At 67.6% G+C, this 228626-nt stretch carries 206 protein-coding genes, 6 tRNA genes and 2 pseudogenes; 99 read left to right on the top strand and 115 right to left on the bottom strand.

All coding sequences use genetic code 11. The annotated features are described in order from the left end of the window. From AO398_RS29435 to AO398_RS18045, 4 genes and pseudogenes are all read left to right on the top strand, one after another. Window positions 1-176 (top strand): annotated as a pseudogene (locus AO398_RS29435) (histidine phosphatase family protein); the annotation flags it as partial. 193 nt (window positions 177-369) lie between these two features. Beyond that, a complete protein-coding gene (locus tag AO398_RS18055; protein ID WP_058193474.1) occupies window positions 370-4458 on the top strand; it encodes a Pls/PosA family non-ribosomal peptide synthetase in 4089 nt (1362 codons plus the stop codon). Between the two features lie 162 nt (window positions 4459-4620). Next, a complete protein-coding gene (locus AO398_RS18050; RefSeq protein WP_058193473.1) occupies window positions 4621-5769 on the top strand; it encodes a GGDEF domain-containing protein in 1149 nt (382 codons plus the stop codon). 60 nt (window positions 5770-5829) lie between these two features. Next, entirely contained in the window at window positions 5830-6036 is a 207-nt protein-coding gene (locus tag AO398_RS18045) for a SlyX family protein (protein ID WP_058193472.1), read from the top strand. A 43-nt stretch (window positions 6037-6079) separates the two neighbouring features. On the opposite strand, the gene AO398_RS18040 is transcribed toward AO398_RS18045, so the two are convergent. After that, complete coding sequence (locus AO398_RS18040; RefSeq protein WP_058193471.1) at window positions 6080-7513, bottom strand: NAD-dependent succinate-semialdehyde dehydrogenase; 1434 nt, start codon at window positions 7511-7513, stop codon at window positions 6080-6082. 101 nt (window positions 7514-7614) lie between these two features. After that, entirely contained in the window at window positions 7615-8403 is a 789-nt protein-coding gene (locus AO398_RS18035) for a class II glutamine amidotransferase (protein WP_058193470.1), read from the bottom strand. A 320-nt stretch (window positions 8404-8723) separates the two neighbouring features. Between AO398_RS18035 and AO398_RS18030 the strand changes: the two genes are divergently transcribed. Further along, window positions 8724-9116 (top strand): response regulator, encoded by a 393-nt coding sequence (locus AO398_RS18030; protein WP_058193469.1) that lies wholly within the window; start codon window positions 8724-8726, stop codon window positions 9114-9116. Between the two features lie 402 nt (window positions 9117-9518). Here the strand turns inward: AO398_RS18030 and rpsU are convergent, their stop codons facing one another. After that, window positions 9519-9854: a 30S ribosomal protein S21 gene (rpsU, locus tag AO398_RS18025; RefSeq protein WP_058193468.1), complete on the bottom strand. Its 336-nt coding sequence runs from the start codon at window positions 9852-9854 to the stop codon at window positions 9519-9521. Window positions 9855-10176: 322 nt separating this feature from the next. Between rpsU and AO398_RS18020 the strand changes: the two genes are divergently transcribed. Both AO398_RS18020 and AO398_RS18015 read left to right on the top strand, forming a co-directional pair. Continuing rightward, window positions 10177-11223 (top strand): low specificity L-threonine aldolase, encoded by a 1047-nt coding sequence (locus AO398_RS18020; protein WP_058193503.1) that lies wholly within the window; start codon window positions 10177-10179, stop codon window positions 11221-11223. Window positions 11224-11468: 245 nt separating this feature from the next. Further along, a complete protein-coding gene (locus AO398_RS18015) occupies window positions 11469-13082 on the top strand; it encodes a peptide chain release factor 3 (protein ID WP_058193467.1) in 1614 nt (537 codons plus the stop codon). A 129-nt stretch (window positions 13083-13211) separates the two neighbouring features. Here AO398_RS18015 and AO398_RS18010 read toward each other — a convergent pair whose 3' ends face one another. After that, entirely contained in the window at window positions 13212-13670 is a 459-nt protein-coding gene (locus tag AO398_RS18010) for a response regulator (RefSeq protein WP_058193466.1), read from the bottom strand. 8 nt (window positions 13671-13678) lie between these two features. Continuing rightward, the gene (locus AO398_RS18005; RefSeq protein WP_058193502.1) at window positions 13679-14146 is read right to left on the bottom strand and encodes a BLUF domain-containing protein; all 468 of its coding nucleotides are present in this window, start codon (window positions 14144-14146) and stop codon (window positions 13679-13681) included. A 297-nt stretch (window positions 14147-14443) separates the two neighbouring features. Between AO398_RS18005 and AO398_RS18000 the strand changes: the two genes are divergently transcribed. The 5 genes from AO398_RS18000 (at window position 14444) to AO398_RS17980 (ending at window position 20051) form a co-directional block, all read left to right on the top strand. Continuing rightward, on the top strand, window positions 14444-15823 hold the full coding sequence (locus AO398_RS18000; protein ID WP_058193465.1) for a flagellar hook-basal body complex protein: 1380 nt from the start codon (window positions 14444-14446) through the stop codon (window positions 15821-15823). A 34-nt stretch (window positions 15824-15857) separates the two neighbouring features. Continuing rightward, window positions 15858-17759, top strand: coding sequence for a flagellar hook-associated protein FlgK (gene flgK / locus AO398_RS17995; protein WP_058193464.1), 1902 nt, complete (start codon window positions 15858-15860; stop codon window positions 17757-17759). A gap of 2 nt (window positions 17760-17761) precedes the next feature. Beyond that, complete coding sequence (locus AO398_RS17990; RefSeq protein ID WP_058193463.1) at window positions 17762-19357, top strand: flagellin; 1596 nt, start codon at window positions 17762-17764, stop codon at window positions 19355-19357. A gap of 102 nt (window positions 19358-19459) precedes the next feature. Continuing rightward, window positions 19460-19720, top strand: a complete 261-nt coding sequence (locus tag AO398_RS17985) for a hypothetical protein (RefSeq protein WP_058193462.1) — start codon at window positions 19460-19462, stop codon at window positions 19718-19720. A 1-nt stretch (window position 19721) separates the two neighbouring features. Further along, window positions 19722-20051 (top strand): hypothetical protein, encoded by a 330-nt coding sequence (locus AO398_RS17980; protein WP_058193461.1) that lies wholly within the window; start codon window positions 19722-19724, stop codon window positions 20049-20051. Window positions 20052-20059: 8 nt separating this feature from the next. Here the strand turns inward: AO398_RS17980 and AO398_RS17975 are convergent, their stop codons facing one another. Genes AO398_RS17975 through AO398_RS17965 form a run of 3 tightly spaced genes read right to left on the bottom strand, consistent with a single transcriptional unit; the run spans window position 20060 to window position 22046 of the window. After that, window positions 20060-20533, bottom strand: a complete 474-nt coding sequence (locus AO398_RS17975; RefSeq protein WP_058193460.1) for a hypothetical protein — start codon at window positions 20531-20533, stop codon at window positions 20060-20062. Further along, complete coding sequence (locus tag AO398_RS17970; RefSeq protein WP_058193459.1) at window positions 20520-20879, bottom strand: rod-binding protein; 360 nt, start codon at window positions 20877-20879, stop codon at window positions 20520-20522. Before AO398_RS17970 ends, AO398_RS17975 begins: the two co-directional genes overlap by 14 nt. Before the next feature lie 27 nt (window positions 20880-20906). Then, entirely contained in the window at window positions 20907-22046 is a 1140-nt protein-coding gene (locus AO398_RS17965) for a flagellar basal body P-ring protein FlgI (protein WP_058193458.1), read from the bottom strand. 241 nt (window positions 22047-22287) lie between these two features. Between AO398_RS17965 and AO398_RS17960 the strand changes: the two genes are divergently transcribed. Continuing rightward, window positions 22288-22716: a flagellar assembly protein FliX gene (locus AO398_RS17960; protein WP_058193457.1), complete on the top strand. Its 429-nt coding sequence runs from the start codon at window positions 22288-22290 to the stop codon at window positions 22714-22716. Between the two features lie 117 nt (window positions 22717-22833). Here AO398_RS17960 and AO398_RS17955 read toward each other — a convergent pair whose 3' ends face one another. Next, on the bottom strand, window positions 22834-24330 hold the full coding sequence (locus AO398_RS17955) for an ATP-binding protein (RefSeq protein ID WP_058193456.1): 1497 nt from the start codon (window positions 24328-24330) through the stop codon (window positions 22834-22836). 167 nt (window positions 24331-24497) lie between these two features. Between AO398_RS17955 and AO398_RS17950 the strand changes: the two genes are divergently transcribed. The 4 genes from AO398_RS17950 (at window position 24498) to dksA (ending at window position 28829) form a co-directional block, all read left to right on the top strand. Next, window positions 24498-25745 carry an Hsp70 family protein gene (locus AO398_RS17950; RefSeq protein WP_058193455.1) on the top strand — a complete coding sequence of 416 codons (1248 nt, stop codon included), beginning with the start codon at window positions 24498-24500 and terminating at the stop codon, window positions 25743-25745. 101 nt (window positions 25746-25846) lie between these two features. Further along, entirely contained in the window at window positions 25847-27220 is a 1374-nt protein-coding gene (locus AO398_RS17945) for an MBOAT family O-acyltransferase (protein WP_058193454.1), read from the top strand. Between the two features lie 2 nt (window positions 27221-27222). Next, a complete protein-coding gene (locus AO398_RS17940; RefSeq protein WP_058193453.1) occupies window positions 27223-28239 on the top strand; it encodes a hypothetical protein in 1017 nt (338 codons plus the stop codon). A 170-nt stretch (window positions 28240-28409) separates the two neighbouring features. Continuing rightward, the gene (gene dksA / locus AO398_RS17935; RefSeq protein ID WP_050733124.1) at window positions 28410-28829 is read left to right on the top strand and encodes an RNA polymerase-binding protein DksA; all 420 of its coding nucleotides are present in this window, start codon (window positions 28410-28412) and stop codon (window positions 28827-28829) included. A gap of 177 nt (window positions 28830-29006) precedes the next feature. On the opposite strand, the gene AO398_RS17930 is transcribed toward dksA, so the two are convergent. From AO398_RS17930 to AO398_RS17920, 3 genes are read right to left on the bottom strand one after another with little or no spacing between them, the layout of a single operon-like run. After that, a complete protein-coding gene (locus AO398_RS17930) occupies window positions 29007-30725 on the bottom strand; it encodes a pilus assembly protein (RefSeq protein ID WP_058193452.1) in 1719 nt (572 codons plus the stop codon). Then, entirely contained in the window at window positions 30709-31356 is a 648-nt protein-coding gene (locus AO398_RS17925) for a TadE/TadG family type IV pilus assembly protein (RefSeq protein WP_058193451.1), read from the bottom strand. Before AO398_RS17925 ends, AO398_RS17930 begins: the two co-directional genes overlap by 17 nt. Next, complete coding sequence (locus AO398_RS17920; protein ID WP_348272368.1) at window positions 31350-31928, bottom strand: TadE/TadG family type IV pilus assembly protein; 579 nt, start codon at window positions 31926-31928, stop codon at window positions 31350-31352. The genes AO398_RS17925 and AO398_RS17920 overlap by 7 nt, the downstream gene beginning before the upstream one ends. Window positions 31929-32196: 268 nt before the next feature. Here AO398_RS17920 and AO398_RS17915 point away from each other — a divergent pair, with 268 nt between their 5' ends. Next, window positions 32197-32613, top strand: a complete 417-nt coding sequence (locus tag AO398_RS17915) for a collagen-like protein (protein ID WP_058193449.1) — start codon at window positions 32197-32199, stop codon at window positions 32611-32613. After that, entirely contained in the window at window positions 32610-33080 is a 471-nt protein-coding gene (locus tag AO398_RS17910; protein WP_058193448.1) for a hypothetical protein, read from the top strand. Before AO398_RS17915 ends, AO398_RS17910 begins: the two co-directional genes overlap by 4 nt. A gap of 3 nt (window positions 33081-33083) precedes the next feature. Here the strand turns inward: AO398_RS17910 and AO398_RS17905 are convergent, their stop codons facing one another. Beyond that, window positions 33084-34355 carry an FAD-binding oxidoreductase gene (locus AO398_RS17905; RefSeq protein WP_058193447.1) on the bottom strand — a complete coding sequence of 424 codons (1272 nt, stop codon included), beginning with the start codon at window positions 34353-34355 and terminating at the stop codon, window positions 33084-33086. A 159-nt stretch (window positions 34356-34514) separates the two neighbouring features. Here AO398_RS17905 and gltX point away from each other — a divergent pair, with 159 nt between their 5' ends. Next, window positions 34515-35855 carry a glutamate--tRNA ligase gene (gene gltX, locus AO398_RS17900; RefSeq protein ID WP_058193446.1) on the top strand — a complete coding sequence of 447 codons (1341 nt, stop codon included), beginning with the start codon at window positions 34515-34517 and terminating at the stop codon, window positions 35853-35855. A gap of 237 nt (window positions 35856-36092) precedes the next feature. Here gltX and AO398_RS17895 read toward each other — a convergent pair whose 3' ends face one another. The 3 genes from AO398_RS17895 to AO398_RS17885 all read right to left on the bottom strand — a co-directional run bounded on the left by AO398_RS17895 (window position 36093) and on the right by AO398_RS17885 (window position 38824). Beyond that, on the bottom strand, window positions 36093-36860 hold the full coding sequence (locus tag AO398_RS17895) for a class I SAM-dependent methyltransferase (protein WP_058193445.1): 768 nt from the start codon (window positions 36858-36860) through the stop codon (window positions 36093-36095). Window positions 36861-36875: 15 nt separating this feature from the next. Further along, window positions 36876-38084 carry an MFS transporter gene (locus AO398_RS17890; protein WP_058193501.1) on the bottom strand — a complete coding sequence of 403 codons (1209 nt, stop codon included), beginning with the start codon at window positions 38082-38084 and terminating at the stop codon, window positions 36876-36878. Between the two features lie 143 nt (window positions 38085-38227). After that, the gene (locus tag AO398_RS17885; protein WP_058193444.1) at window positions 38228-38824 is read right to left on the bottom strand and encodes a TetR/AcrR family transcriptional regulator; all 597 of its coding nucleotides are present in this window, start codon (window positions 38822-38824) and stop codon (window positions 38228-38230) included. Between the two features lie 136 nt (window positions 38825-38960). Between AO398_RS17885 and AO398_RS17880 the strand changes: the two genes are divergently transcribed. Next, window positions 38961-40142: an MFS transporter gene (locus tag AO398_RS17880; protein ID WP_244498817.1), complete on the top strand. Its 1182-nt coding sequence runs from the start codon at window positions 38961-38963 to the stop codon at window positions 40140-40142. Window positions 40143-40151: 9 nt separating this feature from the next. On the opposite strand, the gene AO398_RS17875 is transcribed toward AO398_RS17880, so the two are convergent. Both AO398_RS17875 and AO398_RS17870 read right to left on the bottom strand, forming a co-directional pair. Continuing rightward, a complete protein-coding gene (locus AO398_RS17875; RefSeq protein ID WP_058193443.1) occupies window positions 40152-42218 on the bottom strand; it encodes an OmpA family protein in 2067 nt (688 codons plus the stop codon). 77 nt (window positions 42219-42295) lie between these two features. Then, window positions 42296-43348 carry a DUF2865 domain-containing protein gene (locus AO398_RS17870; protein ID WP_058193499.1) on the bottom strand — a complete coding sequence of 351 codons (1053 nt, stop codon included), beginning with the start codon at window positions 43346-43348 and terminating at the stop codon, window positions 42296-42298. A 158-nt stretch (window positions 43349-43506) separates the two neighbouring features. Between AO398_RS17870 and AO398_RS17865 the strand changes: the two genes are divergently transcribed. Next, window positions 43507-44022 carry a CreA family protein gene (locus AO398_RS17865; RefSeq protein WP_058193442.1) on the top strand — a complete coding sequence of 172 codons (516 nt, stop codon included), beginning with the start codon at window positions 43507-43509 and terminating at the stop codon, window positions 44020-44022. Between the two features lie 11 nt (window positions 44023-44033). Here the strand turns inward: AO398_RS17865 and AO398_RS17860 are convergent, their stop codons facing one another. Continuing rightward, a complete protein-coding gene (locus AO398_RS17860) occupies window positions 44034-44381 on the bottom strand; it encodes a hypothetical protein (protein ID WP_058193441.1) in 348 nt (115 codons plus the stop codon). Window positions 44382-44690: 309 nt separating this feature from the next. On the opposite strand from AO398_RS17860, the gene cysS reads away from it, so the two are divergent. Both cysS and AO398_RS17850 read left to right on the top strand, forming a co-directional pair. Continuing rightward, a complete protein-coding gene (cysS, locus tag AO398_RS17855; RefSeq protein WP_058193498.1) occupies window positions 44691-46076 on the top strand; it encodes a cysteine--tRNA ligase in 1386 nt (461 codons plus the stop codon). A gap of 94 nt (window positions 46077-46170) precedes the next feature. After that, window positions 46171-46941, top strand: a complete 771-nt coding sequence (locus tag AO398_RS17850) for a trypsin-like serine protease (protein ID WP_082643326.1) — start codon at window positions 46171-46173, stop codon at window positions 46939-46941. Window positions 46942-47013: 72 nt separating this feature from the next. Here the strand turns inward: AO398_RS17850 and AO398_RS17845 are convergent, their stop codons facing one another. Further along, window positions 47014-47715 (bottom strand): response regulator transcription factor CtrA, encoded by a 702-nt coding sequence (locus AO398_RS17845; protein ID WP_007566477.1) that lies wholly within the window; start codon window positions 47713-47715, stop codon window positions 47014-47016. A 421-nt stretch (window positions 47716-48136) separates the two neighbouring features. On the opposite strand from AO398_RS17845, the gene fliI reads away from it, so the two are divergent. The 3 genes from fliI (at window position 48137) to AO398_RS17830 (ending at window position 51305) form a co-directional block, all read left to right on the top strand. Next, the gene (gene fliI, locus AO398_RS17840; RefSeq protein WP_058193440.1) at window positions 48137-49489 is read left to right on the top strand and encodes a flagellar protein export ATPase FliI; all 1353 of its coding nucleotides are present in this window, start codon (window positions 48137-48139) and stop codon (window positions 49487-49489) included. 149 nt (window positions 49490-49638) lie between these two features. Then, window positions 49639-50046, top strand: a complete 408-nt coding sequence (gene fliJ, locus AO398_RS17835) for a flagellar export protein FliJ (protein WP_058193439.1) — start codon at window positions 49639-49641, stop codon at window positions 50044-50046. Between the two features lie 197 nt (window positions 50047-50243). Then, window positions 50244-51305: a lysylphosphatidylglycerol synthase domain-containing protein gene (locus AO398_RS17830; RefSeq protein WP_058193438.1), complete on the top strand. Its 1062-nt coding sequence runs from the start codon at window positions 50244-50246 to the stop codon at window positions 51303-51305. A gap of 316 nt (window positions 51306-51621) precedes the next feature. On the opposite strand, the gene flhA is transcribed toward AO398_RS17830, so the two are convergent. After that, window positions 51622-53784: a flagellar biosynthesis protein FlhA gene (gene flhA, locus AO398_RS17825; protein ID WP_058193437.1), complete on the bottom strand. Its 2163-nt coding sequence runs from the start codon at window positions 53782-53784 to the stop codon at window positions 51622-51624. A 166-nt stretch (window positions 53785-53950) separates the two neighbouring features. Between flhA and AO398_RS17820 the strand changes: the two genes are divergently transcribed. Then, on the top strand, window positions 53951-54520 hold the full coding sequence (locus AO398_RS17820; protein WP_058193436.1) for a hypothetical protein: 570 nt from the start codon (window positions 53951-53953) through the stop codon (window positions 54518-54520). An 11-nt stretch (window positions 54521-54531) separates the two neighbouring features. Here AO398_RS17820 and AO398_RS17815 read toward each other — a convergent pair whose 3' ends face one another. Together AO398_RS17815 and AO398_RS17810 are read right to left on the bottom strand one after the other, a co-directional pair. Beyond that, the gene (locus AO398_RS17815; RefSeq protein ID WP_058193435.1) at window positions 54532-55773 is read right to left on the bottom strand and encodes a hypothetical protein; all 1242 of its coding nucleotides are present in this window, start codon (window positions 55771-55773) and stop codon (window positions 54532-54534) included. 130 nt (window positions 55774-55903) lie between these two features. Then, the gene (locus AO398_RS17810; protein ID WP_058193434.1) at window positions 55904-56557 is read right to left on the bottom strand and encodes an ABC transporter ATP-binding protein; all 654 of its coding nucleotides are present in this window, start codon (window positions 56555-56557) and stop codon (window positions 55904-55906) included. Between the two features lie 508 nt (window positions 56558-57065). Here AO398_RS17810 and AO398_RS17805 point away from each other — a divergent pair. The 3 genes from AO398_RS17805 to AO398_RS17795 all read left to right on the top strand — a co-directional run bounded on the left by AO398_RS17805 (window position 57066) and on the right by AO398_RS17795 (window position 60083). Beyond that, a complete protein-coding gene (locus AO398_RS17805) occupies window positions 57066-57527 on the top strand; it encodes a PAS domain S-box protein (protein ID WP_082643325.1) in 462 nt (153 codons plus the stop codon). 53 nt (window positions 57528-57580) lie between these two features. After that, window positions 57581-58831, top strand: a complete 1251-nt coding sequence (gene frc, locus AO398_RS17800) for a formyl-CoA transferase (RefSeq protein ID WP_058193432.1) — start codon at window positions 57581-57583, stop codon at window positions 58829-58831. An 82-nt stretch (window positions 58832-58913) separates the two neighbouring features. After that, window positions 58914-60083, top strand: a complete 1170-nt coding sequence (locus tag AO398_RS17795) for an HPP family protein (RefSeq protein ID WP_058193431.1) — start codon at window positions 58914-58916, stop codon at window positions 60081-60083. Window positions 60084-60092: 9 nt separating this feature from the next. Here the strand turns inward: AO398_RS17795 and AO398_RS17790 are convergent, their stop codons facing one another. The 7 genes from AO398_RS17790 to AO398_RS17760 all read right to left on the bottom strand — a co-directional run bounded on the left by AO398_RS17790 (window position 60093) and on the right by AO398_RS17760 (window position 70946). Continuing rightward, on the bottom strand, window positions 60093-61664 hold the full coding sequence (locus AO398_RS17790) for an ABC transporter substrate-binding protein (protein WP_058193430.1): 1572 nt from the start codon (window positions 61662-61664) through the stop codon (window positions 60093-60095). Window positions 61665-62018: 354 nt separating this feature from the next. After that, complete coding sequence (oxc, locus tag AO398_RS17785; protein ID WP_058193496.1) at window positions 62019-63764, bottom strand: oxalyl-CoA decarboxylase; 1746 nt, start codon at window positions 63762-63764, stop codon at window positions 62019-62021. Window positions 63765-63855: 91 nt separating this feature from the next. Continuing rightward, entirely contained in the window at window positions 63856-65142 is a 1287-nt protein-coding gene (gene oxlT, locus AO398_RS17780; RefSeq protein ID WP_058193429.1) for an oxalate/formate MFS antiporter, read from the bottom strand. A gap of 156 nt (window positions 65143-65298) precedes the next feature. Continuing rightward, window positions 65299-67086 carry a hypothetical protein gene (locus AO398_RS17775; RefSeq protein ID WP_058193428.1) on the bottom strand — a complete coding sequence of 596 codons (1788 nt, stop codon included), beginning with the start codon at window positions 67084-67086 and terminating at the stop codon, window positions 65299-65301. A 258-nt stretch (window positions 67087-67344) separates the two neighbouring features. Continuing rightward, window positions 67345-68448 (bottom strand): branched-chain amino acid aminotransferase, encoded by a 1104-nt coding sequence (locus AO398_RS17770; protein ID WP_058193427.1) that lies wholly within the window; start codon window positions 68446-68448, stop codon window positions 67345-67347. Between the two features lie 103 nt (window positions 68449-68551). Then, window positions 68552-70312 carry an ABC transporter ATP-binding protein gene (locus tag AO398_RS17765; protein ID WP_058193426.1) on the bottom strand — a complete coding sequence of 587 codons (1761 nt, stop codon included), beginning with the start codon at window positions 70310-70312 and terminating at the stop codon, window positions 68552-68554. Window positions 70313-70424: 112 nt separating this feature from the next. Continuing rightward, window positions 70425-70946: a Spy/CpxP family protein refolding chaperone gene (locus tag AO398_RS17760; protein WP_058193495.1), complete on the bottom strand. Its 522-nt coding sequence runs from the start codon at window positions 70944-70946 to the stop codon at window positions 70425-70427. Window positions 70947-71111: 165 nt separating this feature from the next. Here AO398_RS17760 and AO398_RS17755 point away from each other — a divergent pair, with 165 nt between their 5' ends. The 5 genes from AO398_RS17755 to AO398_RS17740 all read left to right on the top strand — a co-directional run bounded on the left by AO398_RS17755 (window position 71112) and on the right by AO398_RS17740 (window position 76640). Continuing rightward, entirely contained in the window at window positions 71112-72029 is a 918-nt protein-coding gene (locus tag AO398_RS17755; protein ID WP_058193425.1) for a zinc ABC transporter substrate-binding protein, read from the top strand. 214 nt (window positions 72030-72243) lie between these two features. Further along, window positions 72244-73980 (top strand): heparinase II/III family protein, encoded by a 1737-nt coding sequence (locus AO398_RS17750; RefSeq protein WP_058193424.1) that lies wholly within the window; start codon window positions 72244-72246, stop codon window positions 73978-73980. Between the two features lie 68 nt (window positions 73981-74048). Then, window positions 74049-75647 (top strand): bifunctional phosphoribosylaminoimidazolecarboxamide formyltransferase/IMP cyclohydrolase, encoded by a 1599-nt coding sequence (gene purH / locus AO398_RS17745; RefSeq protein WP_058193423.1) that lies wholly within the window; start codon window positions 74049-74051, stop codon window positions 75645-75647. Window positions 75648-75775: 128 nt separating this feature from the next. Beyond that, window positions 75776-76156, top strand: coding sequence for a hypothetical protein (locus AO398_RS28380; protein ID WP_152997556.1), 381 nt, complete (start codon window positions 75776-75778; stop codon window positions 76154-76156). Window positions 76157-76385: 229 nt separating this feature from the next. Continuing rightward, on the top strand, window positions 76386-76640 hold the full coding sequence (locus AO398_RS17740; protein WP_058193422.1) for a hypothetical protein: 255 nt from the start codon (window positions 76386-76388) through the stop codon (window positions 76638-76640). Between the two features lie 565 nt (window positions 76641-77205). Here AO398_RS17740 and AO398_RS17735 read toward each other — a convergent pair. The 5 genes from AO398_RS17735 to AO398_RS17715 form a co-directional block, all read right to left on the bottom strand. Continuing rightward, entirely contained in the window at window positions 77206-78840 is a 1635-nt protein-coding gene (locus AO398_RS17735; protein ID WP_058193421.1) for an MFS transporter, read from the bottom strand. 677 nt (window positions 78841-79517) lie between these two features. After that, window positions 79518-81200 carry a cation acetate symporter gene (locus AO398_RS17730; RefSeq protein WP_058193420.1) on the bottom strand — a complete coding sequence of 561 codons (1683 nt, stop codon included), beginning with the start codon at window positions 81198-81200 and terminating at the stop codon, window positions 79518-79520. Further along, window positions 81197-81571: a DUF485 domain-containing protein gene (locus AO398_RS17725; protein WP_082643324.1), complete on the bottom strand. Its 375-nt coding sequence runs from the start codon at window positions 81569-81571 to the stop codon at window positions 81197-81199. Before AO398_RS17725 ends, AO398_RS17730 begins: the two co-directional genes overlap by 4 nt. A gap of 124 nt (window positions 81572-81695) precedes the next feature. After that, a complete protein-coding gene (gene acs / locus AO398_RS17720; RefSeq protein ID WP_058193419.1) occupies window positions 81696-83642 on the bottom strand; it encodes an acetate--CoA ligase in 1947 nt (648 codons plus the stop codon). A gap of 269 nt (window positions 83643-83911) precedes the next feature. Beyond that, the gene (locus AO398_RS17715) at window positions 83912-86512 is read right to left on the bottom strand and encodes a PAS domain-containing protein (RefSeq protein ID WP_058193418.1); all 2601 of its coding nucleotides are present in this window, start codon (window positions 86510-86512) and stop codon (window positions 83912-83914) included. 242 nt (window positions 86513-86754) lie between these two features. Between AO398_RS17715 and AO398_RS17710 the strand changes: the two genes are divergently transcribed. The 12 genes from AO398_RS17710 (at window position 86755) to AO398_RS17655 (ending at window position 96972) form a co-directional block, all read left to right on the top strand. Then, window positions 86755-87243: a phasin gene (locus AO398_RS17710; RefSeq protein WP_058193417.1), complete on the top strand. Its 489-nt coding sequence runs from the start codon at window positions 86755-86757 to the stop codon at window positions 87241-87243. 133 nt (window positions 87244-87376) lie between these two features. Next, complete coding sequence (locus tag AO398_RS17705) at window positions 87377-87742, top strand: hypothetical protein (RefSeq protein ID WP_058193416.1); 366 nt, start codon at window positions 87377-87379, stop codon at window positions 87740-87742. 500 nt (window positions 87743-88242) lie between these two features. After that, entirely contained in the window at window positions 88243-89265 is a 1023-nt protein-coding gene (gene phnD, locus AO398_RS17700; protein ID WP_058193415.1) for a phosphate/phosphite/phosphonate ABC transporter substrate-binding protein, read from the top strand. Beyond that, window positions 89262-90071, top strand: coding sequence for a phosphonate ABC transporter ATP-binding protein (gene phnC, locus AO398_RS17695; RefSeq protein WP_244498816.1), 810 nt, complete (start codon window positions 89262-89264; stop codon window positions 90069-90071). The genes phnD and phnC overlap by 4 nt, the downstream gene beginning before the upstream one ends. Next, window positions 90068-90874 carry a phosphonate ABC transporter, permease protein PhnE gene (gene phnE, locus AO398_RS17690; RefSeq protein WP_058193414.1) on the top strand — a complete coding sequence of 269 codons (807 nt, stop codon included), beginning with the start codon at window positions 90068-90070 and terminating at the stop codon, window positions 90872-90874. The genes phnC and phnE (AO398_RS17690) overlap by 4 nt, the downstream gene beginning before the upstream one ends. After that, entirely contained in the window at window positions 90871-91683 is an 813-nt protein-coding gene (gene phnE, locus AO398_RS17685; protein ID WP_058193413.1) for a phosphonate ABC transporter, permease protein PhnE, read from the top strand. Before phnE (AO398_RS17690) ends, phnE (AO398_RS17685) begins: the two co-directional genes overlap by 4 nt. A 355-nt stretch (window positions 91684-92038) precedes the next feature. Beyond that, complete coding sequence (locus AO398_RS17680) at window positions 92039-92299, top strand: hypothetical protein (protein WP_058193412.1); 261 nt, start codon at window positions 92039-92041, stop codon at window positions 92297-92299. A gap of 287 nt (window positions 92300-92586) precedes the next feature. Continuing rightward, window positions 92587-92847 (top strand): hypothetical protein, encoded by a 261-nt coding sequence (locus AO398_RS17675; RefSeq protein WP_058193411.1) that lies wholly within the window; start codon window positions 92587-92589, stop codon window positions 92845-92847. A 51-nt stretch (window positions 92848-92898) separates the two neighbouring features. Beyond that, entirely contained in the window at window positions 92899-93789 is an 891-nt protein-coding gene (locus AO398_RS17670; RefSeq protein ID WP_058193410.1) for an SMP-30/gluconolactonase/LRE family protein, read from the top strand. Between the two features lie 74 nt (window positions 93790-93863). Continuing rightward, window positions 93864-95693, top strand: coding sequence for a glycoside hydrolase family 15 protein (locus AO398_RS17665; RefSeq protein ID WP_058193409.1), 1830 nt, complete (start codon window positions 93864-93866; stop codon window positions 95691-95693). 35 nt (window positions 95694-95728) lie between these two features. Next, window positions 95729-96241 (top strand): hypothetical protein, encoded by a 513-nt coding sequence (locus AO398_RS17660; protein ID WP_058193408.1) that lies wholly within the window; start codon window positions 95729-95731, stop codon window positions 96239-96241. A 122-nt stretch (window positions 96242-96363) separates the two neighbouring features. Next, window positions 96364-96972, top strand: coding sequence for a Uma2 family endonuclease (locus AO398_RS17655; RefSeq protein WP_058193407.1), 609 nt, complete (start codon window positions 96364-96366; stop codon window positions 96970-96972). Between the two features lie 277 nt (window positions 96973-97249). Here the strand turns inward: AO398_RS17655 and AO398_RS17650 are convergent, their stop codons facing one another. The 5 genes from AO398_RS17650 to AO398_RS17630 all read right to left on the bottom strand — a co-directional run bounded on the left by AO398_RS17650 (window position 97250) and on the right by AO398_RS17630 (window position 101791). After that, window positions 97250-97888 (bottom strand): L,D-transpeptidase, encoded by a 639-nt coding sequence (locus AO398_RS17650; protein WP_058193406.1) that lies wholly within the window; start codon window positions 97886-97888, stop codon window positions 97250-97252. A gap of 130 nt (window positions 97889-98018) precedes the next feature. Then, window positions 98019-98837: a transglutaminase family protein gene (locus AO398_RS17645; protein WP_058193492.1), complete on the bottom strand. Its 819-nt coding sequence runs from the start codon at window positions 98835-98837 to the stop codon at window positions 98019-98021. A gap of 64 nt (window positions 98838-98901) precedes the next feature. Then, window positions 98902-99831, bottom strand: a complete 930-nt coding sequence (locus AO398_RS17640; RefSeq protein ID WP_058193405.1) for a transglutaminase family protein — start codon at window positions 99829-99831, stop codon at window positions 98902-98904. A 75-nt stretch (window positions 99832-99906) separates the two neighbouring features. Further along, entirely contained in the window at window positions 99907-100506 is a 600-nt protein-coding gene (locus AO398_RS17635) for a response regulator (RefSeq protein WP_201025791.1), read from the bottom strand. 118 nt (window positions 100507-100624) lie between these two features. Continuing rightward, window positions 100625-101791, bottom strand: a complete 1167-nt coding sequence (locus tag AO398_RS17630) for a transglycosylase SLT domain-containing protein (protein WP_058193404.1) — start codon at window positions 101789-101791, stop codon at window positions 100625-100627. 316 nt (window positions 101792-102107) lie between these two features. Here AO398_RS17630 and alaS point away from each other — a divergent pair, with 316 nt between their 5' ends. Next, a complete protein-coding gene (gene alaS, locus AO398_RS17625; protein WP_058193403.1) occupies window positions 102108-104795 on the top strand; it encodes an alanine--tRNA ligase in 2688 nt (895 codons plus the stop codon). Between the two features lie 70 nt (window positions 104796-104865). Here the strand turns inward: alaS and AO398_RS17620 are convergent, their stop codons facing one another. From AO398_RS17620 to mdeB, 6 genes are all read right to left on the bottom strand, one after another. Then, window positions 104866-105141, bottom strand: a complete 276-nt coding sequence (locus AO398_RS17620; protein WP_058193402.1) for a hypothetical protein — start codon at window positions 105139-105141, stop codon at window positions 104866-104868. A 439-nt stretch (window positions 105142-105580) separates the two neighbouring features. After that, a complete protein-coding gene (locus AO398_RS17615; protein ID WP_058193401.1) occupies window positions 105581-105979 on the bottom strand; it encodes a DUF2147 domain-containing protein in 399 nt (132 codons plus the stop codon). 35 nt (window positions 105980-106014) lie between these two features. Next, window positions 106015-106572 (bottom strand): hypothetical protein, encoded by a 558-nt coding sequence (locus AO398_RS17610; RefSeq protein WP_058193490.1) that lies wholly within the window; start codon window positions 106570-106572, stop codon window positions 106015-106017. A gap of 274 nt (window positions 106573-106846) precedes the next feature. Next, window positions 106847-108529, bottom strand: coding sequence for a dihydrolipoyl dehydrogenase (gene lpdA / locus AO398_RS17605; RefSeq protein ID WP_058193489.1), 1683 nt, complete (start codon window positions 108527-108529; stop codon window positions 106847-106849). 406 nt (window positions 108530-108935) lie between these two features. Then, window positions 108936-110345 carry a 2-oxo acid dehydrogenase subunit E2 gene (locus AO398_RS17600; RefSeq protein WP_058193400.1) on the bottom strand — a complete coding sequence of 470 codons (1410 nt, stop codon included), beginning with the start codon at window positions 110343-110345 and terminating at the stop codon, window positions 108936-108938. Between the two features lie 235 nt (window positions 110346-110580). Further along, window positions 110581-113256, bottom strand: coding sequence for an alpha-ketoglutarate dehydrogenase (gene mdeB / locus AO398_RS17595; RefSeq protein ID WP_058193399.1), 2676 nt, complete (start codon window positions 113254-113256; stop codon window positions 110581-110583). Between the two features lie 390 nt (window positions 113257-113646). Between mdeB and AO398_RS17590 the strand changes: the two genes are divergently transcribed. Continuing rightward, window positions 113647-114135: an Lrp/AsnC family transcriptional regulator gene (locus AO398_RS17590; RefSeq protein WP_058193398.1), complete on the top strand. Its 489-nt coding sequence runs from the start codon at window positions 113647-113649 to the stop codon at window positions 114133-114135. Between the two features lie 81 nt (window positions 114136-114216). Here the strand turns inward: AO398_RS17590 and AO398_RS17585 are convergent. After that, window positions 114217-114292 (bottom strand) — tRNA-Ala (locus tag AO398_RS17585). A gap of 178 nt (window positions 114293-114470) precedes the next feature. Continuing rightward, window positions 114471-114848 (bottom strand): TIGR02300 family protein, encoded by a 378-nt coding sequence (locus AO398_RS17580; protein WP_082643323.1) that lies wholly within the window; start codon window positions 114846-114848, stop codon window positions 114471-114473. A gap of 242 nt (window positions 114849-115090) precedes the next feature. Here AO398_RS17580 and aroA point away from each other — a divergent pair, with 242 nt between their 5' ends. The 3 genes from aroA (at window position 115091) to AO398_RS17565 (ending at window position 117253) form a co-directional block, all read left to right on the top strand. Next, entirely contained in the window at window positions 115091-116440 is a 1350-nt protein-coding gene (gene aroA, locus AO398_RS17575; protein ID WP_058193397.1) for a 3-phosphoshikimate 1-carboxyvinyltransferase, read from the top strand. Between the two features lie 3 nt (window positions 116441-116443). Next, window positions 116444-117082 carry a (d)CMP kinase gene (gene cmk, locus AO398_RS17570; protein ID WP_058193396.1) on the top strand — a complete coding sequence of 213 codons (639 nt, stop codon included), beginning with the start codon at window positions 116444-116446 and terminating at the stop codon, window positions 117080-117082. A 95-nt stretch (window positions 117083-117177) separates the two neighbouring features. Next, window positions 117178-117253, top strand: a tRNA-Lys gene (locus tag AO398_RS17565). Window positions 117254-117438: 185 nt separating this feature from the next. On the opposite strand, the gene AO398_RS17560 is transcribed toward AO398_RS17565, so the two are convergent. Further along, on the bottom strand, window positions 117439-117720 hold the full coding sequence (locus tag AO398_RS17560; protein WP_058193395.1) for a PilZ domain-containing protein: 282 nt from the start codon (window positions 117718-117720) through the stop codon (window positions 117439-117441). Window positions 117721-118222: 502 nt separating this feature from the next. Between AO398_RS17560 and AO398_RS17555 the strand changes: the two genes are divergently transcribed. Further along, a complete protein-coding gene (locus AO398_RS17555; protein ID WP_058193394.1) occupies window positions 118223-119248 on the top strand; it encodes a hypothetical protein in 1026 nt (341 codons plus the stop codon). Between the two features lie 271 nt (window positions 119249-119519). On the opposite strand, the gene AO398_RS17550 is transcribed toward AO398_RS17555, so the two are convergent. After that, window positions 119520-119861 carry a hypothetical protein gene (locus tag AO398_RS17550; RefSeq protein WP_058193393.1) on the bottom strand — a complete coding sequence of 114 codons (342 nt, stop codon included), beginning with the start codon at window positions 119859-119861 and terminating at the stop codon, window positions 119520-119522. A 77-nt stretch (window positions 119862-119938) separates the two neighbouring features. Continuing rightward, entirely contained in the window at window positions 119939-120802 is an 864-nt protein-coding gene (locus tag AO398_RS17545) for a formyltransferase family protein (protein ID WP_058193392.1), read from the bottom strand. 110 nt (window positions 120803-120912) lie between these two features. Between AO398_RS17545 and AO398_RS17540 the strand changes: the two genes are divergently transcribed. Both AO398_RS17540 and AO398_RS17535 read left to right on the top strand, forming a co-directional pair. Next, a complete protein-coding gene (locus tag AO398_RS17540; RefSeq protein WP_058193391.1) occupies window positions 120913-121647 on the top strand; it encodes an SDR family oxidoreductase in 735 nt (244 codons plus the stop codon). Window positions 121648-121650: 3 nt separating this feature from the next. Beyond that, the gene (locus tag AO398_RS17535) at window positions 121651-123249 is read left to right on the top strand and encodes a cryptochrome/photolyase family protein (RefSeq protein ID WP_058193390.1); all 1599 of its coding nucleotides are present in this window, start codon (window positions 121651-121653) and stop codon (window positions 123247-123249) included. Here AO398_RS17535 and bcsS read toward each other — a convergent pair. Beyond that, on the bottom strand, window positions 123216-123938 hold the full coding sequence (bcsS, locus tag AO398_RS17530) for a cellulose biosynthesis protein BcsS (protein ID WP_082643322.1): 723 nt from the start codon (window positions 123936-123938) through the stop codon (window positions 123216-123218). The genes AO398_RS17535 and bcsS overlap by 34 nt on opposite strands. Before the next feature lie 305 nt (window positions 123939-124243). Between bcsS and AO398_RS17525 the strand changes: the two genes are divergently transcribed. Beyond that, on the top strand, window positions 124244-124846 hold the full coding sequence (locus AO398_RS17525) for an exopolysaccharide biosynthesis protein (RefSeq protein ID WP_279596439.1): 603 nt from the start codon (window positions 124244-124246) through the stop codon (window positions 124844-124846). Between the two features lie 10 nt (window positions 124847-124856). On the opposite strand, the gene AO398_RS17520 is transcribed toward AO398_RS17525, so the two are convergent. Both AO398_RS17520 and AO398_RS17515 read right to left on the bottom strand, forming a co-directional pair. Next, window positions 124857-125369 carry a winged helix DNA-binding protein gene (locus AO398_RS17520; protein ID WP_058193388.1) on the bottom strand — a complete coding sequence of 171 codons (513 nt, stop codon included), beginning with the start codon at window positions 125367-125369 and terminating at the stop codon, window positions 124857-124859. A gap of 162 nt (window positions 125370-125531) precedes the next feature. Continuing rightward, window positions 125532-125972 (bottom strand): DUF6163 family protein, encoded by a 441-nt coding sequence (locus AO398_RS17515; protein WP_243954648.1) that lies wholly within the window; start codon window positions 125970-125972, stop codon window positions 125532-125534. A 224-nt stretch (window positions 125973-126196) separates the two neighbouring features. On the opposite strand from AO398_RS17515, the gene hemB reads away from it, so the two are divergent. The 9 genes from hemB to AO398_RS17470 all read left to right on the top strand — a co-directional run bounded on the left by hemB (window position 126197) and on the right by AO398_RS17470 (window position 134928). Continuing rightward, window positions 126197-127255 carry a porphobilinogen synthase gene (gene hemB, locus AO398_RS17510; RefSeq protein ID WP_058193386.1) on the top strand — a complete coding sequence of 353 codons (1059 nt, stop codon included), beginning with the start codon at window positions 126197-126199 and terminating at the stop codon, window positions 127253-127255. Between the two features lie 35 nt (window positions 127256-127290). Continuing rightward, window positions 127291-127620, top strand: coding sequence for a hypothetical protein (locus tag AO398_RS17505; RefSeq protein WP_244498815.1), 330 nt, complete (start codon window positions 127291-127293; stop codon window positions 127618-127620). Between the two features lie 81 nt (window positions 127621-127701). Beyond that, window positions 127702-128190, top strand: coding sequence for an RDD family protein (locus tag AO398_RS17500; protein ID WP_058193384.1), 489 nt, complete (start codon window positions 127702-127704; stop codon window positions 128188-128190). Window positions 128191-128313: 123 nt separating this feature from the next. Beyond that, window positions 128314-129060 carry an arginyltransferase gene (locus AO398_RS17495; protein ID WP_058193383.1) on the top strand — a complete coding sequence of 249 codons (747 nt, stop codon included), beginning with the start codon at window positions 128314-128316 and terminating at the stop codon, window positions 129058-129060. A 107-nt stretch (window positions 129061-129167) separates the two neighbouring features. Next, window positions 129168-130475, top strand: coding sequence for an adenylosuccinate lyase (purB, locus tag AO398_RS17490; RefSeq protein ID WP_058193382.1), 1308 nt, complete (start codon window positions 129168-129170; stop codon window positions 130473-130475). Between the two features lie 50 nt (window positions 130476-130525). Next, complete coding sequence (locus tag AO398_RS17485) at window positions 130526-131383, top strand: D-amino-acid transaminase (RefSeq protein ID WP_058193381.1); 858 nt, start codon at window positions 130526-130528, stop codon at window positions 131381-131383. 86 nt (window positions 131384-131469) lie between these two features. Continuing rightward, window positions 131470-131802, top strand: a complete 333-nt coding sequence (locus AO398_RS17480) for a hypothetical protein (protein WP_058193380.1) — start codon at window positions 131470-131472, stop codon at window positions 131800-131802. Window positions 131803-131945: 143 nt separating this feature from the next. Continuing rightward, window positions 131946-133238 carry an adenylosuccinate synthase gene (locus AO398_RS17475; RefSeq protein WP_058193486.1) on the top strand — a complete coding sequence of 431 codons (1293 nt, stop codon included), beginning with the start codon at window positions 131946-131948 and terminating at the stop codon, window positions 133236-133238. Window positions 133239-133524: 286 nt separating this feature from the next. After that, entirely contained in the window at window positions 133525-134928 is a 1404-nt protein-coding gene (locus tag AO398_RS17470; RefSeq protein WP_058193379.1) for a hypothetical protein, read from the top strand. A gap of 45 nt (window positions 134929-134973) precedes the next feature. Here AO398_RS17470 and rpoH read toward each other — a convergent pair whose 3' ends face one another. Both rpoH and AO398_RS17460 read right to left on the bottom strand, forming a co-directional pair. Further along, entirely contained in the window at window positions 134974-135867 is an 894-nt protein-coding gene (rpoH, locus tag AO398_RS17465) for an RNA polymerase sigma factor RpoH (protein WP_007565114.1), read from the bottom strand. Window positions 135868-136126: 259 nt separating this feature from the next. Further along, window positions 136127-137107, bottom strand: a complete 981-nt coding sequence (locus AO398_RS17460) for an RluA family pseudouridine synthase (protein WP_058193378.1) — start codon at window positions 137105-137107, stop codon at window positions 136127-136129. A 107-nt stretch (window positions 137108-137214) separates the two neighbouring features. Here AO398_RS17460 and AO398_RS17455 point away from each other — a divergent pair. Beyond that, window positions 137215-137290: transfer RNA gene (locus AO398_RS17455), tRNA-Glu, on the top strand. Between the two features lie 520 nt (window positions 137291-137810). After that, window positions 137811-137969 (top strand): hypothetical protein, encoded by a 159-nt coding sequence (locus AO398_RS28830; protein ID WP_160329338.1) that lies wholly within the window; start codon window positions 137811-137813, stop codon window positions 137967-137969. Here AO398_RS28830 and AO398_RS17450 read toward each other — a convergent pair. The 3 genes from AO398_RS17450 to asd form a co-directional block, all read right to left on the bottom strand. Further along, window positions 137947-138201 carry a hypothetical protein gene (locus tag AO398_RS17450; RefSeq protein ID WP_058193377.1) on the bottom strand — a complete coding sequence of 85 codons (255 nt, stop codon included), beginning with the start codon at window positions 138199-138201 and terminating at the stop codon, window positions 137947-137949. The two genes, AO398_RS28830 and AO398_RS17450, sit on opposite strands and share 23 nt — an antisense overlap. Beyond that, entirely contained in the window at window positions 138192-138431 is a 240-nt protein-coding gene (locus AO398_RS17445; RefSeq protein ID WP_058193376.1) for a hypothetical protein, read from the bottom strand. Before AO398_RS17445 ends, AO398_RS17450 begins: the two co-directional genes overlap by 10 nt. A 551-nt stretch (window positions 138432-138982) precedes the next feature. Next, entirely contained in the window at window positions 138983-139882 is a 900-nt protein-coding gene (gene asd, locus AO398_RS17440) for an archaetidylserine decarboxylase (protein WP_058193375.1), read from the bottom strand. Between the two features lie 32 nt (window positions 139883-139914). Between asd and AO398_RS17435 the strand changes: the two genes are divergently transcribed. Beyond that, window positions 139915-141606, top strand: a complete 1692-nt coding sequence (locus AO398_RS17435; RefSeq protein ID WP_058193374.1) for an aminotransferase class III-fold pyridoxal phosphate-dependent enzyme — start codon at window positions 139915-139917, stop codon at window positions 141604-141606. Window positions 141607-141801: 195 nt separating this feature from the next. Here the strand turns inward: AO398_RS17435 and AO398_RS17430 are convergent, their stop codons facing one another. Then, window positions 141802-142413: a hypothetical protein gene (locus AO398_RS17430; RefSeq protein ID WP_058193485.1), complete on the bottom strand. Its 612-nt coding sequence runs from the start codon at window positions 142411-142413 to the stop codon at window positions 141802-141804. Between the two features lie 51 nt (window positions 142414-142464). After that, entirely contained in the window at window positions 142465-143151 is a 687-nt protein-coding gene (locus AO398_RS17425) for a class I SAM-dependent methyltransferase (RefSeq protein WP_058193373.1), read from the bottom strand. Between the two features lie 842 nt (window positions 143152-143993). On the opposite strand from AO398_RS17425, the gene AO398_RS17420 reads away from it, so the two are divergent. After that, window positions 143994-144776 (top strand): lytic murein transglycosylase, encoded by a 783-nt coding sequence (locus tag AO398_RS17420; protein ID WP_058193372.1) that lies wholly within the window; start codon window positions 143994-143996, stop codon window positions 144774-144776. A 236-nt stretch (window positions 144777-145012) separates the two neighbouring features. Continuing rightward, window positions 145013-146098, top strand: coding sequence for a tlde1 domain-containing protein (locus tag AO398_RS17415; protein ID WP_058193484.1), 1086 nt, complete (start codon window positions 145013-145015; stop codon window positions 146096-146098). Window positions 146099-146119: 21 nt separating this feature from the next. Here AO398_RS17415 and AO398_RS28375 read toward each other — a convergent pair whose 3' ends face one another. From AO398_RS28375 to AO398_RS17400, 4 genes are all read right to left on the bottom strand, one after another. Further along, window positions 146120-146371: a hypothetical protein gene (locus AO398_RS28375; protein ID WP_152997554.1), complete on the bottom strand. Its 252-nt coding sequence runs from the start codon at window positions 146369-146371 to the stop codon at window positions 146120-146122. Between the two features lie 447 nt (window positions 146372-146818). Further along, entirely contained in the window at window positions 146819-147553 is a 735-nt protein-coding gene (locus AO398_RS17410) for a DUF3750 domain-containing protein (protein ID WP_058193483.1), read from the bottom strand. 81 nt (window positions 147554-147634) lie between these two features. Further along, window positions 147635-148573, bottom strand: coding sequence for a triphosphoribosyl-dephospho-CoA synthase MdcB (gene mdcB, locus AO398_RS17405; protein WP_082643320.1), 939 nt, complete (start codon window positions 148571-148573; stop codon window positions 147635-147637). 107 nt (window positions 148574-148680) lie between these two features. Beyond that, window positions 148681-149493, bottom strand: a complete 813-nt coding sequence (locus AO398_RS17400) for a glycosyltransferase family 2 protein (RefSeq protein ID WP_244498814.1) — start codon at window positions 149491-149493, stop codon at window positions 148681-148683. Between the two features lie 110 nt (window positions 149494-149603). Between AO398_RS17400 and AO398_RS17395 the strand changes: the two genes are divergently transcribed. Continuing rightward, window positions 149604-151013, top strand: a complete 1410-nt coding sequence (locus AO398_RS17395) for a methyltransferase domain-containing protein (protein ID WP_058193370.1) — start codon at window positions 149604-149606, stop codon at window positions 151011-151013. A 4-nt stretch (window positions 151014-151017) separates the two neighbouring features. Here AO398_RS17395 and AO398_RS17390 read toward each other — a convergent pair whose 3' ends face one another. The 12 genes from AO398_RS17390 to AO398_RS17340 form a co-directional block, all read right to left on the bottom strand. Continuing rightward, complete coding sequence (locus AO398_RS17390) at window positions 151018-151974, bottom strand: aliphatic sulfonate ABC transporter substrate-binding protein (RefSeq protein ID WP_058193369.1); 957 nt, start codon at window positions 151972-151974, stop codon at window positions 151018-151020. A 45-nt stretch (window positions 151975-152019) separates the two neighbouring features. Then, on the bottom strand, window positions 152020-152802 hold the full coding sequence (locus tag AO398_RS17385) for an ABC transporter ATP-binding protein (protein ID WP_058193368.1): 783 nt from the start codon (window positions 152800-152802) through the stop codon (window positions 152020-152022). 62 nt (window positions 152803-152864) lie between these two features. Further along, on the bottom strand, window positions 152865-153635 hold the full coding sequence (locus AO398_RS17380; protein WP_082643329.1) for an ABC transporter permease: 771 nt from the start codon (window positions 153633-153635) through the stop codon (window positions 152865-152867). Window positions 153636-153649: 14 nt separating this feature from the next. Beyond that, the gene (locus AO398_RS17375) at window positions 153650-154630 is read right to left on the bottom strand and encodes an aliphatic sulfonate ABC transporter substrate-binding protein (RefSeq protein WP_058193366.1); all 981 of its coding nucleotides are present in this window, start codon (window positions 154628-154630) and stop codon (window positions 153650-153652) included. A gap of 111 nt (window positions 154631-154741) precedes the next feature. Next, window positions 154742-155533, bottom strand: a complete 792-nt coding sequence (locus tag AO398_RS17370; RefSeq protein WP_058193365.1) for an ABC transporter ATP-binding protein — start codon at window positions 155531-155533, stop codon at window positions 154742-154744. After that, entirely contained in the window at window positions 155527-156531 is a 1005-nt protein-coding gene (locus AO398_RS17365) for an ABC transporter permease subunit (RefSeq protein ID WP_058193364.1), read from the bottom strand. The genes AO398_RS17370 and AO398_RS17365 overlap by 7 nt, the downstream gene beginning before the upstream one ends. An 8-nt stretch (window positions 156532-156539) precedes the next feature. Then, on the bottom strand, window positions 156540-157640 hold the full coding sequence (locus AO398_RS17360) for an ABC transporter substrate-binding protein (RefSeq protein ID WP_058193363.1): 1101 nt from the start codon (window positions 157638-157640) through the stop codon (window positions 156540-156542). Between the two features lie 300 nt (window positions 157641-157940). Continuing rightward, window positions 157941-159176 (bottom strand): acyl-CoA dehydrogenase family protein, encoded by a 1236-nt coding sequence (locus AO398_RS17355; RefSeq protein WP_058193362.1) that lies wholly within the window; start codon window positions 159174-159176, stop codon window positions 157941-157943. After that, window positions 159176-159487: a hypothetical protein gene (locus AO398_RS28370; protein WP_152997553.1), complete on the bottom strand. Its 312-nt coding sequence runs from the start codon at window positions 159485-159487 to the stop codon at window positions 159176-159178. Before AO398_RS28370 ends, AO398_RS17355 begins: the two co-directional genes overlap by 1 nt. A 33-nt stretch (window positions 159488-159520) precedes the next feature. Continuing rightward, window positions 159521-160300, bottom strand: coding sequence for a MetQ/NlpA family ABC transporter substrate-binding protein (locus AO398_RS17350; protein WP_058193361.1), 780 nt, complete (start codon window positions 160298-160300; stop codon window positions 159521-159523). A 42-nt stretch (window positions 160301-160342) separates the two neighbouring features. Beyond that, window positions 160343-161008: a methionine ABC transporter permease gene (locus AO398_RS17345; protein ID WP_058193360.1), complete on the bottom strand. Its 666-nt coding sequence runs from the start codon at window positions 161006-161008 to the stop codon at window positions 160343-160345. Then, complete coding sequence (locus AO398_RS17340; protein WP_082643319.1) at window positions 160998-162131, bottom strand: methionine ABC transporter ATP-binding protein; 1134 nt, start codon at window positions 162129-162131, stop codon at window positions 160998-161000. The genes AO398_RS17345 and AO398_RS17340 overlap by 11 nt, the downstream gene beginning before the upstream one ends. 438 nt (window positions 162132-162569) lie before the next feature. Here AO398_RS17340 and AO398_RS17335 point away from each other — a divergent pair, with 438 nt between their 5' ends. The 3 genes from AO398_RS17335 to AO398_RS17325 are packed head-to-tail and all read left to right on the top strand — an operon-like array spanning window position 162570 to window position 165946. Then, window positions 162570-163556 carry an aliphatic sulfonate ABC transporter substrate-binding protein gene (locus tag AO398_RS17335; RefSeq protein WP_058193359.1) on the top strand — a complete coding sequence of 329 codons (987 nt, stop codon included), beginning with the start codon at window positions 162570-162572 and terminating at the stop codon, window positions 163554-163556. Window positions 163557-163560: 4 nt separating this feature from the next. After that, window positions 163561-164604 carry an LLM class flavin-dependent oxidoreductase gene (locus tag AO398_RS17330; protein ID WP_058193480.1) on the top strand — a complete coding sequence of 348 codons (1044 nt, stop codon included), beginning with the start codon at window positions 163561-163563 and terminating at the stop codon, window positions 164602-164604. Between the two features lie 13 nt (window positions 164605-164617). Then, entirely contained in the window at window positions 164618-165946 is a 1329-nt protein-coding gene (locus tag AO398_RS17325; protein WP_058193358.1) for an LLM class flavin-dependent oxidoreductase, read from the top strand. A 279-nt stretch (window positions 165947-166225) separates the two neighbouring features. Here the strand turns inward: AO398_RS17325 and AO398_RS17320 are convergent, their stop codons facing one another. From AO398_RS17320 to AO398_RS17275, 10 genes are all read right to left on the bottom strand, one after another. Further along, the gene (locus tag AO398_RS17320) at window positions 166226-167212 is read right to left on the bottom strand and encodes an ABC transporter substrate-binding protein (protein ID WP_058193357.1); all 987 of its coding nucleotides are present in this window, start codon (window positions 167210-167212) and stop codon (window positions 166226-166228) included. Between the two features lie 145 nt (window positions 167213-167357). Then, on the bottom strand, window positions 167358-168623 hold the full coding sequence (locus tag AO398_RS17315; RefSeq protein WP_058193356.1) for an adenylate/guanylate cyclase domain-containing protein: 1266 nt from the start codon (window positions 168621-168623) through the stop codon (window positions 167358-167360). Then, a complete protein-coding gene (locus AO398_RS17310; RefSeq protein ID WP_058193355.1) occupies window positions 168620-169018 on the bottom strand; it encodes a response regulator in 399 nt (132 codons plus the stop codon). Before AO398_RS17310 ends, AO398_RS17315 begins: the two co-directional genes overlap by 4 nt. Continuing rightward, the gene (locus tag AO398_RS17305) at window positions 169015-171084 is read right to left on the bottom strand and encodes a cache domain-containing protein (protein WP_082643318.1); all 2070 of its coding nucleotides are present in this window, start codon (window positions 171082-171084) and stop codon (window positions 169015-169017) included. The genes AO398_RS17310 and AO398_RS17305 overlap by 4 nt, the downstream gene beginning before the upstream one ends. Further along, on the bottom strand, window positions 171081-172055 hold the full coding sequence (locus AO398_RS17300; protein WP_058193354.1) for an ABC transporter substrate-binding protein: 975 nt from the start codon (window positions 172053-172055) through the stop codon (window positions 171081-171083). The genes AO398_RS17305 and AO398_RS17300 overlap by 4 nt, the downstream gene beginning before the upstream one ends. A 142-nt stretch (window positions 172056-172197) precedes the next feature. After that, window positions 172198-174510, bottom strand: a complete 2313-nt coding sequence (locus AO398_RS17295) for a TonB-dependent receptor (RefSeq protein WP_058193353.1) — start codon at window positions 174508-174510, stop codon at window positions 172198-172200. A gap of 67 nt (window positions 174511-174577) precedes the next feature. Then, window positions 174578-174973 (bottom strand): hypothetical protein, encoded by a 396-nt coding sequence (locus AO398_RS17290; RefSeq protein WP_058193352.1) that lies wholly within the window; start codon window positions 174971-174973, stop codon window positions 174578-174580. A gap of 20 nt (window positions 174974-174993) precedes the next feature. Continuing rightward, a complete protein-coding gene (locus AO398_RS17285) occupies window positions 174994-176376 on the bottom strand; it encodes a PepSY domain-containing protein (protein WP_058193351.1) in 1383 nt (460 codons plus the stop codon). Between the two features lie 39 nt (window positions 176377-176415). Further along, the gene (locus AO398_RS17280; RefSeq protein WP_244498813.1) at window positions 176416-176799 is read right to left on the bottom strand and encodes a hypothetical protein; all 384 of its coding nucleotides are present in this window, start codon (window positions 176797-176799) and stop codon (window positions 176416-176418) included. Window positions 176800-177008: 209 nt separating this feature from the next. After that, window positions 177009-177082: transfer RNA gene (locus AO398_RS17275), tRNA-Gln, on the bottom strand. Window positions 177083-177247: 165 nt separating this feature from the next. On the opposite strand from AO398_RS17275, the gene AO398_RS17270 reads away from it, so the two are divergent. The 4 genes from AO398_RS17270 (at window position 177248) to AO398_RS17255 (ending at window position 183275) form a co-directional block, all read left to right on the top strand. Further along, window positions 177248-177337 (top strand) — tRNA-Ser (locus AO398_RS17270). A 231-nt stretch (window positions 177338-177568) separates the two neighbouring features. Continuing rightward, the gene (locus AO398_RS17265; protein ID WP_058193349.1) at window positions 177569-179710 is read left to right on the top strand and encodes a tetratricopeptide repeat protein; all 2142 of its coding nucleotides are present in this window, start codon (window positions 177569-177571) and stop codon (window positions 179708-179710) included. 674 nt (window positions 179711-180384) lie between these two features. Then, window positions 180385-181578, top strand: coding sequence for a flagellin (locus AO398_RS17260; protein ID WP_058193348.1), 1194 nt, complete (start codon window positions 180385-180387; stop codon window positions 181576-181578). A gap of 503 nt (window positions 181579-182081) precedes the next feature. Further along, window positions 182082-183275 (top strand): flagellin, encoded by a 1194-nt coding sequence (locus AO398_RS17255; RefSeq protein ID WP_058193347.1) that lies wholly within the window; start codon window positions 182082-182084, stop codon window positions 183273-183275. Between the two features lie 67 nt (window positions 183276-183342). Here the strand turns inward: AO398_RS17255 and AO398_RS17250 are convergent, their stop codons facing one another. Beyond that, window positions 183343-185661 carry a Tex family protein gene (locus AO398_RS17250; RefSeq protein WP_058193346.1) on the bottom strand — a complete coding sequence of 773 codons (2319 nt, stop codon included), beginning with the start codon at window positions 185659-185661 and terminating at the stop codon, window positions 183343-183345. Window positions 185662-185739: 78 nt separating this feature from the next. Continuing rightward, window positions 185740-186222 (bottom strand): hypothetical protein, encoded by a 483-nt coding sequence (locus AO398_RS17245; RefSeq protein WP_058193345.1) that lies wholly within the window; start codon window positions 186220-186222, stop codon window positions 185740-185742. A 153-nt stretch (window positions 186223-186375) separates the two neighbouring features. Here AO398_RS17245 and AO398_RS17240 point away from each other — a divergent pair, with 153 nt between their 5' ends. Next, a complete protein-coding gene (locus tag AO398_RS17240) occupies window positions 186376-186576 on the top strand; it encodes a hypothetical protein (RefSeq protein ID WP_058193344.1) in 201 nt (66 codons plus the stop codon). Between the two features lie 11 nt (window positions 186577-186587). Here AO398_RS17240 and AO398_RS29080 read toward each other — a convergent pair whose 3' ends face one another. The 5 genes and pseudogenes from AO398_RS29080 to AO398_RS17220 all read right to left on the bottom strand — a co-directional run bounded on the left by AO398_RS29080 (window position 186588) and on the right by AO398_RS17220 (window position 191829). Beyond that, the gene (locus AO398_RS29080; protein WP_201025790.1) at window positions 186588-186746 is read right to left on the bottom strand and encodes a hypothetical protein; all 159 of its coding nucleotides are present in this window, start codon (window positions 186744-186746) and stop codon (window positions 186588-186590) included. Window positions 186747-187059: 313 nt separating this feature from the next. Further along, window positions 187060-187296 carry a hypothetical protein gene (locus tag AO398_RS17235; protein WP_058193343.1) on the bottom strand — a complete coding sequence of 79 codons (237 nt, stop codon included), beginning with the start codon at window positions 187294-187296 and terminating at the stop codon, window positions 187060-187062. A 537-nt stretch (window positions 187297-187833) separates the two neighbouring features. Further along, window positions 187834-187971, bottom strand: a pseudogene (locus tag AO398_RS17230) (cupin domain-containing protein); the annotation flags it as partial. Between the two features lie 74 nt (window positions 187972-188045). Then, window positions 188046-190211, bottom strand: coding sequence for a glucans biosynthesis glucosyltransferase MdoH (gene mdoH, locus AO398_RS17225; RefSeq protein ID WP_082643317.1), 2166 nt, complete (start codon window positions 190209-190211; stop codon window positions 188046-188048). Window positions 190212-190251: 40 nt separating this feature from the next. Continuing rightward, the gene (locus AO398_RS17220; protein WP_058193341.1) at window positions 190252-191829 is read right to left on the bottom strand and encodes a glucan biosynthesis protein D; all 1578 of its coding nucleotides are present in this window, start codon (window positions 191827-191829) and stop codon (window positions 190252-190254) included. A 158-nt stretch (window positions 191830-191987) separates the two neighbouring features. Between AO398_RS17220 and AO398_RS17215 the strand changes: the two genes are divergently transcribed. The 3 genes from AO398_RS17215 to AO398_RS17205 all read left to right on the top strand — a co-directional run bounded on the left by AO398_RS17215 (window position 191988) and on the right by AO398_RS17205 (window position 193512). After that, on the top strand, window positions 191988-192584 hold the full coding sequence (locus AO398_RS17215) for an HPF/RaiA family ribosome-associated protein (protein ID WP_058193340.1): 597 nt from the start codon (window positions 191988-191990) through the stop codon (window positions 192582-192584). A 134-nt stretch (window positions 192585-192718) separates the two neighbouring features. Further along, window positions 192719-193186, top strand: coding sequence for a PTS IIA-like nitrogen regulatory protein PtsN (gene ptsN, locus AO398_RS17210; protein WP_058193339.1), 468 nt, complete (start codon window positions 192719-192721; stop codon window positions 193184-193186). Further along, window positions 193186-193512 carry a hypothetical protein gene (locus tag AO398_RS17205; protein ID WP_058193338.1) on the top strand — a complete coding sequence of 109 codons (327 nt, stop codon included), beginning with the start codon at window positions 193186-193188 and terminating at the stop codon, window positions 193510-193512. The genes ptsN and AO398_RS17205 overlap by 1 nt, the downstream gene beginning before the upstream one ends. A gap of 46 nt (window positions 193513-193558) precedes the next feature. On the opposite strand, the gene AO398_RS17200 is transcribed toward AO398_RS17205, so the two are convergent. From AO398_RS17200 to ftsE, 3 genes are all read right to left on the bottom strand, one after another. After that, on the bottom strand, window positions 193559-194341 hold the full coding sequence (locus AO398_RS17200) for a YdcF family protein (protein WP_058193478.1): 783 nt from the start codon (window positions 194339-194341) through the stop codon (window positions 193559-193561). A gap of 152 nt (window positions 194342-194493) precedes the next feature. After that, the gene (locus tag AO398_RS17195; protein WP_058193337.1) at window positions 194494-195462 is read right to left on the bottom strand and encodes a hypothetical protein; all 969 of its coding nucleotides are present in this window, start codon (window positions 195460-195462) and stop codon (window positions 194494-194496) included. Further along, window positions 195459-196151, bottom strand: a complete 693-nt coding sequence (gene ftsE, locus AO398_RS17190) for a cell division ATP-binding protein FtsE (RefSeq protein ID WP_058193336.1) — start codon at window positions 196149-196151, stop codon at window positions 195459-195461. Before ftsE ends, AO398_RS17195 begins: the two co-directional genes overlap by 4 nt. Before the next feature lie 198 nt (window positions 196152-196349). Here ftsE and AO398_RS17185 point away from each other — a divergent pair, with 198 nt between their 5' ends. From AO398_RS17185 to AO398_RS17175, 3 genes are all read left to right on the top strand, one after another. Next, the gene (locus AO398_RS17185) at window positions 196350-197126 is read left to right on the top strand and encodes a zinc-ribbon domain-containing protein (protein WP_058193335.1); all 777 of its coding nucleotides are present in this window, start codon (window positions 196350-196352) and stop codon (window positions 197124-197126) included. Window positions 197127-197663: 537 nt separating this feature from the next. Beyond that, a complete protein-coding gene (locus AO398_RS17180; protein ID WP_058193334.1) occupies window positions 197664-198620 on the top strand; it encodes a helix-turn-helix domain-containing protein in 957 nt (318 codons plus the stop codon). 223 nt (window positions 198621-198843) lie between these two features. Then, window positions 198844-199800 carry a helix-turn-helix domain-containing protein gene (locus AO398_RS17175; RefSeq protein ID WP_058193477.1) on the top strand — a complete coding sequence of 319 codons (957 nt, stop codon included), beginning with the start codon at window positions 198844-198846 and terminating at the stop codon, window positions 199798-199800. A gap of 5 nt (window positions 199801-199805) precedes the next feature. Here AO398_RS17175 and AO398_RS17170 read toward each other — a convergent pair whose 3' ends face one another. From AO398_RS17170 to AO398_RS17160, 3 genes are all read right to left on the bottom strand, one after another. After that, a complete protein-coding gene (locus AO398_RS17170) occupies window positions 199806-200978 on the bottom strand; it encodes a glycosyltransferase (protein WP_058193333.1) in 1173 nt (390 codons plus the stop codon). A 140-nt stretch (window positions 200979-201118) separates the two neighbouring features. Next, window positions 201119-201511 (bottom strand): thioredoxin family protein, encoded by a 393-nt coding sequence (locus tag AO398_RS17165; RefSeq protein WP_058193332.1) that lies wholly within the window; start codon window positions 201509-201511, stop codon window positions 201119-201121. Between the two features lie 123 nt (window positions 201512-201634). Next, window positions 201635-201931 carry a hypothetical protein gene (locus AO398_RS17160; RefSeq protein WP_058193331.1) on the bottom strand — a complete coding sequence of 99 codons (297 nt, stop codon included), beginning with the start codon at window positions 201929-201931 and terminating at the stop codon, window positions 201635-201637. 263 nt (window positions 201932-202194) lie between these two features. Between AO398_RS17160 and AO398_RS17155 the strand changes: the two genes are divergently transcribed. Beyond that, a complete protein-coding gene (locus tag AO398_RS17155) occupies window positions 202195-202842 on the top strand; it encodes a TetR/AcrR family transcriptional regulator (RefSeq protein WP_058193330.1) in 648 nt (215 codons plus the stop codon). Between the two features lie 57 nt (window positions 202843-202899). After that, window positions 202900-203361 carry a DUF2852 domain-containing protein gene (locus AO398_RS17150; RefSeq protein ID WP_058193329.1) on the top strand — a complete coding sequence of 154 codons (462 nt, stop codon included), beginning with the start codon at window positions 202900-202902 and terminating at the stop codon, window positions 203359-203361. Between the two features lie 52 nt (window positions 203362-203413). Here AO398_RS17150 and AO398_RS17145 read toward each other — a convergent pair whose 3' ends face one another. Further along, window positions 203414-205105 (bottom strand): methyl-accepting chemotaxis protein, encoded by a 1692-nt coding sequence (locus AO398_RS17145; RefSeq protein WP_058193328.1) that lies wholly within the window; start codon window positions 205103-205105, stop codon window positions 203414-203416. A 566-nt stretch (window positions 205106-205671) separates the two neighbouring features. On the opposite strand from AO398_RS17145, the gene upp reads away from it, so the two are divergent. The 4 genes from upp to AO398_RS17125 all read left to right on the top strand — a co-directional run bounded on the left by upp (window position 205672) and on the right by AO398_RS17125 (window position 209229). Further along, window positions 205672-206307 (top strand): uracil phosphoribosyltransferase, encoded by a 636-nt coding sequence (gene upp / locus AO398_RS17140; protein ID WP_058193327.1) that lies wholly within the window; start codon window positions 205672-205674, stop codon window positions 206305-206307. A gap of 160 nt (window positions 206308-206467) precedes the next feature. After that, window positions 206468-207706 carry an ABC transporter substrate-binding protein gene (locus AO398_RS17135; protein ID WP_058193326.1) on the top strand — a complete coding sequence of 413 codons (1239 nt, stop codon included), beginning with the start codon at window positions 206468-206470 and terminating at the stop codon, window positions 207704-207706. Window positions 207707-207811: 105 nt separating this feature from the next. After that, window positions 207812-208825, top strand: a complete 1014-nt coding sequence (locus tag AO398_RS17130) for an NAD(P)H-quinone oxidoreductase (RefSeq protein ID WP_058193325.1) — start codon at window positions 207812-207814, stop codon at window positions 208823-208825. A 98-nt stretch (window positions 208826-208923) separates the two neighbouring features. Continuing rightward, entirely contained in the window at window positions 208924-209229 is a 306-nt protein-coding gene (locus AO398_RS17125) for a hypothetical protein (RefSeq protein ID WP_058193324.1), read from the top strand. Window positions 209230-209289: 60 nt separating this feature from the next. On the opposite strand, the gene AO398_RS17120 is transcribed toward AO398_RS17125, so the two are convergent. From AO398_RS17120 to AO398_RS17075, 10 genes are all read right to left on the bottom strand, one after another. Then, on the bottom strand, window positions 209290-210171 hold the full coding sequence (locus AO398_RS17120) for a 3-hydroxybutyryl-CoA dehydrogenase (protein ID WP_058193323.1): 882 nt from the start codon (window positions 210169-210171) through the stop codon (window positions 209290-209292). Window positions 210172-210361: 190 nt separating this feature from the next. Beyond that, a complete protein-coding gene (locus AO398_RS17115; protein WP_058193322.1) occupies window positions 210362-211315 on the bottom strand; it encodes an FAD-binding protein in 954 nt (317 codons plus the stop codon). A 72-nt stretch (window positions 211316-211387) separates the two neighbouring features. Further along, window positions 211388-212137: an electron transfer flavoprotein subunit beta/FixA family protein gene (locus AO398_RS17110; protein ID WP_058193321.1), complete on the bottom strand. Its 750-nt coding sequence runs from the start codon at window positions 212135-212137 to the stop codon at window positions 211388-211390. A gap of 208 nt (window positions 212138-212345) precedes the next feature. Next, on the bottom strand, window positions 212346-212918 hold the full coding sequence (locus tag AO398_RS17105; protein ID WP_058193320.1) for a cob(I)yrinic acid a,c-diamide adenosyltransferase: 573 nt from the start codon (window positions 212916-212918) through the stop codon (window positions 212346-212348). Window positions 212919-213011: 93 nt separating this feature from the next. Next, the gene (locus tag AO398_RS17100; RefSeq protein ID WP_152997552.1) at window positions 213012-213638 is read right to left on the bottom strand and encodes an acyloxyacyl hydrolase; all 627 of its coding nucleotides are present in this window, start codon (window positions 213636-213638) and stop codon (window positions 213012-213014) included. Window positions 213639-213814: 176 nt separating this feature from the next. Then, window positions 213815-214000: a twin transmembrane helix small protein gene (locus tag AO398_RS17095; RefSeq protein ID WP_058193319.1), complete on the bottom strand. Its 186-nt coding sequence runs from the start codon at window positions 213998-214000 to the stop codon at window positions 213815-213817. Between the two features lie 139 nt (window positions 214001-214139). After that, entirely contained in the window at window positions 214140-216752 is a 2613-nt protein-coding gene (locus AO398_RS17090) for a TIGR02302 family protein (protein WP_058193318.1), read from the bottom strand. A gap of 135 nt (window positions 216753-216887) precedes the next feature. Beyond that, window positions 216888-218096, bottom strand: coding sequence for a polyhydroxyalkanoate depolymerase (gene phaZ / locus AO398_RS17085; protein ID WP_058193475.1), 1209 nt, complete (start codon window positions 218094-218096; stop codon window positions 216888-216890). Between the two features lie 247 nt (window positions 218097-218343). Then, a complete protein-coding gene (locus AO398_RS17080) occupies window positions 218344-218589 on the bottom strand; it encodes a hypothetical protein (RefSeq protein WP_058193317.1) in 246 nt (81 codons plus the stop codon). A 161-nt stretch (window positions 218590-218750) separates the two neighbouring features. Beyond that, window positions 218751-218960 (bottom strand): hypothetical protein, encoded by a 210-nt coding sequence (locus AO398_RS17075; RefSeq protein WP_058193316.1) that lies wholly within the window; start codon window positions 218958-218960, stop codon window positions 218751-218753. Window positions 218961-219331: 371 nt separating this feature from the next. Here AO398_RS17075 and AO398_RS17070 point away from each other — a divergent pair, with 371 nt between their 5' ends. The 6 genes from AO398_RS17070 to AO398_RS17045 all read left to right on the top strand — a co-directional run bounded on the left by AO398_RS17070 (window position 219332) and on the right by AO398_RS17045 (window position 223089). Beyond that, window positions 219332-219985 carry a Maf-like protein gene (locus tag AO398_RS17070; protein ID WP_058193315.1) on the top strand — a complete coding sequence of 218 codons (654 nt, stop codon included), beginning with the start codon at window positions 219332-219334 and terminating at the stop codon, window positions 219983-219985. Then, window positions 219982-220179: a DNA gyrase inhibitor YacG gene (gene yacG, locus AO398_RS17065; protein WP_058193314.1), complete on the top strand. Its 198-nt coding sequence runs from the start codon at window positions 219982-219984 to the stop codon at window positions 220177-220179. Before AO398_RS17070 ends, yacG begins: the two co-directional genes overlap by 4 nt. 106 nt (window positions 220180-220285) lie before the next feature. Continuing rightward, a tRNA-Phe gene (locus AO398_RS17060) sits at window positions 220286-220361 on the top strand. Window positions 220362-220846: 485 nt separating this feature from the next. Continuing rightward, window positions 220847-221896: a 2-dehydropantoate 2-reductase N-terminal domain-containing protein gene (locus tag AO398_RS17055; RefSeq protein ID WP_058193313.1), complete on the top strand. Its 1050-nt coding sequence runs from the start codon at window positions 220847-220849 to the stop codon at window positions 221894-221896. A 129-nt stretch (window positions 221897-222025) separates the two neighbouring features. Continuing rightward, on the top strand, window positions 222026-222241 hold the full coding sequence (locus tag AO398_RS17050) for a hypothetical protein (RefSeq protein ID WP_058193312.1): 216 nt from the start codon (window positions 222026-222028) through the stop codon (window positions 222239-222241). 359 nt (window positions 222242-222600) lie between these two features. Next, window positions 222601-223089: a PAS domain-containing protein gene (locus AO398_RS17045; protein ID WP_348272366.1), complete on the top strand. Its 489-nt coding sequence runs from the start codon at window positions 222601-222603 to the stop codon at window positions 223087-223089. Between the two features lie 18 nt (window positions 223090-223107). Here the strand turns inward: AO398_RS17045 and AO398_RS17040 are convergent, their stop codons facing one another. After that, on the bottom strand, window positions 223108-223860 hold the full coding sequence (locus AO398_RS17040) for a Crp/Fnr family transcriptional regulator (RefSeq protein WP_058193310.1): 753 nt from the start codon (window positions 223858-223860) through the stop codon (window positions 223108-223110). A 422-nt stretch (window positions 223861-224282) separates the two neighbouring features. Between AO398_RS17040 and AO398_RS17035 the strand changes: the two genes are divergently transcribed. Continuing rightward, window positions 224283-225272 (top strand): phosphoribosylaminoimidazolesuccinocarboxamide synthase, encoded by a 990-nt coding sequence (locus AO398_RS17035; protein ID WP_058193309.1) that lies wholly within the window; start codon window positions 224283-224285, stop codon window positions 225270-225272. A 39-nt stretch (window positions 225273-225311) separates the two neighbouring features. On the opposite strand, the gene AO398_RS17030 is transcribed toward AO398_RS17035, so the two are convergent. From AO398_RS17030 to AO398_RS17020, 3 genes are all read right to left on the bottom strand, one after another. Next, on the bottom strand, window positions 225312-225593 hold the full coding sequence (locus AO398_RS17030) for a DUF2312 domain-containing protein (protein ID WP_058193308.1): 282 nt from the start codon (window positions 225591-225593) through the stop codon (window positions 225312-225314). Window positions 225594-225648: 55 nt separating this feature from the next. After that, a complete protein-coding gene (locus AO398_RS17025; protein WP_058193307.1) occupies window positions 225649-226818 on the bottom strand; it encodes an alpha/beta hydrolase in 1170 nt (389 codons plus the stop codon). A gap of 92 nt (window positions 226819-226910) precedes the next feature. Continuing rightward, the gene (locus AO398_RS17020) at window positions 226911-228275 is read right to left on the bottom strand and encodes an MFS family transporter (protein WP_058193306.1); all 1365 of its coding nucleotides are present in this window, start codon (window positions 228273-228275) and stop codon (window positions 226911-226913) included. Between the last annotated feature and the right edge of the window lie 351 nt (window positions 228276-228626).

The following is a 228626-nucleotide window of genomic DNA, read 5'->3' as shown; positions in this document are numbered from 1 at the left end:
GGGTCGGCCCGGTCCTGGCCGATCTGCAGGGGGATGCCGTGGCGGTCGCCCATGGTGGTGTGGCACGCGCGGCCCTGGTCGCCCTGGGCCTCCTCGACGTCTACGCCGCGCCCCGCCTCGGCATCCGCCAGGGCGAGGTGCTGGTCCTGGAGCCGACCGGCTGGCGCTGGGCTTGAGCATCCCTCGCGGGAGCCGCGCCGCACCCTCGCGTGCGGCAGGAGACATCCCGGTCGCCGTGCGTTTTGATAGACACGCTGCGCCGCCCTTCACCCACGGTTCAAAGCCGCCTCGATAACGGCATGATCGGCTGGCTATAGGGCGGCCGCCACGGTATGCGCCGCCCTGTTCGGTCGGTTAGCGGAGCAGCGGATGAGCGACGTCGCCGAGAAGACCCGGTCCGGACCGGCCGCCGAGGCGCGTGAGCGTCCGGCGGATGGGGCGGCCGTGCTGCGTGGCGCCCACCGCCCCGACCTGATCCGCGACGAGGTGCTGGCCGACATCTTTCTGGCCTCGGCGCACGCCCGGCCTGAGCATCCCTGCCTCGTCGATGGCGCCCGCGTGGTTGCCGGGGGTGTCCACCCGAGCCTGACCTATGCCGAGGTCGCCGCCCGCGCCGGGCGGATCGCAGCCGGGCTCGCCCATCGCGGCATCGGCCCCGGGGACGTGGTCGGTCTGTGGATGGCCCGCGGCCCGGACCTGCTGGTCGCCCAGATCGGCATCACCCTGTCGGGCGCCGCGTGGCTGCCCTTCGACGCCGAGGCGCCGGCCGACCGGGTCGGGGTCTGCCTGACCGATTCCGCCGCCAAGGCGCTGCTGGTCTCGCCGGCGCTGGCCGCCGCCGCGCCCGATGCGGCGCCCGCCCTGACCCCGGCCGATCTCGACGCGGCGACACCTGCGGATGCGCCGGTGCCGGATCCCCGGGCCGCCGGCCTGACGCCGGAGCATCCCGCCTATCTGATCTACACCTCCGGCTCGACCGGCGTGCCCAAGGGCATCGTCATCAGCCACGCCAACATCTGTCACTTCCTCCGTTCGGGAAACGCGCTCTACGGCATGCGTGCCGATGACATCGTGTTCCAGGGTGCGTCGGTCGCCTTCGACCTGTCGATGGAGGAGATCTGGGTCCCATATCTCGTTGGCGCGACCCTGTTCGTGGCGAGCCCGGCCATGATGGGCGACGTCGAATCCCTGCCGGGTATCCTGGAGGCCGAGCGGATCACGGTGCTCGACACCGTGCCGACCCTGCTGGCAATGATCTCCGGCGACCTGCCGACCGTGCGCCTGGTCCTGCTCGGCGGCGAGGCCCTGCCCGAACCGCTGGTCGCCCGCTGGGCCAGCGGCACCCGCCAGCTGTTCAACACCTATGGGCCGACCGAGGCGACCGTGGTCGCCACCGCGGCTGAGATGCGGCCCGGCGAGCCCGTTACGATCGGCGGCCCGATCCCGAACTATTCGGTCTACGTCGCCGGCGAGGATCTGAGCCTGCTCGGCCGAGACCAGCAGGGTGAGCTGCTGATTGGCGGTCCCGGCGTCGCCCGGGGCTACCTGGCGCGGCCCGAGCTGACCGCGGAGAAGTTCATTGCCAACCCGTTCGCCTCGGACGGGACCGACCCGATCCTCTACCGCTCGGGCGACGCGGTCTCGCTGGATGCCGCCGGCCGGATCGTGTTCCACGGCCGCATCGACGACCAGGTGAAGATCCGCGGCTTCCGGGTCGAACTCGGCGAGATCGAGGCGCGGATCCGCAGCGTGCCGGACATCAACCAGGCGGCGGTGGTGCTGCGCCAGGATGACGGCGTCGACCGGCTGGTGGCCTTCCTGATCCCCGAGCGCGGCCGGTCCGTCGACACCGCTACCTTACGCCGGACGCTCGCCGGCCAGATGCCGCCCTACATGGTGCCCGGCCATTTCGAGCTGGCCGAGACCCTGCCGCGCCTGACCTCCGGCAAAGTCGACCGCAAAGCCCTCAAGATCGCCCCGCTCACGGTCGTCTCCGCCGACAGCGAGCAGGAGCCCCCCGCCAACGAGACCGAGGCGGCTCTGGTCGCCGCGGCCAAGCAGGTCTTCGGCAACCAGCCGATCCCGCTGGAGGGCGATTTCTTCGCCGATCTTGGCGGCCATTCGCTGCTGGCCGCCCGCTTCGTCTCGGCGGTGCGCGAGGCGCCCGCGCTCGCCGGCATCACCCTGCCGGACGTCTACGCCCTGCGCACCCTACGGGCGATGGCCGACGCGTTGATCGCCCGCACCGGTGGCATGGGCGCGGCGGCCTCCGTGCGCGACCTGAGCTTCGAGCCGCCGCCGCTGCTGCGTCGGGCCCTGTGCGGGCTGGCTCAGGCCGTCGCGCTGCCGATCGTCATCACCCTCTCCACCGCCCAGTGGCTCGGGATCTTCGTTACCTACCTGCTGCTCACCGGCGGCGGCCTCAGCTTCTTCGCCGAGCTGGGCGTGCTGCTGCTCGTCTACATTGCGATCAACGGCGTCACCGCGGTGATCGCGGTCGCGGGCAAGTGGCTGATCCTGGGCAGGACCAAACCGGGCCGCTACCCGCTCTGGGGGGTCTACTACTACCGCTGGTGGCTGGCGCAGCGCCTGGCGCCCCTGGTCCACGTGAAGTGGCTCCAGGGCTCGCCGGCGATCTCGGTCTACCTCCGCCTGATGGGCGCCAAGGTCGGGACCGACGCGCTGATCTCCGATATCGAGATCGGCGCCCCCGACCTGCTCACCATCGGCGACGGCGCGTCGCTCGGCGGCCGCCTGGTCATCGCCAATGCCGAGATCGTCGGCAACGAGCTGGTGATCGGCGCGGTCGAGATCGGGGCGGATGCGGCCATCGGCACCTCCTGCGTCATCAGCCACGACACGGTGATCGGCGCCCGGGCCGAGATCGCCGACCTGACCACGATCCCGACCGGCACCCGGGTCGGGCCGGCCGAGATCTGGGACGGCTCGCCCGGCCGAAAGGTCGGCATGGCCGATCCGTCGGAGCTGCCGGCGCCCGCCGAGGCCTCGTGGTCCCGCCGCGCCGCCTTCGGGGTGGCCTATACCGTGCTGCTCGGGGCGATCCCGGCGGTCGGGCTGCTCCCGATCTTCCCGGCCTTCTTCATCTTCGACCAGATCTCGGATTCGCTCTCCGACATCACCGACATCGACTACCATTGGTACCTGCCGATCCTGACCTGGCCGACCGCCATGCTGATGACCGCCGGCACGGTGCTGCTGATCGCCGGCATCCGCTGGATCGTGCTGCCCCGCGCCCGCTCGGGCACCCACTCGGTCCACTCGCTGTTCTATCTGCGCAAGTGGTCTCTGGCCCTCGCCGTCGAGGTGACGCTGGAGACGCTCTCGTCGCTGTTTGCCACCGTCTACATGCGGGCCTGGTACCGGCTCATGGGCGCCCATATGGGCCACGGTGCCGAAATCTCGACCAATCTCGGCAGCCGCTACGATCTCGCCGAAGTCGGGGCGAAGAACTTCGTCGCCGACGAGGTCGTCTTCGGCGAGGAGGAGATCCGGCGCGGCTGGATGCATCTCGCCGTGGCGCGGACCGGCGCGCGGGTCTTCGTCGGCAACGACGCGGTCGTGCCGCCGGGGGCCGACATCCCGGACGACGTGCTGATCGGCATCAAGTCGAAGCCGCCGGCCAACGACGCCATGAGCCCCGGCGAGACTTGGTTCGGCTCGCCGCCGATCCGGCTGCCCGCCCGCCAGAAGGTCGATCTCGGCTCCAACGCGCAGACCTACGAGCCCGGGATGTGGCCCAAGGTCCGGCGCGGCGTGTTCGAGGCCTTCGCGACCTCGTTCTCGCCGATGCTCTACATCACCCTCGCGATCACGGCGATCGACTGGTACTTCTATCCGGCGATCCTGGAGAAGGACTGGACGGGGCTGGCCGTCAGCTTCGTCACCGCCAGCGTCTGCATCGCGCTGATTCAGTCCAGTGCCGTCATCGCGATGAAGTGGCTGCTGATGGGCGTCTACAAGCCCGGCATGCAGCCGATGTGGTCCTGGTGGGCGATGCGCACCGAGGCGATCGCGGTGGCCTATTGGGGCCTGGCCGGCAAGGTGTTGCTGGAGCACCTCCAGGGCACGCCGTTCCTGCCCTGGGCACTGCGCCTGTTCGGCGTGAAGGTCGGCCAGGGCGTGTGCATGCTCACCACCGACATCACCGAGTTCGACTGCGTGTCGATCGGCGACTACGCCACGATCAACCGCGTCTCGGCGCTGCAGACCCACCTGTACGAGGACCGGATCATGAAGATCGGCCGCGTCGTGGTCGGCCGCGGTGTGTCGGTCGGGTCGTTCGCGACGGTCCTGTACGACACCAAGGTCGGCGACTACGCCCGGCTGCGCCCGCTCACCATCGTGATGAAGGGCGAGTCGATCCCCGCCAACACGGAATGGGAAGGCGCGCCGGCCGTACCGGTGATCCACGCCGCCAAAGCAGTTGCGGCCGCATGAACGGGGCCTGCGGCCGCACCCGCGACCGTAACGAACCGACGTTACAAGCGTGAACGCGCCATTTTCGTCGCTCTGCTGCTAAAACCGCGCTGACATGCCTCGTGCAGTGGAGAATACCGGATCACCCATGCTATCGTCTCAGGTGGAGACTGATAGAAAGCCGTGCATCTCGATCCAGCCACCCTGCTGATCGTTAGTTCCGTGATGACCTTGCTGGTCGGCACGCTGTTCATGCTGTCGTGGCGGCAGGCGCTATCTTCCCGCGCCCTGGCGCTCTGGGGTGTGGCGCACATTCTCGGCGCCAGCCGCCCGGGCGGCCTCGCCCTGCGCGGCCAGATCCCCGACCTCGTGTCCATCGCGGTGTCCAACGCCGTCGTTCTGGCGGCCTATGGGCTGATCTGGAGCGGCGTCCGCTCGTTCGAGGGGCGACCGATCCGGATCGACCTGGCTCTCGCGGGAGCGGCGATCTGGTGCGTGCTCTGCCTGGAGCCGAACTTCTACGGATCAATCGAAGCCCGGATCATCTATGCGTCCGCGGTGGCGGCCGTCTATTCCGGTGATGCGGCCGTGGAGTTCTGGCGCGGGCGCCGGGAGCGTCTGGCCTCGCGCGTGGTAGCCGTGACCACGCTCGGGTTGCACGCCGCCTTCTACCTCCTGCGGATCCCCTCGACCCTGCTGGCGCCGCCGCCTCCGAGGCTGAACCCGCTGACCTCCCCCTGGGTGGCGATCCTGTGCTTCGTCACGCTACTGTTCTCGATCGCGCTGGCCTTCACCTGCATGGCCCTCGTTAAAGAGCGGGCCGAGCGCGAGCAGCGCATCGCCGCTTCGACGGACCCGCTGACTGGCGTCGCCAACCGGCGGGCCTTCGCGAGCGCCGCGCAGGCGGCCCTTGCCAGCCACCGGCACGCAGCCCTGCTGCTGTTCGACCTCGACCGGTTCAAGGCAGTCAACGACATCCACGGCCATGCCGTCGGTGACGCGGTGCTGATGGGCTTCTGTGCCATGGTCGCATCATTGCTCCCCCGGGAGGCCATGCTTGGCCGGCTCGGCGGCGAGGAATTCGCCTGCCTGCTGCCCGACGCTTCTCCCGCCGAGGCACTGGCGCGGGCCGAAGAGCTGCGGCGGACCTTCGCCGGATTGGCGGTGCCGGAATTGCCGAGCCTGCGGGTCACGGTCAGCATCGGGATCGCGCTGGCTCGGAACGGGTCCGATTTCGAGATGCTGATGCGGCGGGCCGACGCCGCGCTCTACGTCGCCAAGCATGGAGGCCGCGACCGGGTCGCGGTGGCGGATCTCGAACACGCCGCCTAGCGGATCGCTGTCGGAGATCCGCCGCGGATGCGCTATCGCGGGCCGGACTGGAGACCGGCCATGGACGAGCCCACCCGCATCGATCGCCTGGAGATGCGCCTCACCGAGCAGGATTCGACGATCGAGGACCTGAACCGCACCGTGACGGAGCAGTGGCGGGTGATCGACCGGCTGGTCCGCCAGGTCGATGCATTGCGCGATCAGGTGGAGGAGGCGGCGGCGCGGTCCGCTGCGCGGCGGCCCGAACCGCCGCCGCCGCATTACTGATGCGGTGTGGCGCGCCGCTTCAGGCGACGCGCCGGTTCTCATCCTAAAAATTCGCCTGGGTGACGAACTTGGTCACGAGGTAGGCGTCGAGCGCCTCCGAGCCGCCCTCGCTGCCGTAGCCGGATTCCTTGACGCCGCCGAAGGGCGTCTCCGGCACTGCAAGGCCGTGGTGGTTGATTGAGATCATCCCGCTCTCCACCGTGTTCGACACCCGCGCGGCCCGCTCGGCCGAGCGCGTATAGGCATAGGCGGCAAGCCCGTAGGGCAGGCGGTTGGCCTCGGTGAGCGCCTCCTCGTCCTCCGAGAAGCGGTTGATCATCGCCACCGGGCCGAACGGCTCCTCGTTCATCATCCGCGCGGTCAGCGGCACCTCGGTGAAGACGGTCGGCTCGAAGAAGTTGCCGCGATTGCCGATACGCTTGCCGCCAGCCCGCAGCGAGGCTCCGGCCGATTCGGCGTCGGCGGTGAGCGCCTCGATGGCTTCCAGGCGGCGCCCGTGGATCAGCGGGCCCATCTTGGTATCGGGATCGAGGCCGTCGCCCACCTTCGCGCTCTTGGCGTAGCTGGTGAAGCCCTCGACGAACCGGTCGAACACCGAATCATGCACAAGGAACCGGGTCGGCGACACGCAGACCTGGCCGGCATTGCGGAACTTCGACGGGGCAAGGACGGAAACGGCCTTCTCCACATCGGCATCGCCGAACACGATCACCGGGGCATGGCCGCCGAGTTCCATGGTGGCGCGCTTCATGTGCTCTCCGGCCAGCGCCGCGAGCTTCTTGCCGACCACCGTCGAGCCGGTGAACGAGATCTTGCGGATCACCGGGTGCGGGATCAGGTAGGCCGAGATCGTCGCCGGGTCGCCGTAGACCAGCGACAGGGCGTCTCCCGGAATGCCGGCGTCGAGAAAGGCGCGGACCAGCGCGGCGCAGCTCGCCGGCGTATCTTCGGGGCCCTTCAGGATTACCGTACAGCCGGTGCAGAGCGCCGCCGAGATCTTGCGGACCGCCTGGTTGATCGGGAAGTTCCAGGGCGTGAAGCAGGCCACGGGTCCGACCGGCTCGCGCAAGACCGCTTGCAGCACGCCGTCGGCGCGGGCCGGGATGACGCGGCCATAAGCGCGCTTACCCTCCTCGGCGAACCAGTCGATGATGTCGGCGGCGGCCAGGGTCTCGACCCGCGACTCGGCCAGCGGCTTGCCCTGCTCCTGGGTCATGATGCGGGCGATCTCGTCGACGCGGCTGCGCAGCAGGTCGGCGGCTTTGCGCATCAGCTTGCCGCGCTCGAACGGCGACACCTTGCGCCAGATCGGGAAGGCGCGGGCGGCCGCGTCCAGGGCCTCGTCGAGGTCCGCCGTGGTGGCGACGGCGCACTGGCCGATCGTCTCGCCCGTGGCCGGATTCAGAACGCCCAGGGTCTCCCGGTCGGCGCCCGCGCGCCAGCGTCCGGCAATGTGAAGCTCGGTATCCGGATACATCGGTCAATTCCCGCCCGGCCGCATCGTCGGCCGTCGCCGACATGTGGCAACGTGGCGCGGATCGGCAATCCCGCTCCGGGCATGGCTGAGGCCGGATCCGCTCAGGCGGCGCGGGAGCGGATGGTGTCAGGGGGGGTGACCACGGTGGCGCTGCCGTGCCGGGCGCGAAGGGTGCCGCCCTTCGGGACGACCTGCCAGCCCTCGCGGCAGCCGTCGATCGGCTCGGACACGACGACGATCCCGCCCGGACCATCGCGGAAGTACAAGCTCGGGGGCCGGCCGTCGCAGGCCCAGCGATAGGCGGTGAGTGTCTCGCCGTCGGTCAGCAGCGCGGTGAAGCGCAGCGGCTCGCAGACGCCCGCTTCTTTCATCAGCCCGCGGACCGTTTCCAGGGTCCGGGCCATGGCACCGATCGGATCCTGCTCCAGCCCGTTGGCCAGCGCCAGCAGGAAGAGTGCCTCGGAATCGGTGCTCCCGCGCCGGTTATCGTAGAACGTGTCCGGGATCAGGGCCTCGAGCCGCCGCTTGATGCGGTGATAGCCGCCGATCTGGCCGTTATGCATGAACAGGTGCCGCCCGTAGACGAACGGGTGGCAATTCGCCCGCGCCGTGGCAGTGCCGGTGGACGCGCGCACATGGGCGAAGAAGGTCCGGGCGCGGACCTGGCCGCAGAGGTTGACGAGATTCTCGTCCGACCAGGCCGGGGAGATGTCGCGATAGACACCGGGTTCCGGGCGCTCGCCGTACCAGCCGATGCCGAAGCCGTCGCCGTTGGTCTCGGTCTTCCCTTCGTCGGCGTGCAGGGATTGATGCACCAGCGAATGCGTCGGTGCGCAGACCAGGTCCGAGAGAAAGACCGGCTCACCGCTATAGGCGAGGAAACGGCACATATCGGACGACGATCCTTCTTTGGTTCTCGCGCGACCCGCTTGAGGTCATGTCGGAACGGAACGGGCGGCGGCGAATGAGATTAACAGTCGGTCCACACGGGTGAACAGGTTCTTAACCGAAACCCGGCTGCGCCATTTTCGGGCGTTCCGGATAAAAATGACACCGCCTGATTGCAGAGCAGGCAGGTGCCACTCAACCAATAGGTCACTTGTGAGCCGGCTCTTGGCAGGCCAGCATGGCCGAATCGGGGAATCAGCGGTCCATGAATGAGGCCGCGACCCGGAGAGGGGCTTCACGCAACCGAGAGCAGGAGATTTTCATGGATCGCGCCCAGCCCGAGTGTTCCGCCCCCGTGGCCCTTGTCGTGGAGGACGACGCGGCGGTGCGTCACCTCGCGACTGCGGTCCTCGAGGAGAGCGATCTCGGCGTGATTGCCTGCGAGAGCGCCGAGGCTGCGCTCTCTGTGCTGGAACGGTCCGACGTTACCGTCGCCCTTCTCTTCGCGGACATCCGTCTGCCGGGCGCCATGGACGGTGTGTCGCTCGCCCAGGCGGTCGAGCGGCGCTGGCCGGACGTGCGGGTGGTCGTCACCTCCGGTGCGAGCCGCGATGCACGCCTGCCCGACCAGACGGTCTACATGCAGAAGCCCTGGCGGGCGCTCGACGTGCTGGTCCAGGCCGAGCATGCCACGATGGCGGCCAAGGCGGCCTGAAACCGCAGCGCGGCGCGCCTCCTTCCGCTGAGAGGGAGGGGGCCGCGTATCCGGGCTACTTGTAGGCCCGATCGCGTCGCCGACGCTCTGCGTGCAAGATGTCATCCTGCCGAGGCGCACGAGATTGTTGCCGGCGAGAAGGGGTAGCCTCCTCACCGGTCATTGTGAGCGCAGCGAAGCAACCCAGTGCAGCGCGCGATTCCCGAACGTTGCGTTTCCCTGGGGTCCCTTCGCTGCGCTCGCAGTGACAGCGGCGTGCGGCGAACGAACGGGAAACGGGAAGCGCATAGGGTAGCCACGGCATCCGCAGGGCCCATAACCGTCCCATTCCAAGCGATGATCAAACGCAAGAAGCCCGGCCGCTTGCGCGGTCCGGGCTTCTGCCGTTCTGAAAAGAACGTCTTAGGCGACGGGCGTCGGGTTCACCGGAACTTGGCCGGCGGCGTTGCCGCCCTGCGGGCCAGCGGCGGTCGGCGACGGGAAGCGCGGGCGGCGGCTGCCGGCCGGGAAACGGGGCTTCGGCTTCGGAGCGGCGATCAGGCCCTCGCGGATCGCGGTCTTGCGCGCCTGCTTGCGAGCCCGACGGACGGCTTCCGCCTTCTCGCGCGCCTTGCGCACGGACGGCTTCTCATACGCCTTGCGCTGCTTCATCTCACGGAAGATGCCTTCACGCTGCATCTTCTTCTTGAGGACGCGGAGCGCCTGATCAACGTTGTTATCGCGAACGAGTACCTGCAACGGACTTGATCCTCTGGACCTGGATTTGGGGCTCGCGCAGCCCGCCGCCGATCTGGAAACCGGCAACGTCCCTCGCCCGGGAGAACCCGGGAGGGACGGGAACGTCGGTTTCCGAATCGGCGTGGAGCCCACGCCTTGGCGCGCCTTCTACACCAAGCGCGAACCAGTTCCAACATCTTCGCGGCAGCGATCTTCGCAGTGGCCGTATCGAAAGCCGCGGCGGCGGGCCGGATACCGGTTCGACGCGTAGCAGCCCTGCCGGGCTTCGATTTGGGGTGGATCCCGATTGCAACGCGATCGGGCGCGGATCTACGCTGTGCGCATGCAACACGACGACTCGCAGCAATTCGCCAGCGACAATTACTCCGGCATCTGCCCGGAGGCGTGGTCCGCCATGGAGGCGGCCAATCGCGGCCACGCACCGGCCTACGGCGAGGATGCCTGGACGAAACGAGCCGCCGACGCGTTCCGCGATCTGTTCGAGACCGAGTGTGAGGTGTTCTTCGCCTTCAACGGCACCGCCGCGAATGCCCTTGCTCTGGCCTCGCTGTGCCAATCCTATCACAGCGTGATCTGCGCCGATTCGGCCCATGTCGAGACCGACGAGTGCGGCGCGCCGGAATTCTTCTCCAACGGCTCCAAGCTGCTCACGGTCCGCACCGAGGGCGGCAAGCTCACCCCGGAGGCGATCCGCGGGCTCGCCACCAACCGCAACGACATCCATTTCCCGCGGCCGCGGGTGGTGACGATCACGCAGCCGACCGAGACCGGGCAGGTCTACACGCTGGCCGAGCTGCGGGCGCTGTCTGCGACCTGCCGCGAGCTCGGCCTCGCGCTGCACATGGACGGCTCGCGCTTCGCCAATGCCTGCGCCAGCCTCGGGTGCAGCCCGGCCGACATGACCTGGCGGGCCGGAGTGGACGTGCTGTGTTTCGGCGGCACCAAGAACGGCATGCATGCCGGCGAGGCGGTTGTGTTCTTCGATCCGAAGCTCGCCGAGGATTTCGGCTTTCGCTGCAAGCAGGCCGGCCAGCTTGCCTCGAAGATGCGCTTCCTCGCCGCCCCCTGGGTCGGCATGCTGGAGAGCGGCGCCTGGCTGCGCAACGGCGCCCATGGCAATGCCTGTGCCCGCCGCTTCGCCGAATCCGTTGCGCACCTGCCGGGGATCCGCGCGCTGTTCCCCGTGGAGGCCAACGCGGTTTTCCTGGCGATGCCGGCCGCGACCATGGAGCGGCTGCGGGCCCGGGGCTGGCGCTTCTACACCTTCATCGGTGGCGGGGCGCGATTCATGTTCGCCTGGGACGCCGCGACGGCGCGCGTGGACGCCCTGATCGCCGATCTGCGGGCGCTGGCGGCCGAGGCGGCATAAGATCGGGTTTCCAATGGGCTCTGCCCTTTGGCGGGTTATCAGGGTCGAGCCCTGATGAAGACGAAGGGCTCCGCCCTTCACCCGCACACGGTCGAAGGACCTTTTGAAACCGGGACTTGGATCCGCCGGGTCGGCGGGTTCTTTGCCAATACCGGGCCGTGCCGCTACACGATCCCAAGACCGTCACCCGAGACCGCGCGCCGGGCGACGCCCCTCACGTTTGGCCGACCCAGAGCGTTCGCTCCATGCTGATGCAGACCAAGACCGAAGCGAAGCCGGCCGATCCGGTTGCGCGGCGGCGCACCTTCGCGATCATCTCGCACCCGGATGCGGGCAAGACCACGCTGACCGAGAAGCTGCTGCTGTTCGGCGGCGCGATTCAGCTCGCCGGCGAGGTCAAGGCCAAGCGCAACCGGGTCTCGACCCGGTCCGACTGGATGGGCATCGAGAAGGAGCGTGGCATCTCGGTCGTCACCTCGGTGATGACCTTCGAGTACGGCGACTGCGTCTTCAACCTGCTCGACACGCCGGGCCACGAGGACTTCTCCGAGGACACCTACCGGACGCTCACTGCGGTCGATTCGGCCGTGATGGTGATCGACGCCGCCAAGGGCATCGAGGCGCGCACCCGAAAGCTGTTCGAGGTGTGCCGGCTGCGCGACATCCCGATCGTCACCTTCGTCAACAAGCTCGACCGCGAGGCCCGCGACCCGTTCGAACTCCTCGATGAGATCGAGAAAACGCTTGCCCTCGACGTCGCCCCGGTCACCTGGCCGATCGGCACCGGCCGCAACTTCTCCGGGACCTACGAGCTCGGCGCCAATCGCGTGCGCCGGCTCGACGCTGCCGAAGATGCCGGCATGGTGACGGTGTCCGGCCCCCAGGACCCGCTGTTCGACGAGCTGCTCACCGAGAACGGTGCAGCCGATGCGTGGCGCGAGGAGGTGGAGCTGGCCGAGGGCGGGCTGAAGCCCTTTGACCTCGACGCCTTCCGCGAGGGCCACCTGACGCCGGTGTTCTTCGGATCGGCCCTGCGCAATTTCGGCGTGCGCGACCTGATCGACGGTCTCGCCAAGGTGGCGCCGCCGCCGCGGGGCCAGGATGCCGACAAGCGCCTGGTCGAGCCGAGCGAGCCGCGCATGACCGGCTTCGTGTTCAAGATCCAGGCGAACATGGATCCGAACCACCGAGACCGGATCGCCTTCATGCGGGTCTGCTCGGGCAAGCTCAGCCGGGGCATGAAGGCCCGGCTGGTGCGCACCGGCAAGCCGATCTCGCTCTCGGCACCGCAATTCTTCTTCGCGCAGGACCGCGCCATCGCGGACGAGGCTTTTGCGGGCGACGTGGTCGGCATCCCGAACCACGGCACCCTGCGGATCGGTGACACGCTCACGGAAGGCGAGGACATCGTCTTCCGCGGCGTGCCGAGCTTCGCCCCGGAAATCCTCCGGCGGATCAAGCTCACCGACGCCATGAAGGCCAAGAAGCTGCGCGAGGCACTCCAGCAGATGGGCGAGGAGGGCGTCGTCCAGGTGTTCGTGCCGCAGGACGGCAGCCAGGCGATCGTTGGCGTGGTCGGCGCGCTTCAGCTCGACGTGCTCAAGGAGCGCCTCCAGGCCGAATATGGCCTGCCGGTGGATTACGAGACCTCGCGCTTCTCGGTCTGCCGATGGATCGAGTCGGATTCCGAGATCGAGCTCGACAAGTTCGTGGACAGCCACGGCTCGGCCATGGCGAAAGACCTCGACGGCGCGCCGGTCTTCATGGCGACCACGGCGTTCTCGCTCCGCTACGAGGAGGAGCGCTACCCCGCGGTGCGCTTCACCGACGTGAAGGATTACCAGAAGCGGGCGGCGTGATTTTTTCTGGGGGGGGTAGAGGGTTTTTACCCAACTTAGCCGGCTGAGGGCCGCAGCTTGACCCCAGCGCGTCTCCCTCCCCCCGCAGTGGGGGGAGGGAGGGCGCGTGTCAGTGCCGGACGCGATACCTCAGAACTTCCCCAGCATCGGGAAATCCGCTGTCAGCGTCGATTCCGCCGCCATCGGGGCGTCGCGCTTGCGCGGCTTGCGGTTGAGCACCTGCTTCAGCTTGCTCTTCAGCACCGCCATGTCGAACGGCTTCAGGATGAAGGCGTCGGCCCCCGCCTGGTGGGCGAGGTTGATATCCTCGAAGTCGAAGGACGATTCGGTAAGCATGAAGGGCGTGTTCATCAGCGCGTCGTCGGCGCGGATCTCGCGCAGCAGGGCCAGCCCGTCCATCGGCTCCATGGCAAGGTCGGAGATCACCAGGGCGTAGCGGCGCGTGCGCAGCCGCTCCAGGGCCTCGGCGGCCGTGGTGACCCCTTCGACGTCGGGGAAGCCGATCCGGGTTAGCAGCATCACCACGAGACGCAGGAGCTTCTCCTGGTCGTCGACGATGAGGATCGGGGGCGTATCGCTCTCGGACATCGTTGCGCTCAGATGAAGAGGTGGTCGATGCCCTGGCGGGACATCGCGTCGTTCTGGAGCGCCAGGCAGAGCCCGTGGATCGCTGTCGCCTTCGGGGTGCCGCGCTGGAGCATTGGCAGCAGGTTGGCCTTGGCGAACAGGCCCTCGTTTGTGGCGGTGCGCTGGGCGCTCTTGAAGGAGTGGACGAACTCGCGCTTGGCGATCTCGCGCCACTCGTTGATCTGGACGTCCCGGTGGCGCTGGTCGGCGCTGACCCGGTCGAAGGTCTCGTGCACCGATGAGCGCTCGCCCTCGATCACCTGGCAGGCGAAGTTGCCCTCGATGATCAAAAAGCTGGTGATCACCGAGAACTCGTTCTTCTTCTGAGCGACTCGGCCGATCTCGGTGATCTGCTCCGACCGCTTCGTGGGATCCGCGGACAGATTGAGGCGCGAGAAGTAGATGATGTGGACGAGGCTCGTCCGTTTCGCCCGCATGACCTCTAGATCCGAAATCCGTACCGCATCTGCGCGTTCGGGCAGGACGTGCCCCGCCCAGCCGAGCCCGTGCACGATCTTCGCGCGCGCCGGATAACACCCCGTAAACGTCCGCCGGCCGCCGCACAGATCCGGTCCGCCCCGATCCGGCAGAATCTGCCGGGCCGGCATCTCAGGTCGGCCAGGGCTGCCGGGCCGGTGGCGGCCCGTTCGTTAGGAATCAAGGACTTGGCTCTGGCACGGCGGTTGCGCGCTTGATCCTGCGGGCCAATGCGGCGCGTCTCGGGATCGCATGCCATGGATCTTTTTACCGCCCTGCAGACCTCGGTCTCCGGATTGCAGGCACAGTCCTACGCCATCAGCAACATCTCCGGGAACATCGCGAACTCGCAGACGACCGGATTCAAGCGAATCGACACCAGCTTCGTCGACATGATGTCCGAGACCACGCCGAAGCGTGAGGTCGCCGGCTCGGTCCTGGCCCAGTCGCAGCTGACCAACACGATCGCCGGCAACGTCGTAGCCTCGAGCGTCCCGACCAACATGGCGATCAACGGGAACGGCTTCTTCACCGTGGTGCGGAAGACCGGCGATTCGAACGGCGCCGCGACCTTCAGCGGCACGGACGTCTACACACGTCGGGGTGACTTTGCGCAGGACAAGGACGGCTACCTGGTCAACGGCGCCGGCGGCTACCTGACCGGTACGAATCTCGACCCGGTCACCGGCCAGGCGACCAGCACCGGGCTGCTGAAGATCGGCAACACGTCGCTTCCGGCCCAGCCCACCACGTCGATCGCCTACGCCGCCAACCTCCCGGCGACGCCGGCCACCACCGCGTCCGTCACGTCAGGCTCCGACGTCTACGATCAGCTGCCGACGGCCGTGGTCAAAACCGGGACCGGCGTGACCGGCGTCTCGGTGCCCTCGACCGGGGCCGGGACCTTCGTGAACAACAGCATCGCCGGCCCGTCCATCACCGCCTACACGCAGACCGGCGCACCGGTGACCCTGAGCACGCGCTGGGCGAAGGTGCAGGACGCCAGCACGACGCCAGCGCAGCCCGCGGTCTGGAACCTCTATTACGCCTCGGATCCCTCGGCTTCGGCGAATTCGACGGCCTGGCAGAATGTCGGGACGGCCTTCACCTTCGATTCCACAGGGAAGCTGACCGCGCCGGCGACGAGCCCGGTCGCGCTCGGCAATGTGACGGTGGGTGACTACACCTTCGCGAACATGACCATGAATGTCGGCACGGCCGGCCTGACCCAGTACGCCGACACATCGGGTGCCGTGACCACCAACACGCTGAGTCAGAACGGCAACAGCGCCGGCACGCTGACCAGCGTGGCGATCGGTGATGACGGCAAGATCAACGGCACGTTCTCGAACGGGTCGGTGCTGGCGCTCGCCTCCGTGGGTATCGCGCAGTTCGCCAATCCCGACGGGCTGAAGGCCGATTCGAACGGCAACTACCTCCAGACCGCCGAGTCCGGTCCGGCCCTGGTCGGGCTGAACGGAAGTACGATCACGGGCGCCAGCAATGAGCAGTCGAATACCGACATTGCGAGCGAGTTCTCTAAGATGATCGTAACGCAGCAGGCCTACTCTGCGAACACGCGCGTCATGTCGACGGCCCAGACGATGATGTCTGACCTGCTCAACGTGATCCGCTGAGTGAGGATGCGATCCGAACCGCGGAGGCCGTGAGATGTCGCTGAACGCGCTTTCCACCGCGACCGCCGGCCTTGCGGCGACGCAGGCGGCGATCAACGTCGTCTCGCAGAATGTCGCCAATGCGGGCACCGCCGGTTACGTCAAGCGGACGCTCTCGACGGTCGCTACCGGAACCAACAATTCCGGTGTCGCCGTCGGGGCGATCACCCGCAGCTTCGACGCCGCCGCCCTGAAGCAGCTGCGGCTCGAAACGTCGGGGGCTGCCTATACCAGCACCAAGGCCGGCATCGCGTCTCAGCTCGACGCGTTGTACGGGACTCCCGGCAGCTCATCGTCGCTCGACGGCACGCTGAACACCTTCACCGAATCGCTGCAGGAGCTGTCCGCCAATCCGACCTCGGCGGCCGCCCGCACCACCGTGCTGAGCAACGCCTCGGCGCTCGCCAGCCAGATCAACGGCGCCGCCGCCTCGGTGCAGAACCTCCGCTCCGGGGTCGAGGCGCAGCTCGGCACCGATACGAAATCGGCCAGCACCCTGCTGTCCAACGTTGCGAGCCTCAACGCCAAGATCCAGAACACCACCGACGCATCGTCCCTGGCCGACCTCCAGGACCAGCGCGACCAGGTGATCAACGCGCTCTCCAACTACATGGATGTGCAGACCGTCGCGCAGCGCGACGGGACGGTCTCGGTGCTGACCCAGTCGGGCGTCACCCTGGTCGATCGCAGCAGCGCGGCGGTGCTGAGCTTCGACGGCCACGGGACGCTGAGCGCCAATTCGAGCTACTCGACCGATCCGACCAAGCGGACGGTCGGCACCATCACGGCGACGCTTCCGGGCGGCGGCAAAATCGATCTCGGGGCGCCCGGCGCCATCCGGTCGGGGAGCCTCGCCGCCGGGATCGAATTGCGCGACCAGATCCTGCCGCAGGCCCAGCGCCAGCTCGACGACCTCGCCGGGGGGCTCGCCAGCGCGCTGACTGACAAGTCCGTGACCGGCACCGTCACCGGCTCCTCGGCAACCATCGATCTTACGGGTATCCAGGCCGGCAACAGCGTTACGATCCCGGTCACCGCCGCCGACGGCTCGGTCCGCAACGTCACGCTGGTCGCCTCGAACAAGGCGACCACCGGGGTCGATCCGAGCCAGACCGACGATTCCAGTGGGCTCGCTCAGACCTTCAACATCTCCGGCGGCCCCGCAACCTACGCCAGCGCGATCTCGGCTGCCCTGACGGCGCTCGGCACCCGTGCGACGGCTGCCGGCATCAGGAACGTGCCGAACCTCACCGCGACCGGCACCGGGGCCTCCGTCACGATCGGGCCGGCGGGTGCCAGCACCGACAAGGTTTCAGGGGCCAGCGCCAGCATCACCCTGCCGACATCGCCGAACGATCTGACCACGGGCTACCCGCAGATCGCCCTGTTCACCGACGTCTCCGCTGCGCCGCCACCCGTCACCCGGCTCTTCACCGGCTCGCTCGACAGCGGCTCGCAGCTCACCGGCTTCGCCCAGCGCATCGCGGTCAATCCGGCGGTCTCCGGCAACACCGCGGCGCTCACCGCGTCGAGCGCCATCGATCCGAGCGCCTCGGGCGGCCGCGCGCAGGCGATTTTCACCGCCCTGACCTCCGCCCAACAGACTTTCTCGTCTTCGAGCGGCATCGGCGGCGTCTCTGCGCCCTACCGGGCGAGCGTCGTCGGCTTCGCCCAGGACGTGATCGCTTCGCAGGGCTCTGCCGCCTCGAACGCGACAGCGCTTAACGACACCCAGCAGACTGCGCTCTCTACCGCGCAGAGCCGGTTCTCCGCGGGCGCGGGCGTCAATATCGACCAGGAGATGTCGAACCTGATCGCCCTGCAGACGGCCTACGGCGCCAACGCCCGGGTGCTCACCGCCGCCCGCGATATGCTCAACCAGCTGCTGCAGATCTGACCATGACGACGATCTCTCCCTTCGCGGCCGGCTCTTATGTCGCCAACCGGAACACCGCGCAGCTCCTGACGCTGAAGAACCAGCTGAACGACCTGTCGAACCAGCTCTCCAGCGGCAAGGTCTCGCAAACCTATGGCGGGCTCGGCACCGGACGCTCTACGGCGCTCGCCGCCCAGGCGACCCTGAGCGCGCTGAACGGCTACGGCGCGGGCATCACGGCGGCCCAGACCCGGACCAGCCTTGCCGTCACCAGCCTGACCCAGGTCGCCAAGCTTGGGACCGACGCCCGCACGGCCCTGAACAACGGTCTGCAGAGCGTCGCGGCCAACACCACGGCGGGCCGCTCGATCGCGCTCGCCAACCTGCAGACGGCGCTGGACACCCTCAACCAGTCCGCGGCCGGCAGCTACCTGTTCGGCGGTCGCGACGCCACCACACAGCCGGTGCTCGACGCCGACACGATCCTCAACGGCACCACCGACAGCCAGGGCAACAAGCTTGCGGGCCTCACCGCGCTGATCAACGAGCGGGTCACCGCGGAGCTGGGGGCGAGCGGCAACGGCCGGCTGACGCAGACCTCGCCGAGCGCCACCTCCGTCCAGGTGACCGATGAAACGAATGCCGCGACGCGGGGCAAGTTCGGCTTCACCCTCACCGGCACACCGACCACCACCGGGACGGCGCTGAGCGCGTCGATCACCGGCACCGGCCCGGCCTCGCTCAATGTGAGCTTGGCGACGCAGCCGGCCGCTGGCGACAGCGTCAGCTTCGCGCTGAAGATGCCGGACGGTACCGCAACCACCGTAACGCTGACCGCGGCCACCAGCGCGGATGCCAGCTCGACCACCAGTTTCGCCATCGGGGCGAGCGTCACCGACACCATGAAGAACCTGTCCGCCACGCTGACCAACGCGCTCAAGGGCGCGGCCACCGGCACGCTGGCGGTGAACGCCACGGCGACGGTAACGCAGGACTTCTTCACCGGCTCAGCCCGGGGCGGCCCATCCGGAGCCGGGATCATGCCCCAGCGCATCACGTACGATGCGGCCAAGAACCCGACCGGCTACGTTGCCGCCACTCCGGCCAACACCGTGCTCTGGTACCAGGGCGAGAACACCTACGACACGACGACGAGCCCGCCTGAGCCCACATCGGCCCTCGACACCCAGTCGGTCCAAGTCAGCGCCACAGGCCAAGTCGGCACCGGCGCCCGCGCCAACGACAAGTCGGTCCAGAACGTGCTCGCGGGTCTGGCGACCATGGCGTTCGCTCTGCCGACCGCGAGCGACGCCAACACCAGCGCCACCTATCAGACCGTGGTCGACAAGGCTGGGGCGCTGCTGTTCTCGGCTGATCAGACCAATCCCAGCGTCCAGGACACCGTCACGCAGCTCAGCATCGCCGCGACGCGGCTGTCGAACGCCAAGACCACCAACACCGCCACCCAGACCACGGTGCAAAACACGCTCGACGGGATCGAGCAGGCCCCGACCGAGGAGGTCGTCGCCAAGCTGCTCGATGTGCAGAACCGGCTCCAGGCCAGCTACCAGGTCACAGCCTCGCTTTCGAAGCTCTCACTGGTCAATTACATCAGCTGAAGCCGGTATTCGGTCCCGCCACCATAGTCTCGCCGCTTTCCCGCAGTGAAGCGCAGGTTGCGGTCGCGTGCAGCGCTGCCGCGCGATCGAGGAGAGGCTCGCATGGCGCTGTCCGAACCCGTCCACGCGATCCGCCGCCTCGGCACCGCGGCGCAGATCGACGCCCTCGCGTTGGCCAAGCAGGCAATCGACAGTTATCTCGACGGCTATGGCCGCCCGGACGACCGCGCCATCGCGCTCGACATCCTCCTGCGCGACCTCGCGCGGCTGCGCTTTCTTGAGCCCGACCTCGACGGCTTCATCGGCGCAGTCGAGTGCTACATCGACCTCCTGTATCGGGACCTTTCGCGTCGGGCCGCGTGAGATGGGCTGGACCCTCCCGATCGCCTTGACGCTCTGCACTGCGGTGCTCGGTTTCGGGCCTGCCGAGGCCCGGGACCTCGAGAAGGCTCTGATCACGCCGTCTGTGATGCCGTGCCCGTCGAAGGGGGCGGGTTTCGTGCGCCTGCCGGGCAGTGCGAGCTGTATCCGCGTCTCTGGCCGCGTCACGGCGGGCGCGGACCTGCGGGGCGGGCACGGGATCGGCGCGCCGGCCACGCCCCCCGTTACCGGGCGCCTGGCGATCGACAACCGCGCCGACACGGATCTCGGCGAGGTGCGAACCTACATGCGGATCGGCAACGGCCGGCGCTGACGCGGCCTTCAAAGATTCCGCGACAATACCAGCGGCCCACTGCGCACGCCGCGGCCATAGGGCGACGGGGCTGCCGCCTGTCGTCCGTAGCCCAACGGCAGCTGCGCCCGGCCGATCTCCTCCGCCAGCGACTTGATCAGCCCCTCGGAGACGGATTTCGCGCTGTCGAGGACCGATTGGTTCGCTTCCACGGCCGCGGTGAAGCGGCGATGGGCGGCCCGCAGAGTCTCGACGCCGTCCGGGTTGAAGCGCTTCAGCGCGACGGCATTCGCTTTGGCGACTTCGAGGCCCTGCATATAGGCCGCCGCCAGCGCCGTTTTGGGCTCGGCCGCCGCCAGGCCCTCGCGCAGGCGTCCGGCCCGAATATGGGCGGCCTCTTCTGCCAGCACCGCTTCCAGCGCGGCCATGTTCGCGAGCACGCCCCCGACCAGTGCCTCCGCGGTGACCCGGTCGCCGACGCGCAGCGGCTCAGCCCTTTGCATGGACCGCTCCATCGCTCGACGCGCCCTGCATCTTCATGATCTCACGGAACACGGAGTCGGCGATGCCGACGCCGCCGCTCTTCACGATCTGTCCCGCATATTCCTTGGTCAGCATCGAGCGGTAGACGCCGCCCCCGGTGCCGTTCTCGCCGAGCGGACCGTCGGTTCCCTCCGACTGGGTCATCCGGTCGAGGCTGTTCTCAAGGAACATCGACTCGAACTCCGTGGCGGTCTTGTGCGCCTTGGCGGTGTTGCCGGTCTTGAGGATGCCGTCGGACACGCTGGTGGCGATGGATTTTCCGACGCCGGCGGCGGCATTGGCCGCGATGTTGGCGAGTGGCAGCATGATTTAGCCCTCCAGTCCCAAAAAAAATCACATCAGCTCGATATCGGCCTGGAGCGCCCCGGCGGTCTTGATCGCCTGGAGGATCGAGATCAGGTCGCGGGGGCCGACCCCGAGGGCGTTGAGCCCGTCGACCAGCTCGCGCAGGCTCACGCCTTCCTTCACCAGGGCCAGCTTGTTGCCGTCGCCGGTATCGACCTTCACGCTCGTGCGCGGCACGACGGTGGTGCGCCCGTTCGAGAGCGGCGCCGGCTGGCTGACCTGCGGCTGCTCGCTGATCGTGACCGTGAGGTTGCCCTGGGCGATCGCCACCGTGGAGACGCGCACGTCGCGGCCCATGACGATGATGCCGGAGCGCTCGTCGACCACGACCCGGGCGGTCTGATCCGGCTCGACCTTCAGCTGTTCCACCTCGGTGATCAGGCGGATCATGTTGCCGTTGTACTTGGCGGGAATCTGGATCGTCACGGTGGCCGGGTCGGTCGGCTCGGCGGTGTCGGCGCCCATGAAGTCGTTGATCGCCGCAGCGATCCGCTTGGAGGTTGTGAAATCCGGGTTGCGCAAGGATAGGCGCAGGGCGCGGGCGTCGTTCAGCTTGAACGCGATCTCGCGCTCGATATTGGCGCCGTTGGAGATGCGCCCGTTGGTCGGCACGCCGCGGGTGATCTTGGCGGCATCGCCCTCGGCGGAGAAGCCGGCGATCGCCACCGAGCCCTGTGCGAGGGCGTAGACCTCGCCGTCGGCGCCGAGCAGCGGCGTCACCAGCAGCGTACCGCCCTGCAGGGACTTCGCGTCGCCGAGCGACGAAACGGTCACGTCGATGCGCGTGCCTTGGGCGGCGAACGGCGGCAGGCTCGCCGTCACCATCACGGCGGCGAGGTTCTGGGTCCGCATCGTGGCGCCCCGCGTGTTGACGCCGAGCCGCTCCAGCATCGCCTGCAGCGACTGCTTCGTGAACGGGATGTTGTTGAGCGTATCGCCGGTGCCGTTCAGGCCGACCACGATGCCGTAGCCGACCAGTTGGTTCTGGCGGACGCCCTCGATCGAAGCGAGATCCTTCACCCGCGACAGGGCGAGTGCCGGGCCGCAGGCCGACGCCAGCAGCAACGCGCCGACGACGAGGGCGGCAAGGGCCGATCCGAGGAGGCTGATGGGGTGGCTCGGGCGCATGCCGGATTTTTCGAGGGTGAACGGACCTGTTCCCCTCCTGCCAGCCCCGTGCCAGCCTGACATTTGGATTAAGTCGTTGAGAAAAATATCATTATCGGATGGGCGTGCGGTCGCCGATTAGGATTCACCGGCACCGAACCTGCCGACCCGGCAGGTTCTGCCGGCCTGTTTACCCGCGCTTAACCGTGCCGGCTTGAATGTCCGGGAGCGCAGGGGCGCCCGGAGCGACACGAACAGGATCATGCGCGTCGAGACTCGCCAGCCGATCCAGAATGCCGGCGGTGTCGCAGCCAAGGCCCGGGTCGAGGGCGGTCGTGGCTTCAGCCTCGACTCGACGCCATCTCCCGCCTCGGGCACCGCCGCGCCCGCTGCGGCCGCCACCCTGGCCGGCCTCGACGCAGTGCTGCTCCTCCAGGGCGAGGCCGAGACCCCGCAGGAGCGCCGTCGCCGCACGGCCAAGCGCGGCCACGATCTGCTCGACGGCCTCGACCGGCTCAAGGCTGCGCTCCTCGGCGGCCGCGTCGCCCCGCAGGACCTGCGCGCCATCGCGGGCCGCCTGGCCGAGCGCTCGGCCTCATCGGGGGATCCGCGGCTGGACACGCTCATGGGCGAGATCGAGCTCCGCGCCGCGGTGGAGCTCGCCAAGCTCGAAGGTCGGCGCAGCGCATAGCTGCACCACCGTCATTGCGAACGGAGCGAAGCAGCCTAGGGAAACGCCACCTCCTGGGATCGCGCGCCACACTGGGTTGCTTCGCTCCGCTCGCAATGACGGATCGCTTTACGACCGCTACCCCGCCCGCCGCTTCGGCCCGGTGGGCAGCATCTGAGGCTCGCCCGGACCGGTCTCGACCCCGAGATCCGGCACCGCGATGATCGGTGCGCCGCGCAGGTCCTTCCGGGTGACGATCGCGCCGCGCTCCTCGAGATAGGCCAGCATCCGCCGCGCGCGCCCGCCCGAGCTGGTGCCATAGGCATCGGCTAGCATCGTGTCGGTCGGGCAGGGAGCGGCCTCGATCGCCGCCCGGGCCACCACCAGGAACAGGCCGGCAAGGTCATCCGGCAGGCCGGCCGCGATCGCCTGGGCCCGCTCCCAGGTGGAATTGTCGGCGACAGCGCCGCCCGCCTCGGCCCGGGCTACGGCGAGCCGGCGCTTGAACTCCGGCAATCCCATCGTGTCGCCGCGCAGGCGGCGGATCCGGCAGCGGACGGTGAAATCCTGATAAAGCGTCGCGGGGGTGCAGGCGGCGGCGTCGGCATCGGCCAGGACCGAGGCCAGGACCTCGGCGAGCGCGGCCTCCCGCGCCTCCGGGTCCATCGGCTCCTCTTCGGGCTCCTCCGGCGGGGCCGGCGGGCGGTAGCTCGCGAGCTGGACGAGGACGTCCGGGGCCGCCACCGGCCGCGGCTTCGGGCGCGGCATGGGCGGCGCCAGGCTGTCGGCCGGGCTCGCCGTGAGGATCAGCGCCCTTGCATCCTCGGTCGGATCGGGAAGGGGGACGAGCACCGGCGACGAGCTGCGGCTCACCGTCAGGGTCGGACCCACCGCGATGGTGAGCGGACGCCGAGACAGGGCAGGCCCGAGCGCCACGAAGTGGCCCCGGGGCAGATCGCGGAACGTCTCGGCCTGGCGACGTTCCAGACCGAGCAGGTCCGCGGCGCGGGCCATGTCGATGTCGAGGAAGGTCCGGCCCATCAAAAAATTGGAGGCCTCGGCCGCGACGTTCTTGGCGAGCTTGGCGAGACGCTGCGTCGCGATCACGCCGGCGAGCCCGCGCTTGCGGCCGCGGCACATCAGGTTGGTCATGGCGCCGAGCGACAGGCGGCGGGCCTCGTCCGAGACTTCGCCGGCCGCCGCGGGGGCGAAGAGCTGCGCCTCGTCCACCGCTACCAGCATCGGGTACCAATGGTCCCGGTCGGCGTCGAACAGACCGCCCAGGAACGCCGCGGCGGCGCGCATCTGCCCCTCGGCGTCGAGGTTCTCGAGGGACAGCACCACCGAGACCCGATGCGTGCGCACCCGGGCGGCGATGCGCTGGAGCGCGACGTCGTCGCCGTCAGCCTCCACAACGACGTGGCCGTAGCGGTCGGCGAGGCTGGCGAAATCCCCCTCCGGATCGATCACCGCCTGCTGCACGAGCCCGGCGCTCTGCTCCAGCAGGCGCCGGAGCAGGTGCGACTTGCCGGAGCCCGAATTGCCCTGGACCAGGAGCCGGGTGGCCAGCAGTTCGGTGAGGTCGAGCAGCGCCGGCTGCCCGCCGGTCAGGCCGAGATCGATATCGGAACGCATGGCTGCTCCATACCACGCCGGAACCGGATCCGTGCGTGCTCCGGATGCGCTGTCCACGCTTCCCGCGAGGCTGCCGCGCGGCTGCAATGTCGCGGCCGCGCTGGACCCGAAGGCCGCCGCCCTGTAGGGGCCGCCCCTTCCTGAAAACAAACCGGATCCCCACCACGATGGCGGCCTGCGGCCTCGATTTCGGCACGTCGAACACCACCATGGGGCATCTCGCGGCGGCGGGACCGGCCCTGCTGCCCCTGGAGGGCACGCACCGGACGATTCCCAGCGCGATCTTCTTCGAGCCGGGCGAGGCGCCGCTGATCGGCCGGGCCGCCACAGCGGCCTATGTCGACGGCCATGCCGGCCGGCTGATGCGCGGCCTCAAATCCGTGCTCGGCACGCCGCTCATGGACGAGGCGACACCGGTCGGTCGGGAGCGCCTGCGCTTGCGCGACGTGATCGCTCGGTACCTGTCGGCCGTGAAGGTGCGGGCCGAGGCGGCCTGCGGACAGTCCCTCGACACCGTGGTCCATGGCCGGCCGGTGCATTTCGTCGATGGCGACGCGGAGGCCGACCGGCGGGCGGAGGACACGCTCCGGGACATCGCCCGGGACGTCGGGTTTCGGGAGGTGTCGTTCCAGTACGAGCCGATCGCCGCAGCCCTCGACTACGAGCGTCAGGTCCGCTCGGAGGAGATCGCGCTGATCGCCGATATCGGCGGCGGCACCTCGGACTTTTCCATCGTGCGCCTCTCGCCCGACCGGCGGGGCCGCCCGGACCGGGCCGGCGACATCCTGGCCAATGACGGTGTGCGGATCGGCGGCACCGATTTCGACCGGCAGCTCAGCCTCGGCACGGTGATGCCGCTGCTCGGCCTCGGCAGCCCGATGCGGCGCGGCGACCTCGCGGTGCCCAACGCCTATTACCACGACCTCGCCACCTGGTCGGCGATCAACCGACTCTACAATGCGAAGACGCTGCGTGAGATCGACGAGGTGATCCGCGATTGCGCTAAGCCCGACCTCGTCGCGCGCCTGCGCGCGGCGGGGGAGGGCGAGCGCGGCCACGCTTTGGCCGGGGCCGTCGAGGGCGCCAAGATCGCCGCCTCGGAAGCCGGCACGACGGCTCTCGACCTCGGCCTGATCGAGCCGGGTCTGGCGGCCGCGGTGAGCCGCGACACCCTCTCGACCCAGACCGGCGACCTCGCCCGGGCGGTTGCCGCCCGGATCGCCCGCTGCCTCGCCCAGGCCGAACTCGGGCCGGAACGGATCGACGCGCTGTTCCTCACCGGCGGCTCCACGGGCCTGCCGCACCTGCGCGCCGCGCTCACCGCCGCGCTGCCCGCGGCCCGGGTGGTGGAAGGCGACACGTTCGGGTCGGTCGGCCTCGGTCTGACCATTGAGGCAGCGCGCCGGGCGGGGTGAGCGTCCGCGATTGACGGGCCCGCCGCGATCCCCGACAAGGCGGGCGCCTCGCGCCCGGGGAGACCGGCGGCCCATCCTTCACCCCCGCGCCGCCCCGCCCGATGCTGTTCAACTCCTTTGTCTTCCTCCTCGCCTTCCTGCCGGCCGCGCTGATCCTGCACGCGCTGGTGGCGCGTGCGGCCCCGGCCTGGCGGCTGCCGCTGCTCGTCGTCCTGTCCTTCGTGTTCTACGGCTGGTGGGATGTCCGGTTCGTGCCGCTGCTCGCCGGCTCGATCCTGGTGAACTGGTGCGTTGCCCGGGCGTATCGCCGATGGCCGGGGCGGTGGCTGATTCCGGCGGCGATCGCCGCCAACCTCGCCCTGCTCGGGCTGTTCAAGTACCTCGACTTCTTCGCCGACCTCGCCAACCTGATCCCGGGCTTGGAGGCACCGCGGCTCGGACTCGCCCTGCCGCTCGGCATCTCGTTCTTCACCTTCCACCACATCATGTATCTCGCCGACCTGCGGGCCGGCCGTGCGCCGGCCTTCGGGCTGACCAAATACGCCCTCTACATCGCCTTCTTCCCGCAGGTTCTCGCCGGTCCGCTGGTGCGCTGGAGCGAGATCATGCACCAGTTCGACGAGCAGCCTTATGCGCGGCCCGACGCCGCCGAGCGCTTCGCTCGCGGTTTGATGCTTCTCACGGTAGGGCTCGCCAAGAAGGTGTTCCTGGGCGATCCGCTCGCGGCTTACGTGAACCCGGTGTTCCAGGCGGCCGCCACCGGCAAGGTCATCACCGTCGCGGAGGCGTGGCAGGCGACGCTGGGCTTCACCTTCCAGATCTATTTTGACTTCTCCGGCTACACCGACATGGCGCTCGGCATCGCGCTGCTGTTCGGGCTGGTCCTGCCGCAGAATTTCGACGCGCCCTATCGCGCCACCTCGCTGCGCGAATTCTGGCGGCGCTGGCACATGACCCTGTCGCGGTTCCTGCGCGACTACCTCTACATCCCCATGGGCGGGAACCGGCGCGGCTCGCCCCGGCAAGTCGGGGCGCTCGCCGCCACCATGACGCTCGGCGGTCTCTGGCACGGGGCGGGGCTGACCTTCCTGGCCTGGGGCGCCCTTCACGGGCTCGGTCTCGGTGCCGGGGTTCTGGCGCGCCGCGCTCGGATCGCGATCCCGGCGCCCGTCGGCTGGCTGCTCACCAGCCTATTCGTGCTGCTGACCTGGGTGCTTTTCCGGGCTGCCAGCTTCGACGCGGCGCTGCTGATCTTCAAGGGCCTGTTCGGCCTCGCGCCCCACGGTTCGGGCTTCAAGTGGCGCACCATCGCGGTCGCAGCTCTGGTCGCCACGGTGGGCCCGACCGCCTGGGTGGCGGTCCACCGCCTGCCGCCTCGGCGCGCCCTCGCTTTCGGCTTCGCGCTCCTGTTCGTCGTTGTTCTCCTCAAGATCGGGGACGATGCGAACTACGAGTTCATCTACTTCCAGTTCTGAGGATGGCGCTCGCTCACCCCCCACAGGACCGGGCCTGGCGCACTTTCGTCCGCACCGTGCTGCTGGCGATGGCCGGGCTGTTCGCGGCCTATCTCGCGCTGGCGGTCCTGGTCGATCCCTACGACACCGGCCGGTCGACCCTGCTGTCCCGCGGTGCCGTGCGCCCCCAGGGCCCGCGCACCGCCTCGGCGCTGCGCGGCCGCGACCCGGCCTATGCCGGCGCGGTCATCGGCAATTCGCATATCCAGCTGACCGCGCCGGCGGCGCTGACCCGGCTCACCGGAATCCCGTTCGTGCAGCTATCGGTGCCGGCCACTGGGCCGTCCGAACAATTCGCTCTGCTCGACTGGTATCTGAGGCACCATGCCCGGCCCGAGGCGATCGTGCTGTCGGCCGACGCGTTCTGGTGCTCGGACGACCCGAGCTTCCCCAGCGAACACGGCTTTCCGTACTGGCTGGTCGGCGACTGGCCCGCCTATCTCAAGGGTCTGCTCCGCTTCACGGCTGCGCAGGAGACGATCAACCGCGTCGGCTGGCTCCTGAACCCGCGCCGCAAGCAGGCTGCCTCCGACGGCTGGTGGGATTACGAGTCGAATTATCTCAGCCAGGGTTTCGGCCGCGATCCGGCCAAAAAGGCAGCGCTCGAACGGCCCGTCGGCCCCGAGACCGAGCCACATCACGGCGGCCCGTTCCCGGTAGGCGACCGCTTGCGGGCCGAACTGGCACGGGTCCCGGCCCAGACCGCCCTCGTGCTGGTGTTCCCACCGGTCTACGCCCGTTCCGAGCCGCCGGCTGGCAGTCCTCGGGCAGTGGCCGAAGCAGCCTGCCGCGCCGAGGTGCGTGCAGCGCTCGGCGTTCATCCGCGGAATACGATCATCGAAGGACGGAACGGACGCCCGGAGGCGGCCAATCCCGATCTGTTTTTTGACCAGACCCATTATCGGCTGCCGCTCGCTCGGTCGTTGACCGATGAGATCGCCGCCGCGATTGTACGGTTACGGACGCCGGCCGCCGAATAAGACCTGGACCGTGGCTTGTTTGTCGCACGTGTCGACGCATTCGAAACAAGATCCAAGCCCTGCAACGCTGCGCGTTGTCGCGATTAAGCACCTCGACTATACGGCACCTCACGTTATCGCCGCGCACCGGCCATCCCCTGGTGGGCGGTATGATCCAGCGAGGGTGACGCATGGCGAAGGTGACGCTGGAGGACGGCTACGTCCCGTCCGACGACGAGCCCTTCATGAATGACCGGCAGCGCGAATATTTTCGGCGCAAGCTGCTGAGCTGGAAGAGCGACATCCTGCGCGAGGCGCAGGACACGCTGGTCGCGTTGCAGAGCGAGAACGAGAACCATCCCGATCTCGCCGACCGCGCCTCCTCGGAGACCGACCGGGCGATCGAGCTGCGCGCCCGTGACCGCCAGCGCAAGCTCACCGGCAAGATCGATGCGGCCCTGGCCCGCCTCGAGGACGGCTCCTACGGCTTCTGCGAGGAGACCGGTGAGCCGATCTCGCTGCGCCGCCTCGACGCCCGGCCGATCGCGACCCTGTCGCTGGAAGCCCAGGAGCGGCACGAGCGGCGGGAGAAGGTCTACCGGGACGATTGACGCGCGGCGCAGTCAGAGCGGTTCGCTCGATCGCGACTCGTCGCGCAGGTCATTACGAGCGATTCAGCTTGGTGACAGGTGCGATCTCCGAACGTGACGGAGCCTCAGGGTGGTTCGCTGCGCTCGCAATGAAAGATGTGGCGGGTACCCCGGCGGAGCATCGTCCCGCCGCGTCGTCTACTGCGTCAAACGCAATGCGCCGATGCTCGCCTGGATCTGCCTGAACGCCTTGATCAGATCGTCCGAGTTGTTGGCCAGGTAGAACTGTCCCGGATTCGTGGCACAGTTCCTCAGCAGCGTCTGCCCCGCCGAGTCGATCGGGTCGGACGGGACGCTGAAGCCGATCGTGTAGATCGAGATGTTCACATCTTTCGCGTTCTTGCAGGCGGCCGCGGTCAACGCGTCCAGCGCATTACGGGCGCTGGACGCGTCCGAGACGTTCTGGTTGGTATTGGGCAGACGGGGATTCGGGTTGCTTCCGTTGGCGTTCTGGAAGTAGCCGGCCGCGAAATAGAGTGAACCATTCGGGGAGTTCGGATTGGGCGTCCAGCTGTTCGTGCCGTCGGTCATCAAGATGACGATCTTGTTGATCGTGGTCGCGTTCGAACTGTCGGCGCTCGACGCATAGGCCGCGGGCGGGTTCGTATCGGTGAAGACGCTCTTCGGCGAGAGGGTCCGCCACCCCCACATGAAGCCCTCATGGATGTTGGTCGCCCCCAGCGGCGCCATCTTGCCGATCAGTGTCTTGAGCGCGCTGGTGTTGTTCGTCAGCCTCAGAAGCGGCTGGGTCGTGCACCCGAAATTCGGCCCGTTGGGGATGCCGGTTGATGAATTCTGCGAAGTCGGGGCAGCGTTCTGCGGCCGGACATATTTGCACGCCTGGCCCTCGGCGGTGTTGAACGGTGTCCCGTAAGGGAGCGCCGGGCAATTGCCGTTGTCGTCGTCGATGTAGCTATTGAAGCTGTAATACGTCGTGTTCCGGTTTATCGAATAGGCCGCATAGCTCGTGCTCGCATCGCCGGGCTCGTCTGGGGCGAGAAGCGGTAAAAAGTAAGAATCCCGGTTGGATGGCGCCGGTGCTCCGTCTTGGACGTTGAGCGGGTAAGGCAGCGTTTCCAGGCAGCCGCCCCAGCCCCAGCCGGAATAGACACCCTGAAGCTTGCTGAAGATGTCGAACCGGTTCTTGAACCCGGACCCGCCAGCCTGAAGCACGTTGGTCCAGTGGTAGCTCGACACGGCATTCTGGTCGATCCAGCTTGCATACCGATAGGTCGACGGATCGACCGCCACGGCGCCGGCGAACGGCACGATCGAGATACGGGTCGCGCTGGAGAAAGCCGCGTCGGTGTAAACGGAGTTGACGAAGTTCGTCGCGGCCGTCTGCACCGCCTGGAGCTTTGACTGTCCGCCGCTCGATGCCGCCATCGACCCGGTATTGTCGAGCACCAGCGCGATCTCGAAGGTCTTGGGCAGGGGCGTGGCGCATTGCGCGGCCGATCCGGGATTGATGCGGGTCGTTCCCGTGAACTTGCCGAAGAAGGCTGTGGAGAGCTTGCGGGCTCTCAGAGTGATCTGTCGCGGGTTGTTGGTGATGACCAACGGGTCGACCACGAGGTTTCCCGCCCCCATGGCACCGGTCATCGCGGTTTGCGCCAGCAGGTTGAGGTCGGCATTCGAGGTGGTCAGCGGGGTTTGGCACAGGAGCAGCGCCGTGGCATCGGTCGCAGCCTGCAGCTTGGTCTCGAGCCGGGTCGCGAAGCCGTAATCGACCGCTGCGCCTGTCAGCATCAGCATCGGCACGCTAAGGAAGGCGAACAGGACCGCGACGTTACCGCCGCGTCCCCGCGCAAAGCCGAACCACCCGGGCGGGCGGGTGCGATCAGAGCGTCGGGGCATCGCATGCCTTCTGGGTGGTGTCCGGCAGAATGACCTCGGTGTAAGTATTCGAACCGTATGTACTGCCGCCGCGGGTCGGCCACGGAACGGCCGTGGAGAAGGTGATCTGGTTGCCGACGCCCTTGACCAGCTTCACCAGCGCACTGCCGATCATCGGGGTGTAGCTGATGCTGACCTCGGCCAGAACGTAGCGCATGCCCGAGGTCTGGTAGCCCGCAGGGACGACAAGGTCGGTGGCGGTGCCGAGGGCCCGGGGCTTGGCGTTGGCGTTGGCGACGCTGGAGCAGACCTGCGGAAACAGATTCGCTTTCTTCAGGTCGACGCCCATCGCACTGACCACGATCTGCACGTTCGTCGTGTCGAACGGGCGCATCACCTTCGCGGCGGAGGTGACGATGTCGTTCATCAGCGTCGTGTCGATCGGATTTTGTGCGTCGCCCTGCGCGGTCAGATCGGCCACGGTGCGGGCCAGCAGAGTCAGTTTGCGCCACTCGTCGATGGCGTGGGCGATCTCGGTCATGCCGGCCCAGATCGCCAGCAGCACCGGCAGGATCACGGCAAATTCGACGATCGCGCTGGCGCGTCGATCCCGCCGCAGACGCGCCGCTTTGCGGAGGATGCGCCTCAGCACGGACTCCCCCCGGCGCTCTGGTAGGGCTCGGTGCGGAAGACCGCCGTCGAGGTGAGCAGGCTGGAGCCGGCCCCGGCGCCTGTGGTGAATTTTTTCGTGTTCAGGCCCATCAGGTTGAACAGGGTCGGGAACTGGACCGCAGCAGTCACGACCACGATCGTGCCCGGCTTGGCGCAGGCGTAGTTCGTTCCGAAATCGGTGTTCCAAGTCCCCGTGGTGGCATTCACGGGCGTCGAGGCGCTGGCCCCGGCGAACGTCCCGGCGGTTGCGACGTCGATCTTGACGCTTTGGCAATTGAAGATCGTGGGAACGACGGCATTGCCGCTACCGCACATCGTCGTCTTCAGCGAAGCGAGCAGGGTCGCAGCGTCGGTCTGCCCGGCATTGGCGAGCTGGAACTGCCCGGTGAAGATCGTTCGAACGGCATTCTGAAGAGCGCGATCGAAATTCTGGGTGGCCCAGATCTGAAACGCGATCTGGAACACCGCGCCGACGAGCGCCAGGAACGGCAGCGCCACCAGGGCGAATTCCACCGCGGCCGCCCCACCCGCATCCCGCCGCAAACGGGCCAAGAGGCAACTTGAGGTCGGTGTCGATGTCAAAAATATTTGTACTGGTCGCGCCATGACTCGAATTGCCGTCTGAAGACAAGCATCGATGCTGATTTGCGGCTAATCGTTTTCGAAAAGCTTAAACGGATCCGCAAGATCGGACTCGATCGTTTAATTCTACTGTAGATTGCATGCGTGGGGCGGTGCTCGTTCGTTTCGGCGGGGCGGCGTCATTGACGGCCGGCCCCCCGGCGCCACTTCGTCGGTGGCATCCCGGCCGGAGAACCGTATGCGAATTTCGAGGACCGCCGCGCTTGCCTCTGCACTGATCATGGCCCTCGCGCTCGCCGGCTGCGAGGCGCCGAAACCGGGGCGGGCGGGGCCTCCGGGGCCGAAGGGCGATCAGGGCCCGGCCGGTCCGCAGGGGCCGCCGGGCCTCAACGGTGCGACCGGGGAGCGGGGCCCCGCCGGGGATCGGGGTCCGGCGGGCGTGGCCGGACCGACGGGGCCGGCGATGAACACGCTGGTTCGGCTCGACGTGGCCTGCCATCGCGACGAGGAACTGATCGGTGCCTATTGCCAGGGCATGGCGGTTGTGCCGTCCGTGACCGTCACCGACGGCGTCTCCACGGTCGGCTGCCTCGATATGACCGCCAAGGCCGCCAAGGATGCGAAACCGGTCGCCGTCTGCATGAGGAAGCCGTGAGACGTCTCGCACCCGCGCTTGTTGCCGCCGTGGTCACGTCGGGGGTGCACGCACAGCCGTTCCTGCCCACCGAGCGGGCCGCGATCGAGCTCGTGCGCAGCCGACATACGGACAGCCTCGCCACGGTGGATGGCACGCTTGCCTATGCCGAGCGCGTCACCGAGGGCGCCTTCACGCGCGGCGGCTACCGGGTCGTGCGCCGCCCCGGCGAGCCCTTCGCCCGGGTGCAGATCTGCTATCGGCTGGGTATCGATCGGCCGACCTGCGGCCTCGATTACCTCGTGACCGTCAATCCGCCCCATGTCGAGCCAGCCGAACGCTACGACGGCCTGGCCCGAGACCTCGAACACGGCCCCCGGGCCTTTCTCAGGGCACTCGCCCGCGAGGCCGATCTCCAGCATCAGCCGGCGATCCTGCGGCGGATCGAGGCCGCGTTGGAGCCCTTCAACCCCTACGACTGGCGCTGAACGTCATACCAACCGCGGCCAGCGCAGCAGGCGCTCGGGCGCGAAGGCCGCCACCGGCACCGCCGGAATTCGACCGGTGGCGAGGTCGGCCACGATCTCACCGGTGATGGGGCCCGTCGACAGGCCGATATGACCGTGTCCGAAGGCGAACAGCAGGCCCTTGTGCCGGGGCGCCAAGCCGATCACCGGCATGCCGTCGGGCGTGGATGGGCGCGAGCCGAGCCAGGGCTCGTTGTCGAGGGGCCCACCCAGCCGCAGGGTCTCGGCGGCCTCGCGGGAAGCCGCCTCGATCTGGGTGTGGTCGGGTTCGGCGTGGCGGGCGTTGAGCTCGACGCCGGACAGCACCCGCACCCGATGGTCACCCATCGGCGACAGGATCGAGCCGGCGCCGGTATCGAGCACCGGCCGGGCCAGGGGTGGGCTGTCCGGGTGCAGGGCGTAGTGCCGGTGATAGCCGCGCTCGGCCGCCACCGCAAAGCGGTAGCCAAGGGTCTCGGCGATCGCCCCCGAGGCGGCGCCCGCCGCCAGGACCACCTGCCTAGCCTGGACCGACCCCGTCTCGTGGACGACGTGCCAGCAATCCGCCACCGGCGTCAGCCGTTCGACGCTGCCGCGCAGACGCCGCCCGCCCAGGCCCGCGAACAGGGCCTCGCAGGCTTCGATCAGGCGCCCGGGCTCGCGCACCGAGCCGGTCTCGGTGAGCAGCATCGCCCGCGCGTAGGGGCGCACCAGCGCCGGCTCCAAATCGCGGATGCCCGCCGTATCGAGAAGGTCGAACGCGACGCCGTGCCCGGACAGAATCTCCCGCTCCAGGGCGGCGGCCTTGAAGGCGGCGTCGGTGCGGTAGGCCTTGAGCCAGCCGGTCCGCTGCAGCCGATCGCTGGTGCCGGCCCGGGTGGCGAGGCGTTCATGGGCCGGGTAGGCGGCGCTGGTCAGGGGCAGCAGAGCGGCGGCGGCACGGCGCCAGCTCGTCGCTCGGGCGCTCGCCAGGAAATGTGCCGTATAGGGGATGATCCGCGGCAGATGCGTGTAGCGCAGGCGCAAACCACTGTCGGCGTTGCGCAGGTAGGCCGGAAGCTTGCCCCACAGGGCGGGGCTCGACATCGGAAGGATCGAGCCGCGGCTGACCACACCCGCATTGCCGTAGGAGGTCCGGGCCCGGGCCTCGCCGGGATCGCACAGGACCACGTCGAGGCCGCGATCCTTGAGCGCGATGGCGCAGGCCAGCCCGACCATTCCGCCGCCTATCACCACGATATCGGCTTTCTCGTCCATCCCGCTCACCCCGACCCACGCCGACCCACGCCAAGCGTGGCCTTCTGACGGGTTTTCCAAGCCCTGGGTAGCGCGCTGGCGCATGGGCTGCGGTGGTTCGCGCCACTCATGCGCGAAGGGACGCGCAAAAACCGCCGCAGATCGGTTACAGAGCGGATCATGACGCTCGTCCGCTTCGCTCCCTCGCCCACCGGCTACCTGCATATCGGCAATGCCAGGCCGGCTTTGCTCAACGCGCTGTTCGCGCGCCGGACCGGCGGCCAGTTCCTGCTGCGCATGGATGATACGGACGCCGAGCGCTCGACCGAGACGTTCGCCGAGGCGATCCGGGAGGATCTCGCCTGGCTCGGGATCGAGCCGGACCTGTTCGCCCGCCAGAGCGACCGCAAGGCCCAGCACGACGCGGCGGCCAATCGCCTGCGTGCGGCCGGGCGGCTTTATCCCTGCTATGAGACCCAGGAGGAGCTGGAGCGACGGCGCAAGCGCCAGCTCGGCCGCGGCCAGCCGCCGATCTACGACCGGGCGGCGTTGCAGCTCACCGCCGAGGAGCGCGCCGCCCTCGAAGCCGAAGGCCGCCGGCCGCATTGGCGCTTCCTGCTGGACGCGCGCACGGTGAGCTGGGACGACCTCGTGCGCGGGCCAGCTCATGTCGATTGCGCGTCGCTGTCGGACCCGGTGCTGATCCGTGCCGACGGCAGCTACCTCTACACGTTGCCCTCGGTGGTGGACGATGCCGATCTGGGCATCACCCACGTGATCCGCGGCGAGGACCACGTCACCAATACCGGCGTGCAGGTGCAGATCTTCGAGGCGCTGGGCGCCACTGTCCCGGTCTTCGGCCATCACAACCTGCTCACCACCGCGGACGGGGAAGGGCTGTCGAAGCGGCTCGGCCACCTGTCGCTGCGTGGCCTGCGCGAGGCCGGCTACGAGCCGGCGGCCGTGCGCTCGCTGGCAGTGCTCACGGGCTCTGCCGAATCGGTGCGGGCGGTGCCGGATCTCGACACCCTGGCGAGCCTCGTGGAGCTCGGCGAGATCTCCCGCGCACCGGCCCGGTTCGACCCCACGGAGCTCGACGGGCTCAACGCAAGGCTCGTCCATGCCATGCCGTATCCGGAGGTCGCCCCGCGTCTGGCCGATCTCGGCATCCCCGCTGAGGATGCGGAAGCGTTCTGGCGTGCCGTGCAGCCCAATCTCGGCCGGGTCTCGGAGGCGCGGGACTGGTGGCAGGTCGTAGCCGGTCCGATCACACCGGTGATCACCGAGGAGTCCGTGATCGCTGCGGCCCGAGAATGCCTGCCGCCGGAGCCGTTCGGCCCCGAGACCTGGAAGGCCTGGACCACGGAAATCCGCACCCGCACCGGCGCCAAGGGCAGGGGCCTGTTCATGCCGATGCGCCTCGCGCTCACCGGTCTGGAGCACGGGCCGGACCTCGCCGGGCTGCTTCCGCTGATCGGCCGCGACCGCGCAGAGCGGCGGCTCGCGGGTGAGGCGGCGTAGCGGCGACTCCGCCTCGTCGAGCCGCGTCGCCGGCAGCTGGTCGACGCGGCGGCCGTCGAGATCCACCACCTCGAAGGGCCAGGCGGCGATCTCGCGTCCCCTCGGTCTCCAACCTCTCGTCTCGGGTGACGGCGTTCGCCCTCTCGGTCTCCTGACGGATCACGCGCGACGTCGCTCGGGGCCCGGGCCTGGACCATTCGACGGCCAAACCTCTGACGACGCTTCAGGCACGGCGCTTCACAGCGCGCGGGCCTCGATCAGCACGGAATCAAGCAGAAAGCTGCCATCGGCCTCGATCATGAAATGTGCGGTCACTTCGACCGGCGCCGCGGCCTGGAGGGCGCGGATCGCCGCTGTGTTGACCTCCGGTGTCCGCATCCGGGCGATCCAGCTCGCGAACTCCATACGCGGCCGGTACGCGGCAGTGTCGCCGGGGACGAAACCGGCCGTCTCCAGCATGCGGCGCCATTCCGAGACGCGGTAGTCACGCACGTGGGAGGGGTCGCGCAGCAGCTCCACCGCCTGCAGATGCGTGTCGAGCAGCGGTTCTTCGGGGGCGACGATATCGCAAACCACCAGCAGGCCCCCCGGCTTCAGAACCCGCCGCGCCTCCGCGAGGGCGGCCGGGACGTCGCGCCAATGGTGAGCGCTGTAGCGGGTCAACACCGCGTCGAAAGCCGCATCCGGGAAGGGCAGGGCCTCGGCGGCGCCCTGGCGTGTGTCGATCCGGTCGAGGCCGCGCCGTCCGGCCTCGACGGTCACCGCCGCCAGCATCTCGTCCGAGAGGTCGTAGGCCGTGACCGCGGCGCCGGCGTCCGCTGCGGCGAAGGCGACGTGCCCGCCGCCGCAGCCGAGATCGAGCACGCGCGCGTCCGGCAGCCCGCGGACCAGCGCCCCGATCCGGTCGAGGTCGGCACCGGCGGCGTGGACCGCGCTCGTCACGTAGGCTGCCGCCTGCGCGCCGAACTGGTCGACGACATGGCCGGAATGGTCGCGCGCGCTCATAAGTCTTTCCTCCGCTCAGGTCGTCAGCGGCGCCAGCCGCGACAGCCGAATCGCGATGGCGAGTGCCAGACCGTAGAGGGCTCCCACGAACAGCACCACGCCGGTCCAGCCGGAATGCGCGAAGAACCAGCCGCCCGCGGTGCCGAGCACGGACGAGCCGAGATAGTACAGGCACAGATAGATCGACGAGGCCTGCGCCCGGTCGCGCACCGCCCGGGGCCCCACCCAGCTGCTCGCCACCGAATGCGCCCCGAAGAAGCCGATCGTCACCACCACGACGCCGCCGACGATCAGCAGGATGTTGTCGGCCGCCGTCATCAGGATCCCGGCGAGCCCGAGCCCCGTGGCGAGCCACAGCATCCGTCGCCGCCCGAAGCGGCTCGCCAGCTCGCCAGCCAGTGGGCTGCTTACCATGCCGGCGATGTAGACGGAGAAGATCAGGCCGATCACCGTCTGGCTCAGCGAGAACGGCGGATCGAGAAGGCGGAAGCCGATATAGTTGTAGATGCAGACGAAGCCGCCCATCAGCAGAAATGCTTCGGCGAAGAGCCAGGGCAGTCCAGGATCGTGGAAGTGGTGGCCGAAGCTGCCCGGCACGTCCCGCCAGGCCATCCGGCGTGGCACGAAGTTCCGTGCGGGAGGCAGCCCGCGCCAGAACGCTAGGGCGGCAACCAGCGCCAACGCGCCGATCGTGGCGAGACCGAATCGCCAATTCACATGGTCGGCCATCACGCCGCTGATCAACCGGCCGGACATGCCCCCCAGCGCGTTGCCGCCGACCAGGAGCCCCATCGACAACCCGATCGCCTGCCCGTCCATCTCTTCCGCGAGATAGGCCATCGCCACCGCGGGCAGACCGCTCGCGGTCAACCCGGACAGCGCCCGTAGCACCAGGAAGCCGTGCCAGCTCGGCATCAGGGCAGCCACGATGGTGAGCAAAGCCGAGGCGAACAGGGAAGCCAGCATCACCGGCTTGCGACCCCAGATCTCCGAGAGTGGGCTCACCACCAGCAGGGCCACGGCCAGCAGCCCGCAGGGCAGGGACAGCGCAAGGCTGCTCTCGGCCGGCGAGACACCGAATTCATCCGAAAAGATCGGCAGCAGCGGCTGCACGGCGTAGAGCACCGCGAAGGTCGAGAACCCCGCGGCGGCCAGCGCCAGAGCCGTCCGACGGAAGACCGGCGTACCCGACCGGATCAGCCGCCCGTTGCCTTCGCTCGCCATCACCGTCCCGCGTTGCAAAAGCATCATCCCGAAAGGTGGTTGCCGGCTTTCGGGATGAAGCGCCCTCGAAGGCCTCGTTCGGTGGTGAGGCGCGCGGTAACGAACGTCAATCGTCGGCGGAACGTCTGTGCCCCGCCGACGGATCAGCATGGATCGAGGACGCGCAACGCCGGCTCGATCAGTGCGTACAGATCGGCCCGCGTCGCCCCGTCCCGCGCCTGGAACGAGATCGCCTGCATGATCCCGTGAAAGAAGGCGGCCAGACGGGGAATGTCGGTGTCCACGGGCAACTCGCCGTCTACGACGCCGCGGCGGATCGTGGCCGCGACCAGTTCGACGGTCTTGCGTCGGGCGTTCAATAGATGTGCGCGCACCGCCTCGTTTGCCGGCAGGCAATTGACGACGCCGAGGATCAGCAGGCAGCCCCCGGGCTTCGCAGACAGTGCAACCGCGACGCTGCTTTCCAGCATCGCGCGAAGGCCGTCCCTGACTGTCGCTGCTTCTTCGAGCGCGCGCATCGGCGCCGAGCCGATCGTGGCGATGTACAGGTCGATCGCCTCGCGGAACGCGTCCTCCTTCGAGCCGAAGGCCGCGTAGAAACTCGGCGGCTTCACGCCGATCGCGGCCGTCAGGTCGTTGAGTTGCGCGCCCTCGTAGCCCCTGGCCCAGAACACCTGCATCAGGCGCTCCAGGGCCTGGTCGCGGTCGAAGCCGCGCGGCCGTCCTCGTGCGGAAGCCATCGCACACCTTTCTGTAGCGGAATTTATAGAATGGCTTGACCGTCCGGGGCAAGCTTGCCTACCCATTCTGTAGTCGAGTTTACAGAAATGGGGGCCGATGATGCGGGCAGCGGAGACAACAGTCGAATCACGGGACGTGACGGGCGCCGTCGAGCCCGGCGCCGCCACTGTGCCGCCCTGGGTCTATCTCCTGAGCGCGACAATCTTCGTGATCACCACGGCGGAGTTCATGGTCGCCGGGCTGATGCCGTCGCTGGCAGCGGCCTTCGCGGTCTCGGTCGGCGAGATCGGCAACCTGATCGCGCTGTTCGCCCTCGGCATGACCCTCGGCGGTCCACTGGTGATCGCCCTGCTGCTGCGGCTCGGCGTGCCCAACAAGCACGCGCTGCTGTGGCTGTTGGCCGTGTTCCTCATCGGAAGCACCCTGGCCGCCCTGGCGCCGAGCTACGCGGTGATGGCGCTCGCCCGCACCCTCCAGGGCATCACCAGCGCCGCCTGCTTCGGGATCGGTCTGACACTCTGCGCCGAATCGGTCCGAGCCGACCTTCGCGGCCGCGCCGCCTCCCTGGTCCTAGCCGGGCTGACGATCGCCCCGATCATCGGCGTGCCCGCTGCGGTGCTGATCAACGACCTGTTCGGCTGGCGCACCAGTTTCTGGCTCGTGGTCGGACTGACGGCCCTGTGCCTCGCCGTCGTCGGATCGACGATCCCGAGGCCCAACCGCAGCACGCAGGTCGACCTGGCGTCCGGCCTGGCCGGCCTCAACAACCGCCGCCTCTGGGCAGCCTACGCGACCAGCGGGCTGATCATCGGGGCGACCTTCGCGGCCTTTAGCTACGTCACGGCCATCTTCACCGAGGTCATCGGGCTGGCGCCGCGGCTGATCCCGATCGTGCTCGCCGCCTACGGTCTCGCGACGGTGATCGGCAATCTCGTCATCGGCCGGCTGGCCGATCGCCACACGATCCCCGTCCTGGCCATCGGCCTGGTTATCCTCGGCGCCGCTCTGGCGAGTTTCGCGGCCTTCCCGACCGACGCGGTGGTCAGCGTTGCCGCGTTCCTGGTCATCGGCCTCACCGGTGTGTCGCTCAACCCGGCCATGGTCGCTCGGGTGATGCGGGTCGCCCATCCCGGCTCGCTGGTGAACAGCCTGCACGCCTCGGCGATTACGGCCGGTCTCGCCTTCGGCACCTGGCTCGGCGGCCTCGCGACCGACCGGGGTTACGGCTTGGCGGCCCCGCTCTGGATCGGTGCGGGCCTCGCGGGGCTGGGCCTGCTCAGCCTAGCCCCGCGCCGGGCGCGGGACCTAACGGCGTGACGGACCCGTTCAGCGCGGCGGCGGCGCGCCCTGCGCCGTCCCCTGCTGCAGCAGCGGCGTGATCCGCCGGACCGTGACGCGGCGGTTCTCCCGGGCGGCGTTCTGCGTGTTCACCTTCAGGTACTGCTCGCCATAGCCCTGGGTGGTGAGGTTCTCCGGCGGGACCTGGAACTGCTGGGTGAGCACCGTCGCCACCGACTGCGCCCGGCGGTCCGAGAGGGACAGGTTGTCGATGTCGGACCCGACCGCGTCAGTGTAGCCCTCGATCAGAAAGACCTCCTGCGGGTTGGCGCGGATCGCCCGGTTGATCGCGCCCGCGATCACCGACAGCCGGGCGGCCTGGTCCGGCGTGACCGTGAACGAGGCCGTATCGAAGGTGATCGTGTCGATGTCCACCGAGCGCATCCGGGCGCGCAGGTCCGGGCTGTAGCGGACCTGATCCAGGGTGTAGCGGCGGTCCACGGCCACCACCGGCGGGGCCGTCAGTGCTTCGTAGACCGCGCCCTCGTCCGCCTGATCGTACTCCACCACGTAGCGGTCGCGGGGGATGCGGATGTCGGGCGGCGGCAGGACGACCACGTCGTCGTAGATCGGGCGCGGCGGACCTGCGTAGCTGTTGTCGATGATCACCACCTCGCGGCCGTCGCGGAAGCGGCGGTAGCGGCGCAGCATCCGGCCGTCATCGTCCGTCACGGTGACGATCTGCTCGCCGCCCGGCCGGTCGATGAAGCTGTAGTAATCCGCCCCGCGCCGCTCCGAGCGGAAGCCGCGCGGGTCGAGGTCCCGGAACCGCTCGTTCTCGTCGTGGCGGATCAGGTAGCCGTCGCGGTCGCGGACGATGATCCGGCCGGGCTCTCGATAATAGGTCCGGCCGCCCTCGCTGAACTCGCGCCGGTCGCGGCGGACCTGATCGTAGTCGCGCACGTCGTCGTCTGCGCGGAAGCCGCCCGGGACGTATCCGGGCTGCCCCGGCGTGTTGAACGCGCCGCGCCCGCCCGGTCCCCCGGCGGGCGATTGACCCGGCTGCGCGCCGGGCGGCGGAGGCGGAGCGTCGGCGCCGGGCGGCGGCCCTGGCGGCTGAACGGGACGTCCCGGCACCCCCGGCGCCATGTTGGGTGGCACCGGACGACCCGGTTCCGCGCCGGGCTGCGCCTGGGCGCCCGGTTGACCGTCCAAGCGTTGGACCGGCCGGCCCGGAACCCCGGGTGCCATGTTGGGTGGAACGGGGCGGCTGGGCTCCGCGCCCGGCTGCCCCTCCGGTCGTTGAACTGGCCGGCCCGGCACGCCAGGCGCGGCGTTGGGCGGCGGCGATGCACCCGGCCCGCCTGGACGCGGGGTCGCCGGCTCGCGGTCGGGAAGGGCATCGCGGCGTTGCCCCGGTGAGGCCGGTGGGCCGCCGGGCGCTGCGCGTTCCTGCTCTGGGCCGCGGCGATTCCGATCCGGCCCGCGCGGCGGCTGGGTGGAGGCGTCGGGCGCCGACCGCTCCTGATCCGGTGCGCGGCGGTCGGGATCGGGGCCGCGCTGCGGCTGCGCGGGATTGTCAGGCGCCGCCCTCTGGGTGGGGGACGGATCGCGCTGCACGGGCTGCCGGTCGGGATTACCCCGCTCGGTCCCGGGGCGATCGGGGGCGCGTCGCTGCTCCGGCGCGGGACGCTCGGGGGCCGCGCGTTCCTGACTGTCCGGCTGACGATCCTGGCGACGCTCTTGAGCGGGCGGGCGCGGCGCTGGCGGCTCCGGCCGGCGCTCGGGGGGACGTTCCCGCTGGGACGGTTCGGCCTGGGGTTGCCGCTGGGCCGGCGGCTCGGGACGTTCACGGGATGGCGGAGCGCGCTCCGGCCGTGGCTCGGGCCGCTCGCGCGCGGCAGGTGGCGGACCCGGAGGCGGTCCGGGGCGCTCCTGCGGCGGACGTTCCGGATGCGGGCCACCATGGGGCGGCTCGCCGCCCCCGCGCGGACCGCGTTCGTCGGGACCGCCTTGGGCCAGGACCATCCGGTCCGAGGATGCGCCGGCGGGCTGCACCAGGGCCAAGCCTGGGAGCACCGTGCCGGTGAGAAGGATCAGTCGCAGCAGCCGCATCGGGGCCTCGTATCGGATCGAGCCGACCCGAACCCCGTATGCGGCCTATGGTTCCGTCCCGGCCGCTCAAGACTCCGTCAGGGTGTCAGGCGCTGGGGCACCGCGATCATGTCCGGGGCGATGATCCGCACTGCGACATGGTCGGGCTTGGCGCCGGCCGCGGTGGTCTCACCGGCCTTGTCTGCCGTGCCCGTCGACATCTCGACCCCGGCACGTCCGGCGGCATCTGCGGCGAGCTCGGCCGCGGTGCGGTCGGCCCGGCCGACCAGGGTCAGGCGCACTTTCGGACGCGACAGCGCCTCCGCCTGCATCGGCGTGACGAAGATATCGCCCTTGTGCCGCACCAGCATGCTCTCGGCCTTCACCAGGGACTGCGCCCAGGTCTGGTTCTGAGGCTTGCAGGAACAGTTCGGCACGAATTCCTTGCGGAACTTGAACGCGTTGGCGAGGCTCACATAGGCGCGGCTGCCCTTGACCGAGGCGGCGTGCTTCAGCGCCTCGTCGCCGTATGGCATCGCATAGGCCTGCGCCTCGGTGCCGGGGCAGAGCGCCTGGCACATCTCGTCGGCGCCGCTGCGCCCCTCGGGCAGGTTGCGCATCGGAAAGAAGCCGCCATCGCAGGTCCGCACACAGACCATCTGCGGGCCGCCCTTGGCGTAGCTTTCGCCCGTGGCCGCATAGGTTTCCCGGGTGGGGCAATTAGCCGTGACCAGCCCCTGCAGTTCGCGCTTGCGGGCGCCGCTGTCGTCGAACACCGCACCGCTATAGGTGGCCTTCAGCGCCCGGATGCGCTGCTCGACGGCGCCGCACTGGGGCGGGCGGGTGTCGAAGAACAGGAACTTGCCGCCCTCGCAGTTCAGCCCACGGAAATAGGCCTCCAGCCGCCCGATCTCGTCGTTGAGCGCCCGGGTGGTGCTGGCGCCGTTCTGGACAGATGCGAGTTCGGCCCGATAGCGTCGGCAGGCGGCCGACGGCAGCTGCGGGCCGCCGGGCCTCGCCTCGCCGGCAGCGGGCTGACTGGCCGGAGCATCTTGTGCCCAGGCAGTTTCGAGGTTTAGGGACAGACCGCATGCCAGCGCTGCACTCAAGAAGAGGCGGCCGAGCGAACGGACGATCGGGCGGTCAAGCATCTGCTGCATCGCGTTGATCGGAAATACTCTAATCCCGCTGGTCGAGCGCGTCCTGCCCGTGCGGTGGGACCGAAGCAGCTTAAGTGTACGCCCCCTCGTAAGGCGGCGACAGCCCTCCTACATCGGGGTCGCGTGCTTGGGCAGGGAATTGACCCGTGATGTGGTTTCGGAGTCTCACTTGTGTCGGGCTGTTTGCCCTAGGCCTGGCCGCAGCCGGACCGGCAACGGCCCAGGAGCCGGACCGAATCTTTTCCAAATCAACGGTCTGGCGGCCGCTGACCCCCAACGACAAGCTCGTCGTCTACGGCATTGACGACCCTTCCGTGTCGGGGGTCGCCTGCTGGTACACACAGCCTGAGAAGGGGGGCATCAAGGGGACGCTCGGCTTGGCCGAAGACGTCTCCGATATCTCGCTCGCCTGCCGCCAAACCGGCCCGATCGCCTTTAAGGGCAAGCTGGGCCAGGGCGAGGTTGTCTTCAGCGAGCGGCGTTCTTTGATCTTCAAGTCGATGCAGATCGTGCGCGGCTGTGATGCCCAGCGCAATACACTGATCTACATGGTCTACTCGGACAAGGTCATCCAAGGATCGCCGAAGAACTCGACCTCGGCGGTGCCGCTGGCGCCCTGGGGCACCGAGCCGGCACCGAAATGCTCGGATTTCGTCAAGGGCTGACGCGCTCTGCGTCAGTCCCGGCAGGTGATGCGGATCGGGCGCTCGGTCGGGGTCGCGATCGGCTGCGCGATGGCGCCGGTATACTCGTCGGCGGCTGCGATCCCGAAAGTGTTGGCGGTGGCGTAGCCCTGAGCTTCGCACCAGGCATTGGCGACCACCTGGCCGCACTCGCTGCCGGGGGTCGTCAGGCAATCGCCGACGCCGTAGCCGTCGCTCGACGGGATCAGGAACGTCTTCTCGACATGGCTCGGGGCCTTCGCGGGCGTCTCGCCGTCGCTGCCGGCGAACGCGACCTGCGCCAGGCAGGCCGTGGTCAGGGAAGCGGCGATGACGAAGTAACCGGCAGCCTTGCGTCGCATGGACTATCCTTGGGCACAGTATCTTGCGTGTGATGAGCTTGGGCCGGACGGTCCGACGGCGCGGTTAAGGAAGGCTTACCCCGCACGTGCGAGGACCATCTCGAATTCCTCACGCTTTTGCGTTAGCCCCATCGGGCGGGCGGCACCGTCGCCGCAGTGCAACAGCGGGCCGCCGCGGCACGGCGTGAGACGCCACGGTTCGGCCGCTCTTCGCTTCGCAGAGCCCGCAGGTCGTTGAAGGCAGGGCCGGTTTTCCGGCGACGGCGCGGCGCCGAGATGCGGCTGCGGTGCCGGAAGGGGATGGGTTTCATGGCGCCGATGTTGCGGCTCTACAACACGCTTAGCGGCGCCAAGGAGGCGTTCGCGCCGATCGATCCCGCCCAGGTGCGGATGTATGCCTGCGGCCCGACCGTCTACGACGCGGCCCATATCGGCAACGCGCGCCCGATCATCGTCTTCGACCTGCTATTTCGGCTTCTGCGCCACCTCTATGGACCGGCGCACGTCACCTACGCTCGCAACGTCACCGACGTCGATGACAAGATCAACGCCCGGGCGGCCGAGCGCGGCATCACCATCCGCGAGCTCACCGACGGCACGCTGGAGCAGTTCCACCGAGACCTGCGCGATCTGGGCGTCCTGAGCCCCGGAGACGTGAATGTGCCAGGCGCGCCGCCCCGCTTCATCGAGCCCCGGGCCACCGATCACATCGCCGAAATGCGTGCGATGATCGACGCGCTGGTCGCCGGCGGGCATGCCTACGTGGCCGAGGGGCACGTCCTGTTCGACGTGCCGGCCATGCCCGATTACGGCCTCCTCTCGAAGCGTCCCCTCGACGAGATGGAGGCCGGCGCCCGGGTGGAGGTCGCCCCCTACAAGCGCTCGCCCCTCGACTTCGTGCTGTGGAAGCCCTCCAAACCCGGGGAGCCGTCCTGGCCGTCCCCCGCTGGCATCGCCGAGCCGGGGCGACCGGGCTGGCATATCGAGTGCTCCGCGATGTCGGCCAAGCACCTCGGAAAAACCTTCGACATCCATGCCGGCGGCATCGACCTGATCTTCCCCCACCACGAGAACGAGGTGGCGCAATCGCGCTGCTGCTTCGGGACGCCGGTGATGGCCAATGTCTGGCTGCACAATGGCTTCCTTCAGGTGGAGGGGGAGAAGATGTCGAAATCGCTCGGCAACTTCATCACCATCCGCGACGTGCTGAAGGACTGGCCCGGCGAGGTCGTGCGCCTGACCATGCTGAAGACGCACTACCGGCAGCCGATCGACTGGACCCTGCGCGGGCTCGAGGAATCAAGCCGCGTGCTTGACCGCTGGTACAACGCCGCCGGGGATGCGCCGGCCGACGAGGCGGCGCCCGATTCAGTGATCGACGCGCTCTGCGACGACCTCAATACGCCGGCGGCGATCAACGCGCTGCACGGTCTCGCCGACGCGGCGTCCGCCCTGCGGGCCGGCGCGAACCTGTTCGGCCTGCTCGCGCGCACCCGCAGCGATCGCGAGCAGGACCAGGTCGCCGCGGCCGGGATCGACGTCGCCGCCGTCGAGGCGTTGATCGCCGAACGCCGGGCCGCCCGGGCCGCGAAGGACTGGGCCTCCTCGGACCGGGCCCGCGACGCGCTCGCCGCGATGGGCGTGTCCGTGAAGGACAACAAGGACGGGACCAGCACCTGGACGGTGGCGCGCTAAGGAGCCTCCCGCGGACCGCGTCCTCTCGCCCGCTTGCGTCGTCGGCGCTGTGCCGCATCTGTGGTTGTGGGACTCGGGGCAGTAAGGTTCGCGCGTGACCACAACAGGCAGGACCATCGAAACGAAACTGCTCGCCGCTGCAGGCTCAGCGATCATCGGGCTCGGTCTGGCCGGGCCAGCCGCTGCCATCGACGGCGGGGCGCCAGCGGGGCGGGATGCGCTGGCGCAGGCCACCGTCGCCATCGGGACGATCACCCAGCCCGAGGAGGCGCTGAAGCTCACCCGCTGCACCGGCATCCTGATCGCGCCGGATCTCGTACTCACGGCGGCGCATTGCGTGAACGGCGATCCGCTCGGCGCGCTGGTGGTGTTCTTCCGCGGCACCGAGCCGGCGCGGCCGGTCTACGGGGCGCGGGTCGCCGCCCGCTTCAGCCCCGATCCCGGCGAAATGCTGCCGAACGCGGCCCCCGACGTGAGGCTGGCCGACCTGTCCCTCGACCTCGCGGTCCTGCGTCTCACCGAGCCGGTGCGCGACCGGCGCCCGGTTCCGCTGGCGGCTGATCCCCGCCGGGTCCCGAAGAGCCTTCGGATCGCCGGAGCCGGTCTGTCCGGGCGCGGCGTCGGGCGCCTGCGCACCGCGAGCCTGACCCCCGTGGCGGCGAGCAACACCGGCCTGACCATCGCCCGGGCGAACGGCGCCCGGATCTGCTTCGGGGATTCCGGCGGTCCCGTCCGCGGGCAGGATCGGGGCGGGACCTATGTCTGGGGCGTCGCCAGCGCCGTGATCACCCGAACCGCCCCGTGCGGCGGCTACGTCGTGGTCGCGCCGGCAGCCCAGGTCTTTTCCGCGACCGGGGTCCGCTGAGGCCTGGATAGCGAAAACCCCGCGCGGCCAAGCCGCACGGGGTTTTTCGAAGATGGCGATGACCCGGTCGGATCAGACCGCCATCCGCTCCTCGGCGTCCATCGGCTCGCGCAGCACGTAGCCGCGGCCCCAGACGGTCTCGATGTAGTTCTTGCCCTGGCTGGCGTTGGCGAGCTTCTTGCGCAGCTTGCAGATGAACACGTCGATGATCTTCAACTCGGGCTCGTCCATGCCGCCGTAGAGATGGTTGAGGAACATCTCCTTGGTGAGCGTCGTGCCCTTCCGGAGCGAGAGAAGTTCCAGCATCTGGTACTCCTTGCCGGTCAGGTGGACGCGAGCGCCGCCAACCTCGACGGTCTTCTGATCGAGGTTCACGATCAGGTCGCCGGTGGTGATCACCGACTGGGCGTGGCCCTTCGACCGGCGCACGATGGCGTGGATGCGAGCGACCAACTCGTCCTTGTGGAACGGCTTGGTGAGGTAGTCGTCGGCGCCGAAGCCGAGGCCTTTCACCTTGTCCTCGATCCCGGCCATGCCGGAGAGGATCAGGATCGGGGTCTTCACCTTGGCCACGCGCAGGTTGCGGAGCACCTCGTAGCCCGACATGTCGGGCAGGTTCAGATCCAGGAGGATGATGTCGTAATCGTAGAGCTTGCCGAGGTCGATCCCCTCTTCGCCCAGGTCGGTGGTATAGGTGTTGAAGTTCTCGGACTTGAGCATCAACTCGATGCTCTGCGCGGTCGCGCTATCGTCCTCGATCAGAAGTACACGCATCGTCCGTCCCCAGCCCCGCCGGCCGCATCAGCGCGCAGACACGTCCCCACCGATCACCCGCCACCGGCCTGTGGACGGGCGCTCCGTCGCTCTTGACGTGGAACGCTATGGATTAATCGTTAACAAAACCTGATTCCCACCCGCAAGCGTCTCGTGCACCGGCCGGCGAGCTTGACGGGAGGAACTGGGTCCCTCCACCCCCGCCCGGGGCCGTGATTCCGTTCCGTTTACGACCGGTCCGCCCACGCGCTTGGGCGTAAGTGCCTCCCCCGTAACAACCCGGTCCGGGCTGTGACCCTCCGGCCACAACCCGACGACTTCGTGAAGCGTTAAAAGCCGCCGGAGCCCGGACCGAGCCGCTACGAGCCCGATGACCGCAGTGTTAAGGAGGCCGGTAAACGAAGCGTTGAGAGCGAGGCGGATGACACAGGATCCGGCAAGGTCCGTTACCAACCTCGCAGCGGCCCAGGCCGCCCTCGATCGCATCGAGGTGCTTGAAACGTTCGGCCGTGTGGTGGCGATCCGCGGCCTGCTGGTCGAGGTCGCCGGTCCCGTGGCCGCCATGCGGCTCGGTGGCCGGATCGACGTGGAGGGCGCCAACGGCCTCGGGCTGGTGCCGTGCGAGATCATCGGCTTTCAGGGCGACCGGGCGCTGGCCATGCCGTTCGGCTCCCTGGAGGGCGTCCGCCGGGGCTGCCCGGCCTATGTGCGCGACGAATCGGCGGGGGCGATCCGTCCGACGAACGCCTGGCTCGGCCGGGTGATCGATGCGTTGGGCCGGCCGGTCGACGGGCTCGGGCCGCTGCCGCAAGGCCCGGACATCTATTCGCTCCGCGCGGACCCGCCCCCCGCCCATGCCCGCGCCCGCGTCGGCGGACCGCTGGATCTCGGGGTCCGGTGCATCAACACCTTCCTGACCATGTGTGCCGGGCAGCGGATGGGGATCTTCGCCGGTTCCGGCGTCGGCAAGTCGGTGCTGCTGTCGATGCTCGCCCGCTACACCGCGGCCGACGTGGCGGTGATCGGCCTCGTGGGCGAGCGCGGCCGCGAGGTCCAGGAGTTCCTGCAGGACGATCTCGGTGCCGCCGGCCTCGCCCGCTCTGTGGTGGTGGTGGCGACCTCGGACGAGCCGGCGCTCATGCGCCGCAACGCCGCCTACGTGACCCTCTCGGTGGCCGAGCATTTCCGCGATCAGGGCGCGAAGGTCCTGTGCATGATCGATTCGATCACCCGCTTCGCCATGGCCCAGCGCGACATCGGATTGGCCGCCGGCGAGCCGCCCACCGCCAAGGGCTATACGCCGACCGTCTTCTCCGAATTGCCGCGCCTGCTGGAGCGGGCTGGCCCCGGCGTCGGCCTCGGTACGATCTCGGCCCTCTTCACCGTGCTGGTTGAGGGTGACGATCACAATGAGCCGGTGGCCGATGCGGTCCGCGGTATCCTCGACGGTCACATCGTCATGGAGCGGGCGATCGCCGAGCGCGGGCGCTATCCGGCGATCAACGTCCTGCGCTCGGTCTCCCGGACCATGCCGCGCTCCTGCGACCCGGCCTACCTCCCGGTGGTCCGCCCAGCCCGCCGGGTGCTCTCCACCTATGCCGACATGGAGGAGTTGATCCGGCTCGGCGCCTACCGGGCAGGCTCGTCCCAGGAGGTCGACGAGGCCGTGGCGCTCATGCCGGATCTTGAGGCTTTTCTGGGGCAGGGTAAGGAAGAAGCAACGTCCATCGGCGATGGTTACGCACGGCTCAGCCAGATCGTCGGCGGGGCCTAGGCATCGTGCAGCGAAGCGGTAACCGCTTGGGTGCATTGAGTGATGCGATACGAGGGTCTGGGCAGGTTCGCCGTTGCGAACCTGCTTAGGGCACGGGTCGGGCATGGTCCTCGACGCGGCCCCAAGCGTTGCGTGGAGTGAGCGTCCCAATGAAATCGCGTGACACGCTGATCCGGCTGCGTCGCTTCCAGGTTGATGAGAAGCGGCGGCGTGTGACCCAGATCGAAATGATGATGGCCGACTTCCAGCGCATGGCGGTGGAACTCGACCGGGAGGTCGCCGTCGAGGAAGCCCGCGCGGGCATCACCGATGTCGGGCATTTCGCCTATCCGACCTACGCACGCGCCGGCGCCGGCCGCCGGGACAACATGCGCCAGTCCGCTCAGGCACTGGAAGGCCAGCTGGCAGAGGCCAAGGCTGAGCTCGGCGAGGCGTTCGAGGAACTCAAGAAGGTCGAGATCCTGAACGATCGCGAGCGCACCGCCGAGCGCGCCGCCGACGCGATCCGGGACCAAGCCGCCATGGATGGCATCGGTCTTAACCGCGCCCGCGGCTGACGGTCTCGATAGGGGCTTACGCACCTACGCGTTGCACCTTCTCGGAGGGCCATTTCGCCCAATCCGTGTGTGATGTGCCGGCAACGCGGCACGAAACCGTCACGATCACCTGACAAGGGGGATCGCGATGGCCTCGATCCGCTTGCGGCGCGTTGCATGGCGGCGCATCAGGGGCACTCCCCGGGGCGTCGGTTTACATGAAGAAGCTCAGCGAGTTCATCTGGCCGTTGATCGGTCTCGCAGCGGTCGTCGTATCGGGCTACTTTCTCTATCAAGAGTTGAAGACCACCTCGCTTTCGGCGATCTGGTCCGCGATCCTGGCGATCCCGCCCCACCGCATCCTGCTGGCGGCCCTCTCGACCCTCGTGGCCTACGCGGCCCTGGCTTGGTACGATCGGATCGCGCTGCTGCACCTGGGCGTGCATCACATCTCGCTGTTGTTCGTCTCGCTCTGCTCCTTCACCACCTACGCACTGTCGCACAACATTGGCGCCTCGGTCTTCTCGGGCGCCTTGGTCCGCTACAGGGCCTACACGGCCAAGGGCCTCTCGGCCGCCCAGGTCGCGGTTCTGGTGGCCCTATGCTCCTTCACGTTCTTCCTCGGCACGGTCCTGCTCGGCGGTTTCACCCTGGTGGTGGACCCGAATCTGCTGACCCGCCTCGAAGGAAGGCTTCCTGGCTTCCTCACCGATCCCAAGACGGCCCTGATCGTCGGCTGCGGCATGCTCGGCTTCGTAGCGCTCTATGTGCTCGGCTCGATCCTGCACCTGCGCCCGCTTCACATTCGCTCGTTCAAGCTCGAATATCCCCGGCCCGGGATCATGGCTCGCCAGCTGCTGGCCGCACCGCTGGAGCTTCTGGGTGCCGCCGGCATCATCTACTTCGCCCTGCCGGACGCGATGAACCCCGGCTTCATCCCGGTTCTGGCGATCTTCCTCGCCTCGTTCTCGGTGGCGCTCGCCTCGCACGCTCCAGGCGGCCTCGGGGTGTTCGAGATCGTGTTCATCACCGCGATGCACATCACGGACGATGCCCAGAAAGACGCGATCATCGCGGCGGTGATCATCTTTCGAATTTTCTACTTTTGGATCCCCGCCCTGATTTCGGTGATCGTCGTGGTACTCTTCGAGCGCTCCCGGCTCGCCGCGGCCATCGCGACGCCCGCCACGACGTCTCCGACCGTGCCGGAACCGCCGGTGGTCGTGCCCGGGCTCGATGCGCACGAGCTGGAGCGTGAGCTGAAGCACAAGGCGATCTGAGCCGGACGATCTGAGCCGAGGAGGCCGACTCGCCCCGCATGGTGTTGAAAGCCTGCCGCGGATCGCGTCTGCGTCTTTCGTCGACCATGGGACCGTTGCCGGACAAGCCAACGTGGCCTTCCGGCGCCGTGCGCAAAGCCCCAAATCCAGAAATGCACGCGGCATGGGTCTCGGCCAAGCCCGCGGTTTCGGACTCGCGTTCGCCGACCCGCCCCGGAATGGTCGGCTGAGTGCTTCGCCCTCCGCTCAACTCCCCTGTCTTCGGCTACGCGCCTTGCCCGTCGCGCTGTAGCGCGTGGGGCCCAGTCGCCGTCCCTCAGATCGATCCCACCGTGCGCAGCCGCGCCCGCGGGTGGATCTCGGCTTGGCTCATCACCGGGGTTTCCCGGCGGAAGCGCTCGATGATCGAGCGCACGAACGGCCGCGATTGCGCCGAGGTCACCAGCACCGGCATCTCGCCCTGGCGGGCCGCAGCCTCGAAGCGATCGCGGACTGCGGTAACGAATTCACTGAGCTTGGAGGGCTGCATCGCCAGGTAGCGCTCCTCGCGCTCGCCGACGATCGATTCCATGAAGGCCTGCTCCCAAGCCGGCGACAGGGTGATGATCGGCAAGGTGCTGTTCTGGTCCTGGTACTGGGCGCAGATCTGCCGCCCGAGCCGGGCGCGGACATGCTCGACCACGTCGCGGGGATTCTTCACCGCGCCGGCAACTTCCGCGATGCCTTCCACGATCGCCCCGAGATCGCGGATCGAGACCCGCTCGGACAGCAGGAACTGCAACACCCGCTGCACGCCGGTGGTCGAGATCTGCGAGGGCACGATCTCCTTCAGCAATTCGGCATGTTCCTTGGGCAGCTCGCGCAGCAGCTTCGAGACCTCGACGTGGTTGAGGAGTTCGGAGACGTGGGCCTTGATCAGCTCGGTCAGGTGCGTCGAGACCACGGTGGCGGCATCGACCACCGTGTAGCCCTTGAGCTGCGCCTGATCGCGCAGGGACGCGTCGATCCAGGTCGCTGGCAGACCGAAGGTCGGCTCGAGCATATGCTGGCCGGGAAGCTGCACCTGGCCGCCCATCGGGTCCATGGCCATGAATTGGCCCGGGAAGATCCGGCCAGTGCCGGCCTCGATCTCCTTGACCCGCACTACGTAGGAATTGGCGTCGAGCTGGACGTTGTCGAGGATCCGCACCGACGGCATCACGAAGCCGAGCTCGGCCGCGAGCTGTCGGCGTAGTGCTTTGATCTGGTCGGTGAGTCGGTCCTGGCCCTCGCCGTTGACCAAGGCGAGGAGCGCGTAGCCCATCTCGAGCTTCAGGTCGTCGAGCTTGAGTAGGTCGGTGACCGTCTCTTCCTTGGCGGCGGTCGCCGCGGCCGCAACCGCCTTGGCATCCATCGGGACGCCCTGTGCGTCGAGCGGGGGCGCCTCGTTGGCGGTCTTGTTGGTGCGCCAGGCGGCGTAGCCCGCCCCGCCGCCGAGCAGCAGGAACGGCAGCATCGGCATGCCGGGCAGGAGCGCGATAAGGAACATCACGGCCGCCGACATGCCGAGCGCCTTGGGATAATGCGCGAGCTGCTTGCCGAGCGCCTTGTCGGCCGATCCGCGCACGCCCGCCTTCGAGACCAGGATGCCGGCCGCCGTCGAGACGATCAGGGCCGGGACCTGGCTGGCCAGCCCGTCGCCGATGGTGAGGAGGGTGTAGCTCTTCGCGGCGTCGCCGAAGCTGAGGCCCTGCTGCGCGACACCGATGATGATGCCCCCGACGACGTTGATGAACGTGATCAGCAGCGCCGCCACCGCGTCGCCGCGGACGAATTTCGAGGCGCCGTCCATCGCGCCGAAGAACGCCGACTCCTCCTCCAGGGCAGCCCGGCGGGCCTTGGCGACCTTCTCGTCGATCAGGCCCGCGGAAAGATCGGCGTCGATCGCCATCTGCTTTCCGGGCATCGCATCGAGGGTGAAGCGGGCTGCGACCTCGGCGATGCGGCCCGAACCCTTCGTGATGACCACGAAGTTCACGATGATCAGGATCGCGAACACGATGATCCCGATGACGAAGTTGCCACCCATCACGAAGTTGCCGAAGGCCTCGATGACGTGGCCCGCCGCCGCCGTACCCTCGTGGCCGTGGCCCAGGATCAGGCGTGTCGAGGCGAGATTCAGCGCCAGCCGCAGCATCGTGGCGATCAGCAGCAGCGTCGGGAAGACGGTGAATTCGAGCGGGTTGTCGATCGACAGGCCGGTCATCATGATCAGCACCGAGGTGATGATCGACACCGCCAGCAGCAGGTCGAGCAGCACCGCCGGCAGCGGGAAGATCAGGACCGCCAGGATGCCCATGACGCCGGTGGCGAACATGAGGTCCGAGCGCTTCGACAGCGCGTGGAGGTCGCCGCGGGTCGGCAGCGCGAGCTGACTCAGGACCGAGGCGGCCCCGCTCATCGACCCGCCTTTGGCCGGCACGCTCGCCGTCTCCGCCATCGTTCCCGATCCATCGCCGCCCGACTCGGAAGATCCGAGGGGGGCACTCGGCAAGATCTGCCGAGGGGATGGTTAGCGTGCCGTTAAGAACCGGGCCGGCGCCGGCGGAACCCGCACGGCGTTCGCCACTTGTCCGGGCGGCAGACAACCGAACGAAAGAGCCTGCATGGCCGCGCGCGTCCTCACCGCCCTGTTCGACGAGTACGACACCGCCACGGGCGTGGTCGACCAGTTGGAATCCGCGGGCATCCCCCACGGGGACATCAGCATTCTGGCGAACCGAGCCGAGCCGGCCGCGATCCAAGATCGGCCATTCGGCGATCCTCATCCCGACGTGGTCGATCCCGTGGACGCCGCCGGAACCGGCGCCACCGTCGGCACGGTCCTGGGCGGCGGCGCCGGGCTCCTGGCGGGCCTCGGCTTGCTGGCGATTCCCGGCCTCGGGCCGGTGGTTGCGGCAGGCTGGCTGGTGGCAGCCGCGACGGGCGCGGGGGTTGGCGCGGCGGCGGGCGGCCTGATCGGCGGCCTCACGGGGGCCGGCCTCACCGAGGGCGAAGCCGAAACTTATGCCGAGGGCGTGCGCCGCGGTGGAACCCTCGTGACGGTCCGGGCGGAAGACCACCAAGCCGACCGGGTGATGGCGATCCTCGACCGCGCCGGCTCGATCGACCTCGACGAGCGCGCCGAGGGCTGGCGTGCGGAGGGCTGGACAGGCGGGCCAGCCACGAGAGGCTGACCCGGATCGCCTCAGTTCATCATCTTCCGGGCGAACATCGACGTGGCGAACAGCACGGCAGCGCCCGCGGTGACCAGGCTGATCATCAGGATCCGCCGCGGTTCGACCGAGGATTCCGCCTTCACCGGCTCGACGATCGGGCTGAAGAACTCGATCTGACGGGCCGCGATGATGCGAGCCCGCTCATGGGCGGTCAGCACCTGCTGGTAGTATTTCTCGGCGTTCTTGCGATCGTTCTCGAGGCCCTCGAACCGGGTCAGGGCGTCCGAGAGCAGGCGCTTCTGCTCCGGATCCTGGCTGGCCGATTGCCTCTCGATCCGGGCGATGTTCTCGTCGAGATCCTTGATCTGCTGCTTGATGTCGATGATCCGGCGGGAGTCCGGGCCGAGGTCGCGCTGGCCGATGGCAAGCTGGACCGCCAGGTTGATCCGGGCCGCCCGCAGCTCGGATATGACCTTAAGATTCGCCTCGTTGGACTTCTGAGCGTCGAGCACGCCTTCGCGGTTGCGCAGGTCCCGCGTCGCCAAACGGATCTTCAGCATACGCTCTTCGGCGAGCCTCAGCTCGCGCGTGCTTTCGGCGACCGCGTCCGCGCGCGACTTTACGCTGAGGTCGTTCACCATCCGCTCGGCCTCCGCCATCACGGCTTTCGCGATGGCAAGGGACTCATCGGGGTCGAAAGCCTCGACCGTGAGCGACATGATGCCGGAGCCGGATTCGACCTCGACGCCGATCCGCCGCTTCCAATAGCGGACGAACTTTTCGATCGGCTTGTCGGGATCGAAGCGGGAAAAGTAATCGATGCTGTCGCGGCTGAACCACTCGCGGATCGGAAGCTTCGCTTCGATCGTTTCCAGCATGGGCCGGCTGAGGATGTACTCGTAGGTGATCAGCGTGTCCTGCGCCACCATTTGGCTGGGGACGCCTGAAGAGGTTCCAACCGAGTCAGGCGACCCCTTGTCGGCGGCGCCGAGCGCCGGGCGGATCGCGAACCGCGCCTGGCTGACGTAACGGTCCGAGGCGATGACACCGAAATATAAGGCACCGGCCAGCGTCGGCAGCACGAAGCAGACGACGAACAGGATTGGGATCCAGGGATCGTTCTTGACGTGGTTCTGGTAGGACCGGATGCCCTTCTTGCGGTCCACGAACCGCGACATCCGAGCGATCTGCCGCAATGATTCGGTGACAGCTTGCTGGCGATCCGCGGTCGTCAGCGGCTGCCCCTCGGCCTTCCGGATCTCCATGTTCATGACGTGATCCCCGGCCTCCCCGGCCTCGACGGTCGTCCCCGCAACGGGGTCTCGACCGCGCCGAAACGCTCGCGTGGGACGCCTCTCGCACGGGGAGGCGGCAAAAGCATGTCCGCGTCGGGGCGATCCCTTAGGCGTTAAGGCGCCGATAGACCTCGATCGCGTCGTTCACGTCCTCGTAGATGATCGCGCGCCCGTTGAGCAGGACGAGGCCCTGCGTGCACCATTGGCGGATCGTCTCCATCGAGTGCGAGACCATGATGATGTCGGCGTTCTTGCGCCGCTGAGAGAACACCTCATCGCAGCGCTTGGAGAAGCGGGCGTCACCCACCGAGGTGATCTCGTCGATGAGGTAGCAATCGAACGGGATGGCCATGCTCATGCCGAAGGCGAGCCGGGCGCCCATACCGGACGAATAGGTGTAGATCGGCACGTCGAGGTAGCTGCCGAGTTCGGAGAAATCCTCGACGAAGTCGAGCACGCGACGTGGATCCTCGCCGTAGATGCGGGCGACGAACATGACGTTGTCGCGGCCGGTCATCTTCGGATGGAAGCCGCCGGCGAAACCCAGCGGCCAGGAGATCCGCAGGCCACGGTGGATCTTGCCCCGGGTCGGGTCCTCCGTGCCGGCGATGAGCCGCATCGTGGTCGACTTGCCGGCGCCGTTGATGCCGAGGATCCCGTAGGAAACGCCGGGCTTCAGGGTGAACGACACCTGTTCCAGGATCGTCCGCTTGTGGCCGTCGGTGCGGTAGACCTTGCTGACTTTCTCGAAACGGATCACCGGGGTGGTCTCCAGGGCGGATTGCCGAAATGCCGGCCCGTGCTGTCTGGCTGCGCGGCTCCTGCCCCTGGAAAGCGGCGAATCTGAGAAGGCCGGCACCCCCGCCGTTCACTTGCGGACCCGCTTAGAGGCCCGCCGGAAGGTCGGCAGCAGGACCGACATTGCGAGTGCAGCGCGGGCCCCATCGGCCACGAATCGCTGCGTCCATCACTGCACGCACGATGACGAGGCGGGCTGATCGGACGCCAGCTCCGAACTGTGATCACCTCAGGCGGTCGAAACGAAATCTTGCATCAAAGTGCCGTTTTCGGATCGCCTAGTTGACCGATCGCGGTATTTGGCATACCAGATACCAACAAGCAGGGCGTGAGCGACGACAAGTTTTGGAGAAACCGGAACTTTAGCGCCGTAGGCCCCAAGGAGGCCGCGATGATGGATTCGAGCTTCGTTCGCTCTCGCAGGCATCTTCGCTCACCTACAAAGTGTCGGAGCGCGGGCGGGGCGATCCGTGGCGGGCGCTGACAGAGTACGCGACCGCCCAGCTGCGGACGATCTCGCGAGCTTCGTCGCCGCCATCGGCGACGCCATGGTGGTGGCAGATCCGGACGGCGCGATCACCGTCTGGAACCCGGCCGCCGAGCGGATCTTCGGCTTCACCGCCGCGGACGCCCTCGGTCAAACCCTCGACCTGATCACCCCGGAGCGGCACCGGCGCCGTCACTGGGACGGCTACGCCAAGATCATGCGGACGGGTGTCACGCGCTACGGGGCGGAGACCCTGCGGGTTCCCGCGATCCACAAGGACGGTCACCAGCTCTCCATCGCCTTCACGGTCGGAATGATCCGGGACGCGTCGGACCGGGTGACCGGCATCGTCGCGGTGATCCGCGACGAGACCGAGCGCTGGATCGAGGAGAAGCGCCTGCGCCAGCGCGTGGCCGAGCTCGAAGCCCTTCCGAACGGATCCTGACGACCGGGACCGTCCGAAGACCGCAAGCCTCACCGTGCAAGGGAGAACGCCAGATGAGCAAGCCGTTGGATGGGATCAAGATCATCGACTTCACCCACGTCCAGGCCGGTCCCGCCTGCACGCAATTGCTCGCGTGGTTTGGCGCCGACGTGATCAAGGTCGAGCGGCCGGGTGCGGGCGACGTCACCCGCACGCAACTGCGCCACGTCGAGGATGCGGACGCGCTCTACTTCACGATGCTCAATTCCAACAAGCGCTCGCTGACGCTGGACACCAAGACCCAGGCCGGAAAGGAGGTCCTGGAAAAGTTGATCCAGGATTGCGACGTGATGGTCGAGAATTTCGGCCCCGGGGCGCTCGACCGGATGGGCTTCTCCTGGGCCCGAATCCAGGCGCTCAATCCCGGGATGATTCTGGCCTCCGTGAAGGGCTTCTCCGACGGGCACCATTACGAGGATCTGAAGGTCTACGAGAACGTCGCCCAATGCGCCGGCGGCGCCGCCTCGACCACCGGCTTCTGGGACGGCCCGCCCACCGTCAGCGCCGCCGCGCTCGGTGATTCCAACACAGGCATGCACCTCGCCATCGGCATCCTCACAGCGCTCCACCAGAAGAACAAGACCGGCACCGGCCAGAAGGTCGCCGTCTCGATGCAGGATTCGGTGATCAACCTCTGCCGGGTGAAGCTGCGCGACCAGCAGCGCCTCGACGCGCTGGGCTACCTTGAGGAATATCCGCAATACCCCCACGGGGAGTTCTCGGACGTGGTCCCGCGCGGCGGCAATGCCGGCGGCGGCGGCCAGCCCGGCTGGGTGCTCAAATGCAAGGGCTGGGAGACCGACCCGAACGCCTACATCTACTTCACGATCCAGGGCCACGCCTGGGCGCCGATCTGCAAGGTGCTCGGCCGCGAGGAGTGGATCACCGACGCCGCCTACAACACGCCGCGGGCCCGGCAGGACAAGATCTTCGACATCTTCAAGACCATCGAGGAATGGCTGGCCGACAAGACCAAGTTCGAGGCGGTCGACATCCTGCGCACCTACGACATTCCGTGCGCGCCGGTCCTGTCCATGAAGGAGATCGCCGAGGACAAGTCGCTGCGCGCCAGCGGCACCGTGGTCGAGGTGCCGCATCCGAAGCTCGGCAGCTACCTGACCGTCGGGAGCCCGATCAAGTTCTCCGACATGACCGTCGAGGTGAAGGCCTCGCCGCTTCTGGGTGAGCATACCGACGAGGTCCTGACCGGCCTGGGCTACAGCCCCGCGCAGATCCAGGCGATGCACGAGGCCCGCGCGGTCTGATAAGCGGCTCCCGACCTCTGCTATTCCGAAGCGGGATTGCGCGCGCTGCGCCGTCCCGCTTCGTCCGCGGGATCCGGACCCGATGCGTTCCTTGCTCAGCCGCCTCCTTCCCGAGCTGACGCCGGTCAGCACGCGTGAGCGTCTGTGTTCGGCCGGCGGCGCGCTGCTCGGGGTCCTCGCCACCGGCCTGGTCTGCCGCGCCGCGATCGGGCCCGAGGCGGCCCCGGTCCTGATCGCCCCGATGGGCGCTTCGGCGGTGCTGCTCTTCGCGGTGCCGGCCAGTCCCTTGGCACAGCCCTGGTCGATCCTCGGCGGCAATCTCGTCGCCGCCCGGATCGGCGTCACGGCCGCGATCTGGGTGCCGGACCCGTTCGCGGCGGCGTCCGTGGCCATCGGGTTGGCGATCGCCCTGATGATGGCCCTGCGCTGCCTACATCCGCCGAGCGGGGCAGTGGCGCTCACGGCGGTTCTGGGCGGCCCGGCGATCCGGGAGCTCGGCTACGGCTTCGTGCTCTGGCCGGTGGCGGCCAATTCGCTGCTGCTGCTGAGTGCGGCCCTGCTGTTCAACAATCTCACGGGCCGCGCCTATCCGCATCTGCGCCCAGCCGGCCCGCGCACCGACGACCCGGCCCCGGCCGACCGACTCGGCTTCCTGACCTCCGATCTGGACGCCGCGCTGGAAGATTTCGACCAGCTGCTCGATGTCGACCGCAGCGATCTGGAGCAGATTCTGCGGCGCGTGCAGATGCGCGTCTACGGACGTCGCCCGGGGCAGACCACCTGCGCGTCGATCATGTCCCGGGACGTGATCGGGCTCGCGCCCCACGATTCTCTGGCGGAGGCTTTGCGGCTGCTGCGCCGCCACCGGATCAAGGCCCTGCCGGTCACGGACGAGCGCGCCCGGGTGCTCGGGATCGTCACGCAGACCGATCTGCTCGACAAGGCCGCCTGGGACCGGAGCGGCCCGCGGCTCGGCTTTGGCCGCCGCTTGCGGCTGACCGTGGAGCGCGGGCGGGCGCCCCATGGCTGCGTCGCCGACATCATGACGGCGGTCGAACCTGTCACCCCGGACACGCCTCTGGCTGAGCTGGTGCTGCGGATGTCGGAGGCAGCCCTACACCACCTGCCGGTCGTCGACCCGGACGGCCGCCTCGTTGGGATCGTCTCGCAGACCGATCTGATCCCGGCGCTGATGGCCGATGCCGGCAGCGCCGAGCGAGCAGGCACGCGGTCGGAAACCATGCCTGCCTGAGGGTTCGGTTCAGCTCTTCTTGACGTTCCAGAACACCGGTACGCCGTTGAGCACCCCGGTCACCGAGGGCTTGTACGAGGTCTGGTTGAAGTACTGCCCGAGCGGCAGGTAGGGCACGTCCGCGAAGGCCTGTTTCTGCATGGCGTCCGCCAGCGTCTTGCGTTCTGCGGTGTCGGGCGCGTCGAGCCACTCCTGGCGCAGCGCCTCGAGCTTCGGGCTCGTCGGCCAGCCCACCGGCGCATCGGGCCCGGTTCCCCGCAGGAACGCGCTGACCGCCGGATTGGCCTGGTCGAGCCCGGCCCAGAAGGTGCAGAAGATGCTCCAGCCCCCCTGGGCGATCGGATCGCGCTTAGCCCGCCGCTGGACCACCGAGCCCCAATCCATGACCTGATAGTCGACGTTGAACCCGGCGCGGGTCAGCATGTCGGCCGCCACGTCGGCCAGGGCCTTCAGGCTTGGGAAGTCGGAGGCGCCCATCAGCACAACCTTCTCGCCCTTGTAGCCGGCGGCGGCCAACGCCTTCTTGGCAGCATCGAAGTCGCGCTTGCTTGTCAGGACGTCGAGGCCGGCCTCGCTCGCCATCGGCAGGCCGGGGCAGAAGAAGCCGGTCGGCACGTGCCGCAGCTTTGGGTCGTCGCCGGTCACCGCCTGCATGAAGTCGGTCTGATCGACCACCTTGAGCAGCACCTGCCGGATCGCCGGGTTGTCGAAGGGCGGCAGCAGCTGGTTCATCCGCAGGCAGCCGATCAGTCCGGTCGGGTCTTTGATCGACGTCTTCAGGCTGCCGAGCGTCGGCACGAGGTCGGCGGGCGGCTGCTCCCACCAATCCATCTCGCCGGTCTGCATCGCCGAGGCGGCGGTGGCCTGATCGGGGATGACGTGCCACTCGACCCGGTCGAGGAAGGCGCGCTTGGGGCCCGAGGTCCATTGCGGCTCGCCGCCCTCGCGCGGGACGTACTTGTCGAAGCGCTCGTAGACGACCCGGGCGCCGACCATCCGCTCGTCGGCCTTGAACCGGAACGGGCCGCTGCCGACCATCTCGGTGACTTGCGTGAACGCATCGGTCTTGGCGAGCCGCTCCGGCATGATCGCGCAGATCGGCGAGCCGACCTTGCCCAGCGCGTCCGGCAGGAGCGGGAAGGGCTTTTTCAGGCGGAACTGAATGGTTCGGTCGTCGGGGGCTGAGAGCTCATCCGTGTAGGCCATCAGCGTCTGACCCATCGGGTCGCGCTTGGCCCAGCGGCCGATGCTGGCGACGCAGTCGCGGGCGAGCACCGGCGTGCCGTCGTGGAAGACCAGCCCCGGCCGCAGCGTCATGCGCCACAGCTTGCCGTCCTCCTCGACGACGTGGCCGGCGACCATCTGCGGCTGCGCGGCGTAGCTGGCGTCGGTCCCGTACAGGGTGTCGAACACCGCGAGCCCGTGGTTGCGGGTGACGTAGGCGGTCGTCCAGATCGGGTCTAGCACCGTCAGGTCGGCCTGCGGGATGAACTTGAGCACACGCGAGGACGCGCCCTGCGCGAGCGCCGGGGCGGCGAGCGCAGCACCCGACAGGGCCACGAAGGATCGTCTGGTCAGCATGTCGGCGCACCTTTGCGGTGAGTATCGCCGAAGCTTAGCACGAGGCGGGCCACGGGGAGGGGCGGGCGGTCGTTTCTCATGTGCAGGCTAAAAACATTACTTTGCCGACAGATGAGCGCTATGGCCCGGCCCACCCGCATATCCCTCCCCCCTCTGCGGGGGAGGGTCGCCCGCGAAGCGGGTCGGGAGAGGGGAGCGACGATGCAGGACAGGGCGTCGCCCGTCATGCCGGTCGCGCCCTTTCCTGAACCCGGGTTCCCCTCTCCCGACCCGGCCTGACGGCCGGCCCACCCTCCCCCGCAGAGGGGGGAGAGAGACGCCCGTGTCCTTGAGAGGGACCCTGTCCCGCCCACCTCACGCCTTCTTCTTGATCCCGCTCTGCGGGTTGAGGCTGCCGATATTGCCGCTCTCGCTGCCGGCGGCGGGATCTATCACTGCGTTGACCAGCGCCGGCCGGCCGGAATCCATCGCAGCGTTGACCGCCCGGGTCAGCTCGTCCGGCGAGGTGACGTGGTAGCCGTCGCCGCCGAACGCCTCCATCATCTTGTCGTAGCGGGAATCCTTGACGAACACCGTGGTGGCCGGGTCGCGCCCGGTCGGGTCGGAATCGGTACCGCGATAGATGCCGTTGTTGTTGAACACGACGATGCAGATCGGCAGCCCGTACCGGCAGATCGTCTCGACCTCCATGCCCGAGAAGCCGAAGGCGCTGTCACCCTCCACGCACAGGACCGGCTTGCCGGTCTCGATCGCGGCGGCGACCGCGAAGCCCATGCCGATGCCCATGATGCCCCAGGTGCCGACATCCAGGCGCTTGCGCGGCTGGTACATGTCGATGATCCCCCGGGCGAGGTCGAGGGTGTTGGCGCCCTCGTTGACCAGAATCGCGTCGGGCCGCTCCTTCACGATGGTCCGCAGGGCGCCGAGCGCCGCGTGGAAGGTCATGGGCGAGGCGTTGCTCATGAGCTTGGGCGCCATCTTGGCGATGTTCGCCTCGCGCTTGGTCTTGAGCGTGTCGATCCAGTCGGCCGGGGGCTGCTGCCAGCCTTGACCCATGCCGTCGAGCAGCGCCTGGACGCAGGAGGCGATGTCGCCGACCACCGGGGCCACGATCTCGACGTTCGAATCCATCTCGCGCGGCTCGATGTCGATCTGGATGAACTTGGTCGAGCCGGGCTCGCCCCAGCTCTTGCCCTTGCCATGCGACAGCAGCCAGTTGAGCCGGGCGCCGATCAGCAGCACCACGTCCGAATCCTTCAGCGCCGTCGAACGCGCGGCGCCGGCCGAGAGCGGGTGCGTGTCGGGCAGCAGGCCCTTGGCCATGCTCATCGGCACGTACGGGATGCCGCTGGTCTCCACGAGGCTGCGGATCGCCTCGTCCGCCTGGGCGTAGGCGGCGCCCTTGCCCAGCACGATCAGCGGCCGGCGGGCGGATTTCAGCACGTCGAGGGCCCGGGCGATGGCGTCGGGGGCGGGGCGCTGGGCCGGGGCCGGATCGATCACCTTCACCAGCGATGTCCGGCCGGCCTCGGCCCCCATCACCTGGGAAAAGAGCTTGGCCGGCAGGTCGAGATAGACGCCGCCGGGACGGCCTGAGCAGGCCGCGCGGATCGCCCGGGCGACGCCGATGCCGATATCGGCGGCGTGCAGCACCCGGAAGGCCGCCTTGCACAGGGGCCTGGCGATGGCGAGCTGGTCCATCTCCTCGTAATCGCCCTGCTGGAGATCGACGATCTCGCGCTCGGACGAGCCCGAGATCAGGATCATCGGGAAGCAATTGGTGGTGGCGTTGGCCAGCGCAGTGAGGCCGTTCAGGAAGCCTGGCGCCGAGACCGTGAGGCAGATGCCCGGCTTCTTGGTGAGGAAGCCCGCGATCGCCGCGGCATTGCCGGCATGCTGCTCGTGCCGGAACGACACGACCCGCATGCCCGCCGCCTGCGCCATGCGGCCGAGATCGGTGATCGGGATGCCTGGGACGCCGTAGATCGTCTCGATTCCGTTGAGCTTCAGCGCGTCGATGACGAGGTGGAAGCCGTCGGTGAGATCCGGCTCGGCCTGGATCTCGGGTGCGGCTTGGACGATCTTTGCCAGAGCGGTCATTCGCGAAATCTCCCCGACCATCGGTTTCGGTACTGGCGTCGCGGCTCGGTGCAGGCTCCGGGCCATCGATCTCGTTCGGGTCTCGGGCGGCTCAGACCGCCCGGATCGGTTGGGCGGCAAGCGCCGCGGGATGCTCGCCCTCGGCGAGATAGCGTGCGCGCAGCGGCCGCAGCAGGAAGATCGCGAGCGCGGCGGCGGCGACGTTGAGCCCGATGATCAGCGAGAACACCGCCGACCAGCCATAGGCCGCCGACAGGAGGCTGGCGAACGGCACGAGGAAGGCGGCGGTGCCCTTGGCGGTGTAGAGCAGGCCGGCGTTGCTGGCGGCGTATTTTGAGCCAAACGTGTCCCCGCAGGTCGCCGGGAACAGCGAGTAGATCTCGCCGAAGACCCCGAAATAGACGGCGGTGGCGAACACGAACACCATCGGGTGATGGCCGTAAGTCAGGAGCACGATCACCGCCAAGGCTGCGGTCGAGAAGGCGATGAACATGGTGTTCTCGCGGCCGATATGGTCGGAGACGTAGCCGAAGAACGGCCGGCCGAAGCCGTCGAAGATCCGGTCGAGGGAGATCGCCAGGGTCAGCGCTGCCATCTGAAGGCCGAACAGGCTGACAGGCACGCCGGCCACGTGGAAATCCTGGGCGATCGGCGCGATCTGTGCCGCCGCCATCAGGCCGCCTGACGCGACCATGACGAACATCGCATACATCACCCAGAAGACCGGCGTCCGCACCGCCTCGCGGGGGCTGCGGTCGACCTTCGTCTGGGGCAGGCGCAGGCTCTTGCGCTGCATCGGGGCTATGGTCGTCGGCTTGCGCAGCAGGAACGAGAGGGCGAGCACCACCACGCCCTGGCCGATGCCGAAATACAGGAAGGCGTCCTGGTAGCCGCTGGTGGCGATCGTGCGGGCGATCGGCACGACCGTGATCGCCGCGCCCGCGCCGAAGCCGGCGGCGGTGGCGCCGGCGGCCAGTCCGCGGCGGTGGGGGAACCACTTCAGCGCGTTGCCGACGCATGTCCCGTAGACCGAGCCGGCGCCGATACCCCCCACCACTGCGCCGAGATAGAGGAGCGCGAGGCTGTCCGCGTAGGCGTCGATCGTCCAGGCCAGAGCGATCATCACGCCGCCGAACGCGACCACGAGGCTCGGGCCGTAGCGATCGACGAACCAGGCTTCCACCGGCACCAGCCAGGTCTCGGTGGCGACGAACAACGTGAAGGCGAGCTGGATCGCCGCCCGCCCCCAGTGGTAGCGTTGATCGATGGGATCGACGAACAGCGTCCAGCCGTATTGCAGGTTGGCGATCATGGCCATGCAGATCACCCCGAAGGCGAGCTGCCACCATTTCGCCGACGGCGAATCCTGGCGTTCCATCCCTGAGCCTCTCTGGTGGGCGGCGCGTCCTTGAGCTGGCGCGTCTGGCGTCCGGGCCTGATCAAGCATATTCGGCTCAGGCATGCAATATACCAGTCCGATACGGCATTGAGTTGCTGTCAGGGCAGGAAATATTGTTCCATCCGACAGGTGCGGTCAGGCCGGGCCCCAGGTGCCGAGCGTCGGCTCGTTTGCTGGGACAAGCGTCTCATCGAGGTTCGGTATCCCGGTCGTGTCGGCGGGAATACCGATCACCGCCCGGGCCGCGTCCCAGTCCGGATCGGTGCCGGCTTGCGCCAGGTTCCGGCGGTCGAGGCCGGTGACACGACCACGATCGAGGCGCAGGAACACGCGCCCGGTCTCGGCGTGGGCGAACCGGACCGCGTCCATCCTGCGCAGGCAGGCGCAGAGAAAGCTCGTGTTGGCGCTGGCCGCGAGGTCGACCCCGCGGAACACGGCGTCCGCACTCCGGGCGAAGATGTCGACCTTGCGGAAGCGATCGATGTCGATCAGCCCCTTCACGTCGAGGATGTTCAGGACGCCACCGGCTCCGAACGCGATAGTCCGCGGGCGCTCCCCCTGCGGGACGCTGTTGTCCAGGAACTCGCACACGACCTGCTTGTCCCGGGCGAGGGCCCAGTTGAAGAACAGCCGCGGCATGCCGGTATAGGCTTCGACGTTGTGGGCCAGCAGGTCCTCGACCGCCTTGAACCGGCCGAACTGTTCGCCGCGCTTGTAGGCGCGCTCCACCGTGTCGGCCGGCGGCGTGACCATGAACTGCATGTAGACCCGTTCGCCGAACCGGGTCAGCAGCTGCCCGCCGCCATCCGAGCCGGCCTCGGCCTGGAAGCTGTCGAACCGGAAGCGGTCGATCAGCAGGTTCGAGATCCGCCGCTCGGCTGCCTTGCGGGTGACGTAGCGGTCGAGCTTCATGTCGATCATCTCGACCTCGTAGCCCGTGAGCGTGCCGGCATACCGGGTCGCCGGGCCGAGGCTGTCGTAGTCGAGCAGGAACTTGCGCCAGACGTCCGGGGTGATCACCGCGAAGTCGGACCAAGCCATCCCGAGGCGTCGGGCCAGCCCGAGCTGGTAGGGGCGGATCGTGCTCTTGCCGGAGGCGGAGGCGCCCTTCACGTTCATCACCACCGGATGGGCCTGCGGCGCGAGTCGCCGGTAGCCCCGGGCCTCGACCACGGCGGCGATCCAGGGCTCGATCAACTCGCCGATGCGGCGGCTGCCGTAGCCGTTCGAGACCAGGGTCCCGGCGATGCTTCGCAGCAGCACCGGATCGCGGATCAGGGTGTTCTGCCGGGCGAGGATCCCGGACACGACGTTGCGCAGGGCCTCGCAGGCGGCGATCTCCAGGCCATCGCCGGCCTGCACCGCCCGCTGGTGCCAGCCATTGAGATGGCCCAGCGCCCGGCTCGCGGGATCCTGCCGTGGTGACGGGCTGGGTGCTGGCCGACGTCGTCCGAGCAGCCGGTCGAGCCAGCCGGGCTCCGGTGTCGGCGGGGAGGGCGGATCATCGAAGATCGCGGCGATCTCGCGCTGAAGCACCGTATCGGCCTCGTCCCGAACCACCGCGAGGGCGGCTTCGACCTCGCCGAGCCGGGGCTCGACACCTTCGCGCAGGATGGCGGAGACGATCGACCGGAAATTGACCCCGAGATCGGCGTAGACCGCACCCACCGGCACGGACAGGTCGGACATGACCCGGATCAGCACCTCGTGGACGACGAGGCGACCGGGCCGGATCCGGGTGAGCTGGCGGGCCGGCAGGCCGCACAGGTCGCTCAGCTCGAGCGCATCGCGCACGGGCGTCTCGACGTGCTCGGGCCGGTAGACGGTGATCAGCGGCGTGAAGGCGCTCGGCAGGTCGGACTGAACGCCGGGATTCCAGGGTCCGGCGGCCATTTCCGGAATGCTGGCTGCAGCTTCCGTCATCCGCGCGTCTCCCTCCCCCCTCTGCGGGGGAGGGTGGCCCCTGCGTCAGCAGGGGTCGGGAGAGGGGCCGCGCGACGGTTCAGGACTTCACCTTTGGCGCGTTCTTTCCGGAAGCGGCGCTCCCCTCTTGCAGGATCTCGTGCCGGCCCGTTCCCCTTCGGGCGCCACCCTCCCCCGCAGAGGGGGGGGGAGGGTGATGCGCGGCAATCCGGAGCGAGAACAGGGCAAACCGACCCCGCTCTCCGTCGCGCTAAAACCCTAAAAGACCTTCTGGAACCAGCCGTGCGAGTCCTGGGTCGTGCCGCGTTGGATATCCACCAGCATGCCCCGCAGCCGACGCGCCACCGGGCCCGCCACTGCGTTGCCGATGGTGAAGTTGTCCTCGCGGCCCTTCACGGTGCCGATCGGGGTGATCACCGCGGCAGTCCCGCACGCGAAGGCCTCGGTGAGCCGGCCGGCGCGGACGTCGGCGCGCCAGGCGTCGATCGTGTAGGGTTCTTCCTTGACGGTGAGGCCGGCTTCCCGGGCCAGGGTGATCACCGAATCGCGGGTGATGCCGGGCAGGATGCTTTCGGAGAGCGGCGGGGTTTGCAGCGAACCGTCCTCGAACACGAAGAAGACGTTCATGCCACCAAGCTCCTCGATGTAGCGGCGCTCGGCCGCGTCGAGAAACACAACCTGCTCACAGCCCTGGCGCGTGGCCTCGGCCTGCGCGGCGAGACTCGCCGCGTAGTTGCCGCCGCACTTGGCGGCCCCGGTGCCGCCCGGCGCCGCGCGGGTGAAGTGCTCGGAAAGCCAGACCGTGACCGTGCCGGTCGGGTCCTTGAAGTACGAGCCCACCGCCGACGCGATGGTGATGAACAGGTATTCCGAGGCCGGCTTGACGCCGAGGAACGCCTCGTTGGCGATCATGAACGGGCGCAGATACAGGCTGCCGTCGGGCGTGTCGGGGATCCACTCGCGGTCGATCTGCACGAGCTTGTGCATGGCCTCGACGAAGGCATCCTCGGGGAACGGCGCCATCGCCATGCGCTCGGCCGAGAGCCGGAAGCGGCGGGCATTGGCATCGGGGCGGAACAGGGCTGCGCCGCCATCGGCGGTGCGATAGGCCTTGAGCCCCTCGAAGATCTCCTGCGCATAGTGCAGCACCGCGGCGGCGGGATCGAGCGGGATGGCCTCGCGCGCCTGGATTCGCGCATCGTGCCAGCCGCGGCCAGCCGAGTACTTCGCCACCACCATGTGGTCGGTGAACACCTTGCCGAAGCCCGGATTCTCCATCAGGGCGGCCCGCTCGGCACTGGTCCGGCGGGCGGGATGGGCGTGGGTGTCGAACGTCAGGTCGCTCACGGTAGGGGTCCTCATAGACTCGCTGTTCTTATGCCGCGCTCCGGCGGGCGAATCTACGGAGCGTGCGCATGACTCATGCGCCGGATTTGCCGTGTCGGCCGCGTGTGCGGGTGTCGACTTACCCAGCCGGCGCCGGCTCCGACAATTGCATCCGGTGCAGGCGGGCATAGGCGCCGCCGGCCGCGACCAGATCGTCATGGCGGCCGGTCTCGATGACGCGGCCGGCTTCCATCACGGCGATCCGGTCGGCCTCCCGGACCGTCGAGAGGCGATGGGCGATCACCAGGGTGGTTCGGCCGCGCATCAGCCGGGTCAGCGCCTCTTGGACAAGGCGTTCGGACTCGGAGTCGAGGGCCGAGGTCGCCTCGTCGAGGAGCAGGATCGGCGCATCCTTCAGGAAGGCCCGGGCCAGCGCGATCCGCTGCCGCTCGCCGCCGGAAAGGCGGTTGCCGGCCGGGCCGACCCGGAACGCGTAGCCCTCCGGCAGGGCGGTCACGAAATCGTGGGCGGCCGCGGCGCGGGCCGCAGCCTCGATCTCGGACGGCTTCGCCCCGGGGCGGCCGAAGCCGATATTGGCCGCCACCGTGTCGTCGAACAGGACCACCTCCTGCGAGACGACTGCGACCGCCGCGCGGAGCGAGGACAGGGTCACCGCGCGTACGTCCTGCCCGTCAATCGTCACCCGGCCGGCGGTGACGTCGTAGAGCCGCGGCACAAGGTTGAGCAGCGAGGACTTTCCCGAGCCCGAGCGCCCGACGAGTGCGGTGGCGGCGCCGGCGGGGACTATGAGATCGATCCCCTCCAGGGCCGGAGCGTCGGGGCGGTAGCGGAACTGCACGCCGTCGAACCGGATCTCCCCGGCCGTGACCGTGAGCGGCGTCGCATCGGGCGCCTGGCGAATCTGCGGCGCCTCGTCCATCACGTCGAAGTAGCGCCGGAGCGCCGCTGCCGCCTCCTGCAGGATGGCATTGAGGTTGCCCAAAGCCCGGGCCGGCTGGGCGGCGAGCAGCAGGGCCGCGACGTAGCCGGTGAAGTCGCCCACCGTCCGCTCGCCGGCCAGCACCCGCTGGCCCACCAGGACGAGGACGCCGGCCACCGCGATCCCCCCGCCGACTTCGAGCAGCGGGTCCAGGCGGCCACGGGCATTGGCGGCCTTCATCTTCACGCGGCGCACCTCGTCGAGAGCTTCGGCGGCTCGCCCCTTGAGGTAACCCTCCATGGCGTAGGTCTTGGCGACCCGGGCGCCCTGCAGGCTCTCGGAGATCAGGCTGGCGGTGGCACCCATCTGCTCCTGAGTGGTGGTCGAGACCCGCCGGAGCTTCTTGCCGATCCGCCCGATCGGCCCGGCCACGAAGGGCACCGTGAGGCCGGCGACGAGCGTCAGGACCGGGTCCATCCAGATCAGCGCCGCGACCAGCCCGATCAGCATGGCGATGTCGCGCAGCAGCACCGTGGAGATGCGGGTCAGCGCCTCCTTGATGAAGGCGAAATCGGTGGTGAAACGCTGGGTCAGCGCCGCCGGGCTCTCGCGGCCGAGCTGCGCCAGGTCGGATTCGATCAGATGGCCGTAGAGCGCCGCCTGCATGTCGGCTTCGACCCGGGTGACGACCCGGTTGGTCAGCACCGTCTGGCCGAAGAGCGAGAAGCCGCGCAAGGCCGTGACCACGATCACCACCAGCGGCCCGTAGGCGATGGCCGCCGCATCCTTGCGGTCGAAAGCGTCGAAGGCGGCCTTGATCAACGCCGGGTACAGCCCGGTCGAGCCGCCCACGAGGGCGATCAGCACCAGCACCACGGCGAGCGTCCCGCGATGGGGATAGAGCCAGGTGCGCCACAGGCGGACGAGGAGTGGGAAGGTGTCGCCGGGGAGGCGCGCCATGGAGCTTACCGGTTGGGTCCTATCACCGGGCTCCCTGGGGCAGAATGCGCGGCGGCAGCGGTTTGCAGCCGCCGCCGCCGCGGATCAAGTTTTTTGCTCCCGTCGTCCGCTCTCAGCGGTCGCCGCCGCCGGGGCCGTGCTCGTCGTCCCGGCGGTGATGCCAGCCGTCGTGGCGATGGCCGCCCATCGGGCGCGCCAGGATCATCGCGCGCCGCTTCTGGCCCTCGTCGAGGCTGGCGTAGAGCGGCTGCGAGGCGTCGGCGAGCTTGCGCAGGGCCTCGCCCCGGGCGGTCGTCGCATCCGCCATGGCCCGCAGGGCGGCCGGCGCGTCGTCGGACATCTTCGGACGGTCGCGCATCGCCTCACGGCGCTGCTGGCGCAGCTTGACCATGTCGCGCAGCGCGGCCTCGACCGGGGGCCACAGCTTCTCCTGGTCGGCATTCAGCTTCAGGCCGGCATGCAGGCCGGCGATGCGGGCATCCGCGAAGGCGGCCCGATCCTCGGGGGTCAGCGCGCTCCAGCGCCCGTGCCCGCGGACGCCATCGGGGCCGCCGCCATGCTCGACGGCGTGGCCGACGAGACCAAGGCCGAGGACACCGGTGACGAGAATGGCCGCTCTCAAACGTTGGGACATGGCATGCTCCATCTCACGCTCGGCCGCCGCCGCGGTGACCCGGCAGCGACCCACGGTGCCGATGAGGCGCCGGCCGTGTATCCCGCTTGTGTATGTAACACTGTTACACTACCGGTGCCGCGACGCTGGAGCGTGGGAGGACGATTCGTGCGCGGGACAGTTCGGATGGCGTGGTTCGGATGGCTTGTCCTGGGACTTGGCCTGTGCGTGCCGGCCCGGGCCGCACCGGACGGCGCCACAATCCGAGCGGTGGCGAGCTTCTCGATCCTGGGCGATCTCGTGCGGGCGGTCGGCGGACCGCACGTGGCGGTGACCACCCTGGTCGGCCCGGATTCGGATGCGCACGGCTTCAGCCCGTCCCCGGCCGACGCCAAGAAACTCGCCGTGGCCGACATCGTGTTCGTCAACGGCCTCGGGCTCGAAGGTTGGCTCGACAGGCTGATCCGGGCCTCGGGGACCCGGGCGCCGGTCATCGTCGCCTCCGCGGGTGTGCCGACGATCGCCGCCGTGAACGACCACGCCCATACCGACAGCGGCCACGACCACGACCACGCTGTCGACCCCCATGCCTGGCAAAGCGTGGCCAACGTGCGGATCTACGTCGCCAACATCCGCGACGCCTTGGCGAAGGTCGATCCGGCTCACGCGGAGGCCTATCGGGCCGCGGCCGAGGCCTACACGGCGCAGCTCGACGCCCTCGATCAGGCCGTGCGCCAGGCGGTGGAAAAGATCCCCCCGGAGAACCGCCGGATCATTACCACCCACGACGCCTTCGGCTACTTCGCCGCCGCCTATGGCGTGCGCTTCATCGCGCCCCAGGGCGTTTCCACCGACAGCGAGGCCAGCCCGCGGGATGTCGCGGCGATCATCCGGCAGATCCGCCGGGAGAAGGTACCGGCGGTATTCCTGGAGAACATCAGCGATCCGCGTCAGATGGCGCAGATCGCCCGGGAGGGGGGCGCCCGGATCGGCGGCAAGGTCTATTCGGACGCCCTGTCGGGGCCGGATGGGCCAGCCGCGACCTATCTCGACATGATGCGCTCGAATCTCCGGGCGTTCGATGCGGCGCTGGCTCCGGGCTGAACCGCCATAAATGCGGTTCTGCAGCCCAGTGTGCCGCAGCAGTGCAACTGGAGCGTGAGCGATCCCATATTCTTTCCCGTCGCGGGAATGACATAGCGTAAACCGCCGGTTAAGAGGCCGCCTCTACCCTGAAACGAAACGGGTGCCAGCCGATCCTCGTACCCGAGGGCTCGGGCCCTTGGGGCCTGGTGAGATCGCGTGGCTGGGAGATCGCGTGGCTTGGGGGCCTGACCGCTGGCGCTTCTATCGGCTCGTGGCGCGCGAGACCGCGCGGACTTTCCGTGCCGTCGGTGCCAGCCTCACAGCCTCGCCCGACATCCTGGCGCGGATGCGGGTGACCGGGCTAGTGATCGCACCCCAGGACCTGCGCACCTCGGACGCGACCTTCGCGGACGACATCTATGCGGGCCTGTTCGTCTTCGCCGGCCGCTCGCTGGCCGCGAGCGGCGGGTCACCCTTCGATTACGCCCCGCCCTCGCCGGAATGGGCGGATGAGCTCTACGGCTTCGGCTGGCTCCGGCATCTCCGAGCTGCGGATACGGCGCTTGCCCGGGCCAATGCCCGCGCCTTCGTGGCCGATTTCATCGTCGGACGGGGTGATCCGGCTTTGGCCCGCCACACGCCGGTGGCGGCGCGGCGGCTGATCTCGTTCCTGTGCCAGTCGCCCCTGGTGCTGGAGGGTGCCGACCACACCTTCTACCAGAACTTCCTGAAGGCCATCGCCCGCAACGCCCGGCGGATGGAGCGCGACCTGCGGCGGGGCGTGCCGCCGCAATGGCGCCTGAACGCCGCCGTGGCGCTCTGCTACGCCGGGCTGTGCTGCGACGGCATCCAGCCGACCCTGCGTCGGGCGACCCGGATCCTGTCCCGGGAGCTCGATCGCCAGATCCTCACCGATGGCGGCCACCGCTCCCGCGATCCGCGTTTCGCCATGGAGCTGCTGCTCGACCTGCTGCCCCTGCGCCAGAGCTATCTCAGCCGCAGCGTCGAGCCGCCGGCCGCGCTGCTGCGGGCGGTGGACCGGATGCTGCCGCTGCTGCGCCTGCTGCGCCACCCGGACGCCTCGCTCAGCCATTTCAACGGCATGGGCGCCACCGACGCCGACCATCTCGCGACGCTCCTGGTCTATGACGGTGCGCTCGCCCGGCCGATGATGCACGCGCCGAATTCCGGCTACGAGCGCATGGAAGGCGGTCGGGTCATCGTGGTCGCCGATGTCGGCAAGAGTCCGCCGCTGCCCTTCTCTCTGAATGCCGGGGCGGGCTGCCTCGCCTTCGAGATGTCGAGCGGGCCGCAGCGCATCGTGGTCAATTGCGGCCTGCCCGCGAGCGGGCCGGACCTGCGCCTGCTCGCCCGGTCGACGCCGGCCCATTCCACCGCCAGCGTTGCCGGCGCCTCCTCCTGCCGGTTCCTCACCGCCACCGGCTGGTGGGGCGAGCGCATGGTGGACGCGTGGCTGATCCGCCGGCGCGGCGCCGTGGTCCTGCGCGGCCCCGCCGCCGTGGCGGCCGAGCGGGTGGAAGAGTCCGACAGCATCGTGCTCGCCGCCCGGCACGATGGCTACGCGCCGGATTTCGGGATCGTCCACGAGCGGCGCTGGCAGCTGTTCCCCGTGGAGGCGCGGCTCGAGGGGCGCGACGCCTTCCTGCGTCAGGGCAAGGGCCGGGTGCGCGGCCACGACGTGGCCATCCGCTTCCACCTGCACCCCGGTATCGCCGTGCGCGGCGTGCCCGACGGGCTCGAACTCGCCTCGGCGCTGGGCGAGATCTGGATGTTCCGGGCTGAGGGCGCCGAGATCGCCATCGAGGAGAGCGTGTATTTCTCCGGCCTGACCGGGCCGCGCCGCACCGACCAGATCGTGCTGCATCTGCGCGTCTCGGACGATGTCGAGGTGCGCTGGAGCTTCGCGCGCCTGGCCGAGGCGCCGATGCGGGGGGCGACGGCGCCCTGATCCCGGCTGGCCCCGGGCCCCGGTTCCATGCTACCGCGCGCCGAAATCTCAAGGTTCGGCAAGCAGCTATGGCGCACGATCAGGTGCGGGTCTCCCGCGCGCTCCTCTCGGTCTCGGACAAGACGGGTCTCGTGGACTTCGCGCGGGCACTGCATGCCCGCGGCATCGCGCTGGTCTCGACGGGTGGCACGCACCGCGCCCTTCAGGAAGCCGGCCTGCCGGTCACCGAGGTCGCCGACCTGACCGGCTTCCCCGAGATGATGGACGGACGGGTCAAGACCCTGCACCCGGCGGTGCATGGCGGCCTGCTCGCCATCCGCGACAACCCCGAGCACCAGGCCGCGCTGGCCGCCCACGGCATCGGGGCGATCGACCTGCTGGTGGTGAACCTCTATCCGTTCGAGGCGACCATCGCGGCCGACAGGCCGGAGGCGGATTGCATCGAGAACATCGATGTCGGTGGCCCGGCAATGATTCGCGCGGCGGCCAAGAACCACGCCGACGTCGCCGTCGTCACCGACGTCTCGGACTACCCTGCGGTGCTGGCGGCCCTGGAGCAGAACAACGGCGCCGTCGGCGGCGACCTGCGCCGGCACTTGGCCCAGAAGGCCTTCGCCCGCACCGCCGCCTATGATGCCGCCATCGCCAACTGGATGGCGGTCCAGTTCGGCACCGAGGCACCGGGCCGGTTCCGCGCCTTCGGGGGCACGCTCGCCCAGAGCCTGCGCTACGGCGAGAACCCGCACCAAGCGGCCGCGTTCTACCGGGCTCCGGGTTTGGTCCGAGCCGGGGTGGCGACCGCTCGCCAGCTTCAGGGCAAGGAGCTGTCCTACAACAACTTCAACGACACCGACGCCGCCTACGAATGCGTCGCCGAGTTCGATCCGGCCCGCGCCGCCGCGGTGGCGATCATCAAGCACGCCAACCCGTGCGGTGTGGCCGAGGGTGCCACCCTGATCGAGGCCTACGAGCGGGCGCTCGCCTGCGACCCGACCTCGGCGTTCGGCGGCATCGTCGCCCTGAACCGGACCCTGGACGCGGAGGCCGCCCGCAAGATCGTCGAGATCTTCACCGAGGTGATCATCGCCCCGGACGCGACGCCGGAGGCCATCGCCCTCGTGGCGGCCAAGAAGAACCTGCGCCTCCTGCTCGCCGGCAGCCTGCCCGACCCGCGGGCACCCGGCGAGACGGTGCGCACCCTGTCCGGCGGCCTGCTGGTCCAGGGGCGGGACGCGGCCGTGGTCGACGATATGCCCCTGAAGGTCGTCACCAAGCGCGCGCCAAGCGAGGCCGAATCGGCCGACCTGCTGTTCGCCTACCGGGTCGCCAAGCACGTGAAGTCCAACGCCATCGTGTACGCCAAGGCCGGCGCCACGGTGGGGATCGGCGCCGGACAGATGTCCCGGGTCGACTCCTCCCGCATCGCCGCCTGGAAGGCCGCCGAGGGCGCCAAGCGCCTGGGGCTCGCCGAGAGCCTGGCTGTCGGCTCGGTGGTTGCCTCGGACGCGTTCTTCCCCTTCGCGGACGGTCTGCTGGCCGCAGCCGAGGCCGGCGCCACGGCGGTGATCCAGCCGGGCGGCTCGATGCGCGACGCCGAGGTGATCGCAGCCGCCGACGAGGCCGGGCTGGCGATGGTCTTCACCGGGCACCGCCACTTCCGGCACTGACGCCGGATCGTATGGAGGCGGGCCGCCCGCCCCGATGGCCGAGCCTGTAATCGTCGCGCGGCCTGAGGCGGTTCTCGTCCGCCTCACGGAGATAGGTGCTTCCTGCAGCTGCTTGAGCGGGCCGCGCCGTGTCCCCTCTGCCGCACGCCGGAATGCGCGCCGAGTCCACCCATGCAGAATCGGTCGGCACGCCTTTGGAAGCGGGTTACGCGCTTGCTGAAGCCGGAGAAGCGGCCGCTGCTCCGGAAAACCCGATTCCCGTTTCGTCTATAGCGAACAGTCAGGAGCGGGTGCGCGCCGCGCGACCGCGGCTCGTTTCCGAGCCTGCTCTGTCGCGCCCGGCGCCGGGCCTGCACCGCGTTAACGCTCTACGGGAAAAACTTCGCTCGGGTGCGGCGTCGAGCAAGCTCGTACAGGGTCGTCGGGATATCCGCTCTGTATTTATTGGCGATGAAACGACGTGCGACACGACAATCTTGCAGAAGCGGTTTCCCGTATCCAAATACTGAGTCGTCGATTACGTAAAATTACACGCGAAATGGGCGCGTTATGTGCGGGGGTTGATATTTCGATGCCTGCACGGCATGAAAAATGCGCGGTGCGTCGGAATTTTGTCGTCGGATCGTGCGATCTCGTGGTGGATCGCGTGTGCGGTGCCCGTGACATAGGGCTTCGGACCCCCGCTATGGGGATCTTGTTCGGCGTCTGGCGCCGGACAATCTTGGGCCAGGTGACGCGATGTTACTCGCTGCAGTGCTATTTGGCGTCGGTTTATTGATCGGCTGGTCCTATACCATGCTGGTCATGGTCGCGACCTCGGCCCTGATCTTGGTCGCCGCTCTGGTTCTGTTTGCGTTCGGCCCCGGGCTCGATCTGATCCATCTGCTGATCGCGCTGGGCTACCTCACCGCCCACCAATCCGGCTACCTGTTCGGAGCGTATTGCGGCGTCCAATACCAAGAGAAGCGTGGCCGACAATCGCCATTACCATAACCAGATCGGGCGTCCAGCAAGCTGGTAGATCAATGTCCAAATCACGATCATTGATATATTGACACCAATAACTAGCGAAAGTGGCGGCTTGCTGCCAGCCTGGCGACGAAACTGTGTCAAGCCGTGGGTCACGTTTGATGTCCTGCTTGATCGTAAAGTGTGCCAAAGACGGCCGAGAGCCGTCATTCGTTCCATCGAGACTGGTTTTTAAACGACAACATGTGGTTGTCGCGGCACAACCTATCTGACCAATCCGTGCGACTTCGGCGTGGCCCGTACCATTGGACGTGCAATAAAGGTAGCCCTTAGGCGGCGGAATTACGCTGGAATGTCAATGCTAGCCGGTCCGTCATTGCACGCTGCCGTGAGATCCGCCGTTAACGGGCAATGACGGTCAGTACCCCCGTTTTCGGGGCGCAAGCGTGATGGAGCGCACCTGGACGATGGTGGATGCGGGATCGGTCGTTTCGCCGGTTGCGCGGTCGCGCGAAGACACGTCCCCGGAACGCGAACACCCGGACCGCGTGGGCGGCCCGGGCGTCGTCCTGCACCGGTCTACCGGCGGTCAGGTGTCGGCGAAGATGTCGCGATCCTTGGTCTCAGGCACGAAGATGACGCCGATGACCACCGTCGCGACCGCGATCACGATCGGGTACCAGAGGCCGTAATAGATGTCCCCGGTCTGGGCCACCATGGCGAAGGCGGTGGCCGGCAGCAGGCCGCCGAACCAGCCGTTGCCGATATGGTAGGGCAGGGACATCGAGGTGTAGCGGATCCGGGTCGGGAACAGCTCCACCAGCATCGCCGCGATCGGGCCGTAGACCATCGTCACGAACACGATGAGGATGAACAGCAGGCCGATCACCTGGGCGACCTGCGGCCGGAAGATGTCGAACGGGTTCGCCATCTTCACGATCTCGGCGTCGCCGGCCTTCGGGTAGCCCGCCGCCTGGAGCGCCGCCGTCACGGCCTTGTTGGCCTCCGGGGCGCCGCCCTGCGGATAGGCGATCTCCGTGTCGTTCACCCGGATCACCGTGGGCTGGCCGGGCGCACCAGGCGCGGTGTCGTACCTCACCGAGGATTTCGACAGGAAGTCGCGGGCGAGGTCGCAGGGCGCCGAGAACACCCGCGTGCCGACCGGGTTGAACAGGGTTCCGCAGGCGGCCGGGTCGGCCGCGACGGTGACCTTCACGGTCTCGATCGCGGCCTGGAGCTTCGGGTTGGCGGTGGCGGTGATGCCCTTGAAGATCGGGAAGAACGTCGCCGCCGCGATGGCGCAGCCCGCCAGGATGATGACCTTGCGGCCGATCTTGTCCGACAGCCATCCGAATAGCACGAACAAGCCAGTGCCGAGCAGCAGCGACCACGCGATCAGCAGGTTGGCGGTGTAGCCGTCGACCTTCAGAATCGATTGCAGGAAGAACAGCGCGTAGAACTGGCCCGTGTACCAGACCACGCCCTGGCCGGCGACGAGGCCGAACAGGGCGATCACCGCGAACTTGGCGTTCTTCCACTCACCGAACGCTTCGGTGAGCGGCGCCTTCGAGGTCTTCCCCTCGTCCTTCATCTTCTGGAAGGCCGGGGATTCGGAGAGCTGGAGGCGGATCCACACGGAGATGCCGAGTAGCAGCACCGAGACCAGGAACGGGATCCGCCAGCCCCATTCGGCGAAGGCGGCCTCGCCAGTGAAGGTCCGGGTCGCCAGGATGACCAGCAGCGACAGGAACAGGCCGAGCGTCGCCGTGGTCTGGATCCAGCTGGTGTAGAAGCCGCGCCGGCCGTTGGGCGCGTGCTCGGCCACGTAGGTCGCCGCGCCGCCATACTCGCCGCCGAGCGCCAGGCCCTGGGCCAGCCGCAGGACGATCAGGATGATCGGCGCCGCGATCCCGATGGTGGCGGCGTTGGGCAGGATGCCGACGATGAAGGTCGACAGGCCCATGATCAGGATCGTGACCAGGAAGGTGTATTTGCGCCCGACGAGGTCGCCGATCCGGCCGAACACCAGGGCGCCGAACGGCCTTACGATGAAGCCCGCCGCGAAGGCCAGCAGCGCGAAGATGTCCCGGGTCGCCGGCGGATAGGCCGAGAAGAACTGGGCGCCGATGATCGCCGCCAGCGAGCCGTAGAGGTAGAAGTCGTACCACTCGAACACCGTGCCGAGCGAGGACGCGAAGATCACCCGCTTTTCCGCCGAACTCATCGGTCTCGCGGCGTCCCCCGCCCGCGGGATCGCAGTTGCCCCAGCCATGACCCGGTTCCTCCCAGACGGCGCGTGCGGTCGATGGCGTCGGCCGCAAATCTACGGACTGCAGGCCCTGCATGGGGCGCAGATCACGTATGCGTGACTGTAAGGAACCTCTCGGTCAATCCGCAATGTGGCGGTGGCGGGGGTCATCAACATGGCGGCGTGCATGAGATACTTGGCGCCCGAAAAAATGCGGCTCTCCCTCCCCCTCGGCGGGCTACGGTGTTTACACAACATTGCTGAATGAGGCTGACGGCCGGACGCACGCACGCACGCCTTCCTCTCCCGCAGAGGCTGGCGGATTCATGCATCAGGGTTGTTTTGAAACAAGGCTTTAGAACACAATAAGTTTTCCCCTCCCCCTTGCGGGGAGGGGCAGGGGTGGGGGTGGTGCAGGATAGGGCGCAACGGTTCCTCCTGAGCCACCCCCACCTCCAACTCCTCCCCGCAAGGGGGAGGAGAGAGCGTCGCGTTTTTTGCTGTGCGATGTGTGAACGTCGTAGCCGCAGAGGGGGGAGGGAGAGCCGCAGTGCCTCCACGGTATCCTCCCGCCCCGCTGCGGCCACATCCCTGAAACGACGAAGGGCGCGGCTCGCGCCGCGCCCTCCAGTTATTGCAAGTGAGCCTTAGGCTCAGTGGGCGTGAGCGCCGGAAGCGCCGATGCCGGTCTCGGAGCGCACGAATTGCGCCTCGAAGGCGGCACGCTCGCGCTGGGCCCGGCGCGAGTTGTCGAGGCTCGACACAGCCCAGATGGTCACGAAGGCCAGCGGCATCGAGAACAAGGCCGGGTTGTCGTAGGGGAAGATCGCTGCGGCGTTGCCGAACGTCACCACCCAGACGGCCTTGGACAGCACCACCATGCCGACAGCCGAGATGAGCCCGACCAAGCCGCCGGCGAGTGCGCCCCAGGTGGTCGTGCCGCGCCACAGGATCGACATCGCCAGCACCGGGAAGTTGCAGCTCGCCGCCACCGCGAAGGCCAGCCCGACCATGAAGGCGACGTTCTGGTTCTCGAATACGTAGCCGAGATAGATCGCCACGATCCCGATCACCACCGCCGAGAGCTTCGACAGGTTGACCTCGTGCTTCTCGGTGGTGCGCCCGCGGGCGATCACCTGGGCGTAGAGGTCGTGGCTGACCGCCGAGGCGCCGGCGAGCGTCAGGCCGGCCACCACCGCCAGGATGGTCGCGAAGGCCACGGCCGAGATGAAGCCCAGGAAGTATGGGCCGCCCACCGCGTTGGCGAGGTTGACGGCGACCATGTTGGTGCCGCCGATCATGTCCTTCAGCTTGTCGAAGGTGCCGGCCGCGCCGAGCTTGAAGTAGCTCGGATCGGACATCAGCAGGGCGATGCCGCCGAAGCCGATGATGAACGTCAGGATGTAGAAGTAGCCGATCAGGCCGGTGGCGTAGAACACCGACTTGCGCGCCGCCTGGGCGTCCGAGACCGTGAAGAACCGCATCAGGATGTGCGGCAGGCCGGCGGTCCCGAACATCAGGCCGACGCCGAGCGAGATCGCCTCGATCGGGTTCGAGACCAGGCCGCCGGGGGCCATGATCGCGTCGCCCTTCGGATGGACCTGCACCGAGGCAGAGAACAGGGTCTCCGGGTTGAAGCCGTACTTGAGCAGCACCGCGCCGGCCATGAAGGTCGCGCCGCCGAGCAGCAGGCAGGCCTTGATCACCTGAACCCAGGTGGTGGCCTTCATGCCGCCGAAGGCAACGTAGACGATCATCAGCACGCCGACGATGATCACCGCGTAGAGGTAGGGCAGCCCGAACAGGAGCTGGATCAGTTTACCCGCGCCGACCATCTGGGCGATCAGGTAGAACGCCACCACCACCAGGGTGCCCACCGCGGAGATGATGCGGATCGAGGTCTGGTCGAGGCGGAAGCTCGCCACGTCGGCGAAGGTGAACTTGCCGAGGTTGCGCAGGCGCTCGGCGATCAGGAACAGCACGATCGGCCAGCCGACCAGGAAGCCCGTGGAGTAGATCAGCCCGTCGAAGCCCGAGGTGTAGACCAGGCCCGAGATGCCCAGGAAGGAGGCGGCCGACATGTAGTCGCCGGCGATCGCAAGCGCGTTGGTCCCGGCCGAGATGCCGCCGCCCGCGGCGTAGAAGTCGGCGGCCGACTTGGTGCCCTTGGCGGCCTTGTAGGTGATGCCGAGCGTCAGCACGACGAAGAACAGGAACATGCCGATGGCCGGCCAGTTCGTGGCCGACTGCGTGACGGCACCGAGATCGGGGCCAGCGGCAAAGGCCGCGCAGGCCGTGATCGTGGCCAGCGTCAGGCCGAGAAGAATCCGGTTCATCGGCCGACGCTCCGCTTCAAGGCGTCGCTCAGGGCGTCGAAACGGGTGTTGGCCCGGGCCACGTAGATCCCGGTGAGCGCGAAGGCGAACAGGATCACGAACACGCCCATGAACAGGCCGAGCGAGGCGGTGCCGCCACCGACCTTCACGGCGAGCAGCGACTTGTCGAAGGCGATGAGGCCGATGAAGCCGAAATAGACCACCAGCATCAGGATGGTCAGGACCCAGCCGAACCGGGTGCGCTCGGCGACGAGCTGCTGGAATTCCGGCGTCCGGACGATCCGGTCGATCTGCGGATCGACTGCCGCGGCGGCGTTGCGGGATGGTGGGGGCGCCGTGCCCCCGCGAAGGCCGAGTGTCGAGCCGCTCATGGCGTTGTCCTCCCGCGAAGGCACTCCGGCCTTCCGGTTTTTCTTGAGACCGAGATTCGTGGTTCTTGTTGGGGGCGGGCACCGGACCGGCACCCGCCTCATCACGTCTTCGCCGTCGGAGCGATCAGGGCCGGTTCTGCCGGTTCTCGATCAGATCTTCCACGACCGCCGGCTCGGCGAGCGTCGAGGTGTCGCCGAGCGAGCCGAAATCGTCTTCGGCGATCTTGCGCAGGATCCGGCGCATGATCTTGCCCGAGCGGGTCTTGGGCAGGCCGGGGGCGAACTGGATCAGGTCCGGCGAGGCGATCGGCCCGATATCCTTGCGGACCCAGGTCACGAGTTCCTTGCGCAAGGCGTCGTCGCCTTCCTCGCCGTCGTTGAGGGTGACGTAGGCGTAGATGCCCTGGCCCTTGACGTTGTGCGGATAGCCGACCACTGCCGCCTCGGCGACCTTCGGGTGCGCGACCAGGGAGGATTCGACCTCAGCCGTGCCCATCCGGTGGCCGGAGACGTTGATCACGTCGTCGACCCGGCCGGTGATCCAGTAATAGCCGTCCGCATCGCGGCGGGCACCGTCACCGGTGAAGTACTTGCCCGGGTAGGTCGAGAAGTAGGTCTGCTCGAACCGCTCGTGGTCGCCGTAGACCGTGCGCATCTGGCCCGGCCAGGAATCCGCGATGCAGAGGTTGCCCTCGCACGGACCCTGCAGGACCTTGCCCTCGGCATCGACCATCTCGGGCTTTATGCCGAAGAACGGCCGGGTCGCCGAGCCCGGCTTCAGGGCCGTGGCGCCGGGGAGCGGGGTGATCAGGATGCCGCCGGTCTCGGTCTGCCACCACGTGTCGACGATCGAGCACCGCCCCTCGCCGACGACGTTGTAGTACCATTCCCAGGCTTCCGGGTTGATCGGCTCGCCCACGGAGCCGAGCACCCGCAGCGACTGGCGGGACGTCTTTTTCACCGGCCCCTCACCGCCGCCCATCAGCGAGCGGATCGCGGTCGGGGCGGTGTAGAAGATGTTGACCTTGTGCTTGTCGACCACGTCCCAGAACCGCGACGTTGACGGGTAGGTTGGGATGCCCTCGAACATCAGCGTGGTCGCACCGTTGGCGAGCGGCCCGTAGACGATGTAGCTGTGGCCCGTGACCCAGCCGACATCGGCCGTGCACCAGTACACGTCGCCCTCGCGGTAATCGAAGACGTATTGGTGCGTCATCGACGCGTAGACCAGGTAGCCGCCCGTGGTGTGCACCACGCCCTTCGGCTGGCCGGTCGAGCCCGAGGTGTAGAGGATGAACAGCGGGTGCTCGGCCTCCACCGCCTCGGCGGGGCAATGGTCGGTCACCTGCTCGGCAGCCTCGTCGTAATAGACGTCGCGGCCCGGCTCCATCTCGACGGCGCCACCGGTGCGGCGCACCACGATGACGTGCTCGACGAGGTCGGTGCCCAGGCGCTTGATCGCCGCATCGACATTGGCCTTCAGCGGAACCTTGCGGCCGCCGCGCAGGCCCTCGTCGGCGGTGATCACCACCTTCGACGTACAGCCCTCGATGCGGGAGGCGAGCGAATCCGGCGAGAAGCCACCGAACACGATGGCATGGATCGCGCCGAGCCGGGCGCAGGCCAGCATCGCGTAGGCCGCCTCGGGGATCATCGGCATGTAGAGCGTGACGCGGTCGCCCTTGCCGACGCCGCGGTTGCGCAGGACGTTGGCCATCCGGCAGACCTGCGCATGCAGCTCCCGGTAAGTGATGTGCTTGGATTCGTCCGGGTTGTCGCCTTCCCAGATGATCGCGGTCTGGTCGCCGCGGGTCTCAAGGTGGCGGTCGATGCAATTGTAGGCGACGTTGGTCTTGCCGTCCTCGAACCACTTGATCGAGACTTGGCCGGGCTCGAAGCTCGTGTCCTTGACCTTGGTGAACGGCGTCATCCAGTCGATGCGCTGGCCGTGCTCACCCCAGAAGGCGTCCGGATCCGAGACCGACGCCTCATACATCTTGCGATACTGGGCGTCGTCCACGTGAGCACCCTCACGCCACGCAGCCTGAACTTCGACGACCTTGCCTTCCATGGCATTCCATCCCTGCTTGGTGCCCGATCGTATCGCGGCGTCGGCCGCGCAGCCAGGACTTCCAAAGTAACGTAGCCTACATCGTGCGGTGACGATATCGTCACCGGCCCGCTTCAGCCGGGTCCAGGGATCCGGAACTCAATTGGGCGCAATGTAAGGCTTGCTTGAAGGCCGCCCGAAGCCCTGTCAAGCGGGCCGTCGCGGCCCGCACGTCAGCCGCGGCCCGCTGTTTCCGAATACTTGCCGGGCAGGCCCAACGCGCCCCGTTCTCACCCGTTCGCGGCCCGGCGCGTCGGCATGATGATCTCCACCAGCGTGCCGTCCTCCGGGCGTGCCGAGAGCTGGAGGCGCCCGCCATTGGCTTCGACCAGGGCGCGGGGCAGAGCGAGCCCGTCCTCGACCTCTCCGGCAGGCCCGGATGCGGCTTGGCTCGCCCCGGCGCCGGTATCGCGCACCCGCAGCGCGACCGCGGCACTCTCGGTGGAGCCGGTCGAGACGATGACCTGGCCGCCGGCTGCGGAGCGCCGGATCGCGTGCTCGATGACGAGGCACGCCGCACGACTCACCGAGCGCTCGTCAGCCTCCAGATCGTCGAGACCGGTTGAAAAACTCGTGCGCACGACGATCCGACCGCGCGCTGCTTCACCCTGGAGCTGCGCGACACAGCCCGCGACGACGTCGTTGAGTGCGATCCGGCGTGGATCGAGTCGCAGGGCGCCGGCCTCCACGGTGGCGAGGTCCAGGAGTTCGCCGACCCGCTCCAGCATCAGCGCACCCGAGGTCTTGAGCTGGGCGAGGCAGCCGCGATAGCGCACGTCCCCCAGGGGGCCGAACGGCTCCTTCAGCATCGCGTCGGCCAGCTCGACCATCCCGGTCAGAGGCCCCCGGAAGGCCCGGTCCAGCCGCGCCAGGGCCCCGTCGAGGCCGGAGGCGGAGGCGGCGGCCGCCGGCGGCTCGGCGCTCGGCGGGGCTTCGGCCGGCGCGGCGTTCAGCACCGCGACCCGGCGCCCGTCCTCCCGGGCCGGCGAGACGCCGATGGTCAGCGCCCGTCCGGCCACCGAGACCGGGCGCGGCTCCTTGGCCGCGCCGCGCAGGGCATCGGCCACCGCCAGCACGCATTCCCGGTCGAACAAGGCGACCAAGCTGCCGCCGACGATCTCCCGGGGATCGCAGCCGAACAGCTCGGCGGCGGCGCGGTTCAGCGCCACGATCCGTCCGGCGCCGTCGAGGGTCAGCACCCCGGCCTCCAGAGCGTCGAGGGCGGCTTCCGCGGCGGCCGTCCGCTCGGCTTGCGCTTCGCGGGCCAAGCGCTCGGCTGTGAGGGCGCTGGCCGGGTCGGCGTCGTCCAGAGGGCGCAGGACCAGGCAGGTCGCCGGCCGGCCTTCCCAGGTGCCGGTTCCGCCCATCACCTCCACCAAACGGGCGCTCCCGTCCGCGGTCTCGATCGCAGTCCGGCGCGCGGCCGGATCGGGCGCGTCCGGCTGGGGCAGGCCGCGAAACAGCCGGTCGAGGCCGGCCCGGGTCAGCGCCGGAACGTCGGCGTAGCCGGCGACGTCCAGAAGCGCCTGATTAGCCGCCAGGATCGCGCCGTCGCGATGCACCAGCGTCGGCAGGGGCAGGCCGGCCAGGAACGCGGCATCCCGCGACGCAGCCGCGGCCTCGCGGGCCTCCGGAGTGCCGGGATGCGCGCCCGGAAACGGCATGACCGCTCCGCTCTCGGACCGCGGGGCCGGCGTCCCTGCCGAGGCGTCGTCGCCGGCATAGCGCGCGCCGAGCGCCCGGGCGATTTCCCGGAAGGCGGCGTGCTCGTCGTTCGAGAGTGCCGGCTCGGCCGTCGGACGCTCGACGATCGGAGCGGGGGACTCCGGCTCGGACGGCGAGGGCGCGGTGTCCACGGCGTCTGCCGCTTCGGGCATTTCCGGCTCGACGCATGCGGGCGCGTCGGCCACGGCGTTCGGAGCCGCTGTCGGTTCCGGTAGATCCGCCACCGGTACCGGCGGGGTTTCGGGGACCGGGGTCAGCCCAGGAACCGCCTCCGGGATCGGATTCGGCACGACCGAAGCGGCCGGCCGCGGCGCCGGATCCGCGGGGGCCGGCACGCTGCGCACCAACCCGAATCCGCCGAAGCCGGAAAACGCCGCATCGCCGCGGCCCAGCGGGGCGCCGGACAATTCCACCTGGAACGGGCCGTCACCCAGGTCGAGGCAGGCGGGCTCGGCGCGAAAGGTGATGCGGTCGTGCAGCGCCGCAAACATCCCGTCGGCCCCCGTGATTCGGCCGGATGTTGCGAGATCCTGCCAGCGCTGGCCGACCAAGCCGGCCAGTCCCTCGGAACCGCTGAGCGTGGTGAGCGCCCCGGAGGCATCGCTGCGCCACAGAAAGCGGTCGCCTGTCTTCAACGACGGGACCGGTACGGGCGCGGTGGCGGGTGCCGGCTCACGCACCGGGGACTCCGGCGCGGCGGCGGCAGCCGTCCGCGGGCGCGGCAGCTTCACCGGCGTCGTCGCGACGACCAAGAAGACCGGCCGGCCATCGTCTTGCGTGCCCTTGGCCACCTGGCAAAGCGCGGGCGGGGCGATCCGCCTGGCGTCAAGCGTGAGGCGGGCGAGGCCGTGCGCGGCGTCCTGAGGATTGGCCCGGGCGACCTGTCGAGCCACGGCCTGCCGGTCGGCGGTCGCCAATGCGGCGCAGACGGCGTGACCGGCGGGCGAGGCGAGCAGGACCCGGCCGTCATCCGCATCGATCACGAATGAGACCGTATCCGGGTCGGCCAGCGCCACGGCGAGGCTCGGCAGGCGCGCCCAGGCGGCGAAGGCGTCCGTGAGCGCGGCTTCGCTGGCGCCGGCGGTCGATGTCAGTGTCGTCTGCAAAGCCCGCGACCTCGAACCCACACCCGTTCCCTCGATCCCGGCCCGCTTTGCCCAAGAAACACGCGCCACCGTACCCCTATTGTAAAGCGCCCTGCGTTGCGACGCTGGACTCTTGCGCCAACCGTCACACGTTTACGTCATGTCAACCTTAATGACTGCGGCGCAGGTGGCATATGGCGGCGAATCAGTTATTGTGCAGTGCACAAGGCGCCATCAACAGCCGAATAAAAGAGGAGACGAGCATGAGCACCCCCCCGAACTACGAAGTCCCGACCGAGATGCGCGATTTCGCCGAGAAGAGCGTCGAGCAGGCCCGTAAGGCGTTCGACAGCTTCATCGGTGCCGCCCGCCGGACCGCCGACACCGTCAAGGGTTCGGCCGAGGTCGCCCGCACCAATGCGCAGGACGTCTCGTCCCGCGGTTTCGAATACGCCGAGCAGAACGTGAACGCCGCGTTCGACCTCGCGCAGAAGCTCGTCCGCTCGCGCGACGTGCAGGAGGCGATGCAGCATCAGGCCGAGTTCGTGCGCAGCCAGTTCGCCGCCATCCAGGCGCAGGCGAAGGAGTTCAGCGGCATCGCCCAGAGCGCGATGCAGCAGGGCGCCGAGCGTGCCAAGTCGGCGATGCAGCAGAGCGCCGAGGAAGCGCGCAAGGCCATGGAGCAGGGCCAGGATGCCGCCCGGCAGGCCGGCCAGAACGTCCAGGACGCCGCCGACCGCTCGACGCACTGACACCTGCGCGTCGGTGATCGCACCAGCGGCCCGCTTCCGGTTTCCGGGGGCGGGCCGTCTCGTTTTCGCCGGTATTGCCGTCGAAGTCGCAAGCGCGCGGGTGATGAGCCTGCTGCGCGCGAAAGGATCAGGAATGCGCCTCCCCATACATGGCCGGTCCGGGCTGCGGGCTCCGTTCCGGCTCACGCTCGCCGCCTTGGTGCTCGCTGCGGCGCTCCCGGGTACGGCGGCGGTCGCGCAATATGGAGGCGGCTATGGCGGGCCGCCGCCCGGCTACGACGATCCGGCCGAGGAGGGTGGCTACCGCCGGGCCCCTCGCCGCCGCGAAGGCCAGCCGGTCGGTTTCAATTGCGACGCCATCCAGCAGGGCCTGACCGGCCCGAAGCCGTTCGCCTGCCCGCTCCCGGGTCCGCGTCCGCTCGGCGTGCGTTGCTTCTGCGATCTCCCGATCGCCTCCTTCAGCCCGCCGCAGACCGCGGTCGGCCGCGTGGTGCCCTGACGAGACTGTCACTGGCGCGTCCGGACGAAACACGTCTCCCTTCCCCCGCAGCAACGATATTCACACAACGGCTCGCGGAAAGCGCGGCGCGCTCTCCTCCCCCTTGCGGGGAGGAGTTGGAGGTGGGGGTCGCTCAGAAGGCACCACTGCGCCTTGTCCGGCACCACCCCCACCCCTGACCCCTCCCCGCAAGGGGGAGGGGAAACGCGTTGTGTTTCAGAGACTTGCGATAGAGCTTTTTGAAGTGTGAAGCCGCTAGCCCCCCGTAGAGGGGGAGGGGGTGTGTCGGGCTCGATCAGACTTCTCCCATCAAAATCGGCGGTCCGGGCTTTGCCCGTTCTCCGCTTCATAAGCCGGCTTTCCTTCACCCCCCACGCACATCCAACCTTGCCTAATCCGAAGCCCGCCACCTACAAGTTGGGAAAGGGAAGCGTCACCCCAACCGGGTGACGACGGGACGGGGTGGGCCTCAGGGCACCGCTCCGCAGGGAGAGAGACGCGTGACACTCGCTCGGTACGGCGCGGCCTTGGCGCTGCTCTGTGGATTCGGCCTCCTGTCGCCCGCGCGGGCCGCGGAATGCGCGAATCGCGGCCAGCTCGACGACACCTACTGCGACGCCAATCAGGATCTCGTCGCCGATATCCCGGCCAAGATGCGCGACCCGAGCGTCATCGTGTTCGCCTACACGCCGGTCGAGGATCCCGCCGTCTACGAGAATGCGTTCAAGCCGTTCACGACCTACATGTCGCAATGCACGGGCAAGCGCGTCGTCTATTATCCGGTCCAGTCGAACTCGGCGGAAATCGAGGCGATGCGTTCCGGACGGCTCACCGTCGCCGGCTTCTCCACCGGGCCGCTGGGCTTTGCGGTGAACATGGCCGGGGCGGTGCCGTTCGCCGCCAAGGGCACCGAGAAGGGGCCCGAGGGCTACAACCTGATCGTCGTCGTGAAGGCGAGCAGCCCGTACAAGACGCTCGCCGACCTCAAGGGCAAGCGCGTCGCCCACACCGCGCCGTCGTCGAACTCCGGCAACCTCGCCCCGAAGGCGCTGTTTCCCGGGGAGGGCCTGAAGCCCGGCGAGGATTACAAGGTCGTCTATTCCGGCGGACACGACAAGTCGGCGCTCGGCGTCGGCACCGGCGACTACGATGCCGCCCCGGTGGCCTCCGACGTGTTCAATCGCATGGTCGCCCGCGGCACGATCAAGGGCGACGACTACCGGATCATCTACACGAGCGAGAAGTTCCCGAGTTCGGGCTTCGCCTACGCGCACGATCTCAAGCCGGAACTCGCCGAGAAGCTGAAGCAGTGCTTCTACGACTTCCGCTTCCCGCCCGACATGGTCAAGGATTTCGAGGGCGACGACCGGTTCGCGCCGATCACCTACCTCAAGGATTGGGCGATCGTGCGCAAGGTCGCGGAGGATTCAGGGACCCCCTACAACAAGGCCGCCTACGAGCGCGAGGCGGCCCGGGAGGCCGAGGCCGCGCGCAAGAAGGCCGACGCCGAGGGCAAGCCGTGACGGCCGGCGCCGCGCTGCGCGCCCCCGGGATCGAGCCGCGGGCGGAGGATCCGCGCGCCCTGGTGATCCGCGGCCTCGTCAAGGAATACCGGGCCGGGCAGCCGGTCCTGCGAGGCATCGACCTCGTGGTGCCGGGCACGGGCCTCACCGCGATCATCGGACCGTCCGGCACCGGCAAGAGCACGCTGATCCGGTGCATCAACCGGCTGGTCCAGCCAACGGCCGGTGAGATCCTGTTCCGCGGCGAGGATCTGGCCAAGCTCTCCGGCCGATCCTTGCGCCGGGCGCGGCGGCGGATCGGGATGGTGTTCCAGGAATACAATCTGGTCGAGCGCCTGTCCGTGATGGAGAACCTGCTGTGCGGGCGCCTCGGCTACGTGCCGGTCTGGCGGGCCTGGCTGCGGCGGTTTCCCGAGGCCGATATCCAGCGCGCCTTCGACCTGCTCGACGCGGTCGGCCTGTCGGGCTTCGCGACGCGCCGGGCCGATGCCCTGTCGGGCGGCCAGCGTCAGCGGGTCGGCATCGCCCGAGCGATCATGCAGGAGCCGGAGATCGTGCTGGCCGACGAGCCGACCTCGTCCCTCGATCCCAAGAGCTCCGTGGAGATCATGGAGATCCTGTCGCGGCTCGCGGCCGAGCGCGGGGTGCCGGTGGTCGTCAACATCCACAACGTGGCGCTGGCCCAGCGCTTCGCCACGCGGATCGTCGGCATGTCGGGCGGCCACGTCGTCTATGACGGGCCGCCCGACCGCCTGAGCGAGCGCGACCTGCGCGGCATCTATGGCGGCGAGGACTGGCTCGAATGAGCGCCGCACCCCAACCGGCCGACCGGAGCGCGGCCGCCCGCATCGCCTTCCGCCCCAACTGGACCGCCCGGGCCGGCTGGCTGCTGCTCGCGCTCTACGCGGTCTACGCCGCGAGCCAGCTCGGCTTCGCGCCCGAGCGCTTCGCCACCGGGCTGACCCACGGCCGCCAGTTCCTGGCCCGGATGTTCCCGCCGAACTTCTCCCGGTGGGAGCTGATCCAGTCCGGCATCGTCGAGAGCGTGCAGATCGCCGTGATCGCCACGGTGGTCGGGATCGTGATCGCCCTGCCGATCGGCTTTCTCGCCGCCCGCAACCTGATGCCGGCCTGGGTGACCTGGCCGACCCGGGCGCTGATCGCCCTGTGCCGGTCGTTCCACCCGATCATCGTGGCGATCCTGTTCGTGAAGGCAATCGGCTTCGGGGCGCTGGCCGGCGTGATGGCGCTGATCGTCGCGTCCGTCGGCTTCATCGCCAAGCTGTTCGCCGAGGCGATCGAGGAGATCTCGCTCAAGCAGGTCGAGGCGGTGCGGGCGACCGGCGCCGGCTTCCTGTCGACGCTGATCATGGGCGTGCAGCCGCAGGTGCTGCCGCGCTTTATCGGGTTCGCCACCTACCAGCTCGATTCCAACCTGCGGAACTCGACCATGGTCGGGATCGTGGGCGGCGGCGGCATCGGGGCGACCCTGTTCACCGCCTACCAGCGCTTCGACTACGACGTGGTGCTGGCGATCCTGATCGTCATCGTCGCGTTGATCATGGTGGCTGAGATCGTCTCGGGCTGGGCCCGGGCGGTGTTCCAGTGAGCGCGGGAGCCGCCCTCGCGGCCCCGCCGCGCCGCTGGCAGCGCTTCTCGCCGTGGAAGCGGCTGGCGCGCCTCGCCTTCACCCTGTGCGCCGTGGCGGCCTTCGTGGCGAGCCTGCGCACGATCGAGGTGATCCCGGAATTCCTCTACGACGCCCCGGACCAGATGGCCGACCTGTTCGGCCGGATGTGGCCGATGGATGCCGGCTATATCGGGCCGACCCTGCGCGCGCTGGTGGAGACCCTGCATATCGCGACGCTGGGCACGCTGATCGCCATCGTGATCGCTGTGCCGATCGGGCTGCTCGCCGCCCGCAACGTCACCCCCAGCCTGCCCCTGAACCTGTTCGCCAAGTTCGTGTTCGTGACCTCCCGGTCGGTGAATTCCCTGGTCTGGGCGCTGCTGTTCGTGGCGGTGTTCGGCCCGGGACCGCTCGCCGGGACCCTGGCGATCGCGCTCCGCTCGGTGGGCTTCACCGGCAAGCTCCTGGCGGAAGCGCTGGAGGAATCGAACCGCGGCTCGATCGAGGCGCTGCAGGCTGCCGGGGCCGGGCGGCGCGCCACGTTGCTGCTCGGCTACTGGCCGCAGGTGAAGCCGGCCTTCTGGTCGATCGCGCTGTTCCGCTGGGACATCAACATCCGTGAATCCGCCGTGCTCGGCCTGGTCGGGGCCGGGGGAATCGGGGTCGCGCTCGATACGGCCCTGAACCTGCTCTACTGGGACCAGGTTGCGGTGGTGCTGGCCGCGATCTTCGGGGTCGTCATCGTGGCTGAGATCCTCGTCACGACGGTGCGGGCGAGGGTTCTGTAAGGCTGCGCTGCCAGGCAGGGCGAACTGTCGGATCGGCACGCCGCCCCGGAACAACCGGGTGGATACGTCCATCGAATGATCTTCCAGAGCGGTCGGCAACATGACGGCCGCCGCCGCAGGGTGTCCCCAGCCGAAGCCATCGTGGCGGCGCGCCAGCAACAGACCTCTTAATCAAAAGTTGTAAATCGACAGCGCACCACGCGCAGCCCCGTGATAATGCCCGGCTCGATTTAATCCCCGCCGGTGCGTGCGCGCCGGCACGTCACGGCGGGAGGCGGCCCCCCATCTTTAGTCTCAAGCAAGAGGAAACGGGTTCGAACCATCGAGCCGTACTTGTAGGAGCTTGAGTATAACCGTGAAGACCTGTATCGCCGCCATCGCCGCCGCCCTTGTCCTTGGCGTTGCTCCAATCTCGTCTGCTATGGCCGACAACGGCGCCCGCTGGACCGGTTTCGCGCCCTATGACGTGGAGGCCACCCATTCGCTCGGTTTCGGTGTGCACGACGGCCCCTACTACGAGGGCTGCCCGATGAGTTCGGCCGCCGAAGGCAACGCCAACCAGCAGACCCGTCCCGTGAAGCAGTACGGTCAGACCGCCGGCGGAAACCGCTGCTGAGCGGCCTTGGCTTCCTTTCCCGAAAAAACGACGGGCGGACGGTAGGCGGCGCCTGCTCTCCTCCCCCTTGCGGGGAGGAGTTCGAGGTGGGGGTGGATCAGAAGGCACCGCTGCGCCCCATGCGGAGCCACCCCCACCCCTCGCCCCTCTCTTCAGGGGGAGGGGGAGAGCTCGGTGCTTCAAATGCTGCCTACCGAACGCGTGAGGGGCGGGGTATCGGCCAGCGGCGGCGCCACGCTTCGACACAACTGGACAACACACCCCAAGCTGCGAGGAGAGCGCGCCCCATGACACGCTTGAGCCTGAAGCGGGCTGGATTGGTCGTCGTCCTGATCGTGTCGCCGGCATGCCTGGGTGCGGCGCAGGCCGGTCCCTACACGGGCACCGGTGGCGGTCCCGAGACGACGGTGAACGCCCCCTATCGATCCCCGGTGGGCCAGACCGTCCCGCCGGGCCGTGCGGCCGCGCCGTTGCACGATCCGCACGAGCGGACGGAGCGGCAGAAAGCTCTCGATTCTGTCCTCGGCAGCATCTGCGACGAGTGCTGAACCGGCGCCCTTGTCACCCAGATTTTGATCGGCACAAGCGGGATTGGTCTTTTGGATTGTTTGCACGACGCCTGTGTTCTGAGCCAGGTCCGCTGCCACCTCGGTGAAGGGCCGAGCTACGATCCGCGCACGAACACGGCGTGGTGGGTCGACATCCTCGAAGCGCGTTTGTTCGAAAAACCGGTCTCCGGATCCTGCAAGGCCCTCGTCCACGTCTTGCCGTTCCAGTGCAGCGACATCGCGGCGATCGACGGGGGGCACCAGCTGCTGTCGGCCGAGGACGGCCTCTATGTCCGGGCGATCCGGGACGGCGATATCCGGATGCTCTGTCCGCTCGAGGAGGAGCTGAAAGGCAACCGGTCCAATGACGGCCGCGTCCACCCGTGCGGAGCACTCTGGATCGGCACGATGGATCGGGACGCCGCGAAGGGACGCGGCTCGATCTACCATGTCGCCGGCACCCGGGTGCGCCGCTTGTTCGGCGGCTTGACCATCCCGAACGGCATCAGCTTCTCGCCGGACGGCGCCACCGGCTACTTCGTCGATACCGATGAAGGTCTGCTGCGTCGGGTGGCGCTCGATCCCAGGACGGGACTGCCGAACGGCCCGATCGAAACCCATTACGATCATCGCGGCGGCGAAGGGGGCATCGACGGTGCCGCGGTCGATGCGGAGGGCCTGATCTGGACGGCCCGCTTCGGCGCCGCTTGCCTCGATGCCTACAGTCCCGCCGGCGAGCGTGTCCGCACCGTGCCGGTCCCGGTGCGGCAGCCGACCTGCCCGACCTTCGCGGGCCGCGACCTCGACCGGCTGCTGGTCACCTCCGCCTACGAGGGCATGGACGCGGCCGAGCGCGCCGCCGATCCCGAGCACGGCCGGACTTTTTTGGTCGATGTCGGCGCCCGCGGCCTGCTGGAACCGGCCTTCCGGCTCGGCGCCTGATCCGGCCCAGCACTCCGAACCCGTCCCATCCCCACGCCGCAGCCGGATCGCCGGCCCGGCCAGAAGGAGTCGTCATGTCAGACGCGGGCGAGCGCCCCTATCAGCCGATTGAGGCCTATGCCCTCATCGGCAATTGCGAGGGCTGTGCCCTGGTCGCCCGTGACGGCGCGATCGACTGGGCGTGCCTGGAGCGCTTCGACGCCGCCCCGACCTTCTCGCGGCTGCTCGACCGGCGGCGCGGTGGTTCTTTCACCATCCGCCCGGCGGGCCGGTACGAGACGACGCGGCAATATCTGAGCCGCAGCAACATCTTGGAGACCACCTTCACCACTGAGGACGGGTTCGTCACCCTGCACGATTTCATGGTTGGGCCGGAGGGCGGGCCGGACCGGCCGTGCCTGGTGCGACGCGTCAGCGGCGTGTCCGGCAAGGTCCCGATGCGGGTCGAGTACCGGCCGCTGGCTGGGTTCGCGGAGAGCTTCGCCCCGCCGGCGATCGCGGGCGGGCGGATCGTGACGCCGGGATGCCCGAGCCTCCTGGCGGATGTCGCTCTGGTGCCGGACGGGGACGGCGCGTCCATCCGCTTCACCCTCGCGGCCGGCCAGGACCGCAGCTTCAGCCTCTACAGCGACACGCTGCCCGAGACGCCACCGGACACGCGCGCCCTGATGGAGCAGACCCGTAGCGCCTGGGTGCTGTGGACCCAGGATGCGGCCTATACCGGGCCCCTTGCCGACGAGCTGATCCGTTCGGCCTTGGTCCTCAAAGCGCTGACCTACGCACCGACCGGGGCGATCGTCGCCGCGGCCACCACCTCCCTGCCGGAGGAGATCGGCGGCATCCGCAATTGGGATTACCGGTTCTGCTGGATCCGCGACGCCTGCCTGTCCTTCTACGTCCTGAAGAAGTTCGGGATGCTGCGCGAGGCCGAGGCCTTCTTCGGTTTCGTGACCGAGCTGTGCGAGCGCGCGAATGGCCGGCTGCGGCCGCTCTACAGCGTCTCGGGCGAGGGCGATCTCACTGAGACCACGATCGCTCATTTCGAGGGCTGGCGCGGCAGCGCCGCCGCGCGGGCCGGCAACGAGGCGGCCGAGCAACACCAAGCCGATGCCTACGGACAGGTGCTCGACCTACTCTACCTCTACACGCGGCTCGGAGGGACGCTGCCGGAGGCGATGCACCGCCACGGGGCCCGGCTCGCCGACATCTCGGCCGCGCATTGGCACAAGCCTGATGCCGGTCTCTGGGAGCCGCGCAAGCCCGAGCGGCGCTATCTCCACGCCGCCATCATGAACTGGGTCGCCCTGGATCGGGCGATCCGCCTGTTCGGTCCCCGTGAGTCCTGGTGCCGGGAGCGCGACCGGATCGTGTCTTGCGTGAACGGCGAGGGCATCCACCGGGACGGCTACTACCCACAATATCTCGGCGGCGACGCTGTCGACGCCGCCCTGCTGATGGCCCCGATGGTCGGCTTCCCAGTGGACGCGGCGGCCTTCGCCCGGACCGTCGATGTCGTGATCGAACGCCTCGGCCATGGCCACCTCGTCTACCGCTACCGCAACGACGACGGCCTGCCCGGCCACGAGGGCACGTTCCTGCTCTGCGCCTTCTGGCTGGTCGACGCCCTCCTGTGGCTCGGTCGCGACGAGGAGGCGCGGCTGCGCTTCAACGCCCTGCGGGCCCTGCAGAATGATGTCGGGCTCTACGCCGAGGAGGCGGCCGAGGACGGGACCTTCCTGGGCAACTTCCCGCAGGCCTTCAGCCATCTCGGCTTCATCCACAGTGCTCTGATGCTCGACCTGTTCGAGCACGGCGGCCGCGCCGCGGTGCAAGGCACCTACGCCGACCGCTCCCTGCGCGAGACGAAGAAGCGCCGGGCGCCGGAACTCGGCGGCGCCGCCTGATCGTTCCCGTTCCATCCCCCCAACCCGGAGTGCCCATGTCCATCTCGAGCCGCCAGGAAGCCCGCCTACTCACCGCCGACGAGGCCGAACTCGTCGCGCAATCCCATCACCCGAAGCTGCGCGAGGCTGATGACGGAAGCCTCGCCGAGTTGATCAGCCGGCTCCGCGAACGCCGTGATCGTGCGCGGGATGTTTCCCGACGACAGCGCCGGGAGTTGCGCGGCAAGGCGGCTCCCTCTGGCGCGCGACCGGCAACGGACGACACCGGCACACGCGAGAAGGCCGCGCTGCTCGCGGCCGCGGTCAAGCGTGCCAGCAAGGAGACCGAGCGGCGGCGGAATGCGCAGGCACGCGCAAGCCTGGTCACGAGCGCGCGCAGGGCGTTGGCGATGAAGCAGGCGGCGGGCGACCCAACCGCCGGGCGGCCATCCTCGCGCACCGCCAACGCGGGCATGAACCCGGTCCCGAACGAGGGTCTCGCCCCCTCCGGCGCGCTCGACAGCCAGGGCCAGGAAGTGGCCATGCGGCGGGGCGGCGGGCCGCGGTAGGCGCAGTCCGACGCCGCGGCCCCGGTGGTCCGTCAGCGACGGTGTATTGCCATCGCCCCCCCTGGCCGCGCCTCTTTGGCCGGTCACGCCGATGTTGTAGTCCCGTGACGACGGAGTGCTTCATGGCCGACGCTGCCCACCAGCCGCATCCCTTGACCATCGCCGACTACGACCGGTTCGTCGTGGCGCAGCACGACGACCGCGAATGGGAACTCGTGGACGGTGAGCTCGTGATGATGAGCAATCCGACCGAGAACCATGAGCAGATCGCCGGAAACGTCGGCGCGCCGCTGAAACTGGCGATGGATGCCGCCGGATGCCGGAGCTACCAGGGCGGCATGCGTGTCCAGCGTTCAAGCGACAGCCGCGGTAAGGACAAGACCAAACCCGATATCGTTGTCCGCTGCGGTCCGCGGCAGAACCAGACTTACCTGACTGATCCGCTCGTGGTGGTCGAAGTGCTGTCGCCCTCGACGATGGACTATGACAGGGGCGGCAAGCTCAAGTTTTACAAGTCCCTGCCGACGCTGCGCCACATTGCTCTGATCTACCAGGACCAGATGCGCGTCGAACACTATGAGCGGACGGACGAGGGGTGGCGCCTCGATGTTTTGACCGCACCAGAAGACATCCTGAGGTTCGACGCTGTCGCTTTCGAGATCAACCTCGACCGGACCTATTTCGATGTCCCCGTGCGGCGACCGATCCTGGACGCCGACGAAGCGCGCTAAGCCTCGTTCCGTCCGCCATCTTTGGACGGCCGGGGTCGAGGGATGGTGGTGGGCCGAAGTGGAGGCGCGGAGACTTACCGTTATGCGGGCGGTCGACCAGACGACACCGCGTTGTTTCGGCGATGATGCGGCGCCGACAGGTGCGCGACAACGAAGAAGCCGGCCGGCCACCTTCGTGACCGGCCGGCTTCTTGCCCGAAAGGCTCTGTGCGCCCGGATTACCTCACCCTCAACCTCACGATGAGGCGAGTGCGAGAGACCCGGATCCGTCGTTGGATCAGTTCAGCACGACCACCTTGGCGCCGACCTTCACCCGCTCGTAGAGATCGGTGACGTCGTCGTTGGTCATCCGGATGCAGCCCGAGGACACGGCCTGGCCGATCGTGTCCGGCTCATTGGAGCCGTGGATGCGGTACTCGGTGTTGCCGATATACATGGCGCGGGCGCCGAGCGGGTTCTCGATGCCGCCAGCCATGTAACGCGGCAGGTCGGGGCGGCGGGCGATCATGGCCTTCGGGGGCGTCCAGGACGGCCACTCGCGCTTGGCGGTCACCTTGTTGACGCCACTCCAGCTGAAGCCCGGGCGGCCCACGCCGACGCCGTAGCGGATGGCCTCGCCATTGCCGGTCACGAAGTACAGGCGGCGTTCGGCGGTGGAGACGACGATCGTGCCCGGCGCGTAGGGGGCGTTGAACGCCACGATCTCGCGGGGGATCGGCTGGACCTGCGCCTGCGGGGCGTCCTGCACGCCCTGACCGTAGCCCGGGGTGCCCTGATAGCCGTACTGGCCCGGATCCGAGTAGTACTCCTCGGCACCGTTGGCGCCGAAGGGATCGTAGGCCGGAGCTGCCAGCGCCGGGGCGGCAAGAACAGTTGCAGCGAGGAGCGCCGCGAGCGCGGTGGCCGAGGTCTTCATGGGGTGCCTGCCTGTGCGATAACCTTTGCTATTACAAGCGTGAGCATAGGTTGGCAGTTCCACGGTCCGAAGAAGATTTTGCTTGACGTCGGAATACGTAACAGGGTTCGCCCGTGTCGGTCTCCGATCGTTAACCAACCTCGTCGGTGTGGACGTCGAAGCGCGCCAAATGGGCGTAGCCGAAATTGGTCGAGATCGCGCAATCGGTGGCGTCGCGCCCCCGCGCCATGACGATCCGCCCGATCCGCTGCCGGTTGTGCCGTGCGTCGAACGTGTACCAGCGCGGGCTGTCCGGACCGTCCAGGTAGACCTCGAACCAGGCCGAGAAATCCATCGGCGCAGGATCGACCGGCACGCCGATATCGCCGAGATAGCCGGTGGCGTAGCGCGCCGGGATGTTCATGCACCGGCAGAACGCGATCGCCAGGTGCGCGAAGTCCCGGCAGACGCCTTCGCGCTGCATGAAGCCGTCATGGGCGGTGCGGGTGGCGTCGGCGCGCTGATAGTCGAAGCGGATGCGCTCGTGCGTGTAGGCCACGATCGCCTGGACCCGCGCCCAGCCCTCCGGCGTGCCGCCGAACAGCGACCACGCGGTCTGCGAGAGCTTGTCGGTGTCGCAGTAGCGCGAGCCCAGCAGGTAGACCATCACGTCGTCGGGCAGGTCCTGGACCGGGATCTGGCGGGCATCGGGGGCGTAGGCGTCGAGCAGGCCGGAATCCTGGATCGTGAAGTCCGCCGAGATCGTCAGCAGGCCCGGCGGCGCCAGGATGCGGTGGCAGACATTGCCGAAGGCGTCCTGATACTCGCGGGCCGGGATCCACGGGTCGAAATTGATCACCTGCGGGGTCAGGAGGTCCGGCATCCGGGACGGGTGGACGCTCAGCATCAGGATCATGGGCGTCGGCTGGGTGAGGCTGAAGGCGATATCGTAACCGGTCCTGATCTTCATCGCGGCCACCTGTGTCCCCATGCCCCGGCGGGTCGCCCCGCATGCTCGATCCGAATGTGGAGCTTCAACGCGCCATTATTGGTGGATGCGCCTGAAACCCACGTGTTTTTGCCTCTTCGTCGGGCAGTTCGACCACGTCAACATCGACCCGCATGCCGAGGTCGTCGCTGGCCAGCCCGAAGAACGAGCCATGCAAGGGCACGGCCTGTGCCGGATCGCGGGTCACCGCCACGCGGATCAGGTCGCGGTTGCCGACGATCCCGTTGGTCGGGTCGAATTCGATCCAGCCGGCACCCGGCAGGTAGACCTGCAGCCAGGCATGGGTCGAGCCGCCGCCGACATGGCGGGCCCGGTCGTTGCGCGGGTTGTACAAGTATCCGGAGACGAACCGGGCGGCCATGCCGAGCGCCCGGACCGCCTCCATCATCAGCACCGCGAAGTCGCGGCACGAGCCGCGCTTGCTGCGCAGCGTCGTCAACGGCTCCTGCACGCCCTTCTCGGAGCGGGCGAGATAGGTGAAGTTCGCCCGCACGCTGCGGGTCATGTCGGCGAGCAATTCCTGGGTCGGAATCCGGCCGTCGGCGGGGATGAAGCTGCGCGCCCAGGCATCGACCTCGTGGCGCGGATCGGGCCATTGCCGCTCGATCGACCGGGACAGGTCGGGCATGTCCTCCGCGCCGTAGCCGAACGGGTAATGCGTCGCGTGCGGCGCTAGCGGGAAGACCGGCGCGTGCTCGGGCGTGTGGTCGAGGGTGATGCCGCATTCGAAGGTCAGCGTCTCCGCGCGGCCCTCGAAGGTCGCCACCGCGACGCAATTGCCGAACACGTCGAACATCCACCGCAGGGCGGCGGGCTCGGGGGTGATCCCGAGCGACGCCTCGATGAGGCGCTGGTCGTAGCTGTCCCGGGGCCGGAACATGATCCGGTGCTCGCCGAAGGCGACCGGACGCCGGTACCGGTAGACCGTGCGGTGACGGACGGACAGGATCGGCAAAGACAGGGGCTCCGGGCTCGCGCCGATACGTCCGCGGTCAATGCAAGGGCCGGGCCCGACGCTGCGGGCGCCGTCTCAGGTGACCGGCGGCGCCGGATCCGTGGTCGCCCGCTCGGCCTCGACCAGCACGTCGAAGGGCCGCCAGGGCTTGGCGATGAACACCGCCTCGCTGGGCAGGTCGGGCCGGCGGATGCCGTGGCCCGAAGTGACCACCAGCCGGGCGCGAGGCCACAGGGTCGCGACCGCGCGGGCGAGCTGCAGCCCGTCCATCGCGCCCGCGAGCCGGACATCGGCGAAGACCAGCGCCACGTCGCCGCCCCGCGCCTGAAGGACGGTCAGGGCCGCCTCGGCGCTGTCGCAGCCGATCACGTCGAGCTCGGTCTCCTCGAGGAGGGTTTCGGCCAGGGCGCGGATCTGAGGATCGTCCTCGACCACGAGGGCGAGGCGCTGCGCCGGACCTTCGGCCGGGATGGGCGTCGCCGCGCGCGGCGCGGCGGCTTCGGCGTCGCTCTGACGGACCTGGCGGACCAGGGCGGCCAGATGCTCCGGCACGCCCTCCGAGACGAGGTCGTCGTAGATCGATGCCAGGGTCTGGCCGATCTGGTCGAGCGGGATGCTGCTCGGCGAGAGCGTATCAGTCAGCGGCGTGGCCGCGCTCGACAGAGGCTTTCTCAAGAACGTCCCCCGAAATCTCCGTGTCAGGCCGCGCGGACGTGGCACTTGTGGACGAACGTCGGCGGGACGCGGGGAGTTGCGCGCCGGGCCGCGAATTGGCCGCCCGCTCGCTGAGGCTTTACTGCGTGGCGATGCCGCTCTCGGCATCCGCGTAGGCCATGATGCCCGACACCGCCCGGACGTTCTGGTAGCGCGTGCCGCGGGTGCTCATCATCGTCTCGAACTTCTCGTGGACCTGCGCCACAGAGAGGCTGGCCGGCTTCCGGTGCCGTCCGCGACCGACGAAGCGCCCGGCGGCGAAGAAGATCGAGCGGTTGGCCCGGGCCGGGCCGGGCAGCAGCACGGCCGCGGCGGCGGCCGGCTTGTTGACCACGTTGGCCAGGAACTCCCCGGCATCGTCGGCGCCCAGGAAGTGGGCGAGATAGACCTCGCCGAGAGTCAGCTCGCGGCCGATGCGCTGGGCGATGCGAGCGGCGTCGCGCTTCAGCATCTCGCCGGCCATCAGCGCCGAGAGGTAGGGATCGCGGCGCAATTCGAGCACCCGGGCGCGCTCGGCCGGATCGGTGATCACCGGCCGGTCGTTGGCATCCGACGTGACCAGCGCGGCTTCCTTCTCCAGCCCGTAACGGGGGCCGAAATCGCGCACCACGCCGAGCCAGGTGCGCTCGATGAACTGATAGAGGCCGGTGGCCGAGGAGGTCTTGGCCTGGACCGCGGTGACGAAGCTCGATTCCTTGTCGGCCACCGCCATCAGCAGGACCGGGTCGGTCTGGACGGCCTGGGCCGCGCGCACGATCGTCTGCACCAGGTGGCGCCGGATCTTCATCGGGCCGAATTCGAGGATGTCGTTCGGATCGCCGCCGGCGCTCTCCGAAAGCAGGAAATCGTAGGAGACACGGTCGACGCCGTTCGAGCCGACGGCCGTATCGAGGTCGTGGACGGCGGCGAAGCTCGCCGAGGCGCGCAGCGGCGTGCGCTCCAGCTCCTCGCTCAGCGCCACGGTGTGGATCCGCGGGCGGGGCATCGCCAATTCGGTGGCGGCCTGCGCCGAGGAGACCGCCTGAGTCAGCCCGACCTTGCCGAGATCGACCCCCGATCCGATCAGGGCGGCGCTGAGGCCGCCGGCGATCAGCGCGACGGTGAGCACCGAGCGGGCCAGCGCCGGAACGCTCCCGTGGGCACGGCCCAGCATCGGCTGTGCGGTGATGGCATCGACCCGGCCGGACCCGAACCGGCCCTGCTTGCTCGTGACGTTCCTCGGCGATCCGACCGTGCGGCCCTGCATCGTGTACCCGATTCCTCACGCGCCGGTGATGGCGCCTTGGACACACCATCGCTTGACAGATGTGGCGACAACACGGCCGTGCTTGTGGCGGCTGTGGGGCGGGCCGGGAAGATTTCGCGGCAGGCGTGTCGGCGACCCTGTCCGGGTCGCCTTCCGCGAGCACGCCCGGCGCAGTCGGGGCGCGCCTCATCCAAGGCCGTGCTCGCCCTTCGCGATTGCTACGCGATCGGGAACGGCTCTAAGAGGACGCCATGCGGGTTGCGCCTGAAACGGGTGGCGGCCCAGTCCCTTGAGCCCTGCTTAGAGTTCTGCCCCGATGAGCGGCGTCAACGAGATCCGGTCGACCTTCCTCGACTTCTTCGCGCGTGCGGGACACGAGGCCGTACCGTCTTCGAGCCTTGTCCCGAAGAACGACCCCACGCTGATGTTCACGAATGCCGGCATGGTGCAGTTCAAGAACGTCTTCACCGGCGTCGAGAAGCGCGCCTACGACCGGGCCACCACGGCGCAGAAATGCGTGCGCGCCGGCGGCAAGCACAACGACCTCGACAATGTCGGGTACACGGCGCGCCATCACACGTTCTTCGAGATGCTCGGCAACTTCTCGTTCGGAGACTATTTCAAGGACCGGGCGATCGAGCTGGCCTGGACGCTGATCACCAAGGAATTCGGCCTCAAGCCCGACCGGCTGCTCGTCACCGTCTACGCCGACGACGACGAGGCCGCGAACCTGTGGAAAAAGATCGCCGGCTTCTCCGACGACAAGATCATCCGGATCGGGACCTCCGACAATTTCTGGCAGATGGGCGATACCGGCCCCTGCGGCCCGTGCTCGGAAATCTTCATCGACCAGGGCCCGACGCTCCAGGGCGGCCCGCCCGGCTCCCCGGACGAGGATGGCGACCGCTTCCTCGAGTTCTGGAACCTCGTGTTCATGCAATACGAGCAGCTGGAGCCCGGCGTGCGCAACCCGCTGCCGCGGCCCTCGATCGATACCGGCATGGGCCTGGAGCGCATGGCCGCGATCCTCCAGGGCGTGCACTCGAACTACGACACCGACCTGTTCAAGGCGCTGATCGACGCCGTGGCCCATGCGGTCTCGCGGGCCCCGGAGCCCGCCACCATGGCCTCCTACCGGGTGATCGCCGACCACCTGCGCGCCGCCTCGTTCCTCGTCGCCGACGGCGTGCTGCCGGGCAACGAGGGCCGCGGCTACGTCCTGCGCCGGATCATGCGCCGGGCCATGCGGCACGCCGAGATCCTCGGCGCCCGCGAGCCGACCATGTACCGGTTGGTCCCGACGCTGGTGCGTGAGATGGGCCAGGCCTATCCGGAGCTGATGCGGGCCGAGGCGCTGATCGGCGAGACCCTGAAGCTGGAGGAGACCCGGTTCCGCCGGACCCTGGAGCGGGGCCTGTCGATTCTGGATTCCGAGACCCGCGATCTGACGGCCGGCGACAAGCTTTCCGGCGACACCGCGTTCACCCTCTACGACACCTATGGCTTCCCCCTCGACCTGACCCAGGACGCCTTGAAGGCCCGGGGCATCGGCGTCGATACCGACGCGTTCTCGGCCGCGATGCAGCGCCAGAAGCAGGCGGCGCGCGAGGCCTGGAAGGGCTCCGGCGAGGCCGCCACCGAGACGGTCTGGTTCGGCATCCGCGAGCGCGTCGGCGCCACCGAGTTCCTGGGCTACGAGGCTGAAGCCGCCGAGGGCATCGTCACCGCGCTGTTGCGCGACGGCGTCGAGGTACAGAGCCTGGAGGCCGGGCAGACCGGCCTCGTGCTGGTCAACCAGACGCCGTTCTACGCGGAATCCGGCGGCCAGGTCGGCGATACCGGCCAGATTCTGAGCGCCGGGCTTCGGGCCCGCGTCACCGACACCGAGAAGAAGCTCGGCGACCTGTTCGTCCACCATGTCAGCGTGGAGGAGGGGACGCTCAGCCTCGACCAGCCGGTGGAGCTGAAGGTCGACCATGCCCGCCGCAAGGCGATCCGGGCCAACCACTCCGCCACCCATCTCCTGCACGAGGCGCTGCGGCAGGTGCTGGGCGACCACGTCGCTCAGAAGGGCTCGCTGGTCAGCCCCGACCGGCTGCGCTTCGACATCAGCCATCCGAAGCCGATCGAGGCTGAGGAACTCGCCCGGGTCGAGGACATCGCCAACGCGGTGCTGCTCCAGAACGCCCCGGTGGTGACCAAGCTGATGGCGGTGGACGACGCCATCGCGTCCGGCGCCCGGGCTTTGTTCGGCGAGAAGTACGGCGACGAGGTGCGCGTCGTCTCGATGGGCCTGCCGGTGGATGCGGACGGCACCGAGACCGGTCGCGCCCGCCTCAAGAACTTTTCCATCGAGTTGTGCGGCGGCACTCATGCCGGGCGCACCGGCGATATCGGGGCGATCACCATCGTCGGCGAGAGCGCGGTCGGCGCGGGTGTGCGCCGGATCGAGGCGCTGACCGCCGACGCGGCCCGCCATCACCGGGCCGAGGAGGCCCGCACGCTCGCCGCCCTGGCCGGCATCCTCAAGGCGCCGGTCACGGAGGCGCCCGATCGCCTGACGGCCTTGATGGAAGAGAAGCGCCGCCTGGAGCGGGAATTGGCCGACACCCGCCGCAAGCTCGCCATGGGTGGCGAGACTGGATCCGGCTCGAACGCCCGCCAGAGCGCGGTCGGCGGCGTGGCGTTCCGGCGCTCGGTGGTCGAGGGGCTCGATATGCGCGACCTCAAGCCGATCATCGACGAGGAGAAGAAGCGTCTGGGCTCCGGCATCGTGGCGATCGTCGGCGTCTCGGCCGACGGCAAGGCCGGACTCGTGGTCGGCGTCACCGAGGATCTGACCGGCCGCTATGACGCGGTCGGGCTGGTCCGCGCGGGGGCCGGCGCGCTCGGCGGCAAGGGCGGCGGCGGTCGCCGCGATATGGCCCAGGCCGGCGGCCCCAACGGCGCCGGTGCCGAGGCGGCCCTCGACGCGATCGAGCAGGCGCTGACAGAGGCAGCCTGAGGCGACGCCGCAGTTACGAAAACGGGCCGCGTCGTCACCGACGCGACCCGTTTCAGGTTTGGTGTGCGGCCTACTTCCCGCCGCCGCCGCCCTGCGGCGCGACCTGCGTGGGCTGGTTGGCGTTGCCGGCGGCGGCGGAATCGTTGGAGATCGAATCCGCCGGCCGTCCGGTCGGCGAGTAGGTGATGGCGCCCTCGGCCCCGGTCGCGTTGGATTGCGGCGTCACAACACCGGGGGCACCGGGCGGCACAACCACAGCGGTGCTGGTCGGCGTCTCAATCACCTGGGCATAGGCCGGCGCGGCCAGGAAGGTTGCGAGGGTGGCGGCCAGAATCGTCTTGGTCATGAGAAGTCCTGTCTCTGTCGAGTCGAGGCAAAGAACTTCGGTCGCGCGCAATCGATCCCCTGTAAATCGATAAATCACGCCCTCGTGTAACGGTATTCGCCCTTTAAGATACCTGCCGGTCAGTCGTGTGAGGGAATAATATTCTGTCCAAGCTTGAGTGCGCGAGGGAGGCCGGACCATTCACTTTGCTGGTTTCAGACCATTCATCGCCGTCCAGCGATTAAGCCGGCGATTTGAACGAGGTCAGGCTTGGATGACAGATCCGGCATTGCGATTCCGAAAAGCTGGCCGCCTTTGCGACAGACTGGCGGGAACGCGTGATGTGTCGCGTCGCCGACTGGAATCCCGACAGAAGATCCCACCTGCCCAACCAGGAGGCACGGGAGAACGATCTTCTAAAAGGACGGTCGGCACCGCCAGTGAGCCTGCCGCCTCCGCGTCAATTCACCCGGGTCCACGTCTGGCGCTTGCAGAACACGCTCATCACGCAGCCGGAGACTTCCAGCGCGTTCGGGCCGGTCAGCCGCAGCGCGCCGGAATAGGTCTTTCCGTCGTTCGGATTGTAGAGCGAGCCGCTATAGCCGGCCCCATCCGCCTGCCTTGCGTCGAGGATCTGCACCCCGACGACGCTGCGGTTGCGTAGCGCTGGGTCCGGGTTCTTGGCGTCGAGGGCCTTGCCGGGGGCGCTGACGATGGTGCCGCAATAGCCGCCACCGCAGGGGGTGACCTTCACCCGGGAACTGCCGGTCTCGGTGAGCCAGAGGCCGGCCGGATCGGCGGCCAGGGCCGGGCCGATGACCAGCATCGAAGCGAGCAAAGCCAAGACCGCGCGACGCATCCTCGTTCCTCCCGAACCGGCCGTTTGAGGCTCTCTTACCGCGAAGCTTCCGGCAGTGCACCGCCCAGATAGGTCTCGGCGACCTCGCAGAACGGCTGGCCGGCGCCGGTGGAGAGCACGGCGTCGATCTCGAACAGCGGGTCGTCGGGGCCTGTCGCCGCCGCCTGCGGGAACGGGCGGACCGCGATGGTCTGCCGGGTCGGCTCCAGCGGGCGCACCACCCGGCCGAAGGGCGTGCGGGTGCCGTCCAGGGTGGCGTTCATCTCGGGCGTCAGGCGCGCCGGGACGTACCAGTTGTCGGCCTCCGACAGGACCCGGTCGCCGCAGGCCAGCCGGACCCGGCGGTACCGCACCGGCTCGTCGGGGCCGATCGCCAGGCGGGCGCGTTGGGCGGGGCTCAGCGGCTTGTCGGCCACGTCCATGCGCCGGGCGACCAGATGTGGATCGCCGGCGAGCTTGTGGTCCGCGCACCAGCTCTCCAGCGCCAGGGTCGCGCTGTGGGCCGCCAGCACGCGGCCCTGCAGCGCGGCGATCAGCGCGGCCTGCGGCTGGGTCGCGGCCGGAGCCTCCGCGGCGACGGCCGACGGCCTCATCGGAAGGCCCGCCAGCGCCGCCGCGAGGCCGAGATGGAGCGCCCAGTCCCGCCGGACCAGGAAGGCGACGCAGCGCCGGACCGCCCGCGGATCAAGGGCGGCGAAGGTGAGTCTGGGCATCGGGAATCCCCGGAGAGCGTAATTCGGTCCACCGCATCGTCTCGGCCCGAATCCCCCCGGGTGGAGGCGTCCTGTTGGTCTGACGCCGCGTCGGGCGCGTCCGGCTTCGCGGGCGAACGTTTACCCAACCTCGGCCTTTGGGTCGAGGCCGGGGCTACCGGCGCGCGGGCGGCAGGTCGGTGCAGAGGCCGAGCGCCGCCTCGGCCGCGAGCCCGATGGTCTCGCCGAGCGTCGGGTGCGGGTGGATCGTCCGGCCGATGTCGGTGGCGTCGGCGCCCATCTCGATGGCGAGCACGATCTCGCCGAGCATGTCGCCCGCGCTCGGTCCGACGATGGCGCCGCCGACGATCCGCTGGGTCTGCGCGTCGAACAGCAGCTTGGTGAGGCCGTAATCGGCGCCGTTGGCGATGGCCCGGCCCGAGGCCGCCCAGGGAAAGCGCGCCACCTCGACCGCCCGCCCGGCCGCCTTGGCGGTAATCTCCGTGAGGCCGGCCCAGGCGATCTCGGGATCGGTATACGCCACCGACGGGATCACGGCGGCATCGAACCCAGCCTTGTGGCCGGCGGCCACCTCGGCGGCGACGTGGCCCTGATGCACCGCCTTGTGGGCCAGCATCGGCTGCCCGACGAGATCGCCCACCGCCAGGATGTGCGGCACGCTGGTGCGCATCTGCGAATCCACCGGCACGAAGCCACGCTCCACGGCGACACCGGCCGCATCGAGGCCCAGCGCATCGCCGTTCGGCCGGCGGCCCGCCGCCTGGAGCACGAGGTCGTAGACCTGGGGCTCCGCCTCGCCCGCGAGCGTCACGGCGATGCCTTCGGGTGTCGCACTGGCGGAAACGACCTCCGCCCCGGTGCGGATCCGGTCGAACCGGTGGGCGTTGCGCTTGGTCCAGACCGCCACGAGGTCCCGGTCCACCCCCTCCAGGAGGTTCGGCAGGCGCTCGACCACGTCGACCCGGGCGCCGAGCGCGCTGTAGACCGTGGCCATCTCCAGGCCGATGATGCCGCCGCCGATCACCAGCAGGCGGCGGGGCACGAAGGGCAGCTCCAGCGCGCCCGTGGAATTCACGATCCGTGGGTCATCGGGCAGCATCGGCAGGCTGACCGGGGACGAGCCCGCCGCCACGATGGCGCTTCGGAACGCGACGGCGCGGCTGCCACCCGCCTGCAACGCCACCGCGACGGCGTTCGGCCCGGTGAAGCGGGCTGTGCCGCGCAGGACCTCGACCTTGCGCTGGCGCGCCATGTGGCTGAGCCCATCGGTCAGGCGCCGCACCGTCCCGGCCTTGAACGCCCGCAGCTTGTCGAGATCGATCGTCGGCGCACCGAAGCTGATCCCGTGGGCGGCGAGCCGCCCGGCCTCCTCGGTCACGGCGGCGACGTGCAGCAGCGCTTTTGAGGGGATGCACCCGACATTCAGGCAGACGCCGCCGAGCGTCGCCTCGCGCTCCACCAGGATCACGCGTTGCCCGAGATCCGCGGCCCGGAACGCCGCCGCGTAGCCGCCGGGCCCGCCGCCGATCACAAGGACATCGCAGGATTCGTCCGTCGGCGCGGCGGCGGGGGCCGCCACTGGGGCGGTCGTCTCGGTCTCCACGGCCACCCGGGCGATCAGCGTCCCGGCCGAGACGGTGTCGCCGAGGCCGACCAGCATCTCCACCAGCCGGCCGGCGACCGGGGAGGGGATGTCGAGGGTCGCCTTGTCGGATTCGACGATGAGCAGGGTCTGGTCGCGGGCGATCGTCTCGCCCGGCGCCACCGGGATCTCGATCACCGGCACGCCGGAAAAATCGCCGATATCGGGGACGCGGATTTCGCGGGTCTCGGGCATGGCGGCGTCGATCACAGTCTAGGGGGATGGGCGGAAGGCATCGGGGCTGCCAGGGTTTTCCCCTCCCCCTTGCGGGGAGGGATCAGGGGTGGGGGTGGTGCAGGCGGCACCGCTGCGCCTCTTCCGGCACCACCCCCACCTCCAACGCCTCCCCGCAGGGGCTAGGATATTCACACATCGGCTCGCGGAAGGCGGGACGAGCTCTCCTCCCCCTTGCGGGAAAGAGTTGGAGGTGGGGGTGGTTCAAACGGCACCGTGAGGCTCGATCCTGCACCACCCCCACCCCTTGCCCCTCCCCGCAAGGGGGAGGGGAAAAGCGCGGTGCTTTAAACGCTTGCCGTCGGAACGATGCGTGAATCCGTTAGCCCGCAGGGGGGAGGAGAGGGGCGCTCACCCAGCATCGCCGTCACAACAGCGCCCGGCGCAGGTCCGACAGGACCGACGCGATGTGGCCGAGGAAGCGGGCGGCGGCGACGCCGTCCACCACCCGGTGGTCCCAGGACAGGCTGAGCGGCAGGATCAGCCGCGGCTGGAAGGCTTTTCCGTCCCAGACCGCCTCCGTGCGCGAGCGCGCCGCGCCCAAAATCGCGACCTCGGGGGCGTTGATGATCGGGGTAAAACCGTCGCCGCCGATGCCGCCGAGCGACGAGACCGAGAAGCACCCGCCCTGCATGTCCGCGCCCGAGAGATTCCCGGCCCGGGCCTTGTCGGCGAGCGCCGCCATCTCGGTAGCGATCGCGATCAGGCCCTTGCGGTCGCAGTCGCGCACCACCGGCACCATCAGGCCCTTCGGGGTATCCACCGCGAAGCCGATATGGACGTAGTCCTTGAGGACGAGGTCGGAGCCTTCCAGGGATGTGTTGAAGCGCGGATAGGCCCGCAGCGCGAGGGCGGCGGCCTTGATCAGGAAGGCGACCATGGTGACCCGCGCCGGCGGCGTGCGCGTCTCCGTGTTGAGCCCGACCCGGAACGCCTCGATCTGGGTGACGTCGGCCCGGTCGAAATTGGTCACGTGCGGGATGGTCAGCCAGTTGCGGCTGAGATTGGCGCCGGAGATCGTCTGGATCCGCGACAGGGGCTCCCGCCGCACCGGACCGAACTTTTCGTAATCCACCTGCGGCCAGGGCGGCAGGCCGGCGCCGATGAACAGGGGCGCGGCCTGGGCCTGGGCTGGGGCCTGGAGCGCCGCCTTGACGAAGGCGTGCAGGTCCTCACGCAGGATCCGTCCCTTGGGGCCTGTGGCGGGCACCCGGTCGAGGGTGATCCCGAGTTCGCGGGCGAGCAGGCGCACCGACGGGCTGGCGTGGACGTCGCCCGACGTGACGGGCCGCTGATCGTCGTTCGACGGCGCGGCCGGGGGAAGGCCCGCTTCTGATATGCCATGCGCGCTTCCTCCCCCCTCTGCGGGGGAGGGTGGCCCCCGAAGGGGGTCGGGAGAGGGGAGCGCGGTATCCGGAAGAGTCACGACAGGTGTGAAACCCGCATCGTCGCGCTGCCCCTCTCCCCCCCTGCTGCGCAGGGTACCCTCCCCCGCAGAGGGGGGAGGGGGAGGCAGCGGTGACGCCTCACCGCCCTCTGCCGGCTCGACCATAAGGATCGGCGTGCCCTCCGAGACCTTCGAGCCCACTGCGACCAGCAATTCCCGCACGGTGCCGGCCACCGGGGAGGGGACCTCCATGGTCGCCTTGTCGGATTCGATGCTGAGGATCAGGTCGTCCACGGCGAGGCGGTCGCCCGGCTTCACCAGGAGTTCGATCACCGGCACGTCCCGGTAGTCGCCGATATCCGGGAGGGCGATCTGCAGCGCGGCGCTCATGCGGGCGGGTTTCCGTGGCTTGTCGTGGGCGGATGTTTTTTGGGGGCGAGGTCCGGGGGCAGGCCTCGCGAGGCGTCTGTGACTTCCGGGGGATCCCCCACCCACTCCCCTCATCCTGAGGTGCTGCGCAGCAGCCTCGAAGGAGGGCTCCAGGGACCGCGCGGCCGGCTGGAGGACTCGTTCGAGGGCTCCGCTTCGCTGCGCTACCTCAGGATGAGGGTGCGGGTTGGATGACTCAGATCGTCCAGGGCGCCGGCGTGTCGGCGTCGATGCCGTAGCGCCGGATCGCCTCGGCGACCGTGACGCGGGGCACTGTGCCGGCCTCGGCGAGCGCGTGGAGGGCCGCGACCACCACGTGCTGCCGGTCCACCTCGAAGAAGCGGCGGAGCGCGTTGCGGGTGTCGCTGCGGCCGAACCCGTCGGTGCCGAGCGTTACGAACCGGGCGCCGACATAGGAAGCGATCAGCTGCGGATAGGCCCGGACGTAGTCGGTCGCCGCCACGATCGGGGTCGCGCCCGGCAGCAGGGCGGCTACGTGGCTCACCGGCGCCTCGGACTCGGGGTGGAGCATCGCCTGACGCTCGGCCTCGCGGGCGTCGCGGGCCAGCTCGCTGAAGCTGGTGACGCTGAACAGCTCGGCGGCAATGCCCCAATCCTGCGCCAGCAGTCCGGCGGCCGCGATCACCTCGGGCAGGATCGCGCCCGAGCCCAGCAGCCGCACCGCGGTGGTCTCCGAATCCGGCCCCGACAGGCGGTACATCCCCTTCAGGATGCCGGCCTCGGCCCCCTCCGGCATGGAGGGCTGGGCGTAGTTCTCGTTCATGGCGGTGAGGTAGTAGAAGGCGTCCTCGCCCTCTTCCATCATCGCCCGGGCGCCGCGATCGACGATTACCGCCATCTCGTAGGCGAAGGCCGGGTCATAGGCCCGGCAGTTCGGGATGCCGGCGGCGGCGAGGTGGCTCGAGCCGTCCTGGTGCTGCAGGCCCTCGCCGCCGAGCGTGGTGCGGCCCGCCGTGGCGCCAATCAAAAAACCGCGGGCGCGCTGGTCGGCCGCCGCCCAGATCAGGTCGCCGACCCGCTGGAAGCCGAACATCGAGTAGTAGATGTAGAACGGCAGCATCGACAGGCCGTGGACGCTGTAGGCGGTGGCCGCCGCGGTCCAGGACGAGATCGCCCCGGCCTCGGTGATGCCCTCTTCCAGCAGCTGCCCGTCGCGCGCCTCGCGGTAATAGAGCATCGAGCCGGCATCCTCCGGCTCGTAGAGCTGCCCCTCCGGCGCGTAGATCCCGACCTGCCGGAACAGGTTGGCCATGCCGAATGTGCGCGCCTCGTCGGCGACGATCGGGACGACGCGCGGCCCGAGATCCTTGTGCTTCAGCAGGTTGCCGAACAGACGGACCACCGCCGTGGTGGTCGACATCTCCTTGCCGGCCGCCTCCAGGGCGAAGCCCGCATAGGTCGAGAGCGGCGGCACAGCCACGGTCGGCGCGGTGCGGCGGCGGGCCGGCAGCACGCCGCCCGGCATCTCCCGGCGCTCGCGCAGGTAGCGCATCTCGGCCCCATCCTCGGCCGGCTTGTAGAAGGCCAGGCCTTCCACCTGCGCGTCGGAGAGCGGCAGGGCGAAACGGTCGCGGAAGGCGCGCAGCGCATCCACGTCGAGCTTCTTGGCCTGATGGGCGGTCATGCGCGATTCGCCCGCGCCGCCCATGCCGTAACCTTTCTTGGTCTTGGCCAGGATCACGGTCGGCCGGCCCTTCGTGGCCTTGGCGGCGGCGAAGGCGGCGTAGAGCTTGCGGAAATCGTGGCCGCCGCGCTTCAGCCGGTCGACATCGGCATCCGACATATGCGCGACCAGTTCACGGACCTCCTCGTCCTCCCCGAAGAAATGCGCGAGGTTGTAGGCGCCGTCCTTGGCGCCGAGCGTCTGGTACTTGCCGTCCACGGTGTCGGCGAAGCGGCGCAGCAGGGCGTGGTTGGTGTCGCGGGCGAAGATCGCGTCCCACTCCGAGCCCCACAGCACCTTGATGACGTTCCAGCCCGCGCCCCGGAACAGGCTCTCCAGCTCCTGGATGATCTGGCCGTTGCCGCGCACCGGGCCGTCCAGCCGCTGCAGGTTGCAGTTGATGACGAAGGTGAGGTTGTCGAGCTTCTCCCGGGCGGCGAGCGCCAGGCCGCCGATCGATTCCGGCTCGTCCATCTCGCCGTCGCCGAACACGCCCCAGACGTGCCGGGCGGAGGTGTCGGCCAAGCCGCGATGCCCGAGATAGCGCATGAACCGCGCCTGGTAGACCGCGTGGATCGGGCCGATGCCCATCGAGCCGGTGGGCACCTGCCAGAAATCCGGCATCAGCCAGGGATGCGGATAGGAGCAGAGGCCGTCGCCGGCGATCTCCTGGCGGTAATGCTTCAGCTGCTCCTCGGAGAGCCGCCCTTCCAGGAAGGCCCGGGCGTAGACCCCCGGCGCCGAATGCGGCTGGAAGTAGACGAGGTCGCCGTCCGCACCGCCCTTGAAGAAGTGGTTGAACCCGACCTCGAACAGCTCAGCCGCCGAGGCGTAGCTCGCCACGTGCCCACCAAGCTCGCCGTAAGCCATGTTGGCGCGCACCACCATGGCGAGCGCGTTCCAGCGCATGATCGAGGTGAGCCGCTCCTCGATGTCGAGGTCGCCCGGGTAGCGCGGCTGCTTCTCCAGCGCGATGGTGTTGCGGTAGGGCGAATAGGGCAGGGCTTCGTCGAGGATGCCGATCTCCTTCGAGCGCCGCTCCAGCCGGTCGAGGATGAATCGCGCCCGGGCCGCGCCTTCGGTGCGGAACAGGGATTCGAGGGCGGCCAGCCAATCCTGCGTCTCGGCCGGATCGTGATCGACCTCGGCGGACCGCGCGATCGTCGTCCTCGGCAGTATGGCGTTCATCGGCGCGGCTCCCAGCTTTTGATCGGAGCATACGGGTTGCCGCGCGGGGCGGCATGCCGGATTTTTGTTACGCAGGGCCGATAATTGGCATGTTTTGCCGGATTTGCCAGTGAAGACGGGCAATCATGCCGCGACTATTGAGGACGCATCCGCACGCCCCCGATGCAACATCCAGTTAGATCGTCCCTCGCCGTCATTGCGAGCGCAGCGAAGCAACCCAGGGCGGCGCGCGATCTCAAGACGTAGCGCGTTCCTAGGTTGCTTCGCTGCGCTCGCAATGACGGTCGGCGCATGCAGGAACGGCCGCCCACATCGATCTGCACTAAAACTTTCCTGCCGCCCAACGCGCCCCGGCATGATATGCCCGCGGCAAACCGAAGAGCGAAAAAAATGGTCTCCCGACCGGTCCATCTCGACGCCGCCTCCCTGCGCATCCTCGAACGCCTGCAGCAGGACAGCGAGATCAGCATCGCCGACCTCGCCGAGCAGGTCGGGCTCTCGACCTCGCCGTGCTGGCGCCGGGTCAACGACCTGAAGGAAGCCGGGATCATCCGGGGCTGCGTCGCGGTGGTGGATCCGATGAGCCTCGGGCTCGCGGTGAACGTCTTCGTCCACGTCTCCCTGGAGAAGCAGACCCAGGCCGCCCTCCAGGCCTTCGACGAGGCGGTGCGCAGCCGCCCGGAGGTGATGGAATGCTACCTGATGAGCGGCGAGGCCGACTACATGCTGCGGGTGGTGGTGGAGGATCTCGGCCAGTACCAGCGACTGGTTCTCGACCACCTCACCCGCATCCCGGGGGTGGCCAACATCCGCTCCAGCTTCGCGCTCGGCCAAGTGAAGTACACGACGGCGCTGCCGCTCGGGCACCTGAACCGGTGAGCCGGTCCTTCGCTGGATAAGGAATTTCCGAGTTTCCCAGCGGCGCCGGCCTGGACCGGCGGCGTCACGCTGAAGGAAGAATGGTGGAGCCTAACGGGATCGAACCGATGACCTCTTCCATGCCATGGAAGCGCTCTCCCAGCTGAGCTAAGGCCCCACTTGTCCACCGCGGTTTGGGTCCCGCGGGGTCTCGCCAACCGGGTTGCGTCCGGCGACGCCGGTTCTATAGGCGGCTCGTGACGCGGACTCAACCCCTTTTTTCGGCCTTTCTTCGCCGAAATGCCGACCCCCTCCGACTCGCCGCAGACTCTTCGAAGGGAGGGCTCGAAATGGGGTCAGCTTTCTTCGTCGGTTTCTAGATCGCCGCCGATCAGGTCGGAGACGTCGTCGCCGGAATCCTCCTCCTCGAGGAAAGTGTCGTCCGCGTCGGACTCCCCGTCCTCGTCGGCGGTGACGTCCTCCGGAGTCGGATCCGCCTCGTCCTCGGCAGCCTCCACCTCGTCGAGGGAGACCAATTCCGGACCCTTCTCGTCCGTCTCATCCGCGTCGTCGGCCTCCGGGCCCCGTGCCAAGACGGGCGCTGCGACGCGGCTCGCAGCCGCCTGGTAGAGCGCACCGCATTTCGGGCAGCTCGCGGGATCGCGGGCGAGGTCGTAGAACTTCGCGCCGCAACTCATGCATTGGCGCTTCATGCCAAGTTCGGGTCGGGCCACGGGCGCACACCTCGTCGTCTCTGCCGTCTTCGAAAGACGGGCCCGTTAGTCGCGGCCTCTGACCCTGTCAATCGAGCCGCAGCCCCCCGTTTCAGGGGCGTCAGCCACCGGGCGCGATGGATGACGCGGGCCGGCACGCGTGTTAACCGCGCCGCCAGTTCACCGACCGATTGCAGCTCCGCGGCGCCCCCGCGCAATGCGCCGGATCCTGGCCCACCCGAGACACCCGAACGGACACCCCCGTGTCGCACGACTCGCCTCCCCAACCCCTCACCGCCGCACCGGGCACGCCGCTCAACGGGCGCCTGCGTCCGCCCGGCGACAAGTCGATCTCGCACCGGGCCATGATCCTGGGGCTGTTGAGCCAAGGCGAGACCCGGGTCGAGGGCCTGCTGGAGGGCGACGACGTGCTGCGCACCGCCGCCGCCGCGAAGGCGCTCGGCGCCGGCGTCGAGCGCCTCGGCGAAGGGCGCTGGGTGGTGCGAGGCGTGGGCATCGGCGGCCTCACTGATCCGAGCGAGGTTCTGGATTTCGGCAATGCCGGCACCGGCTCGCGGCTCATGATGGGCGTGGTCGGCGGCCAGCCGGTCACCGCGACGTTCGACGGCGACGCGTCGCTGCGCTCGCGCCCGATGCGCCGGATCCTCGATCCGCTCACCCGCATGGGCGCGCAGGTGCTGTCCGAGGCTGAGGGTGGCCGCGTGCCCCTGACCCTGCGCGGCCTCAACGAGGCGATCCCGATCACCTATGAGACCCCGGCGGCCTCGGCACAGATCAAGTCGGCGGTGCTGCTCGCCGGTCTCAACGCCCCCGGCACTACCACGGTGATTGAGGCGGCCGCCACCCGCGACCACACCGAGCGGATGCTGCGCCTCTTCGGCGCCGAAGTCCGCGTGGAGCCGCACGGGCCGGGCGGCCATGGTCGCAAGATCGCGCTCACCGGGCAGCCGACTCTGCGTGGCACCGACGTGATCGTCCCGGCCGATCCGTCCTCGGCGGCCTTCCCTTTGGTGGCGGCCCTGATCGTGCCCGGCTCCGACGTGGTGATCGAGGGCGTGATGATGAACGTGCTGCGCACCGGGCTTATCACCACCCTCCTCGAGATGGGCGCGCAGATCGAGCGCGTGGCCGAGCGTGAGGAGGGCGGGGAGACCGTCGCGGACCTGCGCGTGCGGGCGAGCCGCCTCACCGGTGTCGACGTACCGGCCGAGCGCGCGCCCGCGATGATCGACGAGTACCCGGTCCTGGCGGTGGCAGCGAGTTTCGCCGCGGGCCGGACTCGTATGAATGGGCTCCACGAATTGCGGGTGAAGGAATCCGACCGCCTCGTGGCCGTGGCGGCGGGGCTCGCTGCCAACGGCGTCCGACACAGCGTGGAGGGCGACGACCTCGTGGTCGAGGGGCTCGACACGGCCGCGCCCGGCGGCGGGCTGGTGGCGACCCATCTCGATCACCGGATCGCAATGGCGTTCCTAGTGATGGGGCTCGCCACGAAGGCGCCGGTCACCGTGGACGATGGCGCAATGATTGCCACGAGCTTCCCCAGCTTCCTGCCGTCCATGCAGGCCCTCGGCGGCCGGATCGAGGCCTAGATCATGCCGCTCATCATCGCGATCGACGGCCCGGCCGCGTCGGGCAAGGGAACGCTGGCCAAGCGGCTGGCCAACCATTACGGGTTGCCCCATCTCGATACGGGGCTGCTCTATCGCGCGGTCGCGCTGACGCTGATCGATGCTGGCTTGTCGCTGGACGATTCTGCGGCGGCGTCCGACGCAGCGCGTGGTCTCGACGTCGACAGGCTCGACGACCCGCGCCTGCGCGAGCGCGCCATGGGCGAGGCCGCGTCTCGGATTTCGGCGGTCCCGGAGGTTCGCGCCGCCCTGCTGGCTTGGCAGCGGCGCTTCGCGGCCGATCCCCAGGGTGCCGTCCTGGACGGGCGCGACATTGGGACGGTGGTCTGCCCGTATGCCAGCGTGAAGCTTTACATCACCGCCTCGTCCGAGGAGCGCGCCCGTCGCCGCCACTTGGAACTTGCCGGCCGCGGCGAGGCCGCGACTTTCGGGGCCATCCTGGCCGATATCGAAGCCCGCGACGCCCGAGACGCCTCCCGGGCCGCCGCACCGCTACGCATGGCCGAAGACGCAGTCCAGCTGGACACCACGGAGCTCGACCCGGACGCTGCCTTCGCCGAAGCTCGAGGCATCGTCGAGCGCGCCCGCGGCGACGGTGAATAGGTTCCAGCCTCAGCCCCGTGTTGACCCCCCGGCTCCGCTCACCTATTGCGAACGCGCCGTCCCCCTGCGGCCGCCCCCAGCGGTCCCTCGGACGCGAGCGCGTAGCTCAGCTGGTAGAGCAACGGACTTTTAATCTGTAGGTCCTGGGTTCGAGTCCCAGCGCGCTCACCACACAATCTGAACTGATTATGAGCTGGTGAATCTAGGTACAGTCCAAGCAAGTGTAGTACTGCTTAGATTGCGTCGGGGCATAATTTGCATGCAGCGGTCATGCGGTTCCGAGTTTTGTTCTTTTTTACGAGAACCAAATGATTTTCGGACCGATTTCACCGGCTGTACAACAAAATTGACCAATATTACATACAAAACAGCACCCCGGCGGTCCGTTCCTTCCGCCAGATGAGTTTCACTGCGTATCGCATGTCAGAATTGACCAAGACAAGATCGAACGCCGTTTCCAACACCACCACGTGCGAACCGAAGAATTCGAGCATCGCGCCGCTGTCGGAGAGGTTCTGGATCCGACAGGGGAAGCGCGAGCCGTCCGGGTGCTGGGCGTAGGCCAGGAGAGCTGTGGCCTGTCGGGCGCTTGCGCGGCGCTCGACGAAGGCGATTGGAGGCCTGGCGTTGCGGGGCATGGCCGAATGACCCTAACGAAGTCGGCCACTATGGCGCGATGTCAGTAAAGATGCATCGAAACAGCTAATGATATATTGATCAAATTCACGCTTGTAGGAAAATAAATCGCAGCTCTAGGGCTATCGGCGGAACGCTCGTGGAGGAACCGCCGCACCACCACGCCAGTGTATCCCACCTACGAAGCGGCGTGTATCCTACCGACGTTCATCGTCGCGTAGAGGCGGTCCCTTACCGGCTTTTATAAAGCGCCCCACAAACAACCCGATCGGGATCGACAGCAGAAACCAATTCCGCAGAAACCTTAGCGACTTTGACACCGCCGCCCTCCCTTTTCGCCCAAGTCGCATTTGAGCATGGCTTGCCGTCGGATCCAAACGCGCGGCCCGGGCGTCGGCTCCCAACCAAAGGGCCGGGTCTCATAACGTTTTCCCGTGCCGGCGCATCAAGCTGCGGGCAGCCGCGAAGACCGATAGACCCTCAACTGGACATCCTGAGACGATCATGCGCTTTCGCCCCGCCCTCACGATTCCAGTCTATCTTGTCCTCGCCGCGATGCCGGCAACTGTCTGTGCTGAGACGCCAGACCAGCCCGCAATCCACGCATTGCCCCTCCCTTGGCCACCAGGTTTTTCTCGCGATGTGCAGGGCAGCGGCCTGCCCGGTCTTGATGGCGGCCACGCCTTCCTGTGGAACCGGCCCACCGGCTTCGATGCGGTCTCGACCCTACGGATCGACCGACACATTCCCGACGGATCGGGGGAGCCCGGCCATACCTACAAGGCGCTCTGGGCGCTTGGCTCGTCGGGTCCGCACAATGCGGGCTACGAGTGGACAATCACGGGGGAGCTGCACAATCGCAGCCTCGCCAGCACGGGCGCGCAGAACGTCGCCGTCAACGGCACGATCTTCAAGGAGGCCAACGGAGTCGGCCCAGTTGGGCCGTCCTGGGCGGGCAATTTCAACTGCGTGGACATGACCGACGAAGCCGACCCTGTCGCCTCCTGCATCGGCGCGGAGATCGATGTCTCTGCGCAGTCGCCGACCACGGACCGTAACCGGCAACGGGTCGGGCTGCAGATTTCTACCGGCGGGGTGCCGGGTGCCCATACTGGCTACGGCATCCTGCTGGGCAACCTCACGGGCTCGGTGACCGATCGAGGTTTTTCGTTCCAGGGGGAGGGGACCTACGGAATCGGGATCGATACCGCCGCCGGCCGGTTTTCCGGCGTGCCGATTCTGCTTGGGTCAGGCCAGTCGATCGCCGTGGACGGTCATCGGGACGGGAGCTTTGCCCGCACCCTTGGCTTCGACGGTCGAGATCTCGTCTATGGGACGGCAAGGGGGGCGGTATTCAAGGTCAGCGACGCGGGCCAAGTTCAGGCCACCTCGGTCCGGGAGGCGCAACCGAATCCGCCGCGCAACAGCCAGGACGCTTGCACGCCTGGCGACCATGCCTGGGACGAAGCGTTCGAGTATCGCTGCGTCGCCCCGGATCGCTGGAAGCGCGCCGCACTGAGCGACTGGTAGGCGTGCCTGCTAGGCTCTACGGAACGGCAGGATCGCCACAAAGGCCGCGAGGGCAGCGCCGATCACGCGCAGGAGTGCGCACCCTGGGCTTTTGGGCGAGACGACCATCCACTCGAACATCATGGCCGCCGACAGGAGGAGCAGCACCGAGACGAGGAGTGTCTCGCTCGAGAGCGCAAAGGGCTTGACCTTAATGATGTTTCCCCCGGGCGCAATTCTTGGTGCGCGCCAGGGTGTTAGCCGAACCGGCGTTGAAAGACGAACGCGGTTCTTAGCGGTCGAAGATGCGCACGACTGCTCGGGTTGTCGGATCAACCACGACAACCTTGTCTCCCGGCGCCACGAAATAGCCGTAGCGCCGTAAGCGCGGGTTCGGCGCATCCGTGAACGGGGCCAGACGCACATCCTCCGGGACGATGGTGCCGGGACGCAACGGGATGGAGCCGACGATTGGGCCGGGGCCTATTGGGCGGCTCACGATGTAATCGCGCACCACGACCTCGTCGTCCGGGCCGAAATCGTCGGACTCGACGATCACGCCCTGCGCGAAGGCGGTGCCGGTGAACAGCGCGGCAAACCCGAGGGCTGCGGCGAGGCTTGCGCGTGTCGACATGAAAGGCTCCGTGACGTTCAGGGCTCGCGGAAACCCCGGCCGTCGCGATTGTGTTCCCGGTGTTTCAGCGCTCCATCTCAGCGACCGACCTGCCCCGCCTCGGCCAGAGGCACCGGCGACCAGCGGGTGATCTGCACGTAGCCGTCCAGCACCGCGATCACCACGTGCCGACGATGGCGATGCACCACCGCCCCCGGTATATGCCCATGGCGCTCGCGCCAGCCCAGCGCCTCGGCCACGTAGACCCGCGCATCGCCCAGTCTGGCGATCGTCTCGACGGTGCCGAAAGCCCGGACCCGGCGCAGGATCGGCTCCACTTCCTGGCGGAAATCGAGGGTCCGGTCGGCGTCGGTGGCCCGGGGCCAGTAGGAGCCGTCGCCCTGGGGCTCGGCGCGACGCCAGCGCGCGGGCAATTCCTTGCCGAGCGGTCCAACGGCAAGACGCCGGGCCGCCATCTGGCACTTGGCCAGCACGGTCTCGTGAGATTCGATAGTGTCGAGGTTGAAGATGTCTTGGGCCAGGATATCGCCGGTGTCGAAGCCATCGGCGAGCACATGGGCGGTGACCCCCCAGGTCTCGTAACGGTCCAGGACCGCCCGAAACAGCGGGTAGGGGCCGCGCCCGGTCGGTAGCGGGGAGGGGTGGATGTTCAGGCCGTAGGTGGCACGGCCGCGCCAGCCCTTCACCAGCCAGGGATAGCCCGCCACCACCAGCGCCCAATCCCTGCCATGCTCGGCCTGCAGCGCCTCGATATCGCGTTCGCGGATGCGCGACAGCTGGATTGGGAGGCGCATCGAACGCGCACGGGCGACCAGCACGTCGTTGTGATCGTAGATCCCGTCGCAGGGCCGGGTGAACAGCTTGATCGGCTTCCAGCCGGCCTCGACGAGACCCTCGAACACGCCGCCCAAAAAGTCGATGCCGGCGAACGCGAACTTCATCCCTGCCGCCTGCGACCTTGTGAACGTGGAGCGGAGCGGCCTGCCGCCTGCCCCGGGACGCTACCGGCCTTACTTTGTTCGGAGCAGGATGGGTAGCAAGAGGACCGCAGGTGCGACAGGTTCTGATCTACGGCGGGACGGGCGGCATTGGCTTGGCCACCGCCCGGGCGTTGCGGGCCCGTGGTTATGCCCTTCATCTCGCGGCTCGGGACGGTGAGCGCCTGTCGCGCGCGGCCGACGAACTCGGGGAAACAACGTTCACGGCAGGCGATGTCGGCGATCCGGGCTTCTTCGCCGCCGCCAGCGAGGCGGCCGGTTCTGAGCTGGCCGGCCTGGTCTACGCCATCGGCACGATCAACCTGCGGCCACTCGGGCGCCTGACCCGGGCCGATGTGGAGACCGATTTCCGCATCAATGCCCTCGGGGCCTTCTCGGCAGTGCAATCCGCTGCCGCTGCACTGAAGGCCGGCGCCGGGGAGGCGGGGTCCGGGATCGTGTTGTTCTCGACGGTGGCGGCCGCGCAAGGGTTTCCTGCCCATGCTTCCGTCGCGATGGCCAAGGGCGCCGTCGAGGGGCTCGGCCTCTCGCTCGCAGCCGAGTTGGCGCCGCAGATCCGCGTCAACGTGGTTGCGCCGTCACTGACAAGAACGCCGCTGGCCGCTGCCATCACCGGCAACGAGACCCTGGCCCAGGGAATCGCCGCCATGCACGCGCTTCAGCGGCTCGGTCGTCCCGAGGATGTCGCGGCGCTCGCGGCCTTCCTGGTCTCAGACGAGGCGGCCTGGATCACCGGCCAAGTGATCGGCGTCGATGGCGGTCGCGCGACCCTGCGTACCAAGGGCTGAGGGGTGGCAGCGAAATTTACAGCGCGAACCGGGGGCTCGCTCCGCTTCGTCCTCGGCGATCAGCTGAATCGGCGCGTATCGAGCCTGATCGACCTCGATCTCGCACACGACACCGTCCTGCTCGTCGAGGTGCGGGACGAGGCGACGTACGTTCGCCATCACAAGCAGAAGATCGCTTTCCTGTTCGCAGCCATGCGCCATTTCGCGGCCGAATTGGAGGCCGAGGGGGTAACGGTCGACTATGTCCACCTAACCGATCCCGACAACGCCGGTAGCTTCACCGGCGAGTTGAAGCGCGCGGTGGCGCGCCACGCGCCCGAGCGAGTCGTCGTCACCGAGCCCGGCGAGTGGCGGGTCTGGGATATGATGCAGGACTGGCGCGAGACGTTGCCCGTCCCGCTGGAGATCCGCTCGGACAACAGATTTCTATGCCCGCGCGAGGATTTCGCTCGATGGGCCGAGGGGCGCCACCATCTGCGAATGGAGACGTTCTACCGCGGCATGCGGCGTCGGACCGGCCTGCTCATGGATGGCGGCGAGCCTGTCGGCGGCCGCTGGAATTTCGACCCCGACAACCGGAAACGCCTCCCCAAGGGACATCGGCTGCCGGACCGGGTCGGTTTCCAACCCGATGCGACAACCCGAGAAACTATTGCACTCGTCGAACGGGAGTTCGCCGATCATTTCGGCGATTTGGCAACCTTCTCCTGGCCGGTGACCCGGGCCGATGCGCTCGCAGCGCTCAAGCACTTCATCGCTGTCTGTCTGCCGACGTTCGGTGATTATCAGGACGCCATGAAGGCGGGGGCACCGTATCTGTATCACGCACTGCTATCGCCGCCCCTGAATGCCGGCCTCTTGACCGCCGAGGAAGTCTGCTGGGCCGCCGAGCGTGCTTACCGGGATGGATCCGCCCCGCTCAACTGTGTCGAAGGGTTTATCCGGCAGATCCTCGGCTGGCGCGAATATGTCCGCGGCGTCTACTGGGCGCGGATGCCTGAGTATCGCGAGACCAACGCATTGGGTGCGGGCCGGGACTTGCCGTGGTTCTACTGGTCGGGCGTGACGAAGCTCAATTGCATCGCCAACGTGGTCGCGGATACCCGCCGCCACGCCTACGCTCACCACATTCAGCGTCTGATGGTGACCGGCAATTTTGCCTTGATCGCCGGCCTGGAGCCGGCACAGGTCGAGGAATGGTACCTGATCGTGTTCGCCGACGCCTATGAATGGGTCGAACTGCCCAACGTTCACGGCATGGTGCTGTGGGCTGACGGGGGCGTGATGGGTTCGAAGCCCTACGCGGCTTCGGGAGCGTATATCGACCGCATGTCAGATTACTGCACTGGCTGCGCGTACGACGTTAAGGTCAAGTCGGGGCCGGACGCCTGTCCGGTCAACTACTTGTACTGGAATTTTTTAATCGAAAACGAGGACAAGCTGGCGGGAAATCAGCGGATGATGATGCCTTATCGAACCCTGCGCGGCATGGGCGAGCACCGTCGTATCGAAATTCAACAGGATGCCGCCCGATTCCTCGGATCTTTGAGGGCCGAGCCCGACCCTGATCACCAGGGCGACCAGACTGCCAACGCCACGTAAGGGGATGCACGTCGCCGGCCCGACTCGGTCTGGAGGCCGACGGACACACGAAAGCTGTAGCGGGCGATGGCGAAATCGGTCGCGTGCAAACCGAGATCCCATTTTTGATAGCCCGTCTCATCGCCGTAGACGCTGAGTTCAGGGCCGAGATAGGCATCCCAGCACCGATAGCCCCAGGCCAGGCGTGCCCACAGGCTGCTGCGCGTCGAGCCTCCGATGGCAGTTGCTTGGAGGAGCGTGTTCTCGGTCAGGCGGGCCCAGATCTCGCCGTGCACGCGCAGGCCATACGCGGCAGGCAAGACCATCGGTGCGTGTGGGTCGGCTAGCATCTCCACCGACCCTTCGGGTCCCGCAAAGATGGCCGCTACGCCCCAATCGAAGAACCATTGACGACCTAGCACCGCCGCCGCGCTGAACGTGTAGCGCGTGCGCGGTAGGCCGAAGTCGCCGCGTTCCCGTTGTCGGCCGCTGCCGACGCTCGCTAGAGCGACGAAGCCGTCTTTGTCGAGGGATCCCAGCCCGAACTTTGCGCCGACGGTCAGAAATGTCGCGGATGCCGCGTCGAGACTGCCGAACAGCAGCGTGTCGACCTCGCCGCTGCGTGCTGGAAGTGCCTGTGCAAGAAGAGTCGGGGCCGCCAGAACAGCAACAATCCTCCTCGTGTGGCCTTTCGTGACGATCCGGCGCATGCACACGGAGCGGCTCCCGGCGGTGAGGCCGTAAACCTAGTGTTAATCTTGGGAATAGGCAGCCCGAGTCAGCTTAGATTCACCGAAAAGATATCGGGAATTGCGCAGGCGTTTCATTCGCGAGGCCACTCGGCCAGGCCTGTATGCTTGGGGCGACGTGAGATTTACTTGAAGCCCGAGATGCGTATCTCAGGTTTGAATCCCGCGGTTCACAATCGGTATGAGGTCGCGTGAGCGCCCCGCGCTTGGCCTGCCGGGTGATCTCGGCTAGAGCCCGCCCCAGGACAGCGAAGGTTGGCGGATCCTTGACTGCCGGTGCACGAACGTCGGACGTCCTCACTGTGCTGGCGAGCCAGGAGGGGGAGCGCCTCACCGTGGGCGACATCGTCGCGGTCCTGCGGGATCGCGCCTTTGCGTTGCTTGTGGTGTTGCTCGGCTTGCCGAACTGCCTGCCGATGCCACCGCCGATCCCACTGATCTGCGGCTTGCTTTTGCTTCTCGTGGCCGTGCAGATCGCGGCGGGCATGTCGGCACCCTGGCTGCCCCGGATTCTGCTTGGTCGCTCGATTGCGCTCACAGATGTCCGGCGGGCGGTCACCCGTGCGGTCCCGATCCTGAGGCGGCTGGAGCGCTGGTCGCGTCCGCGAGTCAGCGTGTTCGAGACCGCGCTCGGCATGCGTGGCATGGGGATCGCCCTGTTGACTCTGGCGTTGGCGCTGATCGTGGCTGCGCCGATTGTCGGGCAAATTCCTCTTGGTCTCGCCGTCTGTCTCGTGGGCCTCGGCCTCGTCGAGCGCGACGGCCTCGTCGTGATGGGCGGATTGGTGATCGGCGTGTTCGGCGTCGCCATCAATGCCGGCTTCGCCTACGCGGTCATCGCCGGGATCGTCGGTCTGCTGAACCTCTGAGCAAGGCGGATCAGAGCCGGTAACGGATCTGGTCGGTCCAGAAGCGCTCAAGACGGCCCAGGGCCGTGTTCAACCGGCCGAAATCATCGTCCGAGATGCCGCCGATCGGCGCGATCGTTCGGGCATGCTTGTCGTAGAGACCCTGGATGATCTCGTGGACCTGCCGTCCCTTGTCGGTGAGGCTGATTCGGACCGAGCGGCGGTCCGTCTTAGAGCGGGCGTGGTGCAGGTAGCCGGCTTCGACCAGCTTCTTGACGTTGTAGGACACGTTCGAGCCGAGATAGTAGCCCTTGGTCCGCAACTCGCTCGCGGTGAGTTCCTTGTCGCCGATGTTGTAGAGCAGCAGCGCCTGGACGCTGTTGACGTCTTCCCGGCCGCGCCGCTCGAACTCGTCCTTGATCACATCGAGGAGCCGGCGGTGCAGCCGCTCGACCAGGTGGAGCGCCTCCAGGTAGGAGCCCTTGGCGGACGGGACTTCTTCCGGGGTCTCGCTCTTCGCGACTCGGGCGCTCTGGGTCTTCATCGTCTGCCTCACCGTCTGATGCTGCGGCTTCCGTTCGATCCGGTGCCGCTGATGATGGCTAAGCTATGGGTCGGGAATGAAAGGCGATTTAAGCGACAGGATGAATTCCCGATTTACTCTTCGCGGTAAAGACAAACTGAAGCGAAGATCAGAACGGTTCGTTCACCGTGCTTCCTGCGCCGCCAGCCAGGACAGCAGGAAGTACATCAGCACGACGGTCAGGCCGAATACGAGCAGCGGCACCGGCATCGGCACGAGTTGCGGGGTCAACACCGCTAATGTCAGTGCGGATGTGACGGCCAGCAACCAGATCACGCCGCCCCAGGCGCTCGTCAACCACAGTCCAATGGCCGCTGCCGCATCCACCACGGCGAAATAGACGATCGCCGCCTGCCGGCCGAACGGTTCGATCTCGAAGGGCCGCGATCCCGGGAGCACGTCGAGGATCTCCGCCCAGGACGCGATGCACTTCCCCAGCCAGAAGAGGGCGGTGATCCGCATGAACCAGACGAGCAGCGTGTCCCAGGTCCCGGGTGCCGGCCCTTGCGCACGTTCGATCCGATCGGTCGGTGGATCGCCGGGGCGGGCGCTCTTGCGTCGCATCGGGAAGGAGCCGGGCACTATGGCCTGCTCATCATTGAAGAAGGCCGGTTCATCGTCGGGAGGCCGGGATCCATGCTCGGGGGGAAGCGCGGAGTTGAAGCGGTTCCGGCGCCCCGCGTCAACGGCCTGATTTCACCGCGCCTGGCCTCTGTGCTAGTTCAGCGGCCCCAGCGCCGATGCGCCGCGCGATCGTTGCCTTACCGCGCGCACGATACCGAAGCCGCATGTCAGACCTTTTGCCCGAGCCGCGCCCGATCGCCCTGGAGGCCGCCCGCGAGAGCGCCCGACCAGAAGGGCTGAAGATCACCCAGCGCCCGCGCCGTAACCGCAAGGCGGACTGGTCGCGCCGCCTGGTCCGCGAGAATACGCTGACCGTCGACGATCTCATCTGGCCGATGTTCGTGATCGACGGTGAGCGCCACCGCGGCGGGATCGCCTCGATGCCGGGGGTCGAGAGGCTCTCGGTCGACGAGATCGTGCGCGATGCCGAGCGCGCGGCGCGGCTGGGCATCCCGGCGGTATCGTTCTTCCCTTACACCGAGGTCGAGCTACGCGATCCGACCGGCTCGGAGGCACTTAACGCCCACAATCTCGTCTGCCGCGCGGTGCGCGCCGTGAAGCAGGCGGTACCCGAGATCGGCATCATGACCGACGTTGCGCTCGATCCGTATACCAGCCACGGGCACGATGGCTTGATGAAGGACGGCGCCATCCTGAATGATGAGACTGTCGCGGTCCTGGTAGAGCAGAGCCTGATCCAGGCCGAGGCCGGGACCGACATCATCGCCCCCTCGGACATGATGGACGGGCGCGTCGGTGCGATTCGGGCTGGGCTCGACAAGGCCGGCTTTCTCGACGTGCAGATCATGGCCTACGCGGCCAAATACGCCAGCGCGTTCTACGGGCCGTTCCGCGATGCGATCGGCACCAAGGCGGCATTGGTCGGCGACAAACGCACTTATCAGATGGATCCGGGCAATTCCGCGGAGGCGCTGCGCGAGGTTCGCCTTGACCTGGAGGAGGGGGCGGATTCGGTGATGGTCAAGCCTGGGCTGCCCTATCTCGACATCATCCGCCGGGTGCGGGATGAGTTCCAGGTGCCGACCTTCGCCTATCAGGTGTCGGGCGAGTACGCGATGATCGAGGCTGCGGCTCGCAACGGCTGGCTCGACGGCGACCGCGCCATGGTTGAGGCTCTTCTATCCTTCAAGCGCGCCGGCGCAGACGGGATCCTGACCTATCACGCGCCTCGGGTCGCCGAACGCCTCCGCAACGCCTCGTGAGGTACGGGCGCCGCTGGCTCCTCGGGACAGCGGCGGTGGCGGGTTTCCTCGGGGGGCTCGCCGCCTGCCAGGATACCCTGCGGCGGGAGCGGGTCGCGACGTGCCGACGCGCTTTGCCGGCAATCGTGCCTCAGGCTGGTATCAGGCTCCTCCGGGCGGCGCCTGGCCCCGCGGCGGATACAGTTCGAGTCGATTACGCGGAGGGCAATCGACAGCATTGGCTGACTTGCCGCTTCGACGCTGGAGCGACCCTCATCGCGCTGGCCACAGAGGGTGCCAACCTATCGGGGCCCTCGCTCTACCTGCTCAAGCGCTTCTATCTCGAAACGCCGGACGCCGCGGCCGACGATCCTGCCGAGCACTAAACCTAACCCGGGGTGCCCTTGCGGCTGATCCAGGGCGCTCTTACGTTTTCTTTTGCAGCCTTGCTCGCAGGACGCGACACCATGCAGAACCCACAACCCGGTTACGCCGAGCGCTTCGAAACTTCCGGCTACGCCGCCTCGCTGCCTGTTCCGTTCGTTCGCGCAAGCCTGGGCGCTCGCACGGTCGCGTACCTCCTCGACATCCTGTTCATCTTCGGCTTCACCGCCGTGCTGACGCTGCTGATCACGGTCATCGGCGTCGTAACGTTCGGACTTGGCTGGACTTTGTTCGCCGTCTTGCCCGCGAGCGGTATCATCTACAGCGCGATTACGGTCGGCGGTGCCAAACAGAGCACGGTCGGTCAGCGATTGATGGGTCTTCGGGTCGTCGCGCCCGAGCGCGGCGGAGCGGTCGATTTTATCACTGCTGCAGTTCACGCCTTGCTGTTCTACGTTGCGGTCTCGACGTTCCTGCTCTGGTGCCTTGATATCTTGTTCGGGCTGATGCGATCGGATCGCCGGCTGGGTCACGATCTGTTGCTCGGCCTGGCCGTCGTTCACGCGCGCTGAGATACGTCGCGCGCGTTGAATTTGTCGCCCGGCGAGCCGCCTGGGCATTGAGCCGGCCCGCTCTGCCTGTAGACTGGTTTGCCGGCGCCGCGAGGACCATCCGGTGCAGGGTCAAGACCAAGCGTGACGAGCCATCCGCGCGACACTCCGCAATTCTACCTCACCGCACCTTCGCCGTGCCCGTACCTTCCGGGTCAGGAAGAGCGGAAGGTGTTCACCCACTTGGTCGGGCGCCGCGCCCGGGATCTCAACGAGATCCTGACCCAGGGTGGCTTCCGGCGCTCGCAGACCATCGCCTATAGGCCGGCCTGCGAGACCTGCCGGGCCTGCATCTCGGTGCGGGTCGTCGTTGACGATTTCGAGCCGAGCGCCAGCCAGAAACGCATCCTGGCCCGCAACGACGACTGGATCGGGACGCCGGAGCCCAACCGCCCGGCATCCGAGCAATACGCTCTATTCCGCCGCTATCTCGATGCCCGCCACGGGGATGGCGGCATGGTCGACATGACGGTGCTCGACTACGCTATGATGATCGAGGACAGCCACGTCGACACGCATCTCGTATCCTACCGGCGGCGCGGCCCGGACACGGCGATCACCGGGCGCGGCTACGGCGCGCCGCTCGCCTTCTGCCTGACCGACGTGCTCGCGGACGGGCTCTCGATGGTCTACTCGTTCTACGATCCTGAGGAAGCCGGGCGCTCGCCCGGTACGTTCATGATCCTCGACCACATCCGCCGGGCCCGCCGACTCGGCTTGCCGTATCTCTATCTTGGCTACTGGGTCGAGGGATCGCGCAAGATGGACTACAAGGCCCGCTTCCGCCCCCAAGAGCGGCTTATGGGACCGGGCTGGGTCCGGGTGGATTAAGCGTCAGGTCCCGAGCCGAAGGTGCAGGCCTGCGTGAACCGCATTGAGCGGTCGGACTGGCGCATGCTACCGGCCACGCACGCATTCCCGACCGTGCCGAGGCTCCCATGATCCCCCGTTACAGCCGCCCGACGATGACGGCGATCTGGTCGCCCGAGAGCCGCTTCAAGATCTGGTTCGAGATCGAGGCGCATGCCACCACGGCGCTCGCCGAGATCGGCGTCGTGCCCAAGGCGGCGGCCGAGACCATCTGGGCCAAAGGGAAGGACGCGGTGTTCGATGTCGCCCGCATCGACGAGATCGAGGCGGTGACGAAGCACGACGTCATCGCGTTCCTGACCCATCTCGCCGAGATCGTCGGTCCCGAAGCGCGCTTCGTCCACCAGGGCATGACCTCGTCGGACGTGCTGGATACCTGCCTCAACGTGCAGCTGGTGCGCGCCGCCGACCTCCTGATCGCCGATGTCGATGCGCTGCTGGCAGCGCTCAAGAGCCGGGCTCTGGAGCACAAGTTCACGCCGACCATCGGCCGCTCGCACGGCATCCACGCCGAGCCGGTGACGTTCGGGCTTAAACTCGCGCAGGCCTATGCTGAGTTCGAGCGCAACCGGCGGCGCCTCGTCGCCGCGCGCGAGGAAGTTGCCACCTGCGCGATCTCGGGTGCGGTCGGCACCTTCGCCAACATCGACCCGCGGGTGGAGCAGTACGTCGCCGAGAAGATGGGCCTGACCGCTGAGCCGGTCTCAACCCAGGTCATTCCGCGCGACCGCCACGCGATGTTCTTCGCGACACTGGGTGTCGTCGCCTCGTCGCTCGAGCGCCTGGCCATCGAGATCCGCCACCTGCAGCGCACCGAAGTCCTGGAGGCCGAAGAGTTCTTCTCCGAGGGCCAGAAGGGCTCCTCGGCTATGCCACACAAGCGGAATCCCGTTCTCACCGAGAACATCACCGGCCTCGCCCGCATGGTCCGCGGCTATGTCGTTCCGGCACTGGAGAACGTTGCCCTCTGGCACGAACGCGACATTTCCCATTCCTCCGTGGAACGGATGATCGGCCCCGACGCCACCGTGACCCTCGATTTCGCGCTGGCCCGCATGACCGGCGTGATCGAGAAGCTGCTGATCTATCCAGCGAACATGCAGAAGAATCTCGATCGCCTCGGCGGTCTGGTTCATTCGCAGCGGGTGCTCCTGGCGCTCACCCAGGCCGGCGTGTCCCGGGAGGATTCCTACCGGCTGGTCCAGCGCAACGCGATGCCGGTCTGGCGCGGCGAGGGCGACTTTCTCGCCTTGCTGAAGGCCGATCCGGAAGTGACCGCAGCGCTCACGCCGGAACAGATCGAGGAATGCTTCGACCTCGGCTATCACTTCAAGCACGTCGACACGATCTTCTCGCGGGTGTTCGGTGCAGATTGAGCGCTGCATGAATCCTGCTTGGCCCTGCGACCAACACAGGAAGGCAATCCGTGACCACTCCCCGTATCGTCTACCTCAACGGTGCATTCCTTCCCTTCGAGGAGGCGCGCGTGCCGATCATGGATCGCGGCTTTCTGTTCGCCGACGGGATCTACGAGGTCTCGGCGATCATCGGTGGCAAGCTCGTCGATAATGCCGCGCATCTCGCCCGCCTGGATCTTTCGCTCAGCGAGATCGGCATCCGCAATCCCCATGATGCGTCCGGGTGGGAAAAGCTGCAGATCGAGCTCGTCGCGCGCAACGGCGTCACCGAGGGGCTGGTCTACATGCAGGTGACCCGCGGCGTGGCCGAGCGCGACTTCGCCTTCCCGAAGGCCGGGACCGAGCCGACCGTGATGATGTTCACGCAGGCCAAGACCGTGCTGGCCAACCCGCTGGCCGAATCCGGCGCCCGGGTGATCACCGTCGAGGATCTCCGCTGGAAGCGTCGGGACATCAAATCGGTGGCGCTGCTGGCGCAGGTTCTCGCCAAGCAGCAGGCTGCCGAGGCGGGGGTCGCCGAGGCGTGGATGGTCGAGGACGGGGCCGTGACCGAGGGCTCGTCCTCCACCGCCTTCATCGTCAGCCGTGACCGTGTGCTCGTCACGCGGCCGCTCTCGACGGCGCTTCTGCCCGGCATCACCCGGGCCTCCGTTCTGAAGCTCGCTGCCGAAGCTGACTTGCGCGTCGAGGAGCGGCTAATCCCGGTGGCCGAGGCCTACGAGGCCCAGGAGGCGTTCTACACCAGCGCCTCGGCTTTCGTGATGCCGGTGATCGAGATTGATGGCCGGTCGATCGGCGAGGGGCGTCCTGGTCCGCTGACCAGGCGCCTGCGCGAACTCTACATCGAGGCGGCCCGCGAGGGCTGAGGGCGCCCCGCCGCGCCGCGGACAGGAACGGATCCGGTATCCGGCTGTTGCTCTTGGAACACGTGTTACAAGAGGGGAGACCAGTTTTGTCGAGGAAGATCCTGCTGGCCGCAGTCGCGGCGGCCCTGTTCGCGGTGCCCGCCTATGCCCAGAACCCGGATGCCCCGCTGAAGGGCCGCGATACCGATCCGGCGCTGCCGCCGTCGACCCAGACGCCGCCGGATCGCGTCCGCCCGAGCGCCGACTCGCCGCCCCAGGACCAGTCGCTCAGCGACAAGCTCCAGGAGAACGACGGCGTGATCAAGCCGCCGGAATCCGGGACGACGGGCACCGTCGTGAAACCCGACGAGTCCGGTTCCATGCCGGTAATCAAGCCACAGGAATTGCCGGGCCGGAAGCCCGGGACCGAGGCGAAATAGCCGCGTTCTGCGGATCGCCAGGGCCGCCATGCGGCCGCCTTGCTTGATTTCGCCGCCCGGATCGCGGAAACGGCTCAGGACGTACGCAGCCCGCACCCGTGGGCTGCTCCGTCCCGGTTTCCGTCGCGGGTAAGCAGGCAGGCATGGCCAACGTCGTCGTTGTAGGCGCCCAGTGGGGCGACGAAGGCAAGGGCAAGATCGTCGACTGGCTCTCCGAGCAGGCCGACATCGTCGTCCGTTTCCAGGGCGGCCACAACGCCGGCCACACGCTGGTTATCGACGGGGTGACCTACAAGCTGGCGCTGCTGCCCTCGGGCGTCGTGCGCGGCGGCAAGCTCTCCGTCATCGGCAACGGCGTCGTGGTCGATCCCTGGCATCTCGTCGACGAGATCGAGCGGATCAAGGCGCAGGGCGTCGAGGTCTCGCCGAAGTCTCTTCGCATCGCAGACAACGCCACGCTGATCCTGCCGCTCCACCGCGAATTGGATCATTTCCGCGAGACCGCCAATTCGGGCCTCAAGATCGGCACCACCAAGCGGGGTATCGGGCCGGCCTACGAGGACAAAGTCGGCCGTCGCGCGATCCGCGTGGTCGATCTCGCCGATATCGACGCGCTACCGGCCAAGATCGAGCGGGTGCTGACCCACCACAACGCGCTCCGCCGCGGCCTCGGCATCGACGAGGTGAATGCCGAGACGCTGCTCGCCGAGCTCACCGCGATCGCTCCGAAGATCCTTCCGTTCGCCGACACGGTCTGGTCGCTCCTCGACGATCAGCGTCGGGCCGGCAAGCGAATCCTGTTCGAGGGCGCGCAGGGCGCGCTGCTCGACGTCGACCACGGCACCTACCCGTTCGTCACCTCCTCGAACATCGTAGCCGCTCAAGCCGCGACGGGGTCCGGCCTCGGCCCGGGGGCGATCGGCTACGTGCTCGGCATCGCCAAGGCCTACACCACCCGGGTCGGTGAGGGGCCGTTCCCCACCGAGCTGCACGACGAGATTGGCGAGACCATCGGCGCCCGCGGGCGCGAGTTCGGCGTCAACACCGGACGCAAGCGCCGCTGCGGGTGGTTCGACGCGGTTCTGGTACGCCAGACGGTGCGGACCTCCGGCATCCACGGCATCGCGCTGACCAAGCTCGACATCCTGGACGGGTTCGAGGAAATCCGCGTCTGCACAGGCTACAAGCTGGACGGGCAGACGATCGATCATCTGCCGGCGAGCCAGGCGGCGCAGGCCCGGGTCGAGCCGATCTACGAGACCATTCCGGGCTGGTCCGAGACGACCGCCGGAGCCCGTTCGTGGGCGGACCTGCCGGCGCAAGCGATCAAGTATGTCCGTCGGATCGAGGAATTGATCGGGGCGCCGGTGGCGTTGCTGTCGACCTCCCCAGAGCGCGACGATACCATCTTGATGCACAATCCCTTCGAGGATTGAGGCCCCGCGTCCTATCCCGTTGATGACGCAGCTTTTCCCCTCTTCGGCCTGTATCCAGCCCGCATCCGCGTGATCTAGAACCAGCGTATGGCGGGGCGGCGGTCCTGGTGATCGACTGCCCTGCATCCTATCGGAGGAACCGGCTCGCGGATGCCGATCTGCGTTCCGGGCACAGAACATCACCGGCCGATGGCCGTGACCGACCATCGGGGGCGGGAGCGGCCATCGGTCCTCGGCCTTCGCCCCGCCCCGCCGGACGGCGGCCGAAGGGGCGGACCAAGGCAGCATGGCCGATTACTACCCGCTTCTGGCACGCGCTCTTGATGCGCTGCCCGACCGATCGCCCGCCCTGCGCAAGGCGGTCTACGACCGCGCGCGAAATGCCTTGATCAGCCAGCTCCGCTCGCTGGATCCGCCCCTGTCGGAGGCCGATATCGATCTTGAGCGCCGGGCGCTCGACACGGCGATCGAGCGGCTGGAAGTGGATCACGGTGGTTTGCCGGCACCGGCCAACGACGCCGTCGTGGTGGCAGATCGGAACCCATCCCCGGCCTCAGCTCCGGAAATCCCGGAGCCGTCGCCGCCCGCGTCGCCCGCACCGGTGCCGGTGCCCGCGCAAGCGCCCGAGCCGATCCTCCCGGCTGCCGTGCCCCCCTTCGCGCGGGTTATTCCCACGCTGGAGCCCGAGCCGCGCGAGGCGCCGATCGCGATCTCGTCGCCGCGATCCGGGGCAGCCCCGTCGCCCGCTCCCGAAGAGACACAGTTCGCCACCGCATCAACGACGGACGTCGAGGATCCGGACGGCGCTACATCCTCGGGCGATGCCGGCAACGGGCGTCAGCGTCCGCGTATCGAGGTCGTGCCACCTCGGTCCGGGCGCTCGCATATCCTGCGCAACGCCTTCGTGGGTAGTGTACTCGCGGTGGTGATCGGTTTGATCGCTGTCGCTGCCTTCATGCTCCGCGATCGGCCTCAGAGCCTGCCGTCGAATGGCACCGAGACGGCCGATGCACAGCAGCCTGAGGCCGAGACGAAGTTCGGCGACCGGGTGGGAGGCGAGTCGGCGCCTGCACCACGAGCGGCGGTACGTCAGGATAGCAGCACCCTTCCGCGAGTCGCCTCCTCGCCGGCTCAGCAAAACCTGTCCGTGGCCCAGAGGGCCGAGTTGATCGAAGAGGGGACGGGCGCCGACAACGCCCAGCCCATGAAGACCAACGGCCGGGTGACGTGGCGGCTCGATACCGTCAATGGCGAGCAGGGCCAGCCGCTTCAGAACGCCGTCGTCGCGACCGTGACGATTCCGGATGCCGGGCTGACGCTGGTCATGACCATCCAGCGAAACCTCGACGCCACCCTGCCGGCTTCACACACGGTGAGCCTCGCATTCAGTCAGACCGGTGGCGATGCCACGCGAACGGTTCAGGATGTCGGCCTGCTTCAGGCCAAGGACGATGAGAACGGACGTGGCTCGCCGGTATCCGGCTTACCGGTCCGGGTCCGGGACAATCTGTTCCTAATCGGCTTGTCATCACTTCAGAACGACGTCGACCGCAACACCGACCTTTTGCTCCACCGCAACTGGTTCGACATCGCTGTGCGCTACACCTCGGGCAAGCGTGCGGTGCTGACGTTCGAGAAGGGCAGTGCTGGCGCCCAGGTGATGCAGAGCGCCTTCGACGCGTGGCAATAGGTGAGAACGATCCGGCGCGCCTCGGTGGCGCGCCGGATCGGTTGGTCAGTGCGCCTCGATACCGGTACGGGGTAGTTCGCGGTTGGCAATATTGCGCTTGACCGCTTCCTGAACCTTCTCGAAGGCACGGACTTCGATCTGCCGGACACGCTCGCGGGAGACGCCAAACTCGCCCGATAGATCCTCAAGCGTGATCGGATCCTCGGCAAGCCGGCGAGCCTCGAAAATGCGTCGTTCCCGCGGGTTCAGCACACCGAGAGCGTCGCGCAGAGCCGAGAGCCGGTTCTGGCCCTCTTGCTCGCGGGCCAGCACGGTTTCCTGGCTCGGGGCGTTGTCGACGAGCCAATCCTGCCACTCACCCTCGCCCTCCTCGCGAAGGGGCGCATTGAGCGACGTGTCGCCGGACAGCCGACGATTCATATCGATCACGTCCTGCTCGGGGACACCGAGCCGAGTGGCAATCTGCTTGACCTGATCGGGGCGCAGATCGCCCTCGTCGAGCGCCGAGATTTTGCCCTTGGCCTTGCGCAGGTTGAAGAACAGCTTCTTCTGGTTCGCGGTGGTGCCCATCTTCACGAGCGACCACGAGCGCAGGATGTATTCCTGAATCGCCGCCTTGATCCACCACATGGCGTAGGTCGCGAGGCGGAAGCCCTTGTCGGGATCGAAGCGCTTGACCGCCTGCATCAGGCCCACATTGCCCTCGGACACGACTTCACCGATGGGCAGGCCGTAGCCGCGATAGCCCATGGCGATCTTGGCCACGAGGCGCAGGTGAGAGGTCACGAGCCGATGCGCGGCCTCACGGTCGCCGGCGTCCCGCCAGCTTTTCGCCAGCGTGAACTCCTCCGTCGGCTCCAGCATCGGGAACTTGCGGATCTCGTCGAGGTAGCGCGACAGGCCACCTTCATTGGCGAGCACGGGCAGCGTACCGGCCATGGCATTCTCCTGGACTCTTGTCCCCCTGACGGGCGGACGCGACGGGCAACAGTGCCGTCTACTCGGGCCGCTCTTGAGCCGACCCTCCGGGTCACCCATCTCATACGGGTAAGCCAGATGGACCGGTAGCGGTTGATAACACCCACGTCGCCATCAACGCGCGACCAGTCGAATGGTCGTAGCATGTCACGATGTGACGCGGTTCGGCGTGATCTTTCGCACGCGACACAGGCTCGAAGCCTTACCACATTTGCTTGGCTCAAGCTTTCGCGAGGGCCTCTACAAGCGCGGAGATATCCGGTGGGATTGCGCTCTCGAACCGGAGCGTTGCGCCGGTGCGCGGGTGGCTGAATCCGAGCAATTCCGCGTGGAGAGCTTGGCGGCCGAGGGCCGTGAGCGCGTCGCGCGCCGGCGAAGACAGTCGCGCCGCCTTCGTGAGGAAGGCCCCCCCGTAGACCGGATCGCCCAGAAGCGGATGGCCGCGATGGGCAAGGTGCACCCGGATCTGATGCGTCCGGCCGGTCTCCAAACGGCAGCGCACCAGGGCGGCCTCTGGATATGCCTCTGCGACCGCGTAATGTGTCACCGCGTGCCGCCCGGACTCATCCGAGACGACGGCGATCTTCTCCCGGTTGTACCTTGAGCGGGCGAGGCTCGCCCGGATCGTGCCGGCACGCGGTTGCGGTACGCCCCAGACCAGCGCCGCATAGGCGCGCTCCAGCGGCCCGGTCCGGCCGTGATCGGCGAATTGCGCCGTCAATCCCTGGTGGGCCGCATCGTTCTTGGCAACGACGATCAGGCCACTCGTGTCCTTGTCGAGCCGGTGGACGATACCGGGGCGGCGCACGCCCCCGATCCCCGAGAGGCTGACGCCGCAATGGGCGATCAGAGCATTGACCAGCGTTCCGCTTTCGTGGCCCGGGGCCGGATGAACCACGAGACCCGCCGGTTTGTCGATGACGATAAGATCGTCGTCCTCGTAGGTGATCGACAGATCCACGGCCTCGGCGGCCGGTTCTGCATCGACCGGTGGTGGCACCACCAAGACGAGTTGAGCACCGGCGGCGATCTTCACGGCCGGGTCGCGCAGAGGGATCCCATCCCGGCGGACCCGCCCATCGCGCACCAGATCCTGAAGCCGTGCCCGGGACAGATCCGGGAAGAGAGCGACCAGTGCCCGATCGAGCCGGACGCCGCCATCCGCAACGATCCCAACCCGCGCCCCGTCGATTACGTCCACCGCGATCCCTCTCCGCGCCCCGTCCGCACCGATCGATGCGGAATCTATCGAGAAGGCCCTTGCTCCCCCGGCGGGTCGTGGCTATAGCACCTGCGCGCCGCCGGAAAGCTCCCATCGTCTAGCGGTCTAGGACGTCGCCCTCTCACGGCGAAAACAGGGGTTCGATTCCCCTTGGGAGCGCCAGCAGCATCAAGCTCTTAGCTGATGACTGCGGGGCGGGTGTCTAACAAATGTTCCCTATACATCCTTGTAGAACGGTCGATTCTAGATCCGCCCGCACGGTATGCGCGAGCGGCGTTCGTGTGAACCGGCCTCTTGGCGGGTTGGGTACGTTTCCAACGATTGATGACCACAACCGGCAGCAGCTACCCTGGGTTGTCGAGCCTTTAACCTCGGCAACCCACGTCCGCGGTGATCGTTTTCCTCCCCCGATAGCGATAGGTCCGCGGGCGTGGGCATTTGGGGGCAATGCCTTCGGTTGACCAAGTCGCCAAGTTTGCGACTTGAACCGATGCGGATCTGCGTTCGTCATGATTGGCTATGCAGGCGCCAAACTGGCCTCTGCATGAGCCGACAGAAGGGGTGGGATTCAAACCCACAACCAGACCATTATGAGCGGTCGGCTCGCACCGCCGAGATGGATGGACAGCGGGCCCACGCCGCCTACCATCGGAAGCTGCGACCCCAGCGATGGAGCCTAAAAATGAACCTCGAAGACGAGGTCCAGTGGATGCGGTTGCGCGTCGTCGCGCTGGAAACGAAGGCCTCCGAGGCGCAGCGCCAGATCCGCGCCCTGAGCTGGGGGGTGGGGCTGCTGTTGGCCATCGCCTGCGCGGACGTCATCCGGATGTTCGTCGGATAAGCGGCACCTCGACTCCGATCAGCACTGGCATTGGCGAGATCGCCGGCACGCTGCCGAGCGTGCGCGGGATCGGGCCCTGACCGACGGCCACCAGGGTCCGCAGAGCCCGGGTAGCGAGGTCATCCGCTTGGCACAAGTCTTCCCTGGCCCGGCGCATGTCGTCACCGGCGCGGCGGACCCGCCGCATCCGCCAATACGCCACCGCGACGATGAACGGGCTGATCAGGCGCATAGAACCTCCGCAGAGAGTCGGCTGAGACCGGCCAACGCACCGTCCTCGTACTGGCGAAGCGACTTCCCGATCCGAAACTTCAGCAGGATTACCGGAAGGGTCACCATTGGCTCATCCATGAAGGATGACACGATGGCATCCAGCCGGTCATCCAGTTCGTCGGTAGGCTCCCTCGCCGCGTTATAAGCCTGCCATTCTGATGCGGCCTTGATGCGCTTGTTGGCCTCCACATGCGGTCCAAGTCGAAGATCTGTGGATCGCGGCACGGATGTGCTTGGCGCGCGATTCCGTAGAACCGACACGACTCAGTCGAGAGCCGGTCGAACTCGACCACCATCAGATGCAGGGTCGATGCGAGAGTAAGGAACTCAGCCTCCAGTCGGCTCAAAAGCCATACTTCAGGGCGGACCGCTCCCAAGAGGGCCGATCAACTCCCCAACAGATCCTATCCATCTCGGATGATACACACCGCGCCGTGGAAGCCATCCGGGCAATCGCAGCAAACATCGTAGAGCGCCGTTCCATCACGGTGTTCGTCATCGCGCGAAGGGAAGATTAGGGTTCCGTCACCGAAAAGATCGTCCGGAGCGTCACCAAGGTTGCTCTCGGGACGCAAGCGGTGACGACCATTCTCGCTGCAATAACAGTCGCCGCTGGTAAGACCGGCACCCCTGCGTATCAGAGCCATTTCGCCGCGAAGGAATTGTTCCGCCAGCTGGAACATCTGTCCGAAGGCATGGCAAACGACGTGACCCACATTCAGGTTGCCGGGGCCGAAGTGCTACGTCAGATCCCGCTGCGGCAGCCGCATCAGCGGTTCGCCCACGCGCAGGCGTGCGCCCTCCTGCAAGGTCGGCCACAGCGTGAACCCCGGCTGGGCAAGGACCACGATGGTGGAACCGTGCTCGAACCAGCCTAACTCCGCGCCCTTTTCCCGGCGGGCGTTACAGGGCAGGGGGCGGCCGCCGGTTCGTCGCAGGTCGACGCCCTCCGGCAGGAAGCCGAGCCGCAAACCCGCTACCAGGATCGCCGCCACCGGCACCAGGGTCACGGCATAGTCGGCGATTCGCAGACGCAGCACCGCGCGCTCGTTGCGGCAGAACAGGGCCTCGATACGCTGCAATGCGATCGGGTTCACGTTCCAAGTATCGCCCCAGATGTGACGGACCGACTCAACCAGGAGGTCGTGAGGTGCGTGGAAGCGGTGGTACATCCCGGCCGTCAACCGCAGGGTCGCATAGACGCCCCCTTCGTGGGCGCGGGCCAGCTCCGCATCGCCCCCGAGCAGATCTTCGAGGCTGTAGGACAGCCCCTTGATCTGGAGGAGCCGGCCGGCTTCGATCCGGCCATGCGCGCCTAGGATCGCATCGCTCGGGCTCACCAGGATCGCCGGGTCCAGGGCGACCGGGCGGGCGCCGGGACGCAGCGCCCGCACGAAGGCGGCGTGGAGGCTCGGGAATCGGGACTCGGCTGCGTCGCTGAGATCGACATCGCAGAACAGGCGCCACGTCGCGATCGAAACGTCCCGCACCAGCGGCTGCTCGATGCGGCTGAACCAGCCCATGAACCGGGTGGCGAGCCGACGCGGCAGCCGGTTGGTAAGCAGGAAGTTGAGATCCTCCTGGGCCCCCACCTGCGCCAGGGCGCGCCGGAGCCGCGATCTCGTCGAAACCGTCATCATGCCGTGAACCACCTTCGATACGGCGTGGGGCGATGTCCGCACTCCTCGCCACCCTGTCCGCCACCGCCGCAGCCGCTTTGGTTGCCCTGCCGAAGGCTGCACAGCGCCTTCAATTGTCTCGGGCCAAGCATCCGTCCTTGACCGGCCACGCCCGGATGGCTCGGCGCGTCGCCGGGCTCATCCCGCATTACGCCTATTCCGAGCGCGCCTTCTTCCGCTCCGACGATCCGGACGAGACGGTCGCGCTGCGGCGGGAGAACGGCTTCGCCCGGCTGAGCGAACTGTACCGGACGCGATTCCCCCGGACCCGGGCCGAGACCGACGCGATCCGAGACGGACTCTCGGACCTGCAATTCACCGGTTTGTATCGGGTGCCGTTCCAGTATGCCCGACACGTGCGGACGCATCTCGGCTCCGGCGCTTTCGCTTCGGCCGCCGCGGGCGTGACCCTCACCGATCTCGACGGCAATGTCTTTTACGACCTGGCCGGGTCCTACGGGGTCAATCTGTTCGGCGTGGACTTCTATCGCGCTTGCCTGGACGAGGGGGCCGCGAAGGTCGCCGCCCTCGGGCCGGTATTGGGGCCGCTGCACCCGGTGGTCACGGGCAATGTTGCACGGCTCAAGGCGCTGTCGGGCCTCGACGAGGTCTCGTTCCACATGTCCGGGACCGAGGCGGTGATGCAGGCGGTGCGCCTTGCCCGCTACCACACCGGACGGCGCCGGATCGTGCGATTCTGCGGCGCCTATCATGGCTGGTGGGGCGAGGTGCAGCCGGGAATCGGCAATCCGGTGCCGACCCGCGACACCCTCACCCTGGCCGACATGTCCGAGCGGACGCTGCGCGTGCTGGCCAGCCGCCGGGACGTGGCCTGTGTGTTGGTCAATCCGCTCCAGGCCATGCACCCGAATGCCGGCGCGCCGTCCGATTCCGCCATGGTCGACAGTGCACGCAAGGCCGGCTTCGATCGCACCGCCTATACCAAATGGCTCAAGGACCTGCGCGCGGTCTGCACGGCCAACGGCATCGTGCTGATTTTCGACGAGGTCTTCCTCGGCTTCCGCTTGGCCCGAGGCGGCGCGCAGGACTATTTCGGCGTGCGCGCCGACATGGTGACTTACGGCAAGACGCTGGGAGGCGGCTTGCCGGTAGGCGTGATCTGCGGGCGCGCCGACCTGATGCGGCGGTTCCGTGACGACCGACCGGTGGATATCTGCTTCGCCCGAGGGACCTTCAACGCACATCCTTACGTGATGGGCGCCATGAGCGCGTTCCTCGACCGGCTGGAGACGCCGGAGGTGGCCGCCCAATACCGCGACCTCGATACGATCTGGGATGCCCGGGCCGCGCGGCTGAACGCACTGTTGGCGGAGGCCGAACTGCCGGTGCGGGTGGCCAACATGTCCACGGTCTGGACGGTGCTCTACACGCGGCCGTCGCGCTACAATTGGATGCTGCAATTCTACCTGCGCGCCGAAGGGCTTGCCTTGTCCTGGGTCGGGACCGGTCGGATGATCTTCAGCCTCGCCTATGATGACGTGGCCTTCGAGGCCGTCGCCACGCGGTTCGTGGCGGCGGCGAATGCCATGCGGGCGGATGGCTGGTGGGAGTGCGGCGCGCCGACCGACAAAGCGATCCGGCGAACGATCCTGCGCGAGGTGGCAGCCATCCGGCTCGGCAAGCTGGGCGCTCGCCTCGGCCTCCGAGCGCCGGACCAAGCCTGATCCAGCGACCGGCTCCGTGACCACGGGTCCTGCCACACCAGCCCGTGATCAAGCAAAACCAAGTTTTTATTTGGCAGGGTCAGAGGATCGGCGTTAAATTTGCAGGGCTTTTACCTATATCTGCAAATATTCGACGACCCGTTCGAACTTGGATTTCCCCGGCATCGCTGTGCGATGCCGGGTTGAGCGCCAGGCTCAGGCGCCGCGCTCGTGGGGTTCGTGCTCCTCGACCAACTCGCCTTGCAACAGCGCGAGCGGCGCCTTGTGGTAGAGCTTGATGTCGTGGAACGGGTCCGTGAGGATCTTGGTGGCCCAGACCAGGCCGGTCTGGACGTCGCGCACGAAGAACAGCTGCACGGTGCGGAACAGCAGGCCCGCCCCGGCCAGCCACAGCCAGATCCAGCCGACGTTGCGGATCAGGTCGGCGGTCGTCTGGTGCGGTGAGAGCAGGCCGAACAGGGTGGGATCGAAATAGAGCGGCAGCGGCGAGATCGCCCAGATCGCCAAGAGGACGATCTTGCGCTGAAGATTGTAGCCGACTTTGATCTCTTCCTTGTGCTCGTGCGTGGCGTTGTTGACGTGGTCGTAGCCCTTCGGCTCGAAGAACAAATGGCCGGATTGCCGGCTCGTCATCGCGAGGAGCCAGCCGATCAGCGCGGCCGTCGCGGGATCCTTGAAGGCCATCGCGTAGGCGACCAGGAAGCTCACCGCACTGACGAAGTGCAGGCTCTGGTTGATCCGGTTGTGGTGATAATAGCGGTGGTCGTCCCAGCGCTGGACGCGCAACGTCTCAAGAAAGCTGGCCATGCCGTGCTTCTCCAATCGATCGTGGGTGGGCTGGTAGGAAGAGTTTCGCGATCAGGCGTCGCGCTTGCGCAGACGAATGAGTGAGAAGTGGCCGAGTGGCGGCAGCGGGCGGCGCTCGACGACTTCCACCGGCGCAGTCGCTGCCCAGGCAGCGTAGCGCTCCCAGGAAAACTCGGTCCGCCAGCCAAGGCGGCTGGTGATCGGCATCAGCGTGTGCTCGATTAGGCGGCGCAGGCCGCCCTCGGCCCCGATCCGGGTGGTGATGACGATCTCGCCGCCGGGGCGAAGCACCCGGGCGAACTCGTCGAGAGCCGCCTCTGGGTTCGGCACCGCGGTCACGACGTACTGGGCGACGACGACGTCGAAGGAGGCATCCGCGAAGTCGAGATGCTCGGCATCCATCACAGCGAGTCGCTCGACATTGCGCAGGGCCAACCGGGCGACGCGGGTCCTGGCCTTCTCAAGCATCGGTGCCGAGATATCGATGCCGACGATGGCGGCCGCCCGGCGGTATGCCGGGAGCGACAGGCCGGTGCCGACACCGACCTCGAGGACGCGGCCCCCGATCCGCTCGGCCGCGGCCGCCGCCAGTGTCCTACCTTGCGCGAAGACCGGGCCGAACACGACATCGTAGACGGGCGCCCACCGGCCATAGGCCTTGGCGACGCCGTCGCGATCGAGGTCGGGGCCGAGTGTCGCCGCTCGCGGCGAACCGGTGCTGTGCGTTCCGAGGGCCATAGGGTCCTGTCTCTCGCTGGCTGTCAGGCTGAGGCACCCGGCCGCCGGCCTTGTCGCGGGCCGAAGGATCCGGGATTTGAGGGAAAGGCCGGGCTCAGGCCCGGATTCGGATCACGCTGGATTGGAGCCCGGTCGCAGCGCCGCGGATTCGGCGACGGCGAACGGGTTGCTGCGGCCGCTTTCAGGGGCGGGATGCGGACGATCCGCCGAGGCATTCAAACACATCGTCAGGCCGTGATCAGATGATACGGCGGCCGTAATGGCGCAAAACTAAGCGGAACGTCATCGGCACCACACCGTTTCACCGCGTCGATCTTTCCGCCGGCAAAACTATGATTGTCTTTTGACGGTGTTGTGACATCACAAAATGGTCTTTTACCGACATGCGCTTCGCTGGCAAAGCTTTGAAGTCGTGCGAACACGGTCTTGAGTGCTCGAAGGTCTTCGGACGCTCGCCGAGGGCGGTTCCGGATCGCGCTGCCATCGAGCTCGCATTCAGCGCCTTGATGGGACGGGCGCGTTGACGCCGATCCGGTATCCACCTCAGCGGCAAGCGTTCCAGCGGGCGGATTCAGCGATCCGGAAACGGCGCCATCGGCACCGCCACAGTTCGGGAGGTGCCGATCGCCGGCGAGCAGCCATCTTGTTCACGATGATGAGAAACCACAGGCCCGGACGTCTCAGCGGTCCTGCGGGCTTGCGTTATGATCCGAATACCACAATGCCGGCGGACGGTTTGTCCGACATCATCTCGCCCCGTTGTCGACGAGATGTTCCCCGGTACTCGGTTGAAGACCATGGCGCGGCCTTGCGCCGAAGGAGTGTTTCGCGTGATCGAACAAATGCGGCGTATGACCCTGGCTGTGGCGGCAATGGCCGGGCTCGCCGGAATGGCCGGGCAGGCGGAGGCCGCGCAATGCGGCAACACGGCGGCTGGGTTCGAAGCCTGGAAGCGGGAGTTCGCGCAGGAGGCGCGCGGCAAAGCCAGCGCATCGAGCTTGGCCGCCCTCGAAGGCACGAGTTACTCCACCGCCACGATCTCGGCCGATCGCGGCCAGCGCAGCTTCAAGCTGTCGCTGGATCAGTTCCTGGCCAAGCGGGGCGGCCCGACCATCGTGGCGAAGGGGCGTCAGCTCAAGCGCACCAACGCCGCCCTGTTCGAGTCGATCGAGCAGCGCTACGGCGTCCCCCCGGGCCCGCTGCTGGCGATCTGGGGCATGGAGACAGGCTTCGGTGCGGTCCGTGGCAACGTCAACACCCTCTCGGCGGTGGCGACCCTGGCGTATGATTGCCGCCGCTCCGAATACTTTACGGATCAGCTCTATGCGGCCCTCACCCTGGTCGATCGCGGCCTGCTCTCGCCGAGCACCCGCGGCGCGGCTCACGGGGAAGTCGGCCACACGCAGTTCCTGCCGAAGAACGTGCTCGCCTACGGCACCGGCGACTTGAACAATGTCGGCGCCGCCCTTTCGTCGACCGCGAACTTTCTGAAGGCGCATGGCTGGCGCCCCGGAGCCGGCTACCAGCCCGGCGAGCCGAACTTCGTCGCGATCCAGGGTTGGAACGCCGCACCGGTCTACGAGAAGGCGATTGCCCTGCTGGGCAAGCAGATCGACAACGATTGAAGTCTATTCGCGGGCGGACGCGCTTCAGAATTGGAGCGCGAAATCTTTATCCGCCCCAAAATGGTCTTGATCGGTCCGTGATCGACCACGCCGATGCCCCAGAAAAGCCGGCCCGGCCCCGCTGTTTCAGCTCAGCGGGGCCGGCCGGCCCATCGAGAGGCGCTGTCGGCTTGTCCGAGCCGCGGCGACGATGATCCGGCAGGCATCCGCTCCGCGACGAGAGCATGGGCGCCCGCATGGCTATCGACACCTTGCCCCTGGACGGCTCCACCACCCGGATCGGCCGCCGTTCCTGCGCAGCCCCGTTGGCCGTCCTGACCGCCGCCGTGGCTCTGGCCGCACTCGGGAGCGGCTGGCCGCATTCGGGACGCCCGCCGGCTTCCACACTGGTCATCCCGGATCGCGACGTCGCGAGTGCCGAATCACGGTCCGAGGCCCCCCCCCTGGCGGCGAACCCTGAGCCTTCGGCGACCGAAGCTTGGCGCGATGCCACCGGCGGTCCCTTGTCCCGCTGGGCCTGGACGCAGGTCGAGCTGCCGTCGCTGCCATCGATCGCCGACGCAACGCCGATCCCTGAGGTTCAGAATGCCGAGCCGCCACGTGCGGCGATGACCGTACCCCTCCCAATTCCGCGTCCTCCCGAATTTCGATCCACGCGCGGTCCTGACCCGGCGCGCAGGGCCGACCGGCGGATCGCGCGTCGCGAGCTTTCGCCCGTCGCGATCCCGCCCCGGGAGGACGACCGCTCGTTCCTGGAAAAATTGTTCGGTGTCGAGCGCGCCCCCGCGCTCGCCTATGGCTCCCTCGAGACCCGACCGGCGGATCTCGTGCCGCAGCGCCGCATCTCGCCGCCGCTTGCCCCCACGGATGCGCGTCCCACGGCCGGGACGGCGGTCTACAACATCGCGGCCCGCGTGGTGACGCTGCCGAGCGGTGAGCGTCTGGAAGCGCATTCCGGCCTCGGCGAGGGTTTCGACGAGCCGCGCCTCGTCAACGTGCGGATGCGCGGCCCGACGCCGCCCGGCACCTACGACCTCAAGGAGCGGGAGCAGCTGTTCCACGGTGTACGGGCGATCCGCCTGACACCGGTCGGTGGCCCTGAGGCTGTCTACGGTCGCGACGGCCTGCTGGCGCATACCTTCATGCTCGGCCCGCGCGGCGATTCGAACGGTTGCGTCTCGTTCCGCGACTACGATCGGTTCCTGCAAGCGTTCCTGCGCGGCGAAGTCCAGCGCCTCGTGGTCGTGGCCGGCATCCAGGATCCGCTGCCGAGCCTTGCCGAGACGCCCATGCGCACCCGCATGGCCCGCAACGGCAATTGAGGCAGACCGATCCGGGGCTCGCTATCGCGATTGGCTGTGCAGCAGTGCTTTGACCGACCCCTGGACGCTGCCGCGCTCTTCGGGGCGCGCCTGCCGCAAATGGGCTTCGACGAGATTGAGAAGATAGGACTCCGCCTCGACCTCGGAACCATGGGTCGATCGCGAACCGGAACCAGGACCGAAGAAGACCGACACCGACAGGCCCGGGGCTGCTGAGATACGCGCAAGCCTCTCTGTCATCGCGGTGTCAGCCCCATCGGGGTCTGGTGCCATGAACGCGTCTCCCGATGGCTCGCGCGTCCGGTGGTGGGATACCGGCTGCCGTATATCGGCAGCCTCTCAAGATCGTCTGGGATAACTCAGTCAGCCTGCAGGGGCACTTACGGATAGACGGCCACATCGGCCATTGAGTCCGCGGTGGGCAGGTTAGTCATTTTATACTGACTGTAGTTCGCGCCGATCATCCCAATTCAAGTCGCCGGCTGACGTCGGGCGGCGGCAAGGATATGAAACGGCCGCCCTGCACTGGCATTCGCGTTGATCGCTGCAGAGGATGTCTCCGCTTGGCCCGTCCGTATCATGGTCGGCGTGGCAAGCCGATCGATCGTACCCGCTCTGCGGGTAATGACGTTCACGGGCGTTTCGCTCAGCTACCGGGCCAAGTGCGACAGGCACCTGAGTAGCTGTTGCAGACAGACAGCACGATCTTCGCCGAAGCTTTCAGATTCCCAAACGTCCGATCGCAGGCAGCTTGATTCCGGGGCGGCGGAAGTCGATCCCGGCGACACCGCCGAGCAGGTTCAGCTCCAAGCCTTCGACCCAGGCGAACGTGAGGCCGACGTAACCGCCGAGATTGATCCGAATTCCTGTGCCCGAGGGCGTCCGCCCGATCCAGCGTCCATCGTAGGGAAAATCCTTGCCGATCGCCGTGGCCGGGAGGCTGGCCCGCATCTCCGGTACCGCTGCCATCACGGCAGCGACGAACGTGTTCGAGTTCGGTCCCGGCCAGACCACGTAATCCCCGGGGCGGGCATAGCGGTACTCGGCTACGGCCTTGCGAATCCGCGGAAGCATCATCTCCGCTTCCGGGCCGTCCGTGGCGAACACGGTCTCGGGTGCGTTCCCGAACCAGCGCCCGTCCGGAACGAAGCGGTCGATCCAGATCGGCTGGCCCCAGGCCGTGTAGTCGAAGCGGCGGTAGCGGCGCTCTCCGCTACCCTTGATGACGATCCAGCTATGGGTCGCGACGATACCGCGCCAGCTCACCGTGCGGGCGGAGTAGATTCGGACCACGGCCCCGGGATTGGTCTCGGCCGGCGGAAGGAGGCCGGCGCTGGAACGGTCGGCTGAGCGCCAGTCGCCGTCCGCACGCAGCCAGTACCGGGTTGCCGAGACAGCGATCGGCACAAGGAAAAGGATGACGAGCGCGATAAGCGCGAACCTGATCAGGGACACGAGATTGGCCGGGGCATGACGGAGGACGGCCCGGATGTAGGAAGCGGTCGCGCCGGTTCCCATGCGGCCGAACGGTGCGGATCAGGCGGCGTCAGACACCGCTTCAAGAAACAGCGTCGTGGCGAGCAGGTCGGCACAGCCGCCAGGGCTCAGGCGCGCCGCCACGAAGTCGCGATGGATTGCGATGGCACGGTCCCGCCAATCCGGCGTCGCGATCCCGCCGGCCTTGAGGAAATCGGCCGCCGCAGCCCGCGCCCAATCCAGCCCATCAGCCCCGCCGCGGTGGAGCAGGTTCGTGTCGTCGACGACGGCCAGCAGCGCGAAGAAGCAGTGTACTCGTGCGGCCTCGGGATCGTCCGGCGCCCGGGCCCGGCCGAAGCGCAACGCCGGCAGACCGACGGCCCGGACGGTGGGAAAGCCTGCGGCAGCTTCCGCACGGGCACCCCCAACACCGTAGCGGCGCGCCACTCGACCACCATGGCTCTCCATCGAGGTGGGCGCCCGAGCGATGGCACCGCCCCATAGGCAGCCCACGGCCTCGGCCCGCGCATCGGCGGAGGCGCGAAACTGTCCGGCCGCGCCCGCGGCGGCACAGATCAGACCCAGCGAGAAGATGGCGCCGCGATGCGCGTTGACGCCGCCCGTCGCCGCCAACATGGCCGCCTCGGCCCTCAATCCGATGGCGCGGAGCCCACCCATGTCCTCGCCGCGTTCGCCAGCGGCGAAGAGGTCAGCGAAGTACGGCCGGATCGCCGCTGCGCTGCGACGCAGGGTTTCGGCATCCATGTCGAGATGGCTGCCGGAGTCGACGGGGCTAACCAGCCCGGGCTTTGGCCAAGTTTCCAACTCATCGATCAGGGCGGCGTGGGCGAGATTCGCTACGCGCTCGGGCCGGAGCTTCGGAGCATGCGGCTTTTCCTGAACGCGCAGATCGGAAATGCGATTTCTCCCGCGCAACGTCGAGAAAACATGACACACGGGCCATCTCGACCGGCTGGAGCAACCGGTCGTGACGGGCATGCTGCTACGCACCTCCCGCAGAGCCGTCAATTCGGCCGCTTCGCCTGAGAGCCCCTGTGGTCGACCGCGGCGCCTGTAGGGGCTGGCTTCGAGCGCGTCTCCGTCGGTTAGAACGTTCCGACGAAGCGGTCTGGCAAGTGCCACAGATTCGGCGCCTGGGCCCAACTCTTGCGCTCGATTGCATCGGCGAATATCCTCTTCGTTGTTTCGAAAAGATCTTCACCGCGGCGCAACTGAACGCGTGTCCGCGTAAGTCCGGCAATATCCGACTTCATATGATCCAGAAACGTCGTCGGCTCGATGGCGTGATGCGAGTCCGGGATGCCGACCGGTGCGGCGGCGTTGCGCTTCTTCTGGCGCTCGAACAAGATGTAGTTGTCACAATGGGCTAGGTGGAACAGGAACAGGTCGTCGAATTTCGGCCGATGCTCGTGGACCACGCAGTGGAAGCCGATATGCCAGTCCGTACGCTTCGAGATCAGTGTTGCTTTGCAGAGGGTCGATATCGGGCGGACATAGGCTCTCTGTAGCGATACGAGGCGTTGAAGATCGATCGGCGCCTCCTCCTCGACGTGGCGGACATCGGAGCCGAACAGGTCGAGGATCGGCGGCACATCGCGCGCCGCGATGTAATGCGACAGCGATGGCGCCACATCCGGATCGACGACGATCAACTCATCCGCATCGGCGAAAAGCACGCACTTGAATCCGATGAATAAAGACGCACAGAAATCGCGGATCGTATTCACGCGCTCCCATTCGTCGAGGGGCGTTCGCGGCAGCCGAATCAGGTTCGCGTTGATCCCAATGGTTGAGCCGTCGACGGAACCATGATCGAGAACATAGCAGTTCTCGGCTCCGACCTGCCGGTCGTAATGCCTTAGCCAGAGCGGCAACATCGTTTTCTCGTTGAACGCCATGGTGACCACGGCGAGAGGCCTTTTCTCCACCGACATTTCCCTTCGACACGGCATTTGATAATCCGCCCCCATCGTACGCGGCGGGACGCTAATTAGGAGCTAAGCTGGATATGGAGCGAGCGCCGCAACTTCTACGATCTTTGAATAAAGATGCGCGGATCATTGAGATCGGCCCGAGCTTCAATCCCCTTGCCCCTAAACGTGACGGTTGGACCACGATAGTGGTCGATCACGCTTCGCGTGATGAATTGATCGCGAAATATCATGACCAGGCGATCGACCGGATTGAGGAGGTCGACATCGTCTGGACCGGAGGTTCCCTCGCCGACGCTATCCCGAGCGATCAGCATGGAACGTTCGACGCGTTCATCGCCAGCCACGTCATCGAGCACACGACCGACATCGTCACGTTCCTGCGTGCTGCGCAGACGCTGCTGAAACCAAACGGCGTCGTGATCCTAGCCGTCCCGGACAAGCGTAAGTGCTTCGACTTCTACCGACCGCTGTCGGCGACCGCCGAAGCGATCACGGCCTTCTTGGAGCGACGCGACCGGCACACCCTGCGGACGCATATCGACTACGCTCTCAACATGGCCTTGAAGCCAGGTGGGATCGGGGCCTGGGACGCCAGCGACATCCAATTGGCCGAGCCGGTCAATCCGATCACCGACGCGCCGCAATGGCACGCCGCCGCGCAGCGTCTGGATTATACCGACGCCCACGCCTGGGTGTTCGTACCGTCGAGCTTCAGCTTGATGATCCTGGAATTGTCTTTGCTCGGCTATCTCGACCTGAGGGTCGAGGACCTTCAGGAACGGTACGCCACGGAATTTTTCGTCTGGCTTCGGAAGGGCGCGCCGCGGCTCGCAGCTGAAGAGGCCCGGAGCGAACGCACCGTCCTGATGCAGCGGGTGATCGTGGAGCTGGCTGATCAGGCGCGCCAATTGCCGGACGGGCCGCTGGGTGAATCCGCGGCCCTCCTGCGCGATCAGCTTCTGAGATCCGCGTACCGCACGCAGGCCCTACGCAGGGTTCTCTCGGCCGTGCGAGCCAGCCTGGGCACACTCGGTCTGAGCCGTCGACGCTTTCAGCAGCAGATCGCGCTGGCGGGTCACGACGTCCCGGCGAATGCCCTGGCCCCGATCCAGCACCACATCCTGCTGAACGAGGCGACGAAGATCCTGAACCGCCGAAAGCATCCCGATGGTTTCACGGTCGCCGACGATGGGGATCCGGCCATGGCAGAGAACGCGGTCCTTGTCGTGCCGCTCGGTGCCGCGCAGTTCCGCGATCCGCTGCTGGCCGCCGAACTCGCGCGGGAGCGGCAGCGGTCGCTCGCCGTGCGGGTCGTGCTCGACGCCGTGCTGAAGAGCCTGCGCTCCCAGTCCTGGGACAAGAAGCGCTTCAAGGCGATCATCGCGAAGGCCGCCCAGGAGACGCCCACCGTCGGTCCGGAAGCAGTGCGCCACGCGGTGCTTGCGGAGGAGAGCCGGAGGGTTCTGGGCGTGCCGCGCGCCTAGCGGGTCAACGCACCGGCGGCGCCCAGATTGGGAGTGCGGATGCGTCCACCGGCCGGGGCAGGAGGCCTTCGGTCCGGAAGGCGTCGGCAATCTTCTGCTGCTCGGAGAGGCCGGCCCGGGTGACCGGCTCTACGTGGTAGCTGCGGTGCGCGTTCGCCCGCCGGATCACCTCGGGCTCGATTTTCCAGAGCGGCGCCAGGCGCGAAGCCGCTTCGTCCGGCTGCGCCTTCACCCAAGCGCCGGTTTCGGCCAGCTGGCTGAACAGGACGGCCAGCACCGGGCTGTTGGCGGCCACGTAAGGATCGGCCGCAAGATAGTAGCGTTTGTACAGGGACAGGCCGGCACCATCGCGCAGAACCCGCGCACCGGATTGCTGCCGGGCGGCGGACAGGAACGGGTCCCAGGCGACCCAGGCCTCGACACCGCCGCTGGTGAGCGCAGCCCGGCCATCGGCAGGCGTCAGGTAGGCTGGGGTGATGTCCTTGAAGGTCATGCCGGCTTCCGAGAGGGCAGCCAGCAGCAGGTAATGGCTGCCCGCGCCTTTGGTGACGGCGACGCGCCGGCCGCGCAGATCCGCAACCGTCTTGGCGGGCGAGCTCTCGGGCACCAGGATGGCCTGCGCGTCCGGGGAGGGGGCTTCCTGGGCGATGTAGGTGATCCGAGCGCCCGCCGCCTGCGCGAAGATCGGCACCGTGTCGGCCACGTCGGCCGAAACGTCGATCTGCCCGGCATTGAGGGCTTCCATGATCGGAAGCCCGCTCGTGAATTCGTGCCAGGACAAGCCGGTCCCGAGCGGTGCCAGCGCCTTCTCCAGGTTGCCGTTCTGGCGCAGCAGCGCGATGAGCGTCGAGGAACGCTGGTATCCGATGCGCAGCGTCGTGGCTGCCCGGGCTGTGCGGGGCAGCGGCACGAGGGCTGCGGCGGCAAGGCCGGCGATCAGGTTTCGGCGAGAGGCAGGCATCGTGTCATCCGGGATGGGAGCAGGGTGAGGACGTGGGGAGAGGATCTACCACCACGTAGCACGGTCCTCAGGGGCAAGCGGCTGATGGGCTGCGGCCGGACGCAAAGAGCGGTCGAGGGCAGCCATCACGCGGCGGACCGCATTTTCATGATGAGCCGCAACGGGATCACGTGGGCGGGCCGGCCCGATAACGATGGTTTCGTCGAGGCGGCCCGGACGCGGGCGCATCACCACCACCCGGTCAGCCAGCGTCACGGCCTCACCGACATCGTGGGTCACAAGCAGGATCGTCGGCTTCGCCTCGCCCCACAGGTTCAGGAGCTGATCGTGCAGATCCCTGCGGGTGAAGGCATCCAACGCGGAGAACGGTTCGTCCAACAGCAACACGCGCGGAATGGTCACGAATGCCCGGGCGATGGCGACGCGCTGCTGCTGCCCACCGGACAGCTCGCGCGGCCAGCGGTCGGCATGCTCCGCCAGACCGATCCGTTCCAGTGCCCCGACGACCCGGCCCCGATGCTCGGATCCGGTAAGCCCGGCAAGGCCGAAGCCGACATTGTCTGCGACATCAAGCCAGGGCAGGAGTCGCGCCTCCTGGAAGACGACGCCGACATCCGGATGCGGCTCGCGGATCGTCTCGCCGTCGACCTGCACGCATCCGCCGCTCGCTTGGTCGAGTCCCGCGATGAGGCGCAGCAGTGTCGTCTTTCCGCAGCCCGAGCCGCCGACGAGCGCGACGATCTCCCCCGGGTGCACCGAGAGGTTGATCCCGGCCAGGGCTTGCGTGCCATCCGCGTAGGTTTTTGAAAGATCATCGACGATGAGCACGGGGATTTCTTGTGTGAGCAATTGTAGTGATGGGCCGGGCGCGTGGTGCAGGGTCTCGCCCGTCATAGGCTCTCCCGTTCCGTATCCTGCCAGCGCGTCAAGGGCCGCGTCAGCGTCATCAGGACCAAGTCGGCCAGCTTCCCCGCCGCTGCGAAATCGAAGATTGCGGCGACGATCTGGTCCGGTTTGCCGAATTGCTGGCCATCGACCAGTAGGTAACCGAGCCCCTCCGAAGCGCCCATCAGCTCTGCCGCCACAACGAACAGGAAGCCGAGGCCGAGTCCCGTGCGCAACCCGACCAGCGTCGCAGGCAGCACCGCGGGCAGCAGGATCCGCCTGGCGAGGCCAAAACGCGACAGCCGGAAGATACGTCCGACTTCGATAAGTTTCCGGTCCACCGAGGCGATCGCCCCCGAGACCCCGACATAGACCGGGAAGAAGACCCCTACGGCGATCAGCAGCACCTTCGGCGTCTCGAGGATTCCGAACCATAGGATGAAGAGTGGAACCCAGGCCAGCGACGGCACAGCTCGCAAAGCCTGCAGGCTTGGATCGAGCAGCCAGCGCAGAGTCGGAAGCGTCGCCACGAGCCCACCCGCCAGGATCCCCACAGCGGCTCCCCAGAGGAAGCCGAGTCCGACCCGGATCAAGGTCGCCTGGACATGCATCAGCAGGTCCCCCGAGGCCGCGAGGTCCAACAGCGTCGCGCCGATTCGGCTCGGTGGCGGCAGCAGCCGGCCGGAGACCAAGCCGGGATCGATCGCGATCTCCCAGCCGATCGCCAGGGCGAGCGGCAGGACCAGCCCGAGGCCGACACGGCCGCCCTGCCGCATCAGCGTCCCGGCCGTCAACGCGCGGCGACGGGGTTGAAGCCAGAATCGAGCAAACCGCTCACCGCCGAAGCGACATCCGTACCGGCGGGGATCACGCCGGCCTGCTGAAGAGCGAGGCCGGCCGCCTCGATGGACTCGGCCTGTGCCGGCCCGATCATCGGCTTTGATAGGTCGGTGCGCTGGAGCTGGCGAGCGATCACAGGTTCGGGCAGCTTGGTCGCGGCGACCAGCGCCGCCGAGAGGGCCTGCGGGTTCGCCAGCGCGTAGGCGCGCGCCCGCTCGTAGGCTGCGATCACTGTCCGGACGAGATCGGGGTGGGCGTTCGCGAAGTCCTCACGCACATCGAGCAGACCCCAGGTGTTGGCCGCCGGGTCACGGTAGAACAGGACATCGCCATTCTCGATCTCGGCCGCCGCCATCAAGGGATCCAAGCCGGCCCAGGCATCGACATCGCCCCGGTCAAGGGCCGTGCGTCCGTCCGAATGCTGAAGCAGGACGAGCTTTGCGTCCCTTTCCGTCAAGCCTGCGCCCTGAAGCGCACGGATGAGGAAGATATGCGGATCGGTACCGCGGGTGACGGCGATGCGCTTGCCCTTTAAGTCTGCGGGCTTGGCGATGCCGGTGTCCTTGCGGGTGACCAACGCCGTCCACTCCGGGCGCGAGAAGGCGTAGACGGCTTTAACCGGGTTCCCGTTGATCCGCGCGACGAGAGCGGCCGCGCCTGCTGCAGAGCCGATATCGATCGCGCCGGCGTTCAGGAATTCGAGCGCCTTGTTGGAGCCGAGTGACTGGACCCACCGCACCCGAATGCCCTTCGCCTGAAGGGCCTCTTCAAGGAAACCTTTCTCCTTCAGAAGTAGACCGACGGGATTGTAGGTTGCCCAGTCCAGGCGAATCTCCTTCGGATCCTGGGCCCGGGCCGCATGAGCGAACAGGCTTGTCCCGGAGATCAGGACGAGGCCGGCGGCCAGGAGGGATCGGCGTGAGCGACGCAAGGGCGGAACCTCGTCTCGGCGAAGCGTGTGGAAAGCGTTCACGCACGCGGTCACGGCGCGCGGCCCGGAACGTGAGGGTCGCTTGACCGCGCACCGCAATTGCCCGCGCGATCAGGTAACCTGACCGAGAATCTCCAGGATCGTCCGACGCAGCCGAACGAGGTCAGGATCATCCCGGTGACGTGGATAGGGGGCCTCGACTGGCAACTCGGCTCGGATCGCGGCCGGACGGTCACTGAGCACGATCACCCGCTCGGCCAGGATCAAAGCTTCCTCGACGTCGTGGGTGACGAGGACTGCGGTGAAGCGCTTCTCCTGCCAGAGCCGCAGGATCTCCGCTTGCATCGCCAGCCGGGTTAGCGCGTCGAGCTTGCCCAGCGGTTCGTCGAGGAGCAGCAGGCGCGGCTCGTTGACCAGCGCCCGGGCCAGAGCCGCTCTTTGCGCCATGCCGCCAGAGAGCTGGTGCGGATAGGCGTCCGCGAAAGCGGACAGCCCGACGAGCCCTAGTGCCCGATCGATGCGCGCCGCGCGATCCGCCCGGCCGACGCCCTGGGCTTCAAGCCCCAGCGCCACGTTTCCGCGTACAGTCCGCCATGGGTAGAGGGTCGGATCCTGGAAGACGAGCAGCCGGGACGGGTCCGGCCCTTCGACCAATTGACCACCCACGGTAATGACACCCTGGTCCGGAGGCTCCAGCCCGGCCACCAGCCGCAGCAAGGTGGATTTTCCGCAGCCCGAAGGGCCGAGCAGCGCGACGAACCCGCCTGGCGCGACAGTGACACTGACTTGGTCGAGCACCGGCAAAGGCGCGCCGCGGATATCGAAGGCGTGGCTGACGGCCTCCGCGTGCAGGCTTGCACCGCGAGCCTGGTCCGTATGTCGCTGCAGCGTTGCGGCTACCATTGCACCAGCCCCTTCTGCCAGGCGAGCAGGCGATCGCGCAGGCGGAACAGCAAGGTGATCAGCGACGAGCACATCAGGGCCATCACGATCAGCGCCGCGTACATGTTCGCGTAGGCTGCCCAGCCCTGAGCCCATTGCAGGTACCAGCCGAGGCCCGACTTCACGCCGAGCATCTCGGCCACCACCAGCACCGCGAAGGAGCCGCCGAGCCCCATGAACAGGCCGACGAAGACGTGCGGCAACGCCGCCGGGACCGCCACCCTCAGCACCAGGAAGCTGGGCGAGGCGCCCAGCGTCCGCGCCACGTCGAAATAGGCCTTGTTGGCGCCGGCCACCCCGGACCAGGTCAACACGGTGACAGGAAAGCCTGTGGCCAGCGCGACCAGAAAGGTGCTCGCCGACCACGAGGTCGGAAAGACGAAGAAGGCCAGCGGCAGCCACGCCGTCGCCGGGAGCGGGCCGACGAAGCGCAGCACCGGATGCGCCCAGTAGCCTACAGCCTTGGACGTCCCGATGGCGACGCCGAGCACGAAGCCGAACCCTGCCCCGATGGCGTAGCCGCCGGCCAGCAGGATCAGCGAATTCAGCGTGCTGCCGCCGAGTCTCGGCCAATCGTCCAAAAACACCTCGAGGATGGCCTGGGGCGGCGGGAAGAACGGCATCGGCAAGAGGCAGAATTTCGCCGTGACGACCTCCCAGGCCACCAGGGCTATGGCCAGTGCCGCGAGCCACGGGCTCCAGTGCTGCAGCCGCGCCCCGAACCCGCCGAGCCTGGCACCGAGCAGCCCCAACGGCAGCAGACCCAGACCAATGACCGCGGCGCCGTGCGCGAAGGCGGCCGTCCTTGGAAAGTCGCCGGTCTCCGGCAGTGCCAGGGTCAGCCCGGCGAGCGCGAGCCAGACGGTACCGGCCGCAAGGACCCGCCAGGGAGGGACAGGCACGTGCGCTCGAGCAGCTGCGACGCGCGCGGCGGTGACCGCGGTGATGCTTCCGGACATGACGTTCCTCAGCCCAGCACATCGGCGTAGATCCGCTCAGCGAATTTCGCTGTGTCGGTCGAGCGCTTCAGAACGTTCACGAGCTTTAATTCATCGCCGTAGAGGGCGAGCTGCTGCTTCAGCCTGCCGCCCACCGGGCTGTCGCCGTGTTGCTGATTGCGGAGCATCGCGGCCAGATCCTCGACTGACCCTTTGCCTCCGTAGCCGGAGAACGCCTTGGCGGCCGCCGCGGGGTTCTCGTGGACGGCGTGCCCGCCCTCCAGGATCGCCCGGGTGAGGGCAGCGGCAACCGGCCGGTCGTTCCGGAGCAGGCTGCCGCGGACCGCCACGACGCAGCAGGTGCGGTCTGCGTAATCTCCGGACAGATTGGTCGCCACTTCGGTGAAGCGCTCATCCTTCAACCAGATCCAAGTTCGCGGGTCGCCATCGGCCAGCGCTTGCGCTTCTCCCTTTTGCACCGCCAAGTTCAGCAGATCGGCCGGGTATTGCCGCCAGTCGACGCCGCTGTCCGGGTCGATGCCGGCCTTGGCCAGTTGCAGGCTGAAGAAGTACTTGGCCGGACTTGCTTGGTCGCTGATCGCGATGGTCTTGCCCTTGAGGGACGGGATGTCGGTGATCCCGCTCGCTTTGTCGGCCAGCAGCCTCAGGCAGCCGCCATGCAGGCCGGCAGTAATCTTGACGTCGAAGCCCTGTTCCAGGGGTTTCAGCCAGCGAAGGGCCATGCCGATCCCCGCATCGGCTTTGCCGGTCGCGATGGCTTCCAGAAGCGCCTCCGTGGCACCACCGAAATTGACGAAGTCCACGTCGAGGCCATGCTTGGCGAAAATGCCCTGCTCCTTCGCCAGCGGCGCAGCGGCTGTGCAGATCGCGGTGGCGTTCCAGGCCAGCTTGACCGGCCGCAGCGGGGTTGTCGGGCCTACCGCAGCGATGGGGCTGCAGAGGGGGCCGGGATTGAACGGCGCACCGGGCCCCGGGGCCCAGGCCTGGCTCGCGCTTATGCCCAGGCCGAAGGGCGCGGCCATCGCTCCAGCGCCGGCCCGCAGCAGCAGGCGACGCGAGGGCCATCGGCCCGGGTCCATGGTCCTCGGATGTAACGGGTCCTCGATCATCGCACGTCTCCGGCCGCGCGACCGCGCGGCAAGGTAGGCCGACGCACGGCACGGCTAGACTGCGTGGCCGAGCTCTTCGTGCATCATCAATGTAGGAAAGTGATCCGGTAAAGGATCAACGACTTTAATATTCTATCGACGGAGCGCTGAGTCAACGAAAGCGTTTTATGATCTTGCCGTCGACCCCAAAAAATTATTGCCTTGCTTGCCTTAGAGGCAGGAAGATCTCAACCGCCCTCCATCGAACGGCTTCCAGTCCCTAGATTCGATTCCAGCACCGCTCCGAGGCGGGGAATGATGTCAGGCCGCGCCAACGCGATACTGACGCGGCGGCTCGGTGCCGTTCACCGCGAAGGCGCCGACGATCCTGTCCCGGTAGATCCGGGGGTTGTGCGAGGCGATGGTGCGGGCGTTCCGCCAATAGCGGTCGAGCCCGAGCCCTTGCTTGACCGCCGAGGCGCCCAGTGCGTCGAACAGGATTGTCGTCGCTTCAAGCACCAGATTGGTGACCACGGTGACCGCTTGGTTGACCTCGACATCCGCCAGGGCGGTGGCGCGCTCCGCCTCGGACTCGGTGCCCCGGCCGCCCGCTTCGCGATGCAAATCGTAGGAGCGCTGGAGCGCCTCCGCCGCTTTCAGCGCCACGGCCGCGGCCGCGTAGGCGTTACCGCGAACCCTGCCGACCACGGCCAAGATCTGCGGATCGTCGGCGGTCCGGCCGGCATTGCCATGGCTGTAGACGCGTGTCCGCTCGGCCACCAAGCGTCCGACATCCTCGGCCGCGGCGCGCCCGATCCCGGCGAGCGTGGCCAGATGGACGAGTTGAAAGAACGCCATCGCGTAGGGGAAGCGCGCCGGGTCCGGCTTGATCAGATCTGGAGACAGAACGACGTCATCGAACCGGATCGTGCCGCTCGCAGTGAGCGCCTGGCCGAACCCGTCCCAATCGTCGACGATCTCGACGCCCGGCGCTCCCGTCGGGACGGCGGCGACGATCGCGGCGCCGTCCTCGTCATCGGCCGAAAGATGGATGTAATCAGCGAACAGTGACCCGGTGGTATAGAATTTCTTGCCTGACACGACCCGCTCGGCGCCCCTGTGGCGGACCACCGTATCGAATTGGCCGACCTTGGCCGAACCGGTCTCGGAGACGCCGCTGCCCACAGTCTCGCCGGCGGCGAGCCGGGCGATCCAGCGGGCGCGCCAGTCCGGCGCGGTCGAGCCGAGCACGTCCTCGGTGAAGCCGAAATGGGCCCGCAGGGCGTTGGTCACGTTCGAATCGGCCTGCGACAGCTCGATCAACAAATTGAATAGCTCGGGCAGGCTGGCGCCGTGGCCACCGGCCTCGACCGGCAGGCGCAACGTGGTGAAGCCGATCTCCTTCAACCAGCCGATCTCGGCATGCGGCAGGCGATGCGTGCGGTCGCGCTCGACCGCCGTGGCGCGGATCTCGGCGAAGGTGGGTCGGAAGCGAGCGGCCAGATCCTCGTAACGCTCACTCGGGCCAGCGCCCCAACCTGCATCCCTCTGCGACATCACCCGAGCATCCCATCTTGATCGTCGCGACCGATGCCGGAGGGCGTTCGGCACGAGACCCAAGATTTCGCCAAGTCGAGCCGCGATCTCAAGCCGGAACGCAGGAAAAACGGCCGCCCGCGATCGATTTGGAACCGTGATCCCTCGATGAAGGACGGTTTGAGCACGTGTTTCTTTCGATAAGCTTCGATGGAAAACAACATTCTCGCAAGAAGGCTCGATCCTCGGCACATGTCGGCATTGTCAGGCTGCCGCGCCACTGCGTTTCCGGGCCGGCCAAGCCGCTTCATGGTCGAAAGCGGGGTGTCCATCGGGGATTTCGCAGGCCCGTGCCCGCGCAGCCGCTACCAGCTCGGCAGGACGGTGCTGCCAAACGTCGTCTCGATGAACGCCTTGACCTCGGGGCTGCGGTAGCTCTCGACGAGCGCCTTGACCCACGGCTGGTCGCGGTCGGCCTCGCGGACCGCCAGGAGGTTCACGTAGGGCCCCTTCGGTTCCTCCTTGAGGATCGCGTCCGACGGTTTCAGGCCGGCCGGCGTGGCGAAGTTGGTGTTTATCGCGGCCGCGTCGACATCGTCCAGCGACCGGGGCGTCTGCGCCGCATCGACCTCGATGAACCGCAGTTTGCGCGGATTCTCGACGATGTCGGCCACCGTCGGCTTGAACCCGGTTCCGGCCTTCAGCTTGATCACGCCCTTGTCCTGCAGAAGCAGGAGCGAGCGGCCGCCATTGGTCGGGTCGTTCTGGATCGCAATCGTGCCGCCGGTCGGCACCGCGTCGAAACTTTTGTGGCGCTTCGAGTAGATCCCGAGCGGGAAGTTCACCGTCGTGGCGACGCCGACGATTCTGTAGCCGCGATCGGCCTTCTGGTTGTCGAGGAAGGGCTGGTTCTGGAACGAGTTCGCTTCGATCTCGCCGGCCGACAGCGCCTCGTTCGGCACCACGTAATCCGAGAACTCGATGATCTGCAGGTCGAGGCCGTTGCGCGCCGCGACGGGCTTCGCCGCCTCCAGGATCTGACCGTGCGGCCCCGGCGTCGCGCCGATGCGGACGCGCTTCAGGGCCTCCGCGTGCCCGGCGCCGGGCAGCACGAGGAGGGCGGTAAGCACCAGGCGACGCAACATGGCAGGCGGTCTCGCGATTTCAGGGTCGAACGGGTCTGGGGATCAGCTCTGGCGGTGGCGCCGGTTGAGGCGGCGCGCGAGGCGCTCGCCTGCACTCTGGAACACCTGCACGAGCACGATGAGGACGACCACGACCGCGAGCATCATGTCGGGCCGGAAGCGCTGGTAGCCGTAGCGGATGCCGAGATCGCCGAGCCCGCCGCCGCCGACCGCGCCAGCCATGGCCGAGTAGCCCACCAGCGACACCACCGCGAGGGTGAGCCCCAGGACGATGCCGGGCAGCGCCTCCGGGATCAGCACCTTGCGGATGATCTGCCACGGGCTTGCCCCGAAGGCCCGGGCGGCCTCGACAAGCCCGTGATCGACTTCGCGGATCGCCGCCTCGACCAGCCGCGCGATGTAGGGCGTGGCCGCAACCGTCAGCGGCACGCTGGCGGCGTAGGTCCCGATCGAGGTGCCGGCGACCAGGCGGGAGAACGGGATGATCGCCACGACCAGGATGATGAAGGGCGTCGATCGCGTCGCGTTGACGATGACCCCGAGGGCGGCGTTGAGCGCGGGCGCCGCCAGCAGCTCGCCCCGCCGACTCGTCGCCAGGAACACCCCCAGCGGCAGGCCGAGCAGCGTGCCGATGGCGGCCGACAGCGCCACCATGGTCAGCGTGTCGGCGGTGGCCTGAACCAAGAGGTTGATGAGTTCAGGCGACACGGGCAGCCCCCTGCGCAACGTCTTTGGCGACCTCCTGCGCCGGCGGCAGATAGCCGAGGAGGTCGGCCGTTATGTCGAGCGCGGCCAGATAGGCCTGGGCCCGGGCGGCGGCCTCCTCGCCCGGCGACAGGCCGAGAGCCAGGGAGCCGAAGCGCTGGCCGCCGATCTCGTCCACCGCGCCGGCCAGGATCACGGCCTCGATCCCGGTCTCGCGGGCGAGCCGGGCGATGATCGCCGTATCGGCCTGCGCCCCCCGCAGCGCGAGGCGGAGCACCGGCACGCCGCCTGGACGCGGATCAGCGGAGATCCGCTCGGCCAGCCCGGCTGGCAGGTCGAGCCCGACCTCTCCGGCGAGCAGGCTGCGGGTCACCTCCGCCTGAGGCCGGGTGAACACCTCGTAGACCGTGCCGCGCTCCACGATCGCGCCGCGGTCGATCACCGCCACGTCGTCGGCGACCGCCCGGATCACCGACATCTCGTGGGTGATCAGCACGATGGTCAGGCCGAGGTCGCGGTTGATCCGCTTCAACAGGGCCAGGATCGACCGGGTGGTCTCCGGGTCGAGGGCGGAGGTGGCCTCGTCCGAGAGCAGTACGTCGGGCTCGGTGGCGAGCGCCCGGGCGATGCCGACGCGCTGCTTCTGGCCGCCCGAGAGTTCCGCCGGGTAGCGGCCGGCCTGCGCCTCCAGCCCGACGAGGGCCAGCAGTTCGGCCACACGCCCGCGGATCGCCGCGCGTTTCCAGCCCGCGATCTCAAGCGGCAGGGCGACGTTGTCGGCCACATTGCGCGACGACAGCAGGTTGAAGTGCTGGAAGATCATGCCGACCCGGGCGCGCACCCGTCGCAGCTCCCGCTCGGGCAGGCTCGAAACCTCTGCGTCGCCGACGACCACCCGCCCAGCGCTCGGCCGCTCGAGGCCGTTGATCAACCGGATCAGCGTCGACTTGCCCGCGCCCGAGCGCCCGATCACCCCGAGGATCGTGCCGGCCGGGATTGCGAGGTCGATACCGGAAAGCGCCGTGACCAGCGCCGCGCCTTTCCGCGCCGGATAAGTCTTCGAGACGCTCTCGAACCGGATCAACGGCGTGTCGGACAGTTCGCGGGGCGACGGCAGGGTGGGCACAGCCTGTGGGTACTCCTCGATCGGGACCTGGCGGTCCGCAATGCTGTCGGATCTTCCGGAAGCGATCTGTATGACGGTCGACGCGGAGACGGGTCAAGGAAAGGCGGGCACATAGTTTCCCGGCTCCATAGAACGTCTTTTCATGCTGTGCCGTATCATTGAAACAAATTTCCCACCCGAGCCGATGGCCGGCCGAGCTCGGAACGAAAGAGCTTCATACCGGCTCACAGGACACGTCGTTTGCCGTGGCGTTCGTTCTTCGTCCCGTCATTTGCGAAGTCGGACTGTTCTTCGAACCGCTGCGAATTTGAAACCTTGTTTTCTTGATCGTCGCGCGCCGGCGGGCTTCAATAATAGGCACCCGATCTAGCAGCCGTCGCACCCGTGATTTCGGTTCCTGCACGTCCGCGAACGGGGGCTCACCGACCGGAGACCACGATGACCGACGACACGCCCGCAGGACGGTTTCCGTCCCGCCGGACGCTCCTCAAGGCTGGCCTCGGCGCTGCGGCGCTGTCCTTCGCGTCGCCCTCGGTGCATGCGGCGGCGCGCGAGGTGAAGATCAGCATGCAGCGCTCGTCGGTGCTGTTCACGATCATCAAGGTGAAGGGCACCCTGGCCGAGCGCCTGGCGCCGCTCGGCTTCACGCCGACCTGGCACCTGTTCACCAACGTCCTCGAACCGATGAATGCCGGGGCGGTCGACATCCACGCCGACGTCGCCGACGCGGTGCCGATCTTCACCCAGTCGGCGCGGGCGCCCCTGACCTTCTACGCCCGCGAACGCGGCGCGCCGGCGGCCGAAGCCATCATCGTGCCGGCGGAGTCCCCGATCCGCACAATCGCCGACCTCAAGGGGCGTACGGTCGGCGTCTCGCGCGGGTCCGGTAGCCATTACGTCCTGGCCGCGGCGCTGAAGCGGGCCGGCCTCGGCTTCGACGACATCCGGCCGGCCTATCTCCAGGCGCCCGAAGGGGCCGCCGCCTTCGAGCAGGGTAGCCTCGATGCCTGGTCGATCTGGGACCCGTTCCTGGCCTTCGCAGAGGCCAAGCGGCCGGTCCGCACCATCGCGGACGGGTCGGGTCTGACCAGCTACCACCGCTACTACCTCGTAAACGACAGCTTCGTGGCCGCCCATCCGGAGGTGGTCGCCACGGTGTACCGGGCGCTGGTCGAGGCGGGGCAGTGGGCGAAGGCCAACCCTGACGCGGCGGTGGCGCTGCTGGCCCCCGTCTGGGGCGACCTGCCCCCCGCCGTGGTGGCGGCCGCCAATGCCCGGCGCACCTACCGCGTGGAACCGGTGGAGCGGGCGCAGCTCGGCGAGCAACAGGCGATCGCCGACACCTTCCTCGACGCCAAGCTGATCCCGCGCCGGATCGACGCCACGGATGTCCCGCTCTGGACGCCGCCGGCGGTGAAGGGCTGAGGTGATGGCGGAGTCACCCCGGTTCGGCATCTGGGCGGCCGTCCACGGCTCCCGGGCCGCCCACCACGACCCCGACGAGCCGGACGACGCGAGCTGGGAGCGCAACCGTGCCCTCGTACTCGAGGCCGAGGCGCTGGGCTTCGATTCGGTGCTGGTCGCCCAGCACACCATGAACCCCTACGACGCGAGCCGCGACCAGCTCGAAGCCTGGACCGCCGCGGCGATGCTCGCGGATCTGACCCGACGGATCGAGATCATCGCGGCGATCAAGCCGGGGCTCTACCACCCGGTGGTGCTCGCCAAGATGGCCCTGCAGATCGAGCATATCAGCGGCGGCCGCTTCGCGCTGAACCTCGTGAATGCCTGGAACCGGGCCGAGTTCGAGCGGGCCGGCTTGCCGTTCCCGGCCCATGACGACCGATACGCCTACGGGCGGGAGTGGATCGGCTTCGTGGACCGGCTGATGCGCGGCGAGCATGTCAGCTTCTCCGGCGCGCATTTCCAGGTCCAGGATTATCAGCTGCGCCCCGCCGGTACCTACCGGCTGCGGCCCACCATCTATCTCGGCGGCGAATCCGAGCCGGCGCGGGCGCTGGCGGCCGACCACGCCGACGTCTGGTTCATCAACGGCCAGCCGCTGGACGACGTTCGCGGGTTGATCGCCGACGTCGCTGGGCGCCCCGCCGCAAACGCCCCCCTGCGCTACGGCCTCTCGGCCTTCGTCATCGCCCGCGAGACAGACGCGGCGGCTGAGGCCGAGCACAACCGCCTGCTGGCTCTCGCGCAGCGCGACGCGGACCTGCGCGCCGATACCCGCGCCCGAACCGATGCGGCGAGCGTCATGTTCGCCAAGACCGACGCGGCGGCGAGCCGCCATGTCGGCACCAATGGCGGCACCGCGGCCGGTCTGGTGGGCAGCTACGAGACGGTGGCGGCCCGGATCCGCGCCTTCCATGAGGCCGGCATCGGGCTGTTCATTCTGCAGTTCCAGCCGTTCGAGGCCGAGATGCGCCGGTTCGCCGAGCACGTCCTGCCGCGCGTCCGCTGAGCCGGGGAATCCGATGAGCGCGCGGCGAGAACTCCACCTCAACGTCAACCTGCTGCATTCCGGCGTCTATCCCTCGGCTTGGCGGCTGCCGGACAGCCGGCCCGACGCCTTCATCGACATCGACCACTACGTGCGCGTCGCCCGCATCGCGGAGCGCGGTAAGCTCGACGCGATCTTTCTGGCCGACACGCCGGCGATCAACGACCGGATCGATTACCGGCCGTTCATGGCGCTCGAACCGACGATCGTGCTGGCGAGCGTGGCCGCCGCGACCACCCATGTCGGGCTGATCGCCACCGCCTCCACCAGCTACAACGAGCCGTACAATCTGGCCCGGCGCTTCGCGACGCTGGACCTCGTCAGCCGTGGCCGGGTGGGCTGGAACGTGGTCACCACGGCGGACGCCGCCGCGGGCCGCAATTTCGGCTTCGCCGGGGTGTCCGAGCATGGCGCGCGCTACGCCCGCGCCCGGGAGTTCACGCAGGTCGTCCACGCCCTCTGGGACAGCTGGGAGGACGATGCGCTGGTGGGCGACAAGGCGAGCGGACGCTTCGCCGACGGTTCCAAGGTCCACGCCATCGACCATCGCGGCCCCCATTACAGCGTCGCCGGGCCGCTCACCGTGCCGCGCTCGCCGCAAGGCAGGCCCGTGACGGTGCAGGCCGGCGGATCGGAGGATGGCCGTGAGCTTGCCGCCGCCACCGCCGACGCGGTGTTCTCCCTGGCTCAGACAATCCCGGACGGCGCGGCCTATGCCGCAGACCTGCGGGCCCGCGCCTTGCGGTACGGCCGGGATCCGGCCACGATCGTCGTGCTCCCAGGCCTCGCCACAGTGATCGGTGGTACGGAGGCCGAGGCGCGCCGGCGTCAGGACAAACTCTGGGAGTTCGTGCCGCTCGAGTACAGCCTCGCCCGTCTGGCCGGGACGCTGCGGATCGCCCCAGAGCAGCTCGACCTCGACAAGCCGTTGCCCGACCCGCTGCCCCTCCCGCCCGACGCCAACCACACGATGTTCATCGGCACCGTCGCGCTCGCCCGACGGGACAATCTGACGGTGCGCCAGCTGTTGCGCGCCCTCGGCGGCGGCGTCGGTCATCGCATCATCGTCGGTACGCCCGAGCAGATTGCTGACGACATCGAAGCCTGGTTCCACGCTGGCGCCGCGGACGGATTCAACCTGATGCCGGATGTGTTGCCCGACGGCTTGGAAACCTTCGTGGACCACGTCGTGCCGATCCTGCAGCGGCGCGGCCTGTTCCGTCGGGATTACGAAGGGACGACGCTGCGCGACCATCTCGGTCTCGAACGGCTTGCCTGGACATCCCCGTCGAGCCGCCGCTGAGAGCCATGGCACAAGCCCATCGGTAGAGTGGTGACGCCGAGACACCGGACGGCATCCACGACAGAACTATTCTGCTCGACTCGGCCAACTCAGCAGCAGGATTCCGCCTGCATGGAGCGTCAGGTTCGGCATCGGGCCTGCACTGGTGTTTCGTATGCGAGCTGGAGGGACGTGATCAGAACGGCCTTGTCTGATGTGGCTCGACGGGCCGCAATGCTTTGATGGATCATTCCTTTGAGCGACGGATTCCGGTTCGTTCGATTCAGATACCGGTGATCCCTATTCGATCACCTCATCGGCCTTCGCCAGCAGCGATGGTGTGATCGTCAGCCCCAGGGCCGCGGCCGTCTTGAGATTGATCATGGTCAGGAAGCGTTCGCTCGCCTGCACCGGCAGATCGCCGACTGCGGCGCCTCTGAGGATCCGGTCGATATAGCCAGAGGCTTGCTGGACATCCTGCACCACGCTGGTCGTGTAGGCGGCAAGGCCGCCCATGCGGACCTGGGCGGCGTAGGCGAAGACGGCGGGCAGCCGGTACCGGGCCGCCAGATCGATGATCTGACGACTGTACACGCCGGTCACCGCGTCGGGCAGCACGATCAGGCCGGCCTGCGGTTGGGCGGCGACGGTGGTGATCGCCCGCTCGATTTCGGCCGCGTCATGCACGCCGGTGGCTTCGGCGTGGATACCCAAGGCCGGGCCGATCCGCGCGAGCGCCGTCGAGTAGCCAGAGAAGCGTGCGTGGTAATCCGGATTGATGATCGCTCGGGCCCGCGTGACCCCGGGGCTGAGCTCTTTGAGGAGTTGCAGCCACTTGCCAACGAAGGTGTAGTCGAAATTCGTGAAGCCGGTGAGATTGCCGCCCGGCCGCGCCAGGCTGGCAACGATGCCGCCGCCGACCGGATCCTGCACCTGGATGAACACCACGGGCGTTTTCGTGTTGGTCTGCTGGACGGCCGTCGCCCCAACCACGCCTTGCGCGAACAGAAGATCGGGCTTCAAGGCCAGCAATTCGCCGGTCTGGCGGCGCATCTTCTCGCCATCGCCGTCGCCATACCGCAGGTCGACGATGAGATTCTGTCCCCAAATCCAGCCGCGCTTCTGCAGGCTGTCCTTCAGGGTCTCGACGATCACGGGCACGTCCGGATGGCTCTCGCCATAGACCAGAAGAACGCCGAGCCGGCGCGGCAGCGGGTTCGGGCTGCACCCCGTCATCGGCCATACGGCCGCGCTGCCGATGGTGGCGAGGATGTCGCGCCGCCTCATCCGGCGGTCGCCAGCGTGGCGGTTATCCGGCCGTCGCTCTTATGGCTGTTGGGAGGACGGGTCATCCCAGAGGGTACTCGTGTGATGGGGCGGAGATTCTTTGAACGTTGGTCCTGTGTCTGGCCAGGCGAGAGCACAATCGGAATCAACGCACCTCGATGCGCGTTCCAGAGGCACCGTTGAGCAGGCGCTTGAGATGGAACGCCGCCAACGTATCGTCCGGGCGCAACCCGACCAAAGCCGCGAAGGCCGGCATCGCGCCGGCCTCTCCAGCTTCCAGCTTGGCGAACGCGTCCAGATAGCGGTCGAGCGTCGTGCTGTCGTATTCCTCCTCGGTCAGCGGCTCGAAGGCGCGCAGCGCGCCCTGCTTTCCGCGCAGGACCAAGTCGCCGACCGGGCGGCCACGGAATCGCTCGGCCCGGATCACCACACTCTGGCTCACGCAGATCCGTGTACCGAGCGCCTTGTTGGCGTTCTCCAGGCGGGCGGAGGTGTTGATGGTGTCGCCGTAGGCCGTGTAATCGAAATACCGGCCGCCGCCGAAATTGCCGACGATGGCCGGCCCGGCATGAACGCCGATCCGCGTCTGACCGATCGCGATTCCCCGGTCCTGCCAGCGCGCCCGGAAGGCCTCGGAGGCGGTGTCGAGGGCGAGCGCACAATCAACTGCCCGCGCCGCGTGGTCCGGCTGATCGCCGGGAGCCCCGAACAAGACATGGAGTGCGTCGCCGACGATCTTGGCGACGGTACCCTCATGCGCGAAGACCAGATCGGTCATCTCCGCGAAGTAGCCGTTCAGAATCTCGGCGAGCTGAGCTGGGTCCAGGCTCTCCACCAGCCCAGTGAATCCGGCGATATCGGTGAAGAGGGACGCCACCTCGCGCCGCTCGCCGCCGAGCTCCAGCCCGGATGCGTCCCCCGCCAGGCGTTCGGCGAGATTGGGCGAGAAGTACCGCGCCAGGGAGGCGTGCGCGCGCTCGGCCAGCATCTGTCGCTGGCGGCCTTCGCGCAGGGTCCCGACGTGGCGCAGTGTTCGCGCGATCGTGGTCTCGAGATCGGTGAAGTCGATCGGCTTGGTCAGGAAGTCGAAGGCCCCGCGATTCATGGCGGTGCGGATATTGGCCATATCGCCGTAGGCCGACACAATGATGGTCGAAGGCTTGTCGTCGGATTCCTGCAGCTTCGCGAGCAGGGTCAGCCCGTCCATGCCCGGCATGTTGATGTCCGACACGACCATGTCGACATCGCGATGCGCGACGAGCAGTTGTAGGGCCTCATGTCCGTCACGGGCGAACAGGAAGGCGACTTGGCCGGACCGGATCTGCCGGCGGAATTTCTGGGTGATCAGCGCCTCGAGATCCGGCTCGTCGTCGACGACCAGGATCTTGGCGGGGGGCAGGTCGGCGTTCATGCCGGCCCCGCGATGGACGTCACACGCCGGTCGATCTCGGAGCGCAGGAGATCGAAGTCGATCGGCTTGGTGATCAGGCCCACCGCCCCGCCGGCCAGAACCTTCTCGCGGGTGTCGGCATTGCCGTAGGCCGTGATCATGATGACCGGGACATCCGGCCGCGCGGCCCGCACGAGCGGCAGAAGTTCCAGGCCGGTCATGCCCGGCATGTTGATGTCGGAGAACATGAGAATCAGACTCGAGGCATCCGAAGCCTTCAGACAGGCCAGGGCATCGGGCGCCGAATGCGCGAAGTCCATCGTGAAACGCCCGGCGCGAAGCTCGCGGCGGAATTGCTGCCGGAACAGTTCCGTGACGTCGGGCTCATCGTCCACGACAAGGATGAGGACGGTCATGGCGCGCTCTGGCCTTGGGCGACAATCGTCTGTGCATTCGTGCCGGCGCCGCGGGGCAGCAGGATCGTGAACTCGGTGAATTGGCCGGGCTCGGTGGCGACGTCGATCGACCCGCCATGCTGCTTGACCAGGATGTCGTGGCTCAGGGACAGGCCGAGGCCGGTCCCCTCTCCAGGCGGCTTGGTGGTGAAGAACGGGTCGAACATCTTGGCCTTGACGCTCTCCGGGATGCCGGTTCCGTTGTCCCGCACACGGATCTCGACACGGTCGCCGTGGTCGCGCGTGGTGATCGACAGGGTCGGTTCGTAACCGGGTTCGGTTCCCGCCGCCTTACGCTTCTCGGTTGCATAGAACCCGTTCGACATCAGGTTCAGCAGAACGCGGGTCAATTCCTGTGGGTAGACATCCGCAGAGCCGGCCGCCGGGTCCAGATCGCGGACCAGGGTGACGTTGAAGGCCGGCTGCGCCGCCCGAGCCCCGTGATAGGCCAGGTTCAGGCTCTCCTCGACCAGGGCGTTGATCTCGACGGGGCGGTGCTCGCCGGACCCGGAGCGCGAGTGCAGCAGCATGTTCTTGATGATCGAATCGGCGCGCTTGCCGTGTTGCACGACCTTCCCGAGATTGCCCTTCAACAGCTCGGCGATCTCATCGACCTCCGCGCGGCTCTTCGGATCGAGGTTTGCGGGCTGAAGCACCTCCTGCAACTCGTCGACGAGGTCGCTCGACAGCGAGGCGAAGTTGTTCACGAAGTTCAGCGGGTTCTTGATCTCGTGCGCGATGCCGGCCGTGAGCTGGCCGAGTGAGGCGAGCTTCTCGGATTGGACGAGGCGGCTCTGAGCCTTCTGGAGATCGTCGAGGGACTTGTTGAGGTCACGGGTCCGTTCCTCGACCTTGGCCTCAAGGGTCTCGTAGGATTCCTGCACGCGGCTCGCCATGAGGTTGAAGCGGTGCGCGAGGGTCTCGATCTCGTCGCCGGTGCGGATCACGATCCGTTCCGAGAGGTCGCCGGCGCCGAAGCGTTCCGCACCATCCTGCAACTGGCGGATCGGCACGACCATGCGCCTGGCGAGGTACGTTCCGGCCACGGTCGCCAGAAGCACGGAGAGGAAGAACAGGGAGACGGTCTGGATGACAGTCTCGATCAACGGTTGCATCGCCTCCCGCAAGGGCAGCTGCACGAACACGATCCAGTCGACCCGCGGGATCGTGGCGCGGGCCGCCAGGACCGACCCGCCATCGATTCCCGTCGTGATCTCGTAATCGTCCGACTGCCGCTTATCCCCGGCTTCGATGGAGGCCAGCGCAATTGCGACCTCGGGCAGATTGGACAGGTCGGTGTCGCGTAAGACGAGGCTGAGATCCGGATGCGCGATCAGGTGCCCGTTGGACGTGACCACGAAGGCGTAGCCGCCCTCGCCGATCTTGATGCTGCTGACCACGTCCCAGATCAGCTTCAGGTTGACCTCGGCCACGGTGACACCGGGATCGCGCCCGGAATGGGCCACCGCGATGGTCATGTACGGTTCGGATCCCCGGCGGAAATAGACCGGCCCGAACCAGATCTTGTCCTTGAGTGCCTCGGTGAATAGGGGCGTGGCGGAAAAGTCCTTCCCGCTTCCGATCGCGTCGGGCTCGAGCCGCGACAGGCGCAGCTGCTCCCTGCCGCTCGGATCGAGATAGGCGACCTCCGTGATGGCGGGGGCCTGGCGCAGGAGCCGGATGAAGTCGTAACGGCGCTGCTCCGGTGCGACGCGCCGCCATTCGGCCCGCGTCGTCCAGCCGATCTGATTTTCGATCTCGGACAGGAATGCCTGGACGCGCTCGGCGGCGGCACGCGCCTTCTCGCGCTGCACTTCGATGGCCGTCCGCTTCGCATCCTCGAAGTTCAGGAACAGGTCGACGGCGCCGTGGATCAGGAGGACGAGGGTCACCAATCCAACGAACGCGACGCCGAACTTTCCTGAAAGCCGCAAGCGGAAGCGCCGCAGCGACCGCTTCGGGGCCGGCTGCGTCACGTCCGGTATGGGCGGGTTCGACACCGCGGCTGGGGCGAGCGGCTTGCTCATTCGACGATCTCGTCGGCTTGCGCGAGAAGCGCCGAGGAAAACGTGATGCCCAGCGCCTGCGCCGTCTCAAGGTTCACGATGAAATCGAACCGCGTCGGCAGTTGGATCGGCAGAATCGCGGGGTTCTCGCCGTTGAGGATGCGATCGACATAGGCCGTCGCGCGGCTGATCGCGTCGGTGGTGTCCGGTCCATAGGCCATCAGCCCGCCCCGATAGGCAAAACGGCGGATCGCGAAGAGCGTCGGCAGGCGATGCGCCGTCACGAACGCGACGATCCGGTCACCGTTGGCTTCACCGAAGGTCCCGGGCGCCACGATCACGCCGACACGTTCCTGCCGGGCAAGCTGCGTGATCACCGGCTCGATCTCGCTCTCGCTTTTGATCGTCGCGATCGTCGGTTCGAGGCCGAGGGCGGTCGCGGTTGATAGGAAGGGCTCCGCGAAGAAGTTGCCGTACCGCCCTTCGTTATTCGGGTTCGACACGAGAGCAACGCGGTCGATCGATGGCACGGCCTCCTTGAGAGCCGCCACCCATTTCCCGCCGAGGGAGGGCTCGTACAGCATGAAGCCCGTGACGTTGCCCCCCGGCCGCTGCAAGCTGGCGGCGTATTCCGATCGGACCGGATCGGGCCCGACGGAGACAACCGGGATCGTACGCGTCACCGCACAGACGGCCGCGAGCTGCTGCTTGAGATAAGTGAAGATCACCTTCGGCGCGGATGCCACGAGTTCGGCCGCCAGGGCGTCGGTCCGTTCCGGACTCCCGCCGCCCCAGTAATCGGTGATGCGCAGATCCGACTTCCCGTGATCGCGCAGGGTCGCGCGAAGGGTCGCGGCAAGCGCCAAACCCTCCGGATCGTCGGTCACGAACGGCCAGAGCGCCGCCACATGTGCGCGTTCGTCCGCCAGGGCGGCGAGCGATCGCCCGGCCAAAGTCACAGACAGCCCAGCGAGTAGAGTCCGCCGTCGCATCCGAACACCGCGCCCAATCCATCGCCGCCGGCCGGACGTCGCGCAGGTCGGGCCGGAAGCACACGGCTCGACCTCAAGGTGGCCGAATGTGGCTTAATCCAAGCTCGGCCCGCACACCACGGCCGACCTGCGGAAGCGGTTATCAGAATGCCAGACGGAATCCCCCGACGATGTTGCGCGGCGCACCTGCGAACACGGACCCCGTGGTGGTCGCCAGAACACCGGCGCCATTCTGGAGGCCGGTCGCGCCACTGATCGAGTTGGCGAGAGTCTGAGCAGAGGCGACGTAAGTCGTGTCGAAGAGATTGCGTACCTCCAGGTAGAGGTTCAGCCGCTTCGCGTAGCCGCCGGTCAGCTCCGCGGCGTAATGGACGTTAGCATTGACGATCGCGTAGCCCGGCGCCTTCAGCAAATTGGCGTTGTCGATGTAGAAGTCGCCCTGCACCACCGTCTCGACGAAGGCTCCCAGGCCGGCGAGCGGCCCCGTCGGCACATCGTAGCCGACCCGCGCCAGCACCTGATGCGCCGGCACGCCGGGGATCTGGTTGCCCGCCCGGTCGAACCGGCGCGTCAGGCTGCCAGCGCTCAACTGCTCGGTGTAGCGTGCGTAGATCTGATCATCGAACGTGTAGGCCAGGACCCCGCGCCAGCCCGGTGCGAAGGCCCAGTCGGCCCCGACTTCGAGACCCCGGTGCTCGGAGGCCGGCGCGTTGAAGGTGTAGGCCAAGAGCCCCGCGCCCGGCGATTGTGAGACCAGTTCATTGCGGAAGAACTCGTAGAAACCGGTCACGCTGAGCCGCACCGTGTCGATGGGGCTCCAGTCTGCCCCGAGGTCGAAGCCGAGATTCTCCTGGGTCTGGAGCTGCGTGTTGTTTCCGGGGAGACCCGCCGGGGTGATGAACAGGTTGCTTGCGGCCGGTGTGGTGTAACCGGTGGCGACCCGGCCACGGAACGCCCAAGCGTCGTCCGGCCGGTAGACCAGCGCGAGTTCGGGAGCGACGTTCAGGAAGTTGCGGTCCGCATCTGCCACCGTCCGGGTCGTGCCGCCGGCGGCGTAGCCGTAGGCGAGGTTGCGTCCCGTGATGGCTGTGCCCTCGGCGCTGATGCCCAGCACGCCGGTCCAGTGATCGGACAGGGCGAGTTCCAGTCGCGCACGGCCGCCGAGGTTCGATTGGACCGCGTCCTGAACGCCGATCAAAGCGCCGAGACGGGGCCCGCCATAGGGCGCGCGGTTATAGGTGGCGATACGGTTGTCGATCGTGTTGTAGGCGAGCGCCACATAGCCCACCGCCGGCAGGCCGAAGAGGTCGCCGCGCCGTGTCACGTCGGTCAAGAAATTCCAGGCCGGATAGGAGCCCTGCGATGAGGTCGTATAGAAGGGTTGATTGAAGTTGCGCTCGTCGAAGCCGAGTTGCGTCCGCCAGGTGGTGAACGCGTCGATATCGTGCTCCCAGCGCGCTGCCACGATGGTGCGCCGGTCCTTGCGTCCGAAGGCCCCTTCGTCGGCGGTGACCGGGACGGTAGCGCCGAACGCGCCGTTGGTGAGCAGGGCAAAGGTCGTGCAGCCGGGGGCGGCGATCGCGGCGGCGGCGCAACCCCGCTGGTAGGGATTGATCCGATACTGCGTTAACGAAGATCGGGCCGCGAGATTGGTGTCGAGGTTGTTGTTGATGACCTTCAGGGTGAACCGATTGTCCGGCGTCGGGGTGTAGCTCGCCAGCAGATTGATGGTCTGCGTGTTGTAGCTCGCATGATCCTGATAGCCGTTGGCCCGGACATCGCTCGCGAACAGGCTGATCTCGAACGGCCCGCTGGCCTTGCCCACCGTGAAGTAATTGCTGAGGTAGCCGAAGCTGCCTGCGTCGGTCCCGATCTCGTAGCCGTCGATCTCCCGGCCGGTGCGGGTGCGGAACGCGATGGCGCCGCCCGTGGCGTAGTTGCCGAACAGGGGCGATTGCGGCCCGCGGAACACGTCGATGCGGCTGTAGGCCCGCGGGTCGGTCAGGTCGAAGCGCGACGCGCCGTCCGGCTGAGTGAGGATGAATCCGTCCTCCAGCACCACCGTGTTCTTGATCACCCCGGTGGAGCGGGCGTTGTTGCCGCGGATCGAGATGACCACATCGCGCCCGCCATTGCCCTGGCGGACGGTGACGCCTGGGCTGTTCACCAGCACCGAGCCGATGCTGGTCGCCGGCCGGTTGGCGATGGTGTTCTCCCGCCCGATTGCCGTGACGATCTCGCCGACCGGATGCTCGATCACCGAGGGGGCCGAGCCCTGGGGCGCGGCCACGCCGAACGGCGTGGCGACGGCGGTTCGGCCGACGCCGGAACCGGCTTCGCCTTCGACGGAGAGCTCGTCCAGCGTGACGGCCTGTTGCGCGAAGGCCGGTATCGCGCTGCCGGCGAGCAGCACGGCCAGCGCGCCGAACCGCGATGCGGCTTGGGGAATTACCATCTCAAAAGTCTCGTCTGATCGGTCACGGGGTCGGACGGCGCGGTCGCCGCCTGCATGAAGGCCGGGATCAGGCGGGGAGGGGTGGCGCACGCGGCTGGCCTGCGATGCGCGGCGCCGGCTTCGGATGGGACGGCGGAGGGATCGGCCAAGCCGGCGCGGTCCAGCGCAGCAGGCGGGCGAGACCGGGGGCTTCCGGAAGGGGGGGGGGGATCATCCCGGCGCGGCAGAGCCGGCAGACGTCGCAGGTCGGCGGCGCCTCCGGCTGGTCCAAGACCGCGCCGATCACGACTCCATCCGGCGGGTGGCCGCACAGAATCGCGCCCGGCATGTCCGGCACGGCCAGCGCCATCCGCAGGGCGGCCAGCGGCGCCAGGGCCTGTACCCACAGGGCGAGCAGGATCAGCCCTGTCCCAAGGAAGCCGGGGCGCCTGCGCCTGAGGGTGAGGTCGGTCGACACGGGCATCGAGCCCGCCCGTCTTCGGATCAGGCCGCCTCGCGCCTGCGGGCGACCTGGATCGCGAGATCGAGCCCGATCATCCCGAGGATTGCTAGGCCGGTCAGGGGAAACAGCGCACCCAGCCCTGCGATGATCGAGGTCACGGTCAGAATCACACGCCGGTCCCGCGGCCAGGGCGGCGCGCCGAGACCGCGGGTCGGTCGGCGCTTCCACCACATCGTGGCGGCGGTGACCGCGAGCAGGATCGTGGCCAGGCAGAAGGCCAGCATGGCGAACTGGTTGGCCCGGCCCCAATGCTCGCCCTTGTGGATGCCGATCCCGTACTGGATCGCCCGCCCGACCGGACCGAGATCGGCGAAATGCACGTCGACCAGGGGTGCGCCGGTATACTGATCGAGGGAGATCATCCGCTGCTCGGCGACATCGTGCGGATACGCGGCCGCCGCGAAGACCCCGTCGGCGCCGACCGGCAGCGCGAGTTCGTAGCCCCGCGGCATCCCAAGACGGGTGAGGATCGCTGCGGCCTGATCGATTCCGATAGGCTCAGCCGCTCTGGCGGACGGCTGCGAGCGCGGCACCGGGGCATCCTGAAGGGTCCAGCCGGCATCGGGCAGCCGCGCGCGCATCGGCACTGCCGAGACCGTCTTGCCGGCCCACAGGATTGCGGGCTGGCCGAGCCCGGCGGCGTTCGACCAGGTGCGCAGCTGCTGCCCCCACCAGATCGACCAGGGCAGCCCGGTGATCGCCAGGAACAGCAGGCCGCCCCCGGCCACGAGCCCGGTCACGGCATGAAGGTCGCGCCACCAGACCCGACGGCTCGGGGTTGCGCGTAGGGTGATCACGCCACCGGTTTGGCCACGCGGCCACCAGAGGCACACGCCCGTGATCACCAGAATGATGGCGAAGCCCGCCACCACCTCGACCAAGGCATTGGCGAAGGGCCCGAAATAACTGAGGCTGTGCAGGCCGCGCACGACCATCATGAACTCGCCATCGCGATCGACGCGGTCGAGAACGGATCCCGTATAGGGATTAAGATAGACGAGCCGTTTGCGTGCCCCCTTCGACAGGGTGACCACCGCGGAGGCGTCTGGCGAGGGCGGATCCGCGTAGGAGATCGGCACCCCGTCCGGCTCCACCTGCAGGGCGTTGAAGATCAGGCGATCCGGCCCGAGGGGCGCGGTCGCCTGAACGACCACGCGGGTCCGGTAGGCGAACAGGCTGCCGTTGATCTCGTCCTTGAACAGGTAGAGCGCGCCGGTGGCCGACAGACCGATCAGGAACGGCAGGCACAGCAGGCCCGCATAAAAGTGCCAGCGCCACACGGCGCGATAGACAGCCTCGCGGGAGGCACGCAAAGCGGCTACGGCCCCGAACGCGGGGGCGTTGCCGTGCAGCAGAATCGACATGGGAACGGTCCGGGCCTGAACGATCGGGAAACGGGATCGTCAGGCGACGGGCGGACCTCGGGCGGAGGTGGCTGAGGGCGGCGGACCGGTCTTCGGCCGGTCAGCTTCCGGGCGCCAGGCCAAGCGCTGGGCCGGCGCGAACGGCCACGCGACGGCGATCGGCTCGGTCGGGGGCAGTGCCGCATCGACCACCTGCACCAGCGTGCAGCAGGGGTGGGCATGCCGTGGAGGCGCTCCGTCATCGGATGGACCGGAGCCGTGCTCGGCGCACAGCACCGCGCCGGGCGACCCGAGGGCGTGGGTTGGCGTCGCAAAGCCGAGGAAGGCCTGAAGCAACAGCGCGTAGAGCGCGACCATCCCGATGATCGCGCGGCCTCGAACCGTCAGGGGCAGGCGCCAGCACATAACAAGATTGTTAGGCATCGTCGCCGCCGGCCGTCAACGGGGCGCCGGCGCTCGATCAGGCGTTATCAGGGCTTACGCGATCGAAGAGACCTCAGGCCCGCGAACATGACGGCCCGGGGGTGACGCCCGCCACGCGTCGGACGTGCATCAGGGCGGTCGCGTGCTTCACGCGCGGCACCTATCGCCGATCCCGGATTCTGCAGTCTTGTCGTTGAAGTGCAACTCGGTGGCTGGGGGACCTGGATTCGAACCAGGACTAGAGGAGTCAGAGTCCACCGTTCTACCGTTAAACTATCCCCCACCGCGCCGGTTAGATGGAAACCCACGACCGGACCGCGCCCGCGCCGACATGGCGGCCGGGGGCGTGGCGGTGAGATATGCGGAATGGCGTGACAGGTCAACAGGGCGTTCTCCTGTTGACGCGGCGAGCGGGGCAGCCATAACCGGAGGGCCGCAGGCGCGGCTTGGAAGGGTGGCCGAGTGGTTTAAGGCAGCGGTCTTGAAAACCGCCGTGGGGGCAACTCCACCGTGGGTTCGAATCCCACCCCTTCCGCCAGCCTGCGTCGCTGGCAGCTCGGTTTGGTTTGCCAGCGGTATCGTCGGCGGCCCGTGCAGCGTTCCGGAGCATCGGCGAAGCCATCCACCGGCGCCTGCGAAGGCGCGGAATTCCTCGTCCTTACAGTCCGGCTCTGCGCAGGGTTGCCGGAACTCCGAAACGCGCCTGCAGACCGGGTTTACGCGTCCTTAACGATGCCTTCGCAATCTCCGCGCGACAGGAGGGCGCGGAATGCTCGATCACGATAGCGGGCGGACGCGCGGGACAACGCTGGACGGGGCTGCGATGCGCAGCCTCGCCAAAGCTCGGGATCATCGCGCCTCCGGTCGCTTCGATCGGGCCGAATCCAGCCTGCGGCGCGTCCTCGGCGCCGAGCCCGACCATCCCGAGGCGCATTACGAACTCGGCCAGATCGCCGCGCGAACCGCGCCGGAGAAGGCCGTGACCCATTTCGTCACGGCGTTGCGGGGCGCGCCGGAGCGGCCGGGCTACTGGCTGGCGCTCGCCACCGCCCTGCTCGCGGTCGAACGGCAGCCGGACGCGCGCGCGATCCTGGAGCGCTATAAGGCGCAGACCTTCGGTTCCGAGACGCGACCGCTCAACACGGCGTTCCTGACCAGCACCTTCGCGGCGGCGCAGGCCCGCTACGACCGGGGCGAGTACCGCCCGGCGGAGGCGCTGCTCGATCTGGTGCTCCTCCTCGACGACACCCACGCCCACGCGACCTACCTCGCCGGCGCCATCGCGGCCCGGACGAACCGGCCCGAGCTCGCCTACGATCTGATCAGCATCGCGCTCTACCGTGAGCCGGAGAACCCGCTGTTCTTCAGCGGGCTCAGCTCCGTCCTCACCAATCGGGGCGATCACGACGGCGCCATCTCGGCCCTGGAGAAGGCCCTCGAACTCGATCCCGACCTAGCGATCGCGCATGCCAACCTCGCCGGCGTTTACCAGCGCCGGTTCCGGTACGGCGAGGCCCTGCGGCACGCCGAGCGTGCAATTACGCTGGAGCCCGGCAATGCCGGCGCGCACAGCAACCGCGGCAGTGCCCTGCTGGCCCTCGGGCGCTTGGGCGAGGCGGTGGAGGCCTTCGACCGCGCCCTGAGCCTCGATCCATCCAAGCTGTTCGTCGCCTCGAATCGCCTGTTCGCCAAGCTCTACGCCGCCGACATCCCGCATGCGGAATACGCCGCCGATGCGCTGGCCTATGGCCGTCGCTACGCAGACCCCCTCCTGCGGCGGCGCCCCTTCGCCAACGATCGCGATCCGGATCGTCGCCTTCGCGTCGGCTTCGTCTCGGGCGATTTCTGCAACCATGCGCTCGTCCGCTTCTTCGAGCCCTATCTGCGGGCCATCGACCGGGACGGCATCACGGCGCTGGCCTACATGACGCATGCGAGCGAAGACGCGGTCTCCGAGCGGCTCAAGCCGTTGTTCGACGGCTGGATCAACCTGGCCGGCCTCGACGACGACGAGGCGGCCGACCGGATCGAGGCCGACGCGATCGACATCCTGGTCGACCTGTCCGGCCACAGCGCTGGCAATCGCCTGCTGGTTTTCGCCCGTAAGCCCGCACCCGTGCAGGTGACCTGGATCGGGCATCCCGGTACCACCGGCCTGACGGCGATCGACTATCGCCTCACCGACCCGATTACCGATCCGCTCGGCCTCGCCGAGCCGCTTCATGCCGAGCGGCTCTGGCGCCTGCCCCGGGTGACCGCCACCTATGCCGGCGTCGACGATCTGCCGCCGGCGCGCGCGCGGGCGCCCTTCGAGGATGCGGGCTCCATCACCTTCGGCTGCTTCAACCGCCTGACCAAGGTCTGCAACGACGCCCTCCGGACCTGGGCCGCCATCCTGTCATCCGTGCCGGATGCGCGGCTGTTCATGGTGGTGGGTGATATCGGCACCCCGGAGGTCCGCGAGGCCGTCGAAACGCGTCTCACCGCGGCCGGCATGCCGCTGGACCGGGTGATCTTCCAGCCGCGGGTCAACAGCGGCTACCACGAGCTCTACCACCGGGTGGATATCGCCCTGGATCCATACCCTTATAACGGCGGCACGACGAGCTACGACACGCTGTCGATGGGCGTGCCGTTCGTGACGCTGCGGGGCGGCCACGCGGCGGCGCGCACCGGCGTCTCGGTTCTCACTGCGATGGGCCTGCCGGATCTGATCGCGGATAGCGAGGAGGACTACGTCGCAATCGCCCGGGATCTCGCCTGCAATAACGAGCGCCTGCGGACGATCCGCCAGGATCTGCGCGAGCGCTTGCATGCCAGCCCGCTGATGGATCACGCTGCCCTGGCAGCGGATGTCGATGCCGCATTCCGGGGGATGTGGCGGGCCTGGCTGTCCGAAGGGCAAGCCTGACACGCGGCCCCGCCGGAAGCGCAAGGCCGCGCATCGCTGCCGGGATCCAAGGGGCGTCGACGTTCGTCAGGACGGACCGCACCGTCGCCGCCCCCACGCCCGATCGCCTAGCGAAACACTGAGGCGCGCGATTCCGCTTCTGCCGTGCCGGTTCGCGTCGAACCGATATCTCCGCCCCGCGCCGAGCGCATGCAGGCTCATCCTGGTCGCTCGGTCATGCCGCAGCCGCTCACCGGATCCCAGGGGCCAGCGGAGCCGGTGACGCATCGATCAGTCGGTATCCGTAATGCTGCGGCCCCGGTTGGGCCAGGGGCGGCTCGTGATCGGCCTCGCGGCGGCGGACGCCTGTCATCGCTGGCGACGTTTGAGCCGGCCGAACGTGCTCCCGAAAAGATCCATTTGACAAATCTTAAGTGAATTTAGGTTGCAGCGATCTTCGCCTCGTAAAGCAATGCCGAGCTGATTTTGTCAATGTCAGAATAAAATGATCCTGATCCTCAAAGATGGCAGGGTTCAAGCGCAGCACATTTCTTATTCGTGCGCGGTCGAGACTCATTAACGATGTCCCCCAGATACATTTTTTCGAGGATCGAATTAAGGTCTCCGCAAGCCATCGGGCGATACATCGCAGGAGCCGCCAATAAGACGGCTTCGCGATCAAAAGGATCGACCCGATGTCTTCCAGCGTCACCCTCACCGCCGCCACCCGCCAGAACCTGCTCTCCCTGCAGGATACGGCCTCGCTGACCGCAACCACCCAGAACCGGCTCTCCACCGGCCTGAAGGTCTCCTCGGCCCTCGACAACCCGGTGAGCTTCTTCACCTCCCAGTCGCTGAGCCAGCGCTCGGGCGATCTCGGCAACCTGCTCGACGGCATCTCGAACGGCATCCAGTCGATCCAGGCCGCCAACCAGGGCATCACCTCGATCCAGAAGCTGGTCGATCAGGCCAAGTCGGTCGCCAACCAGGCGCTGTCCACCCAGATCACCACCACCGGCACCGCCTCGACCGCCTATTCGGCCCCGGCCGCCAACACCACGCTCAACCTCTACGTCAACGGCTCGGCCACCACCGTCGCGCTGGCCTCGACCGACACCCTCGACCAGGCCCTGACCAAGCTCAACACCGCGGTCGGCGCCGGCAGCTTCTCGAAGAGCACCGACGGCACCAAGATCGTCATGAACGCGTCCTCGGACGTGGAATTCAAGACCTCGGCCGACCAGACCGCGCTGGGCTTTGCGGGCGGTACGGCCTCCTCCGGCCCGACCTACGGCACGACCGCCGCGGCCGGCCAGAGTTCGGACCTGAGCGTGTCGGGCGTCTCGGCCCGGGCGACGCTCGCCTCGCAGTACAACAGCCTGCTGACCCAGATCGATCAGCTCGCCGGCGATTCGAGCTTCAACGGTACGAACCTGATCAACGGCAAGGGCGACAACAACAACCTGACGATCAACTTCAACCCGAAGGGCAACTCGAACCTCACGGTCTCGGCGACCGACGAGACCTCGAGCGGCCTCGGCCTGACCTCGATCACCAGCACCTCGACCAAGACGTCGACGATCGGGCAGGGCAGCTTCCTGCTCAATGCCGACATCAACACGACCCTGAACAAGCTTACGACCGCATCGAGCCAGTTGCGCACCGATGCTTCGACCTTCGGTTCGAACCTCTCGGTGGTGCAGAACCGCCAGGACTTCAGCAAGAACCTGATCAACGTGCTCGACACCGGCGCGTCGAACCTGACGGCGGCGGATCTGAACCAGGAGGCTGCGAACTCGCAGGCCCTGTCCACCCGCCAGTCCCTGGGCATCTCGGCCCTGTCGCTGGCGAACCAGGCTCAGCAGGGCATCCTCCAGCTGCTGCGCTAAGCGTCAGGCGCATCGAAGTCGGAACGGCCGGGGCCACGCCCCGGCCGTTTCCGTTTGCGCCGTCTTCATTCGGATCCCTCGGGTCCGGTATGATCTCCGGGCGATCGACCTGGAGCCGGTCCATCCCGTCCGCTTCTTTAGCGCGGATGAGGCGTCGAACCCGTCCGCGGCGTTCGACCGGGCCCGCATGGGCGTCCCAGGCCCCGATTTCTTCAGGCCGGAAACAAGATGACCGGGCGTGGGACGACGTGCCGATGCGCTTCTATCAAGCAAGAAATCGGATTATTGAAGCCTTGATGTGAGGCGATTGGGTTGAATAGTAACGTTGTCTGCCATCCGATACGTCAGACGAAGAATCGATTTTAAATTCGCCTCCCATCGTCCATTAACGATTTTTGCGAAATATGTCTGGGCGGAAATAAAATTAATATCTCCGCAGGTTGCCGGACGATACGGGAATGAGCCGCCAATAAGACGGCCCATCGATCAAAAGGATCGACCTCATGTCTTCCAGCGTTACTCTCACCGCCGCCACCCGCCAGAACCTGCTCTCCCTGCAGGATACGGCCTCGCTGACCGCGACCACCCAGAACCGGCTCTCCACCGGCCTGAAGGTCTCCTCGGCCCTCGACAACCCGGTGAGCTTCTTCACCTCCCAGTCGCTGAGCCAGCGCTCGGGCGATCTCGGCAACCTGCTCGACGGCATCTCGAACGGCATCCAGTCGATCCAGGCCGCCAACCAGGGCATCACCTCGATCCAGAAGCTGGTCGATCAGGCCAAGTCGGTCGCCAACCAGGCGCTGTCCACCCAGATCACCACCACCGGCACCGCCTCGACCGCCTATTCGGCCCCGGCCGCCAACACCACGCTCAACCTCTACGTCAACGGCTCGGCCACCACCGTCGCGCTGGCCTCGACCGACACCCTCGACCAGGCCCTGACCAAGCTCAACACCGCGGTCGGCGCCGGCAGCTTCTCGAAGAGCACCGACGGCACCAAGATCGTCATGAACGCGTCCTCGGACGTGGAATTCAAGACCTCGGCCGACCAGACCGCGCTGGGCTTTGCGGGCGGTACGGCCTCCTCCGGCCCGACCTACGGCACGACCGCCGCGGCCGGCCAGAGTTCGGACCTGAGCGTGTCGGGCGTCTCGGCCCGGGCGACGCTCGCCTCGCAGTACAACAGCCTGCTGACCCAGATCGATCAGCTCGCCGGCGATTCGAGCTTCAACGGTACGAACCTGATCAACGGCAAGGGCGACAACAACAACCTGACGATCAAGTTCAACCCGAAGGGCAACTCGAACCTCACGGTCTCGGCGACCGACGAGACCTCGAGCGGCCTCGGCCTGACCTCGATCACCAGCACCTCGGCCAAGACCTCGACGGTCGGGCAGGGCAGCTTCCTTCTCAACGGCGACATCAACACGACCCTGAACAAGCTCACGACTGCCTCCAGCCAGCTGCGCACCGACGCTTCGACCTTCGGCTCGAACCTCTCGGTGGTGCAGAACCGCCAGGACTTCAGCAAGAACCTGATCAACGTGCTCGACACCGGCGCGTCGAACCTGACGGCAGCGGATCTGAACCAGGAGGCTGCGAACTCGCAGGCCCTGTCGACCCGCCAATCGCTGGGCATCTCGGCCCTGTCGCTGGCGAACCAGGCCCAGCAGGGCATCCTGCAGCTGCTGCGCTAAGCGTCAGGCGCCGCGAAACGCAAACGGCCGGGGCGAAACCCCGGCCGTTTCTATGTGTGCCGCCCGTTCAGTTTCTCTTGGATGGGGAGGCCCCGGCTCTCCGGAGGGCGTCGGCCAGGGCCCCGCCACCGGTGTCCGGTATCGGCTTGGATTGCATCCGCCGTGGATCGGGCGAAGGCTCGCTGCCGCGCCGCGCTTGCGACCCCGGCTCGATCGGGTCGTCCAGGCGCATCGACAGGGCGATCCGCTTGCGCGGGGCATCGACGCTGAGCACCAGGACCCGGATGACCTCCCCGGTCCGGACCACCTCGGCCGGCGAGGCGATGCGCCGGCGCGCCATCGCGGAAATGTGCACGAGGCCGTCCTGATGGACACCGATATCCACGAAGGCGCCGAACGCCGCGACGTTGGTGACCACGCCTTCAAGCTGCATACCAGGCCGGAGATCGCCGATGGTCTCGACGCCCTCCTGGAAGCTCGCCGTCTTGAAGGCCGGGCGCGGATCGCGGCCGGGTTTCTCCAGCTCGGCGATGATGTCCCGCACGGTCGGCGGTCCGAAGCGTGTATCGGCGAATGCCTCGGGCGAAAGTTGGCTCAGGGTCGTCGTGTTGCCGAGCAGCACGCGGATGTCGCTCTTGGTCGCCTGCAGGATCCGCCGCACGACGGGATAGGATTCCGGATGGACCCCGGAGGCGTCGAGCGGGTCGTCGCCGTCCCGGATGCGCAGGAAGCCGGCGGCCAGCTCGAAGGTCTTCGGGCCGAGACCCTGCACCTTCTTGAGCGCCGTCCGCGTCCGGAACGGACCGTTCGCGTCCCTGTGCGCGACGATCCGGTCGGCCATCGACGCGCCGAGGCCGGAGACCTGGGCCAGCAGGGCCGGGGACGCGGTGTTCACGTCGACGCCCACCGCGTTCACCGCATCCTCGACCACCGCCGAGAGCTGGCGCGACAGCTTCGTCTCGCTGACATCGTGCTGGTACTGCCCGACCCCGATCGATTTCGGATCGATCTTCACGAGCTCGGCGAGCGGGTCCTGCAACCGCCGGGCGATCGAGGCGGCGCCGCGATGAGATACGTCGAGGTCGGGCAGCTCCCGCGACGCGATCTCCGAGGCCGAGTAGACCGAGGCGCCGGCCTCCGAGACCGTGACCTTCGCGAGCGTCAGGTCGGGATTGGCTACCACGATCTCGGCTGCCAGCCGCTCGGTCTCCCGCGACGCGGTGCCGTTGCCGATGGCGATCAACTCGACCCGGTGCTGGCGACAGAGCCGCCCGAGGCTCGCAACCGCCTCCTTCCAGCGCCGCTGCGGCTCATGCGGATAGGTGGTCTCCACGGCCACGATCCGGCCGGTCGAATCGGCCACCGCGACCTTCACGCCATTCCGGTAGCCGGGATCGAGCCCGAGCGTCGCCCGTCCACCTGCGGGGGCGGCGAGCAGCAGGTCCTTAAGGTTGCCGGCGAAGACTTTGACGGCCTCGTCCTCGGCGCGCTCGAACAGCCGGGTGCGCAGGTCTTGCTTGATCCCGGTCCGGATCTTGGTCCGCCAGGCGGTGCGCACGACCTCCATCAGCCAGGCATCCCCCGGCCGGCCCCGCGCGGCGATGCGATGCCGGCTGCAGATCGCGGTTTCGAAGAGTCCGGGCTTTCCAGGCACCGACTCGTCGCCTTCGGCGGTGAGATCGACATCGAGGATGCCTTCGCGTTCCCCGCGAAGGATCGCCAGGATCCGATGCGAAGGCATCCGCTCCAGCCGCTCCGTCCATTCGAAGTAATCCGAGAATTTTGCGCCCTCGGCGGCCTTACCGGTGCGGATCTTCGAGGCCAATTGACCGCTGCGCCAGAAGTCCGCGCGCAATCGGCCGATCAGATCGGCATCCTCGGCGACGTGCTCGATCAGGATCGCCTTGGCGCCCTCCAGGGCCGTCTCGGCGTCGACGATGCCCTTATCGGCTGCGACGAACGGCGCCGCAGCCCGCTCCGGTGCGATCTCCGGCTGAGCCAACAGCGCCTTGGCCAAGGGCTCGAGCCCGGCCTCCCGGGCGGTCTGGGCCTTCGAGCGCCGCTTCGGCCGAAAGGGCAGATAGAGATCCTCGAGCCGCGCCTTGGTGTCAGCGGCAGCGAGGGCGGTGGCGAGCGCCGGCGTCAACTTTCCTTGGGCGCGGATGCTCTCGACGATGGTGGTGCGGCGATCGGTGAGGTCCCGCAGATAGCCGAGCCGCTCATCGAGCTTGCGCAACTGCGCGTCGTCCAGGCCGCCGGTGTTCTCCTTGCGGTAGCGGGCGATGAACGGGACTGTGGCACCGCCATCGAGCAGTGACACGGCGGCAGCGACCTGCGCCTCGCCGACCTTAAGTTCACCGGCGATCAGCGCGTTCACGGATGTCATGCAGGCTCCGGCAGGCGATGGGCGGGGCCTTGCCATAGCCGCCACACGATTGGATGCAAGATGCCGGGAAAGGGCCTCTCAGGCGTCGCCGCACTTCGGATCGGCGGCGGATTTGACGGCCCGGACGAAATCGAGAACGCGCAGCCTCTCCGACGAATTCTCGAGTGCGAGCCACAGACGGAGCAATTCCTCGGCGTCAGCGAAGATGTGGGGAGCCGTGTCGCCGAAGAACACCTCCGTCGAGCATCCCAGCGTCCCGGCGAGATTCTGAAGGGTTCGGTATGACCGTGCTGCCGAGGATCCGCTGCCGTCCGCCATCGATTCGATCCGCTTCGTCGCCCGGTGAGCGATGCCGTGCGAACGGCAGCCGAATCCGTGCAACAGGTGAGGGGCGTGCGATACGGCCGAACCGAACGCCAGCAGGATGCAGGCACCGGGGCGACGGCCGAGCGGCGAAGTGCGGAGGCGGCGAAGCGGAGCGATGAGTTCGCTGGCCGGCGCAATCGGATCGAACGCCTTCGGCCGACTCCGGTCAAGGGAAGAGGTGCGGCGAACACGCATATGTACGGATTCAGACGAACCCCGGGCGCGTTGGTCTAGCGATGTCGGTGGGCTTGCACGTGCAGGATCCGCGCTAAGCTGCCTGCCTTCATCGCCCTGTCACCGGTCCGTGCTTTGGTGATTCACGGTACGTTGTGAATCGGCGGGCAGCCCGTGCGCTTCGAGATTCGCGCCAGCAACCGGTCGCATTGGTCCTGGGTTTTGGTGAATGAGACCGAGGACACGGTGATCGCGTCCCGGCGCGATTTCCCGTCACAGGCACAGGCGATCGCGGCCGCGATGGCCTTCGCACAGCTCGTGGCGCGGGCCGGGCGAAACCTCGCCGGTGTCCCCCGCGCCGGCGGTTTCCTATGAGCCGTCCCGGCTCAGGCCCGGTGACGCAGCAGCCCCATCACGCTCCAGCAGGCGATGACGCAGCCGACGCCCATGGCGCCGAGGCAGCTGATGGTGCGCACGGGCTCGCCGCGGGCCAGCACGATGGCGATCGCGAGGGGCAACAGCAGCAAAGCGAGCAGCAAGGTCATGGAGAACTCCGTTTGACCCGACCGACTCTAGGAGCCGATGGTTAATCGCGCCTGACGGACCCGACTTGAGGGGTGCCTCAGGCCGTCGCGTTGATTCGAGCCGCGCCCCAATTGGTGCCCACCCCGATTGCGAGCGGCAGCAGCAGACGGCCCCTGGGACAGGGGCAAGGCGTCCACGCAGGTCGTCGTTCTCGGCCATCCGCCGCACGGACGAGCCCTTCGCGCGGTGCACCACGATCGGAGCCCACCGGATTCGGCAATCCAGCGCCGGGCTGCGGTACGGGCCAGCGGTGACCGCCACCACTGCGCCGCGTCACAGTACAAGATCGGCTCGCACCGCCCCGTCGAAGACCGGGATGCGGCGCTCGCACAGGGATGGCATGACTGGGCCGGACCCCACCGGCACCGCCAGCATGCCGATCGGATCGGTGACGCCCCGCGTGTCGGCCGCCGTGACGGGCACCCTGTCGGGCTTCGGCATCGGTGCCGGCTCAACCTCGGCCCTGCGGACGGTCCCGAACTCTAGGACGACATGCACCAGGACCGGCATCGCACCGTAGCGGCCGTCGATCCGAAAATCGGCCGAGGACCGTGCCGTTGGCCGAGAAACGCCCCTGGGAACGGGCGCTGCCGGAGCCCTGGAAGAACCAGCCGGCCGAGCCGGATAGGCCACCATTGAGGCTGATCGCGTACTTGTCGTCCATGAGATCCGCGGTGAGGTCGGCCTGACCGGAACGTTCAGGAAGCTCAAGCTGGAACGGACAACGAAGCGCTATCCGGCTCGGCCGCTGCCGCGCCACCGCCCGTGAGGGCCGGAAACCGCATGGCGGTAACGGCGCAGAACAGTCGTTCACTCGCAGCGATCGATCCACGCTTGCGCTCGCTTCGACCCGGTAAGGCAGTACCGCTCACCCCGATCCCTGCGTCACGGTGTGAGGATCCGAGCCGACGGGTCACTCGCGTCGCCGAGCCCCGGTCCGGAAGAGCACGTTCTGCCGCTCGGCTCCCGCGCCCAAGCATTCGCGGCGCGGAGGCTTTCATCGTACGCCCACCGACGGCAGCGGCGCTACGGACAGAACGCGGCGCGTCAGCTCACCCGCCCACGATACTGATCGTCGCTCACCGCCTCTAGCCACGTCATCGCCTGTCCATCCAGACGCTCATGAATCGCGATATGGCTCATTGCCGTCGTCGCGGTGGTGCCGTGCCAGTGCTTCTCGCCGGGCCGCACTTGAGAGGGCCGGCCGGACATCACGAGGTCGCTCGTCGTCGCATTCTTTTCGCAACAGGCATAGCGGTCTAATTCAGCCGCACCAGCCGGTCGAGAAGCGCTCGGTCGTGAAGCAGCGCCATGCGTTCTTTCGGCGAGAGCCAAGCCTGAGCCTCGGCCACGGTCTCGGCCTCGCAGACCTTGGCGGTGGCAAGGGTCTGATCCGGATCGATGACGCCCCGGGGCCGGGACACACCGACCGGCAGCATGCGGGCATGGGCCTCGGCCAGGTCCGGGTCGGCGTGGAGGGCCGCCAGCGCGTCGGCATCGTCGAGACCCTGAGCGGCGTTGCGCGCCGCCAGGATGCCGGCCCGGACTGCAATTTCGGGCGGCGATGCCTCCTCGGGGGTGGCAAGCAGGAGGCGGCGCTTGAGGGCGAGGCCGAGCCCGAGCTGGCCACTCGCCCAGGAGATCGGGATCGCCAGCACGAGGCCCAGGATCGTCGGGCTCATCCAGAGGAACAGCGAGGTCGCGAGAGCGAATGCCGCGATCCCGGCAACGAGGCCGAGGGCCATGTGCCAGCGGTGCCGGGCGACGATGTCCCGCATCGGGATCGAGCCGTCGTCGCGGCGCTGCGGGTTCCAGCCTGTGTCGCGTCCGAGCAGGATGCCCATCACCGAGCCGGACTGGATCACCATCGCCACCGGAGCGACTAAGGCCGAAAGCAGGATCTCGACCAGGCTCGACAGGACTAGCCGGCCGGCACCGCCGCAGGCCCGGCGTACCGGACCATCCAGCAGGGCGAGGATCAGACCGAGGAGTTTCGGCGCCAGCAGCACCGCCATGGTCAGGCCGAACAACTGGAGCGCGCGGACCGGGTCGAACCGCGGGAAGACCGGCGAGAAGCCGGCGCCGCCGAAATAATCCGGCCGCTCGGTGGCGGTCTGGAGGACGAGCAGGATGCCGACCACGAGCTGACACAGCCAGAGCGGGGAGGCGAGGTAGCCGGCGATGCCGGTGGCGAAGTGCTGGCGAGTCGCCGGATGCAGGCCGGCGGCGCTAATCACGCGAGCATGTTGGAGGTTGCCCTGCGCCCAGCGGCGGTCGCGGACCGCGACGTCGATCAGGGAGGGTGGACTCTCCTCAAAGGAGCCCGGCAGGCGATGCAGCATGTAGACCGCCCAGCCGGCACGGCGGATCAACGCCGCTTCCACGAAGTCGTGGGACAGGATGTGGCCGCCGAAGGGCGGCTTCCCGGGCAGGTCCGGCAGGCCGCAGGATTGCGCGAAGGCCCGGGTCCGGATGATGGCGTTGTGGCCCCAGTAATTGCCATCGCGGCCCGACCAGGCGGATAGCCCGGCGGCAATGACCGGCCCGTAGATCCGGGCGGCGAATTGCTGGAGGCGGGCGAATAGCGTGTTGCGGTTGATGATTAATGGCAGCGTCTGGATGATACCCGCATCCGGGTCGGCCTCCATGGCGGCTGCGAGCGCCACGATCGCCGGGCCGCTCATCAGGCTGTCGGCGTCGAGCACCAGCATGTGGTCGTACCGTCCGCCCCAGCGGGTGACGAAATCGCCGATGTTGCCAGCCTTGCGGTGATGGTTCTTGGGCCGGTGCCGGTAGTAGAGCCTGGCGTCCGGGCCGAGGCGACGGCGCAGATTGAGGAAAGCGCGCTCCTCGGCAATCCAGGCATCGGCTTGCGTCGAGTCCGAGAGCACGAACCAGTCGAAATGGTCGCCCAGACCGGTGGCCTCCACGGCCTCGCGCATGGCCTCGACGCCCGCGAAAGTTCGCGCGGTGGCTTCATTGTAGACCGGCATCAGCACGGCGGTGCGGGTGTGGAGCGCGGCCGGGTGCGGGCTTCGTCGCGGCCGGCGCAGCAGCATTGCAAAACCGAGCAAGCCGCTGGTGAAGGCGAGCGCGATCCACGAGAAGGTCAGGCAGAACAGCACCACCAGAACGAGCTGGAGGGGGGTCGGGCTGCCGGAAATCGACACGGTTTCGACCATCTGCCAGCCGCCATAGCCCGTTAGAGCCAGGGCTCCGCCGAACACGAACAGTCGGGACGCCCAGGGGCGTCTCGACTTGCGCACCGGCCGATGCGCGGACGAGCGATCCCACGATGCAAGATCCTGCACCGGCATCGCCAGGGGCGCCTCGTCGGGCATCGCGGCATTACGTTCGGGACGCCCGGGGCCGGCATCGGTTCGCGAAGCGGGCGGCGGCAGGGTTATGGTCTCGTCCAGGCGCACGGTCGGGTCTGATCCTCGGGGTGATGGGCAGGACGGAAAATCACGGTGTCCAGCGGAACAGCCAGGTCTCACTCGCGCGATCCTGGCCGCGCCGAAGCCCCAGACGCAATTCGCTCGCCCGCTCGCTGCCCGGATCGAGCTCGAACAGCACCCTCAGGGTCCTGCGCCCGGGATAATGGAATCGGTCCTGACGGGTAATCGTCCCGGTCGAGGCGCTGAGCGCGATCTCGATCTCATCCGGCCGGGTCAGCCCGTCGCCCTCGAAATCGACCGCAAACAGGCGGCGGTTGCCGATGCTGCCGTGACCGCAGCGGCTGTCTTTAACCCGGGCAAGGTCCGGGGGCAGCGGATCGGGCCAGCCCTTGGACCAGTGCTGGCGGCAGAGGAAGCGCATCTCCCCGCCCTTTGCGAGCTTCGCTTTCGGGCGCCAATAGGCGAACACGTTCTCGTTCAATTCGGAATCGCTCGGAATTTCCAAGAGCGTTACCGCACCCTCGCTCCAATCGTCCTGGGGCTCGATCCACAGGGATGGGCGCTGCTCCCAGTGGCGGCGGTCGTCTTCGAAATCGTCGTAGGAGCGAGCACGCTGCATCAAACCGAAGCCCTTGGGTCCCCGGTCCAGGAAGGCCGAGACCTGCAGCGCCTCGGGATTGTGTACCGGGCGCCAGATCGGTTCACCGTAGCCGTTGCGGATCGCCAAGCCCTCGACCGAGAAGGCGGCGGCGCGCAGATCGTCCACCCTCTGTCGGTCGAGGGGCCCGAACAGGTAGCTGCCCTGCATCCCGCCGAGCCCGATATGGTCGAGTTCGGCCCGGGCGAACACGGTCCCGTCGATCCCGGCCACGGAAGCCTCCCGGCCCGGGGTCAACGTGAGCGTGAATGCGGCAGCTGCCGATTCCGATTCGACCAGGGAGTGGACGACGATCGGTTGCCCGGGCGCGGGCGCCTCGACGAACAGGGCCCGGAACAGCGGGAATTCCTCACCGCGGGAATCTGCAGGCCGCAAGGCAAGTGCCCGGGCGTTGATGCCGAAATCCTGCCCCTCGGCTACCAGGCGGAAGAATGAGGCCCCCTGAAACAGTGCGAAGTTCGATAGGTCCGTCCCGTCGCCGAAGCGCGCGCGGAGGCGGAAGCCGGAGAAAGCGGTGTCGGCGTTCAAGTCCGGCAGCGCGATGTTGGCGGCGATCAGGCTGTCCCGGTCGTAGGCCACCGGCTGGACCCGCCCATTCTCGACGGTGAACAGCGAAACCGGCGTATCGAAGATCGATCCGCGCAGGAGGGGCTCGATCTCGTAGCCGAAGTCGCGGCCGGCCCAGACGGCCCGACCCGGCACCGGATGGATCGCCTCATAGGCGTCCCGGGACAAGGCCTTCAGCACGGCCGGCACGTCATCGGTCTTCGGCGCCCCGTAGGGGGCGGCTGCCCGGGCGCGGGCGATGTCGATCAACGTGTTCGGCTCAAACGGCGCACCGGCGCCCGGCAGCGTGATTGCCGGATTGGCGCCTGCGGGCTCGACCGCGCGTGCGATCGTCGGCAGGAAACCCGCTGCGCTACCCACGGCCCCGGCCAACACGGCGCGGCGGGTGGGAGCGGCGGCGAATCCGTCGGCGGTGGTCATGCGGGCCTGCGTCTCAGTTGGCGGAACGGTGCCTGTATACCGGGAGGACGGCTGAACCCAGGGTTAAGCGGCGCCTCGGACGGAACGGGCACGCCTCCGTTGACTTAGCGCAAGCCGGCTCTCTAATTCCGGGGACTGAATCGCACGGGGGAGGCAGCATGGGATCGTTGCGGGTCACGGGCCACGGCGTGGATCTCGGAGAGAGTCTGCGCGGCCGTATCGACGAGCGGATCGCTGCGACGCTCGACAAGTACCTCGACTCGCACATGAACGATTCCTGTACCGGCCATGTAACGCTTCGGCGGGACGGAGCCGCGTACCGAACGGGTTGCGTGCTGCACCTCGCGTCGGGCCTGACGATCGAGGCGGTGGGTGTGTCGCACGACGCGAGGTCGAGCTTCGAGCAGACCGCTGACAAGCTCGAGACGCGACTGCGCCGCTACAAGCATCGGTTGAAGCAGCATGCCAGCGGCCCCAGTGAATCCGCGGCGATCGAGGCGGCCTACGCGGTGTTCGCCCCACCGGAGGAAGTGGACGATGACGAGCCGGAGGACGGCGACGCCCACCCGCCGATCGTCGCCGAGAGCACCAAGACCCTGCAGCGCCGCACCATCGGCGAGGCGGTGACTGCCCTCGACATGACGGGATACCCAGTGGTTGTGTTCGTCCACGCTGGCACCGGGCGCGTCAACGTCGTATACCGGCGCAGTGACGGCGCGATCGGCTGGGTGGACCCGCCGGGCGCCGTCGACTGACGCGTGTGGACCGAAAGGAACGGAGCCGGAACCGGCCCGTTCCCCGGCCCATTGATAGTCGGGGACGTCGTGCGAGACGTCCCTGCGACGAGGCCCGTTCCGACGCGGATGGGTAACGGGGCAACGGTCGATCGATGCCAATTCTGGAATTCCTCGACCCCGAATCGGTCGTGCAGTCCCTGCGCGCGCGCGCCAAGAAGCAGGTGCTTCAGGAGCTTGCGGCGCAGGCCGTGCGTCGGTTACCGGCGCTCGACGAGCGGCCGGTCTTCGACACGCTGCTCCAGCGCGAGCGCCTCGGCTCGACCGGGATCGGTGAGGGCGTGGCGATCCCGCATGGCAAATTGCCCGGCCTCGACCGGCTCTTCGGCTTATTCGCTCGGTTCGACCGGCCGGTGGATTTCGAGGCCCTGGATGGCCAACCGGTGGATGTCGCTTTCCTGCTTCTGGCCCCGGAAGGAGCTGGGGCCGATCACTTGAAGGCCCTGGCCCAGGTCGCCCGGGTTTTGCGCGAGCCGGGCATGCTCAACCACATCCGCGCCGCTCGCGATTCCAGCGCGCTCTATGCGCTTCTGACCCGCTCAACGGCTCCGCAGGCCGCCTGATGCCGCGGACCCGCTTCGTTGTGTCGGTCGTGATCCTGGCTGGCCTGTCCGGCTCGGCTTGGGCGCAGGGTGACGCCACCTGCGGCCGGGATGTCCTGGTGGCGCAATCGATGCAGCGCCAAGCCCTTGAACAGCTGGAGCAGGCGGACGGCGACGACGCCAAAAATTGCCGCGTCTGGCGCCGCCACGTCGACACGATGCGTCGGGTCGCCAGCGTCTATGGCCGCTGCCTCTCAGGTTCGGAGCGGGCTCAGCGGCTCGCGCAGGTGCAGGGTTCGGATCGGGAGTTTTCCGCAGCGATCAAGGCACGCTGCGGCGGGCATTGAGGACCAGTTCGACCGGTAGGCCGATTGCCTGCCCGGCATCATATAATCAATCGACGCGTCGCATCATCAGCGGCTCGGCCACCATCTTCACCGGTTTGCCGCGGCCGATCAAAATCGCTGCACGAGAGCGCTCCGGATCGTCCTCGAAGCGAGTGCGCACCCAGCTCGCCAGGAATTTTACATATTCGGACGCCAGGAGTTTGGCCGTCGGGGGACTTTGCCACCAACGATCGGCATCGAGGCCCTCGGTCACCACCGGATGGGGTAGGACTCGGTCGCTGTCCTGCAGGGCGTGGTCCAGCTCGATGAGCGTGCGCGGCATGTGATAGTTTGAGGTCACCACTGCGACGGTATTGAACCGGTGCGCCCGCATCCAGCGTCGGGTCTCGATGGCGTTGCCGATGGTGTTGCGGGCCCGGTAATCGAGATCGACGCAGCATGCGATCAAGGAGCGCTGGGTCGGATTCAACCGGGCGATCTCGTCGCGGCTGGTGCGCTCGTTGACCCCGGTGATCAGTAGCCGGCGCCCGTAGCCGCCAGCTAGAAGATCGATCGCATCGCCGATCCGCTGTGCTCCACCGGTCAGCGCGACGATGCCGTCCGCCCGGTCGGCCGGACTGCGCTCATGCCGGGCCAGGGCACCGACGAAGATCAGGAAACCAGCGAACAGCGCTGCGGCGCCGAGACCCGCAGCGAAGCCGCACGTCCAGAGCAGCCGATGCCGAGGATGCAATCGCCGAGGGAGCACGGAGGCGCCACGCGGGACAGGCCGCTCGTTCCAGGCCCAGCCGAGGGCGTCGGTCGGGTAGGGGGCCGGTGCGCGTTGCATCCGCGTGGTCATCCTCCGGAGGATCGGCGCCGAATACGGCGGCCCGGAGGCAGACGTATCGGCCCCATCCACACCGCCGCGATAACCTTTCGCAATCGTTAACGGTTTGCCTGGACCCCCTGTTTCCCCCGCGCGCCCATGGTATCGCGCGATCAAGACAGAAACCGACGCACGGTGATCCGCGACACCACGCCCGTGACGACCGACGCGATCACCCCGATGAGGATCACGCTCGCATAGCCCCGCAGCCCGACCTGGACGGCGCCGAACAGGGCTTCGACCTCCTGGCCGGCTGGTCCAGAGCGGGCAGCGCGGGCGAGCAGGCCGGCGATGGCGAAGGCGAGGATCGCCAGCCCGGCCCCGATCGCGCCGCCGCGCAGGCCCAGCCCGAAGAACCGGCGCTGGAACGCCCGGGCGATGTAGTCGTCGTCGGCGCCGACGAAATGGAGCACCTCCACCACCTCGCGGTTGCCCGCCATGGCGCCGCGCGTGGCGAAGGTCACCGCCAGCCCGGTAGCGACCAGCACCAGCACCACCATGCCGACGCCGATGCCCACGAAGGCGTTGGCCGCGGTCGAGAGCCGCTGGAGCCAGAGCGCGTGGTCGTCGAGGCTCGCTACCCCCGGCAGCGCCTCGGTGAGGCGGATGCGCAGGCGCTTCAGGTCCGCGCTCCGATTGTCGGCGAGCTTAAGGGCGATCAAGCGCGGCACCGGCAGGTCCGACAGGTCGAGGCCGCTGCCCAGCCACGGCTCCAGAAGCCGCTCAGCCTCCGCTTTGGAGAAGACCCGCGCCTCGGCGATCCCGGGCTCGGACTTGGCGATCGTCTCGGCCCGGGCCACGTCGGCATCGACGTCCCGGCCGGGGCCGGGCCGCACTTGGATCGTCACCTCCTGGGCGACGTCGCCCTGCCACTGCCCGGCATTGGTGGCGACAATCTCGGCGGCGCCTGCGCAAAGACCGGCCAGGAAGGTCAGGATCGCGATGACCGCCGCGAGCGAACGCCCGGCCGCGGTGTCCGTAGGGACCAGGGCGGCGTTGCGGCGCAAATTCGTCGGCAGGCTCGGATCAGCAGGACCGAACGGGGATTCAGCCTGGGCTCGGGTGGTGACCGGCGCACTCATTCCTCGATCCGCAGCCGGCCTTCGCCCAGCACCATGCGGCGGGCATCGACGGCGTCCATGATCCCAAAATCGTGGGTCGCGATGATCACCGAGGTTCCGAGCTTATTGAGTTCCAGGAACAGCCGCAGCAGCCGTCGCCCGAGACCCGGATCGACGTTTCCGGTGGGCTCGTCGGCGAGCAGCAGGTCCGGCCTCGCGATCAATGCCCGTGCGATGGCGGCGCGCTGCTTCTCTCCGCCGGACAGAAGCGGCGGCAGCGCGTGCATGCGTTCGCCAAGGCCGACCCAACGCAGCAACTCGACCACCTCGGCCCGGTAGCTCGCCTCCGACCGGCCCTGGACCCGCAGGGGCAAGGCCACGTTCTCGTAGGTCGTGAGATGGTCGAGCAGGCGGAAATCCTGGAACACCACGCCCATCCGCCGCCGCAGGCCCGTAAGCGCCTTGGCCGAGATACCGCTGACCTCCTCGCCAAAGATCGAGACGAGGCCCCGAGTCGGGCGAACCGAGAGCAGGATCAGGCGCAGCAGCGTCGTTTTTCCGGCGCCGGACGGGCCGGTGAGGAACTGGAATGAGCGCGGCGCGATCCGGAAGCTCACATCGGACAGCACCTCCGGCCCGAGGCCGTAACGCATGCCGACATTCTCGAACTGCACCACCGGGCGTTCCGCGCCGGGCAGCAGGCTCTTCATGCTTGCCTGTAGGTTCAAAGCCGTGCCGGGTTTCGCCGATCCATCGTTCGGAGATCGCCGGATCGGCAGGCGTTTTCAAGGCCAGCCTCATTTCACAGACGCTTAACCCTGTTCGGGCACGGTTTCTCAACTGATTTTGCGGCTCGGCTCCGGCTTTGCCGATCGGAAACGATCCCCGATGGAACGAATGGCGCGCGTATGCTGATCGTCTGCCCGAGCTGCGCGAGCGAGTACCGGATCGAAGCCGGCAAGGTTGGCAAGGATGGGCGCTCTGTCCGTTGTGCAGCCTGCCGTGAAACCTGGTTCCTTAGCCCCGCCGACGTTCTAGCCGGCCATGAGGCCGAACTGGCGGAGAAGGGTGAGGCGGAGCCCGATCCGGCAACGGACGCTGTCTGGCAGGAGGCCTCGGCCACGGTCAGAGCCGCCTCTGAGACGTCGGCGCCGTTGTCCGAACGGCGCCGGGCTCCCGTGCGCGCCACCCGCGCCAAGGGCTGGCGCGGTCTTCCCGGCCTCTCGCCCTCCATGGCCGTGGGACTGACGCTGCTGGCGGCATTGCCTCTGCTCTGCTTAGCCCGGACAGGCGTGGTCCGGTTGGTTCCACAGAGTGCCGCCCTGTTCGCCCGTGTCGGGCTGCCGGTGAATGTCCGGGGCATCGAAATTCGCGACGTGGTGGCCTTCAGCAATCCTGCCGAGGACGCCCAGCCTGCTGAACTCGTTATCGAGGGCGACCTCGTCGGCGTAGCCCGAACCGACGTGCCGGTCTCGGCCTTGAGCGTTGAAATCCGCGATGCTGGCGGCCGCGTGATCCGAACCTTTCCGGTGGCTGCGCCCAGGGCTGTGCTCGGGACGTCCGAGACGGCCCGGTTCCGCGCCAGCCTGACGAACCCCCCAGCATCCGGCCGGGCCGTGGTGCTGCGCTTCGCGGATGCAGGATCGTCACGCAGCGAAGTTCGGGCCGACGTCGATCGTCAGTGAATAGCTGTCGCGACTGGACTCTTCTCATGATCGATGATGTTTCGTAAGAAAATTAGATTTCTTACTGAAACTAATTAGGCCTATAAGGGGTTTTTTCAGGCAATTATGAGTTTAACAAGCGGAACCTTTGCGCCGATGAGTGATTGCCTTAACACGAGGAGCTGAAGTTTTTTGGCGCCATCGAATTTGATTTCAATGTTGTCCATTGCCTCTGATTAAGAAGTTACAAATTTCGACTCATTCCGATTGATGCTGCCGATGTTGCGTCCCTGAAGGGCTCGAACGACAAAGCTCAAATGGTTTCTATTTTATGATGCTTGATGAATATCAAGCAAAAATATCGTCAATTAATTTCAACAATGACATACAGATCTGCCTCAAAGGCTTGATGGCGCGCGTTTCATAGGGTGGGGGTTCTTTTCATAGGCCGTCGTGGGCCGTGTTGCTTCTTGATCTTGGATCTGAAACTCTAGGTCTGTTGTTGTTCGAGCTAGCAATCGCGTGTCCGCGAATTCTAGGTTGCAGGACCACTCAGCCGTGAGCGCCAAGAAAACGATCCCGATCTTTTTCCGAACGACCGATTCCGTCGGGCCGAAGGACGCTTTCGACTATTGGCGCAGTACCGTAATGGCAGGGACGGAACTGGCTCAACTTGATTCGGACCAGCCCTTTTCCGCCTCCCGCAAGGTGGCGGCGTCCCGCCATGGATCGGTCTTCCACACGATCAGTCGCCCCTACAGCCTGGAACGCAAGCCCCATCACGTGCGGGGCGACGGGCGTGAGGATATGGGCATCATGCTGATCATCAGGGGACGGGGCTACATCGAGCAAGGCAACAATGGCGCGCTGCTGGGCGCCGGCGACATCAGCTTTCAGACCTGGGGACGGCCCGGCGGCGGCGGGGGACTGACCGACTTCGAGGAAATCCGTCTTGCGGTGCCCCGCGCGACCTTCCTGGCGCATATCGGCAACGTCGATGATTTCGCCGGCCGCAAGTTCGCCGCCGGCCCGCTGAACGACCTGTTCGCCGCCTATCTTTGCGCTTTCGCAGGGTCGGTCAAGGTGATGTCGGATGCTGAAACCGGGATCGCCGTCGAAAGCGCCCTTCACCTGTTGCGCGGCATCATCAACGGCCAGAACGCACGCGGAGACGGCGACCTGTCGGCAAATGCGCTCCGCTCCCTGGCACTGGCGCGGATCGAGCATCGTCTGCACGATCCAGACTTCGGTCCGGACGCACTGGCCGCCGACTTAAGGGTTTCCCGCAGCCGCCTCTACGCGGCTTTCTCCGGCGGCGAGGGCATCGCGGCCACGATTCGCGACGCTCGTCTGGATCGCGCTCATGATCGGATCGTCATGATGCAGAAGGCCGGAGGCCGGATTGGGTCGATCATGGCCGGCTGCGGCTTCACCGACCCGGCGGCCTTCAGCCGCGCCTTTCGCCAGCGATTCGGCCTCTCGCCTCGGGACTTTCTAGCCCAGTGTGCCGGCTGAGTGGATCTGATCGCTGGGTGTGAGGTTGCGGGACGCCTGTACGGTCGGGCACCGCGCGTGGCTAAGCCAAGCCTATTTGGCAAAGGGGCCGGCGCAGCGACATGCGGCTCATGGCTTGGACCTGAGCGCCGGGCGCGCGGTGGCGGATCCACTGTCCCGGGAATTCTGAATCGTGGGTCGGGCGCCCGGAGGGCCGGCTTACGGATTGCAAGGCGAGCGCACGGTGAGTGTCGAACCGAAAATCCCGACCTTCATTCAGACGACCGATACCGTTGAGCAGAAGCATTCCTTCGATTTCTGGCGCGACGTGGTTTTGACCGGCGTCGACGTCACTCCGTTCGAGTCCGACGCGCCCTTCTCGGCCCGCCGCATGGTTGCCCCCTCCGCGCACGGGACGATCCTGCGCACCGTGAGCACGCCGGTCGGCGTGGACCGTACTGCGCGCCATATCGGTCGAGACGGGCGCGACGAGATCGCGATCATGGTGGTCGCTGCCGGTCAGGGCTACATCGAGCAGGGCAGCAACGGAGCGCTCCTGCAGAGGGGCGACGTGGCCTTCCATGCCACCGGCCGGCCCGGGATCGCCGGCAGCCGATACGGCTACGAGGAAATCCGGCTGGCCGTGCCCCGGGCCAGCTTCATGGAGCAGGTCGGCAACCCACAGGTTCTCACCGGCAGCAAGCTGAACGCCACGCCGCTGCGCGGGTTGTTGGCGGCCCATCTCGACGCGTTTGCGACATCGGTGTCGGGAATGACGGAAGTCGAGACCGGCATCGCCATCGAAGGTGCGCTCCATATCCTACGCGGTATCGTCCATGGCCAGCATGGGGCGATCGACGGCCGGCTATCCGTTGACGCTGTACGCTCGCTGGCCCTGTCCCATATCCAGCGTCGCCTGCACGAGACGGCTTTCGGCCCTGCGTCCCTGGCTGCATCGCTGCAGATCTCCCGCAGTCGCCTCTACGCGGCCTTCGCGGGCGGCGAAGGCATCGCGGCCACGATCCGCGACGCACGGCTGGACCGGGCACATGATCGTATCGTGATGATGCGCAAGACCGGCGCCCGAGTCGCGTCGATCATGGCGAGTTGCGGATTCACGGACCCGGCCGCGTTCAGCCGTGCGTTCCGTCGGCGCTTCGGCTTCACGCCCCGGGACCTCCTGTCCCAGGGAGGCGGTTGAGAGGGTCAGTTCCGCCGACCAGGCGGACTTGCGACCGGATGCGCGGGTGTCGCTGCCGCCCCCATGACAGAACGGGCCAAGCCCGCGCCGCCTTGGAGGAGCCGGATCGCCGCGACGCCCACTCGCGCCAGACGGATCTGGCCCGGCAGCTGGCGCGGACCGATGGGATGGTACACGAGACGCGGACTCACGCGCTCAGCTTCCGCGATAGCCTGCCCGAGTGGGAGCGCGGCAATCCGCGTCGCTTCCGCGGGGGCGATCCCGAGGGCGCGTGCCCAGGCCTGGTTTACGCGCAGGCTGCCCCTGCCGTGCAGGCGTCGGAACCGGCGCCGCCACAGGTAGCGGCGTACCGCCCGAGGGAACGTCTCCATCCGGGCGTCGCACAGGGCGTCGGGCTCTTCGCAGCGGGACCGGATCGTGTCGGCGACGCCGCCCGGGGCGCGGCCGGTGAGCCGGGCTGAGATAGTCACGCACACATCGGTGGCATGGCGGACGCGCAAACCGTGCTGGATCAGCCGCGCAATGAACGCCCCATCCTCGCCGAGCGGGATTTCCGGCATTCCGCCGACTTGTAGATAGGCCGTGCGGGTCACCGCCAGCGTCGCGCCGATCGCAGTCCGATGGCAGGGCCAGGGATCGTGCGGGTCCGGATCGATCCGCGCCTCGGCCTCGGTGATCAAGGCGTCGTAGATGTCCTCAAGGCGGCCCCGGGCGGGGAGGGACGGCGGCAGCAGCGCGGCCTCATTGGCATCCAGCTCGACCCGTCCGGCCACTGCGTCGGCGCCGGCCTCAATGGCCGCGCGGTTGCAGATGACCCAGTTCGGCGGCACGCGGCTATCCGCATCCGTCGACAGGATCATCCCCGCATTCCCCGCTTCGCCCAGCCACGCTGCCGCGGCATCCATGGCGCGTCGCCGAGCCCAGCCTGCATGAGCACCGGAGTAATCCTCACTCACGATCCGGACCGGGATGGACAAGGTCGGCACCAGCCGGGCCACGAGGGCATCGGTCCCGTCCGTACAATTGTTCAGGAACAGCACCAGCCCGAGGCTCCCCGGGGTCAGTCCGACCTGCGCGGCGATGGCCCGGAGGCACGCCTCGATGCGTTCGACTTCGTTGCGGACCGGGATCGCGACGATCGCGCTTGGCGTGCGCGCGGTATGCGGGGTGGTGCTCATCACCAGGGACGGTCTCCGTTCGGCCGCCGCGGACGAATTGACCCGCGGGACGAACCGGCTATGCCGCAAGCCGTCTGAACGAAGCCGGAAGGTTTCTACCGACCGATGCTGACCCACCAAGGCAGTGTGTGGGGATGCTCTTAGAGCGTCTTTTCCAGCAAGCCCTCGATCCATTCAGGCTGCGTTTCGCCCACCGAGCGGCCGGTTTCCGTCTCGCCCTTGAAGGCGATGAGCGTGCTCTGCGTGCGCACGTTCAGGCGCCGCAGCAGATCCTTCTGGCTGTCGAAATCGATGTCGAAGATCTGTAGCTCCTTGAAGCGAGGCTCGGCGGCGAGGCGAGCGAGAATCGGCTTCTGGGTCTTGCAGATCGGGCACCACGGAGCGCTCACCTCCACCAGGATTGGCTTGCCGCTTTTCTGCGCCGCCTCAAAGGCGGCTGTCGAGAACGGCAGGGTCTCACCGGCCGTAGCCGGAGACAGGCATGTGGCGAGGGCCAGGCAGGCCAGCGCAAGGGTCGCGCGACGGCTCGTCATCAGGTCGTTTCCTCAAATGGCGCCGATCTTTTGTCGTCCTTCGGCGTCCGTCCAAGCGTCGTTACACGAATGCGGAGGAAACGCTGCCGCGATGGGTCGGCTGCACGGCCCCGGCCTGTCACATCATCGAGAGGCTTCCTCTCTGCGATCCTGCTCCACCAGTTCCGCGATGTCCTGTATATCCACCGCATCCATTGGACGCCGTATCCGAAGCGCCCGCGTCGGCGCCCCGACCCGCATCACCAGGACGATGGTCTCCAGGTCTGGGCAGCCGGGATCGGTGCAGGCGATCTCGTTCACGGCCAGGGCGTCGGCTTCTGTCAGGCCGAGCGCTGCGATCAGGTCCCGTTTCAGCCGCGCCGCGATCTCGGCGCGCTCCGCAGACCGAGTCCGCCACGCTTTCAAACTCACGAACGCCATGCCGAACGGTCTTCCTTATGGCGGAGGCTCTGACGAGATGGCCGTTTCCCCGGTGAGCGACGCGATACGACCCATCGCGCTCCACCTTGGGGAGGATATGACAAAGCTCCTGTCCCCAGAGAGTTTCGCCCGGCACAGCACGGCGCAGCGGGAGTTTTGTAAGAGGCTCTACAGGGGGTCAAGCAGTCGACCCCCCGTTCGCGACCGCAACAAACGTCGTGCTTCGCTCGTAATGCCTGCGCGTGTGCTGAGGACATGAGATTTTGCGACCCTGGCGAGACGGACCGGGCGACCGACGAAGCTACCACCACGGGAACCTCAAGGAGGCCCTGATCGAGGCCGCCAGCCGGTTCATCGCCGAGCGCGGGATCGGCGGCTTTGCCCTGGTGGATGCGGCTCGCCTAGTCGGGGTGACGCCAGCGGCTTTGTACCGCCACTTCCGTGGCCGCGAAGCGCTGCTGGAGGAGTTGGCCGGGCGTGGCTTCGCGGAACTCGCCGCCCGTCTAGCGCGGGCGCTGACCTCCCGGGGGACGCCACTCGAACGCTTTACCCGTATGGGCGAAGCCTACCTGGCTTTTGCCGAAGAGGAGCCGGCCTATTACGCGGCGATCTTCGAGACCCGCGGCTTACCCGCCGAGCCGACGGGGGCCGAGTCGCCTCCGGGGAGGCCGTCCCCCTTCGACCTTCTGGTCGAAGCGCTTCAAGCGACCTTCGCCGATGGGTTCGGCGGCGTTGGACCCCGTTTCATCGCCCTCGAAGTCTGGGCGTTGGCTCACGGCATTGCGACCCTCGCAGCCGCTGGGCACCTGCCGCGAGGCCCCGGCTTTCCAGACAAGTATGAGTTGCTGCGTGCGGGCGTGCTCGCTTTGGTCCATGGGGCGGCACAGCCCGGCGAACGTCTGCGGTCTTGAAAGGCCGCGTCGGCACCCGCATGTTAACTCCGTTCACATGAACAGCGGAGCCAAGCCGTGACCACGCAATCCTCATCTCCCTGGGCGACCGGCAAGCTCTGCCGTTCCGGCCCGTTTCCTCGTCGCTCTCTCGAAATCGGCGCTATCGTCGTCGGCTTCATCTACTGGTGGCCGGTCGGCCTCGCGCTCGTGGCATGGAAGATCGCCGGATATCCGGCCTTTGCAGACATGCGTGATGCCGCACGCCGGGGCGTCGCCGGATTTGAAGGCAGCGGCCGCTCGGCCTCGCGCTTCGCCCGGGCCTTCGAAGCGGCCAATTACGGCGGAACTGGCAATGCCGCCTTCGACGCCTATCGACGTGCCGAACTCGACCGGCTCGAGGCTCAGCGGAAGGCCCTGGAAGACGAGAGCCGTGCCTTCGCGGAGTTCGTCGAGGAGCTGAAGCGGGCCAAGGACCGCGAGCAGTTTGATGCCTTCATGGCCAAGCGTCGTGGTGAGGGTGGCTCTTACACCGCTTGATCCGTCTCGGCGACGGGACCCGGCCGGACGGCTGGGCCCCGTCGCTGTTCCTTCAGGCCGCGCGGACCGTTTCGAGGAAGCGGGAGACTTCGGCGCTCAGGTGCTCAGACTGGCGCGACAGTTCCGAGGCCGCATCGAGAACCTGGGTCGCCGACCGTCCGGTCTCCTCGGCGGAGTCCGCGACGCCGGAGATGTTGCTGGTCACCTCGCCAGTCCCCTGGGCCGCCTGACCGACGTTCCGGACGATTTCCTGTGTCGCCGCACCCTGCTCTTCCACCGCGGCGGCGATCGAGGTCGCGACGGTGCTGATTTCTTGGATCCGCGCGGCGATTGAGCCGATCGCATTCACCGCTTGCCCGGTCGAGGCCTGGACCCGGGCGATCTGTCCGGCGATTTCTTCCGTCGCCTTGGCGGTCTGCTCCGCCAAAGCCTTCACCTCCGAAGCAACCACGGCAAAACCCCGCCCAGCATCGCCGGCTCGTGCAGCCTCGATTGTCGCGTTCAGCGCCAGGAGATTGGTCTGCCCGGCGATCGACGAGATCAGCCCGACTACGTCGCCGATGCGGGCCACGGCACTGCTTAGCTCGTGGACGAGCGCCCTTGTCTGTCCCGCCTCATCGACTGCGCTGTGCGCGAGCTTGGCCGAACTGTCCATCTGCCGGCCGATCTCTTGGACCGAGGAGCCGAGTTCCTCGGCTGCGGCGGCCACGGTGTTGACGTTGCTGGCTGCTTCTTCCGCTGCGGCCGCCACCGCACCGGACTGCGCGGATGTCTCTCCCGCCATGGCCGACATCGCACCGGCCGTGGCTTGCAGTTCCGTGGCCGATGACGACACCATGCCGATGATGCCGCCGACCGCCTGCTCGAAGCTGTCGGCCATCTGGCGCATACCGGCCTTCCGCTGCTCCTCGGCGGCAGCCCGCGCCTGAGCGGTCTCTACCTCAAGAGCCCGATTCCGGATCAGGTTGTCTTTGAACACTTCGACGGCCGCCGCCATGGCGCCAATCTCATCGCGCCGGTCCCGGGCCGGCACCGTCACGCCCGTCTCACCGGCAGCGAGCCGAGACATGACAGCGGTCATCCGTTGGATCGGACGCGAGATTCGCAGCAGGGAGAATGCCGCCGCGGCCAGCGCCGCGAGCACGGAGAGGATCCCGCTGCTCCAGGCGGCGGCGGATGCCGTGTTGGCCCGCTCCACTGCATTGCCGACTTCCTGAGTAGCGTTCCGCGCGTTGAAGACGACGAGGCGCGAAAGCGCGGCGCGGGCGTCATCGTAGAGCTTGACCGTATCGGAGCCCGTGAGCAGCACGAGTGCGTCCGCTTGCTTGCCGGCGGCGATCAGGCGTCGCATTTCGCCGTCCACCTGCTCATAACGGACCCACTCCGCGGTGAACGCGTCATACAGCGCCCGTTCCTCGGGGCTCGAAATCAGATGCTCATAGGACCTGCGACGCTCGCCGAGTTGTGTGAGCGTCATTGCGACCTGAGCCTCGCCGACCCGAAGATGGTCGGCATCGTTGGCGAGGGTCATCAGGCGAAATTGCTTGATGCGCACCTCAGAGGCCGCGATCTCGACTTCGTTGATCCGCGTCATCGACGGCAGCCAATTGGTCGCGACTTCGGTCATCGAATGCCGGATGTCGGCCAGTTCGATGATCGACAAGCCGCCTTGACCTGCTGCGAGCAAAGCGAACAACCCGAAGATCGTCGCGAGCGTCGTTTTGAGAGAAATTGCGAGACGCATGGCTTTGGCCGAGTTCATAATGGATGCGCCCATTAGCAGCCCGAAGGTCCGCCTGGAAAGAAGATAATCATTGTGACCATACGATCCTAGGACGCATATGCAGAAAATATGTCTTAAATTGAGATTAAAATTCCTTATTTGCTGGTAATATATGCCATATTTATGCCAATTAATGCTTTAAAAACTAATTATTCATGTCGTATTTTGGAATAAAAATCTATTATTACTGATGCAAAAAGATTTTTTGCTGCTTCAACTGCGAGAATGGTTCGTCTTTCCGTTCGTTTGCTATCGGTTGAATCCGCCAGGAGCGTGAGCGGCATACTGTCATTTTTCCGTGATCGGCGGCATTGGAGATTGATCAGCCCCTCAGTGAGGTGATGCCCCGAATTCCGCCACGCCTTTCAAGCTGAGCTAGGACGGTGACACATCGAGGATTTGCGATCGCCGGCTACATGCGCGTACCGAGGGGGCCACAGATTCGAATACACGTATTGGTGGGGCGTTCCGTTGCGCCCCGGCTCCCACTCCGGCATTCCTGCCCTTTCGAGTTTGAGGGACGTGCGATGCCGATGGGTCGGGTCACGGTGGTCGATCACCCGCTGGTGCAGCACAAGCTCACCTATCTTCGGGATAAGAATCGGTCGACCAAGGGATTTCGTCAGCTTCTGAACGAGATCGGTATGCTGCTCGCCTACGAGGTGACGCGGGATCTGCCTCTGGAGCCGGTCACCATTGAGACGCCGATTCAGCCGATGGAGGGGCGGCAGATCCAGGGCAAAAAACTGGTCCTCGCTCCAATCCTGCGAGCCGGCGTCGGTTTCCTCGACGGCATGCTGTCGCTGGTTCCCTCAGCGCGGGTCGCTCATGTCGGACTCTACCGCGATCCCGAGTCCCTCGAGGCGGTCGAATATTACTTCAAAGCCCCCTCCGATCTGGCCGACCGGACCGTGCTGGTGCTCGATCCGATGCTCGCAACCGCGAACTCCGCGATCGCGGCCCTCGACCGGTTGAAGGCCAGGGGCGCTTCAGATCTGCGATTCGTCTGCCTGCTGGCCGCGCCGGAGGGCTTGGCCAAGTTCCAGGCTGCCCATCCCGACGTCCCGATCTGGACGGCGGCGATCGATAGCCACCTGAACGACCATGGCTACATCGTGCCGGGTCTCGGCGATGCCGGGGATCGCATGTACGGCACGCGGTGAACTGACTGTCTGCTCACGCCATCGGCACTTCGATCGAACATCAGGCCTGTGTCATGCACGCCGGCCGGATGCACATTGTATTCAGCTCGTCGAATGCTACAAAAATCGTCCGACCCCCGATGCGGCGTCAAAAGCCGCACGGCCCGGAGGAGGAAACAGCATGGCGATGGATCGCAGCCCCACACGACAAGCTTTGGCCTTGCTGGCGGCCGGCCTGCTGGCCGCAGGACCGGTGCAAGCGGCGGACCCGATCCGGATCGGTGTAATCGCCGAAGCGCAATCGGTGGTCGGTGCCTCGATCCCGCAGGCAGTTCAGCTCGCCGCCGACGAGATCAATGCCAAGGGCGGCGTCGACGGCCGCCAGATTCAAGTGGTCTCCTACGACGACAAAAGTTCGGCTTCCGACGCCGTCCGGGCGTTCCAGCGTGCGGTCAGCGAGGACAAGGTCCATCTGGTCATCGCCAGCTACATATCCGAAGTTGTGCTGGCCTTGATGCCGTGGTCGGCCCGGCTCAAGACCCCTATGATTACCCCGGGCGCCGCCTCCAACGAGATTAGTCTTGCGGTCCATAAGGATTACACACGCAACAAGTACACCTTCCATGGATACCTGACGTCCGCGGCTCTGGCGCAGTCGATCTGCGACTCGACCAGGGACATGCTCCTCGACCTGATGAAGGTGAAGACCGCCGCGATCATGAGCGAGGACGCGGCCTGGACCCGGCCGCTCGACGTCGGGTACGAGAAGTGCCTGCCTGAAATTGGTGTGAAGGTCGTCGACCACATCCGGTTCTCGCCGGACACGGGTGATTTCACCCCGATCTACAACAAGATCGAGGCGGCAAAGCCCGACCTGATCGTCACCGGCATTTCGCATGTCGGCGTGCAGCCCACGGTGCAGTGGCGTAACCAGCAAGTGCCGCTCGCCATGACCGGGATGAATTCGCAGGCGACCTCCTCGACTTTCTGGGCCAACACGAACGGTGCGACCCAGGGGGTGATCTTCCAGAGTATCGCGGTGCCAGGCGCCGCGATCACAGATAAGTCGCTGGCCTTCAGCGAGGCCTTCAAGAAGCGCTTCGGGAGCGATCCCTCCTACGCGGGCTACATGGCCTACGATCAGGTCTACTACACCGCCGATGCGGTGAAGCGCGCCGGGTCCACGGAAGCCGACAAGCTGGTGGACGCCTTGGAGAAGACCGACTGGGTCGGCACGGTCGGTCGCACGCAGTTCTACGGCAAGGACGATCCTTTCACCCATTCGATCAAATACGGGACGGGCTTCGTCACCGGCCTGATGGCGCAGTGGCAGGACGGCAAGCAGGTGGCGATCTGGCCGACCAGCCTTGCCCAGGGCAAGATCGTTCTGCCCCCGGCCGTGAAGGCGGCGGTACGCTAGGCCCAACCCCGAGCGTGCGCTTGCCAAGCGCCCTCGTTGCCGCAAGTACAGCCGGACCGCGCCTTCGAACACGGCCCGGACAAAGCACGCGTGAAGGACCCTTCGATGGCCAGCCCCGCCCTGCCCGAAACCATGCGTCGGATCCATTTCACGGGGCCTGGCGGTCCGGAGGTGATCGCGGTCGAGACTGCGCCGCTTCCGAGCCCGGGACCGGGACAGGTGCTGATCGCGGTGGTCGCCGCCGGTGTGAACCGTCCGGATGTGATGCAGCGCGCCGGCCTGTATCCGCCCCCGCCCGGCGCCACCGAGATCCCCGGCCTCGAGGTTGCAGGCCGGATCGCCGCGCTGGGGGAGGGGGTCGAGGGTCTCGCGGTCGGCGATGAGGTTTGCGCCCTGGTGATCAGCGGCGGCTACGCTGAATTCGCCGTCGCCGAGGCATCACACTGCCTGCCTCGCCCGAAGGCGCTTTCGTTGGTCGATGCTGCGGGGCTGCCCGAGACCTTCTTCACGGTCTACTCCAACGTGGTCCAGCGCGGTCGCCTCACCGAGGGCGAGAGCTTCCTGGTTCATGGCGGGTCGAGCGGCATCGGTGCTACGGCGATACAGATCGCCAAGCATGTCGGCGCCCGAGTGTTCGCCACCGCAGGCTCGGCCGAGAAATGCAGGTTCTGTAAAGAGCTCGGAGCCGAGGCGGCGATCGACTACAAGCAAGCCGACTTCGCCGAGGAGATCAAGCGCCTGACCGAGGGACGCGGCGTCGACGTCATCCTCGACATGATCGGCGCGAGCTACCTCGCCCGCAATCTCAAGTCGCTGGCGCCGGACGGCCGTCTCGTCATGATCGCCCTGATGGGTGGTTATAAGGTCGACGGCCTGAACATCACCCCGATCATGCGCAACCGCCTGACCTTCACGGGATCGACCCTGCGCCCCCGCCCGAAGGCCGACAAGGCTGCGATCGCCGAAGGCCTGCGCAGGGATGTCTGGCCGGAGCTTGAGGCCGGGCGGATCCGCTCCGTCACCCACGCTACCTTTCCGCTGGAACAGGTTCAGAAAGCCCACGCGCTGATGGAATCGAGCGCCCATCTTGGCAAGATCCTGCTCACCACCGGTCGCTAACCTCAGCGATCGGCAGGAACCCGTCTCGGCGACGCCGCGTTGGCGGCCGGTAACGAAATCGTGTCGCGCGCGTCGCGTTCGGGCGGGAGAAACTGGATATGGCCGAGAAACTGAACCCGCAGGAGAGCCGACAGGGCGAGCGCGGCAAGCCCGTGTTGTGGGTCCTGGTCGGTAGCCTCGTCCTGCTGGCGATCGCCACGGTGGGTCTGTTGACCTGGAACGGCGCCAACGCACCGAAGGATTACGCCAGCCAGAGTCAGGATGCTTCGCGGCGCGAAGTGACCGGCTCGGTCAACGGCCAATCCGGGGGCGCAACGCCTTCGAACAGCAGCGCGGTCCCGGTCGGCAATCCGTCCACCCCGCAACCGGCTCAGCCGAACGCGAATGGCGGCACGGCGAAGTAATTTCTCAATTTGGGACGGCGCTCGGCGCCGTCCCGTCTGACGATCGACCTGTGCCGGCGCCTAGCGCGTCGGTATCGGTGTCGGCCCACGATAGTCGTAGAAGCCGCGCTTCGCCTTCCGGCCGAGCCAGCCGGCCTCGACATACTTCACCAGCAGCGGGCAGGGCCGGTATTTCGAATCGGCGAGCCCTTCGTACAGCACCTGCATCACCGACAGGCAGGTATCCAGCCCGATGAAATCGGCGAGCTGCAGCGGACCCATCGGGTGGTTCGCCCCGAGCTTCATCGCGGTGTCGATTGATTCGACCGACCCGACCCCCTCGTAGAGCGTGTAGATCGCCTCGTTGATCATCGGCAGCAGGATGCGGTTGACGATAAAGGCCGGGAAATCCTCCGACATCGTCGAGATCTTGCCGAGCTTGGCGATGAAGGCCTTGGCCGATTCGTAAGTCGAATCCTCGGTGGCGATGCCGCGGATCAGCTCCACGAGTTGCATGACCGGCACCGGGTTCATGAAGTGGATGCCGATGAACCGCTCCGGCCGGTCGGTCGCCGCGGCGAGCCGCGTGATCGAGATCGACGAGGTGTTGGTCGCCACGATTGCGTCGGGGCGCAGCGACGCGCAGAGGCTGGAGAAGATCTCGCGCTTGGTCGCCTCGTTCTCGGTGGCCGCTTCAATCACCAGATCGGCCGGTCCAAGATCCGCGAAGCTGTGGGCCGGCTTGATACGAGACCGGATGTCCCGGCTCTCGTTCTCCTCGATGGTGCCCTTCGAGACCAGGCGCGAAAGGCCGCCATCGACCAACGCCAAACCGTTATTCAGACGATTCGGATCCCGGTCGTTCAGTAGCACGTCGAGACCCGCGGTAGCGCAGACCTGCGCGATGCCGCTCCCCATCTGGCCTGCGCCGATGATGCCGACCCGCTTGATCTCCATGTCCATCTGTCGACCCGTGCCCCCATACGGACGTTACCGCGCGCCGGCCCGAAGGGGTGGACTGCGCCGACGCCGTGGCCCGTGCGAAGACGGGCCGTCCCAGACTTCTAGACCATTCTTGTTCGTAGAAGGAACCCGCGGATACGCGTGTCGCAACAACGCTTGCCCGGTGAACCCGGCCGGGCAAGCAACGTCGTTACTGCCCCTTCGCCTTCCCGATCTCGGATTGGAGGTCCGGCACAACCTGGAATAGGTCGCCGACCAAGCCGTAATCGGCGACCTGGAAGATCGGCGCGTCCTCGTCCTTGTTGATCGCGACGATGACCTTCGAATCCTTCATGCCGGCGAGGTGCTGGATCGCTCCGGAGATACCGACCGCCACATAGAGATCCGGCGCCACGACCTTGCCGGTCTGGCCGACCTGCCAGTCGTTCGGCGCGTAGCCGGCATCGACCGCCGCGCGCGAGGCACCGACCGCGGCGCCCAGGGCATCGGCCAGGGGCTCGATCAGCGCGTGGAATTTCTCCGAGGAACCGAGCGATCGGCCGCCCGACACGATGATCCGGGCCGAGGCCAGTTCAGGCCGGTCAGACTTGGCGATCTCCTCGCCCTTGAAGGTCGAGCCGCCGGCCGAAGGCGCCGCTGCCGAAACGGCTTCGACGGGAGCCGCCGCGCCGCCCTCTTCGGCTGCCTTGAACGCCGCGGTGCGGACGGTGATCACGGTCTTGCCGGCCGGGATCTGCACCGTTTGAATTGCGTTGCCGGCGTAGATTGGCCGCTCGAACGTGTCGGGCGCCACGACCTTGATGATGTCCGAGACCTGCGCGACGTCGAGCAGGGCAGCCACACGGGGCAACACGTTCTTGCCCGTCGTCGAGGCTGAGGCGATGACGATGTCGTAAGGCTCGGCGATCGACGCGATCAGCGCCGCCACCGGCTCGGCGAGGTCGTGATCGTAGACGGAATCCTCAGCGTTCAGCACCTTCTCGACACCGTCGAACTTGGCCGCCGCCTCGGCCACCGCCTTCGAGCCGCTGCCCAGCACAAGGGCGTGGACCGGCGCCCCGATACTTTTGGCGGCGGTCAGCGCCTTCAGCGTGCCGTCCTTGATCTGACCGTTGCCGTGCTCGACGAAGAGGAGAGTCGTCATGTGCCCATGAACCTCGTTACGGCTGGCCGCGCTCGACCGTCTCGACGGGAACGCGGCCCAGCTCTGGAAAAGTTAGATGACGCCGGCTTCGACCTTGAGCTTCTGCACGAGCTCGGCCGCGGACCCGACCTTGACGCCGGCGGAGCGTCCCGGCGGCTCGGCGGTCTTGAGCACCTTGAGCCGCGGCGTCACGTCGACGCCCAGCGCCTCGGGGGTCAGCTCCTCGAGCGGCTTCTTCTTGGCCTTCATGATGTTGGGCAAGCTCGCGTAGCGCGGCTCATTCAGGCGAAGGTCGGTGGTGACGATTGCCGGAAGCTTCAGGCTCACGGTCTGGAGCCCGCCATCGACCTCGCGGGTGACATCGAGGCTGCCGTCGGAGGCCTCGATCTTGTACGCGAAGGTGCCCTGCGGCCAGCCGAGAAGGGCGCCGAGCATCTGCCCGGTCTGGTTCGAATCGTCGTCGATCGCCTGCTTGCCCAGGATTACGAGTTGCGGCGTTTCCTTCTCGACCACGGCCTTCAAGAGCTTGGCAACAGCAAGCGGCTCGCACTGCACGTCGGTCTTGACCAGGATCGCCCGGTCGGCGCCCATGGCGAGAGCAGTGCGCAGGGTCTCCTGCGCTTGCTGCGGGCCGATCGAAACGGCGACGATCTCGGTGACGGAGCCCTTCTCCTTCAAGCGGATTGCCTCCTCGACGGCGATCTCGTCGAAGGGGTTCATCGACATCTTGACGTTGGCGAGTTCGACCCCGGAGCCATCGGCTTTCACGCGGATCTTGACGTTGTAGTCCACCACCCGCTTGACGGGCACCAGCACCTTCATGGCGGTCTCGATCCTTCCCCGGGGATTCTTGTCGTCGGACCCGCCGGTCCCTGACGCGTTCGGCGCTCAGGCTGGGCGGGCACGCAAAGCGCGCGGACCGTAACGGCCACATTTCCGCCTTGTCAACGCGGCGTCGTCGAGGGCTTCCGAAAAGGTCCCACCGAGTTCCGGCCGTCTTCGGCGCCTCGATGACCCGTCGTGATCCGGATCAGCGATTGGCGCCAGGGACCCACAGCACATCGTCGGCCCCGTCTGCATTCGCGGTCCGGCTCGCCACGAAGAGAAAGTCCGAGAGGCGGTTCAGGTACTGGATCGCCTCCGGCGAGACGGTTTCGTCCTCTCGGTCGGCGAGGCTCACCGCCAGCCGCTCGGCACGCCGGCACACGGTACGGGCGAGGTGCAGCGCAGCAGACGCCGCAGACCCACCGGGCAGCACGAAGGATTTCAGCGGCGGGATCGTCGCGTTCAGGGCGTCGATGTCGCGCTCCAGCCGTTCGACCTGACTGGCGATGATGCGCAGCGGCTCGTAGGGCAAGGGCTTCGGGCTTGGCGGGGTCGCGAGGTCGGCACCGAGATCAAACAGGTCGTTCTGGATCGCCCCAAGCATGCCATCGAGGGTGCCGTCCGTATGGAGGCGCGCCATTCCGATGCAGGCATTGGTCTCGTCGACCGTACCGTAGGTCTCGACCCGCAGGTCCGCTTTCGACCGGCGCTGCCCGTCCGCCAGGGCGGTGGTACCCTTGTCGCCGGTGCGTGTGTAGATCCGGTTGAGCTTGACCACGGGAGTTGCGCCTCGAAACGGTCGCCACCATGGCGCATCCGTGTGCGATAGGGCGTAGAGCCCTTCCGCCGGCGGCGCAATCAGCCGGCAATTTTAGAACGTATAGCCGATCTTACCACCGAAATTGGTCAGACCGCGGTTGTTCGCGCAAAGACCGGCATTCGACATGTGCTCGACCGTGGCCATCACGCTCCAATGCTCGGTCAGGCGGTAGCCGAGCGCCGCCGCCTCGCGGAACATCGGCGAACAGCCCAGGGTGTTGAAGCCGTAGGGTGTCAGCGCCTTGGGTCCGGTATACCCGTTATGTGCGACGCCGCCGAAGAAGCCGTCGAGGAAGACGCGCCGGCCGAAGGTCTCGGGAAAAATTTCGACGGTCCAGGTGGCGCCGAGATAGGCGTAGCTGGTCCGGCCGCCCGTGTTGTAGCTTCCGCCCACCGTCGGGCGCGGCACGAAGGCCTGCCAGAACGGATCGGTGCTGACCTGCGGCTTGGCGAACAGGATCTCGCCGTTGACATTCGCCTTGCTGAAGCCGGGAAGCTTACCCTCGGCGCTGCCGGGATCCTGCACCGCACCGCCGATGCGCACCTCCCTGACGATGCTGAGCGGCTGGGCCGGTGCCGCGTAGGCAGCGGGCCGCGGAGGCGCGTCGGCTGCGAAGGCCGGCAGGATCGCCGCACCGATGATGAGGCTGGCGGTGCAGAGGCGGAAGGCGGCAATCATGGGGCTCGGCCGGTTAGGCAAGTCGGTCTGGCTCAACCGACCGTAGCATGGGCCTCGCTCCAGCCACCGGCCAATTCATCCCGCTCCCCCGCAAAAGGCAGGCGGTGCGGCGGCACGGTCACACCGGAACAGTCTGGCGCCGAATGATTGCGCCGGATGGTGCGGGTGGGTTGCGGTCAGGCCGACCGCCACCAGACGACGCCCATGATGACCACGATTGCCACGAACTGCAGCAGCACGCGCAGGCGCATGAGTTTCTGGGAGAGGCTGGCGTTACCGCCTCGCATCATGTTGGCGAGGCCGAACACCAGAACCACGGCGACCGCCGCGCAGGCGACGAAGACAAGCAGATTGGACGACATGAGAGGCAGGATCCGAACCTGGCGGGCACCGGGAACCGGCGCGCCGCCCCTTGGCGAGACGATGAGCGTTCATTGCGCGTGCCGCCGATGGAGGGCCGGTTCGGCACCCGCGAGCGTTAAGGGCAAATAGGGCGCGTCCTCAATTGCGCCTGAGCAGGCGCTCGAAATAGTCGAGCTCCTCCCGCGGCCGGGTCGGATCGCCGAGCTTGCGCCGCAGCTCTTCCATGATGCGCCGCGCCCGCTGGACCGCCGACTCGTCGGCGGTTGGGACCCGGACGCGACCATCGCTCATGTCGCGACCTTTGGTCGGGCGGCCGAGCGGGTCGTCGTCACGGGCGCCAGCTTGGCCTTGCTGGCCGGGCTGCTGACCGCCCTCCTGCTGACCTTCACCCTGGCCCTCGGCCATCTCCTGCATCTGCTGCGCCATGCCGTCGGCGCCTTTCTTCAGCCCTTCCAGCGCACGGCCCTGAGCGTCGACAGCCTCGTCGGCATCGCCCTGCTTCAGCGCATTCTCGGCCTCGCGCATGGCGTCCTCGGCGTCAGACAGACCCTGCTCGCCGCGCATGCCGTTTTCCTTCATGCGCTGCTCCAGATCCTCCAGCCGCTGCCGCAGGGCCTGTTGACGATCGCCGACATTTCCCTGCTCACCCTGACCTTGCTGCTTTTGGCCTTGCTGACCTTGGCCCTGCTGCCCCTGATCTTGCTTGCCCTGGCCCTGTCGCGGCTGGCCCTGTTGCTGCTGACCGCGATTTGAGGGCCGCTGCCCGCTTTGGGGTTCCTGCCCATCCTTGAAGGTCTCGTCGCGCAAACCCCGCTGTTCCTGCGCCATGGCGTCGAGGTCGCGCATCTGCTTCTGCATCTCGCGACTGGCCTGATCGGATTTGCCGCCCTTCTGGGCGGTCTGCAAGTTCTCCAAAATGTTGCGCAACTGCTCCATCAGGCGTTGAGCTTCGGCCGTATCGCCGCGCTTCATCGCCTCGGCCATGTCCTGGATCATCTTGTCGAGATCCTCAGGTGTGACCGTCTTCGATTGCTGATTGCTCTGAGTCTTCTCACCCGGATCGCGTGGCTGGCGGTTCTGCTTCTCCGCCATCTGCGAGAGAAATTTGTCGAGGGCCTGTTTGAGATCTTGCGTCAGGCGCTTGACCTCGTCGTCGGGTGCGTTGCGCTCGATCGCCTCCTTAAGACGGTCCTGAGCCTGACGGAGTTGCTTCTCCGCATCCGACAAGTCGCCGTCCTCGATCTTCAGGGCCATTTCCCACAGAAGATCGGCAACCTCAATCAGATCGGCATCGGATCTCGCGCGGCGCAAACGCTCTGCGGCGGTTTTCAGGCCGAGGAACACCGGCGGCTGCGGCGTGAACATGTCGGGCGCGACCAAGAGGGCGTCGAGAGCGCCCTGCACCCAGAGGCGGTCGGTATCAGGCGCCGTGACAAGGCGACGACGATCCTCCGCAAGGGCCCGGGCCAGCGGCTCGCGGAACGGCCGGGCGGGCAATGTGATCTCGGCGGGCGCGGTGCGCCCTTCCTGGCCGGCCTCGTCCTTGACGACGATCTGGTAGCGCACCCGCGCACCCGACCACGGGCTGTCGGTGAGATCGACCAAGGTCTTGGTGTCGGTCTCGCCGGTGGCGTCAGCCGGCAGGGCCAGATTGATCCGCGGGATCGGCGCCAGCGCGCGGCCGGCCTTCAGCGGCTCGATCACCCCCTCGGCGGAGCTGATCCCATAATCGTCCTTGGCCCGATACGTTAGGTTGAAGGTGCCACGGCCATTGACCTCGGGGCCGCCGATTGCGGTCACCTCGGGCGGCCGGTCCGGGATCGCCTCCACGGTCAGCTTCTGACGCCCTGCCGGAGTAACGATCACCAGTTCGGCGGGGCCGACGATCCGATACCGCTCCTCGCGGAGGTCCGGCCGCTCCTCCTGGCCGGGGATCGGGGTGAGCCCGGCATTCGGCGTCAATGTCGTGTTCGCTGCGGCTCTGCCCTGGCCGGCGATGCGCACGATCAACTGTGCATTGATCGGTGCCCGCAGATGCTGGTCGCTGCCATCCATCGCGATCAGCAGCGGCGGCAGCCGGGTGTAGAGCGGCGGGTCGATCCATCCGTCGACGCGGAAATTCGGCCCGGGAGACGCAGGCGCGTGCCAGTCGAAGGCAGCGCCAATTCGCTCGCGCCATTCGGGACCGGCGACGAACAAGCTGGCCACGGCGGCAACTACGATCCCCGCACGCAGGGCGTAGGGGTCGCGCCGGGTCATGCCGGGGCGCGGGAGCCCGACTTTGAGGGACGCGACCGCCTGAGCGGCCCGGCGCTGGTGAAGGGCCCACAAGGTGCGGCTGCCCGGATCCGCGGCGCCAACAGCCAAGGAATCCTGCGCTGCCGAGGCCGGTCCGTGACGCAATGCGGGATCGCGTGCAGCCGCCTCCCGATCGAGCCGTGCCAGGGCGACCCGGCGATCCGGCCGCGCGAGATGCGCGATGGGCAGGAGTGCACCGACGAGAAGGAGCGCCAGCACGCCGAGCCCGATCTGTCGCCAAAGCGGAGCGAGATCGAGCCACAGGCCAGCCCAGGACAGAACGAGGAACAGCAGGACGACGCCGAGCCCGCGCCAGATCAACGGCCAAGCCTGTTCCCACAGGGAGGCTACCCGCGCCTGTGCCACGAGCCTGTCGAGCCGCGCGGCGGCCGCTTGTCCCGTGTCGGTGCCGGTCGTACCGGTCTTGCCGCCGAAGCCGTCCCTGTCGATCACGCCGACCGTTCCGCCTCATGCCAGAGAATAAGTCGTAGGCAACCCGGGGGCTCCGGGCTCCGACAACCAGAGGCTAGCATGGTGGGCCGCGCCGGTCGGCGGGTCAAATCGGCGCGACTGTCGCGGAGCAACCGTTCAGTTTTGCGCCTGAATGAAGTTACGCACCTGCGGGTAGATCTGCGTTTCCCAGCGTTTACCGGCGAAGACGCCGTAATGGCCGACGCCCGCCTGGAGGTGGTGGGTCCGCATGTACGGAGCGAGTCCGGTACAAAGGTCGTGGGCCGCCATAGTCTGGCCAGGGGCACAGATGTCGTCGCGCTCGCCCTCGACGGTCATCAGCGCCGTGCGGCGGATCGCCCCGAGATCGATTGGCTCGCCGCGATAATGCAACGCGTTCTTGGCCAGGGTATATTCCTGGAAAACGGTCTTGACCGTTTCCAAGTAGAACTCCGCCGCGAGGTCGAGGACGGCGAAATACTCGTCATAAAAGGTTTCGATCGCCTCGGCCTTGGCATCCTCGCCGTTGGCCATGTGCCAGAACAGATCGCTATGGCCCTGCACGTGGCGCTTCATGTTCATCGACATGAACGCCGAGACCTGCACGAATCCCGGATAGACCCGGCGGCCGGCGCCTTTGTGCCGGGCCGGAACCGTGGCGATCAGGTTCTTCTCAAACCACGCGATCGGCTTTGAGGTTGCGAGCTCGTTCACACCGGTCGGGTTGATCCGGCAATCCACCGGCCCAGCCATTAGCGTCATGCTCCGTGGCGCCGCCGGGTCCTTTGCCTGCGCCATAGCGGCGGCGGCGACCAGCGCCTGCACGGCAGGCTGGCAGACGGCGACCACGTGTGAACCCTCGCCCATGGTCTGAAGAAACTGGATCAGGTGAGCGACATACTCGTCAAATCCGAACCGGCCCGCCGAGAGGGGCACGTCCCGGGCGTTGTGCCAGTCGGTGATGTAGACGTCGTGGTCGGGCAGCATCGTGCGCACGGTCGCGCGCAGTAGTGTGGCGAAATGGCCCGACAGCGGAGCGACCATCAGCACCTTGGGCTGCTCGGTGTGGATGTCCTTCTTGAAGTGCAACAGCGTCCCGAAGGGTGTGACTTCTACCGCCTCCTCGCTGACCGGAACGCTCCGGTTGCCGACGGTGACCGATTCGATCCCGTAGGCGGGCCGTGCGAAGGTCAGGCCCGCGCGCATCATCATGCGGGCATTGGCTGACATCCACCGAGCCGGCTCGCTCCAGCGAATCCAGGGCGACCAGGCGTCATTCAGCATCCGGCCCCAGGCCCGGGTCTGGGCGGCGAGATCGGTCTGCAGGTCGAACGCATCGTACAGCATCGGGCGGGCACTCGCGGGCGCCCGGCCCGACACGCGGGCGATCGGGACGGCAAACTTGGGCGGATGCCGGGATGGGAAATGCATCAGCATGGCCGAGAAGCATCGGCCCGCAGCCGTGGGGCCGCAACTGCCCAAAAGGTTGAGGCTCGCAGGAAACCGTGGCCCGTGGCTTTCATGCACCAGTTCCAATCGGGACCGTGTACCAAGATGTGCGCACTCATTCCGCGCCACAGACCGTTCATCCGCCTCATGACGCGCGTCGAGTGAGCGGCCGGGGCTGGCCCTCGGACCGGCGATGCTCGCAGGATATCTTGAGGTAGCGGTCGCTGCCGCCCGGCAGCCCCGCCTGGGCCGCCATGCTCTGGGCGTGCATCAGGCACTCCATCGGGGAGTGTGCCGGCGCGATCATGATATCGAGGGCGGTATCGCGGGAGCAATCCTGTGCCAGCAAGGTACCGGCACAGACGAGGGCAACGGACAACAAGTCGGACATGACGGACCTCGGCTTCGATGGATCGAAAGGTCCGCGGGGTGCTCTGGCGCCCGAGCCGCCGCGTTGTCGTTGCCTGGATGCTTCCTCGCCTGTTCCGAAAATCCTTAGCATGCGGCATGCCAGCCGCGCCGAATACGGCGAACCGATTGATTGCGCCGGGCTCAGTTTCGGGACGGAAGCCACTCGGTCTCCGGCTCGACGGCCGGGAGGAGGGCGGCCACAGCGTCGAGATCGACGACGTAGTGGTTCGTGAGCGCCTGCCACATCTCCGCCGACGAGCTGACCTGTGGCCTGAGGCTGTCGAGGGCTCGGGCGACGAGCGTCGCATTCAACAGTTTCGGGCGTGCCTGGAGCGGATCAGCGTTCAGCATCGGAATCGACCCCGTTTCGATGGGGGCACTCTCCGCCGCGCTTGGTTAATGCCGGGTTACGGATTGCTGGCAAACCTTGAATTTGTCTTACGCCGATTAAACAACGACTTTCCGCCTCAATAAATCGCGCCAGTAGCGCAGACGTCGATACAGCTGCGCGAGACAACCTTCATTTCAGCTCTATGAACGACCCAATAGTTTCGTGTTTGGAGGTTTCTTCCGGTACCAATCGGTCCGGTTCACAAGCCCGACCCCATCCCTTATCAGGCGGGGGAGATCGAGACGGCCCCGGCGGAACGGGGAGGCGCCGCCCCTTCGCGCGATCATCCGCACTGCGGGGCGGCCTCGACCGAACGTGCGAGCGAAACATCATGGACGCCACACCTGAAGCGATCGGCGCGACGCAGGGGCCGGCCAGCCGGTTCGTTCTCGCCTCCGGCTCGCCACGCCGCTTGGCGCTGCTGCAGCAGATCGGCATCGAGCCGGATTCGCTTCTGCCCGCCGACATCGACGAGACGCCGCGCAAGGCCGAGCCGCCGCGCGAATTGGCCCGGCGCCTCGCCCGCACCAAGCTCGCGGCTGCAGAGGGCGCGCTGCATCACAAGGACCAGAAAGTACCGACGTGGCTGCTCGCCGCTGATACCGTGGTGGCCGTGGGGCGGCGGGTCCTGCCCAAGGCCGAGGGGCCGGACGAGGCCGCCGATTGCCTGCGCCTGCTCTCCGGACGGCCACACCGGGTCTTCACGGCGATCTGCCTGCTGTCGCCGAACGGCCGGCGGGAGCGGATCGTCGAGACCCGCGTGCGCTTCAAGCGCCTCTCCGGCCGCGACATCCAGGGTTATCTCGCTTCGGGCGAATGGCGCGGCAAGGCGGGTGGCTACGCGATCCAGGGCCTGGCGGGCGCCTTCGTGGTCAAGCTCGTCGGCTCCTACAGTGCCGTCGTCGGCTTGCCGCTCTACGAGACGATGAGCCTGCTGGATGGCGAAGGCTATCCGGTCCGCGCCGCCTGGGGCAGCCTGGCATGAGCCAAATCCCGTTTGTCCGCGACAGCCGCCCGACCTGCCCGATCTGCCGACGCCCGGGGGCCGCAGATTTTCGTCCGTTCTGCTCTCAGCGCTGTGCCGATGTCGATCTCGGCCGCTGGCTGAATGAGCGCTACGCGATCCCGGAGGAACTCGATTCCGACGCGCCGCCTCCGGAGCCGGACTCGGAGGGCTGAAATTTTTCCGTCGTCCGCGTCACGCCGATGTCACGGCAAGGCTGGACAGGCCCCAAACTCCTGACTATACCCCGCGGCGTCCGAGGCCCACAGCGGCGCGGGCGACGCCCAGGTAGCTCAGTTGGTAGAGCATGCGACTGAAAATCGCAGTGTCGGCGGTTCGATTCCGTCCCTGGGCACCATCATCCCGCTAAGCGGTGGATGGTGCCGATTGGAAGCTTCAACGCAAGACAGATCGCCACGAGTTTGGAACGCTGACGCTTGGCGTTTGGCATGATCCTGAACGTCGATCGAACGCGACGGCCGTAAGATCATCCGTTTCCGAGCCGATGGCATGAGCGCCAATCGCCCGCTTACGACGCCGTCTCACCGATACATATCTCAGCTTTGAGAAGCGGCCGTCGACGTCGCCCTTGAACCATCATGACGCGAGCGGGTGATCCTGTTCGCTAAATGGGTGTTCGTAGTCCGTGTCCGATCACCAGGCATCGAAAATCCGGCTCACCAGCGCCGACAAATTTTTTGGTATACCAAGTGAGTGGCATCCCAGGACAAGCTTCGCTACCCTGCCGATGACGCGGCTAGAGCCGGCATGCGGAAAGGCTGAACCCGTACGCCATACGGGTGCGCCGCAGGACACAACAAAGACGACCTTGGGAGTGGAAGCATGCCGCGCAACATCCTGATCCTGGGAGCCTCCTACGGCTCCCTGCTGGCGACCAAGCTTCTAATGGCCGGTCACAACGTGACTTTGGTCTGCCGCCGGAAGACCGCCGACCTCATCAACCAGGAGGGGACCGAGGTCCGCATCAAGTTGCGGGACGAGCCGAACCACCGCTCGATCCTGTCGCGCGACCTGCCCGGCACCCTGGACGCTGCTCCCCCCGAGGATATCGACCCGTCGCGCTACGACCTGGTCGGCCTCGCCATGCAGGAGCCGCAATACAACAACCACACGATCCGGGTGCTGATGATCAAGATTGCGGCGGCCAAGCTGCCGTGCCTGTCGATCATGAACATGCCCCCCTTGCCCTATCTCAAGCGGATCCCGGCCCTGGCGGCGATGGACCTTGAGGACGCCTACACCAATGCCGGCGTCTGGGACCGCTTCGAGCCGGGCTTGGTATCCCTCTGTTCCCCCGATCCTCAGGCGTTCCGCCCGCCGGACGAGGGTGCCAACGTGCTCCATGTCGGTCTCCCGACCAATTTCAAAGCCGCGACCTTCGCGGACGAGGCGCATAACCGGCTGCTGCGCGAGTTGGAGGCCGATATCGACGCCGTGCGCCTCGACGGCCACGACGTGCCGGTGAAGCTCAAGGTGTTCGATTCGCTGTTCGTCCCGCTGGCAAAATGGTCGATGCTGCTCACCGGCAATTACCGCTGCATCACGCCCCAGGAGCCACAATCGATCCGCGACGCCGTGCACGGTGATCTCGCCAAGTCCCGGGCCATCTACGAGCACGTGGACGGCATCGCCCGGAAGCTGGGTGCTGATCCGCAGGATCAGGTTCCGTTCGAGAAATACGCCAAGGCCGCGGAAAGCCTGCTCAAGCCGTCTTCGGCCGCGCGGGCGGTGGCCAACGGCACGCCGTTCATCGAGCGGGTCGACCTGCTGGTGAAACTGATCTCGCATCAGCTCGGCACCCCCGATGCCGAGATCGACCGCACGGTTCAGATCGTGGATCGCAAGCTCGATGAGCGGGTGATCGAGGGCTGATTGGTTGCGGCGTCGGATGCTGATCGTGTCCGGCGCCGCGCACCCGTGAATAGTTTGCCAGGTACGGTTGTCGCTGGTCCCCGGCCCAGGTAGATGCGCCCGCTCGGAAGCGAGAGGCGAGGCGCATGGATGGGCGATGACGTGGCCGCTCTGCTCCTGGCACTGGCCACCGAGAATGCCGAACTGCGCGCCCAGCTGGCCGCCGCCCAGGACATGCTGATGGAAACGGCGATCGATGCCGGTCATCTCCATGCTCGAATCGAGGCTGTTCAGACAGAGCGCGATTCCTGGCGCGCGGAAGCCGAGCGGCTGGCACGGCCGGGCACCGCAACCGGCTCACGGTGACGGCTTGAAATCTTTACCCGGTCGGGAAACCTGTCGAGCCGGTGCGCCGTAGAAGGCCCCAGCGTGACGGCGCGGCGCAAACCGGGATCAATCGCCGCATCGGTATCGCCGAACACAGCGCCGCGCAGTCGCTGTCCCGCGAAGGTTGCGGTAAGACTCAAACATTCGTCTTGAAGTTGTGAAGCGTTGGCCTAAACCCGGTGTGATTCCGGTTCGGAACCGCTCACTGCATGCCAAAATCGAAGTTCTCCGAATACCAGACCTGTGGGGCTGCGTTTCAGGGCGCGCTCGACGCCCTGGATGTGATCGGTACGTCGGCTTGGGATAGTGACTCGGATCGCATCCAGGCCGACCTGTTCGTGGCGCTCCTGTTCAACGTCGATCCTGAGGAGGCCGAACTCGGCTTGCCGCTCGCCGCCTTCATCGCCGGCATTCACCCGGAGGATCAGGACCGGGTACAGACGCATTTCCGCAGAGGCGGTCGCGACGGGGGGCTCTACGTCATCGAATATCGGGTCTGCTCGGCCGACGGCATCACCCGCTGGGTACTCGGCCGTGGCCGTTTCCTGCACGATCACCGAGGACGGCCGATCAGCGGACGGGGGATCATCGTGGACATCACCGACGTGCGGTCGGGTGAAACCGCAGCCGGCGCCGTCCGGATGGCAGAGCCTCACGGAACCGAACCGCCGTTGGAGCGCGCGGCCGACTTCGCCATGGCCGCGCAGCGGGCGATCTGCGAGCTGGAGGACCCGGCCCTCAAGGCGCGAGCCGATGCGCTTCTGCTCGATCTCGGCAGAAAGCTTGCCGAGCAGGAACAGCGCCTGCGCCGTTCGCAGATGAACTGAGGGCTGTCTGGCTTGACGTCAGGCCGGGTCCCGGTCGGTCACATGAAGGTAGGTCGGGTCGAACTCGGCCGCAGCCATCAAGCCGTCCCAATCGTGGACCGTCAGGCGCCGGCTCCGCAGGGTGATCAACCCGGCAGCCTTGAGGTCGCGGATCGTCCGGTTGACGTGGACCGGGGTGATCCCGAGAGCATCCGCAAGTTCCGGCTGGATCATCGGCAGCTCGCAGGTCCGATCGGGGGCGAGGCCGACGACACCGAGGCGCGTGACGAGTTCGCAGAAGAGATGGGCCATGCGCGCATAGGCGTCCCGGCGGCCGGTGTTGAGCATCCACTCGCGGACAATGGCGGCGTCGATGAGCGTCGCGCGCCACAAGGTATCGCCCAGCCGCGGGAAGGCCCGGAGCAGGGCCCGCACCGCGTCGTGCTGAACGAAGCCGACCCGGCAGGGACCCACCGTGCCGATGCTGATGTCGAGGACCTTGAGGTGCAGGCTCTGGATGTCGGGTATGTCGCCGGCGACGTGATACGCCATGACCTGGCGCTTGCCCCCCAGCGTGGTCTTGTAGGTGCAGGCGATCCCGTCGAACACGGCGAAGCAACGTGCGGGAGAATCCCCCTCGCGGACGATGTCCTGATACGCTTCGAACTGAGTCATTTGCAGGGGCAGGGCCAGCAGCGCCGCCCGTTCGTCGTCCGTAAGGGCGAAAAGGGCAATGCTTTCGATCTTGCGGACGAAGGGGTGCATGTCGGTTTGTTGAAGAGTTCCCGTCATCGCGCCTCCGCCGGACAACGAGTGCCTCTCGTCTCGCCGCCCTCGGCGCACATGGACAGCGCCGATCCGGCGACGACATAGCAGCCACACTTCCCCCCTGCCATAGTGGAAGAACGCATATTCACCGTCCAAAAATGTATAGAACCCGACTTTCCGTCGAAAACATATTGTCACGTGTAGCGACCGAGATATCGAGACGCGTGAAGGTCCCGCCGGGCGGTATTCGCAAAGTATAAAACGAGTATGCTTGGATAACGGACTGCAACGAAGCAGCCGACACGCACGGTAGCCGGGACTCTTCACGACGCGTCGCCCCTCGTTCTGTGCCGGGCAAAGGCGAGGTCGGGGGCTGGAAATCTCCGGCTGGTCCGCGCACACACGCGGGACGGCGCGGTTGCCGTGCAGCCTGACGGAATGGCCCGATGAACACGGCAGATCTCGCCCCGCACGCCCATCAGGTCCTGCGCGAGGCGACCCTGCCCGAGTTGCCGAACCATTACCGTGGCAAGGTCCGGGACAATTACGACCTGCCGGACGGGCGGCGCATCCTGATTACATCGGATCGGATCAGCGCCTTCGACCGGGCGCTCGCCGCTATCCCGTTCAAGGGACAGGTGCTCACGCAGACCGCCCGTTACTGGTTCGAGCGCACCGCCGACCTCTGCCCGAACCACGTGCTCGCCTATCCGGACCCGAACGTGGTCGTGGGCCGCCGGCTGGAGATCATGCCCGTGGAGGTGGTGGTGCGCGGCTATCTCGCGGGCACGACCTCGACCTCGGTGCTCACGCGCTACCGAGCGGGCGAGCGGGAGATGTACGGGCATCGCTTCCCCGAAGGGATGCGCCCGAACGAGCAGCTGAAGCAGGCTGTGATCACGCCGACCACCAAGGCATTCGACGGCGGGCACGATGAGCCGCTGACGGAGTCCGAGATCCTGGAGCGCAACCTGCTCACCCCGGAGCAATGGCGGACCGTGTCCGAGGCGGCGCTGGCGCTGTTCGCCCGGGGCCAGGAACTGGCGGCCGAGCGCGGGCTGATCCTGGCGGACACCAAGTACGAGTTCGGTACCGACCCGGAAGGTCGCATCGTCCTGGCCGACGAGATCCACACGCCGGACAGCAGTCGCTACTGGTTCGCGCAGAGCTATCCCGAGCGCTTCCAGGCCGGTGCCGCGCCGGAGAGCTTCGACAAGGACTTCGTGCGCAACTGGGTCGTGGCCCGCTGCGACCCCTACAAGGACCCGATCCCCGAGATCCCCGCTGACGTCGTGCTGGAGACCGCCGCAGTGTACATCCGGGCCTACGAGACGATCACCGGTGCGCGCTTCACGCTACCCGATCCGGGGGAGTCGCCGCTCGATCGCGTCCGGCGTAACATCGCGACCTATCTGGCGAACAACCCGATCGCCTGAGGGCGGGACGGCGCTCGAGCGCCGTCCCCCTCCATCCCGTCAGGCGGCCGCCTTGATCGGGGCCGGGGCAGGCGCATCCATGGCGCGCAGATAGACGTCGAGCAGCGTCTCGTGCTCGTCGCGCTCGTCCTTGTCCTGCTTGCGGATCTTCAGGATCTCCTTGAGGATCTTGACGTCCAGGCCTTCGCCCTTGGCCTCGGCGAAGACCTCCTTCTTGGCCTCCATCAGATCCTTGATCTCTTCCTCCAGCCGTTCCACGCGCTCGATGATCGAGCGGATGCGGTCGCCCGCGACGCCCACGGTGTCGGTCATGTCGGTCATGCAAAGCCTCGTCGTATGACGGGCGCCACCCTCGCGGGAGAGGGTAAGCAGGGGGTTAAGGGCGCGGGGTACCGGGACTCGTCCGCGCCTCGATCCACTCGACAATGGCGTCCGCCACCTGATCGCTGTTCGATTCCAGCATCATCATGTGGCCGTTGCCATGGATGCCGTGCTCGGCCAGCGCCAGCCGGTCCGGCTTGGCGCCGGCCTGCGTGAGGAAGGCCGCCGTGCAATCGTCCATGGTGGCGCGGAACGAGGCTTCCGCGGTCACGATCACGGCCGGCACCTTGGCCAGGTTCGGCAGGGCACGGGCGGGCTCCGCCTGAAGCCAGCAGCGGATCCGGTCGGGAGCCGCCGCGCGCTCGGCCTGGACCACGGTCAGGTCGGTCGGGCTGCTGACCGGCGGCTCGAAATGCAGCGGCACCCGGGTGATCCCGTAGGGGCGGGCCCGGGCGTCGCCGACCCGCTCGTACCAATCGGTGCCGCCCTTGAACCGGATGTCGAAGAAGGTCGGCCCGTTCGGCTCGACGGCGACATGCGCCTTCACGAGGTCCGGCCGCTGGTCCGAAACCGCCCAGCCGAACACGCCGGCCTGCGAATGGGTCAGCACGATCGCCGGCCCGATCCTTTCCAAGAGCGCAATCAGCGCGGGATCGACCAGTTCCTCGCTCTTCAGGGCACTCGCGATGTAGGGTACCTGCGAGCGGTAGAACTGATCGAAGGCCGCGTTGCCGCGCAGGCCCGGGCCGCCCGGCCATTGCGTGTGCAGCGTCGCCTGCGGGTAGAGCGTCGAGCGCTCCTGCCCGGTGAACACCGTCTCCAGATCCTCCACGGGCAGGCGGGCGTAGGGACCGTAGGTCTCCGCATCGCCGCCCGAGCGGCCCCGGCCGACCTGATCGACCACGTAGACCGCGAAGCCTTTGGCCGCGAACCGGTCGGCCCAGCCCGGCCGGCCATCGGGCGTGCCCAGGAAGTTGGTCCCGGACTGTGCCGTGCCGTGAACCATCACCACCGGATAGGGCTGCGTGACCCGCTCCGGGGCGCGGTACTCCACGAACATCTGCCCGAGCGCGGTGGTCCGGTTGTTCGCGGTCTCGTAACGGCCGCCGACGAAGAAGTAACCGGAGGGTGAGGTCGGCTTGAACGGCCCGGCCTCTTCGGCACGGGCCAAGCCCGCCCCGAGGCAGAACAGCGTCAGCGCGCCGGCAGCGGCGTTCTTGAGCATGATATCCTCCCGCGGACGTCTGACGCGTCCGGCGGGGGGTATATCAGCGACAGAATACCAGTCGGTCCAGCCGAACCTCCCGTCCGCCGGTTTCAGGCATGGGCGAAGCGACGCTTTTTCCCGAGGGCCTCCTCGACGGTACCGGCACCGTCGAGATAACCGTGCACCTTCGGGTTCGGCATGATCAGCGAGCCGACGAAGGCGACCGCCATCAGCACGGTCACGTACCAGAAGAACGTGCTCTCCATGCCGTTGTCCTTGAACCACAGGGCGACGAACTCGGCGGTGCCGCCGAACATGGCATTGGCCAAGGCGTAGGACAGCCCGACGCCCAGCGCCCGCACGTTGGTGGGAAACAGCTCGGCTTTCACGATGCCGCTGATGCCCGTGTAGAACGACACCACGGAGAGACCGAGCGTGATCAGCGCGAAGGCCAGGTAGGGATCCTTGTTGGTCCCCAAAGCCGTCATCAGCGGCACCACCATGAGTGTGCCGAGGCCGCTGTAGAGCAGCATGTTCGCCTTGCGCCCGATCTTATCGGACAGTGCGCCGAACAGCGGCTGGATCGCCATGTAGACGAACAGCACGACGGTCATCACCTGCGATGCCGACGTCTTCGGCATGCCGGCCGTGTTGACGAGATACTTCTGCATGTAGGTCGTGAACGTGTAGAAGCTCAAGGAACCGCCGGCAGTATAAGCCAGAACGACACAGAATGCCCGCCAATGCTTGAACAGCTCGGTGAAGGTGCCGGCGGTCTCCTTGTCGCCGGCCGCCTTGGTCTCGGCGAGCGAGCGCCGGAGGTAGAGGGCCACCACCGCCAGCCCGGCACCGATGAAGAACGGGATCCGCCAGCCCCAGGCCGACAGCTCCGGCGCGGTCATGACGGTCTGGAGCAGCACCAGGACCAGCGAGGCGAGCAGCTGTCCGCCGATCAGCGTGACGTACTGGAAGGAGGCGAAGAACCCGCGCTTCCCCTTGATCGCCACCTCGCTCATATAGGTCGCCGAGGTGCCGTACTCGCCGCCCACCGACAGGCCCTGCAGCATGCGTGCGAGCAGCAGGAGCACGGGCGCGAGCGTGCCGACATGCTCGTAAGTCGGCAGGATGCCGATCAGGAGCGAGCCGAAACACATCATCAGCACAGAGACGACCATCGAGGTCCGGCGCCCGACACGGTCGGCGATGCGCCCGAACAGCCAGCCGCCCACGGGGCGCATGAAGAATCCCACCGCGAAGATGCCGGCGGTCTGTAGGAGCTGACTGGTGGAATCGCCCTTTGGGAAGAAGGCGGGCGCGAAGTAGAGCGCAAAGAACGCGTAGCAGTAGAAGTCGTACCACTCGACCAAGTTGCCCGAGGATGAGCCGACGATCGCCCAGATGCGACGCTTGCGGTCGGCCGCGTCATCGGCGGCGCTCGGCGCGATACCGATCGTATCGTCCCTCAGGGCGGACATGGCGTCTCCGTCGCATGATTCAACGACCGGTAACAGCCGGCCTATTCTTCGATAACCGGGACGTTACAGGCGACGATCCTGATCGCAAGTCCGTGATCCGACTTTGACCGGGACAGCGGCCGGCTGTGTCATTTCTTCCCGGCCCCGTTGGCGGGCTGGGACGGAACGGTTTCGCGCGGGACCCCGTTGCGGCCCGGCACGGGTGCCGTCGGCACCACAACCACAACGGGATGAAATGCCATGACGCGGATCTTCAGGGACACGGTGGCGGCCGCCATTCTCATCGCCGGCGCGGCAACGGCTTTTGCGCAGGGCGGCCCGGGTGGCGCCGGCGGTCCGGCCGCCGGCGGT

The organism is Methylobacterium sp. GXS13 (genome assembly GCF_001455965.1).
Lineage (GTDB): Bacteria > Pseudomonadota > Alphaproteobacteria > Rhizobiales > Beijerinckiaceae > Methylobacterium.
The sequence above is the reverse complement of the archived record's forward strand: the minus strand, read 5'-3'. Positions and strand labels throughout refer to the sequence as shown.

Bases quoted from the DNA above. Each gene is read 5' to 3' on its own strand.
- AO398_RS18055 (WP_058193474.1), top strand. From the start codon at position 370: ATGAGCGACGTCGCCGAGAAGACCCGGTCCGGACCGGCCGCCGAGGCG.
- AO398_RS18045 (WP_058193472.1), top strand. From the start codon at position 5,830: ATGGACGAGCCCACCCGCATCGATCGCCTGGAGATGCGCCTCACCGAG.
- AO398_RS18040 (WP_058193471.1), bottom strand. From the start codon at position 7,513: ATGTATCCGGATACCGAGCTTCACATTGCCGGACGCTGGCGCGCGGGC.
- AO398_RS18035 (WP_058193470.1), bottom strand. From the start codon at position 8,403: ATGTGCCGTTTCCTCGCCTATAGCGGTGAGCCGGTCTTTCTCTCGGAC.
- AO398_RS18030 (WP_058193469.1), top strand. From the start codon at position 8,724: ATGGATCGCGCCCAGCCCGAGTGTTCCGCCCCCGTGGCCCTTGTCGTG.
- AO398_RS18020 (WP_058193503.1), top strand. From the start codon at position 10,177: ATGCAACACGACGACTCGCAGCAATTCGCCAGCGACAATTACTCCGGC.
- AO398_RS18015 (WP_058193467.1), top strand. From the start codon at position 11,469: ATGCTGATGCAGACCAAGACCGAAGCGAAGCCGGCCGATCCGGTTGCG.
- AO398_RS18010 (WP_058193466.1), bottom strand. From the start codon at position 13,670: ATGTCCGAGAGCGATACGCCCCCGATCCTCATCGTCGACGACCAGGAG.
- AO398_RS18005 (WP_058193502.1), bottom strand. From the start codon at position 14,146: ATGCGGGCGAAACGGACGAGCCTCGTCCACATCATCTACTTCTCGCGC.
- AO398_RS18000 (WP_058193465.1), top strand. From the start codon at position 14,444: ATGGATCTTTTTACCGCCCTGCAGACCTCGGTCTCCGGATTGCAGGCA.
- flgK (WP_058193464.1), top strand. From the start codon at position 15,858: ATGTCGCTGAACGCGCTTTCCACCGCGACCGCCGGCCTTGCGGCGACG.
- AO398_RS17990 (WP_058193463.1), top strand. From the start codon at position 17,762: ATGACGACGATCTCTCCCTTCGCGGCCGGCTCTTATGTCGCCAACCGG.
- AO398_RS17985 (WP_058193462.1), top strand. From the start codon at position 19,460: ATGGCGCTGTCCGAACCCGTCCACGCGATCCGCCGCCTCGGCACCGCG.
- AO398_RS17980 (WP_058193461.1), top strand. From the start codon at position 19,722: ATGGGCTGGACCCTCCCGATCGCCTTGACGCTCTGCACTGCGGTGCTC.
- AO398_RS17975 (WP_058193460.1), bottom strand. From the start codon at position 20,533: ATGCAAAGGGCTGAGCCGCTGCGCGTCGGCGACCGGGTCACCGCGGAG.
- AO398_RS17970 (WP_058193459.1), bottom strand. From the start codon at position 20,879: ATGCTGCCACTCGCCAACATCGCGGCCAATGCCGCCGCCGGCGTCGGA.
- AO398_RS17965 (WP_058193458.1), bottom strand. From the start codon at position 22,046: ATGCGCCCGAGCCACCCCATCAGCCTCCTCGGATCGGCCCTTGCCGCC.
- AO398_RS17960 (WP_058193457.1), top strand. From the start codon at position 22,288: ATGCGCGTCGAGACTCGCCAGCCGATCCAGAATGCCGGCGGTGTCGCA.
- AO398_RS17955 (WP_058193456.1), bottom strand. From the start codon at position 24,330: ATGCGTTCCGATATCGATCTCGGCCTGACCGGCGGGCAGCCGGCGCTG.
- AO398_RS17950 (WP_058193455.1), top strand. From the start codon at position 24,498: ATGGCGGCCTGCGGCCTCGATTTCGGCACGTCGAACACCACCATGGGG.
- AO398_RS17945 (WP_058193454.1), top strand. From the start codon at position 25,847: ATGCTGTTCAACTCCTTTGTCTTCCTCCTCGCCTTCCTGCCGGCCGCG.
- AO398_RS17940 (WP_058193453.1), top strand. From the start codon at position 27,223: ATGGCGCTCGCTCACCCCCCACAGGACCGGGCCTGGCGCACTTTCGTC.
- dksA (WP_050733124.1), top strand. From the start codon at position 28,410: ATGGCGAAGGTGACGCTGGAGGACGGCTACGTCCCGTCCGACGACGAG.
- AO398_RS17930 (WP_058193452.1), bottom strand. From the start codon at position 30,725: ATGCCCCGACGCTCTGATCGCACCCGCCCGCCCGGGTGGTTCGGCTTT.
- AO398_RS17915 (WP_058193449.1), top strand. From the start codon at position 32,197: ATGCGAATTTCGAGGACCGCCGCGCTTGCCTCTGCACTGATCATGGCC.
- AO398_RS17905 (WP_058193447.1), bottom strand. From the start codon at position 34,355: ATGGACGAGAAAGCCGATATCGTGGTGATAGGCGGCGGAATGGTCGGG.
- gltX (WP_058193446.1), top strand. From the start codon at position 34,515: ATGACGCTCGTCCGCTTCGCTCCCTCGCCCACCGGCTACCTGCATATC.
- AO398_RS17895 (WP_058193445.1), bottom strand. From the start codon at position 36,860: ATGAGCGCGCGCGACCATTCCGGCCATGTCGTCGACCAGTTCGGCGCG.
- AO398_RS17890 (WP_058193501.1), bottom strand. From the start codon at position 38,084: ATGGCGAGCGAAGGCAACGGGCGGCTGATCCGGTCGGGTACGCCGGTC.
- AO398_RS17885 (WP_058193444.1), bottom strand. From the start codon at position 38,824: ATGGCTTCCGCACGAGGACGGCCGCGCGGCTTCGACCGCGACCAGGCC.
- AO398_RS17875 (WP_058193443.1), bottom strand. From the start codon at position 42,218: ATGCGGCTGCTGCGACTGATCCTTCTCACCGGCACGGTGCTCCCAGGC.
- AO398_RS17870 (WP_058193499.1), bottom strand. From the start codon at position 43,348: ATGCTTGACCGCCCGATCGTCCGTTCGCTCGGCCGCCTCTTCTTGAGT.
- AO398_RS17865 (WP_058193442.1), top strand. From the start codon at position 43,507: ATGTGGTTTCGGAGTCTCACTTGTGTCGGGCTGTTTGCCCTAGGCCTG.
- AO398_RS17860 (WP_058193441.1), bottom strand. From the start codon at position 44,381: ATGCGACGCAAGGCTGCCGGTTACTTCGTCATCGCCGCTTCCCTGACC.
- cysS (WP_058193498.1), top strand. From the start codon at position 44,691: ATGGCGCCGATGTTGCGGCTCTACAACACGCTTAGCGGCGCCAAGGAG.
- AO398_RS17845 (WP_007566477.1), bottom strand. From the start codon at position 47,715: ATGCGTGTACTTCTGATCGAGGACGATAGCGCGACCGCGCAGAGCATC.
- fliI (WP_058193440.1), top strand. From the start codon at position 48,137: ATGACACAGGATCCGGCAAGGTCCGTTACCAACCTCGCAGCGGCCCAG.
- fliJ (WP_058193439.1), top strand. From the start codon at position 49,639: ATGAAATCGCGTGACACGCTGATCCGGCTGCGTCGCTTCCAGGTTGAT.
- AO398_RS17830 (WP_058193438.1), top strand. From the start codon at position 50,244: ATGAAGAAGCTCAGCGAGTTCATCTGGCCGTTGATCGGTCTCGCAGCG.
- flhA (WP_058193437.1), bottom strand. From the start codon at position 53,784: ATGGCGGAGACGGCGAGCGTGCCGGCCAAAGGCGGGTCGATGAGCGGG.
- AO398_RS17820 (WP_058193436.1), top strand. From the start codon at position 53,951: ATGGCCGCGCGCGTCCTCACCGCCCTGTTCGACGAGTACGACACCGCC.
- AO398_RS17815 (WP_058193435.1), bottom strand. From the start codon at position 55,773: ATGAACATGGAGATCCGGAAGGCCGAGGGGCAGCCGCTGACGACCGCG.
- frc (WP_058193432.1), top strand. From the start codon at position 57,581: ATGAGCAAGCCGTTGGATGGGATCAAGATCATCGACTTCACCCACGTC.
- AO398_RS17795 (WP_058193431.1), top strand. From the start codon at position 58,914: ATGCGTTCCTTGCTCAGCCGCCTCCTTCCCGAGCTGACGCCGGTCAGC.
- AO398_RS17790 (WP_058193430.1), bottom strand. From the start codon at position 61,664: ATGCTGACCAGACGATCCTTCGTGGCCCTGTCGGGTGCTGCGCTCGCC.
- oxc (WP_058193496.1), bottom strand. From the start codon at position 63,764: ATGACCGCTCTGGCAAAGATCGTCCAAGCCGCACCCGAGATCCAGGCC.
- oxlT (WP_058193429.1), bottom strand. From the start codon at position 65,142: ATGGAACGCCAGGATTCGCCGTCGGCGAAATGGTGGCAGCTCGCCTTC.
- AO398_RS17775 (WP_058193428.1), bottom strand. From the start codon at position 67,086: ATGACGGAAGCTGCAGCCAGCATTCCGGAAATGGCCGCCGGACCCTGG.
- AO398_RS17770 (WP_058193427.1), bottom strand. From the start codon at position 68,448: ATGAGGACCCCTACCGTGAGCGACCTGACGTTCGACACCCACGCCCAT.
- AO398_RS17765 (WP_058193426.1), bottom strand. From the start codon at position 70,312: ATGGCGCGCCTCCCCGGCGACACCTTCCCACTCCTCGTCCGCCTGTGG.
- AO398_RS17760 (WP_058193495.1), bottom strand. From the start codon at position 70,946: ATGTCCCAACGTTTGAGAGCGGCCATTCTCGTCACCGGTGTCCTCGGC.
- AO398_RS17755 (WP_058193425.1), top strand. From the start codon at position 71,112: ATGGCGTGGTTCGGATGGCTTGTCCTGGGACTTGGCCTGTGCGTGCCG.
- purH (WP_058193423.1), top strand. From the start codon at position 74,049: ATGGCGCACGATCAGGTGCGGGTCTCCCGCGCGCTCCTCTCGGTCTCG.
- AO398_RS17740 (WP_058193422.1), top strand. From the start codon at position 76,386: ATGTTACTCGCTGCAGTGCTATTTGGCGTCGGTTTATTGATCGGCTGG.
- AO398_RS17735 (WP_058193421.1), bottom strand. From the start codon at position 78,840: ATGAGTTCGGCGGAAAAGCGGGTGATCTTCGCGTCCTCGCTCGGCACG.
- AO398_RS17730 (WP_058193420.1), bottom strand. From the start codon at position 81,200: ATGAACCGGATTCTTCTCGGCCTGACGCTGGCCACGATCACGGCCTGC.
- AO398_RS17725 (WP_082643324.1), bottom strand. From the start codon at position 81,571: ATGAGCGGCTCGACACTCGGCCTTCGCGGGGGCACGGCGCCCCCACCA.
- acs (WP_058193419.1), bottom strand. From the start codon at position 83,642: ATGGAAGGCAAGGTCGTCGAAGTTCAGGCTGCGTGGCGTGAGGGTGCT.
- AO398_RS17710 (WP_058193417.1), top strand. From the start codon at position 86,755: ATGAGCACCCCCCCGAACTACGAAGTCCCGACCGAGATGCGCGATTTC.
- AO398_RS17705 (WP_058193416.1), top strand. From the start codon at position 87,377: ATGCGCCTCCCCATACATGGCCGGTCCGGGCTGCGGGCTCCGTTCCGG.
- phnE (WP_058193414.1), top strand. From the start codon at position 90,068: ATGAGCGCCGCACCCCAACCGGCCGACCGGAGCGCGGCCGCCCGCATC.
- AO398_RS17675 (WP_058193411.1), top strand. From the start codon at position 92,587: ATGACACGCTTGAGCCTGAAGCGGGCTGGATTGGTCGTCGTCCTGATC.
- AO398_RS17665 (WP_058193409.1), top strand. From the start codon at position 93,864: ATGTCAGACGCGGGCGAGCGCCCCTATCAGCCGATTGAGGCCTATGCC.
- AO398_RS17660 (WP_058193408.1), top strand. From the start codon at position 95,729: ATGTCCATCTCGAGCCGCCAGGAAGCCCGCCTACTCACCGCCGACGAG.
- AO398_RS17655 (WP_058193407.1), top strand. From the start codon at position 96,364: ATGGCCGACGCTGCCCACCAGCCGCATCCCTTGACCATCGCCGACTAC.
- AO398_RS17650 (WP_058193406.1), bottom strand. From the start codon at position 97,888: ATGAAGACCTCGGCCACCGCGCTCGCGGCGCTCCTCGCTGCAACTGTT.
- AO398_RS17645 (WP_058193492.1), bottom strand. From the start codon at position 98,837: ATGAAGATCAGGACCGGTTACGATATCGCCTTCAGCCTCACCCAGCCG.
- AO398_RS17630 (WP_058193404.1), bottom strand. From the start codon at position 101,791: ATGCAGGGCCGCACGGTCGGATCGCCGAGGAACGTCACGAGCAAGCAG.
- alaS (WP_058193403.1), top strand. From the start codon at position 102,108: ATGAGCGGCGTCAACGAGATCCGGTCGACCTTCCTCGACTTCTTCGCG.
- AO398_RS17620 (WP_058193402.1), bottom strand. From the start codon at position 105,141: ATGACCAAGACGATTCTGGCCGCCACCCTCGCAACCTTCCTGGCCGCG.
- AO398_RS17615 (WP_058193401.1), bottom strand. From the start codon at position 105,979: ATGCGTCGCGCGGTCTTGGCTTTGCTCGCTTCGATGCTGGTCATCGGC.
- AO398_RS17610 (WP_058193490.1), bottom strand. From the start codon at position 106,572: ATGAGGCCGTCGGCCGTCGCCGCGGAGGCTCCGGCCGCGACCCAGCCG.
- lpdA (WP_058193489.1), bottom strand. From the start codon at position 108,529: ATGCCCGAGACCCGCGAAATCCGCGTCCCCGATATCGGCGATTTTTCC.
- AO398_RS17600 (WP_058193400.1), bottom strand. From the start codon at position 110,345: ATGAGCGCCGCGCTGCAGATCGCCCTCCCGGATATCGGCGACTACCGG.
- mdeB (WP_058193399.1), bottom strand. From the start codon at position 113,256: ATGAACGCCATACTGCCGAGGACGACGATCGCGCGGTCCGCCGAGGTC.
- AO398_RS17590 (WP_058193398.1), top strand. From the start codon at position 113,647: ATGGTCTCCCGACCGGTCCATCTCGACGCCGCCTCCCTGCGCATCCTC.
- cmk (WP_058193396.1), top strand. From the start codon at position 116,444: ATGCCGCTCATCATCGCGATCGACGGCCCGGCCGCGTCGGGCAAGGGA.
- AO398_RS17560 (WP_058193395.1), bottom strand. From the start codon at position 117,720: ATGCCCCGCAACGCCAGGCCTCCAATCGCCTTCGTCGAGCGCCGCGCA.
- AO398_RS17555 (WP_058193394.1), top strand. From the start codon at position 118,223: ATGCGCTTTCGCCCCGCCCTCACGATTCCAGTCTATCTTGTCCTCGCC.
- AO398_RS17550 (WP_058193393.1), bottom strand. From the start codon at position 119,861: ATGTCGACACGCGCAAGCCTCGCCGCAGCCCTCGGGTTTGCCGCGCTG.
- AO398_RS17545 (WP_058193392.1), bottom strand. From the start codon at position 120,802: ATGAAGTTCGCGTTCGCCGGCATCGACTTTTTGGGCGGCGTGTTCGAG.
- bcsS (WP_082643322.1), bottom strand. From the start codon at position 123,938: ATGCGCCGGATCGTCACGAAAGGCCACACGAGGAGGATTGTTGCTGTT.
- AO398_RS17520 (WP_058193388.1), bottom strand. From the start codon at position 125,369: ATGAAGACCCAGAGCGCCCGAGTCGCGAAGAGCGAGACCCCGGAAGAA.
- AO398_RS17515 (WP_243954648.1), bottom strand. From the start codon at position 125,972: ATGCGACGCAAGAGCGCCCGCCCCGGCGATCCACCGACCGATCGGATC.
- hemB (WP_058193386.1), top strand. From the start codon at position 126,197: ATGTCAGACCTTTTGCCCGAGCCGCGCCCGATCGCCCTGGAGGCCGCC.
- AO398_RS17500 (WP_058193384.1), top strand. From the start codon at position 127,702: ATGCAGAACCCACAACCCGGTTACGCCGAGCGCTTCGAAACTTCCGGC.
- purB (WP_058193382.1), top strand. From the start codon at position 129,168: ATGATCCCCCGTTACAGCCGCCCGACGATGACGGCGATCTGGTCGCCC.
- AO398_RS17475 (WP_058193486.1), top strand. From the start codon at position 131,946: ATGGCCAACGTCGTCGTTGTAGGCGCCCAGTGGGGCGACGAAGGCAAG.
- AO398_RS17470 (WP_058193379.1), top strand. From the start codon at position 133,525: ATGGCCGATTACTACCCGCTTCTGGCACGCGCTCTTGATGCGCTGCCC.
- rpoH (WP_007565114.1), bottom strand. From the start codon at position 135,867: ATGGCCGGTACGCTGCCCGTGCTCGCCAATGAAGGTGGCCTGTCGCGC.
- AO398_RS28830 (WP_160329338.1), top strand. From the start codon at position 137,811: ATGAACCTCGAAGACGAGGTCCAGTGGATGCGGTTGCGCGTCGTCGCG.
- AO398_RS17450 (WP_058193377.1), bottom strand. From the start codon at position 138,201: ATGCGCCTGATCAGCCCGTTCATCGTCGCGGTGGCGTATTGGCGGATG.
- asd (WP_058193375.1), bottom strand. From the start codon at position 139,882: ATGATGACGGTTTCGACGAGATCGCGGCTCCGGCGCGCCCTGGCGCAG.
- AO398_RS17435 (WP_058193374.1), top strand. From the start codon at position 139,915: ATGTCCGCACTCCTCGCCACCCTGTCCGCCACCGCCGCAGCCGCTTTG.
- AO398_RS17430 (WP_058193485.1), bottom strand. From the start codon at position 142,413: ATGGCCAGCTTTCTTGAGACGTTGCGCGTCCAGCGCTGGGACGACCAC.
- AO398_RS17425 (WP_058193373.1), bottom strand. From the start codon at position 143,151: ATGGCCCTCGGAACGCACAGCACCGGTTCGCCGCGAGCGGCGACACTC.
- AO398_RS17420 (WP_058193372.1), top strand. From the start codon at position 143,994: ATGCGGCGTATGACCCTGGCTGTGGCGGCAATGGCCGGGCTCGCCGGA.
- AO398_RS17415 (WP_058193484.1), top strand. From the start codon at position 145,013: ATGGCTATCGACACCTTGCCCCTGGACGGCTCCACCACCCGGATCGGC.
- AO398_RS28375 (WP_152997554.1), bottom strand. From the start codon at position 146,371: ATGGCACCAGACCCCGATGGGGCTGACACCGCGATGACAGAGAGGCTT.
- mdcB (WP_082643320.1), bottom strand. From the start codon at position 148,573: ATGCCCGTCACGACCGGTTGCTCCAGCCGGTCGAGATGGCCCGTGTGT.
- AO398_RS17400 (WP_244498814.1), bottom strand. From the start codon at position 149,493: ATGGCGTTCAACGAGAAAACGATGTTGCCGCTCTGGCTAAGGCATTAC.
- AO398_RS17395 (WP_058193370.1), top strand. From the start codon at position 149,604: ATGGAGCGAGCGCCGCAACTTCTACGATCTTTGAATAAAGATGCGCGG.
- AO398_RS17390 (WP_058193369.1), bottom strand. From the start codon at position 151,974: ATGCCTGCCTCTCGCCGAAACCTGATCGCCGGCCTTGCCGCCGCAGCC.
- AO398_RS17380 (WP_082643329.1), bottom strand. From the start codon at position 153,635: ATGCGGCAGGGCGGCCGTGTCGGCCTCGGGCTGGTCCTGCCGCTCGCC.
- AO398_RS17370 (WP_058193365.1), bottom strand. From the start codon at position 155,533: ATGGTAGCCGCAACGCTGCAGCGACATACGGACCAGGCTCGCGGTGCA.
- AO398_RS17365 (WP_058193364.1), bottom strand. From the start codon at position 156,531: ATGTCCGGAAGCATCACCGCGGTCACCGCCGCGCGCGTCGCAGCTGCT.
- AO398_RS17360 (WP_058193363.1), bottom strand. From the start codon at position 157,640: ATGATCGAGGACCCGTTACATCCGAGGACCATGGACCCGGGCCGATGG.
- AO398_RS17355 (WP_058193362.1), bottom strand. From the start codon at position 159,176: ATGTCGCAGAGGGATGCAGGTTGGGGCGCTGGCCCGAGTGAGCGTTAC.
- AO398_RS28370 (WP_152997553.1), bottom strand. From the start codon at position 159,487: ATGGACACCCCGCTTTCGACCATGAAGCGGCTTGGCCGGCCCGGAAAC.
- AO398_RS17350 (WP_058193361.1), bottom strand. From the start codon at position 160,300: ATGTTGCGTCGCCTGGTGCTTACCGCCCTCCTCGTGCTGCCCGGCGCC.
- AO398_RS17335 (WP_058193359.1), top strand. From the start codon at position 162,570: ATGACCGACGACACGCCCGCAGGACGGTTTCCGTCCCGCCGGACGCTC.
- AO398_RS17330 (WP_058193480.1), top strand. From the start codon at position 163,561: ATGGCGGAGTCACCCCGGTTCGGCATCTGGGCGGCCGTCCACGGCTCC.
- AO398_RS17325 (WP_058193358.1), top strand. From the start codon at position 164,618: ATGAGCGCGCGGCGAGAACTCCACCTCAACGTCAACCTGCTGCATTCC.
- AO398_RS17320 (WP_058193357.1), bottom strand. From the start codon at position 167,212: ATGAGGCGGCGCGACATCCTCGCCACCATCGGCAGCGCGGCCGTATGG.
- AO398_RS17315 (WP_058193356.1), bottom strand. From the start codon at position 168,623: ATGAACGCCGACCTGCCCCCCGCCAAGATCCTGGTCGTCGACGACGAG.
- AO398_RS17310 (WP_058193355.1), bottom strand. From the start codon at position 169,018: ATGACCGTCCTCATCCTTGTCGTGGACGATGAGCCCGACGTCACGGAA.
- AO398_RS17305 (WP_082643318.1), bottom strand. From the start codon at position 171,084: ATGAGCAAGCCGCTCGCCCCAGCCGCGGTGTCGAACCCGCCCATACCG.
- AO398_RS17300 (WP_058193354.1), bottom strand. From the start codon at position 172,055: ATGCGACGGCGGACTCTACTCGCTGGGCTGTCTGTGACTTTGGCCGGG.
- AO398_RS17295 (WP_058193353.1), bottom strand. From the start codon at position 174,510: ATGGTAATTCCCCAAGCCGCATCGCGGTTCGGCGCGCTGGCCGTGCTG.
- AO398_RS17290 (WP_058193352.1), bottom strand. From the start codon at position 174,973: ATGCCCGTGTCGACCGACCTCACCCTCAGGCGCAGGCGCCCCGGCTTC.
- AO398_RS17285 (WP_058193351.1), bottom strand. From the start codon at position 176,376: ATGTCGATTCTGCTGCACGGCAACGCCCCCGCGTTCGGGGCCGTAGCC.
- AO398_RS17280 (WP_244498813.1), bottom strand. From the start codon at position 176,799: ATGCCTAACAATCTTGTTATGTGCTGGCGCCTGCCCCTGACGGTTCGA.
- AO398_RS17265 (WP_058193349.1), top strand. From the start codon at position 177,569: ATGCTCGATCACGATAGCGGGCGGACGCGCGGGACAACGCTGGACGGG.
- AO398_RS17260 (WP_058193348.1), top strand. From the start codon at position 180,385: ATGTCTTCCAGCGTCACCCTCACCGCCGCCACCCGCCAGAACCTGCTC.
- AO398_RS17255 (WP_058193347.1), top strand. From the start codon at position 182,082: ATGTCTTCCAGCGTTACTCTCACCGCCGCCACCCGCCAGAACCTGCTC.
- AO398_RS17250 (WP_058193346.1), bottom strand. From the start codon at position 185,661: ATGACATCCGTGAACGCGCTGATCGCCGGTGAACTTAAGGTCGGCGAG.
- AO398_RS17245 (WP_058193345.1), bottom strand. From the start codon at position 186,222: ATGCGTGTTCGCCGCACCTCTTCCCTTGACCGGAGTCGGCCGAAGGCG.
- AO398_RS29080 (WP_201025790.1), bottom strand. From the start codon at position 186,746: ATGACCTTGCTGCTCGCTTTGCTGCTGTTGCCCCTCGCGATCGCCATC.
- AO398_RS17235 (WP_058193343.1), bottom strand. From the start codon at position 187,296: ATGCCGGTCCTGGTGCATGTCGTCCTAGAGTTCGGGACCGTCCGCAGG.
- AO398_RS17220 (WP_058193341.1), bottom strand. From the start codon at position 191,829: ATGACCACCGCCGACGGATTCGCCGCCGCTCCCACCCGCCGCGCCGTG.
- AO398_RS17215 (WP_058193340.1), top strand. From the start codon at position 191,988: ATGGGATCGTTGCGGGTCACGGGCCACGGCGTGGATCTCGGAGAGAGT.
- ptsN (WP_058193339.1), top strand. From the start codon at position 192,719: ATGCCAATTCTGGAATTCCTCGACCCCGAATCGGTCGTGCAGTCCCTG.
- AO398_RS17205 (WP_058193338.1), top strand. From the start codon at position 193,186: ATGCCGCGGACCCGCTTCGTTGTGTCGGTCGTGATCCTGGCTGGCCTG.
- AO398_RS17200 (WP_058193478.1), bottom strand. From the start codon at position 194,341: ATGCAACGCGCACCGGCCCCCTACCCGACCGACGCCCTCGGCTGGGCC.
- AO398_RS17195 (WP_058193337.1), bottom strand. From the start codon at position 195,462: ATGAGTGCGCCGGTCACCACCCGAGCCCAGGCTGAATCCCCGTTCGGT.
- ftsE (WP_058193336.1), bottom strand. From the start codon at position 196,151: ATGAAGAGCCTGCTGCCCGGCGCGGAACGCCCGGTGGTGCAGTTCGAG.
- AO398_RS17185 (WP_058193335.1), top strand. From the start codon at position 196,350: ATGCTGATCGTCTGCCCGAGCTGCGCGAGCGAGTACCGGATCGAAGCC.
- AO398_RS17170 (WP_058193333.1), bottom strand. From the start codon at position 200,978: ATGAGCACCACCCCGCATACCGCGCGCACGCCAAGCGCGATCGTCGCG.
- AO398_RS17165 (WP_058193332.1), bottom strand. From the start codon at position 201,511: ATGACGAGCCGTCGCGCGACCCTTGCGCTGGCCTGCCTGGCCCTCGCC.
- AO398_RS17160 (WP_058193331.1), bottom strand. From the start codon at position 201,931: ATGGCGTTCGTGAGTTTGAAAGCGTGGCGGACTCGGTCTGCGGAGCGC.
- AO398_RS17145 (WP_058193328.1), bottom strand. From the start codon at position 205,105: ATGCGTCTCGCAATTTCTCTCAAAACGACGCTCGCGACGATCTTCGGG.
- upp (WP_058193327.1), top strand. From the start codon at position 205,672: ATGCCGATGGGTCGGGTCACGGTGGTCGATCACCCGCTGGTGCAGCAC.
- AO398_RS17135 (WP_058193326.1), top strand. From the start codon at position 206,468: ATGGCGATGGATCGCAGCCCCACACGACAAGCTTTGGCCTTGCTGGCG.
- AO398_RS17130 (WP_058193325.1), top strand. From the start codon at position 207,812: ATGGCCAGCCCCGCCCTGCCCGAAACCATGCGTCGGATCCATTTCACG.
- AO398_RS17125 (WP_058193324.1), top strand. From the start codon at position 208,924: ATGGCCGAGAAACTGAACCCGCAGGAGAGCCGACAGGGCGAGCGCGGC.
- AO398_RS17120 (WP_058193323.1), bottom strand. From the start codon at position 210,171: ATGGACATGGAGATCAAGCGGGTCGGCATCATCGGCGCAGGCCAGATG.
- AO398_RS17115 (WP_058193322.1), bottom strand. From the start codon at position 211,315: ATGACGACTCTCCTCTTCGTCGAGCACGGCAACGGTCAGATCAAGGAC.
- AO398_RS17110 (WP_058193321.1), bottom strand. From the start codon at position 212,137: ATGAAGGTGCTGGTGCCCGTCAAGCGGGTGGTGGACTACAACGTCAAG.
- AO398_RS17100 (WP_152997552.1), bottom strand. From the start codon at position 213,638: ATGATTGCCGCCTTCCGCCTCTGCACCGCCAGCCTCATCATCGGTGCG.
- AO398_RS17095 (WP_058193319.1), bottom strand. From the start codon at position 214,000: ATGTCGTCCAATCTGCTTGTCTTCGTCGCCTGCGCGGCGGTCGCCGTG.
- phaZ (WP_058193475.1), bottom strand. From the start codon at position 218,096: ATGCTGTACGATGCGTTCGACCTGCAGACCGATCTCGCCGCCCAGACC.
- AO398_RS17080 (WP_058193317.1), bottom strand. From the start codon at position 218,589: ATGTCCGACTTGTTGTCCGTTGCCCTCGTCTGTGCCGGTACCTTGCTG.
- AO398_RS17075 (WP_058193316.1), bottom strand. From the start codon at position 218,960: ATGCTGAACGCTGATCCGCTCCAGGCACGCCCGAAACTGTTGAATGCG.
- AO398_RS17070 (WP_058193315.1), top strand. From the start codon at position 219,332: ATGGACGCCACACCTGAAGCGATCGGCGCGACGCAGGGGCCGGCCAGC.
- yacG (WP_058193314.1), top strand. From the start codon at position 219,982: ATGAGCCAAATCCCGTTTGTCCGCGACAGCCGCCCGACCTGCCCGATC.
- AO398_RS17055 (WP_058193313.1), top strand. From the start codon at position 220,847: ATGCCGCGCAACATCCTGATCCTGGGAGCCTCCTACGGCTCCCTGCTG.
- AO398_RS17050 (WP_058193312.1), top strand. From the start codon at position 222,026: ATGGGCGATGACGTGGCCGCTCTGCTCCTGGCACTGGCCACCGAGAAT.
- AO398_RS17040 (WP_058193310.1), bottom strand. From the start codon at position 223,860: ATGACGGGAACTCTTCAACAAACCGACATGCACCCCTTCGTCCGCAAG.
- AO398_RS17035 (WP_058193309.1), top strand. From the start codon at position 224,283: ATGAACACGGCAGATCTCGCCCCGCACGCCCATCAGGTCCTGCGCGAG.
- AO398_RS17030 (WP_058193308.1), bottom strand. From the start codon at position 225,593: ATGACCGACATGACCGACACCGTGGGCGTCGCGGGCGACCGCATCCGC.
- AO398_RS17025 (WP_058193307.1), bottom strand. From the start codon at position 226,818: ATGCTCAAGAACGCCGCTGCCGGCGCGCTGACGCTGTTCTGCCTCGGG.
- AO398_RS17020 (WP_058193306.1), bottom strand. From the start codon at position 228,275: ATGTCCGCCCTGAGGGACGATACGATCGGTATCGCGCCGAGCGCCGCC.